We start from the raw sequence: 227,588 nt of genomic DNA, 5'->3' as shown, positions 1-227,588 counted from the left end.
ATCAGGTCAACGTCGGGGATTTCCGTCTCCGTCTGCCAGATCGTCACCGGTTGGTGACCCGAGATCTTGGTGAGAGCGGCGATCATGTCGCGATCGCGGTTGAGGCCCGGAAGTTGAACGACGGCTGATTTCATAGGGTCCCCGCATTTCGCGAAAGATATTGGACTGGAACGCTCTCGGCGAGCCATACTCCATTGTCCGCGACAAAGAAAGAATGGCCTTCTGAAAACATGGCGGCTGCGTCGACACGCAGAATGATATAGTCGCCCTTGCGGCGCACGGCGACAATTTTCGCCGTATCGATGTCGGCCGACAGATGGACGTGGTGCCGCTCCATCTTCTTCAGGCCTTCGCGCGCGATCGACGGCCAGTTCGTGAGTGACGTGCCGTGAAAGAGAACTGCCGGCGGTTCCACCGGGGTCAATGCCAGATCAACCTCGACACTGTGGCCCTGGTTGGCGCGGATCCTGTTATCGACAAGCGTGAAGCGTTTCTTCGGACTGTTGTCGATGATCTCGACGATATCGGCGCGGGAGACGCCGTATTTCGACGTCAGCACCTTTTCGAGATCATCGAACGATACCCAACCCTCGGCATCAAGCGTCAAGCCTGCGGCATCTGGCGCATGGCGCAAAACATAGCTCATGAATTTCGAGACTTCCGTCTCCAGCTTTGCCTTCAGCATGACGCTCAATCCATAAGACCCGCCGGATGACGGGCAGGTCTGCAATGGTCAGTCGATCGCGATCGCGTAATTCTCGATAACCGTGTTGGCGAGTAGTTTTTCGCACATCGCCTTGAGGTCTGCCTCGGCCATGGCCTTGTCGGCGCCTTCGAGCTCCAGGTCGAAGACCTTGCCTTGCCTTACATGGCCGACGCCCGAAAAGCCGAGGGCGCCGAGCGCGCCTTCAATGGCCTTGCCCTGCGGATCGAGAACGCCGTTTTTCAGCGTGACGGTGACACGAGCCTTGATCACTTTGTCTTTCCTGCCTTACTTGACGAGAACCGGGCCGGTGCCGCGCACAGGCTCGTTTTCATTGATGATGCCGAGACGACGTGCGACTTCGGAATAGGCTTCGAGCAAGCCGCCGAGATCGCGGCGGAAGCGGTCCTTGTCCATCTTCTCGCGGGTTTCGATATCCCAGAGCCGGCAGCTGTCGGGCGAGATTTCGTCCGCGAGGATGATCCGCATCATGTCGCCTTCGAAGAGCCGGCCGCACTCGATCTTGAAGTCGACGAGCTGGATGCCGACACCCAGGAAGAGGCCGGTCATGAAATCGTTGACGCGGATGGCAAGGGCCATGATGTCGTCGAGCTCGGCCGGATTGGCCCAGCCGAAAGCGGTGATATGCTCTTCGGAGACCATCGGATCGTCGAGCGCATCGGATTTGTAGTAGAATTCGATGATCGAGCGCGGCAGGACAACGCCTTCCTCGATGCCGAGGCGCTTGGCAAGCGAACCGGCGGCGACATTGCGCACGACGATCTCCAGCGGGATCATCTCCACTTCCCTGATCAACTGCTCGCGCATGTTGAGCCGGCGGATGAAATGGGTCGGGATGCCGATCTTGTTCAGATGGCTGAAAATATATTCGGAAATGCGGTTGTTGAGGACGCCCTTGCCGTCGATGACTTCGTGTTTCTTCTTATTGAAGGCGGTGGCATCGTCCTTGAAGAACTGGATCAAGGTGCCCGGCTCCGGACCCTCATACAGAATCTTTGCCTTGCCCTCGTAGATACGGCGGCGACGGTTCATCTTGGTCATTCTCTGTTGTTGGCGCTCTTGGGATAGCGCGAGTGGATCGATCTCGTGGCGTCCCCTTAAAGGAAAAGAGAGTGTTTCACAATCCGCCTGTCGCTCCTTCCCCGGTTTCCGGATTTCGTGGCCCCGGTTTCCGGATTTCATGGCTCGGTTTCCCGATTTTACGGAATAGCGCCAAGAGAATCGAATGAATTCGCTTCACGAGTCTAGCGGCTTTTTCTCTATGGTGGAATGAAGGCGAAATGGCGGGCCGCTTATATAGGTTTTATTTGGCTGTTCTGCTTGGCGTCGCGCGGAGAAGATACGTCTGCAAGCCGCGCGCGGCGGTCAGCCCGTGGCGCCAGCTTCCGGCGCGAATGAAGGAGGGGATCTGCATGGCCGGCATCGGACGGGCCAGCGCATAGCCCTGCAGCGTGTCGCAGCCGAGTTGCTCCAGAATGCGCACATGATCCGCCGTTTCGACGCCCTCGGCAATGACGAGAATATTGAGCGAGCGGCCGATATCGATGATGGAGCCGACCAGTTTACGCTGCTCGGCCGATTGCGGCAGCATGCGGATCAGCTCGCGATCAATCTTCAGTGTGTTCGGGCTCAGGCGCAGAAGGCTGACGATCGAAGCGTGGCCTGTGCCGAAGTCGTCGATATGGATGTCGATGCCGACCTTGCGCAGCTTTTTCAAATTGGCGGCCACCGACTTTTCGCAATCATCGAGCGAGATCGATTCCAGCAGTTCGAAAGCGATGGCGCCGGGCTCGATTTTGAGGGCGCGGAGCTTCTTACCGAGGTCGGGATCGGTCAGCCGCCGCGCGGAAACGTTGACCGATATTTTCGGGATCGACAGCCCATCCTTGATCCAGGCACGGCGGTCTGCCAGCGCGCGCTCCAGGATGAGGGCGTCGATCGTCGAGACGACGTCGAGATCCTCGGCGATATCGAGAAAGCGGTCGGGCGTCAGCAGGCCGTGTACGGGGTGTTGCCACCGGGCGAGCGTCTCGGCGCCCGTGACATCGAGCGTGCGGGCGTCGAACTGCAATTGATAGAACGGCACGAATTCGTTGCGCTCCAGGCCGATCAGGATTTCATCGGCGAGTTGCTTGGCGGAGACGATATCGTTGCGGGCCGATGCGGAGAAGAATTCGAAGCGGTTTCGGCCGAGCCCTTTGGCGCGATAGAGCGCGATGTCAGCGTCGAGCAGCGTCTGCTTGGCGTCGAGCTTGGCGCCGCCATTGACGGCGATGCCGATGCTGGCGCCGAAACGGCAGTCGTGCCCCTCGTATCTGACGGGTTTGCGCAATTCGCGAATGATGCGCTGGGCAAGGCCGCCGATCTTCTTCGACGCGGCATTCATGGCGCAGAGGATGACGAATTCATCGCCGCCGATGCGGGCGACGAAATCGGCAGCGCGGACGGAGTTTCTGAGCACATTCGCCGCGTGCTGGAGCATGGCGTCACCGGCTCGGTGACCAAGCGTGTCGTTGATCTGCTTGAAGCGATCGAGATCGACGTGGAGGATCGCCAGGGCAAGGCCCTTGGCACGGCATTCGGCCGAGCGCTCGTCCAGCATCTTGTCGAGATAGCGCCGGTTCGGAAGATCAGTGAGGTAATCATGCAGCGCCAAGCGCTCGATGTTCTCCTTGGCAGCTTCGAGTTCGCGGTTGCGGGCTTCGGCCAGATCCTTGGCACGCTGCAGCTCATTGCGCAGCGCGACGTCCTCGGTGACGTCCCAGTTGGCGCCGATCAGCTTGCGGTGGCCGTTGCCATCGACGAAAAAGGCCGAGCGAGCGCGGATGATGCGTTCGACGCCGTCACCACGGATGATACGATATTCCTGCTGGAAATCGCTGCCGCTTTCGACGCTGCGGCCGGCCAGACCGAGCACGCGCTCGCGGTCGTCTGGATGCAGGCTTTTCGCCCAGGCATCGCTCGCGATCTGATGCGAGGCGCCCTGCAGGCCGTAAATGGCGATGAGGCGATCGTCCCATTCGACCGTATCATTCTCGATATCGGCCTCGAAAACGCCGATATGGGAAATCTCCAGCGCCAGGTCGAGCCGGCGCGACAGAAGCGACAGCGTTTCCTCGGCTTCCTTGCGGGCGGTGATGTCGATATCCGTGCCGACGATGCGCGTCGGCACGCCGTTCTCGTCCCATTCGACGCAGGCGCCGCGGCAGTCGATCCAGACCCAGTGGCCGTCCCTGTGGCGCTCGCGATATTGGAAGATCTGATAATTCGGGTCGCCGGCGTTCTGGCGCTCGATGGCATGCGCGACGAAATCTCGGTCATCGGGATGGACGAGCTGCAGCCATGCATCGTAATCGCCGGCAACCTCCTCGTCGGGCGCCATGCCGCGAATGGTTTTCCACGTGGGCGAATAATATTTCCGGTCGAGACGGTAGTTGTGATCCCATACACCGAGGCCCGAGCCGACCAGTGCATGGTTCCATCGGCTCTCCCGCTCCGCCAGCTCGGCATCGCCGGCTCCCCCGCCGACGCCTGCCTCTGCCCCTGCGGCATCACCCTGCGGATCCTCGGCCTCTGGATGGGCTTTCTTCACGGGCATTCTCGCTTATTCATCTCGGGTGCAGTCTGCTGTCTTTCCATTAAGAAAGGCTTAGAAAGCAACTTCTGAATTAACGAGAAGGCGGTTTTCCTCAATCTGCGGAGAGACGGCTCAGGAACTGAGCAAAAACCATGGTGCCCTCTGGCCAGGGACCGTGACCGGAATCGGCATTGATATGTCCTGCTTCACCGGCATCGACGAGAAAAGAGCCCCAGCTGCTGGCCATATCGTCTGCATGCTCATAGCTGCCGAACGGATCGTTGCGGCTGGCGACGGTGATCGAGGGGAAGGGCAGCGGATCGCGTGGATAGGGACCGAAGGTCATCAGATGCTTCGGGCGGATGTCGGGATTGGTGACGTCGGGCGGAGCGACAAGGAAAGCGCCTGCCACCCGCTTGCGAAAACGTGGGATGGCATGGATTGCCGAGGGCGCGCCGAGCGAATGGGCGATGAGCACGACCGGGCGGGTCGAGGCGTTCACCTCTTCGGCGATGCGGGCGATCCAGTCCTCGCGGACCGGCTTCGTCCATTCGGCCTGTTCGACGCGCCGCGCCGTGCTGAGCTTCGCCTGCCAGCGGCTCTGCCAATGGCCGGGGCCGGAATTGGTGTAGCCGGGGATGATGAGAATATCTGCGTCTGAGGCTTTCATGGTGCCGCCGATGTGAGAAGGCTTGACCAAGATGTCAAGAGGGGGCGGCAAGGGAGCGACACGGGCGCTGAAATTTGTTATGTTGCTCCAGTGCCGGTTGCGGATTTCGTATCGGCTTACCCGCCGATGCATGTCCGCGGCCGACCAAGTCTCGGCTGAGGAGGAGAAAGCCATGGCGGCATTTCATGTCATGACGGGTGCCAGTGAAAACCTGGCGCGGCCCGTGGTCAATCGCATCGGCATCGCCGACGTCTTCGATGCGCTGAAGCGCGGGCTCGACGATTTCAGTGAGAAACCTTCCCATTACGTGTTCCTGTGCCTGATGTATCCGATTGCCGGCGTCTTCCTGACGCTTTGGACATCCGGCGCCAACCTTCTGCCGATGGTCTTCCCGCTGATGTCCGGTTTCGTGCTGATTGGCCCGATTGCGGCGATCGGTCTTTATGAGATCAGCCGCCGGCGCGAGGAAGGCCTCGATACGTCATGGACGCATGCGCTCGAGGTGCGCCATTCGCCGGCGCTGCCATCGATCATCGCCGTCGGGCTGATGCTCTTTGGCCTTTTCGTCGTTTGGCTGGTGACGGCACAGACGCTATACGCCAATCTTCTCGGCGAAGTGTTTCCGCGCACCATGACGGACTTCACCCGCCAGGTCTTCGGCACGGCCCAGGGCCTGCAGCTGATCGTCTGGGGCAATCTCATCGGATTCGGCTTCGCGCTGGTCGTGCTGGCGATTTCAGTCATCACCTTCCCGCTGCTGCTCGATCGCGATATCGGGGCGGTTGCCGCCGTCGTGACCTCGATCCGTGCGACGGTCATCAATCCGGTGCCGGTGCTGCTCTGGGGCCTGATCGTCGCGGCGCTCCTCGTCATCGGCACGATCCCCGTCTTTGCCGGGCTTGCGCTCGTCATTCCTATCCTCGGCCATGCGACCTGGCATCTCTATCGCAAGCTGGTTGCGCGGGAGGCCGCGTAGCCACGGTTTTGCCCCTCGGAGATTTCGGATTCCGATTCTTCAGGGGAACCTCGAACCTGCCTCGGAGTTTAAATATGGCTCCGAGGGAGGATTTCAGAGGTAACGATGAAGCATCTGTTTGCCCGCTTCGCAACCAAGACATCAGAATGGGCGGGCAAGCCCGTCATCTTCATCCTGGCCCTGAGCGTCGTCATCATCTGGGCGATGCTCGGGCCCTTGTTCGACTATTCGGAAACCTGGCAGCTGATCATCAACACCGGCACGACCATCATCACCTTCCTGATGGTCTTCGTGCTGCAGAACGCACAGACGCGCGACACGCGGGCGATCCAGGCCAAACTCAACGAAATCATCCTGACAAGCCATGCCGAAAATCGCTTCATCGGCATCGAAAATCTCGACGAGGAAGAGCTGAAACATCTCGACCAGCTGGTCGCCAAGGCTGCCAAGGGCAGGGGCGAGACGGAGGCTTGCAGAACTGCGGAGGCGGTGGAAGCCGCTGCGCCGAAAAAGACCGATGCGCGTAAGCGATCGGCGAATGCTAAGGGCTCGAAGATGAAGCAACGACCGCTTGAGAAGAGCTGAACTCCTCAATATGCTTTATAACGCATGCGGGGTCTAAAGCTGTTTTGCAGGGGGAAATGCGCGATTCCTTTCTCAGAGAACCGCAGGTCGAATTGTTTTTTCAGGCCTATCTCATAGGGCCATTGGGCCATTTGCCATTTTCTTCAGTGATCTAGGCCTCGGTCTGCTGTTCGCGAAGTTTTTTCTTTCGCTTCCGATCGTTATTTTATTGTTTATTTTTTATCGCATTAAATATGCCGCAGTAAATTCACGCCAATTTTTGTGGGGAGCCATCATCTTTATCGCAACGTTGGTGTTAATCGTTGCGTCGTTCTTTTTGATGCGCGGCGGGATAAATGATCTCACACGGAAGGACATGACAATATTTATCCTGATTGTGTCCGTTCCTTCTCTCCTTGCGACATGCATCTACTTCCCGGTCATGATCAGGCTGCGGCTAAGACGGAGCGTCGGGTAGACAGCGCAGTAGACAACGGCGCCGGAAGGCGCCGCCATGACGTAGAAAAGAATCCTTATGCGGCTCCAAACACCCGCCGGAAGATCGTATCGACGTGCTTGGTATGATAGCCAAGGTCGAACTTCTCCCGAATATCCTCCTCGGATAGCGCCGCGCGCACCTCCGCATCCGCGAGCAGCTCTTCCAAAAAGTCCTTGCCCTGTTCCCAGACCTTCATGGCGTTGCGCTGGACCAGGCGGTAGGCGTCTTCGCGGGAGGTGCCGGCCTGGGTCAGCGCCAGGAGGACGCGTTGGGAGTGGACGAGGCCGCGGAACTTGTTGAGGTTCTTCTCCATGTTCTCCGGGTAAACCAACAGCTTTTCGATGACGCCTGCCAGACGCGACAAGGCGAAGTCGAGGGTAACGGTGGCGTCGGGGCCGATCATGCGTTCGACTGAGGAGTGGGAGATATCACGCTCGTGCCAGAGGGCGACGTTTTCCATGGCCGGCAGGGCGTAGGAGCGGACCATTCGGGCAAGGCCGGTCAGGTTTTCGGTCAGCACCGGGTTACGCTTGTGGGGCATCGCCGAGGAGCCCTTCTGGCCGGGCGAGAAGTATTCTTCGGCTTCCAGCACTTCGGTGCGCTGCAAGTGGCGGATTTCGGTCGCCAGGCGCTCGATCGACGAGGCGACGACGCCGAGGGTGGCGAAGTACATGGCGTGACGGTCGCGCGGGATGACCTGGGTCGAAACCGGCTCGGCCTTCAGGCCAAGCGCCTCTGCGACATGTTCCTCGACGCGCGGATCGATATTGGCGAAGGTGCCGACGGCGCCCGAGATGGCGCAGGTCGCGACTTCCTCGCGGGCGGCGACGAGGCGCTGGCGGCAGCGCTCGAATTCGGCATAGGCAAGCGCCAGCTTGACGCCGAAGGTGGTGGGCTCGGCATGGATGCCGTGCGAGCGGCCGATGGTGACGGTGTCCTTGTGTTCGAAGGCGCGGGTTTTCAGCGCCGTCAGCAGCCGGTCGAGATCGGCAATCAGAATATCGGTGGCGCGCACCAGCTGGACGTTGAAGCAGGTGTCGAGCACGTCGGACGAAGTCATGCCCTGGTGGACGAAGCGTGCATCCGGGCCGACGATCTCGGCGAGATGGGTCAGGAAGGCGATGACGTCATGCTTGGTGACAGCCTCGATCTCATCGATGCGGGCGACATCGAAGGTCGCGGCGCCGCCTTTTTCCCAGATCGTCTTGGCCGCCGATTTCGGGATGACGCCGAGCTCGGCCAGCGCGTCGCAGGCATGCGCCTCGATCTCGAACCAGATGCGGAACTTGGTTTCGGGAGACCAGATGGCGACCATTTCGGGCCGGGAGTAACGCGGGATCATGGGCGGCTGCCTTCACTTCAAGAGGTTAAGCATCAATGTTTTGTCTTGCGCAATTTCGGGCGCAAAACCGCTGAACACTTTTGCTGAAATTGCTTCAGGGCCCCTGTAGCAAAGACGGGCAGCAATCTCAACGCATGCGTTTGGCAAGATAATAGCTGCTGACCACAAGGCAGACGAGACCGAGCGGCAGGAAAAGACGCAGACCGATCACCAGGAACTGATAGACGGCGCTGATGCTGGTGAAGATGAACTGGAAGACCCAGATGCCGCTTCCGAAGGGTGCGTGCCAGCGCGAATAAAAGATCCGATATTCCATCGCGAAGAGGAAGGCGGTCATCGCGATCGTGGCCGCGATCAGCGTCACGAAAAAGGCGGCGAAACGCGCCTCCGGCGGTTTGCCATAGGCGAGGAAGCGGGCAGTCGGCAAAGCGAAGGGCCAAGCGAGCAGGCCGCCGAGGAAATAGAGCGCGGCGAGTTCGGCAAGGCGGCTCGTCTCCAGGCCGTTACGCAGATAGAGACCGAGCATAGCAGAGACGAGCATCTGCATGCCCCAGAGCGGCGCGCCGGCAACCAGATCGCGGTAGGGCGGCCATGCCGCTCGCATGCGACTCCTCCGGCGCCCCATTCCGGAATGATCCAGGCTCAGGGATGAACCGGGACGGCGATCCAGCGCCCGTTCCTTTGCGCATCGAAGGCCAGGACCAGGGCGATATGAACCTGGTTTGCAGCTTCCGGCTGATAGACGACGGCGCCACCTATTCTATATTCGACCGAACATGCGCGCTCGGCCGGAACCGTTTGCACCTGGCGGGCTGCCTGCCGGTTCGGAGCGCCTTCCTTCTCGATCATCTGCAGGCTGAAGCCAAGGACCCGCTTGGCGATCGCCGCGCAGTCCTTCGGCGCCGCTATCGGCAACTCGCCAAGGGAAAGCGTATAGGGCGATTTCGGCGGGCCGTCTGTCGCAAGCGTGGTGTAGCGCAGCGTCTTTGCGGGCGAGCCGAGTTCGGTCGGCGGATTGAAGGCGGCGATCAGGCCGGGGTTGGTCAGGAGATCGTATTTGTCCATCTGGCTGCGCGCCGCCGTCAGGTTCTGCCGCCGCGCCTTGGAAAGATTGGCGTCCTTGTCGGTCAGCTCGGTGCGGAAGGGCGTGCCCTCGAGATACTGGCCCTTATCGGTATCGATGAAATAGGTGTTGGAATAGGGAACGTTGCTGCCCTCCTCGATGCCGAACTCCTGGAACGCGAAGACCTTGCCGTCGGCGGAAAAGCCGATCGGCTGGATGCTGGCGATGTCGCCGGCAAGTGCAGCGCCCGGCAGGCCGACAAGCGCCGCGGCCAGCAGGCCGCCGATCAAAAGCTGCTTCTTCATGATCGTGCTCCTTCGGCTGCCCGGCGCAGATCGGCGACGGTCCGGCGATAATTCTCGACCGTGCCACCCTTGAAAATGGCCGAGCCGGCGACGAGGACGTTGCCGCCGGCGCGCGCGATTGCCGGCGCCGTTTCCACGGTGACGCCGCCGTCGACCTCGAGTTCGATAGGCCTGTCGCCGATCAGAGACTTTGCCGCTGCGATCTTGGACGTCATCGCGGGGATGAATTTCTGTCCGCCGAAACCGGGATTGACCGACATGATGAGGATGAGGTCGACGTCGTCGAGCACGTTCTCGATGGCGCTGAGCGGCGTCGCCGGATTGAGCGTCACGCCAACCTTCTTGCCGAGATTGCGGATGGTCTGCAGCGAGCGGTGCAGATGTGGCCCGGATTCGGCATGGACGGTGATACGGTCGCAGCCGGCCTTCGCGAAGGCTTCGAGATAGTTGTCGACCGGCGAGATCATCAGATGGCAGTCGAAAGTGGCTGATGTGTAGGCGCGCAGCGACTTGATGACATCAGGACCGAAGGAGATGTTCGGCACGAAATGCCCATCCATCACGTCGAGGTGGATCCAGTCGGCGCCGGCGGCCGTGACGTCGCGCACCTCCTCGCCGAGCCTGGCGAAATCCGCCGCGAGGATCGAAGGGGCAATGCGAATGGGCAGCGTCATCAAGTCTTTACTCCCGTATGGGCGCCACTTTCGCACGGCGCCGGAATTCAAGGGCTGGCGACCGCTCATTGCGTCGGCGCAGCAGGTGGAAAAAAGCCATTGCCCCGCCATTCAAGCAGGCGGTAGGGGTTTTGCGAAAGCTCATGCGCGCCGGTGAAGGCGACGGCGCCGATCGGTGTCTGGAATGTCGTGCCGACAAGTGTCTCCCGCAGCGGCTTGCCGGCGGCCGCGGCGGCTTCGGCCGCCTGGCCGGCAATCAGGGCCGCCGCCAGCGATGGCAGGACATAACCTTCGGGCTCGGTGCCCTTGGCGCGAAGCGTGTCGGCCGCCGGCGCGCCTTCCGGCAAAAGCGCATATTCGGGCAAGGCGACGGCACGCACGCCGGGAGTGAGCGGCAGCGGCTGATCGGCGGCGCGCATGGCATCGCCGCCGAGGATCGACAGCGGAATGTTTTCCGCCTTGGCGTCGCGGGCCATGACGGCGACATCGTTGCGATCGCCGCCGACGAAGACCCTGCTGGCGCCGGCCCGTTTCAGACGGCGCACGAGGGCGATCTGCTGCTCTTGTCCCGGCCGATAGGTATCGGTGAAAACCGGCTTCAGGCCGTTCTGCTCCAGCGCATTGCGCACGGCTTCCGTCAGTTCGCGGCCATGAATGGTGCCGTCCTCAATCAGCGCGATCGGGTCGGCTGCCCAGTCCTTGAGGATCACCTCGATGATCTTTGCCGCCTCGGTGCCATCGGCAGGTGCCAAGCGGAAGAGCGGCCAGCCGTTTTTTAGCGCATCCTCCATCAGGATGCGCGAACGTGCCGAAACGGTGATCGCGGGAATATTGGCGTCCTTCAGCTTCGGCAGTGCTCCTTCCAGCGTCTCACTGCAGAGAAAACCGACCGCGACCTGAACCTTGGCATTGACGAGCGCATCGGCAACTGCAGCACCGCTGTTGTCCTCGCAGGTCTCGTTGACGGCGACGAGCGTATTGCCGGATTGCTGTATCTGGAAACCGGCGCCGGCGGCGATCTGCGCGCCGAGCAGGCCGAGCGGTCCGCCCTGCGGGGCGACGACGCCGATCGTCACGCCGGCCGCATGGCCTTGCGCCGCCGTTCCGAGCAGCGTCAGAAGGGCTGCTATGCCACGCAGGTTGATCATGAAAGGCAGAGATCCTTAGCCATCGTCCATGCCCTTTTATCCGCAAGGCCGCAATCGTCAAAGAAAAACAAGCGGAACCCGACGCTTTTCACCTGTCCCATTGTAGAAAAGGTAACCGATGCTCGCCATATTGGCGCGATAAAGCGCGTCGCGATCTTTCAGATTCGCTCCTCGCGCTTTAGGTCTTTGTTTTTACGCATGTCGTTGTCGCAAAACGCTGCACGCTTTTTGGCGATATGCTCTAGCAAGACGATCCAGGCAGATGAACGTGCATGGGAGAAGCAGGTGTTGAACAGACAGCATATCGATCCCGGCCTTTATCGCGATGCCATGAGCCGTTATGCCGGTCATGTGCAGCTCGTGACGACGGCGATGGAAGGTCTGCGCCGCGGCGTCACCATCACTGCCGCCTGCTCGGTCTCGGACAATCCGGCTTCGGTGCTGATCTGCCTCAACAACACCAATCCGAAGAACGAGATCTTTTTCCGCAGCGGCATCTTCGTGCTCAACACGCTCGGCGCCCACCATCAGGCCGTCGCCGACGCTTTCTCCGGGCGCACCGCGATTGACAATGACGAGCGCTTCGCCAGCGCCCGTTTCGACACGCTCGTCACCGGCGCGCCCGTTCTTGCCGATGCGCTCGCCGCCTTCGATTGCCGGGTGACCGACATCAAGGAAATGCCGACGCACAATGTCATTTTCGGTGAGGTCGCCGCCGTCCGCTTCAGCGAAAAGCATCCGGCGCTTATCTACCTGAACCGGGATTATCACACGCTGTAATCGGCCGCCAATTCGAGGGTATGGAAAATGGACAATGCCGGGATCGAGGAAATGTTTCAGGGGCTTGGCCCCGTCACGATCAAGCGCATGTTCGGCGGCAAGGGCATTTATCATCTCGGGCGCATAGTCGCCGTCGAGGTGCGCGACGAGATGCTGCTGAAAGCCGATGAGACGAGCGCCCCGGAATTTGTCGCCGCCGGCGCCACGCAATGGGCCTATGAAGGCAAGAAGGGCAAGCCGGTGAAGATGCCCTACTGGTCGATCCCCGAAGAAGCTTACGACGATCCCGATCTGATGGCGAAGTGGGTACGGCTTGCCTATGAGGCGGCGCTTCGCGCCGAAAGTTGAGCGGTTTCGTCTGGCGGCAAGGCTGCGATCGCCGCCTTGGTGAAGGCTGAGAGCGGCTCGGGCAAATCAGTCAAGGGAAACCAGCCGAAATCCGAAAGCTTGTCCGGCTCGATCAATTGCGGCTCGCCATCGACATCGCGCGCGAGATAAAGGATGGAGATCCAGTGCTGGCGGTCGGCATCGATGATCTGTTCGGTCATGCCGATGCGCTCGATCCGGCCGATCCTGAGGCCGGTTTCTTCCTGGGCTTCGCGGCGCGCAGCGTCTTCAGCCGGCTCCATGTGATCGACCTTGCCCCCGACGATGTTCCAGTAGCCGGCTTCAGGCGGGCGCATGCGCTTGTAGAGAAGGATCCTGCCTTGGCGCAGAATCACCAAGCCGACGCCAAGGCCCGGGAAGTCGACGCCAGGCTTGCCCACTGGACGTTCAGACCTTGGCGCTGCCGGCGATCAGCATGAAGGCGGGGATGTCGTCGCCGAAACCAACGGGGGTCGGGCCATCATCGTGATCGCGATGACGGCGGCGGTCGCGGCTGTCGTCATTTGCTGGATAAGGCCGATTGTTGCGCGCATTGTTTTGCGGCTTCTGCTCTGCTTTGCGCTCGTTCTTCACGACTTCGGCCTTTGCTGGTGCTGCTGCGATCACTTGGACGTCACTATCCTGTATGTCGTTATCAGATTTATGACCTGCGGCGCTGCGATTGCCGCGCCCGCGGCCGCGATCTCGCTCGCCCCTTTCACCCTTCGCGCCACGCTCGCGGCTGTTGCGCCGCGGGCGATCGCTGTCGGCACTTTCTTCGGCCGGTGGAAGAGAATTCAGATCGCCGTTCAGCCATTCGACCTTTTCGCCGATCAGCTTCTCGATCGCATCGACAAATTTGGTGTCGCGCTTGGTGACGAGCGTGAAGGCGGCGCCCGAGCGGCCGGCGCGGCCTGTGCGACCGATGCGATGGACGTAGTCTTCTGAATGGATCGGCACGTCGAAATTGAAGACGTGGCTGACATCGGGAATGTCGAGGCCGCGGGCGGCGACGTCGGAGGCGACCAGCAGCTGGAGATTGCCGTCACGGAAGTTCTGCAGCATCATCGTGCGGGAGCGTTGATCCATATCGCCATGCAACGCACCGACGTTGAAGCCGTGTCGTTCGAGCGACCGGAAGAGATCGGCGACATCCTTCTTGCGATTGCAGAAGATGATGGCGTTCTTGAGTTCGGTCTGGGCGCGGACGAGTTCACGCAGAACCGCGCGCTTCTCGTAATCCTTGCTGTGCGAGGCGACGAAGCGCTGCGTCACGGTCTTTGCAGCCGAAGCGGGCCTTGCCACTTCGATGCGCTCGGGATTCTGCAGGAAGCGGTCGGCGAGCTTCTGAATTTCCGGCGGCATGGTGGCCGAGAAGAACAGCGTCTGGCGGGTGAAGGGGATGAGCTTGGCGATGCGCTCGATGTCGGGAATGAAGCCCATGTCGAGCATGCGGTCGGCTTCATCGATGACGAGGATCTCGACGCCGCTCATCAAGAGCTTGCCGCGCTCGAAATGGTCGAGCAGGCGGCCGGGCGTGCAGATCAGAACGTCGGCGCCGCGCTCGAGCTTGCGATCCTGGTCCTCGAAGGAAACGCCGCCGATCAGGAGGGCGACGTTGAGGCGGTGGTTCTTGCCATATTTCTCGAAGTTTTCGGCGACCTGGGCGGCGAGTTCGCGCGTCGGCTCGAGGATCAGCGTGCGGGGCATGCGGGCGCGGGCGCGGCCCTTTTCAAGAAGCGACAGCATCGGCAGGACAAAAGATGCCGTTTTGCCGGTGCCCGTCTGCGCGATACCGCAAATGTCGCGACGCTCGAGCGCAAAGGGAATGGCCCCCGCCTGGATAGGTGTGGGGATCGTATAGCCCGCGTCTGTGACAGCGGATAGCACTTTTTGGCTCAAGCCAAGGTCAGCGAATGTCGTCAAAGGGAAAACAGTTTCCGTTCCGGTTCGGCCGAGCTCTGAACGAGTCGGCGGGATTGCATGCCGCAATGCAGCGCGACATAGCCCCGAATGGCCGGCAAGTCAAGAAATAGAGAGGCCGCACCCCATGCAGAGTGAAGCTTTGGTTACTGTGCGGGTATTACTTGATATAGGTGGCGAGTTTAAGGCCCGCACTCATGAAATATACTGGGTCGACCGCATGGCCGTTCTGGCGCACTTCATAGTGCAAATGCGTACCGGTCGAGCGGCCCGTGCTGCCGGCAAGGCCGATGACGTCGTTTCGGTCCACCGTATCGCCGATCTTGACCAGGACCTGGGACATGTGCCCGTAGCGCGTCGAGATGCCGTTGCCGTGATCGATCTCGACCATATTGCCGTAACCGCCGGTCCAGCCAGCTGATATCACCTTGCCGGGCGCCGTCGGGCGGATCTTTTCGCCCGGCGAAAAGCGGAAATCGATGCCGGAATGCAGCGCCAGGCGGCCGAGGAAGGGGTCGCGGCGGTTGCCGAAGGGGCTGGTCATTTCCTTGCCGACGGCGGGGTTGCGGAAGGGCAGGGATTCGGCGGTGCTGCGTATAGCTTCGAGCCGTGTCAGCGCGCCGTCGAGAGCGATCAGCGAATTGTTGAAATCGTCATTGTTCTCCGGCTCGACATAGGGGCCGCCGACGGCGCTGTCATCCTCGTCCTGCTTGGCAGCGGTCTCGGGCGTGGGAATCTTGAACCGGGTCAGCACGCCCTCGATGGCGTTGGCCGCGTTGCCGGCGTCGCTCGTCAGCTGCTCTACGCGCTTGCGCTGGTCCTGTTCGACATCCTTCAGCGACAGCGTCACCTTGGAGAAGATGCGGTCGGCGCGATCGCCGACCGTCTCTGTGGCCGGCACGTAGGCAAGAGTGGTGTTGTCGGGAGTGGCATCGGCTGGTGCGCCGCTTGCCAGCTGTTTCTCGATTGCCTCGATGCCGCTGCCGCCGAGCGAAGCGCGCTTGTCCTTGATGGCAGGGGCGTAGGATTGCACGGGCGAAGACGGCGCGCTGTCCTTATCCGTGAGCCCAGAGCTTTCGGCGCGATCGAGCAGGTTGTCGAGCTTGCCGTGGCGTGAGGTGAGCGCCATCTGCTGCTCCATCAGCTTGTCGACCTTGTCTTCCACCACCTGCTGGTCGAGAAGCTGACGGGAGGTGATGCGATCGACCTGGGCACGAAGGGCGGCGATGCGATCTTCGTAGTCGTGCTGCATGCGGGCTTGGCGCGCCATGGTGGCGCCGATCAGGTCGTCGCGCAGCACGAGATAGGAGGTGGCCAGGAGGTAGCCGATGGAAAAGACGCCGAGGAAGCAGAAGGCGAGGGCGGCCATCCACGGCCGAACCGTCATGTGGCGGACCTTGTCACCGCTTGCCAGGATCAGAATATGTTCCTGCGCCCGCTTGCCGAATACCCGGTGCTGATGTCCGCCGTTCACGCAGGCTCTCCCGATTGATGCTCTACGCCTCTTTCGGAAATTAGACACGTTTATGGTTAATGAATGCTTTCGTCGCCGCCGTTTACGTTAGAAAATCAATCAGCTCAGGCATGGCTGATCGATGCCAGGGAGCGGTAGAAGGATGGCGTCAACCCGGCTTCGGCGCGGGCAAGATCGTTGAAAGGCGGCTTCAGCGGCCCGCGGAAATTGGTGCGCACCAGCTCCTGAAAGGCCTTTGCCGGATCGCGTTTCTCCCGCGCGCAGAGGAAGCGGAACCATTTGGCGCCAACGGCGACATGACCTTTCTCGTCGTTGTAAATGACATCGAGCACCGCCGCGCTTTCGAGATCGCCGGTCTCACGCATCTTCGCCTGCAGCGACGGCGTGACGTCGAGACCACGGGCTTCGAGAATCAGTGGCACGACCGCCAGCCTTGCCGTCAGGTCGTTGCGCGTCGAATGGGCGGCCTGCCACAACCCGTCGTGGGCGGGAAGATCGCCGTAATCGGCGCCGAGATCGTTCAGGCGGGCGCGCACCATGCGGAAATGCTTCGCCTCCTCGAAGGCGACCTGCATCCAGCCGTCGAAGAAGGAATTCGGCACCGGCTCTGTTGCAAATCGCGCCACGATATCGAGCGCGAGATCGACGGCGTTGAGCTCGATATGGGCAATGGCATGGAAGAGGGCGATCCGGCCTTTTAGCGTGTGCAACGAGCGCTTTTCCACCTGGGTCGGCGGCGTCAGCACCGGTTTATCGGGACGGCCGGGCCTCTCCGGCAGGGCAGCGTCGAGCGGTGAGCGCAGCGACACCCGGCGGGCGAACCAGCGGGTGGCGCTTTCCTGCGCAAGGGCGGTCTTGCGGTCGAGGTCGGCCGAGCGGATGGCGTCTATAGCGCCGCCGCGCAGCGAGTTTATCGCGAGATCACCGGTCACGCGGCCAGATTCCTGACGGCCTCGAGGACGGCCTCGGCATGGCCCTGTACTTTCACCTTCTGCCAGATTGTCGCGATCGTGCCATCCTGACGGATAAGGAAAGTCGTGCGTTCGACGCCCATGAAGTTGCGGCCGTACATGCTCTTTTCCTTCCAGACACCATAGGCCTGCAATGTCGTCTTGTCTTCATCCGAGGCGAGCGCGACCGAAAGACGGTGCTTTTTGATAAACTTGTCGTGGCAGGCTGCCGAATCGGGCGACATGCCGATAACGGCAGCACCTGCTGCTTCAAACTCCGGCGCCAGCGCAGTAAAAGCCAGCGATTCGGCCGTGCAGCCTGTCGTGTCGTCCTTGGGATAGAAGAACAGGACGAGCGGCCTGCCGTGAAAATCGGATAGCGAGACACGGCCACCGCCATCGCGGGGGAGGTTGAAGTCGGGGGCCAGGGCACCGATGCCGGGAACCGCCATTGGGGAAACCTTTCTTTTGCCGGGTTTGTGGATGACACTCTCTGTCCCCGAATTATATAGTGGACGGAAACCCGTCCAGCATGGCCGGGTTCAATTCTTTAATTTAAGGGAGAGCCCGAGGGCGCATGTCAGCCATCCGCGGCGAAAAGGTCACGTTTCGCAAGAAGGATATCGTTGCGCTGGACCGCTTGCCGTCCGCTCAGGCCGAGGATCCGATCATCGTTCATTGCCCGCCGCCGCGTTCGCCGATGCGCCGGACGGCGAAGCTGACGTCGGTTTTCCTCGGACTGATTCTCCTTATTCTTGCCGCCATCGTGTTCACCATCGAAAGCGGCATGTTCGATAAGCCGCTGTCTCAGCAGGCGCAGGCGGCGCTTGATGGCGTGGCGGGACCGCGTTACCGCGCCGAAGTCGGCTCCACCGTTATCCGTTTCACCTCCGACTTCCGACTGGCGCTGGAAGCGCGCAACGTCAATATGATCGACCAGAGGAGCGGTGAGCACCTGTCGACGACGGGTTCGGTGCGCCTGGGCCTCGATCCGCTGCAGCTTTTCCGCGGCCGGATTGCCGTTGCGGATATCGAAGCGGAGGATATCGCACTCGACACTTCGCTTCTGCCCTCCGGCAACCCGGTCAAGCTTGACGATCTGCGCATCGACGCCATGCCGGCGGCGATGGAGACGATCTTCGAGCAACTCGACATGTTCGACAGCATCGTGGCGCGCGGTTCGACGAATTCCGTGCGCATCTCCGGCATCGACATCAAGCTTGCCGATACGGCGAACGGCCCGCTGTCGCTCGTCGTCGACAATCTGGTGTTCGCTCATGGCGGGCCATCCTCGCTGCAATTGAGAGGGGAGGTTGCGCTTAATGGCGAGGTGGCGGAACTCGACGTGCTGGCCGAGAAGGAAGACGGCCAGGTGTCGAAGGTGGTGGCGACGCTCAAGCATGCGAACCTCACGCCGTTTACGCTGAAACGCAACGACCAGGGCGTGATACGGCAGGGGCTTACCACTTTTGCCGACCTGACGGTGTCGGCCACGAGGGCGCGCGATGGCGCCGAGCCGTCCCTCGCGGCGACGATCGACGTCGATCCCGGTCTGATCTATGCCGACGGCGATCCGCAGGAGCTGTCGGGCGGGCAAATCAATCTGGCCTATGACTTCATCAAGCAGACAGTCGAGATCACTAAATCGAATCTCCGGTTCGGCGCAACCACGCTGCCCCTCAATGGCGCGCTGATCGATCTCGACAAACTCGATCCCAAAGCCGGCAAGGGCTTCGGCATCGATCTGCTCGTCAGCGGCGGCACCGCCGCCCCGAGCGGGTCCGGCGAACAGCCTGTTGCCTTCGACATCCAGGCGACCGGACGCTATATGGTCGCCGGCCGGGAATTCCTCTTTCCCAACATGACTGTCTCCAGCCCGCTCGGCGCGCTTTACGGGGCGTTGCACGTCAGGCTCGGCGATAAATCGCCGGAAATCAGCTTTGCCGGCCAATCCAGAGAGCTGCAGACGACGGCGATCAAGCAGCTCTGGCCGTTCTGGATGGCGCCGAAGGTGCGCACATGGGTGCACGGCAATCTCTTCGGCGGCACTGTCACCGACGCGGCCATCTCCGTCTTCATCCCCTTCGGTCGGCTTGACGAGGCAGCCGGGGGCAGGGGATTAAAGCTCGATGCCAATCAGATCCGCATCGGCTTCGATATTGCCGGCGCGCGGATGAACGTCGCGGGCGATATTCCGCCGGTCCGCGATACGGCGGCGCATTTCGACCTGACCGGGCCCGTTGCAACGATTTTGATCAAGAGCGGCATGTCCTATTTCCCCTCCGGCCGGTCCGTCGCACTCGGGCAGGGAACGTTCGTCATACCGTCCGCCTACGACAAACCGCTGATGGCCGATATCGATCTGGCGGTATCAGGCGCGGCGGACGCCATAGGCGAGCTCCTGACCTACAAACCAATCCGGGTGCTGCAGCGCGCCGGCTTTACGCCCGACGATTTCAAGGGGCACATCGACGCGAATGTGAAGGCGCATTTCGGACTGCTGTCGTCGCAAAACCCGCCGCCGGCCGAGTGGAAGGCCGCCATGAAGCTCGCTGACGTCGATCTTGCCAAGCCGTTTTCCGGCCGCACGATCAGCAATGTCAGCGGCATGCTGAATGGCGATCCGAAGCAGATCACGCTTGACGCCAAGGGGGAGATCGACGGCATTCCCGCAGACATCGATCTGACCGAGCCGGTCGAGGCGTCGTCTGGTGTGCAGCGGCAGCGCGTGATTACGGCCACGCTCTCCGATGATGAGCGCAGCAAGGTGATGCCCGGGCTTTCCGATATCGTCAGGGGCAACCTGAAGATGGTGCTGACGCGGATCGACGACGACCGACAAGACGTTCAGCTCGATCTCACCAAATCGATGCTCGACCTGCCCTGGATCGGCTGGTCGAAAGGCAGCGGCATTGCCGCCTCCGCCGAATTCGAGATGTCCGGCCCGCCCGAGAATACCGAGATCAAGAATTTCCGGCTGAAGGGTGATGGCTTCGGCGCCAGCGGATCGCTTGTTGTCGGCAAGACCGGTCTTATCTCGGCGGATTTCGACAGCGTCAGGCTCTCCTCGCTCGATGATTTCGCCCTGTCGGTCAAGCGCAGCAAGGGCAATTTCGACGTCTCCGTTTCCGGCGACAGCGCCGATGCGCGGCCGGTCATCGCGCGATTGAAAGCGGGCTCGGAGGGCGGCGAGGACGGCGATGGCGACAATACCGGCGTGTCGGTGCGCGCCAAGCTGAAAAATGTCGTCGGCTTCAACGACGAGAAGGTCGGAAATTTCCAGGCGCAGGTGTCACTGCGCGGCGACAAGCTGCAGGCACTGAATTTTTCCGGCATCACGGACAGCGGCGAGGCCGTCGTCAGCCAGATGAAGGACGGCGGTGTCGTCAATATCACCAGCGGCGATGCCGGTGCGGTATCGCGTTTTGCCGATCTCTATCAGCACATGCAGGGAGGCCTGCTCAATCTGGCGATCCGGCTTTCGCCGCAGGGCGGGTGGGACGGCTCGCTCGATGTGCGCCGCTTCTCGATCGTCAACGAGCAGCGCCTGCGTTCGATCGTCTCGACACCTGTCGGCAACGAGCAGCGCAGCCTCAATGAGGCGGTCAAACGCGACATCGATACCTCGTCGCAACGCTTCCAGCGCGGCTTTGCCCGCATCGTCTCGCGCAACGGCATGGTCGGTATCGAGAACGGCGTGCTTCGCGGCGACCAGATCGGCGCGACCTTCCAGGGCGTGGTGCGCGACCGCAAGGGCAATATGGATATGACCGGCACCTTCATGCCGGCCTATGGCCTCAATCGCCTCTTTGCCGAACTGCCTCTGATCGGCGTCATCCTCGGCAATGGAAGCGACCGCGGCCTGATCGGCATCACCTTTAAGCTCACCGGCAAGTTCGATCAGCCGAACCTGCAGATCAATCCGCTGTCGATCATCGCCCCGGGCGTCTTCCGGCAGATTTTCGAATTCCAGTGAGGGAAAGCGAGACTAAATATCTTTCCGCCTGAGGAGATAGTCGAGACCGCCGACGCGATACCAGCGGTAGCCATAGGCATCGAGCACGACCGTATGGCGCCCGTTTTCGTCGGCTTCGCTACTTGCCCCATCGGCAATATCGATCAGCAGTCGCCCGAGTTCACCAACATCAGGATCGAAGGTCACTTCCGTCGGGTGCGGATGCAGGTTGTGCAGGATCAGCACCGAATTGCCGCGCCAGTCATAACGCAGCGCCAGTACGCCGTCGTCACCTGTGTCGACCGCTGAGAAATCGCCCCAACCGATCTCGGGAGCCTCCTTGCGCATCCGGATCATCCGCTCGGTCCAGTTCAAGAGCGAATTCGGGTCGCGCCGCTGGGCGGCGACATTGATATGCTCGAAGCCGTAGGGGCCGTCCTTGATAACAGGCGAAACGGGCTTCGCGCTTTTGGTGAAACCGCCTTCCGGTTCCGTCGACCATTGCATCGGGGTGCGCGCGCAATTGCGCTCCGGCAGGCACAGATCATCGCCCATGCCGATTTCATCGCCGTAGCGGATGACCGGCGTTCCGGGCAGCGAGAACAGCAGGCTGTAGGCCAACTCGATCCTGCGGCGGTCGCCGCCGAGCATAGGCGCCAGGCGACGGCGAATGCCCCTGTCGTAAAGTTGCATTTCCTTCTCGGGTCCAAATGCCGCGAATACCGCATCGCGCTGCTTATCCGTCAGGCGACCGAGATCCAGTTCATCGTGGTTGCGAAGAAATAGACCCCATTGCGCGGTTGCCGGGCGCGGCTTCGTGGCATCCATAGCCTTCTTCAGAGGCCGCGTGTCGGCCGTGGCGAGAGCATAAAACAGCGTCTGGTTGACCTGGAAATTGAACATCATCTGCATGCGGTCGCCATCGTCGCCGAAATATTCGAAATTGTCCTTCGGCAGGATATTGGCCTCCGCCAGCACGATGGAATCTCCCAGTCGCCATTGCAGGAATTCGCGAAATTTCCTCAGCATGTCGAACTGCTCGACCGGCTTGGTGACCTCTGCGCCCTTGGTGGCGATGATGAAGGGGGCGGCGTCCATGCGGAAGCCCGAGACGCCGAGCTGGATCCAGAAGCCCATGATCTTGAGGATCTCCGCCTGCACCTCGGGATTGGACGTGTTGAGATCGGGCTGGTGATCGTAGAAGCGGTGAAAATAATAGCCCTTGGCTTTTTCGTCATAGGTCCAGGTGGTTTTCTGGACGCCCGGGAAAACCATGCCCTGATCCGCGTTGGCGGGCTTTTTGTCTGACCAGACGTACCACTCGCGATAGCGTGAATGCGGGTCGCTCCTAGCGTCTTCGAACCAGGGATGATCCTTGGAGGTGTGATTGATCACCAGATCGATCAACACCCGGATGCCCCGCTGTTTGGCACCATGGGTGAACTCGACGAAATCGCCGAGCGAGCCATAGCGTGGGTCGACATTGTAGTAATCGGAGACGTCGTAGCCGTCGTCCCGACCGGGCGACGTCTGGAACGGCATGAGCCAGATCGCCGTCACGCCGAGGCCGGAGAGATAGTCGAGACGGCGCATCAGGCCCTGGAAATCGCCCACACCGTCGCCGTTCGCATCCATGAAGCTCTCGACGGACAGGCAGTAGATGACGGCGTTCTTATACCAGAGGTCGTTGATCATGCCGGCGCTCCAAATGCATCTGGTCGCAAATCCCGTCGGGCGGAAAAGGTTCCGGGAAGGCGATATCGTGGCGCGGCCAGTTGGATAATTGCGACTTATAGGCTGGTCATTGATGCTTTGCTTATTTTAGATAATTCTGATGTAATGTGGGTGCCAGCTGCAACAGCGATTGGTGCAATGTCGGAGGATGCCATGCAGTGCGCCCGGACAGTCTCTTTCCTATCGGCCACCATGATGGCCGTGACAGTTGGCGAGGCTTCGAATTCTGCAAAAAAGGGCGGACGGCTGAAGCCGGTGAAGAGCATCCCCGTCGAGCACGTCCTCCTGGTTCCGCTCGACGCAAAGATGACGGCGCCGATCTTCTCGATCGGCTGGTGGTCGCGCGTGCGACCCGCTTCGGAGGTTAATCCCCCCGGACCTCTCCTGCGAGAGATGAAACAAGACGAAGCGGAATATCGGTGGCGGGCCGACTGATCCCGCGCCAAAGGAAAAGCCGGCGCGGGGCGCCGGCTCCAAAATCCGTCCAATTGGAAGCGACCTATGCCGCGCGGCGGATCAGGATGTGCTTCTTCTTGCCGAGCGAGAGCTTGATGACGCCGTCGGCGGTAATTTCGCCGCTGCCGATCAGGCGGCGTTCGTCGCTGATGGCCTCGTCATTGACGCGCACTGCGCCACCCTGGACGTGGCGACGGGCTTCGCCGTTGGAGCCGGCAAGGCCGGCGCGCACCATCAGCGAGAGCAGACCGATGCCGCCGTCGAGTTCTGTGGCCGGGATCTCGACCGAAGGCAGGTTTTCGGCGATGCGGCCTTCCTCGAAGGTGGTGCGGGCCGTTTCTGCGGATGCTTCGGCCGCCACGCGACCGTGGACGATCGCGGTCGCTTCCGTGGCGAGAATCTTCTTCGCCTCGTTGATTTCGGCGCCGCCCAGCGCTTCGAGCCTTGCGATTTCGGAAAGAGGCAGGCGGGTGAAAATCTTCAGGAACCGGCCGACATCGGCATCCTCGGTGTTGCGCCAGTATTGCCAGAAATCATAGGGGCTGAAGACGTCCTCGTTCAGCCAAACGGCACCGGAGGCGGTCTTGCCCATCTTTGCGCCGGAACTCGTCGTCAAAAGCGGGGTCGTCAGCGCGTAAAGCTGCGGCGTCCCCATCCGGTGACCGAGATCGACGCCGTTGATGATGTTGCCCCACTGGTCCGAACCGCCCATCTGCAGGCGGCAGCCGTAGCGGCGGCTGAGCTCGACGAAGTCGTAGCCCTGCATGATCATGTAGTTGAATTCCAGGAAGGAGAGCGATTGCTCGCGATCGAGGCGCAGCTTGACGCTGTCGAAGGAGAGCATGCGGTTGACCGAGAAATGCCGGCCGACGTCGCGCAGGAATTCGACATAATTGAGCTTCATCAGCCAGTCGGCATTGTTGACCATGAAGGCATCGGTCGGGCCGTCGCCGAAGCGCAGGATCCGCGAGAAGATCTTTTTGATGCCCTCGATGTTGGTGGCGATCGCCTCCGGCGTCAGAAGCTTGCGCTGCTCGTCACGGAAGGAGGGATCGCCGACCATCGAAGTACCGCCGCCCATCAGCGCGATCGGCCGATGGCCCGTCTCCTGCAGCCAGTAGAGCATGGTGGCCGAGATCAGATTGCCGATATGCAGGCTGGTCGCGGTTGCGTCGTAGCCGACATAGGCCGTCACGACCTCCTTCGCGAACAGGTCGTCGAGGCCGCTTTCATCGGAAACCTGATGAATGAAGCCACGCTCTTTCAGCGTACGGAGGAAATCGGACTTGAACTCGGACATGGCTTTCGTCTCTTCGTGCCTGCGCTTCGCCCGCCGGGCTTCACGCAACTTCGTTGTTGTTGATCTGTCGCGGCGCGTTTAGCACTGTTTTTACAAAAGTGCATCCGGGAATCGCATGGGAGGCAAGCCTCATGGATGTGGTCAGAACCGCGATCGGGCTGATGAGCGGCACGTCGATGGACGGTATCGATGTCGCGCTGATCAGGACCGACGGCCGCGGCTTCATCGAGCGCGGGCCGTTTCTGGGCATGCCGTATGATGCAGAGTTTCGCGGACGGCTCAAACGGGCCCTGGAACTGGCGCGGCCGCTCCGCGACAGGAACGAACGGCCGGGAGAACTTCGCGAGATCGAGCAAGAGCTGACCCTACGGCATGCAACGGCCGTTACGGCATTTCTCGAGCGTTTCGGGCTCGCTGCCAATGGCGTCGATGTTCTCGGATTCCATGGCCAGACGGTGCTTCACCGGCCGGACGAGGGACTGACGATCCAGATCGGCGACGGTCGGGAATTGGCGCGACGGACGGGCTTATCGGTGGTCTACGACATGCGTGCCAACGATATGGTGCATGGCGGGCAGGGTGCGCCGCTGGTGCCGGCCTATCATGCAGCACTGGCGGGAAAATTCCAGCAGGCGGGAGAGGCGGTGTGCTTCGTCAATATCGGCGGCATCTCCAACCTCACCTATATCGGCGCTGACGGCCGGATCGCCGCCTTCGACAGCGGTCCTGGCAATACGCTGATCGATCAATGGGTAGAGATGCAGACCGGCAGAACCTATGATCCCGGCGGCGAGATCGGCGGGCGCGGGAAGGTCGTCCCCGCCCTGGCGCAGCGGTATCTGGACAGCCCGTTCTTCCGCGGCAATGTCCGCCGTTCGCTCGATCGCGGCGATTTCGCGCCGCTTCGGCCTGATGAGGCGAGCCTCGAAGACGGCGCCCGGACGCTTGCTCATGTCGCCGCCGCATCGATCGTCAAATCCGCCGGATTCCTGCCCGAACGTCCCTCGGCCTATATCGTCTGCGGCGGCGGTCGGCTGAACGGCACCTTGATGGCCGAGTTCTCGGCGATGGCCGAGGGATCGAGAGTGTTGAGCGCCGAGGCCGCGGGCTTCGACGGCGATGCGATGGAGGCCGAAGCCTGGGCCTATCTCGCCGTACGCTCGCTGGACGGGCTGCCGCTGACCTTTCCCGGAACGACGGGTGTTGCGGCTCCCGTCAGCGGCGGCGTGCTGGCAACACCATGACAAGCAAAGGCTGATATTGGAGACGCCGAGGCTGCGTTTTGTCATGTGGGACGAAGGCGACGCCGCCCTGCTGCGGCAACTGCACTCGAGCATGGCGACGACGCGATATCTTCCCGACAATACTCCCTGGAGTCTTGATAAGGCCGAGCAACGGTTGCGCGGCTGGTTCGCGGAGCAGGCGCGCGACGGTACAACCAAATACAAGCTTCTCGCCGCGGATGGCAGCTTTATCGGTCGCGCCGGCATTTCGCGATTCGGGAGTGACCAATTCGAACTCGGCTATTTCCTGCGCGAGGAGGTGTGGGGCAAGGGCCTGGCGACGGAGGCGGCGAGCGCGCTGGCCGGCTGGTTCTTCTCGGGGGAGTTCGCGTCGAGCTTCATCGCTTTCACGCATCCCGAAAACGTTGCTTCGCAGCGGGTCCTCAGGAAGATCGGCATGCGCGAACGCGCGCCGATCCTGATCGATGGAGTCCTCGACACGGCTTACGAGCTGACTGCCGGCATGCAGTCGGGAAAGCCCAGCGCGTCGTGACGATGGCGGTGGGCAGACGTCGGGGCTATGCGGTCAGCGGATCCGCTTGGCCGCCGGTTCGGGCACTAGCTCGCCATTGAGGCGGCGATCGAGATAGTCCTCACATTCGCCCATCAGCGTCTCCACCTGACCATTGAAGAAGTGGTTGGCGTTGGCGACGGTGCGATGGGTGATGAGGATTCCTTTCTGGGTCTTCAACTTTTCGACCAAGCCGTTGACATCCTTTTCCGGCGCCACCTTGTCGGCCTCGCCGTTGATGATCAGGCCGGATGAGGGGCAGGGCGCGAGGAAGGAGAAGTCGTAGGTATTCGGCTGCGGGGCGATCGACATGAAGCCTTCGATTTCGGGCCGGCGCATCAGAAGCTGCATGCCGATCCAGGCGCCGAAGGAATAGCCGGCGACCCAGCAGGTCTTGGAATCTGGGTGCAGGCTCTGCACCCAGTCGAGCGCGGAGGCGGCATCCGACAATTCGCCAGCGCCGTGATCGAATTCGCCCTGGCTGCGGCCGATGCCCCGGAAATTGAAGCGCAGCGTCGTGAACCCGCGCTTCTGGAACATGTAGAAGAGCTGGTAGACGATCTGATTGTTCATCGTGCCGCCGAACTGCGGATGCGGATGCAGGATGAGCGCGATGGGCGCGCTTTTTTCCTTGGAGGGCTGGTAGCGGCCTTCAAGACGGCCGGCTGGGCCGTTGAAAATTACTTCGGGCATTGGTACTCCGGGTTTTATTTCGCGTTCGGGCTGCGTCGGGCGACAACATGACTTGACTAACGTTGTCAGCTTTTCTAAAACGCAGTTTAGAACAATTCGAAACTTGCATGGCGATCCACGCTTCGTGGAACGTGTCATACGGCAAGCCCGGCGGAAATTTCAAGAAAAATGAACCGTGGGTGCTGAAGCAAGCTCGTCAAGCGCAGGACTGAAGATCATGGCGCCGCCACGCCTTTATCTCGACTGGAATGCCACAGCGCCGCTGCACCCCGCAGCGCGTGAGGCGATCATGGGCGCCATTGACGTGTTTGGCAATCCGAACAGCGTGCATGGTGAGGGACGGGCCGCCCGCGCAGCTATCGAATGTGCGCGACGCAAGGTCGCCGCCCTTGCCGGCACAGAAGCCGGCAATGTGATCTTCACCAGCGGCGCAACGGAAGCAGCCAATCTGGTGCTGACGCCGGAATTTCGCATGGGCCGCACGCCGCTTCGGCTTGGCCATCTCTATTTCTCAGCAGTCGAGCACCCGGCGGTTCGCGAAGGCGGGCGCTTCTCGAGGGAAAACATGACGGAGATCCCGGTGACGGAGGCCGGAATCGTCGATCTCGACGCGCTCGGGCTTCTGCTTGGGGCCCATGACAAGGCCGCAGGCCTGCCGATGGTCGCCGTCATGCTTGTTAACAACGAGACGGGTATCATCCAGCCGGTCGAGGCGGCGGCGAAGATCGTGCATGCCCATGGTGGGCTCTTCGTGGTCGACGCCGTGCAGGCGGCTGGTCGCATCGCCCTCGACATCAACCGGATTGGCGCCGATTTCATGATCGTCTCCTCGCACAAGATCGGTGGGCCGAAGGGCGCGGGCGCGCTGATCGCACGTGGCGAGGCGCTGATGCCGCGGCCGCTGATCCAGGGCGGCGGGCAGGAGCGCGGTCACCGGTCAGGGACACAGAATTCGCTGGCGCTGATCGGCTTCGGCGCCGCAGCCGAGGTGGCCGCGGGCGAGCTCGAGATGCGCAATGTGGCGATCGGTGTAATGCGTGAGCGGCTGGAAGCCGGCATGCGCCGACACGCCGCCGACGTGATCATCCACGGCGAGGCTGGCGAACGTGTTGCCAATACGATCTTCTTCACTCTACCGGGCTTGAAAGCAGAGACCGGCCAGATCGCCTTCGATCTCGAAGGGGTGGCTCTGTCGGCAGGCTCGGCCTGCTCGTCGGGACGGCTCGGCGAAAGCCATGTGCTGACGGCGATGGGACGCGACGCCAAGCTCGGCGGCTTGCGCATCTCGCTTGGCTTTTCGACGACGGAAGAGGATATCGACAGGGCAATTGCTGCTTTTGCGAAGATCGCCTGCCGGCGCAGGTCGGCGGGCGAGGCGGCCTGACCGCATCATAAACTTGCGGAAATGCAAATTTCCGCTTGCCAATCGGGCTGAAAAGTCCCTTTTGGCCTCTTACATCAGGGCAAGGATTTGCCCGACCATCAGGGCAAGGAAGTCGCCCGACATGAAGGGCGAGACAATTGCCCAAATGCTACAAGCTGCCGGACCTTGGATCCGGCGAGATTGGAGAACGAAATGGCTGCCGTGCAGGAAACGATCGACCAGGTGCGCCTGATCGATGTGGACCAGTACAAATACGGTTTCGAGACTGTCATCGAAATGGACAAGGCCCCGAAAGGCTTGTCCGAGGATATCATCCGCTTCATTTCGGCCAAGAAGCAAGAGCCGGATTGGATGCTGGAATGGCGTCTCGAAGCTTATCGGCGCTGGCTGACGCTGGAAGAGCCGACCTGGGCGCGCGTCAATTATCCGAAGATCGACTTCAACGACATTCATTATTACGCCGCGCCGAAGAGCGCGCCGGGTCCGAAGTCGCTCGACGAAGTCGATCCGGAGCTGCTCAAGGTCTATGACAAGCTCGGCATTCCGCTGCGTGAGCAAGAGATTCTCGCCGGCGTCGAGAAGCCCAAGATCGCCGTCGATGCCGTTTTCGACAGTGTCTCGGTCGTCACCACCTTCAAAGCGGAGCTGAAGAAGGCCGGCGTGATCTTCATGTCGATCTCGGAAGCGATCCGCGAACATCCCGATCTTGTCCGCAAATATCTCGGCTCGGTCGTACCGACTTCGGACAATTATTATGCGACGCTGAATTCGGCTGTGTTCACCGATGGCTCCTTCGTCTTCGTGCCGAAGGGCGTTCGCTGCCCGATGGAGCTCTCCACCTATTTCCGCATCAACGAGAAGGGTACCGGCCAGTTCGAACGCACGCTGATCATCGCGGAAGAGGGCGCCTACGTCTCCTATCTCGAAGGCTGCACCGCCCCGCAGCGCGACGAAAACCAGCTGCACGCCGCGGTGGTCGAGCTCGTGGCGCTCGACGATGCCGAGATCAAATATTCCACCGTCCAGAACTGGTATCCCGGTGACAAGGAAGGCAAGGGCGGCATCTACAATTTCGTCACCAAGCGCGGCGATTGCCGCGGCGCCCGCTCGAAAATTTCCTGGACGCAGGTCGAAACCGGCTCGGCGATCACCTGGAAGTACCCGTCGTGCATCCTGCGCGGCGACGACTCCAGAGGCGAGTTCTACTCGATCGCCGTATCCAACGGCCATCAGCAGATCGACAGCGGCACAAAGATGATCCATCTCGGCAAGAACACGTCGAGCCGCATCGTCTCCAAGGGCATTGCCGCCGGTGTTTCCAACAACACCTATCGCGGCCAGGTCTCGGCTCACCGCAAGGCGTCGAACGCGCGCAACTTCACGCAGTGCGATTCGCTGTTGATCGGCGACAAGTGCGGCGCCCATACCGTGCCCTACATCGAGGCGAAGAATTCGACGGCGCAGTTCGAGCACGAAGCGACGACCTCGAAGATCTCCGAGGACCAGCTGTTCTACTGCCTGCAGCGCGGCATCCCGACAGAAGCGGCGATCGCGCTGATCGTCAACGGCTTCGTCAAGGAAGTGCTGCAGGAACTGCCGATGGAGTTCGCCGTCGAGGCGCAGAAGCTGATCAGCATTTCGCTGGAAGGGAGTGTCGGCTAACACAGCCTCCGTCATCCTCGGGCTTGTCCCGAGGATCTGCTGCGGTCAAAGGACAAGGATGACTGGTTTCGTCTATATGATGTCCGACAAACCGCGGGGCGTGATCTACACCGGCGTTACGAGTGATCTGCACGGTCGCATATGGGAACATCGCAACGAAATCCATAAGGGTTTCACGCAGAAATACAGAGCAAAGAATCTCGTCTGGTTTGAAAACCATCCGAACATCGTGTTGGCGATCCAGCGGGAAAAATCTCTGAAGCGCTATATGCGCGAATGGAAAATCAAGCTCATAGAGGAGCTCAATCCGACCTGGATCGACCTCTACGAGCGGATTGATGAAATCGAGAATGTCTATCGACCGCATCCGAATACGCGGGAGTGGAACGATTACAATTGAAGGCTTAGATCCTCGGGACAAGCCCGAGGATGACGGATCGAGACCGGTGCGAACGGTCAATTGGGCGGGTCCTTGAAATCCGCCGGATAACAGGAAAGACAAAGATGCTTGAAATCAGAAACCTTCATGCCCGCATTGCCGAAGATGGCACCGAGATCATCCGTGGTCTGAACCTGACGGTCAAGGCTGGGGAAGTGGCCGCCATCATGGGGCCGAACGGCTCCGGTAAGTCGACGCTTTCTTATGTGCTGTCGGGACGCGAAGACTATGAAGTCACCGAGGGTGACATTCTCTACAATGGCGAGAGCATTCTCGAACTCGATCCTGCCGAGCGCGCCGCAAAGGGCATTTTCCTTGCCTTCCAGTATCCGGTCGAAATTCCGGGTGTCGCCACCATGCAGTTCCTCAAGGTGGCGATGAACGAGCAGCGCAAGGCGCGCGGCGAGGACGAGCTGACGACGCCGGATTTCATGCGCCGGGTCAAGGATGCCGCGGCCAAGCTGCAGATCAATACCGAGATGCTGAAGCGGCCGCTTAATGTCGGCTTCTCCGGCGGTGAGAAGAAGCGCGCTGAGATCCTGCAGATGGCGCTGCTCGAGCCCAAGCTCTGCGTGCTCGACGAAACTGATTCCGGCCTCGACATCGACGCGCTGAAGATCGTCGCCGACGGCGTCAACGCGCTGCGTTCGCCGGATCGCGCCGTCGTCGTCATCACCCATTACCAGCGCCTGCTCGACTATATCGTGCCGGATACCGTGCACGTGCTCTACAAGGGCCAGGTGATCAAGTCGGGCGACAAGACGCTGGCGCATGAGCTCGAAGCCAACGGCTATGCCGATATCATCGGCGCGGCGGCCTGAGTTCGGGTGGAAAGGACGACCTCCATGAACATGCAGACGACGAGTCGCCTGACCGCGGCCGAAACGGCGCTGATCGAGGCCTTCAACCAGCAGATCGGCGATCTGCCGGGGAACGGCGCGGTGACGGCGTTGCGCGACCGGCTTCTCGATGACCTGAAGAAGGCCGGCCTGCCGACGCGCCGCATCGAAGCCTGGCACTACACTGACTTCAAAAACCTGCTGCGCGGCTTGCCGATCCAGGCAGGCGATGCCGGCTCCGACCCGCTCGAGCCGCTCGTCGCGGGTTCCAGCGTGCTGGCGGTGATCCAGGGCCATGCCAATCAGAAGGCTGCCGCAGAGGGTCTTGGCGTGTCGGCCTATAGCGAAAGTCTGCGCGACGGCTCGGCCGCGGGCGGGCTCGACGCGCTCGGCAGCGATGACGCGGTCGGCCGCATCAATGGCAGCTTCGTGCGTGACGGCTATGTGGTCGACGTGCCTGATGATACCGAGCTTGAAGATCCGCTCGAGATCCAGTTCATCCATGCCGGCGGGCAGACGCATACGCGCCTTCCCGTCTCCTTCGGCGCCGGCGTCAAGGCAACCGTTATCGAGCGTCACCGCGCGGTGACGGGTGACGCTGCCTTCGTGTCCCATATCAGTGACATCACTGTCGGCAAAGGCACGGAGCTGACCTGGATCATCCTGCAGCAGCAGGGCGCCGACGATACGCATCTCGGCCAGATCCGCGTCGATCTCGGCACTGACGCCAAGCTTCGCCTGTTCGTCATCAACGCCGGCGGCAAGCTGGTGCGCCAGGAATTGCATATCAAGGTGACCGGCGAGGGCGCCGATCTGACGCTGCGCGGCATCAACCTGCTCGGGGCCGAGAGCCATACCGACGTGACGATGGTGCTCGGCCACGACGTGCCGCATACCGGCTCGACCGAGGTGATCCGCAATGTTGTCTTCGACCGTGCCAAGGGTGTGTTCCAGGGCATGATCCGGGTGGCGCCCGATGCCCAGAAGACCGACGCCAAGATGGCCTGCAACACGCTGCTGATGTCCGACGATGCCGAGTTCTCGGTCAAGCCCGAACTCGAGATCTTCGCCGACGACGTGCAGTGCGGCCATGGTGCGACAGTGACGGATATCGACGCCAACCATCTCTATTACATGATGGCGCGCGGCATTCCGGAGAACAAGGCGCGGGCGATGCTCGTCAATGCCTTCGTCTCAGAGATCGTCGAGGAACTGGAAGACGAAGCCCTGGTCGAGGCGCTGGAAGGCGTGATCTCGGCCTGGCTCGAGAAGCACGCCTGATCGGATACACCAATGGATAAGATCGCACCGGCCACGCCATACGACGTCGAAGCCATCCGCCGGGATTTTCCGATCCTGGCGGAGAAGGTGCACGGCAAGCCGCTGGTCTACCTCGACAACGGTGCCTCGGCCCAGAAGCCGCAGGTGGTGATCGACGCCATCTCGCATGCCTACGCCCATGAATATGCCAATGTGCATCGCGGCCTGCATTATCTCTCCAATATCGCGACGGATGCCTACGAGGCGGCGCGCGAGAAGGTACGCCGCTTTCTCAATGCCCCTTCGGTGAACGATATCGTCTTCACCAAGAATTCGACTGAGGCGATCAACACCGTCGCCTATGGCTGGGGCATGCCTCAGATCGGCGAAGGTGACGAGATCGTCCTGACGATCATGGAGCACCACTCCAACATCGTGCCCTGGCACTTCATCCGCGAGCGGCAGGGCGCGAAACTGGTCTGGGTGCCGGTTGACGACGAGGGCGCCTTCAATATCGAGGATTTCGAGAAAAGCCTGACAGAGCGCACCAAGCTCGTCGCCATCACCCATATGTCGAACGCGCTCGGCACGATCGTTCCCGTCAAGGAGGTCTGCCGCATCGCCCATGAGCGGGGCATTCCGGTCTTGATCGACGGCAGCCAGGGCGCCGTACATCTGCCGGTCGACGTGCTGGATATCGATTGCGACTGGTACGTCATGACCGGCCACAAGCTCTACGGCCCGTCTGGCATCGGCGTGCTTTACGGCAAGAAGGAACGGCTTGCCCAGATGCGCCCGTTCCAGGGCGGCGGCGAGATGATTTTCGAGGTTGCCGAGGATGCGGTCACCTACAACGATCCGCCGCATCGCTTCGAAGCCGGCACGCCGCCGATCGTCCAGGCGATCGGGCTCGGCTATGCGCTCGACTATATGGAGAAGGTCGGCCGCGAGGCGATCGCCCGGCATGAGGCCGATCTTGCCGCTTACGCGGTCGAGCGGCTGAAATCGGTCAATTCGCTGCGCGTCTTCGGCACGGCGCCTGACAAGGGCAGTATCTTTTCCTTCGAGCTTGCCGGCATCCACGCCCACGACGTCTCGATGGTGATCGACCGGCAGGGCATTGCAGTGCGTGCCGGCACGCATTGCGCCATGCCGCTCTTGAAACGCTTCGGCGTCACCTCCACATGCCGTGCATCCTTCGGCATGTACAATACGCGCGCCGAGGTCGATGCCCTGGCCGATGCGCTTGAATATGCGCGCAAGTTCTTTGCTTGAGGAGTGTCCGTGATGAGCCTGGACGAAAGCGAACAGAAGATCGACGTGCGCGAAGGCATCGTGCATTCCAGCATTCCGGCCGATGAGTTGGCACGGTTGAGCGACGACGTCATCGGCGCGCTGAAGACCGTCTACGACCCGGAAATTCCCGCCGACATCTTCGAACTTGGTCTGATCTACAAGATCGACATCGAGGACGACAGGATGGTGAAGATCATGATGACGCTGACCGCCCCGGGCTGCCCGGTGGCCGGCGAGATGCCCGGCTGGGTCGAGAACGCCGTCGGCGCCGTCGAAGGCGTGTCCGGCGTCGAGGTCGAAATGACCTTCGATCCGCCGTGGACGCCGGATCGCATGTCGGAAGAGGCGCAGGTCGCAGTTGGCTGGTATTGAGGCGGCTGGTATTGATCCGTTTGCGTGCGGCGACTACATTTGAGTCACGAAGCACCGGATCTTGACCCCGGTTGCGGAAGGAGATGAAGCCGATGGGCTTTGCAGTGATGAGCATGACGGAAGGGGCTGCGGCCCGCGTCAAGGCGATCGTCGAAAATTCCGGCCCGGAGACCAAGGGCGTTCGCGTCGGCATCAAGAAGGGCGGCTGCGCCGGGATGGAATACACCATCGATCTGGTGACCGAGCCCAATGCCAAGGACGATCTGATCGAGCGCGACGGCGCCAAGGTCTGGGTCGAACCATCGGCCGTGCTCTATCTGCTCGGCACCGAGATGGGCTTCGAGCAGACGACGCTACGCTCAGGCTTCACCTTCACCAATCCGAACCAGACATCGGCCTGCGGCTGCGGCGAATCCGTCGAGTTGAAACCCGCCGATCTCGCGGCCCTTGCTGCGCGGCGCGAGGCTGAGCCGGCGCATTCCTGACACCGCCCACACACGCCGAAATTAGCCGCTAACCGTTCCTGATGAAGCCGGTTTGGGTCCGTTGAGATCGGGGTTTTCTGTATTATGGATGAGCAAAACGAGGCGCTGCACCACAGGCTGCGTCTTGTTCGGCGGTGCCTGTCGCGAAAAATGATGGTGATTGGGATCGTGTCTCGATTTGCATGATAGAGACGACGCGGCAGCCGAAAGGATTTTTCTCGGCTAACCGAATGCCCAGGTTGGTGGAAAATATCGGGTCGGGATTCCACCGCTCATAGCGCCCAGTGCCGAGGAGTACATCTCGCTCGGCGAGAAATGCCGTCCTCAGGTGGATTTCCTCGTCCGCCGAGATCGGCGTTGCTCCCTGAGCGAGTTCGAGCTCGCAGGAACGTCTCGATTTGCCGTGATCGGGCGGATACTCGGTTTTCACGACAACGAAACGAGCTCCCGGAACCTCCCAGCGCTGTTCAGCCATTTTGTACCCATGCAAAACTGGAAAGGGTACCCCAGGAGCGGTCACCGGGGCGGCCGTCCTGACGTCACGCCCAAGGTCGCGTAATCCTGTTGCATCAAAGTCTTTACCCGTCTCCACGGCGATTCGACAGCGTGTGAACAGGTCACGCCAAACACCGGAAAGGTCTTCGCTAGCGCCAGCACTGGTTATTACGGCCAAATTCAGAAGAATTGATAGGGTAGTGCGGCGCAAGTGGAATTCTTCCTGAGATGATGTGTCAGCGGCGCTATCGGCAGATCGAGGTCCGATGCAAAGCAGATTTACAACAGCGCGACGATTTTTGAGAGTCGCACTCAGTCGCGCTTAATGCTCATCAGCATTTCCCACATGTCGGCGCCGGTCTCGAAGACCGTGGCGTTCGCCTTGTAGCTCTGTTCGGCTTCGAGAAGGTTGGTCAGTTCGGTGGCCGGGTCGACGTCCGACGCCGTCGGGTTGCCGGTCGCCTGGACGCCGCCTGATGCGACAGTGGTGAGGCTGGTGTTCAGCCTTGCGTAGTCAGGCGTGCTGCTATTTGCGACGTTGTTGGCGATCGCGCCGACCCGCGTTGTCTGTGCCCGCACGCCCGAAAGAGCAATGTTGGTAATGCCGGATATGCTCATCAGCCGTTTCCCAGAACTGGATGATCCCCTTTTACCTCCGAGCATTTAGGGAATGCTGAAGGCGTTGCGTTAGCAAAGGCCTACGGGGTGGGCTTTCCGCCGTTCCGCCTGTTTCGGATTGGCGCGAAAGGCCTTTGCTATCGCGACGCCACCCAATCGTGCCAGTCGCTTTCGCTGCCGTTGAAGACGTTGAGGTCGATCTTGCCGTCGACGCCGTCGGAGAGGCCGGAGCCGGAATATTGCCAGAACAGCCACTTGCGGCCGGGATAGACCTTGGAGGGGTGGGCGGCGACCGAGCGCAGCCAGAAGGGATAGTCGAGCATCTGGCCCTTTAAATTGTCGCGGTAGAAATCCGGTGCCGTGTAGATGATCGGGCGCTGACCGTAATGACGCTCGAGCTTGTCCATGAAGACTTGCATCTTTTCCCGGACGCGGGCGGGGGAAATGCGCCGCTTGCAGCTCGATTCGCCGTTCCACTCGACATCGATTACCGGCGGAAGCGCGTTGGCTTCCTTCGGAACGTTGCGGATGAACCAGTCGGCCTGTTCGCCGGCCGTCCGGCACCAGTAGAAGAAGTGATAGGCGCCGTGTTTCAGGCCGGCTTCCTTGGCGCGGCGCCAGTTCTTCCTGAACATCGGATCGAGGTGATCGCCGCCATCCGTCGCCTTGATGTAGACGAAGTTCGCCCCCTGCTGCCTGAGAGTTTCCCAATCGATCTCGCCCTGCCAGCGCGAGACGTCGACGCCATGCACGGCAAGTTTACGCGGTGACGTCCTGCCGAAGTTGATGGGCTTGGCGTCGCGGAAGCGGTGGCTATAAATCCGCGAGCGTGTCGGTGATTTCGGGCCTGGATCCGGGTCAATCCCCGGATTGGCGGGCATCAACATCGCAACCGGCCTTTCCGTCGGCATCGGCATGCCGACCGGTCTTTCCGCCGGCACCAGCGCCTGAGGTTCCGGAACCGGTCCCGTCCAGCTCAATGCTTCCTGCGGCGGGCTTGCCTGCGGGGCGGCGTCGCCAACGGCGGCGGCCGGTATCGGACCGCTCGGCTTCGCGATGGCGTTTGTGGTTTCCTTGGACGGTACAGGGGTGAGCACGTCTTCGGCGCCAGAGCTCGTGGAGCATCCCGACAGGATCACGGCGGCGAGGAGAATTGCTGATACAGCCGATGAACGCATAAGAACCTGCACGCAAAAAAAGATCAACGGCGATGTTTTCGGTATGGAAAACTGCCTATTTTGAATTGCTAACAGAGACTTGCTAAGAAAGGTTAAATTTGAATCCAATGGCGTCAAAGGTGCATTGGTTCATTGCGCCGGTTTCAACCTGCGCAAGGCGGCGTGTTAGCCCTCCCGAACGGTGCGGGAGGGCCGTGCAATTGCTGTTATTCCGCAGCCTCTGCGTAGCTTTCCACCGGCGGGCAGGTGCAGATCAGGTTGCGGTCACCGTAGACATTGTCGACGCGGTTGACCGGAGACCAGTATTTGTCGACGCGGAAGGCGCCGGGCGGGAAGCAGGCCTGCTCACGGCTGTAGGGGCGATCCCATTCGCCGACGAGATCTTCGACCGTGTGCGGGGCGTTCTTCAGCGGGTTGTTAGTCTTGTCCATGCGGCCGTCTTCGATGGCGCGGGCTTCCTCGCGGATCGCCAGCATCGCCTCGCAGAAGCGGTCGAGCTCGGCCTTGGTCTCGCTTTCCGTCGGCTCGATCATCAGCGTGCCGGCGACCGGCCAGCTCATGGTCGGCGCATGGAAGCCGCAGTCGATCAGGCGCTTGGCGACGTCGTCGACGGTGACGCCTGAACTGTCGACCAGCGGCCGGGTGTCGATGATGCATTCGTGCGCCACACGCCCGGTCTTCGACTTGTAGAGCACGTTATAAGCGCCCTTCAGCCGGGTGGCGATGTAGTTGGCGTTGAGGATCGCCACCTTGGTCGCCTGCGTCAGGCCTTCGCCGCCCATCATCAGGCAGTAGCTCCAGGAGATCGGCAGGATCGAGGCCGAGCCGAAGGGCGCGGCCGACACCGCGCCCGGACGGCCGTCGGTCTCGGGATGGCCGGGCAGGTGGGGCGCCAGATGCGCCTTGACGCCGATCGGGCCCATGCCGGGGCCGCCGCCGCCATGCGGGATGCAGAAGGTCTTGTGCAGGTTGAGGTGGGAAACGTCGGAGCCGATGTCACCAGGGCGGGACAGGCCGACCATGGCGTTCATATTGGCGCCATCGAGATAGACCTGGCCGCCGTGCTTGTGCACCAGTTCGCAGATCTCCTTGACCGTCTCCTCGAAGACGCCGTGCGTCGAGGGGTAGGTGATCATGCAGCAGGAGAGATTTGCCGCATGCTCCTCAGCTTTCGCGCGGAAATCCTCCATGTCGATGTCGCCATTCTCGCGCACCTTAACGACGACTACCTTCATGCCGACCATCTGGGCAGAGGCAGGGTTGGTGCCGTGCGCCGAGGTCGGAATCAGGCAGACGTCGCGATGGCCCTCGCCATTGGCGATGTGGTAGTTGCGGATCGTCAAAAGTCCGGCATATTCCCCTTGCGCGCCGGAATTCGGCTGCATCGAGAAGGCGTCGTAGCCGGTGACGGCGCAGAGCTTTTCCGTGAGGTCGTCGAGCATCTCGCGATAACCGAGCGCCTGGTCTGCCGGCACGAAGGGATGAATGTCGGAAAACTCCGGCCAGGTGATCGGCAGCATTTCCGCCGTCGCATTCAGCTTCATCGTGCAGGAGCCGAGCGGGATCATGGCGCGGTCGAGGGCGAGATCCCGGTCGGAGAGCCGGCGGATATAGCGTGTCATCTCGCTCTCTGCCCGGTTCATATGGAAGATCGGATGAGAGAGATATTCGCTGGTCCGAAGCAGGGCCTTCGGCAGGCGGTAGGACGGCTCGAAATCGGCGATAGTGAAATTGCCGCCGAAGGCGCGCCAGACGGCTTCGAGGGTCGCGGGGCGCGTGCGCTCGTCGAGGCTCATGCCGATCTTCGTCTCGCCGACCTTGCGCAGATTGACGCCTTCGGCGACGGCGGCGCGCAGGATGAGGCCCTGCATGTGGCCGACATCGACAGTGATCGTGTCGAAGAAGCTTTCTGGTTCAACCTTATAGCCGAGCTTTTCCAGGCCCTTGGCCATCAGCACGGCCTTCTGGTGGACCTGCTGGGCGATCGCCTTGATGCCATCAGGCCCGTGAAAGACCGCATACATGGAGGCCATGACGGCGAGCAGCACCTGGGCGGTGCAGATGTTCGACGTCGCCTTCTCACGGCGGATATGCTGTTCGCGGGTCTGCAGCGACAGGCGGTAGGCGCGATTGCCGCGGGCATCGACGGACACGCCGACGAGGCGGCCGGGCATGGCGCGCTTGATCGCGTCCCTGACCGCCATAAAGGCTGCATGCGGGCCACCATAGCCGACCGGGACGCCGAAGCGCTGCGAGGAGCCGACGGCGATGTCGGCGCCCATTTCGCCGGGCGATTTCAACAGCGTCAGCGCCAGGATATCGGCCGCGACGACTGATATGGCGCCCGCCTGGTGCAGGCGTGCGATCAGGCCCGTGAAGTCATGCACGTGACCGTGCGTGCCGGGATACTGGAAGATCGCTCCGAAGACGTCGACGGGATCGAGATCGGTGAACGGGTTGCCGACGATGACGCTCCAGCCGAGCGGTTCGGCGCGGGTACGGATGAGGGCAATCGTCTGCGGATGACAATCGGCATCGACGAAGAAAGCCTTCGCCTTCGACTTGGCGACACGCTCGGCCATCGCCATGCCTTCGGCAGCGGCGGTCGCCTCGTCGAGCAGCGAGGCGTTGGCGATATCGAGGCCGGTCAAGTCGCAGACCATCGTCTGGTAATTCAGGAGCGCTTCCAAACGGCCCTGGCTGATCTCCGGCTGATAGGGCGTGTAAGCCGTGTACCAGGCGGGATTCTCCAGGATATTGCGCTGGATGACCGGCGGCGTGATCGTGCCGTAGTAGCCTTGCCCGATCAGCGAGACCAGCACCTTGTTCTTGTTGGCGGTCTCGCGCAGCTTGTCGAGGGCCTCGCGCTCGGTCATCGGCGCGCCCCAGACGAGCGGCGCCTTCTGGCGGATGGCGGGCGGCAGCGTCGCGTCGATCAGCCCCTCGAGGCTATTATAACCGATCACCTTCAGCATCTCGGCCATCTCGGCCGGCGAGGGGCCGATATGACGGCGATTGGCGAAATCGTAGGGCTGATAATCGGTGAACTGGAATTCGGTTGGCGTCGTCATTACGCGGTGAGCTCCTTATAGGCCGCCTCGTCGAGCAGGCCATCGGCGTCCGCGGGATTGGCAAGCTTCAGCTTGAAGAACCAGCCGGCGCCTTGAGGATCGGAATTGACCAGTGACGGATCGGCAACGATGGCCGGATTGACCTCGGTGATCTCGCCGTCAAGCGGACAATAGACGTCCGAAGCGGCCTTGACCGATTCGACGGTCGCGGCATTACCGTTCTTCGAGAAGGTCGCGCCGACTTCCGGCAGTTCGACGAAAACCAGGTCGCCGAGCTGATCAACGGCATAATTGGTGATGCCAACCGTCGCGACGTCGCCTTCGATCTTCAGCCATTCGTGTTCTTCGGTAAATTTCAGCATTGGTCGTCCTCTCTGGAATGCCTTATCGTTTGTAGGTCGGTGTGATGAAGGGCAGGGCGCTGATGGTGACGGGCAGATACTTGCCCCGCACTTCGGCGTAGATGAGCGTGCCGGGCGCCGCATGAGAGACCGGCACGTAGCCCATGGCGACGGGACCATCGACGCTGGGGCCGAAGCCGCCCGAGGTGACTTCGCCGATTTCAGTCTGGCCCTCGGCATCGGCATAGAGCCTAGCATGGCCGCGCACCGGCGCCTTGCCTTCCGGCTTCAGGCCGACACGGCGGCGGGCGGCGCCGTTTTCGAGTTCGGAGAGAATGCGGCCGGAGCCGGGAAAACCGCCGGCGCGGGCGCCGCCGGCGCGGCGCGCCTTCGGCATTGCCCATTCGAGTGCGGCCTCGACCGGCGAGGTGGTGGTGTCGATGTCGTTGCCATAAAGGCAGAGGCCCGCTTCCAAACGCAGCGAGTCACGGGCACCGAGGCCGATCGCCTGGACGTCGGGATGTTCGAGCAACCGCATGGCGACATCCTCGGCCTTGTCCGCCGGGACGGAGATTTCGAAGCCGTCCTCGCCGCTATAGCCGGAGCGCGAGACCAGACAGGAAACGTCGTGCAGGCGGCAGTGGCGCACATCCATGAATTTCATCGCCGCGACATCGGCCCAGAGTTCGGCGAGAACCTCGACCGCGCGCGGCCCCTGCAGCGCGATCAAGGCGCGGTTCAGGAGGGTGATGTCGCACTGGTCGCTGATATGGGCGCGCAAATGGGCGAGGTCAGCATCCTTGCAGGAGGCGTTGACGACGACAAAGAGATGGTCGTCGAGATGGGTGATCATCAGATCGTCAAGAATGCCCCCGGTGTCGTCGGTGAAGAAGCCGTAGCGCTGACGGCCTTCGGCAAGGCCGAGGATGTCGACCGGAACCAGGCTTTCGAGCGCCAGCGCCGCATCCTCATAGTGGCCCGACTTCGCCTTCACGATGACCTGGCCCATATGGGAGACGTCGAAGAGGCCGGCCTCGGTGCGGGTGTGAAGATGTTCCTTCATGACGCCGGCGGGATATTGCACCGGCATGTCATAACCGGCAAACGGCACCATTCGGGCGCCGAGCTGGAGATGCAGGGCATGCAGCGGGGTTTTCTTGAGGGCAGCAGTATCGTCCAAACGACGCCTCCGGGGTTTGCGCCTCGTTGCGAAGGCGCGGGCTCAAATCTGAAGGCGCGGCTGCGCGCTTCTCTTCTGAGCCCCCTCTGTCCTTGACGCCTGAGATTGTTATCCCTTCGGCGAGCGTTTCGAGAACGCTTCTCTCCAGAGTTCCGTCTGCCCCTTGCTGGTCCTTTGGCCTGAGAGTTTCCGGGGCGGTTGCTCCTTCGGCACCGGTGGCGAAAGCACCGGATTCTCCCAACAGGGTTGGCCGCAATTATCCGGCGAGCGCAGCGCTTGGCAAGGCCAAATGTCGTGACCTGACAAATTTTTGTCGCCATAGTCAGGGAAGGGCACGATCTGCGGCAAATCTGCTTTTGCAATCCGCGCGGAAACGGGCTATCGCGACATGGTGGTGAAGGGGATCTCATGCGGCGGACAGGACTGAAAGCGACGTTCTTGCTGCGCATGCTTTGCGCCTTGGGCCTGCTTTTGCTCGGATTCGTCCATCAAGCACCGCAGGCTATCGCTTCCGATGGTTATGATGCCGCGGCCCACATGCTGCCGGATGGCACCTTTGCCTCGCTCTGCGTCACCGTGAAGGAGGCCGAAGGCACGACTGTCGGTTTCAAGCCGAATTGCGAAGCCTGCCGACTGTCTGCGTCGGTGATTCTGCCGATACCGGAAGCGTGTTCGTGGCTCGAGCGCAAGCTCGCCTCGCTCGCCAATGCCCCGATCGAGGCCGCAGCAGTCGCTGGCGTCAGCGCCGTCAGCCGGGCAAATTCGCGTGCGCCTCCTTCCCTCATCTGATCTGCCTCCGCAACCTAAGACGCAGAATGCCGGTTCGCCCAAAGAAGATCGCGGCCGGCGAGGAGATATCCGATGAAAACAATCAAGACTTTCGCGCTTGCCGCGGTTCTTTCCGCAACCGCCTTCGCCGGCGCCGAGGCGCATGTCAGCTTCCTCGACCGCGAGGTGCCGCTGGACACCACGTTTCTCGCCACGCTGCAGGTGCCGCATGGCTGCGATGGCAAGGCGACCACCGAAGTGCGGGTGAAACTGCCGGAAGGTTTCGTCTTCGCCAAGCCGCAGCCAAAGGCCGGCTGGGAGCTCGAAGTGATCAAGGGCGACTACCAGAAGACCTACGACAATCATGGCGACAAGGTGAAGACGGGCGCCGTCGAGATCCGGTGGAAGAACGGCAATCTTTCTGATGATTTCTACGATACCTTCGTCATCCAGGGGAAGGTTTCGGACGTCGAAGCCGGCAGCTCGCTTGCCTTTCCGGTGACGCAGCTCTGCGGCGATGCGGTCACGGCCTGGGATCAGGTGGCAACGGCTGGCGGCGATGCGCATGAGCTGAAAAGCCCGGCACCGCTGCTGAAAGTCGTTGCCGGCGAAGATCATGGCCACGACCATGACGACATGGCTGGGATGAGCATGCCCGGCATGGACGCGACCGGCAAAGCCGGCATGGACACGACCGGCAAAGCCGGCATGGACATGTCCGCCATGGGGGCTGCGTCGCCGGGCGGGGATACGGTCAGGGCCGGCGACCTTGAAATCTCCGGCGCCTTCGCCAAGGCGATGCTGCCCGGCCAGCCGGTCGGCGGCGGCTTTTTCACGGTGAAGAACAACGGCAAGACGGATGATCGCCTGGTATCGGTGTCTTCCCCGGTGGCCGGTGAGGTTCAGATTCACGAGATGGCTACGAAGGACAATGTCATGCGGATGCGCCAGCTGAAGGATGGCGTCGCCATTGCCGCGGGCGGGACCCTAAAGCTCGAGCCTGGCAACCTGCATCTGATGTTCCAGAAGGTGAAGACGCCGTTCAAGCAGGGCGACACGGTGCCGGTGACGCTGACCTTCGAGAAAACAGGCAAGGTGGATCTGGCGCTGCAAGTGCTTTCGGCTCAGGGCAAGTAAGCTCTGACTCGCTAAACCGAAAAGCCCGCAATGCGGATCGCAATGCGGGCTTTTCAGCGGAAAGGCGATTACCTAGACGTCTTCGTAGGACTGCAGCGCCTGCTTGAGGCCGGCCTGCGGCTGACGGTTGCCCTTCTCCATCAGGTCGAGCGCCACTTCGGTCGACTGGATGATGCTGGCGGGATCGTCGATTCCCTCGCTGCCTTCGGCCTTCAACTGTCGGTCGGCGAGACGGCGCGCATCGCGGGCGGCGGTGCTCGTGGCGACGCGCTGCGGTATTCTCAGCGTTTCCAGGGCGATGGCGGCGGTGCTTGCCGAAATGGACAGGAGCTGGGTCATGCCGGCACAGTATCGAACAGGATCTTTGCGCGGGCATAAGAAAGTCGCTGGCATTTTACTGAATTTAAAGAATTTAGTCCGTCACGATCGGATGCGCTCTCGAACTCGGATATCCCGCCCATGATCCAGGCTCTCCTCGTCGCCGTCGGCGGCGCCATCGGTTCCGTCCTCAGATATTTTGTCGGCCAATGGGCGCTGAGGCTCATGGGGCCCGCCTTTCCCTGGGGGACTCTCGCCGTCAATGTCGTCGGCTGCTTCGTCATCGGTGTCTTTGCCGAACTGGTCACGCGGAAGTTCAACGCATCGGTGGAACTGCGCCTGCTGCTGATCACCGGTTTTCTCGGCGGCTTCACCACCTTCTCGGCTTTCTCACTCGACGCCATCTCGCTCTTCGAACGAGGCGAGGCGGTCGCCGGCGGCATCTACATAGCAGCCAGCGTCGGCCTTTCGATGGCGGCAGTGTTCGCGGGCCTCGCCATCATGCGCGCTTTGGTCTGATTCCGGTTTCCGTTTTGCATGAAAATGCTCTAAGGCTGCGGCAAGAACGCCGGCTTGGCCCGCGCTGCAATTTCCGAAAGACTATTCATGGCTGGCATAGAACATATAAAGGTTGAACTCGACGAGGCGGGCATGCGGCTCGATCGCTGGTTCAAGGTGCATTTTCCCGGGCTCGGCTTCGGTCCGCTGCAGAAGCTGCTGCGCTCCGGCCAGGTGCGTGTCGACGGCGGCCGTGTCAAATCGGATGCGCGCGTGCAGCCCGGCCAGATGGTGCGCGTGCCGCCGCTCGATGTCGATGCAAAGCTGAAATCCGGGCCGATCGCCGGCAAGGATCTCAAGCATTCCAGCGATTTCGAACTCCTGTCGCGCATGGTGCTGCATGAGGACGAAAAGGTGATCGTTCTCAACAAGCCGCCTGGGCTTGCGGTGCAGGGCGGCTCGGGCGTGGCCAGGCATATCGACCAGATGCTCGAAGCCTGGATCAGCCCCAAGGGCGAGAAGCCGCGGCTCGTCCACCGCCTCGACCGCGACACGTCGGGCGTTCTCGTCATCGCCCGCACCCGCGGCGCAGCCCAGAAACTGACGGCTGCCTTCCGCGAGCGCGACACCAAGAAGACCTACTGGTCACTGGTCAAGGGCGTGCCGCGCAAGCACGAGGACAAGATCTCGACCTGGCTCGTCAAGGAACCGACCGCCGATGGTGACCGGATGCGGATTGCCAAGCACGGCGAGGACGGGGCTGACCATGCCGTCTCCTATTACCGCGTCGTCGAGACGGCAGCCCAGCGTCTCGCATGGCTGGAAATGGAGCCCTATACGGGGCGCACGCATCAGCTTCGTGTTCATGCCTTGCACATCGGCCATCCGATCATCGGCGATCCCAAATATTTCGACGATGATCCGAACTGGGATTTTCCGGGTGGCATCCAGAAGCGCCTGCATCTGCACGCCCGCCATATCGATATCCCGCATCCCTCGGGCGGACGGCTGCGCGTCACCGCGCCTTTGCCGCCGCATATGGTGCAGAGCTGGAACCTGCTCGGCTTTGATGAAAACTCAGCTCCCATCCGGGACGATGAAGCATGAAACTTGCGCTTTTTGATTGCGACGGCACGCTGGTCGACAGTGCGGGGCTAATCCACGAAACCATGCGCCGCACCTTCGCGAAGTTCGGGAAGGCGGAGCCTCGATTTGACGACACCAAGGCCATTATCGGCCTGTCGCTGGATATCGCGATCGCCCGGATGCAGGGCAGGCCGCATGTCGAGCAGGACGACATCGACATGACGGCGCATTACAAATCGCTGTTTACCGTCGTTCGCCAGGATCTCGACTACCGAGAGCCGCTGTTTCCCGGCATTCGCGAGATGATCGACGCCATCAGCCGCCGCGAGGACCTGCTGATCGGGGCGGTGACCGGCAAGTCCCGGCGCGGGCTGAACCTCGTGATGGAGAAGCACGGCTTCGACCAGCATTTTGTCGTTGCGCGCACCGCCGACGACTGCCCCTCCAAGCCGCATCCGGCCATGGTGACGGAATGCTGCGACGAAACCGGGATGAATGCCGCCGATACCATTGTCATTGGCGACGCGGTTTACGATATGCAGATGGCAAAGGCTGCCGGCGCAAAAGCGATCGGTGTTGCCTGGGGCTATGCCAGCGTGGATGAGCTGATCGCCAACGGCGCCGATGCGATCGCCTACCATCCGAACGAGATATTGCGCCATTTTTCCTGAGGTGAGCCCATGCGCGATCTGCTGAACGATCTTTCGGAAGGCCTGAGCCATCCCGATCCCATCCGCCGCGCGCAGATCCAGATGAAGAAGCCGCTGCCGAAGCGCTTCTATGCCGAGGTCGCCGTCGCCGACCACGAGGGCGGTTTTGCGATCACCCTCGACGGTAAGATGGTCCGCACGCCGGCACGGCAGGTTCTTGCCGTTCCCACAGAGGCGCTTGCACAGCTTGTCGCCGCCGAATGGCAGGCCCAAGGCCAGGAGATCGATCCCGTGACCATGCCGGTGACGCGGCTCGTCAACACCGCGCTCGACGGCGTGGCCACCAATGCGCAGGCGATCTTCGAAGACATCCTGCGCTTTTCCTCGAGCGACCTCCTTTGCTACCGCGCAGACGGCCCCGAACTGCTGGTCGAGCGCCAGAGGGAGCGCTGGGATCCGGTTATCGACTGGGCGGCAAATGATCTGGGCGCCCGCTTCATCCTCATTGAAGGGGTGATGCACCACGAACAGCCGCGCGAGGCGACCGCAGCCTTTGGCGTCACGCTGGCGCGGCATCAGGGCCCGATGGCGCTCGCCGCGCTCCACACCATCACGACGCTGACCGGCTCGGCGATCCTGGCACTCGCCTTCGCCGAGGGCCGGCTAACGGTCGAAGAGGTGTGGTCGCTTGCGCATCTCGACGAGGACTGGACGATCGAGCATTGGGGACGCGACGAGGAAGCGGAGGAGCGACGGGCCAAGCGCTATGCCGAGTTCAAGGCAGCAGCGGACGTTTTTTTCGCCCTAAGCACCTGAAACATATTGCCTTCCCAGACATTATGACGAAATCTGCGACTCCAACAGGGTGGTGCGGGATTTTGCGATGAATTGGCTGAGGTCGTGTTTTTGCCGGACCGTGCTCGTCTGTATCGCGCTCACGGCCTGCGTCAGCCTCTCGGCCAACAAGCCGGCGGCGCCGCTCTATGATGTGCGCAGCGCCGTCGTTCTCTCCGGCCCGAACATCCCGGCCGAGCTGCTTGCCGGGATCAACGACCGCGTCAATGCGGCCATCAATGCCACGGTGCGTGATACCGTGCTGCCGCGGGTGGTGCTGACGATCCGGGTGGTTTCCATCCAGAAAGGCCTCGGTTTCCAAAAGGACCGCAACGTCGCCAAGATCAGCGTCGACGCGGCTTCGGTCGAGGACGGCTCGGTGATCGCCGTCAGCGCCTTCGACGTGACCAGTATCGCAGCCGATCCGAAACTTGCCGACGACATCGTGGCCGAGGATGTAGCAGCCAGGATACGCTCGGTTTTCTCGCTCAGCGGACGCAACCGCTAGCGCATATCGACCGCGAGAGCGGCGAGGGGAGATCGCATGAAGGAAATTCTCGAAGAACTGGAGCGCCGCCGCGGCATAGCCCGCCTTGGCGGCGGCAAGGCGCGTATCGAGGCTCAGCATAAGCGCGGCAAGCTGACCGCCCGCGAGCGCATCGACCTCTTCCTCGACGAAGGCTCCTTCGAAGAGTTCGACATGTTCGTCGAGCACCGCTCGACCGATTTCGGCATGGATAAGAGCCGAATCGCCGGCGACGGAGTCGTTACCGGCTGGGGCACGGTCAACGGCCGCACGGTTTTCGTCTTCGCCAAGGATTTCACCGTCTTCGGCGGCTCGCTTTCGGAAGCACATGCCGAGAAGATCATGAAGGTGCAGGACATGGCGCTGAAGAACCGCGCTCCGATTGTCGGCATCTACGATGCCGGCGGCGCTCGAATCCAGGAAGGTGTGGCGGCCCTCGGTGGTTATGCGGAAGTCTTCCAGCGCAATGTGCTTGCCTCGGGCGTCATTCCGCAGATCTCGGTGATCATGGGTCCCTGTGCCGGCGGCGACGTCTATTCGCCCGCCATGACCGATTTCATCTTCATGGTGCGCGACACCTCCTATATGTTCGTCACCGGCCCCGATGTGGTGAAAACCGTCACCAACGAGACAGTGACGGCCGAAGAGCTCGGCGGCGCCGTTGTGCATACGGTGCGCTCGTCGATTGCCGACGGCGCCTACGACAATGACGTCGAAACGTTGCTGCAGGTGCGCCGGCTGATCGATTTCCTGCCGCTTTCCAACAGCGCGCCGCTGCCGGAGATCGAATGTTACCAGTCGGTGACCGAGATCGACATGTCGCTCGACACGCTGGTGCCGGCGAGCGCCAACAAACCTTATGATATCAAGGAACTGATCCGGAAGGTGGCGGACGAGGGGGATTTCTTCGAGATCCAGGAGAGCTTCGCCAAAAACATCGTCTGCGGCTTCGGCCGCGTCGAAGGCTCGACTGTCGGTTTCGTCGCCAACCAGCCGATGGTGCTGGCCGGCGTGCTCGACAGCGACGCCTCGCGCAAGGCGGCGCGCTTCGTGCGCTTCTGCGACTGCTTCAACATACCAATCGTCACCTTCGTCGACGTCCCCGGCTTCCTGCCGGGCACGGCGCAGGAATATGGCGGTCTCATCAAGCATGGCGCCAAGCTGCTCTTCGCTTATGCCGAAGCGACGGTGCCGAAGCTCACCGTCATAACCCGCAAGGCCTTCGGCGGCGCCTATGACGTGATGGCGTCAAAGCATCTGCGTGGCGACCTCAACTATGCCTGGCCGACGGCGCAGATCGCCGTGATGGGCGCCAAGGGCGCGGTCGAGATCATCTTCCGCAAGGATATCGCCGATCCGGAGAAGATCGCTGCCCATACGAAAATGTACGAGGACAGGTTCCTGTCGCCCTTCGTCGCTGCTGAGCGCGGTTATATCGACGAGGTGATCATGCCGCATTCGACGCGGCGGCGGCTGGCGCGTGGTCTGAAGATGCTGCGCAACAAGGATCTCGCCAATCCCTGGAAAAAACACGACAATATCCCGCTCTGATGTCTGGCCGCTTGTTGCCTGCTGTCGAAAAAGTGAACGGCCGTCAGTGATCCGTGTGTTCAATCCTTTTGGAGGACGGGCTAACGCTCGGCTGCAATTGTTTTAATGGAGAGGTTAATGTCAACTTTCGAGCGTCTTTCCGCCTATCGCCCCTATGGGCTGGCCGCTCTCAGAATCATCACCGCGCTGTTGTTCATCGAACATGGCACGATGAAGCTTTTCGCCTTCCCGGCTGCGCAGATGCCAGGTCCGCTGCCGCCGTTGATGCTTTTTGCGGCGCTTCTTGAGCTTGTCGGCGGACTCCTTATCCTGGTCGGCCTGTTGACGCGACCAGTGGCCTTTCTGCTGGCCGGCCAAATGGCGGTCGCTTATTTCATGGCGCATGCGCCAAACAGCTTCTTCCCGGCGATCAACCAGGGCGACGCCGCCATCCTGTTCTGCTTCGTCTTCCTCTACCTGTTCTTCTCCGGTCCTGGCGCTTTTGCCGTCGATAATCGCAAGCCGATTTGAAATCGATATTGATCGCGGGGCGCTTCGGCGCCTCGCAGCATTTTCGGGATCAGGCCGTGAGCTTGAGGCCGGCGATGCCCGCGACGATTAGTGTGATGCAGGCAAGACGGGAGACGTTTGCCGCATCACCGAGCAGCCAAATGCCGAGGAGCACGGTGCCGACCGTGCCGATGCCGGTCCAGACCGCATAGGCGGTGCCGATCGGCAGGTGTTTCACGGCCAGGCCGAGCAGGACGACGCTCACGACCATGGAAATGAGGGGCAGCGCCGTCGGCAGCGGCCGCGTGAAACCCTCAGTGTATTTAAGGCCGATTGCCCAGCCACATTCGAAAAGACCAGCGAGAAAAAGCAGAAACCAGGCCATACGCCTCTCCTTGTTCAAGAGCGAGGCCGTCCCCGCGACAGTTGCATCCTCCGGACGCCGCAGTCGTCTGCGATAGTGCCTATATCAGTGAGGGAACGGCTGTCTTCAAGGTAGGAATCGGCACTACTGCCATGCCACCCGTTTCCTGCCGCCTCCGGAAGAAGTTATGGCCGGCCGCCGGTCTCACCGGCAAGGCTCTTGGCGCGGCGGCAGAGGCGATCGAAGGTTTCGAGAAAACGCGAGCGGTCCTTCGGGCTGAAGGAGGCATTGTAGCCCTTGCTTTCGCCGGTTTCGCGCAAATGCGCACCGAGATCGCGCATGGCGCTCGCCATGCCGATATTGGTCTCGTCGAAGACACGTCCGGTTGGACCGCTGACGAAAGCGCCGGTCGCGACGCAGCGCACGGCGAGCGGCACGTCAGCAGTGACGACGACGTCGCCCGCGCCGGCACGCTCGGCGATCCAGTTGTCGGCGGCATCGAAGGCGTTGGAAACGATGACGTTGCGGACCATCGGATCACGGGACGGGCGCAGGCCGGAATTGGCGACGAAGGTGACTTCGAGGCCGTGGCGTTCGGCAACCTTTAGGACTTCCGGCTTCACCGGACAGGCATCAGCGTCGACATAGATCATGGCGGTGTCCTCATGCCGGCTGAATGGCCGGCTGTCTGATCATATCGATATGCGGAATGCCATCTTCCAGATATTCCTGCGACGTCCCGACAAAGCCGAAGGATTCGTAGAAGCGGCGCAGATGAGCCTGCGCCGACAAGGCGATCGGATTTGCCGGATAAAGCCGTTCACAGGCGGTGATTGATTCGCGCATCAATGCATCGCCCAGACGTTTGCCGCGATGGGCAGGCGAGACGACGACACGGCCGATCTTTGACGGGTCCTGCGGCTCATGTGGTTTCAGGATCCGCGCCGCCGCCAGGAGGTCACCGCCCTCCAGCAGTCGCAGATGCAGGGCATCGATGTCCTTGCCGTCGAGCTCCGGATAGGGACAGTTCTGCTCGACGACGAAGACATCGACCCGCATTCGAAGGAGGTCGTAGAGCTCCCGCGCTGGGAGCTCATCGAAATGCCTGAGATCGGCTCGGTAGTTGGCTGCCGCCATCAGTACACCACCACGCCGCGGATGCTTTCGCCCTTGTGCATCAGCTCGAAGCCCGTGTTGATGTCTTCGAGCGGCATGGTGTGGGTGATCATCGGATCGATCTGGATCTTGCCCTGCATGTACCAGTCGACGATCTTCGGCACGTCGGTGCGGCCGCGCGCGCCGCCGAAGGCGGTGCCCATCCAGTTGCGGCCGGTCACCAGCTGGAACGGCCGCGTCGAGATTTCCTGGCCGGCGCCGGCAACCCCGATGATGACCGATTTGCCCCAGCCGCGATGGGAGGCTTCCAGCGCCTGGCGCATCACCTTGGTATTGCCGGTGCAGTCGAAGGTGTAGTCGGCGCCGCCGATCAGGTCGCCGCCCCGCTTGGTCATGTTGACCAGATAGGGAACGATGTCGTCGCCGACCTCCTTCGGATTGACGAAATGCGTCATGCCGAACTTCTCGCCCCAGGCCTTGCGATCCGGGTTGATATCGACGCCGATGATCATGTCGGCGCCGGCAAGCCGCAGACCCTGCAGCACGTTGAGGCCGATGCCGCCGAGGCCGAAGACGATCGCCGTCGATCCGACCTCCACCTTGGCGGTGTTGATGACGGCGCCGATGCCTGTGGTGACGCCGCAGCCGATGTAGCAGACCTTGTCGAAGGGGGCGTCGGGATTGATCTTGGCGAGCGCGATCTCCGGCAGCACCGTGTAATTGGCAAAGGTCGAGCAGCCCATATAGTGATGGATCTTGTCCTTGCCGATCGAAAAGCGCGAGGTGCCGTCCGGCATCACGCCCTGGCCCTGGGTGGCGCGGATGGCGGTGCAGAGATTGGTCTTGCGGGACGTGCAGGAATAACACTCGCGGCATTCCGGCGTGTAAAGCGGAATGACATGGTCGCCCTTCTTGACCGAGGTCACACCCGGGCCGACGTCGACGACGATGCCGGCGCCCTCATGGCCGAGGATGGCCGGGAACAGGCCTTCCGGATCGGCGCCCGAGAGGGTGAAATCATCGGTGTGGCAGATGCCGGTCGCCTTGACCTCCACCAGCACTTCGCCGGCCTTCGGGCCGTCGAGCTGCACGGTCATCACTTCGAGCGGTTTTCCGGCCTGCGTGGCCACGGCGGCGCGTACGTCCATCTTTCGATCTCCCTGATTTTCTCTGTTCTTGATTGCCTATATCCGGGCAAGCTTGGCATGGCCGGCGAGGCCGGCTCAAGCGAATTCCATGATCACCGCATCGACGGCCAGACTTTCGCCGGCCGCGGCATTGATCTTCGAGACGACGAGATCGCGCTCGGCGCGCAAGACGTTTTCCATCTTCATCGCCTCGACGATGGCAAGCGTCTCACCGGCCTTGACCTCCTGGCCCTCGGCGACCGCGATGGACACGACGAGGCCGGGCATCGGGCAGAGCAGGAGCCTAGAAGTATCCGGCGGCAGCTTCACCGGCATCAGCCTGTCGAGTTCCGCATGGCGCGGCGAAAAGACCTTGGCGATCACCGACAGTCCCTGCCAGTCGATGCGCAGGCCGTTGAGGACGGGACGAATCTGCGCGGCAATATCCTGGTCGCCGACCCTGCCGCTCCAGACCGGATCACCCGGTCTCCAATCGGTGACAATGCTCCGGCTTTCGCCCTCGATCTCCATCTCCATATCGAAAGGAATGGTGACGAGGCTATCGAGCAATCTGACAGCGACGTAGCTGCCTCCTGTTTTTACCACCCAATGCTCCCGCAGCGTGGCCGATGCGGCGCGCAGGCGATCGGCGAAACGTTCGCGGCGGTTCGCTTCGATGAGCGAGGCAGACAGCGCGATTGCGGCAAGCGTGGCTTCCTCCTGCCGGTCCGGCGTCATCGGCGCGAAACCGTCAGGATATTCCTCGGCAATGAAACCGGTGGAAAGCCGGCCCTCGCGCCAGCGCGGGTGTTTCATCAGCGCCGACAGGAAGGGAACATTGTGCTCGATGCCATCGACGACGAAGCCATCCAGCGCCCGGCCCATGGCCTCGATCGCCTCGCTGCGCGTCGGCGCCCAGGTGCAGAGCTTGGCGATCATCGGGTCGTAATACATCGAGATCTCGGCGCCCTCGAAGACGCCAGTATCGTTGCGCACGACAATGTTGCCGCTCCTGCCTTCCGCCGGCGGGCGGTAGCGCGTCAGGCGGCCGATCGAAGGCAGGAAGTTGCGGTATGGATCTTCGGCATAGAGCCGGCTTTCGATCGCCCACCCATCGAGCCTGACAGCCTCCTGGCCGAAGCCAAGCGGCTCTCCCGCGGCGATGCGGATCATCTGCTCGACGAGATCGATGCCGGTGACGAGTTCGGTCACGGGATGCTCGACCTGAAGGCGGGTGTTCATTTCGAGGAAATAGAAGTTGCGGTCGCGGTCGACGATGAATTCGACCGTGCCGGCGCTCTGGTAGTCGACGGCCTTCGCCAGCGCCACCGATTGTTCGCCCATGGCCTTGCGGGTCTTTTCGTCGAGGAAAGGTGAGGGTGCCTCTTCCGCGACCTTCTGGTTCCGCCGCTGGATCGAGCATTCTCGCTCGCCGAGATAGACGACGTTGCCATGCGCATCGGCCAGCACCTGGATCTCGATATGGCGCGGCTCAACGACGAATTTCTCGATGAAGACGCGGTCGTCGCCGAAGGAGCTCTTCGCCTCGGAGCGGGCGCGCTCGAAGCCGTCACGCACCTCGGCCTCGTTCCAGGCAATGCGCATGCCCTTGCCGCCGCCGCCGGCAGACGCCTTGATCATGACCGGATAGCCAATCCCGCCAGCGATCGTTTCCGCATGCGCGGCGTCCTCGATGACGCCGAGATGGCCGGGCACGGTGAAGACGCCAGCCGCATTGGCGAACTTCTTCGATTCGATCTTGTCGCCCATCGCCATGATGGCCTTCGGCTTCGGGCCGATGAAGACGATGCCCTGCTTTTCCAGCTCGGCGCAGAAAGAGGCGCGCTCGGAGAGAAATCCGTAACCGGGATGCACGGCCTCGGCGCCGGTCGCCTTGCAGGCGGCGATTATCTTATCGGCGACCAGATAGCTTTCCGACGCTGCGGCGGGGCCGATATGGACGGCCTCGTCGGCCATTTCGACATGCAGCGCATCCCGATCCGCATCCGAATAGACCGCAACGGTCGAAATGCCCATGCGGCGCGCCGTCTTGATCACGCGGCAGGCGATCTCGCCGCGGTTCGCGATCAGGATTTTCTTGAACATCGAGACTCCACCCAGAAATGCGTTCCGGAGTTTTACGCATAAAACAAAGGAACGCACAATCGGGCTTGGAGCCGGCACGCAGGAGACGTGGGATGACGTCGCGAAATGTCAGGCGACGGCGGCTTCCGCGACGGATTCCTCGTCGACGATGCGCAGCCAGCGGCTGCGCCGCGGTTCCGGTCGATCGCGCAGCGTGACGGCGGCCATGATCCCAGCCCAGTGAGGATGGTTGGCGCCTGGCAGCGTTGCCTGCTCGATCTGCTGGAGGACGCCATATTCGGCCGGCGACACAGCGATGACGCCGCCTGCGGCGATGCTTCTGAAGATGCGCATCGCAAAATCGACGTCCTGGCGTGTGATGTTCTTGCGGTCGATGGCGCGCGATAGCTTGTAGCCGCCGATGCCGTCGGTGATCGCCAGGCGAAGCTGGTCGAGGGCAAGCGCTCTCAATTCGCCCGGGACATCGGTCGAAATCTCCATGACGTGGAGAATGAGCTCGAGCTCCAGCGCCGAGTTGACGACGCCGTCAGTCGTGAACATGCGCATGATCCAGGCAACGTTGATTTCATCAAGCGAGCCCTGCGGATAGGTGTAATGGACAACGAAGCCGGCGATCTGCTCCACGAAGAAGGCGTTCCACTCGGCACATTTTTCGGGACAGGAATTGTTGAGCGCCAACATTGCAACGACATCCTGGGATGTCCGGATCCCCTCGGGGAATGCATGTTTACGCAGCAGCACGATATCTTCGGCCGTCAGCCGATGCTTGCCGGCCACGACACAGGCCGGAAAAGCGAGACGGAATTCGCTCATGTTTTAACTCCAGGCTTCGTCATGAAGCCGGAAACAGTTTTTAGCGGTCGCGAATTGACGATCCCTCAAGAAGGGGAGTTAACCCGATGTTGCGGATATCAGGACGATTTTAGCGATCGCGCCTGCAGCCGTTCGCGCCAGATGATGAAGAGGCCTGATGCAACGATGATGCAAATGCCGATCCATTTGGAAAAGCTCGGAAAGTCGTTGAACAGCGCATAGCCGAGCACGGTGGCCGAGATGATCTCGAAATATTGGAACGGCGCAAGCAGCGACAGCGGTGCAAGCCGGAAAGCTCGCACCACCAGCATATGCGCATATCCTGAGATCGAACCGAGGGCGAGAAGCAGCGCAAGACCGAGGCCGGAGGAGGGCAGCGAAATGGTGAAATCGGCATTGCCCGCACCGCTGCCGACGAGAAGGGCGGCTGCCATGAAGATCGTTCCGCCGATGCCGGCCATGGTCTGCATGGTGAGCGGCGAGTCGGCCTCGCCGATGGCGCGATTGAGGAAAAGATAGAGCGAGAAGAGAAAGGCGCAGGCCACCGGCAGCAGCGCCTTCAAGCCGAAAATCTCGTAACTCGGCTGAATGACGATCATCGCGCCGCCGAAACCGACGACGATCGCCATCCAGCGCCGCCAGCCGACCTTCTCTCCGAGAAACAGGGCCGACAGGCCGGTGAGCATGAAGGGCTCGACGAAATAGATGGCAAAGACGTCGGCCAGCGGCATGTATTTGACGGCGACGAAGAAAAGCAGGCTCGCAGCCCCGTGCAACATGCCACGCAGCAGATTCATCCACGGTCGTCTTGCCGAAAACGCCTTGAGCCCAAAAAGGGCGAAGAGAATCGGCAGCGTGCAGGCGATCTGGAAGAAAAAGCGATAGAAGGTGATCTGACCGGGCGACATCGATTCGAAGGTCGCCATATATTTGGCGATGGCATCCATGGTCGGCAGGATGAACATGGCGCCGGACATGATGGCCATGCCCTGCAGGGAGTTTTGATGGGGCTCTGACATGGCTGCCGATTCTCGAGGGGAACGGCGCCCATCAATCATGTGAAACCGGGCAAATCAAGCCGCTAAACCCGGGAAGCGGTCAGGCGTCATTCGTCGTTTCACCAAAAACCGTCTCGAAAGCGGCGCGCAGCCGGATGTCGACGTCCGCCATCATGACGGGAAGGCCGAGGTCGACGAGGCTGGTGACGCCATAGGTCGATATCCCGCACGGCACGATGCCGCTGAAATGATCGAGATCGGGATCGACGTTGAGCGACAAGCCGTGAAAGGTCACCCATTTGCGCAGCCGGATGCCGAGGGCGGCGATCTTGTCTTCAGCCATCGTGCCGTCTGGCAGCAACGGCTTTTCCGGGCGGCGGACCCAGACGCCGACACGATCCTCGCGCCGCTCGCCGCGCACGTTCATCATGTCGAGCGTGCGGATGACGACCTCCTCGAGGGCGGCGACGAAGGCGCGCACGTCCTGGCGCCTGCGCTTCAGGTCGAGCATGACATAGGCGACGCGCTGACCAGGTCCGTGATAGGTATATTCACCGCCGCGTCCCGTCGCAAAAACCGGAAAGCGATCCGGCTGGACGAGGTCGCTCGCATTGGCGCTGGTGCCGGCGGTATAGAGCGGCGGATGCTCGACCAGCCAGACAAGCTCGTCGCCTCCTTCCCCGATCGCCGCCACCTCGCGCTCCATCATCTCCACCGCCGCCTCATAGGCGACGAGCCCATCGGCGATGCGCCAGCGCACCGGGCGGGTGCCGAGTTTCGGGAGCATGGAGAATTCGAGATCGGTGCGAAGCATGGCCATTCCTTGCCGCCTGTCCCGAAATGCCTGACGAAATAGGGGCGGCAGGCAACCTATATGGACCCGTTTTCCGGCCAATTCAAATGCTGTGAAAGGTTTTCAAAAAAACTGTCATATCGCCCTTGTGCACCCCAAATGCTTTTGCTACATGCTGCCCCGCCGACGCAAATCGGCACCTACCACGATGCGGTCGTGGCGGAATTGGTAGACGCGCAGCGTTGAGGTCGCTGTGGGGCAACCCGTGGAAGTTCGAGTCTTCTCGACCGCACCAGATTATTTAAAAAACCCTCGTGAGCGCTTGGTTCCACGAGGTTTTTTTATGTCTCCATTTTCCCAGATTACGCAAGCGTCCCGCTGTGCCGGAAGTCAGGCGTTCGCGGCCACTACCGCATACCTGAAGAGAAAAAAGGGCCGACTGCGGCCCTTTCGTTCCGATCGCGTGTTAACCCGATCAATGCGTTGCGCGGCAGGCCTCAGTGCGCGAGGCGCCGCTGTCGGCACCTTTCGTATGGGAGCCGCGGGGTCCAACCATGCTGTGGCACGGGGGCAGGGGCTTGATGCTCGCGGTCGCCGTCTTGTCGACAGCGGGCCCCGCCATGGCGGTCGGGGCGAAGCCGTCGCTGTCATTGGTGTAGTCGCTAGAATAGGCTGGAGCCTTGTGGTTGTTGCTATAGTGCACGGCAGCAGGCGGCGCCATCTTCGAGGGCGCAAAGCCATCGCTGTCGTTGGTATAATCATCGGAATAAGTCGGCTGGGCGAAGGCCGCGCCGGCAAGGCTGACGGCAAACAGGGATGCGGCGAGGGCAAATTTGATGCGCATGGTTCTTCTCCTCAATTTGTTGTTGCATTCAACAACATAAACCATCCCCGGCGGATAAGATTTCGCGCGTCAATTGAGGCAACATTGTGAACGAAGCTGGCCGCTTCATTGCCTTTTGTTCAAATGAAATCACGGTGTTGTCAACGAACGTGACGTTCCCGTTACGGCAGCCGCCCAACTAAACAGCCGGCGGACTGCCTGCTTCTGCTGCAATTGGAAATTGTTAACTTTTGGTAATGTGAGGCCGTGCCTGGACGGGAGGCGACGCCGCCCCCCTAATCATCGGGCGCCATGATCAGTCTTCGTTCGGGATATGGGCGTCAACCCCAGTCAGCTGCAGCTTGTTGCGCACGTGGTGGACGCCCTCGACCGAAAGCGCGCCGAGCTCGACCTTGCGGGCAATGCCGATCGTCTCGACCGAGCCTTCGAGGGTGACGACGTGACCATCCGCATGAACCTCGATACTGTTGATATCGACCTCGGGAATGTTTTCGAGAGCGTCGTTCACCCGCGCCTCGAGCTCGTCGCTTTCATCGCGATCGATCAGACCAGCGCGCAACGAATCCTTCAGACGATTCTCGTTGCCGTTTTGGTCTGTGCCATCGACTCGGAAACCGGTATTGGAATCGCTGTCAAAATTTGCCGCGGTCTCGCCATAGGGGCGGTTTGCCGGGTCGCTGGCAGCAGCGCCATCGGCATAAGGCCAGCCGTCGTCGAGGTTGCGTTCTTCGAGGTCGCGATAGTCTTCTTCACGGGAAAGCTCGGGGGCCTCGCGTGAAATCGGGGTCTTGTCACCGATCCTTGCCATTTTAGTCGCTCCTAGTTTCTCTCGGAACAACGCCGACAGGGGCGAATGGTTCGGCGTGGCGGGCGATTTGTCAGCCTTGGTTTTTCTCCCATTTCTTGACGAGGCGTTCGCGTTTCAGCCGCGAAAGCCGCTGCAGCCAGAAGATACCGTCGAGCTGGTCGACCTCGTGCTGAACGCAGATGGCGAGGAAACCTTCGGCGGCCTTCTCATGCACGATGCCGCCAGCATCCTGATAGCGAAAGCGGATCGCCCGTGGGCGTGTGACCTCTTCGGTCGCACCGGGCATGGAAACGCTGCCTTCGGCATGGCTGATCGTCTCCTGCGACCTCCAGGTAATCTGCGGATTGACGTAGAGGCGCACACCGTCGGCCCTGTCGAGCTCCAGCACCGTCACACGGAGTAAGACGCCGATGTGGGCGGCGGTGATGCCGACGCCGGGGGCTGCGCGCATCGTCGCCAGCAGGTCTTCGGCAAGCGCGGCCAGCGACGCATCGAAGGCCGTCACCGGTTGGCAGACGGTTTTCAAGCCCGGATGCGGATAACGCAGGATCGGACGGACGGGCATGAAGCGGGCTCCCCTCTCTTTGAACGGCGGAAACTATCGCCGGCCGCAGACATTGTCATCACGAAGCACGGTTGGCGCTTTACGACAAGGATGCTTTGAGCTAGCAGGGGCCAAGAATTCCGGCCGCGGGAGGTTCGCGCGGGATTCGCTTATCCGCTTGTTGACAATGTATTTTCGGCCGACATTTTGCGAATGCGGCGCGTCGTCGTTGAAATTCGAACCAGGTGCGAGGGCGGGCAGATGACCGACACGGAAGACCGCATTCGCCGACGCGATGACGAGGAAGCGGATATTTACGACGAGGACGGCAATGTCCGCGGCGATTTCCTGGCGCTTGTCGGTGCGGCGATCGCCGATCGCGATACGCTGTTCCTGCGCGGCAATGTCGCCCGCCTGCATGAATCCGAAATAGGCGACCTGCTCGAATCGATCCAGCCGGATCAGCGCCTCGCGCTGGTGCGCCTGCTCGGCGAAGATTTCGACATGACGGCGCTGACCGAGGTCGACGAGGCAATTCGCCGCGAAATCGTCGATCAGATGCCGAACGAGCAGATCGCCGCCGCCATCGGCGAACTCGATTCGGACGATGCCGTCTACATTCTCGAAGACCTCGACAAGGAGGACCGGGAAGAAATCCTCGCCCAGCTGCCGTTTACCGAACGGGTGCGGCTGCGCCGGGCGCTCGATTATCCCGAAAGCTCAGCCGGGCGCCGCATGCAGACAGAATTCGTCGCCGTGCCGCCGTTCTGGACGGTGGGCCAGACGATCGACTACATGCGCGACGAGGAGGATCTGCCCTATTCCTTCTCGCAGATTTTCGTCATCGATCCGACCTTCAAGCTGCTCGGTGCGGTCGATCTCGATCAGATCCTGCGCACCAAGCGGCAGACGAAGATCGAACAGATCATGCGGGAGACCAATCATCCGGTTCCCGCCGAGATGGACCAGGAGGAAGCCGCCCAGCTCTTCGAACAATACGACCTTCTCTCGGCTGCCGTCGTCGACGAGAACGGCCGGCTGGTCGGCGTGCTGACCATCGACGACGTTGTCGACGTCATCCACGAAGAGGCAGACGAGGACATCAAGCGCCTCGGCGGCGTCGGCGACGAAGAACTGTCGGACAACTTGATCTCGACGGCGCGCTCGCGTTTCCTCTGGCTTTTGATCAATCTCGGCACGGCGATGCTGTCGGCGAGCGTCATCGGCCTGTTCGACGCCTCGATCGAGAAAATGATCGCGCTTGCGGTGCTGATGCCGATTGTCGCTTCGATGGGCGGCAATGCCGGTACGCAGACGATGACGGTGACCGTGCGTGCGCTCGCCACCCGCGATCTCGACATCTACAATGCCGGCCGCATCATCCGCAGGGAGGCCGGCGTCGGCATTCTCAACGGCGCCGTCTTTGCGACGATCATGGGCGCGATCGCCGGCATCTGGTTTCACGACTATCAGCTCGGCGGGGTGATCGCGGCGGCGATGATTATCAATCTGATGGCGGCCGCCCTTGCCGGCATCCTGCTGCCGCTGCTGCTCGACAAGGTGGGCGCCGACCCGGCGATAGCCTCGTCGGTGTTCGTCACGACGGTGACCGACTGTACTGGCTTTTTCGCCTTTCTCGGCATCGCCACCTGGTGGTTCGGCATCTGACGGTTCGCCCAAATTGACTATTACGTAAAAGTCAATATTATTGCCGGTTCGACGACGGGGAACACATGCCGGTGAACAAATATTATAGCATAACGGAGCTCACGCGCGAATTCGGTGTCTCGACGCGCACGCTCCGCTTCTACGAAGATGAGGGGCTGATTCACCCCGAGCGGCGGGGGCGCACCCGTCTGTTTCGGCCTGCGGACCGGCGGCTGATCGGAGAAATCCTGCGCGGACGGCGGATCGGCTTCACCATCGCGGAAATTCGCGAGATCATCCAGGTCTATAAGGAGCCGCCTGGCGAGCTCGGCCAGCTGAAGCTGCTGATGAAGCGCGTCGACGAGAAGCGTGAGGACCTGCGCCAGAAGCGCAAGGACATAGACGACACGCTGACGGAACTCGACAATATCGAAGAGGCCTGCCTGGGGCGTCTTGCCGAAATCGGCGTCACCACCTGAGAATTGCCGCAGGGCGGTTGCCGGTGGTTTATTGCGCCTCGGCGCTGCATTCGCCGGCAATCGTCTGGACCCGCTCATCATTCTGCAGATCGATCTTGCCCGCCTGCAGCGGTGTCAGCAGCGACTGCGCCTGCAATCTGTCGAGCGTGCACTGACAAAAGCTGCGGCAAAGCGCTTCGCCTTGCTGCTTGACGCAAGCGGAGTTGCATTCCCCAAGGTAAGTTTCGACCGGATCCGACTGCGGCGGTGGGACGACAAGGGAAAGTCCGTAAGCGATGGCAATCAGCACCGGCTGATGAATGACGTAGAAGGCAAGGCTATGGCGGCCAAGCCTGGCCGGCCACCAGAAGCCTGTTCCGATGGCCGCAAGCCGATGCGGCAGCCTGGTTCTGACGGTGATCAAAGCGATGCTCAACCCTACGAAAAACGGCGTAGCCCAGGGAAACAGCGGCACGTAATCGTTGGAGCGTTGCGGTGTTTCGGCAAGGCCGATCCAGGCGAAATATCTGGGATCGAAGAAAGACGAGCGGAGCAGGCCCGGTGTGCCGAAATTATCGAGAATCCAGGCGGCGAGGAGCGCGATTGTGACGAGGAGCGTGAAGGCGAGCGGCAATCGGACAAATACGACGCCGATGAGCGTGAGCAGCGCAATACAATGCAGGATGCCGAAATAGATCCACGTGTCCGGCATTGCGACGCGGGTAGCGATCGAAATGACCGCGGCCGCTGCGGCAATCGTGCCGAAACGTTTCCAGAAGGACGACCAGCGGATCGTCGGGGTGCTGGAGAGCGCCAGGCTGATGCCGACGATGAAGAGAAAGGTCGTGGCGATCGCCCGGGCATAGATCTTCAGCCAGCCGGTCTCGGCCGTGCCCGGCGCGAGATATCCCATGAACTCCATGTCCCAGGTGAAATGGTAGCTCGCCATGGCGATCAGCGCGATGCCGCGGGCCGTGTCCAATAGTCCGATGCGCGGTGGCCTCGCTGCCGCATCGGCCTGCAGTGCCGGCATTGTCATCGAAGTCCCTCGGGCAAATCACTTCCGCCGCTCGACGGAATGTCGCGGCGAACGGGAGAAAGGTGGAGATTGGACGGCGGGCCGGCATCCATGATCGCCAGCCGCGCCTGCGAGAAGAATTGCCGCCGCGCCAACACGAAGATGACAATCGCCGTCGTCATCATGAAGACATAAGGGTTGATGAACCAGCCGAGATAGCCGATCGACAGGAAGATCGCCCTGAGGCCCTCGTTAAAATTGCTGCCGGCAATGACGTTCATGCGGATGACGCGTTCGGCAGCCCGCTCGGCGGCGATGATATCACTCTCGGCGTCGCGCAGCATCGGGATAGAGCCGAAGAGAATGGTGCAGTAGTTGAACAGCCGATAGGACCAGCCGAACTTGAAGAAGGCATAACCGAAAAGCGCTGCCAGTCCGCCGACCTTCATCTCGAAGGCGGCATGGCCGCCATGGAAGACGAAGGGCAAGTCGGCAAAGACTGCATCGACCTTCTCGGTGGCGCCCAGCAACGCGAAGCAGCTACCGATTGCGAAGATCGAGGTCGAGGCGAAAAAGGCCGTGCCGTTCTGCAGGCCGGCCATAATCTGCGTGTCGATCATCTTCAGATCGCGGCGCAGCGAATTGTAGATCCATTCGCGGCGCCGTTCGGTCATCGCATGCGTCAGACTGGTGCGGCCGAAGAAGGTGCGGCCCTTCAGCAGCCAGGAATAGCCCATCCAGACGCAGGCAAAGAAGGCCAGAGCAATGTAGTCCGCCGTCGTCATCAGTGATTCAGTCTCCCATGAAGTGCGGCCACCTTACATATGCATCGAAATGCTGCAATGACCGGAAGGCCGGGCCGCCGCCGGATTTTGGCGCCCGGCGCGTCCGAAAGGACGCCGCAACGCTTTGCATCGATACATCGTCCCTTCCGAAAAGCGATTCCGATATCCCGGCCGATGCGCTGGAACAGGATGATTTCGAGCCGGCTCGGCTCAAGATTTGAATCCTGTTCCAAATTAAATAGTTAGAGCATATGTCGTCCGAAAACTGCTACTGCTTTTCGGCGTCGTGCTCCGGGTGTATGGTCCCCGGAATGTCGCATCGGCTGCAGGCGATGTCGGTGGCCCGCACGGGTCCGAAACTGACCTTGCTTAAGCTTGCAACCTCATATTCAAAAGGCGCATCCATGTTTCTTTCGGTATTCGACGTGTTCAAGATCGGTGTCGGGCCGTCGAGCTCGCACACGATGGGTCCGATGTCGGCTGCCAACCGGTTTCTCGATCTGATCCTGTCGAATGAATGGCCACGCCCGTCATCGGGCGCGCAGGTCGCCGCGATCAAGGTCAGCCTGCATGGTTCGCTCGCCCATACCGGCATTGGCCACGGAACGGGCAGAGCCGTCATTCTCGGGCTGATGGGCGAAGCACCCGACAGCGTCGATCCCGACAAGATGGACGGGATCATCGATACCGTCGAGCGCACCGGCCGCATCACGCCGGCGGGCCATCCGGCCTACCAATTCCAGCCGAAGACCGACCTGGTCTTCGACAAGAAGCAGCCGCTTCCCGGCCATGCCAACGGCATGATCTTTTCCGCCTATGACCGTGACGGCCGGCTGCTCCTGAAACGCATCTATTACTCGGTCGGCGGCGGCTTCGTCGTCACCGACACCGAGTTGGAGCAGATGCGGGCGAAGAAGAACGCCGCGGGGGGCACGCGCGTGCCCTATCCGTTCGCGACTGCCAGGCAGATGCTCGACATGGCGGAGCGCTCGGGGCTTTCGATCGCGCAGATGAAGCGGGCGAACGAGGAGAGCCAGCGCTCGCGCGAAGAGCTCGATCAGGGTCTTGACCGCATCTGGGAGGCAATGCGGTCCTGCATCGAGCGCGGCCTCAAGGTCGAGGGTGTCATGCCCGGCGGCCTCAACGTCAAACGCCGCGCCCGCCGCATCCACGACAAGCTGCAGGAGGAGTGGCGCAGCAACCGCGTCAATCCGCTGCTCGCCAACGACTGGCTCAGCGTCTATGCGATGGCCGTCAACGAGGAGAATGCCGCCGGCGGGCGCGTCGTCACCGCGCCGACCAATGGCGCGGCCGGCGTCATTCCGGCAACGATCCGCTACTACGAGCATTTCCACGAGGACTGGGACCAGAACGGCATCCGCGATTACCTGCTGACGGCAGCGGCCATCGGCGGCATCATCAAGCACAACGCCTCGATCTCAGGCGCCGAGGTTGGCTGTCAGGGCGAGGTCGGCTCGGCCGCGGCGATGGCGGCTGCGGGCCTTGCGGCTGTGATGGGCGGCACGCCGGAGCAGATCGAGAACGCCGCCGAGATCGCGCTCGAACATCACCTCGGCATGACCTGCGATCCTGTCGCAGGCCTCGTGCAGGTTCCCTGTATCGAGCGCAACGCGCTTGGCGCCGTCAAGGCCGTCACGGCAGCATCGCTTGCCGTCAAGGGCGACGGCCAGCATTTCGTGCCGCTCGACGCCTGCATTGAGACGATGCGCCAGACCGGCCATGACATGAGCGAGAAATACAAGGAAACCTCGACCGGCGGCCTGGCCGTCAATGTCGTCGAATGCTGAGCGTGCGAACTCCTTGGCTTCACACTTGACGCCCGCCGCCAAAAGGATTTCAACGGCGGCATGGCATTGCATCTCATCAAACTATGTGTCGGCGCCGACTCGATCGAGGATCTGCGCGAATGGGTGGCGGAGCGCTCGCTGCGCGCCATTGCCTCCGGACTCGAACCGCATTCTGTTCACACGACGCGCATGGTGCCCAAACGCATGGAGGAGCTTCTCGACGGCGGCTCGCTCTATTGGGTGATCAAGGGACAGGTGCAGGCGAGACAGAGGCTGCTCGACATCGAGACGTTCACCGACGACGAAGGGATTTCACGCTGCCGTCTGATGCTCGGCCCGGAGGTAATCGAAACCGCGGTGCAGCCGAAGCGGCCCTTCCAGGGCTGGCGCTACTATACGCAGGATGACGTGCCGCCCGATCTGACGAGCTTGGGCGCCGGGATCGCCGAAATGCCCGCGGAGCTGCGCCGCGAACTGACAGAGCTTGGTCTTCTCTAATTCCATCGTCCGAAATACCGGTTCCGGACGACGGCATGCGAATTTCAGCGCAGACGCAGTTGCACCGGCGCGCTGCCGTCCGGCGACGTCACATGCAGATGAATGCGCGCTTCCGGCTGCGAATAGCGCCAGGCGCGAGCGCCATGGCAAAGCAGCAGATTGATGAGATCCCGGGTCTTGGCAGACTTCGCTCTCGGTCGTTGCAGGCCGATTTCGGCTAGTCTCAGAGCCGCTTCGTGCAGGGGATGCAGGGATGAACGCCCTTTGGCCCCGCTGCGGCGGTCGCCTGGCATTCCCGGAACATTCTCATTGATCGCCATAGTTTTCCCCGTACGCATTACTGATCGAGTTCAAACCGATGGCCGGAAACGCAAACACCAATTCCGGCCGTTACGGATGCCGCCGGCCATGTCGCAGGCAGCACCAAATAACTCATTGTGCTGCGGCCCAGCACTTGATGCCGGCTTTCTTCAAGGCCTTGCAGGCATTGACCGCATCGCGCTGATCGTCAAAGCCACCAAAGCGGGCGCGGTAGACCTGGTCGTTGCCAGCGCCGTAGGCGACGGCGAAGGGCTTTGCCGAGGCCAGAGCCTTGCCGCCCTTGCTCTTGGCGGTCTCCAGGAGGTCCATGGCCATCTGCCGGCTCGGCGAGACGCCCACCTGGACGACCCAGCCCGCAGGCGCAGCACCTGCCGGGGTGGCACTGGTCGAAGCGGTCGTGACGTGGTCGACGGCGGCGTTATCCTGCGCAGCCGGTGCGGCGACCGGAGCCTGCTGCTTGAAGCTCGTGGTCTTGACCTTGGTCGGCGCCGGCATGGCCTGGGCAACCAGTGGATTGTCGGATTTCGTCGCGGAGGTTTCGGCATAGGCGACTTCGGTCTCGGCCACCTGATACCGGGCGTCCGGCAGCGGCCCCTTACGCGGCAGGCCGAGGTCGGCGGCAGCGGCGGAAATCGGCGGCTGCGACGCGGTGATCGTCTTTGCGACCTGCTGGCGTGCAACCTGCTGCTGCGGAACGACCTGCTGAAGGGCGACCTGTGCGGCCTTCTGCGGCTGGACGGGGGCCGGCGTTTCGATCATCGCCGGGGCAGGGGCTGTCTGAGCCACCAGCTGCGAAGATCCGCCGCGGCTCGATGCTTTCGGCAGGTAGGTGGCGATCAGATTGCGCATCTGTGCGTCTCGAGCCGGCCCCGAAGCGCCGCCGAGCACGACGCTGACGATCGACTTGCCGTCAACCTGCACCGAGCTCACCAGATTGAAGCCGGCGGCGCGCGTGTATCCGGTCTTGATGCCGTCGACGCCGCGCACCGAACCGACCAGCCGGTTGTGGCTGCGGATCGTGCGGGTGCCGAACTTGAAGGCGCGGGTGGAAAAGTAGCCGTAATATTGCGGGAAATGCTGGCGAAGGGCGATCCCGAGGCGGGCCTGGTCGCGCGCCGTCGTCATCTGCGCCGTATTCGGCAGGCCGTTGGCGTTGCGATAGGTGGTGCGCGTCATGCCGAGCGCATGCGCCTTGGCGGTCATCATCTGGGCGAAGCGGTCTTCGCTGCCGCCCAGCATCTCTCCAAGCGCGGTCGCGGCGTCATTGGCCGACAGGGTGACGAGACCGAGGATGCCCTGCTCGACGGTGATGGTGCCGCCGGCACGCACGCCGAGCTTGGTCGGCGCCTGGGCGGCCGCGTGAGCGGAGAAGGGAACCGGCGTGTCGAGGCGGATGCGACCCTGCTCCAATGCCTCGAAGGTCATGTAGAGGGTCATCATCTTGGTCAGCGACGCGGGATATTGCAGCCGATCGGCATTCTCGCTGTAGAGAACGTTGCCGGTCTTGGCGTCGACGACGATGCCCGCATATTTCGAATTGGCCGCTTCCGCTTCGGCATTGACCGAATCGACCAGCACGACCGTGACGGTCATCGATAGGATCGCCAGGAGCTTTGCAAAAAAGCTGACGGACCGGAATGATGATACGGAGGAGACTGACCTTGACACTATTCCACTCTTTGCTTGCATTTCAGATATTGGGCAGGAACCGCACACCCCCCGCCGCACAGCTCGTCTTTTGAAATTACCGATTCAGCGTTACCAATCCGTTTATGATGAATCGTTTCACTCGCCGTCTGGAGGCATTTTAGGCACCTGTCGCAGAACGGTTCACAAGACGCGCCTCCACAAAGGTGCGGATCGCGGCATCAATATGTTCCCAATCGTCGAGATGGCTGCTCGAGAAGCGGTAAAGGACGCTAAGATCCTTGCCGACCTTGATATCTCGCTGGCAGTCTCCGCTCGTCGCCTTGTCCGGGGTTGAAGGCAAGATGCAGCGCACGACATAGTCCGCTCCGCCCTTGATGGCTGCCGTCAGCAGCACTTCTTCGCCATAACCGGCGTCGGCGCGAAGACGGTGGAGCGTCAATCCGTCGCGAAAAGCCACGGCTTGTCCTTCGATCAGGTGCGAATAGATCGGCTCCAGCCGACCGGACATGTCGCGCGACATGGTGCTCTGGGCGATTTGCAGGAAGATCAGGCCGGAGGATTGGGCGACATCGTCGAACCGAAGATGATTGTCCTCGCCGTAACCCCGCATGTCAGGCCAGGCGAGGTAGAGATCGACGCGCTCGGCCGCACCTTCATGCCGCTGGCTCGGGAAGCGGATGGTATTTTCGGGGAGTTTCACCATGTCGCGGCCGATGGTCAGGGTGATTTCAGCTGGGCTGTCGCTGTTGCCGGCAAGGGAGATGTGCCGGCCGAACCAGCGGCCGCCGATGCTGATGGCGACGGTCAGGACCGCTAGGACGGCGATCACCGCGGTCGTGCGCAGAAGAAACCTCGTTGAAAGAAGCGGCTGCTCGTCGGGGGCGCTTTGCGCGGTTTGGCTCATGGCGGTTCTTCGCGTTTCGGTCCGCCGCAGGAAGAACATGAGCCGCCGGTGCCGATGATGAATCTCATCGCCATGATCGAACCGGCAGGGTTAATACTTCGCTAAGATTTCGGGTCGCAGTTGTGCCGGGATGGACCAAAAACGAGCGAGCCGTTCCCGGGACAGCGGGAACGGCTCTTGGGCACCGGTCGGGGACGGGATGCGGGGACTGACCGGGCCGAAACCTGTGCCGGCTTAGCCGGCGGGCTGGCTTACTTGACGCTGCCGACCGCGACAGCGCGGCCGTCTTGAAGCTTCGACCAGCGGGCCGGATCGCTTGCGGATTGGCGCTTCAGATAGGTGTATTCGGTGTCCGACCACAACAGCACCTTGTTGCGCATGTTGTCGAGAATGAAGTCGCCGTGATCGGTGCGGACGGTCAACACGGCATGGCCTTCGCCGTTCGGCTGCAAAACGACCGTGATCAGTGTGTCGGATGGCGAGAAGCCGTCCTCGATCAGCATCTTGCGCTTCAGCAGGGCATAATCCTCGCAGTCGCCGACGCTGGTCGGATAGGCCCAGCGCTCTTCGACGCCGTAGATCTGTTCATCCGTCTCCGGCTGGATCGACGAATTGACCGTGTAGTTGACCTTGAGAATTTCCTTCCAGCGATCTTCCGTGAGGACAGCCGGTCCTGCATCGCCGCCGGCATACGCGCATTCCGTCGGATTGGCCTTGCAAAATTCATAGTGTCCGATCGGCGGGCTGGCATTGCCCGCCAGTGCCATGCTGGCGGGCGTTGCCTGTCCCGAGCCCGTCATCGCCATCATGATCACACTGGCCAGAAGGCCGCCTTTCAGGATGTTCGCAGTTGTCATTGCCGTCTCCCCTAAGTTGAGGCGACAATGACATGGACGTTTTTATCTCACGCAAAATTACGTAATAGAATTAAATGCTTAGTTGAATCAAATGCCGATAAAACTTGGCTTGAATTCAAATAAAATTTGGCGCGTATTTATGTCGACCTCGATTAAAATTGTAGTGGACGCGACAAGGACTTCGCCCACGGAAAGCCTGCGCTGCCGTCGCGTCGTTAAGAGTTTTCGCTGAGCCGGATAAGTGCCGCCGGCGCGCGGCGGGATGCTCGCGGTGGCGATGCCGGTAGAATCGGCCTGTCGGAACGAGCCGAAAGCAGAATATCGCTCGGATTCCGGGACTCGGCATCAAAATTATTTTTGAGGAAAATCGCGAAATCGATCGGTGGCGGCGACGATTGCCGCACTCATATCGGGGTTTGCAGTGGAATGGGAAGCGTGCGGAAGGATTACGAGCTCGCTTTGCGGCCAGGCGCGGGCCAGTTCCCAGGCGGTGACGAGCGGCGCCTCGATGTCGAACCGTCCCTGCAACAGGATGCCGGGAATGTCGGCAAGCCGCGCGGCGTTCTTCAAGAGCATGCCATCCTCCAGCCAGGCGCCGTTGACGAAGTAGTGAGTGATAATACGGGCGCGCGTCAGCACATAAGCCGGATCGGCCCAGCGGCGCGGCAGTCCTTCCGGATCGGCGAGCAGGATCGAGGCTGCCTCCCAGTCATGCCAGTCTCGCGCCGCCTTGAGACGCGTTTCAGGATCCGGATCGTTGAGGAGACGATTATAGGCGCTGGCCATGTCCTCATCCAGCCCTGGCGTGCCGGACGGGATCCCCTGACGGAAACGGTGCCATTCTTCCGGAAAAAGCGGCGCCATGCCGCGGCAAAGCCAGTCGATTTCCGACCGCCGCGTGGTGGTCACGCCCGATATGACGATCGCTGTGACATGCTTCGGGTGAGTTTCGGCATAGGCGAGCGCCAGCGTCGAGCCCCAGGAATTACCGAAAAGCAGCCAGCTCTCGATGCCGAGAAAGAGCCGCAGCTTTTCGATATCGGCCACGAGATGCCAGGTCGTATTGAGGGAGAGATCGGCTTCTGGATCTGCGGCACTCGGCAGGCTCCGGCCGCAATTGCGCTGGTCGAAGAGGATGATCCGATAGGCGTCCGGATCGAACTGCCGGCGCGCCGCGGTCGAACAGCCTGAGCCCGGCCCGCCGTGCAGGACGAGCGCCGGCCGCCCCATCGGGTTGCCGCAGGCTTCCCAATAGATCAGGTTTCCGTCGCCCGCATCGAGCAGGCCGTGATCATAGGGTTCGATTTCCGGGTAGAGGGCTGGCATCGGTGCACCTGCGGTCGAGGCGGACCTTATCCATCATCTTCATGACGATGGGAAGATGGATGACGGCCGCAAACTCCTCGACGCAAGATCCTGCCCAATTTCGCGCGGTCTGCTACCGCCCGACCTGTGTCGCAGCTTGGTCCACTCATAACTCTGCATGATTCAATGGTTGGAACGACTTGCGACAGGACTTCGCACCGGCCTTCCAAAGCCGGATTTTGCCGCCGCTTGCAGATGGCTTGCCGTGAGGCTCGCGCTTTCAACACGACCCGACCCGGTGCGCCCCGGACTTGGCAAGCGCTTTCGGAGCAGTCGGCCTCAAATTGATCCGCCGCAAAGCATCGTGATTTTTCAAGCTGTCAAAGAAATTCGCGCAGCGTCTCGCGGGACTGGATCGACAGGAATTCGATCGCCACACCTTCGACGAAGTGACGCACGACACGGCCGCGCATGTTGCCAAGGCGCACCGCCGTTCCAATCGAGGGACGCATTTCGACATCGATGGCGGCGCCCGACAGTGACAGGTCCATGATGCGGCAGGTATAGCGCGTGCCATCCTCGAGCGTGAGTTCGGTCTTCGTATCACGCGGCGTCAAGCGGTCGTGGCGACGATCTTCCGGCAGGCCGAGCTCGTGCTTGTTGGCAAGCCAGGTGAGCTGGGCGGCGAGCTTCTCGCGTTTGCGCTCGGTGGCATTGATTGACATGGTGAAGCCGCGGCTGTCGAGCGTCTGGACGTAACCTTCGACGCGCCCGAGATGGTCGATATAGGCGACGACGCGTTCGTTGGCGCGCGGCCGGCCGGAGCAGGTGACGTACATATCGCCGGGCGACATGTCGATCACCATGCATTCGAACTCCTCGTAATTTGCGAGCATCAGCCGGCCCTGCATATTGATCGGCACACGCTGGAAAACGCCTTGTTCAGGGCGCGGCGCAGGTCGTTGCGTCTGAGCTGGCTGGAACGAGTGCATCAAAGGGCTTCTTCATGAAAACTGGAGAGATTAATCCTTACCTCCAATCCATTAACAGAAGGTTGTTTCGCCTTATTGTGGCATAGCCGAAAACGAGTGCGCGCCTTGTCCTGAAACGAGACTCAACGCGCCTCGGCACTCAGGAGCTGTGACACCATGCGGCGCATGGCCTGGCCAAATCCGATGCCTTTTGCTGCGACGACGTCGTTGATCGAGCGCAGTTCGGCCGGCGCGGCCTTGCTGGATTTTTCGGGCAACAGACGGCTCCGGTCGAGCGCCAGGAATTCCAGCGGCACGATCTCCAGCCAGCTCGCAGCCGCCTTCGGTGCGATTGCGCCGAGCAGCCGGTCGCAGGCGCCGTCCGCCGAGCGCAGCGGCATCATGATGATCTCGAAGGAGACCTGATGACCGACGGTGCTGTAGCCGGTGGCGTTGAACAGGGCCGGCAGGGTATGGTCCATGACGCCCATTGCCGTGCGTTCGACATCCGCATGCTGGCCATGCGCCCAAAGCGAGGAAAAACGTTCGCCGCGCAGGTCGCGCCCGAAGAAATCGCAGATGCGGGTGCCGGCGAGCCGGAAAACGATGTCTCCGCCGTGGCGCGTCTCAAGGATAAAGAGACTCTGCAGAAGATGGGGAACGGCAGAGGGTTCGACCTGTGATTTCAGCGGCGCATCGGCTGCGCCGCGGATACGGTTCCAATAGTCAAAAATTTCGATGGTCGTTTGCACACGCATTTCACACCAACCTGTCCCATTCCGGAGCATTTTCGGGCACTCATTGCCCGGACAACTTCTACCTTGCGGATTTCATGCCAAATCCCGGCCGTTAAGGTTAAGAAAGGGTTTCGGTTGAGGAGCGGCCTCTATCGTGACAATGTCCAGCCATCGCTCCGACTTTCGGAGTTCAGCACATCTGCCGGTCCAGGGTCTTTCCAGGATTCGGGTTACGCCGTCCGGCACTACGGGCGGCTTTTTTTTTGGCAGGCGCTCCTGTATGGCTGAAGCCTCAACGAGGCGATAAAGATGAACGAGCAGACGGGCGAGCCGCACAAGGCGCCCGAACCTTCCGAGGTCCAGCCGCCGGCACGGCCCCCGCGCGTGCCGATCTTCAACCTTCCGCCGGCGCTGCTCTTCAGCCTTTGCCTGCTCATCTTCATCTATGCGGTGCAGGCGCTCGTTCTCCCGGACGATGCGGTGAGCTGGTTGCTTATCACCTTTGGCTTTAGTCCCCACCGCTACGTGGCTCCGTTGTCGCAGCAGGGGCTGGAGCTGTTCTGGACGCCCGTGACCTATTCGCTGCTGCACGGCAGCACTCAGCATATCGTCTTCAACGCTTTCTGGCTGATGGCCTTCGGCGCACCGGTCGTGCGCCGCATCGGGAGGTTGCGGTTCCTCTTCTTCTGGATCTTGTCCGCCGCCGCTTCCGCCGCCCTGCACACGATCCTCAACTGGGGAGACGTGTCGCTGCTGATCGGGGCGTCGGGCGTCATTTCCGGACTGATGGGGGCCGCCTGCCGATTCGCCTTTCCGGCCGACCGGCGACCGATGGCGGTGGCGCATCTCAATGCCCGGCTTTCCATCATCGACGCGCTAAAGAACCGGACCGTCATCATCTTCGTGCTTCTCTGGGTGGTCGGCAACGCCCTAATCGCCGTCGGCATACCGCTCGTCGGCGACAGCGACCAGGAGATCGCCTGGGATGCGCATATCGGCGGCTTCGTCTTCGGCTTCTTTTTGTTTTCGCTGTTCGACCGGGCGCCACGCCCGCCTGCGGAACCGAGGGGAACGGAGAAGGATCTGTTGCAATCCTGAGCCGGGCAGTGCACGATCGAACGATCCGCGATTGGGGGGAGAAGCCGCCGCGGATGCCTGTGACACGTGTCACAGTTTCGACATAGGAGGTTCGAATGACCAGTTCAGTCAAAGCAATCCTCGACCTGAAGGGCAGGGACGTCATTACCGCCGGGCCGAACACCACCGTCGCCGAGGCGGCCGCCATTCTGAGCAAAAAGAAGATCGGCGCCATCGTTGTCGTCGGAATGGAAAACCGGATTTCCGGCATGTTCACCGAGCGCGATCTCGTGCATGCCATCGCCAAGCGCGGCAAGGAGAGCCTCGACCAGCCGCTCTCGCAGGTGATGACTTCAAAAGTCTACCGCTGCCACGAGGAGACGACTGTCAACGAGCTGATGGAACTGATGACCAGCCGCCGCTTTCGCCACGTTCCGGTGGAAAGCAACGGCAAGCTTGCCGGCATCATCTCGATCGGTGACGTGGTGAAGTCGCGGATCGCCGAAGTAGAGCGCGAGGCCGAGGATATCAAGGCCTATATTGCCGGCTGAGGGTTCGGCTGTTTGTTTAAACGTGCTCTCGTGCCCGTCGCGGCGTCGCTTCACGGGGGACTGGCGTAGACTTCCTGCATGCGCTTGATCTCGGGAAGCCTGGCTCTCGCTTCCTCGTAGCCGCGTTCGATCGCCTCACCGGCGCGGTGAAATTCCGAGAGGCCAATATAGCTCAGGCGCGGCTGCAGCGAAATGTCGGGCGGATCGCCGGCAAGGCGGGCGCGGGCAATCCTGTCCTGGATGATGTTGAAAGCCTGCACCATGACACCGGTCATGCCGAGGCGGGCATAGGGCGCCTCTTCCTGTTTCTGCAATTCCTGCTGCGAGAGGCTGGCATTGTGCCGGACCACGGCCGAGCGGCCATAGAGATCGTAATTGAGATTGACGGCGACGACCAGCGGCTGCTCATAGGCGCGGCAGACGGAGACGGGAACGGGGTTGACCAGCGCACCGTCGACCAGAGTGCGGTGATTGCTGCGAACCGGCTCGAAGATGCCGGGCAGCGCATAAGAGGCACGCAGCGCCGTGATCAGCGAACCATTGGCGATCCAGACCTCGTGGCCGGTATTGACCTCGGCCGCGACCGCGACGAACGGCCGGTCCAGATCCTCGACGTTCAGGCCTTCGAGATGCTCCTGCATGCGTTTGGTCAGCCGCATGCCGCCGAACAGCCCGCTGCCGCCGATCGTCAGATCGAGCAGACTGGCGATGCGGCGCATGGTCAGCGAGCGGGCGAAGCTTTCGAGTTCATCGAGTTTGCCCGCGAGATAACAGCCGCCGACCAGCGCGCCGATCGATGTCCCGGCGATCATGCCGATTTCAATCCCGGCCTCGTCGAGGGCTCGCAAGACGCCGATATGGGCCCAGCCGCGGGCCGCGCCGCCGCCAAGCGCGAGTGCGATCTTGATTCTGTTGACAGGCGCGGGCGCAGGGATTGTCTCGAGTATCGTCGACATGCCAGAACCGGAACCTTCGCCTTCAGCGCTTTGACGGTGCAGACTCCAGTTCAGCATTGCGCTCTCCCCTCCAGCAGAACACGTATGTCACATAGTGTGACCGATCTGTTGCCAAATGGTATATAGAACCGGTTTCTGGCACAATAAGGGGCAAATGCCGGGAGGGTCAGTCTATTTTCCGTAGACGTCCTGCGGATCGAAGTGACGCTCGTCATCGACGATGTCGAGCATCGGCTTTCCCTCGCGTAGCGTCACCGTCCGATAGAAGCAGGAACGGCGGCCGGTGTGACAGGTGGCGTCATGGCCGGCGACCTCGACCTTCAGCCATATGGCGTCCTGATCGCAATCAGTGCGAATTTCCTTCACTGTCTGAAGATTGCCCGAGGTCTCGCCCTTCTTCCAGATCTTGCCGCGCGACCGGCTGAAATAGTGGGCCGTGCCCGTCTGGATGGTCAGCGCCAGGGCCTGGGCATTCATATGCGCCACCATGAGCAGTTCGCCATCGCCGGCGTCGGCGACGACCGCAGTGATCAGGCCGCGGTCATCGAAACGCGGCGTGAAATCGCCGGCGTCTTCCAACGCCGACTTGTCCTCGGATGGTTGATTGAAGATCAGTTGACCCATTGCGGCCCTCCTGAGGGAGCCGGTGTCAGCGGCTCCGCACCATGCTCATGAAACGGGCCTGATCGGCCGGCTCGGTCTTGAACGTTCCGGTAAACGTCGTGGTCAAGGTAGTCGAACCCTGTTTCTGAACGCCACGCATCGCCATGCACATATGTTCGGCCTCGATCATGACGGCGACACCCCGCGGATTAAGCGTATCGTCGATGGCCCGGGCGATCTGCGCAGTCATCGTTTCCTGCGTCTGCAGGCGCCGACCATAGATCTCGACGACACGGGCAATCTTCGAAAGGCCGAGCACACGGCCGTCCGGCATGTAGGCGACATGCGCCTTGCCGATGATCGGCACCATATGGTGTTCGCAATGCGAGTAGAACGGAATGTCCTTGACGAGGACCATATCGTCGTAACCGGCGACTTCTTCGAAGGTTCGGCCGAGCACATCTTCCGGCGCCATGTCGTAACCGGCAAAAAGCTCGCGGTAAGCTTTGGCGACACGGGCCGGCGTCTCGATAAGGCCTTCGCGCGTCGGATCGTCACCGGCCCAGCGCAACAGAACGCGAACGGCTTCCTCCGCTTCCTGCTGGGAGGGGCGGTCCGAGTCACGGTTCGGCTGCGGAAAGTTCTTTACGATGGCGTCCATGATCAATGGTCTCCTGGCCCGCGTCGCGGACCCATCTGTCGGAATCGCCACTGGTCAGTCCCATGCGGGAATTCATGCACCTTTGGCAGGCTCCGGGGCTTTCAGGGCTAGCTCAAACGCCCATCCGGCACGGTTTCCCAATCAAACTTACACAAGGCCATTGCATTTTCATGGCCTTGGAACGACATACATATAGGAAGACGGCCATTATATGTAAGTATCCTCAGATGACACGGTGTGTTTTTTGTTTCAACGACAATGATAGCCCGATTTAGGCCGATCCGCAGCGATTTTGGAGCGGAAATCCAGCATGGATGACATCTACAACAGCAAGATTCTCGAATTCGCAGGCAATATTCCGTTGACCGGGACGCTCGATGATGCCGATGCGACCGCCCAGGCGCACTCCAGGCTCTGCGGCTCCAAGGTGCGAATCTGGCTGAAGATGGACGGCGATGTGGTAACCGGCTTTTCCCATGACGTAAAAGCCTGCGCACTCGGCCAAGCCTCGTCCTCGATCATGGCCCGCCATGTCGTCGGCGCCACATCTGGTGAATTGCGGCAGGCGCGGCTGGACATGCTCGCCATGTTGAAGGCGGACGGGGCAGGGCCGAAGGGGCGGTTCGAGGATATGCGTTACCTCCTGCCCGTGCGGGACTATAAGGCCCGCCATGCTTCGACGATGTTGACCTTCGACGCGGTCGTCGATGCGATCGGGCAGATCGAGGCGAAACGGGCGGAAGTTGTCGAGGCGTAATCGAGATGTGCGAGTTCTGCGTCCGGCAGGCTGACGATGAGGACGATGGCGGCGCGGCCGCATCGGGACGACCGAACGCAAGGACTGCGCGCTACTCCCGCAATTATGCCGGCCCGTTTCGCAAGACCCCGGACCGCCTTCTCGGCATGGGGCTCATCCGTCTCTATCAGCTGACGCTTTCCGGCTTTGTCGGCAATTCCTGCCGCCATATCCCGACCTGCTCGGAATATGGTTACGAGGCGATCGCCCGCCATGGTCTCTGGGCCGGGGGCTGGATGACGTTGTTTCGCGTCGCCCGTTGCGGTCCGGGTGGCACCAGCGGCCTCGACCCGGTTCCGGAAATACTGAGCGACGGCTTCCGCTGGTGGACACCGCGGCGGTATCTCTCGCTTGGACGCAAGAGAGGCTGAGCACTATGACGATGCCCAGTGAGTACAGGAGTGCATCGGCAGATTTCGACGCCTACCTGGACGACATTCGCGCCGATACGCTGATCGACAGCCGAAACGCGATCTATACGGTGACCCAGGGCGTCTTCCAGACGTTTCGCCGGCGGCTTGATATCGAGGAGGCGATCCGCTTTGCCAATCTTCTGCCTCCGGTATTGCGGGCGATTTTCGTCGCCGACTGGGATCCCGATGAGGTCAAACGTCCCTTCGAGGACCGCAGGGCGATGACTCGAGAAGTTCAGTCACTGCGCGGCGACCACAATTTCTCGCCCGACACCGCTATTCGCGACGTGGCGGCGGCCGTGCGGAAACAAGTCGACGAAACGGCATTCGACAGGGTACTGCAGACCTTGCCCGACGGAGCGGAGGAGTTCTGGCGGCCATGAGCACGTTCGTCGCCCTCCTGCACAGCATCGTGCTCTCGCCCGGTCGCCGGGTGATCATGGAAGATCTGCGCGCGCTTGCCATAGAACTCGGCTATCGCGAGCCGCGCACTCTGGTTTCGACAGGCAATCTCGTTTTCGAAGCCGACGACATGCGGCCGCATGAACTCGAGGTCGCGCTGGAAGAGGGTTTCGAACAGAAGTTCGGCAAACATGTCGATATCATCGTGCGCAGCGACTGCACCTGGATGGCGCTCTGCGGCACCAATCCCTTCCGGGACGGCAGCGGCGATCAGGTGATCGTCCGCGTCATGCGCCTGCCGATCGATCCTGAGAAGGTGGAGGCGCTGAAACCGCTGATGGCGGAAGGGCAGCGCCTCGCCGTTGTCGGCGGCGACCTCTGGATCGATTTCGCCAGCAAACCGAGCCAGTCAAAACTGCTTTCGGCGCTCACGACCAAGCGGCTCGGCGTCGGAACGATGCGCAACTGGAACACCGTTTGCGGTCTTGCGCAAATGATCATGTGAGCCGGCTGCTTCTTTACTCCCGCGGGAAATCTGAGTATCAGGCGGCAGCACATCCCGAGGGATGACGCTTCCATTTCAACCACCCGCATTCGTTGGCGGGACTGGACAAGGAGAATTTCGATGTCCCAATCTGTTTCCCTGACATTTCCCGATGGTTCCGTACGCAGCTTCCCGGCTGGCGCAACCGGCAGGGATGTCGCCGAATCCATTTCCAAGTCGCTCGCCAAGAGCGCCGTCGCCATTGCGATCGACGGCGGCGTGCGCGACCTTTCCGATGCTGTCACCGACGGCAAGATCGAGATCATTACCCGCAAGGACCCGCGCGCGCTGGAGCTCATCCGCCATGACGCTGCGCATGTGATGGCCGAAGCGGTGCAGGAGCTTTGGCCCGGCACTCAGGTGACGATCGGTCCCGTCATCGAGAACGGCTTCTATTACGATTTCGCCAAGAACGAGCCTTTCACGCCCGACGATCTGCCGAAGATCGAAAAGAAAATGAAGGAAATCATCGCCCGCAACGCGCCGTTCACAAAGCAGATCTGGTCGCGCGAAAAGGCCAAGGAAGTCTTTGCCGCCAAGGGCGAACAGTACAAGGTCGAACTCGTCGATGCTATCCCGGAAGGCCAGGATCTGAAGATCTATCATCAGGGCGAATGGTTCGACCTTTGCCGCGGCCCGCATATGGCCTCCACCGGCCAGGTCGGCACTGCCTTCAAGCTGATGAAGGTCGCCGGCGCCTATTGGCGCGGCGACAGCAACAACGCCATGCTGTCACGCATCTACGGCACGGCATGGGCAGACCAGGCCGATCTCGACAACTATTTGCATATGCTGGCGGAAGCGGAAAAGCGCGACCACCGCAAGCTCGGCCGCGAAATGGACCTGTTCCATTTTCAGGAGGAAGGTCCGGGCGTTGTCTTCTGGCACGGCAAGGGCTGGCGCATCTTCCAGACGCTCGTCGCCTATATGCGCCGCCGGCTTGCCATCGATTATGAAGAAGTCAACGCACCGCAGGTGCTCGACACCTCGCTCTGGGAAACCTCCGGTCACTGGGGCTGGTATCAGGAAAACATGTTCGGCGTAAAATCGGCGCATGCGATGACGCATCCCGACGACAAGGAAGCGGACAACCGCGTCTTCGCGCTGAAGCCGATGAACTGCCCCGGGCATGTGCAGATCTTCAAGCATGGCCTGAAGTCCTATCGCGAGCTGCCGATCCGTCTGGCGGAATTCGGGCTGGTGCATCGTTACGAGCCTTCGGGCGCTCTGCATGGCTTGATGCGCGTGCGCGGCTTCACCCAGGACGACGCGCACATCTTCTGCACGGACGAGCAGATGGCGGCCGAATGCCTGAAGATCAACGACCTGATCCTCTCGGTCTATGAAGACTTCGGCTTCAAGGAAATCGTCGTCAAGCTTTCCACCCGTCCGGAAAAGCGCGTCGGTTCCGACGCTCTCTGGGATCGAGCCGAAGCCGTCATGACCGATGTGCTGAAGACGATCGAGGCGCAGTCCGAAGGCCGCATCAAGACCGGCATTCTGCCGGGTGAGGGCGCCTTCTACGGTCCGAAGTTCGAATATACGCTGAAGGATGCGATTGGCCGGGAATGGCAATGCGGCACGACGCAGGTCGACTTCAACCTGCCGGAACGCTTTGGCGCCTTCTACATCGACAGCAATTCCGAGAAGACGCAGCCGGTGATGATCCACCGTGCCATCTGCGGCTCGATGGAACGCTTCCTGGGCATCCTGATCGAGAACTTCGCCGGCCATATGCCGCTTTGGGTATCGCCGCTGCAGGTGGTGGTCGCGACGATCACCTCGGAGGCCGATGCCTACGGGCTTGAAGTAGCCGAGGCGCTACGCGAGGCCGGTCTCAACGTCGAAACCGACTTCCGCAACGAGAAGATCAACTACAAGATCCGCGAGCACTCGGTCACCAAGGTTCCGGTCATCATCGTCTGCGGCAGGAAGGAGGCCGAGGATCGCACGGTCAACATCCGTCGCCTTGGCAGTCAGGACCAGGTTTCGATGGGACTCGACACGGCCGTCGAGAGCTTGGCGCTCGAGGCGACGCCGCCCGACGTCCGTCGCAAGGCCGACGCAAAGAAAGCCAAGGCGGCCTGAAAATAGCAGGAATACGACAGCGCCGACTTCGGCGCTGTCGGAGTGTCTTTCGCGAAGGGCAGCCCCTCATGTGCCTCCCGCCTGCACTTGGCAATCTTCCTGCCAATGAATGAAATCCGCGCCTAGCGCATCGGCCGATGCGTTGATCCAAAATGTCGTTTGCGCGTCTGATCAGACGCACAGCGCTGCCGAGCGCCGGCCGATCGGCTTGATCGCTGGCACGCCGGAGAACGTGCCCGGCAGAATCAATTCAGGCTGGCGCCGTCGCCACCGCCCTGCGGCACGAGCTGGTCGTAGGAGGGCAGAGGCTCCTCCGGAGCCGGCTGGACACCCGGAGGCGGCGGCGTGCCGGCCGGCGCCTGCTGCACCGTGCGGGCCGCCGGGCTCTCGGGCTGCTGCGGCTCCTGGTCCTTCATCAGAACCTCGACATCGGTGTTCCGGCCGGCAACCACTGTAAAATCGCGCTGATAGATCTTGTCTTTGTTGCGGGCGACGGCAGAATATTCGCCTTCGGCGAGGACCATGGTCGGGAAGGCGCTGACGCTTTCACCGACACTGTCGCCGGCTGCCGTCAGGATCGACCAGGCCGTGTCGGCGATCGCCTCGCCGCCGGCTTCGGAGACCAGCTTGAAGGTCATCTGGGCGGCGCGGTGCTGGATTGTTGCCTCTGTGAGCTTGCCGGCCTCGACCTGTATATCCGCGCGGATGATGGCGTTGACGCTGCCATATTCGGAAACGATGTGATAGGTGCCGGCATTGAGGCGCACGACAGTGTTCGGCGAGACATCGGCCACGACGAGACCGCGCTCACCGTCATCGCGAACTTCCGAGGAATAGATCGAGAAACTCAACTGGTCGGGGCGGATGCGGGCATCGGTGCCGGAGACGGCATTGAGCAGCAGGCCGCCGGCATCGAGGACCATCACCTGCTTGTCGACCTCGCCGTCAGCGGGCACGGTCAGCTTCTTTGTGACGCCGGCGCGGCCGAAGGAGACATTGACGAAATAATCGCCCGGAGCGAGTTGAAAGGCAGCGGGTCCGCCCTTGGCGCTGGCGATCAGCGGCAGCTTGCCGTCGGTGCCGGCGATCGGGCTGAAGACATACCAGGAAAGCCCATCCTCGACAGGCGTACCGTCGGCCGTCAGCTTGGCTTCCATTTCGATGTCGCGCAGCTTAGCTCCTTCGGGCGCGGCGCCGGGCGCAATGAAGGCGTTGAGCTTCGGCATCTTCGATGTCGAATCGAGCTGTTTGAAGCCCTTGAAAGCATCCTGCGCACCGGCGCCGAGAGGCATTAATACCATCAGCGCGATGGCTAGGCCGGTGCGTACAAGAGGCGAAGTGCCAAACATCTGTTTCGTGAACCGATTGACTTCTGAAATCGCAAAGGCCACTTCAAGACCAACGCGATGGCAAATTCAAGACCCACGCTTTGCAGCAGCATAAAAATGAAAGTTTCTCCCGTATGAAATCCGATATCAAGCTGATCGACTACCTCGCGGTGCGCCGCTCCATCCCCGCTTTCCAGATGTGCGAACCCGGCCCCGAAAAGGCCGAGATCGAGGAGATCCTGCGGCTTGCTTCGCGTGTTCCCGATCACGGCAAGATCGCTCCCTGGCGCTTCATCGTCTATCGCGGAGATGAGCGTGCGCGCCTCGGCGAGGAGCTTCTCAAACTGGCGATCGAGGCAAAGCCGGAGCTTTCCGAAGAGATGATCCAGGTCGAGCGCACCCGCTTCACCCGCGCACCGGTTGTTGTCGCCGTGGTCAGCAAGGCGGGGCCGCATATCAAGATCCCGGAATGGGAGCAGCTGATGTCGGCGGGCGCGCTTTGCCTCAATGTCATTCTCGCCGCCAATGCCAATGGCTATGTCGCCAACTGGCTGACGGAGTGGTTCGCCTATGACGAGCGCGCCTATCCGCTGCTCGGCGTCGAACCCGGCGAGAAGGTTGCGGGCTTCATCCATATCGGCTCGACGACATTTCCAGCGATCGAACGGCCGCGGCCGGAGCTTGCCGATACGGTGACCTGGGTCGGCGGAGAAGACTGATGTTCTACACGACCGACAGCAACCGGCACGGGCTCGCGCATGATCCCTTCAAGGCGATCGTGTCGCCGCGGCCGATCGGCTGGATCGGCAGCAAGGGCAGGGACGGTTCGATCAATCTTGCTCCTTATTCCTTCTTCAACGCCGTCGCCGACCGGCCGAAACTGGTGATGTTTTCTTCCGCCGGGCGCAAGGACAGCCAGCGCAATGCGGCGGAAACCGGCGCCTTCACCTGCAATTTCGTCAGCCGCGATCTCGCCGAAAAGATGAATCTCTCCTCGGCGGCGCTGCCCTACGGCAACAGCGAATTCGATTTCGCCGGGCTGACGCCGAAACAGTCCGAACTGATCGACGCGCCCTATGTCGGCGAGGCTTATGCCGTGCTCGAATGCAGGGTCACCGAAATCGTCGAGCCGAAAACGCTATCGGGCGCGCCGTCTGAAAACGTCCTCGTCTTCGGCGAGGTGGTCGGCATCCATATCGACGAGGCGATCGTAAGGGACGGCCGCCTGGACATGTCGATCGCCCGGCCTGTCGCCCGCATGGGCTACATGGATTACAGCGAAGGCAGCGATGTTTTCGAGATGTTCCGGCCGCAGACACCAAAGGCGGAAGCCTGAGCAAAGGCTTAAGAAATATGGTGAACCAATCTTAAACCTTTTGTCGCTACGGTCACAGCATTGAATGAAACGCGAGAGAATCGCGTTCAAGTGCTGGGGCGTCGCGTGATCGTAGAAGCTTTCCTTCGTTGGATCGAAACGGCCAAGACCGGTGATCGGGCCCGGGCCGCGAACGCGCTCGGCCGAGCCTATCTGCAATCCGAGATGAGCGGCGATGAGCGGGCGGCAGCCGAGATGGCGATGACCTTTCTTCTCGACGACCCGTCGCCGCGTGTGCGGCTGGCGCTGGCCGAGGCGGTCGCCTGGTCGCCCGACGCGCCGCGCAGCCTGATCCTTTCGCTTGCCGCGGACCAGCCAGAGGTTGCCTGCCACGCCGTCACTTGTTCGCCGCTTCTCAGCGACGCCGATCTTGTCGACCTCGCCGCACGCGGCAACGGCGCCACCCGCATGCTCATCGCGGCCAGAGGCCATGTCACCCGTCCGGTCTCGGCTGCACTCGCGGAGGTCGGCGATGAAGACGAAGTGCTCTGCCTGCTCGAAAACGACGGCGCGGCCATCTCCAGCCAATCGTTGAAACGCATCGCCGAGCGGCTTGGCGATTGCTGTGATATTCGCAACCTGCTGTTCGACCGCAGCGATCTTCCTGCCGATGCCCGCCAGCTGCTCACCCAGCATGTCAGCAATGCGCTGGTCGGTCTGCCACTGGCGCAGGCGGCGATCGGCCTGCAGCGGCTCCAGCGCATCAGCCGAGAGGCGACCGAGGCAGCCATCGTTTCGATCGCCGGTGATATCGCGCCGCGGGAGATAACGGACCTTGTCGAGCATCTGCGCCTCAACGGCCGGCTGACGCCCTCCCTGCTGATGCATGCGCTCTGCGCCGGCAAGCTGGACTTCTTCGCAGCTGCAATCGTTGATCTGACAGCGTGCAGCGAGCGCAGGGTGCGCTCGATCCTGGCAACCGGGCGCATGCATGCCGTGCGCGCCCTCTATGAATCCGCCGGCCTGCCAAGGGATATCAGCGTGATCTTCGTCGAGGCGACGCTTCTGTGGCGCGAGGCCGTTCGAAAGGCGCCGGGCAGCATGCTGGGCACTGTCGGCGGCCGTCTTCTGGAAAAATTCCGCCATCACCATGGCGCACACGGCGCGGCCGGGGAACTGCTCGACATGGTGGAAAAGCTTCATGTCGCCGAGCAGCGCCAATCGGCCCGTGTCTATGCGGCGCTTGCGGCGGCCTAGTCCTTCAGCCGGGTCACCACCCAGGAATAGCTTGCGGATACGAAATGCACGGGTTTGGAAAGCGTCTCCTTGACGTCCCGACCGGATGGCAGATGTGCGCGGACCTGGCCAGCGATGTTTTCAGCAAAGCCGGCGAGGCCTGTTGGTTCTTCGGGTGCCACAGGAGCGGTGTTGGCTGCGGTGGCAGGCAAGGGCGCCGGTTTCGGCGGTTCGGCGGCGGCAAGCGCTTTCGGCGCCTCGCACACGGCGATCACCGAGGGATAGCTGACATTGGCATAGGCCTTGAGCCGGCGTTCGGCTTCGGCATCGCAAGCGGCAACGGTTTCCCAACGCTTGTCGACCGTCGCGACATAGTTGCATTGGCTGACGGAATCGTCGCAACCGAGAATGGTCATTGCGATGAGCACCGCTTGCATATTCTGCCTCCTTGGCTATTGAACCTGAAAGCGCCTTAGACGGTGCAATTCCAACCGAAAGAAGGCGGAGGCATTAACTCTTCGTCATGTCAGCAGAAATTTGCATCTCCCGCAAACATTGGAAACCATCATGTCCGTCACCATCGCCCAGGAGCCGCCGCGCCAGGACGGCGTCATTCGCCTGCTCGATCTTTCCGACGCCTATGCAGCGTCACTTTATCCCGCGGAGAGCAACCACATGGTCGATCTCTCCTCGCTGGAGAAACCTTCGGTAAGCTTCTTCGTCGCCCGCAATGAGGGGGCGATCGTCGGATGCTGCGCGCTGGTCGAGGCCGGCAACGGCACGGCGGAGATCAAGCGCATGTTCGTTGACCCGCAGGCGAGGGGCTTGAGGATCGCGAGCCGGTTGATGAATGCGCTGGAGGCGAACGCGAGGGAAAAGCGGCTGACGGCGATCCGACTCGAGACCGGCATCTACCAGCCGGAGGCGATCGCCCTCTACCGCAAATACGGATATCGGGAGATCGAGGCTTTCGGCACCTATCTGCCGGATCCGCTCAGCCTGTTCATGGAAAAGCGGCTGGGATAGCAGTTTGCGAAGGCAGGTCAGCCTTCCGCAACGCGGGGGATCGGCTTGGATGGCGGGGCCTGTTCGTCGATGACGATCTGCGGGAGCTTCTCGCCGCTCTCGGCATTGCGGGCCTCATGAATCCATTCGCGCCAGATTGCGACGATCAGCGCCATCAGCACCGGGCCGATGAAGAGGCCGAGAAAGCCCATTGTCTTGACCCCGCCGATAAGGCCGAAAAAGGTCGGCAGGAAGGGCAGCTTGATCGGGCCGCCGACGAGCTTCGGCCGCAGGGTCTTGTCGACGATGAAGAGTTCGACAGTACCCCAGACGAAGAGGGCGATGCCCGCGGCATGCGAGCCGCTTGCCAGGAGATAGACGGAAACCAGCGTGAAGGAGAGCGGCGCGCCGCCCGGTATCAGCGCCATCACGCCCGTTAGTACGCCAAGCGTTACCGGCGACGGCACACCGGCAATCCAATATGCCACGCCGAGCACAATGCCTTCGCCGATCGCAATCAGCGTCATGCCCATGACGGTGGAACTGATCGTTGCCGGAACGACGCGGGAAATGCGCTCCCAGCGGTTCGGCAGGATGCGTTCGCCCAGCATGTCGATCTGCTTGGAGAAGGAGAAGCCGTCGCGGTAGACGAAGAACAGCGCGATCAGCATGAAGAGCAGCGTCAGCAGAAGGTGGAAGGCTCCACCGCCGGCTGCCAGCAGGGCGCGATAGATGTTGCCGATATTGGCGCCGCTAACCGCTTGAATGAGTTCCCCCAAGGCGCCGGGACTGCCGATATATTTTGTCCAGACGTCATCCAGATAGGCTCCTGCCCAGGGCAGCGCGACGATCCAGTCTGGCGTCGCGGCGCCAGTGCGGTTGGCGTGTATCGCCCACGTGACCCAGTTTCGCACCTCGCCCGTCGTATAGGTGACCGCGAGCCCGATCGGAATGACCAGGAAGGTAACGATCATAACGATGGCGATGGTCGCGGCGATCGTCGTATTGCCCCCGACGCGGGAAAGCAGCTTGCGATAGAGCGGCCAGCTGGCAAAGCCGATGACCAGGGCCGCAAGCACCGGCACGAGGAAACCGTAGAAGAAGTAGACTCCGGCGGCGACGACCAGCACCAGCAGCCATCGCGCCGCCGAAATGGAGGGAATCAGCGGTGTGCGCGTCGGCGCCGATGGCCCCAGCCATCGCGGCTCATGATTGCTTTTCTGACGGTCGAACACACCCACCCGCGCCTCTTTTTATTCTTGTACTCTGGTTATGGGCCATGAACCCGGCGGTTTCAAGGTCCGCGCCGTGAAAGCTGATATAAAGCATCATTATTCGGCCGTCAGACACGTCGTCTTACTGCCGCGGGCGGCTGAGAACCTTGAAGGCGTAGAATTGCGTCTTCTGAGTGGTCGAGAAATTATTGTCGGAGCCGAGGATGAGGACGCCGGCACCGTCCTCGGCCTTGCCGAGCGACATCGCCTCGATATTGTCGGGAACGAGGCCAATTGCTCTGAGGTCGAGTATCTGGCTCTTGCAGGCAGGGACGACTGGCAGGTCGATCTTGGCGAGTGAGCGGATGGCGCCATTCCCTGGGGCGGTCGCGCGCCGTCCGCTTCAGTTTCGTGAAATCGCAGATGCTAAAATGCGACGCGCCGGGCGTATCTGTCAGATCGTTCGGCGCGCCTGAGAGGTGTTTAAATATCAAGGTTTTCGGCGAAGGCTGCACGCTCCTGGATGAAGCGGAAGCGGGCTTCGGGCTTGGTGCCCATCAGATCGTCGACGGCGCTGCGGGTGCCTTCGAAATCCACCTCGTCGATCAGCACCCGGAGCAGGGTGCGCTTGGCCGGATCCATGGTGGTTTCCTTGAGCTGGGCGGGCATCATTTCGCCGAGACCTTTGAAGCGGCTGATCTCCACCTTGGCCTTGCCCTTGAATTCCGTCTGCATCAGTTCGGCGCGATGATTGTCGTCGCGGGCGTAGGCGGATTTCGCCCCTTGGGTGATCTTATAGAGCGGCGGCACGGCGAGGAAGAGGTGACCGCCGCGCACCAGTTCCGGCATCTCCTGATAGAAGAAGGTGATGAGCAGCGAAGCGATGTGGGCGCCGTCGACGTCGGCATCGGTCATGACGATGATGCGCTCATAGCGCAGATCTTCCTGACGGTATTTCGAGCGCGTGCCGCAGCCGAGCGCCTGGATAAGGTCGGCAAGCTGCTGGTTGGCGCCGAATTTTTCGCGGCCGGCGCTGGCGACGTTGAGGATCTTGCCGCGGAGCGGAAGGATCGCCTGGTTGGCGCGGTTGCGCGCCTGCTTGGCTGAGCCACCCGCCGAATCGCCCTCGACGATGAAGAGTTCGGCGCCTTCGGCGGTGTTCTGCGAGCAGTCGGCAAGCTTGCCGGGCAGGCGCAGCTTGCGCACCGCCGTCTTGCGGTTGACTTCCTTTTCCTTGCGGCGGCGCAGCCGCTCCTCGGCGCGCTCGATCACCCAGTCGAGCAGTTTGGCCGCTTCGTTCGGGTTGTCGGCAAGATAGTGGTCGAAAGGGTCGCGCAGCGCATTCTCGACGATGCGCTGGGCCTCGACCGTCGCAAGCTTGTCCTTGGTCTGGCCGACGAATTCCGGCTCGCGGATGAAAACCGACAGCATGCCGACCGCCGAGATCATCACGTCGTCGGTGGTGATCTGGGCAGCGCGCTTGTTCTGGGTCAGCTCGGCATAGGCCTTCAGGCCCTTGGTCAGCGCGATGCGCAGGCCGGCCTCATGTGTGCCGCCTTCAGGCGTCGGGATGGTGTTGCAATAGGAATGCACCTGCGGGTCGCCGCCATACCAGGTGATCGCCCATTCCATCGAACCGTGGCCGCTGGCCTTCTCCGTCTTGCCGGCGAAGATTTCGCGGGTGACGGTGAATTCCTTGCCCATCGTCGCCTGGAGATAGTCCTTGAGGCCGCCGGGGAAATGGAAGGTGGCCTTGTCGGGCACCTCCGACCCTTCCGGCAGTACGCCAGGCTCGCAGCTCCAGCGGATCTCGACGCCGCCGAAGAGGTAGGCCTTCGAGCGCGCCATGCGAAAGACGCGGGCGGCCTCGAACTTCATGTGGTCCCCAAATATCTGGGGGTCGGGATGGAAGCGCACGCGGGTGCCGCGGCGATTGTGGACGTCGCCCAGTTCTTCGAGCCCACCCTGCGGCAGGCCGCGGGAAAAGCGCTGGCGGTAAAGCTTGCGGTTTCGCGCCACCTCGACCTCGAGGAAGTCGGAGAGCGCGTTGACCACCGAAACGCCGACGCCGTGCAGGCCGCCCGATGTCTCGTAGGCCTTGCCGTCGAATTTACCGCCGGCATGCAGCTTGGTCATGATGACTTCGAGTGTCGACTTGCCCGGCACCTGCGGATGGTTCTCGACCGGAATGCCGCGGCCGTTGTCGGTGACGGTGAGATAGCCCTGCAGATCGAGATGCACCTCGATGAAATTGGCGTGTCCGGCAACCGCCTCGTCCATCGCGTTGTCGATGACCTCGGCGAAGAGGTGATGCAGCGCCTTTTCGTCGGTGCCGCCGATATACATGCCCGGACGCATGCGCACCGGCTCGAGCCCTTCCAGGACCCGGATCGACGAGGCGCCATAGTCATCCGCGTTCGAGGCGACAGGTGCCGGGCGCGTCGGCGTCGAGGGCACGGCCGTCATGGGGGCGGCCGCCGACGGACGTTCGCTCGGCGCGGCTGGCTTCTGCGCCTCCTCGCGTTTTTCGGAGAGGGGCAGTCCGGAAAAAAGGTCGTTGCTGTCGTCCATGGGGCCGTTCAGATCTTCATCCTGTCTTGGGTCTGGCTTGGGGCTTGCATCCGCCGCCGGCCCAAAATCACCGCATTTCATGTCACGTTTGCGAATCAGGCAGATTCTGCCAGAAAGCACCGAAATACGCGACACCGCCGGTTTGGCGGCTTTAACACATGATTTGCGTTGCCGGGCGCGGAATGGCAAGCGGCGGCAGGCTTCAGGAAACCATCCGCATGCGAATGTCCACAAGTGATTGCACCGTTATCACCGTAATTGCGGCCTTTTTCTTGTCCGCAACCATCCTTTCGGCCGGCGGACCGGCACGGGCGGCCGACGCCCTGCCGCCTTTCAAGGACGACCTGTTTTCGAAGCAGTCTGTGCTGCAGACTAGCGACGGCGGCGCCTTTGAGGTCGTCGATTATGACGAGATGCGCGATATCAACGGCCGCGACCAGATCCCGGAGAAGCGGGCGCAGCAGAAATATGTAGCGCTCGGCATCCGCAAGGCCCAGGCGGATGAAACCCTTTCACTCGACGGCATCAGGCTCGATGTCACCAGGGTGGGACCGGCGGCGAATGCCGCCTTCACTGTGATTTTCATTCATGGCCGCGACGGCGACCGCCGGCTCGGGGCCAATGATTACAGCTTCGGCGGCAATTTCAACCGGCTGAAAAACCTCGTCGCCGGCAATGGCGGGGTTTATTATTCGCCGACGGTCAGGAGCTTCGACAGCAACGGCGTTGCCGCGATCGAAGGCCTCATCCGCTATGCCAGCGCGCAATCGCCCGGCCGGCCGGTGATCCTGTCCTGCGCCTCCATGGGCAGTCAGGTCTGCTGGGGCATCGCGCGTGACGAGGTCAGCGTCAAGCGGTTGAAGGGCATGTTGATTCTGAGCGGCGTCACCGATACGGATTTCGCCAGAAGCGCCTTCTGCAAGGCGAAGCTGCCGCTCTGGTTCGCGCATGGCAGCCGCGATCCGGTCTATGCGGCGACAGACCAGCAGGCGCTGTTCGAGAGCCTGCGCAAGGCAAAATATCCGACGCGCTTCACGCTATTTCAGACAGGTAATCACGGAACGCCGATCCGAATGATCGACTGGCGCAGGGTCCTGAACTGGATTCTTGCCGCATAACGGCCGTCTTACGGCAGAAATATGCCCGAGATCGCAGAGATTCCCGTTACGTCAGGGGCTTGATGCTTTTCTTTGCCGCAAGCTTTTGATAATGCGGCCGGGGATATGAAGTTTGTGGAAGGCCGGCATGACACCTGACGTGCGCCCGCTGGTGGCGGGAAATTGGAAAATGAACGGCACGCGTGCCTCCCTGGATCAGATCAAGGCGATCGCCGAGGGTGTTCGCCCGCCGCTCGCCGACAAGGTCGAGGCGCTGATCTGCCCGCCGACGACGCTGCTCTACGTGGCGACCGCGCTCTGCACCGACAGCCCGCTGGCGATCGGCGCGCAGGACTGCCACCAGAAGCCGTCGGGCGCGCATACCGGCGACATTTCCGCCGAGATGATCGCCGATAGCTTCGGCACGTACGTGATTGTCGGCCATTCCGAGCGTCGCACCGACCATGCCGAGACGGATCATCTGGTCCGCGCTAAAGCGGAGGCGGCTTTCGCTGCCGAGCTCACCGCGATCATCTGCATCGGCGAGACGGCTGACGAACGCCGCGCCGGGCAGGAGCTCGACGTCATCAAGCGCCAGCTTTCCGCCTCGGTTCCCGATGCCGCAACAGCCGAAAACACAGTCATCGCCTACGAGCCGATCTGGGCGATCGGCACCGGGGTCACGCCGACATCAGGGGATGTCGAGAAGGCGCATGCCTTCATGCGTGCGGAGCTCGTCTCCCGCTTCGGCGACGAAGGCCGCAAGATGCGGCTTCTCTATGGCGGCTCCGTCAAGCCCGCCAATGCCGGGGAACTGTTGGGCATCGCCAATGTCGACGGCGCGCTGATCGGCGGAGCGAGCTTGAAAGCCGCCGACTTCCTCGCCATTTACCGGGCCTATGAGGCGCTGCTCGCCTGACGCATTGTTCATAGCTCGGTTTATTCCGGCAGAAGGGCTTGGAATAGGCGAGAGCCTCATGTAAAGAGCCGCCAGAATTCATATTTATGTCCGTCTCCACACGGGCAGGACTGGACCCATGCAGACAGTATTGATTGTCATCCATCTCATGATTGTGCTCGCCCTCGTCGGCGTCGTGCTCATCCAGCGCTCGGAAGGCGGCGGCCTCGGCATCGGCGGCGGTTCGGGCTTCATGTCGGCCCGCGGCACGGCCAATGCGCTGACCCGTACAACCGCGATCCTTGCGACCTTGTTCTTCCTGACCTCGCTTGGCCTCGGCATATTGACGCGTTACGAGGGTCGTCCGAGCGACATCCTCAACCGCATCCCCGCGACGAGCGGCCAGGGCAACGGCATTCTCGATTCGCTCGGCGGCGGTGCACAGGCTCCGGCGAGCCAGCCGGCCGGCAATGGCGTTCCGAGCAGTGGTGCGGCTGCGCCCGCACCACAGGCTCCGGCAGCCACCGCGCCTTCAACGACTGCTCCGGCAGCAACTGCCCCGGCAACGCCCGCAGCTCCGGCCGCGCCGGCGCCGGCTCAGCCTTCCGGCGTCCCGACGGGACAGTAAACCGATCTTTGACATAAACCGCCGGCAGGCCCTCGGGTCTGCCGGTTTTCTTTTGTTCAGATTCCGCGCCACCCTCCGAAAATTCCGGAAAAGAATTTTTGGGGCTGGCGGAATCGTTTTTGAAAAGGTATCCGGTGAATCCCATGGCGCGATACGTATTCATCACTGGCGGCGTGGTTTCCTCCCTCGGAAAAGGAATTGCGGCCGCGGCTCTCGGAGCGTTGCTGCAGGCCCGTGGATATAGGGTCCGGCTTCGCAAGCTCGATCCCTATCTGAACGTGGACCCGGGCACGATGAGCCCGACCCAGCACGGCGAGGTCTTCGTCACCGACGACGGCGCGGAAACCGATCTCGATCTCGGCCACTACGAACGCTTCACGGGGCGTTCGGCGACCAGGACCGACAACATCACCACCGGCCGCATCTACAAGAACATCATCGATAAGGAGCGCCGCGGCGACTATCTCGGCGCGACGGTGCAGGTCATTCCGCACGTCACCAACGAGATCAAGGATTTCGTCACCGAGGGCAATCAGGACTACGATTTCGTCATCTGCGAGATCGGCGGCACGGTCGGCGATATCGAAGCAATGCCTTTCATGGAGGCGATCCGCCAGCTCGGCAATGATCTGCCCCGCGGCACCGCCGTCTATGTCCATCTGACGCTGATGCCTTACATCCCGGCGGCCGGCGAGCTCAAGACCAAGCCGACCCAGCATTCGGTGAAGGAACTACAGGCGCTTGGCATTCACCCCGATATCCTGCTTGTGCGCGCCGACCGCGAAATCCCAGAGGCCGAGCGCCGCAAGCTCTCGCTGTTCTGCAACGTGCGTCCGTCCGCCGTCATCCAGGCGCTCGATGTCGCCAATATCTATGACGTGCCGATGGCTTACCACAAGGAAGGCCTCGACGACGAAGTGCTCGCCGCCTTCGGGATCGAGCCGGCGCCGAAGCCGCGCCTTGATCAGTGGGAAGAGGTCTGCAATCGCATCCGTACGCCGGAAGGCGAAGTGACGATCGCGATCGTCGGCAAATACACCGGCCTCAAGGATGCCTATAAATCGCTGATCGAAGCGCTGCATCATGGCGGTATTGCCAATCGCGTCAAGGTGAAGCTCGAGTGGATCGAGTCCGAGGTCTTCGAGAAGGAAGATCCGGCACCTTATCTGGAAAAGGTGCATGGCATCCTGGTGCCGGGCGGCTTCGGCGAGCGCGGCTCCGAGGGCAAGATCCACGCGGCGCGCTTCGCCCGCGAGCGCAAGGTGCCTTATTTCGGCATCTGCTTCGGCATGCAAATGGCCGTCATCGAGGCGGCGCGCAATCTCGCTGATGTGCCGGACGCGTCGTCGACCGAGTTCGGCCCGGCGAAGGAGCCGGTGGTCGGCCTGATGACCGAATGGGTCAAGGGCAACGAGCTGCAGAAGCGGACGGCAGCCGGCGATCTCGGTGGCACCATGCGTCTCGGCGCATACAAGGCGGCGCTGAAGAAGGGCACGAAGATCTCGGATATTTACGGCTCGACGGATATCTCCGAGCGTCATCGCCACCGCTACGAGGTCAATATCGACTACAAGGATCGGCTCGAGAGCTGCGGCCTCGTTTTCTCCGGCATGTCGCCGGATGGCGTGCTGCCGGAGACGATCGAATATCCCGATCATCCGTGGTTCATCGGCGTGCAATATCACCCGGAACTGAAGAGCCGGCCCCTCGACCCGCATCCGCTGTTTGCAAGCTTCATCGAAGCGGCGACCGAACAGAGCCGTCTCGTCTGACGCATGCGGCGCCAGATCGCGCGGTTATGCGCGATCTGGCTAATCGGCCATTCCATTTTCAGGCAGCGGCTGGCAACGGTCCGATGTAGACCGAACGGGGGCGGATCAGCCGGCCGTCGAGCGCCTGTTCGCGGGCATGCGCCAGCCATCCGACCGTGCGGCCGATCGCAAAGACGCCGGTGAAGGCCTGGCGCGGAAAGCCGAGCGCTTCTAGCAGCAGCGCAGTATAGAATTCGACATTGACGTCGAGCGGCCGGTTCGGCTTGCGCGCTTTCAGGATCGCCAATGCGGCGGCTTCAACCGCCTCGGCGAGTTCGCCGCGGGCGCTGTCGACCTGGCCTGACGCGATCAAAGGCTTCAGCGCGCCTTTAAGCGCATCGACGCGCGGGTCGCGGACGCGGTAGATGCGGTGGCCGAAGCCCATCAGCCTTTCGCCGCGATCGAGTGCATCGGCAAGCCATGTGCCGGCATTATCAGGCGTTCCCACCGCATCCAGCATATCGAGGACGGGACCGGGCGCGCCGCCATGCAGCGGCCCCTTCAGCGCGCTCAACGCCGCCAGAACCGAAGAGGTGAGGCCGGCCTGCGTCGAGGCGATGACGCGCGAGCGAAGGTCGAGGCGTTGAGGCCATGGTCTGATATCGTCACGAGATAGGTGTCGAGCGCCGCCGTCTGCTCTTGGGTCGGCAATCGTCCGGTCAGCATGCGCAGGATATCGGCCGCGTGCGGTAGTGAGGCATCGGGCGCGATCGGCTTTTGACCGCGCTGTAGCCTGAGAATCGCCGGCAGGAAGACTGCCGGCGCTGCCAGCAGGGCGAGGGCGATGCCGAAATCCTCACCGTCCGGCAGCCTGGCGATCAGCGCCCGCATCGCATCGACCGGCGGCAGGGCGAGCAAGGCGGCGTCGGCGGCCTGGACATGGAAAAAGGTCCTTGTTCGGGCTTCCGCCAGCCAATTGCGCAACTGCGCTTCATCGAAGCTCCGTTCCATCAATCCGTCGAGCAGCAGGGCTGCCACGCGCTCGTAGGTTCCGCCCGCGACCAAATGATCCAGCGATACGCCGCGGATGATCAGTCGCCCCGCTTCGCCATCAACATCCGAAAGCTGGGTTTCGGCGGCAATGACGTCTTCCAAGCCGTTTTGCATGATGTTTTCTCCTTTACCGTGCGGATGATCCGACCTAGTTTCATTGACGTCAATCTTGACGTAATTGATCAATGTGAGGCTGTGATGTCGTGGCTGACCGCCGAGGAGGCGCTGCAGGCGCTGAAGACCAAATCGCAGACACTCTACGCCAATGTCAGCCGAGGGCGGATCCGCGCCAAGCGCGATCCCGCCGATCCGCGCCGCAGCCTCTATCACGCTGCCGACGTGCGGCGGCTTGCCGATCGCCATGCCGGCCGCCGCAAGGCCGAAACGGTCGCGGCCGAGACAATCCGCTGGGGCGATCCCGTTCTCTCCTCGGCAATCTCCACCGTTTCGAGCGGACACCTTTTCTATCGCGGCCAGGACGTGGCCAATCTTGCAGAGACGGCGACGCTGGAGCAGACGGCGGCATTGCTTTGGAATGGAGCGGAGACGCCTGCCTTCTCGACCGCGACCGCGGATGGCCTTCCATCGCTTCAGGCCGCGTTCCTGGCGCTTGCCGGGCGGGTGGCATCGGACCTGCCGTCGCTTGGCCGCTCGCCGACAGTACTGCGGCGCGAGGCGCATGGGATTCTTGCAACGATCGCGGATGCGCTGGCGCCCGGCGCTTCGGAGATGCCGCTGCATCTCAGGCTCGCGGCAAGCTGGCAGCGGCCGGAGGCCGGCGATTGCCTGCGTCGCGCGCTGGTGCTGCTTGCCGATCATGAACTCAACGCCTCGGCCTTTGCGGCACGGGTCACCGCGTCATCGGGTGCGGCGCTGTCGGCCGCCGTGCTTTCCGGTCTGGCGACGCTGACGGGACCGCTGCATGGCGCCGCCTGGCAGAGCGTCGATGCGTTGATCGAGGCGGCTTGCACCCTCGGTCCGGCACAGGCGATCCGCCGCACCCTTGCACAGGGCAATCGCTTATCCGCCTTCGGTCACCCGCTCTATCCGGACGGCGATATCCGGGCGCTGGCGCTGCTTTCGCAATTTTCACTGCCGCCTGAGTTCGCCGAGGTCAGGGAGAGGGGCGAGGAGGTCGTCGGGGAAAAGGTCAATATCGATTTCGCACTTGCCGCGATGGCGGCGGCCTTCGATCTGCCGAGAGAGGCGCCGATCGTCATTTTTTCGCTTGCACGCTGCACCGGATGGCTTGCGCATGCGATGGAGCAGATCGAAAGCGGCGAATTGATCCGGCCACGGGCACGGTATACCGGACCGGTGCCCTATATGAAGAGCAGCACTTGAGGATGCGCGGCCTGCTTTTTTCGCCTATGGAAATGTCCGAATTCGGCTATCATGCCTCGCATGGAAGAAGACGGTTGGCGGGTGCTTTCGCAGAAGCAGTTCCGCACGGTCACGGGGGCTTTCCATGAATATGACGTTTCTCAAGCTGTTTGCCGCCGCGCTCGTTGCCGGCCTCATTCCGCATGACGCGGCGCTCGCGCAATCTGCGGGCTGCGCGATCTCGCGCGATGCCGGCGCCCGCCAGACGCTCAGTTGCCCTGGTGGCGTCAAGGTGACGGCGGAGGCCGGCGCGTCTTTCCAACTCTCCGACCGCAACCGTGACGGCAGTCCCGATTCGGCCTCGGTGCGGCGCAAGGCCATTCTCGTCGATGTCGACGGCAGTCAGCATGCCGGTGGTTTCCAGGTGGTGACACCGCAGGCGATCGCTGCCGTGCGCGGCACACAATGGGCTGTCGACGTCGCAGGCGGCAAGACCTCGGTCTTCGTCGTCAGAGGCAGCGTGGCCGTCCGCCGGCCTGCCGGCGAGCCGGTGGTGCTGTCATCGGGCGAGGGCGTCGATGTTAGCAGCGGAACCGAACCGCTGGTCGTGCGCCGCTGGCCCGCACCGCGTGTGGCCGCCCTTCTCGCCCGGCTCGGCCAACAGATGCCATGAGTCATCGCCTGCTGACGGTGATCGCGCTGCTGCTCGCCGGTCTTTGGGGCGCGGCGCTAGGCTATCTCAATCTCAATGGCGGGATAGGCCTCCTCGATCGGATGGAGGCCTCGCTCGCCGACATTCGCAGCATCGTCGTCGGGGCGAAAGCACCGCCTTCCGTCGTCTCGATCGTCGCGATCGACGACCGTACGGCGGCGACCCACGGCTATCCCCTAGACCGGGCGACACTGGCGCGCCTGGTCAATGCAATCAACGCTTTGAAGCCAAAGGCCCTGGCGCTCGACATCCTGCTCGTCGATCCGGGACCGGAGGAGGGCGATGCTGCGCTGACCGCTGCCCTTGGAGAGGGACCGAGCGTTATTGCGGCGGCGGCCACCTTTGCGCAGAGCCGGCAGCGGGTCACCGACTTGGCGGACGATCCGCTTGCCGCCATCCCTGAAGCAGATCAGCTTCTCTTGCCGCTTCCCCGCTTTGCCAGCGCGGCCGCGGTCGGTGTCGTCAACGTCGCCACCGACCAGACCGGCACGCCGCGTTTCATTCCGCTGATCTCGCGCGCCGCAGACCGGCTGGATCCGGCTTTTCCGCTGCGTGCCGCCTCGGTGGCGCTCGGTGTCGACCCCAGCATCGAACGCGATGCGATCATGCTCGGGACATTGCGCATTCCCACGGATATCGGCCAGCGCCTGCCGGTGACCTTCTATGGCGGGCGCGGCAGTATCACCACGTCAAGCGCCGCCGACGCGCTTGGCGGCAAGCTGGGAGCGGACGCGGTCACCGGCCGCATCGTCGTCATCGGCTCGACCGTCACCGGCGGCGGCGACGTCTTCCCGACGCCCTTCGATCCCGTCATGCCGGGCGTCGAGGTGATGTCGACCGCGATCACCCATCTCGTCACCGGCGACGGCATGGTGCGCGACCACAGGATCAGACTGATCGATGCCGCCATCGCCGTCGGGCTGGCGATCACGCTGGTTTCGCTGACCGCCTGGCGGCGCAGTGCTGTGGGCTATGCCATCATCGTGCTGGCGCTCGTCGTCTGGGCAATGCTCAATCTGGCGGCGTTTGCGCATGGCTATTGGCTGAGTGCCGCGTTGCCGATCGCCGCAGCATTGCCACCGGGCCTGATCTTCGGTGCAGCCGAGCTCTGGCTCGACCGCGGCCGCGCCCGCCATTTCGCCGAACAGAGCGCGCTGCTGCAGCGCATCGAGGCGCCCGGCCTCGGCGAATGGCTGGCGCGCCATCCGAATTTCCTGGCCGCCCCGGTGCGCCAGAACGCCGCCGTCGTTTTCATCGATCTCTCGGGCTTCACCGGCCTCAGCGAAGCCCTCGGCCCGGTCAAGGTGAGCGAAATGCTGAGCGGTTTCTTCGAAATCATCGATGAGGAGGCGCGCGCCCATGGCGGCGCCATCACCAGCTTCATGGGCGACGGGGCGATGATCCTGTTCGGCCTGCCGGAAGCCGCCGACGACGATGCCGCCCGGGCTATCGCCTGCGCGGTCAGGCTCTGCGAGCGCACCCGCGCCTGGCTTCGAACGCAGGGGGGCTTTGCCGGGAAGAAAATCGATTTCAAGGTTGGCGCCCATTGCGGGCCGATCGTCGCCTCGCGGCTCGGCACCGGCGACAGGCAGCAGATCACGGCGGCGGGCGATACGGTTAACGTCGGGAGCCGCCTGATGGAGGTCGCCGCCCGCCATGGCGTCGAGCTGGCGCTCAGCGCCGAAATCGTCGGCGCCGCAGGTCCGGACAGCGTGCTCCTCAAATCAGGCCGGATAGAAGGGCCGCTGGAAACGGAACTGCGCGGCCGGGCAAGCCATATCGACGCCTGGCTGTGGCGCAGCCGCACGCTTTGACAATCGCAGCGGGAGCGGCTAGGAACGACGCAAATATCCCGCCGGCTGGCTCCGGCCATGGCGCATTTCGCGCCTGACAGCTCCGAAAGATCGAACTCATGACAGAATTTAACGGCGTCGTTCCGGCGATCGCCAAGGCGTTGCAGAAGCGCGGTTACGCCGAACTCACCCCGGTGCAGCAGGCGATGCTCGATCCGGCGCTGGCCGCTTCCGACGCGCTGGTCTCGGCCCAGACCGGGTCCGGCAAGACTGTCGCCTTCGGATTGGCGTTGGCGCCGACGTTGCTCGACGGCCACGAGCGCTTCGGCAACGCCGGAGCGCCGCTCGCCCTCGTCATCGCCCCGACGCGCGAGCTTGCCCTGCAGGTAAAGCGTGAACTCGAATGGCTTTACGAGATGACCGGCGCGGTGATCGCCAGCTGCGTCGGCGGCATGGACATCCGCAGCGAGCGCCGAGCGCTGGAACGCGGCGCCCATATCGTCGTCGGCACGCCTGGCCGGCTCTGCGACCATATCCGCCGCCGGGCGCTCGACATGTCGGATCTGAAGGCCGCCGTGCTCGACGAGGCCGACGAAATGCTCGATCTCGGCTTCCGCGAGGACCTGGAATTCATTCTCGATTCAGCGCCGGACGAGCGCCGGACGCTGATGTTTTCTGCAACCGTCCCGGCAGCGATCGCCAAGCTTGCCAAGAGCTATCAGCGCGATGCGGTGCGCATCAGCACTGCGGCCGAGGAAAAGCAGCATGTCGACATCGAATATCGCGCGCTGATGGTGGCCCCGAGCGACCGCGAGAACGCGATCATCAACGTACTGCGTTATTACGAAGCGACCAACGCCATCGTCTTCTGTTCGACGCGTGCCGCCGTCAATCATCTGACCGCGCGCTTCAACAACCGCAATTTTTCGGTCGTGGCGCTTTCCGGCGAGCTGACGCAGAACGAACGCAGTCATGCGCTGCAGGCGATGCGCGACGGGCGCGCCCGCGTCTGCATCGCAACCGACGTCGCCGCCCGCGGCATCGATCTGCCGGGCCTCGATCTCGTCATCCATGCCGACCTGCCGACCAATCCGGAAACGCTGCTGCATCGGAGCGGCCGCACCGGCCGGGCCGGGCGCAAAGGCATCAGCGCCATGATCGTGCCGCTGAATGCACGACGCAAGGCCGAGCGCCTGCTCGAGAATGCCGGTATTTCGGCCGCCTGGGCGCGGCCGCCCTCGGCCGAGGAAGTGAACGAGCGCGATGACGAGCGGCTGCTCGCCGATCCGATTTTTCACGACGCTCCGCAGGAGGAAGAGCAGGGGCTGGTGCAGCAGCTTCTCTCCAGCCACGGCGCCGAAAAGCTCGCAGCCGCTTTCCTGCGTCTTTATCGCACTAATCATTCGGCGCCGGAGGACCTGATCGAGGTCACCGTGCAGGACGGGGGCAGCCGCAAGCGCCGCGACAATGCCGAATCTTATGAGCCGGCGCAGAAGGGACCGCGCGAGGATTTCGGCCCCAGCGTCTGGTTCTCCGTCTCGGTCGGGCGCAAGCAGAATGCCGAGCCGCGCTGGCTGATCCCGATGCTCTGCCGCAATGGCAACGTCACGAAGCGCGAGATCGGCGCGATCAAGATGCAGCCCGAGGAAACCTATGTCGAGATCGCCGTAGCAAGCGCCGACGGCTTCCAGGAGGCTCTCGGGCCGAACAAGACGCTCGAACGCGGCATCCGCGTCACCAGGCTTTCCGGCACGCCGGATTTCAGCCGCGCGGCGGCGCCGAAGCCCTATGCCGGCAAGTCGTCGCGTGACGAACGGCCGGGCGAAGCCTTCCGCGACGAGCGGCCGAAAAAGAAGTTCGGCAAGGGTTCGGGCGGCGGATATGCTGCAACTGACAATGCCGGCCAGGAGCGACGCGACAGCAAGCCGTGGAGCAAGAAACCCGGCAAGCCTGGCTTCGATGGCCCGCAGTCCGACAAGCCCAGATATGACAAGCCGAAGTTCGAGGGCGGCAAATTTGAGGGCAAAGGCGGCGCCGGACCGAAGAACAAGTTCTCCAAGAAGAAGCCCGGCTGATTGCGCAGGTAGCGGCGCCGAATTGGTGGATTTCATAATCGGAGGGATCAGACGGCGATGAAAAGCCCTGGCACGTCGCGTCTCGATCCGGCCGCCTTCATCCAGGCCAATCTGCCGATCTCGACGGTTCCCTCCATTCCTGAGATTCTGCTTCACACAGCGGGACCCGCGAGCGGGCTCTGGCGGCTCGCCGGCCGTGGCGAAACTGCTCCGCCACCTTACTGGGCCTATCCCTGGGCCGGTGGCGCCGTGCTTGCCCGCCATCTGCTCGATCGCCCGGAACTGGTCGCCGGCCGCCGCGTCCTTGATCTCGGGGCCGGCTCCGGGCTCGTCGCCATCGCGGCAGCCAAGGCCGGGGCTGCCGCCGTGACGGCGATTGATGTCGATGCTAATGCCATCGCCGCAATCGGCCTTAACGCGACGCTCAACAGCGTGGACATCATTGCCGTCGCCGCCGATATCATCGCGGCACCACCGCCGAAGGAGACTGATCTCCTCCTTGTCGGCGACCTGTTCTATGACCCCACACTTGCCGTGCGGGTGACGGCTTTCCTGCGGCGTTGCCAGACCGCCGGCATCGAGGTGCTAATCGGCGATCCGCATCGCGCCTACCTGCCGCAGGGCGCACTTCAGCAAATTGCGACGCATGCGGTTTCGGATTTTGGGGCTGGGTTCAGCGACGGGGCGGTGCAGGCGGGCGTTTTTTCCCTTTCCTGAAGCAGCTGAAAGTCTGAACTACACCAGAAGATCCGGCCGCAGCAGCATGACCGAGCACGGTGCTCCAGCCGACAGCTCCGGCGCATGCGGCGGGCGGATGATGAGGCAGTCGGCTTGCGCGAACACTTTCATCATTGAGGAATCCTGCTTGCCGAACGGTTCGGCCAACCAGCTTCCGGAAGCAGACTTCGTAAGCTTCGCCCTGATATAGTCCTGCCGGTGATCATTGGCGCGCAGCGTGACGGCTGCCTCCACCATTGCCTCGCGTCGCACCGGGGGCAGGGAGGCGAGCTTGCGGATCAGCGGCTCCAGGAACAGCAGCGAACAGACCAAGCTCGAGACCGGATTGCCGGGCAGGCCGAGCACATGCGTCTCGCCGAAGCTGCCGACCATCAGCGGCTTGCCGGGACGCATGGCGATGCGCCAGAAATCGAGCTGCATGCCGGCCTCGATCAGCGTCGCCTGGACCAGGTCATGGTCGCCGACCGAAGCGCCGCCGAGGGTGACGATGACATCGGCCTCGGCAGCGCGCGCCATCTCGATCGCCGCGGTGATCCTCGCCTGGTCGTCCGGGACGATGCCGAGATCGAGCACATCGGCGCCGGCCTTGCGGGCGAGGGCTGCGACACCGAAGGTATTGGACCCGATGATTTGCGAAGGGCCGGGCGTACTTCCGGGCGGCAGCAGTTCGTCGCCGGTTGCGAGGATAGCGATCAGCGGGCGTTTGAGAACCTCGACATCGGGCCGGTTCATGCCGGCTGCGACCGTCAGCCGCGAGAAATCGAGCACGGTGCCGGCCGACAGCACAGCTTCACCCTCGACGAAATCCTGGCCGCGGGGACGCACATGCTGGCCCTGGCGGACGGGGAAATTCGTTCGGATGCCGCCTTCGATCTTCTCAGCATCCTCCTGCAGCAGGACGCTGTCGGCGCCTGGCGGAACGGGCGCGCCGGTGAAGATGCGGACGGCTTCTCCGTGGCCGACGTTTCCCGCAAAGCCGTGGCCAGCCGCCGAGGTGCCGATGACCTTCAGCACGGCACCCGGCTCCGGCGCGTCGTCTCGGCGCAGCGCATAGCCATCCATCGCCGATGCATTGAAGGGTGGCTGTGTCAGCCCCGCCGTGAGATCGACGGCAAGGACGCGGCCCTCTGCTTCGGCGAGCGGCAGGCTCTCGAATGCTGTGACCGGCTTTGCCCGAGAGAGTAGGCGGTTCTGTGCCTCGGCGACCGGCAGAAGGTTCATCTTGCCTCCGGATGACGGAAGTCGCCTGACTTGCCGCCGGATTTTTCGAGCAGCCTGACGCCGCCGATCTCCATCGCCTTATCGGCGGCCTTGGCCATGTCATAGATCGTCAGGCAGGCGACCGAGACGGCGGTCAGCGCCTCCATCTCGACACCGGTCTTGCCGGTCAGCTTGGCGGTTGCCGTGACGCGCAGGCCGGGCAGGGCGGCATCTTCCTCAATCTCGACGGTGACCTTCGTCAACATCAGCGGATGGCAGAGCGGGATCAGATCGGCGGTGCGTTTTGCCGCCATGATGCCGGCCAAGCGCGCCGTGCCGATGACATCGCCCTTCTTGGCACTGCCCTGACGGATGAGCGCGAGCGTTTCAGGCGCCATTCTCACATGGCCTTCGGCGGTGGCGACGCGAACGGTTTCGGGCTTGTCGGAGACGTCGACCATATGCGCCTCGCCTGACGCATCGATATGGGTGAGGCCGGGCTTACCGCCGCTCATCTCATTCGGCCGCGATTGCCGCTTCGCCGACGAGCAGCGCGCGGGTAGCGGCCGTCACGTCGTCCTTGCGCATCAGGCTTTCGCCGACCAGGAAGGTATTGATGCCGGCGGCCTGCAGGCGCTTGCAATCGGCATGGGTGAAGATGCCGCTCTCGCCGACGAGGAGCCGGTCGTCAGGAACCATGGAGGCAAGCGTCTCGCTGACCGTCAGGCCGACTTCGAAAGTCCTGAGGTTGCGGTTGTTGATGCCGATAAGCGGCGAGGACAGCTTCAGCGCACGTTCCATTTCCGACGCGTCGTGAACCTCGACCAGTACATCCATGCCGAGCGAAAAAGATTCGTCCTGCAGACGCTCAGCCTCGTCGTCGGTCAGCGACGCCATGATCAGCAGAATGCAATCGGCGCCCCAGGCTCGGGCCTCATGCACCTGATAGGTCTCGAACATGAAGTCCTTGCGCAAAGCGGGCAGGGCGCAGGCAGCGCGCGCCGCCGTCAAAAATTCCGGTGCACCCTGAAAGCTTGGCGTATCGGTGAGCACGGAAAGGCAGGCTGCGCCGCCGGCTTCGTAGGCCTTGGCCAGCGCCGGCGGATCGAAATCCGGACGAATGAGGCCCTTGGACGGGCTTGCCTTCTTGATCTCGGCGATCAGGCCGAAATGGCCAGCCTCACGCTTGGCCGTGAGGGCCTGATAAAAACCGCGCGGCGCGGACTGCCCCGCCTGCATCGCCTTCAGGTCGGCCAGCGACACTGCCGCCTTGGCGGCGGCGATTTCCTCGCGCTTGTAGAGTTCGATCTTCTTCAGGATATCGCTCATCCGGCAATCCTAATCGATATCGTTGGAAACGGCGATGAGTTTGTCGAGAGCGAGCGCGGTGGCGCCGCTATCGAGCGAATGCGCGGCAAGCTTCATGCCGTCGCGGATCGTTTCGACCTTGCCCGAGATGACGAGCGAGGCGGCCGCATTGGCCAGCGAAACATCGCGGTAGGCGTTTTTCGCGCCGCCGAGAACCTCGCGAAGCGCTGCAGCATTGGCGACACCATCGCCGCCCTTGATATCGGCGAGCACGCAGGGGCTGACTCCAAAGTCGGCGGGCGACAGCTCGAAGCTGCGGATCTTGCCGTCTTCGAGCGCGGCAACCTTGGTGATGCCTGTTGTGGTGATTTCGTCGAGACCGTCGCCGTGGACGACCCAGACGCATTCGGAGCCGAGATCGCGCATGACTTCGGCCAGCGGCACCAGCCATTGCGGCGAGAAGACGCCAAGCAGTTGGCGGCGCACACCGGCCGGATTGGAGAGCGGCCCGAGAAGGTTGAAGATGGTGCGCGTGCCGAGTTCGACGCGGGACGGGCCGACATGGCGCATGGCGGAATGATGAAGCTGGGCGAACATGAAGCCCACGCTGGCCTCGGCGATGCAGCGGGAGATGATCTCGGGACCGACATCGATATTGACGCCAAGGGCCGACAGATTGTCCGCCGCGCCTGATTTCGAGCTCAGCGCCCGATTGCCGTGCTTGGCGACGGGCACACCGGCGCCGGCAACGATCAGCGCCGCCAGCGTCGAAATATTATAGGTGCCGCTGGCGTCGCCGCCGGTGCCGACGATGTCGATCGCATCGGCCGGCGCCTCGACGGTCAGCATTTTCGACCGCATGGTGGTGACGGCGCCGACGATCTCGTCGACGCTTTCGCCGCGCACGCGCAGCGCCATCAGAAAGCCGCCGATCTGCGAGGGCGTTGCCTGGCCCGACATCAGGATGTCGAAGGCGGCACGGGCCTCGTCACGCGTCAGCGGCTCGCGGCTCGCTACCTTGGCCAGGAACGGCTTCAGATCGGTCATAAAACCTCCTAGCGGACCGTCGCCTGTTCGGCGAGCGTCTGGTTGATCGAAGCCCCATACTGCGTCTGTAGCAGGTTGACCATCTGGTCGAGAATATCATCGCCGGCGGCATTGGCCATGGCGGTGAGCTGGGCGTCGCGGTTGTTCAGCACGTCGCTGGTCGGTTGGCTGTTGACCTCGGTGACCTTCATCAGGATCTGTGTCGAGGGATCGGCGCCGACCGCGCTTGCAACCGTATCCACCGGGCCGGAGAAGGCGGCCTTGACGGCGGCGCGTCCGAGAACCGGATCATCGGTGGAGCGGGTGATGCCGCTCTTGCTTTCGACGGCGATGCCGAGCGGCGCCGCAATGTCGGCAAGGGCGGCGCCCTTTTGCGCCTGGGCCTTCAATTCCTCGGCCTTCTTGGCGAGTTCGGCCTTCTGCTGCTCTGCTGTCCAGTCCTCGACGGCTTTCTCGCGCACCTCCGCGATCGGGCGGTCCCGGTCCGGCGTGATTTCGCGGACGTTGAACCAGACATAGCCGTCATTGCCGATCGGAAGCGGCGAGGCATCGACGCCGACCTCGGTCTTGAAGGCTTCGCCGAGCAGCTGCTGCTTGGCGGGAAGATCCTTGACCTCTTTACCGTCCTTGTCGACGCCGGTCGCATCGACGGCGTCGACGGTCACCGCCTTGAGCTTCAGCTGACCGGCGATATCCTCGAGCGTGGAGCCGCCGGCGCGCATGTCCTCGATACGGTCATGAACGTTGATCACTTCCTGAGAAGCGTTGGAAAGCGCCAGCTGCTTGCGGATGTCTTCCTTCACCTCGTCGAAATTTTTGACCGTTTCCGGCTTGATGTTGGTGATGCGCAGAATGACCGGGCCGAACGAGCCGTCGACGACAGGCGTCGTGCCGCCATCCTTCGACACGGCAAAGGCGGCATCGGCGACGGCCTGGTCGGGAACCTTGTCCTTGGTGAACTCGCCGAGGAGCACGTCGCTTGCCGTCTTGCCCTGGTCGGTGAGAAGCTGGTCGAAGCTGGTGCCGCCCTTAAGCGCCGTTTCGGCGGCGGTGGCGAGATCCTTGCTGGCGAAGGTCAGCTGTTCGATCGTCCGGCTTTCCGGCGTGCGATAACTATCCTTGCCCTTCTCGAAAGCTTCGCGGATCTGGTCGTCGGTAACGGTCGCGGCGTCGGCGATATCGGCCGGTTGCAGCTTGAGATAGATGAGCTTGCGGTATTCCGGTGCGCGGTAGCGCTGCTTGACACCTTCGAACCAGCTCGCCAGCACGTCGTCGGCGGGCGCCTTGATCGGCTCGATATTGGCGTTGGTCAGCAAGAGGTAGTCGATGCTGCGGCTTTCGTCGCCATAGAGCTTCAGTGCGTCGATCAGCGTCTTCGGCGCGGTAAAGCCGTTGGAAACGGCATCGACGATCTGGCTGCGGACGGCGACCTTGCTGCGCTCCTTGATGTAATCGTCCTGGCGGATGCCGGCATTGCGCAGGCGCGAAACGAACAACTCGCGATCGAACTGGCCATTGACAGCCTTGAAAGCCGGATCGTCGCCAATCAGCTGGGCGAGACGATCCTCGGACAGGCCGAGGTTCATATCTTCGGCGAGCTGGTCGAGCGAGGCGCCGGCAACGAGCTGTGACAGCACCTGCTGCTCGACACCGAAGGCGCGGGCCTGCTCGGGCGTGAGGCGCATGCCGAACTGCTGGCCGATGCTTGTCACCTGGCGCTGATAGGCAAGCTGGAATTCGGTGACGCCCACCTTCTGATCGCCGACGGTCACGACCGTGGTGCTGCTGCCGCCTGATATCAGCTCACGCGATATGCCCCAGATGCCGAAGGAGGCCACCAGGAGAAGCAGGAGCAGCTTGGCAACCCAGGTCTGAGCAGCTCTTCTCAGAAGATGGAACATGGAAACGCAAACCTCGCAGTATTTATTGACCCGCGCACGGGCAGACATGCGAGTTCCTTAAAACAAAGCCGTGAGGAAATGAAGGGTTGTCACGCGAAAAGCTGCGCATGACCGCGAGGGCGACGCAACGCGTTGACGGCTAACAAAAGATCGGCTCCCGGCGGAACCTTTCGGGCCGCCATTTCGTTGAAGCGGCATCCCATGAAACAGGAGCAGACAATGGCAGATTTGAAAACCGCTTCCGCCGAATCCACCGCTGCGCGCGTCAAGGCGGATCTCGCAGCAGACGATCTGTCGGCGCAGGTCACGGCACTCCGTGAAGATCTGTCCAGACTGACGGACAGTGTGCGATCGCTGGGACAGGGCGCGAAGTCGGTGGTTACGGACGAAGCTTCGCTGATGACGGAACGGCTGCGCGACAAGGTTCGCGAAGAACCGATCATGGCGCTCGCGATAACGGCAGGCGTAGCCTATCTTTTCGGCCTGCTAAGCCGCCGCTGAACATGGAATTCGGGACAGAAAAAGCCGGACGCAAGTCGCGCCCGGCTTTTGGTGATGTCTGCCAGTTATGCCTGGACAATCAGCGGCGAATGGCGCGGCCGATGAAAATCAGAATGCAGGCACCGATGAAGCCGGTGATCAGGTAACCAAGCCATCCGGCCAGCGGCTGAATGTGCAGGAGACCCAGGATCCAGTTGGCGACGATCGCGCCGACGATGCCGAGCAATATGTTCATAAGCACGCCCATATTGCTGCTCATGACCTTTTCTGCCAGCCATCCAGCGATGCCGCCGATGATGATGGCCGCAATCCAGCCCACGCCTGCGTCTTCCATAGTGATCCCTCCTGGTGAAACGACTCGCAAGAATGCACGAAACGAAAGAAAGTTCCACTCCAGGGGGAACTAACCCGGAAAGGCTCTAAGCGCTCAGGGATGCAGCACGGTGACCGGCGTTTCCAACAGGTAAGCGACGAATTGGAACAGCAGGCCGCTTAGCGCAAGAATTGCGAAGCTGAAAGGCATGATCAGGCTTTTGCTTAACATTCTTTCCTCTCCCGTTTTTGAGTAAAGCATAAGGCAAAGTGCAAGTTGCGCAAGATTATTACTAACAATTGGTAAAGTGTTATATTTAAGTAAAATGATAAATTATGGGAACGCTCGCGAAAATGCGGAGATATGAGGAGGAAATACACGGATGACTGGCAGCAGCCTTGCTTCCCGTCCAGAAATTCTACATTTCGGAGAGTTCTAACCGCAGTAATCCGTGCCTCGGCGGAACAGGGAGCCGCCGGATGCACCAATTCGGCGCAGGCGCTGGATTATGTTCGGCCGCCGGCGGATTGATTTTGGCTCGGGCTGCGTCATTTCTCCGGGGGTTCGTTCAATCAGGGAAAACCTCGATGTCAAAAGCTGCAATCGCTATCGCCTGCTGCCTTGGCCTGCTTACGCTTTCCGGCTGCGGCAATACCGCATACGGGCTGAAGAAGGATGGACAAGAGGCGAGCCACGCAATGGATAATGCCACTCATCGGGTGCTTTCATCCGGCGCCAAGAAGTAACGGCGGCTGCCGGCGACACGCAGCAAATCTTGCATGAAAAAAGCCCGCCTGGGGTGAGGCGGGCTTAGCATAACATAACAGAGAGAATGGACGGACGAAAACCGTCCCGACTGATACAGCATTTCCTTAATGGCGCCGCCGTACGTCATTCGACGTAACCGCGACCGAAAGGTTCCGGCAGCGGCGTCAGAACCGGGTCAGAAGTTGCCCCAATTCTGAGCGCGGGCACGGGCGCGAATAATCCGGTATTCGCGACCGCCATAGAGCGAACCGATGGTCAGCAGAAGCGTCAGTACGTCCCAGATGATATGCATGTTATCCTCTTAGGTTGGACGGCTCTGCCGTCGATCGGTGAAGGTACAATAGCAATCTTTCGAACCTGCTTATATGACAAGAAATCGGGATGAGCCGGGAAAGGGGCAGGGCGCTTGCGGCGTCTGATAAGACGTGCGGCGCTGTAGGAGCAGCAACGTGAACAAATCAGCCGGCGCCAGCCCATGACGATTTTCTCCGTCCGACACATTACGTCCTATCGTTACCGCCGAGATGTCGATTTCGGCGAGCATCGCCTGATGTTCCGACCGCGCGACAGTTTCGACCAGCGGCTGATCGAGGCGTCGCTGACGACCTATCCGGAGCAAAGCCATGTGCGCTGGATCCACGATGTTTTCGGCAATTGCGTGGCGCTGGTCGATTTTTTGCGGCCGTCGGCGGAGCTTCGTTTCGAAACCTGGATCACGCTCGATCACACACCTCAACTCGCTCCCGATATCCGCATTGACGAGGCGGCGCTGACCTATCCCTTCTCTTACGACAAGGACGAAATCGCCGATCTCGCGCCAGCGATGCAGCGCCACTATCCCGATCCAGGCGATGAGGTCGGCCGCTGGGCGCGGCGGTTCGTGCGTGTGGGCCACTCGACGGAGACCGGGCACCTGCTGATGACAATGTGTTATGCCATTCGCGAAAGCTTCGTTTATGGGCGGCGCCAGGAACACGGGACGCAGTTGCCGATCGAAACCTTGCAGCTTCGCTCCGGCACCTGCCGGGATTTCGCACTTCTGATGATGGAGGCGGCCCGCACGCTTGGTCTGGCCGCCCGGTTCGTCAGCGGTTATGTCTATGTCCCCGACCGGGACGGCTCCACCGTGCTCGGCGGCGGCTCAACACATGCCTGGTGCCAGGTCTATCTTCCAGGGGCGGGCTGGGCTGAGTTCGATCCGACCAACGGCATCGTCGGCAATCGCGATCTCATCCGTGTGGCCGTTGCCCGCGACCCGCGCCAGGCAATTCCCCTGAGCGGCAGCTATGACGGCGATGGCTCGGATTTCGACAGCATGACGGTGCAGGTCAACGTGACCACGCGGCAGCCATGGATCAGAGAGGGGTAGCGGTCGATTGCCAGGCGGGGATGCTGGATCGGCGCCGAACGACAGCCGCGGTCGGCGGAACCGGGCAGCGCGATCGACGTTCCATACTCACCTCCACCCATGCTGGGAAAAGGGCGAGGAAACCGCAATGAAGATACGCGCCGGATTTCATCTGGGCTATGAATGCATCCAGCCGACACCGATGCTGCTGGTCCTCAACATTCACCCCTCGCGTCGCGCCGATCTTCTAAGCGAGCAGGTCCTGACATTCGATCGGCCGATCGAAGCCTGGGCATATACCGACAGTTTCGGCAACGCCTGCAGCCGGATCGTCGCTCCGCCGGGGCTGACGACGATTTCAACCAGCTTCGAGATCTACGATACGGGACAAGCCGACGTCGTACCCACCGAGGCCGTGCAGCACGCGATCAAGGACTTGCCTGACGAGGTGCTCGTCTTCCTGCTCGGCAGCCGCTACTGCGACACCGACAGGCTCTCGGATTTTGCCTGGGAAACCTTTTCATCGACGCCGCTCGGCTGGGCGCGCGTGCAGGCGATCTGCGATTTTGTGCATAACCACATCACCTTCGACTATCAGAAGGCCGACGTTCTCCGGACCGCTCATGGCGGATTTACCGACAAGAGCGGCGTCTGCCGCGATTTCGCCCATCTCGCTATGGCGCTTTGCCGATGCATGAATATTCCCGCCAGATATTGTACCGGCTATCTTGGCGACATCGGCGTCCCAGCCGATCCCAATCCGATGGATTTCAGCGCCTGGTTCGAGGTCTTTCTCGGCGGCCACTGGCACACGGTCGATGCCCGCCACAACACCCCGCGTATCGGCAGAATTCTGATGGCGACAGGCCGAGATGCCACCGACGTCGCGATGTCAACGGCTTTCGGCCCGGCGACGCTTTCCCGCTTCGAAGTGATCACCGAGGAAGTGCCGTAAGTTGCAGCAAGGGACCACGGGCCGCAGCAGGTAGATCCTACGCCTTCTTCAGGAACTCCGTTTTCAGCACGAGGCCTTTGACCTGCTTGGTGTTGCACTCGATTTCGCCGGGATTGTCGGTGAGGCGAATGCCCTTGACCAGCGTTCCACGCTTCAGCGTCTCCGAGGTGCCCTTGACCTTGAGGTCTTTGATCAGCGTCACCGAATCGCCGTCGTGAAGCTGGCTTCCGTTGCTGTCCTTGACGATGATGTCGTCGGCCATGATGTCCTCGCTTGATGATGCGAGAGGGGAAATCACGACAACAGGGGAGAGTCAATCACCATCCTCCCGTCCGATTCTCGTTCTCCTGCCCCCGATCCGCGGCTGAACAAACCTCACGAACACAGCTGCGCGGCCAGCGATGCGCGGGATCGGGAACATCGGATGTCGCCGTCGCAGGCCCCGAGGCTATTCACTCAGGGAAGCAGATCGCCTTTGCCGTCGCAGCGATGGCGATCGCCGCGGCACTCGCCATCGCGGCCGTGACTTGCCGCCGCGGCCGCTGAAGCAGGGCGCCATCGAGACTGAGACCAAGGTCCGATCTGCCTCGGACTTCATGCCGATACCAAACCCTCGGTCGCTGCAATAGGTTTTCGCGGTGAACGAACTTGCGGAGTTTAGCGGTGACCAAAATCTTCGTTGTGGGGATGATCCTGACGCCGGTTATTTTCTGGGGTTCCATCGGTGCGCTGATATACTCGATGTTGTCGTAAACGGATGTTGCACTTTCGTTCGCGGCCCAGAAGCGGACTTGAGGGGCGCGTTGAACCTGGGTGGTGCCCATCCTCAAAGACATTCCCAGGCCAAGGCTAGATCTGTGGCTTCTTGTGCAGGATCAGGCGGCTCGGACGCCCCTGGCACAGATCGTGAAAGACCAGCTGGTCAGTATCCTGACCGAACTTGCTGATCAGTTCGGGAGCTGAACCCCTCTTCATCGGCTCGGAACAAGCCCGTCAAGCAGGAAGCCCAGACCCTTCCTGAAAACGCCGTCCCAGTCATTGTCCAACAGCAGACGAGCACGCTCGATCGTTGGGTATTCTGCGCTGAGATGAGCAAGGCGCTGCTGTCCGGCGAGCATGTCTTCGTCCGAAAGGTCGAAGTTCGCACGAGTGAGGGTCGCCCCCATCACATAGTTCCAGAGGGACCATATCGCGCCGTTCAAATCCGCCTCGTCGACACCGGCTCTGGATAAGATCCTGCCCAGCAACTCCAGACGGCCGAGGATGTTCGGGCCGAGCGCCCGGCGCGGCAGCAGCGATGCCGACCAGGGATGGCGCAGCATGCTGGCGCGCCAGTCCTCGAGCATGTGAAAGATTGCGCCGCGCCAATCCTCAGCCTCAATGCTTTGCGGCGTCCCGCGATATTCGAGCACCGAGTCGAGCGCCAGATCAAAGACTTGCTCCTTGTTGTCGACGTGCCAATAGAGGCTCATCGCGCCCGCGCCGAGGCGATCGGCCAGGCGACGCATCTTCAATCCGCCGACACCTTCGGCGTCCAGCAGTTCGACTGCGGTCGCCACGATCCGTTCGATCGACAGGGCCGGTTCACTGCCCGTCTCCTCCATGGAGGGAAGTGACCCAGCTGGCCGTTGAGGTCGTTTACCCTGAGAGCCGCCTTTGGCTGCCATGCGTCCTTCCTGATGATTTGAAGGTCGTTTTAAGCCGACAAAGCCACGACGGCGCAGACCCTTGTCCCCGTTCCCAAACTTGCAATCGATCCGATGCTCTTCGAGGTCGAACCCGTCGTCGTTTGAATAGTCGCAGCGATCGATCCGGCTACGGCAAGGCTGCCGGCTTTCTTTCGACCTGAGGATTATCGCTGCAGAAAATTGCGGGGCCGCCGTTTTATGCCGCCGCCTGCACTCGATCTCTTGGGGTACGCCTTAAGGCCTGCAGCATCGGGCGGCTGAACGCCGGGACATGAGAAGTGGAAAATGGCGGAAGAGGTGGGATTCGAACCCACGGTACGGTTTCCCGCACGCCGGTTTTCAAGACCGGTTCCTTAAACCACTCGGACACTCTTCCAAGTATTTGGGAGGCCGGAAGAAATTCCGTTTCGGTCTTTCCGGTGGATCGGTGGTTTCTGCCGATTTGCTGCCCATTCACTCACAGGCCGGCGTTTTAGCAGCTTTGATGGCAGCGTCAACCTGTTCTGCAGAGAAGCGGCTTTGAGAGCCGCTTCTCCCTGGCGCCGTCAGACCAGGACGGTGAAGTTGTCAAATGCGAGCTGCGGAAAGCCCGTCGGCTCGACGTCGGGCTGAATATCGAAGCGGACAAAATCGACCGCTCCCAAGGCTGCCAACGAAATGTGCTGGCCGTCGGCAATGGTGTCACCATAGATTGTCAGCGACATCTCGCTCACCTTGTTGCCACCGATATAACCCTCGAAGGTTACGAGGGCATCGACACCTTCATAGGCGGGGTCGAAATTGGTTGCGACATCGACGCCCTCTATGGTGAAGAGCTTGCCGTCAACACGTTCGAAAAACGGATTGTAGGGATTGGTGACGACGTATTCGTTGCCGCCGGATTCGGCGACGGTCCAAAGATTGCCATCGAGTTTGTCGCCAAACTTGAATCCTGCATAGCCCGAGGCGATGTCAGGCAGGCCGGGATATTCCGTGGGAGCATCCTCGAAATCGAAGGAATACTGTCCTTGCGGAGGAGTGTGGACTCCGATGCTGAGACTGCCGACATCGGTGCCGCCTTTTCCATCGGCGATTTTGAATGAAAAATTCTCGCCGAAGACTCCGCCGGGCTCAAGCGCGCTCGGATCATTGACCGTGTAACTATAGCTGCCGTTGCTCCAAATCGTCAGCGTTCCGTGCTCACCTTCGATGGTAAGATATCCCGGCTCGCCCGCCTTGTTGGGAATTCTCATTCCGTTGACGAACTGAACCTGTAGCCGATCGCCGTCGGAATCCGAGGCGTTATCGAGAAGGTTCCCTTCGATGGCTTCCGCTGGTGCGTAGTCGTGGACCGAGACGTCAGGCACTATTGGTTTGTGATTTGCCATGGCTCGTCTCCTAAAGATGAGCGTGGAAAGGACGCCGGGCTGGGACCCGAACGCTGCAAATAAACTTTCTACTCCACTTTGAGTCAAGCAACAAACTACACGCACTAAGGGAGTGACGGCCGATGCCATCGCCGTAAAGGACATGCAACGAAGAGAGCACGAGCTGATATACTACCCTCGGACGAATGCTTCAGTGTCTCGACCGCGTACTTCTGGGCCTCTGAAAGGCGGCCGACGTTTACCATGTGCTCCGCATCGGCACGCTGATTTCGGGTCTCATCGGGACAGCAGGAGGGCAGGGCAATGGGCTTTGCGTTAGCAATTTGTAAACCATAATCATTAGAATTGTCGCTATCGCTGCGAAATCGTTCGTAAATTTGCCACGAACTCAGCAAGATTAAAGTCTCGTTAGGTGGGTGGGAATAAGGCGTTATTGACCCGAGATGGGGCAAGGTTTCTTAACCATAACGATCTTTGAGCGGCGTGGGACATATGAGATTGGGATACGGGGCGGCGTCTTTCGCAACGGCAGGGCGGTGGCTGGCGATATCGGCGATGTGTGCGACGGTTGCAGCGTGCGGCACCACGCAGGCCGTGCCGAAAAAGAGATCTCACGGCAAGGAATATTTCTCTGAATCCGAATATGGCGTGAAAGCCAGCCCGCGGGTCGCCACCGGCAACAACATCCCGAAGGGCGGCGGCCGCTACATGGTCGGCAATCCTTATGTGGTCAAGGGTAAATGGTATTATCCGAAGGAAGACTTCTCCTATAACAAGGTCGGCATCGCTTCCTGGTATGGTTCGGCCTTTCACGGACGCCTGACGGCGAACGGCGAAGTCTACGACCAGATGCATCTTTCCGCCGCGCATCCGACCTTCCCGCTGCCGAGCTATGCTCGCGTCACCAACGTCGAGAACGGCTCGTCGATCATTGTGCGCGTCAACGATCGCGGTCCCTATCACGAAGGCCGCATCATCGACCTTTCCAACAAGACCGCCGACATGCTGGATCTGCAGCATAGCGGCACAGGCAAGGTGCGTGTGCAATATGTCGGCCGCGCCCGCATGGACGGCCATGACATGCCTTATCTGATGGCCTCTTACGTGCCGAAGGGTAGCCGCATCCCCGGCGTCAATCCGGAAGGGCAGATCGCTACCGGCGTGATGGTCGCCTCCAACAGCCGCAAGATCACCCGCGACCAGTTGCAGAGTGCCGAAGACTACGAGACGCAGCCGGCGAATGTGCCGGTGCCGATGTCGGCGACCTCCTATGCGGGTTCGACGCCGAGCGCGCGCTACAACGCGGCGCCCGGCCTTGCGCCGGGCGCCCATGTTCTGGTGGCGCCCTCGGCTCCTTCCTCCAGGGCCGCGCCGGCCTTCGATCAGATGGTGGTGCTGCCGGAGATCGGTCCCATGCCCTATGAGCGGCCCTATGGCGGCTCTCAGGGCTCTCTTGCGCTCGGCTACCAGAGCGAGGCGGTAAAGACGGTGACGGTCGATCTCGCCTTCGACGCGGTGATGGTGCGCAACGACGGGCTGACCCAGGCTTCCATCCTTGCCTCGGCTAAGCGCCAGCAGGCAAAATCGGCAGCGCGTTGAGCATGGCGATTGCATCGAATTTCGCCGCGCTCTAACCTTCTCAAAACGCCGTTGACCGATGGGAATTGCGATGCTGAGGCCTGTGCTTCGTCTGCTTGCATGCCTGATGCCGCTCGCCGCCAGCGCACATGCCGCCGACGGGGGCACAGCCGGTTTCGCCACCAAAGCGGCGCAGGCCTATATGATCGAGGCCTCCACCGGCACGGTGCTTCTCGCCAAGAATGAGGATCAGAGTTTTTCGCCGGCTTCGCTCGCCAAGCTGATGACGATGGATCTGGTCTTCGACGCAGTGACCAAGGGCCAGATCACGCTCGATACCGAATATCCCGTTTCCGAATATGCCTGGCGCACCGGCGGCGCGCCGTCGAGGACGGCAACGATGTTTGCGGCCCTCAAATCACGCGTGCGCGTCGAGGACCTGATCAAGGGCGTCGCGATCCAGGGCGCTAATGACAGCTGCATCATCATCGCCGAGGGGATGGCCGGAAGCGAGCAGCAATTCGCGCAATCGATGACCCGCCGCGCCCGCGAACTCGGCATGGAGAAAGCGGTGTTCGGCAATTCCACCGGCCTTCCTGACGGCAAGAGCAAAGTGACGGCACGCGAGATGGTGACGCTTGCCGCCGCCCTTCAGCAATCCTATCCCAATCTCTATCCTTATTTCGCGCAGCAGGATTTCGAATGGAACAAGATCTTCCAGCGCAACCGCAATCCGCTGCTCGGACTTGATCTCGGCGCCGACGGGCTTGCGACTGGCTTTGCCGAGGGAGAAGGTTATTCGATCGTCGCGTCGGTTCAGCGCGATGGCCGGCGGCTGTTTCTGGCGCTTGCCGGCATCGCTTCCGACAAGGAGCGGACGGAGGAGGCCAAGCGCGTGCTCGAATGGGGGCTGACTGCCTTCGAGAGCCGTCAGATTTTCACCGAACATGAAGTGATCGGCGCAGCCAGCGTCTATGGCGGCTCGGCGCGCACCGTCGATCTCGTCGCCAAGGCGCCGGTCAGCGTCTATATTCCGATCAGCAACCCTGACCGGCTTTCGGCGCGCATCGTCTATCACTGGCCGCTGACGGCGCCGGTGAAGCCGGATTATCAGGCCGGCACTCTCAGGATTTTCGCCGGCAGCCGGCTGCTCAGGGAAGTGCCGCTCTATACCGCGCAGGCGGTCGGGGAGGGCTCGCTCAGCAGCCGGGCGGTCGACGCTATGCTGGAACTCGGCGAGTCGCTGTTCTTCTCCTGGCTCTGGGACAGGTCCGCCCCCGGCTGAACGCCGGGATGAGGCTCTTGCGCACAGATCTTCTTTTCCTGCGTGCCGTTGCCGCACAGTCATGCCCCAGACTTGAATGCCTGACCTTCTGATACAATTTGCCGGGGAAGGTGATTATGTCGCCGCCGCGAAAGGTTTTCCTTCCCGATGTCTTGGGATAGATAGAAGAGGCGGGGCGCGCGGGCGTGCGGCGTCCGGAATGCGGGAAGTTGTCATTGTCATCCGGTACGGGACTGTTCGTTACGTTTGAAGGCGGGGAAGGCGCGGGGAAATCCACGCAGATCCGCCGCCTCGCCGAAGCGTTGAAAGGCGAAGGGCATGAAGTGCTGGTGACGCGGGAACCGGGCGGATCGCCTGGCGCGGAAGCCGTGCGCCACGTGCTGTTGTCGGGCGCTGCCGAGGCTTTTGGCACGCGGATGGAGGCGATCCTCTTTGCGGCGGCGCGCAATGATCACGTCGAAGAGGTGATCCGGCCCGCCCTTGCCGCCGGCAAGATCGTGCTCTGCGACCGATTCATGGATTCCTCCCGCGTCTATCAGGGGATTACCGGCAATCTCGACCCCGATTTCATCGAGACGCTGCAGCGCATCGCCATCAACGGTGTCGTGCCGGACTGCACCTTGATACTCGACATTCCGGCAAAGGTCGGCCTGGAGCGGGCGCAGAAGCGCAGCGCCGCCGAAGCGCCCGACCGCTTCGAGAAGGAACGGCTCGAAACCCACGAGAAACGGCGCGAAGCCTTTCTCGATATCGCCGCGCGCGAACCGGAGCGTTGCCGTGTGGTCAACGCCATGCAGACGGAAGAGGCGATCGCGGCTGAGATCCTGGCGATCGTCAAGCAGTTGAAGTCGCCTACTGACCGCGCCCGGACGCCGGAAGCCGCCCATTATGAGTGAGGAGAGACCGGGACTGCTCGACGGCGCCATTTGGCCCGCCGAGAACACCAGATTATTTGGGCATGAGGAGGCTGAAGCCTTCCTTGCGCAATCCTACCGATCCGGCAAGGGCCATCACGCAATCCTGATCGAAGGGCCGGAGGGTATCGGCAAGGCGACGCTCGCCTTCCGCTTTGCCAGCCATGTGCTCTCGCACCCCGATCCGAACACGGCGCCGGAGGCGATCGGCGATCCGGATCCTGACTCTGCGGTCAGCCGGCAGATCGTCTCCGGCGCCTCGCACAATCTCTTGCACCTTGCCCGGCCGGTGGACGAAAAAACCGGCAAGGTGAAATCGGCGATCACAGTCGATGAGGTGCGTCGCGCCGGCAAGTTCTTCTCGCAGACGTCAGGCACCGGCAACTGGCGCATCGTCATCATCGACCCTGCCGACGACATGAACCGCAATGCAGCCAACGCCATTCTGAAGATCCTCGAGGAACCGCCGAAGCGGGCGCTGTTTTTGGTGCTCTCGCACGCGCCGGGCCGGCTGCTGCCGACGATTCGCTCGCGCTGCCTGCCGCTGAAACTGTCGCCGCTTTCAGATGAGGCGCTGGTGGCAGCCCTTGGCCACCTCGGGATATCGGGCGAGGGCGGGGCGGTCCTTGCGGCTGCCAAGGGCAGCGTCGGTGAAGCGCTGAAGCTGCTGAACTATGGTGGCGGAGAGATCATCGCGGCCTATGACGAGGTGCTTACCACCGAAGGGCCGGCGGCCCGCAAGGCGATGCACCGGCTGGCCGATGCGCTGTCGGGCAAGGAAAGCGACACGATCTTCGATTTCTTCGTCAGCCATGTCGGCGACGACATCATGAACCGTGCGCGTGCGGCAGCGGGCGATGGGGAAATCGCCACCGCCGAGCGGCTGGCGCGGCTCTATTCCGAAATAACCGAGCGGCTTGCCGTTTCCAGTGCCTATAATCTCGATCGCAAACAGACGGTCATCAGCATTCTCGCCGACATTAAGCAGCCGGGTCGGTAGCGGCGACCAGTCAGCCGGCCAGCAGCTTCCATGCAACGACGGCGAGTGTGACGGCCAGGACGATGCGGATCGTACGTTCATGCAGCTTGGGCGCCAGAAGGCTTCCGATGACGATGCCGGGGATCGAGCCGACAAGCAGGGCAAAGAGCATCGCCCAGTCGATCTCGCCGATCAGCCAGTAGCCGCTACCGCCGATCAGGGTTAGCGGCACTGCGTGGACGATATCGGAACCGACGATCTCACGCACATTCAGCCTGGGATAGAGGGCCAGCAGGATCGTCACGCCGAGCGCTCCGGCGCCGACCGAGGTCAGCGTGACAAGGACGCCGAGGCAGAATCCGAGAATGACGGTGAGGATCAGAATGGTTGTGGGCCGCGGTGGCGTGCGATGGCCGATGGCGCGGCGCGCCAATTCCAGTATGGAACCACGGAAGACCAGCATGATCGCGGTCATGATAAGCAGCCAGCCGAGCGCCACTGTGATGGTATTGGTCACGCCGATGCTTTTCCGATCGACGCCGGCCAGCACCCATAGCATCAGCAGGGCGGCCGGTACGCTACCGGCGGCGAGGCTGCTGACGATCTTCCAGTTGACCCGTCCATGGATGCCGTGAACGGCGGTGCCCGCGGTCTTGGTAATCGCCGCATAGAGGAGATCGGTGCCGACGGCAGTTGCGGGATGGACGCCGAAGAGCAGCACCAGCAAAGGCGTCATCAGCGAACCGCCACCAACGCCGGTGATGCCGACAAGCGCGCCGACGAATAGGCCGGAAAGAGAATAGAGGGGCTCGAATGTCAAGCAAGCGCCTCCAACGGCGCGCGGCCACGACTATTCCGGTAGATGAAAACTGGCAATTCGTTCTGTCCCGCCCTCTTTCTGACGACCGGTAAATTGCGTGCGAAGCTGAGTCAAGCTCGCGACCCCGTGTCCTGGAAATCATGGGCGGCAGCGAAACTTGATGTTTCGCTTGGCGGTGACATGCGCTAAGAGCGGCTGACCATTTTTATAGAGTAAGCCGGACATTGGCCGCCATGACAGACAAGACACCTTTCTACATCACCACCGCGATTTCCTATCCCAACGGCAAGCCGCATATCGGCCATGCCTATGAGCTGATCGCGACGGATGCGATGGCGCGCTACCAACGCCTGGACGGCAGAGATGTCTTCTTCCTGACGGGCACCGACGAGCACGGCCAGAAGATGCAGCAGACGGCGCGCGCCGAGGGGATCGCGCCGCAAGCGCTCGCCGACCGCAACTCCGGCGAATTCCAGGCGATGGCGAAGCTGCTCAACGCCTCGAACGATGATTTCATCCGCACCACGCAGGAGCGTCATCACGAGACGTCGCGCAATATCTGGAACCTGATGGCCGACAATGGCGACATCTACAAGGACAGCTATGCCGGCTGGTACTCGGTGCGCGACGAGGCCTATTACCAGGAAAACGAGACGGAGCTGCGCGCCGACGGCGTGCGTTACGGCCCGCAGGGCACGCCGGTCGAGTGGGTTGAAGAGGCAAGCTATTTCTTCAAGCTCTCCGAATATCAGGACAAGCTGCTGGCGCATTACGAGGCCAATCCCGATTTTATCGGTCCGGCCGAGCGCCGCAACGAGGTGATCTCCTTCGTCAAGTCCGGCCTCAAGGATCTCTCTGTCTCGCGCACCACCTTCGACTGGGGCATCAAAGTGCCCAACGATCCATCGCACGTCATGTATGTGTGGGTTGACGCACTGACCAACTACATCACCGCCACAGGCTATATCGAGGACAGGAACGGCCCGAGGGCGAAATACTGGCCGGCGGATGTGCACATCATCGGCAAGGACATCATCCGCTTCCACGCCGTCTATTGGCCGGCCTTCCTGATGTCAGCGAAGCTGCCGCTGCCTCAGCGGGTCTTTGCCCACGGCTTCCTGCTCAACAAGGGCGAGAAAATGTCGAAGTCGCTCGGCAATGTCGTCGATCCCGTCAATCTGGTGAATCATTTCGGTCTCGATCAGGTGCGCTACTTCTTCCTGCGCGAAGTTTCCTTCGGCCAGGACGGCAGCTATAGCGAAGAGGCGATCGGCACACGCATCAACTCCGACCTCGCCAACGGCATCGGCAATCTCGCAAGCCGCTCGCTGTCGATGATCGTCAAGAACTGTGACGGCAAAATCCCGGAATGCGGGCCGCTGACCGACGAAGACAAAGCGATGCTGGCGCAGGCCGACGCGCTGCACGCATCGACGCGCGAGGACATGGGCAAGCAGCAGATCCACCGGGCACTTGCCTCGATCATAGCGGTCGTTTCCGAAACCGACCGCTATTTCGCCGGCCAGGCGCCCTGGGCGCTGAAGAAGACCGATCCGGCGCGCATGGGCACGGTGCTTTACGTCACCGCCGAAGTCGTGCGCCAGATCGCCATCCTGCTGCAGCCCTTCATGCCGGAATCATCGGGCAAGCTGCTCGATCTCGTGGCTGCGCCTGCGGACAAGCGGGATTTTGCCGCCCTCGGCGAGGCCGGGCGGCTTGTTGCCGGAACGCCGCTCGAGGCGCCGACGCCTGTCTTCCCGCGTTACGTCGCTCCGGAGGCTTGAGGCCGTGCTGATCGATACCCATTGCCATCTCGATTTCGCCGACTTCGAGGCGGAGCGCGACGAGATCGTCACGCGCGCCCATCAGGCCGGCGTCAAACAGATGGTGACGATCTCAACCCGCGTGCGCAAGCTCGACGGGCTGCTCGCCATCACGGAGAAATATCCGTCGGTGTTCTGCTCCGTCGGCACGCATCCGAACAATGCCGGCGACGAGCTGGACATCCAGACGGAAGACTTGGTGCGCCTCGCCAACACCCATGAAAAGGTAGTGGCGATCGGCGAGGCCGGCCTCGACTATTTCTATGACACCCAGAAGCCCGAGGACCAGCAGACCGGCTTTCGCCGGCATATTGCCGCTGCACGGGAAACGCAGCTTCCACTCGTCATCCACAGCCGCAGTGCCGACGAAGATATGGCTTCCATCCTGACCGAGGAAACAGGGAAGGGGGCCTTCCCCTTCATCCTGCACTGCTTCTCGGCGGGCCCGGAACTGGCAAGGAGCGGCGTCGAACTCGGCGGCTATATTTCCTTCTCCGGTATCCTGACCTTCCCGAAATCGGAAGAGCTGCGCGAGATTGCCAAGACGATCCCGCATGAACGGCTGCTGGTGGAAACGGACGCGCCCTATCTCGCGCCGAAGCGCTGGCGCGGCAAGCGCAATGAGCCGTCCTATGTCGTCAACACCGCCGAAGTGCTCGCCGAGACGATCGGCCTTTCCTATGCGGACGTCGCACGGATCACGACGGAGAACGCTTTGCGCCTGTTCTCGAAAATGCCAAGGATTTAGCAGGTGCTCTATCGGCGGCGCTTCACCATTCTCGGCTGTTCGTCGTCACCGGGCGTGCCGCGTATCACCGGCGACTGGGGCGCCTGCAATCCCGACAACCCGAAGAACCGGCGTACGCGCGCCTCGTTCATGGTGCAGCAATTCGCTCCTGATGGCGGTGTGACGACTGTCGTCATCGACACCGGACCGGATTTTCGCGAGCAGATGATCAGGGCAGGGGCGGACCATGTCGATGCAGTGCTCTACAGCCATCCGCACGCTGATCATATTCATGGCATCGACGATCTGCGCGGCTATTTTCACAATACGCGCCGGCGCGTGCCGATCTACGCCGACCAATTTACGATGGACAGGCTGCGTGAAGCCTTCGGCTATTGCCTGGAGACGCCGCCGGGCAGCAATTATCCGCCGATCGTGCTGCCTGTCGTCATTGAAAATCTTGATGAACCCCTCGAAATCCGCGGCCCCGGCGGCAAGATCGATTTTTTCCCGCATATTCAACAGCATGGCGATATCAATTCGCTTGGCTTCCGCATCGGCGGTGTCGCTTACTGCAGCGATATCAGCGATTTCCCGCCCCAGACCGTCGAGAAACTGCAAAATCTCGACGTGCTGATCATCGACGCCCTGCAGTACACCTATCATCCAAGCCATCTGTCGCTGGAACAGTCGCTCGACTGGATCGGCCGGCTGAGGCCGAAACGGGCGATTCTCACCCATATGCATACGCCGCTGGATTATGACGCAGTGATGGCGCAGACGCCGGACCACGTGGTGCCGGCGTTTGATCAGATGAGCTTCGAGACAGAGTTTCTCGCATAAGCGCCGCGCTGCGGCATGCTTTCATATCCAAAAAGACGCGCGGTGCAGCAGGATCGGGGACTGAGCCGCGACCCTGGGATAGGTCACTGCATATAGGGAAGAACCTCGACGGCGCCGCGATAGATCATGTCGAGCGAGACGTAGAGGATGATCAGCAGACCGATATAAGCGATCCAGCGATGGCGGCCGAGCAGCCGGGCGATCAGGTTCGCGGCAATACCCATCAGCGCAATTGACAGGCCGAGGCCGATGACCAAGACGCTCGGATGTTCACGCGCAGCACCGGCAACGGCGAGCACGTTGTCGAGCGACATCGAAACGTCGGCAATGACGATCTGGGTTGCCGCCTGGAAAAAGGTCTTCTTCGGCGCGCCTTCGCCGCTTTCCGCTACGCGATCCTCGTTATGGCCGTCGCGAAGCTCGCGCCACATCTTCCAGCAGACCCAAAGCAGCAGCAAGCCGCCGGCCAGCAGCAGACCGACGATCGCCAACAGATAGACGGCGACACTGGCGAAGAGAATACGCAAAACCGTTGCGGCAAGAATGCCGACGATGATCGCCTTGCGCCGTTGCGTGGCCTCGAGGCCGGCAGCGGCAAGACCGATCACCACGGCGTTGTCGCCGGCGAGAACAAGGTCGATAGCAATGACCTGCAGCAAAGCCGTCAGACCGGCTGCCGTGAAGATGTCCATATGAAATGTCCCCAATGCGTCAAGAGCCGTGCTAGCGTCTCGATGGTTTGACGTCAACCGCCGAAGGCTGCAACAGACGATGCGATTCACTGCCTGGTGTATCTGAAAAAGGACAGGCGGCAGCGTTATGGAACTGCCACGAAATGCCGCCGATCCGTTCCACTGCCGTGGAACATTCATCTCGGCTGCCGGTTCTTCACGTCAGGAAACCAGTCGTCGGGTCGACGTCTGGAACGAGACATCGAGAGGAGCGTTCCGTGAGCAACATTCACAAGGATATCAACCCGGGTTTTTCAAGCCCGGTGGGCGGCGGCAGCCTTACCGCATTCTTCGACAGCCGGTCGGAAGCCGAATCTGCGATCTCCCGTCTCGAGGACGCGGGCGTGCCGGTCGCGAGAATAAGATTGATGCCCGGATATGAGGCGGATGAGAAGAATGCCGGCGTCATCAGCGACGACCGCAGCGGTTTCTTCGACGCACTAGCCGACTTCTTCTTTCCGGATGAGGACCGCGCGATGTACGCGGAAGGGCTGCGGCGAGGCGGCTTCCTCGTTCAGGTCAATGATATTGACGACGCGCTCTATGAGACCGTTCACGATATTCTGGACGACGAGGGCAGCATCGACATCGATGAGCGGGCGGATCTCTGGTTATCGGAAAGCGGCCGTCAAGGCGGGTCGAATACCGGTTTTGCCGGTTCGGCCCATGGCGGCAAGGCCGCTGAAGATCTGGCTGTGTCCGAGAGCGCATTCGAAGCGCCGTCTTCCGACGATGCGCGACCGGTCGCGATTCGCGACACTACCCACGGGAGCGCCAAGGTGCGCGCCTATACCTTCACCAGCGCCGGCTCGCCATCGACAGATGCCGATCGGCAAACGCAGACACAGACGCAAGGCGGATCGAGCCAAAGTCAGGGATTCCGACGTGATCACTGATCTGTCTGGCTCGAGAGGCGGCCTCGTTCACCCTTGCAGAATAATTGAGGAGACGTCCATGCAATCATCCATCAATCGCGACGGATTCCTTCCGCCGGATCCCGATGAGCTGGTCGCGGAAGGTGAGCCGCCTTTTGCCGATGCCGCTACCGCGACCGCCCGCGAGAAGGCCGATCACGATCTCGACACCCTACAGCACGAAGTAAGGCTGTTGCGCGCCCGGATCGGCATCCTGCGCGAGGATGCGGAATCGGCGCTGAAAGCCCAGGCAAACTTGATCGACGCAAACGCCCATGTGCAACTCGGCAACTATCCCTGGGCAAAGCTCGCCTTGGCCACGGGCGCGGCTTTCATCGCCGCCAGAATCATTCGCAGTCTTCCGTTCGGCATTTTGCTGGCGGGATTTACCGGCCACCTCTCCGAGACGAGACGGTGGTGAAGGGCTGACCATCTGAGACGCCAGGTCCTCCGGCAACTCGGGGGAGAGCCGGATGTGCGGCCCGCGGTCTGACCGCGGGCCGCACATCGCAGCTATTGCCCCAAATTCATTTCTGACATTACCAACCCTCGCCGGCACCGTGCCGCAGAGAGTCTGGAGGCCGGGGGGCCTATGATCTGTCACCGAGACAAAGATCGGGAATGACCGCAGCTGGGGCACGATCAGCCTGCCTCGGCCAGACAGGTTCGTCGATTGACGTAGATGGCATGACGCTTCACAAAGTCCCAAGTGCCTCTACAGCAGAAGCGGCACCGTCCCGAGGACCACGATCACATGCGCAGCAACGACGAACGCAATCCCTTGCGGAAAATATTCACTGTCCTGATGGTCGTGTTTTCCACGCTGCCAATCGGCGTCAATCCTGCTTCTTCGGCCGAGTCATCCGGATCCTCGGCGCCGATCCGGGTCATCATCGAATTGCCGAACGACGAGGCCGGTCGCGCTCTGGTCGATCGGATCGTTCCCGGCAATCAGGAGCCCACGCAGCCGACAGCAGTCTCACAAGAACCGGCGCCGCCGTCGATCGCGACCTCACTGCAAGAGTTGCGCCAGCGCTTGCTCTCGCTCGTCGACGCAGTTCCAACCCTTCCGGGACAGATCCAGGCGGCGATCCGGCTCTTCCAGACAGACAATCAAATCGACCCTGTCGGTCTGATCCTGGCGGTCACACTCTTCGTATCAGGCGGATTTCTCGCGCAGCGTATCGCCTGGTGGTCGGGGCGAGGGCTTCTTCATTTTATACTGACCGCACCTGCCGACACGGTCCGGCAGCGGATCAAACTGCACGCCGGGCGACTGTCGATGGGGCTTCTCGCATTGATCGGTTACCTCATCGGAAGCCTCGGCGCCTTTATCCTGTTTCCATGGCCCGCTGTTTTTCGCGATGTTGCGCTCATTCTGCTGTCAGCTGCGCTCATGGTGCGGCTAGGCGTGCTGGTGGGACGCATCGTGATCGCGCCGGGCGCCCGCCTGCCACATATGCGGCTTGTGACCCTTGTGACGTCGCTTGCGTGGTTCTGGTACTACTGGCTCCTTGCAACGGTCGCACTGTTGGCAGCCGGCTGGGCCACGATCGAAGTGATACGAACGATCGGGGCTCCGGCCATATTGGTCGATCTTTTTACCGCGGCATGGCTCGCCGTCATCTCGGTCACGCTGATTGCGATGATTTGGCTGCGGCAGTTCCGTTCCGACGGCCCGCCAGTGAACCGGCTGATCAGCGTCGGCTTCAGCGCAAGCATCATACTCTCGTGGCTGTTATGGGTGTCGGGACTGCGTGCTGCATTCTGGACGGTGATCGTCATTGCGCTTCTGCCGCTGACGGTCTCGGTGACGCGCGATATCATTCGGCGCATCATCATAAATTCGCAGGATGAGCGTGCGGTGGAGGATCCGTCCATCTTGGGGTGGTCGGTCGTTATCATGCAGACGTTGCGCAACGGCCTGATCGTGCTTGCCGCGCTGCTCATTGCCCGCTCGTGGGATGTCAATCTAGGTGATCTTGCCGCAGCCGAAACTGTGACCACACGTCTGATCCGGGCGGGAATCCGGATCGTGATCGTATTGCTGGTGACCGATGTCATCTGGAAGCTCGTCAGCACTTTGATCGACACGCAGATGGCAATGGCGTCGCGAAGCGTGAATTCAGGCCATCAGGAGGGGCCAGAGGCGCGCCGCCGTCAGCGGTTGAATACGCTTCTTCCCATTCTTCGCAACGTGCTGTTCCTCGCGATCGGCGCCGTCGGCTTCCTGATGATTCTGGATGCTGTCGGCATTCAGATCGGGCCGCTGCTTGCGGGCGCTGGTGTCGTCGGCATAGCCGTCGGCTTCGGTGCGCAAACGCTGGTCAAGGACATTATCTCCGGGGTCTTTTATCTGTTCGACGATGCCTTCCGCATCGGAGAATATATCCAGGCGGCAAAATACAAAGGTACGGTCGAAGGATTTTCGTTGCGATCGATCCGCTTGCGACACCACCGCGGTCCTGTCACTATCGTTCCATTCGGCGAACTTGGCGCGGTACAAAATCTGAGCCGCGACTGGGTCATCGACATCATCACGCTTACGCTGAACTATGACAGCGACCTTGAGGAGGTCCGCAAGACCATCAAGCGCATTGGCGTCGAGCTTCTGGACGATGCCGAGCTGGGGCCAAACATCATCGAGCCCTTGAAAATGCAGGGCATCGAGCAGATGGCGGATTATGGCGTGCAGATCAGGCTGAAATTCATGGCAAAACCGGGCGAACAGTTTGGCGTCCGCCGAAAGGCGCTTGCCATGCTGAAGAAGACCTTCGCAGAAAAGGGCATTCAGTTTGCAACACCGACGGTGCATGTCTCCGGCGGAATGGCCGATGCAGTGTCATCAGCCGCCGCATCGGAGCTCCAGAGACCAATAAAACCCGTCTTGCCGATTGAGGAATGACACCCCCTAATTGGGCTTCCATGCCCGACCGACGGCGCTATATTGCTGATTGAAGATGTCGAGAAGGTCTGTCCCTGGCGATCCCAATTGGTACCGAAGCAACTTGGACGCGGAGGATGCTGACCGTCACGTCTGCATTCAGCTAGGTCTCCTCAAGGCGACCTGCGCTCAAGCATCCGCATACGAGCATTTGGCTCGCGGCGGGCATTGCGTCGTGATTGCCGCTTGGAATGCCCGCGGACGATTTGCGAGTAGAACCTGTCGAGCAATCGACCTAAAGATACAGCCAGATGATTGATTTCAGGTCGCTCACCGAAGCAGATTTTCCGATGTTGTGTGAGTGGCTAAATAAGCCTCATATGCGTGCTCACTACCAGAAGACGCCGATAACGATCGAGGAAGTTCGGAGGAAGTATTCTGAGCGCCTGAGCCCAAGCCATCCTACCTATTGCCATATAGCTTGTTATGATGGTGAGCCTTTCGGAAAATTGCAGTGTTACCTGCTTCGCGACTATCCCGATTTCGCGTCTGAGATGGGCGAGCACGACGGCGTAGCGGTCGACTTATTTATCGGTGATGAGCACTTCATAGGGAGGGGCTTGGGGAAAGCTATGCTTCGCTCATATGTGCTGAACGTGATTCCTTCTCTTTTTCCCCAAGACTGCAAATGTTTCATTTGTCACGCTAAAGAGAACACAATAGCTATTCGGGGTTCGCTGTCCGCAGGGTTTCTGCCGTACCGAGACGTCATCGAGGGCGGAGTGGAAAGTCTGCTACTTTCATTCGACCGACCGAACTAAACATGTCGGCCTTTTATCCGATAATCTCGTTCGGCGAAAAATCCTGCTGACCATAGCGGACAATGTCCTTTGCGACACACCATTCATGTTGCGTGCAAAGCCTAGGACTAGCACCGACAACTCTGAGCATTGCGCAGGGTCATTTGTTTTAGACGGTATGTGGCCAAAAGCAAAGCGTTGGAAACCCGCCCTTGTGTTCCATAACCCATCTTATGTGATCTTTGTGTGTAGCCGGGTGGGTTCAAGGATGAAGTGCGACTTGCGATAGATACCAGTGGGTTATCACTCGCAAGGAATGACTGATGAAACGCACCTACTCGCAGATCGACATGGATGAACGTCGCAGGATCGCTGGCTGGCGAGCAGCGGGCCTCAGCGCCACCGTCATTGCCGAGAAGCTCGGCCGGCATCGCTCGACGATTTTCCGCGAGCTCAAGCGGAATGCTTTTGAAGACCCGCAGATGCCGGATCTGAGCGGCTACTATTGCGTCACCGCCAACGAGATGGCCCGTGAGCGCAGAGCCAAGCTGCGCAAGCTCGCCCGGTTCTCCCATGTGCGCCAATCGGTGATCGAACGGATCATCCATGGCTGGTCGCCACAGCAGATCGCCGGCCGCATGCGGCTGGAGCGCCATCCGATCTGCGGCAGTTATGAGACGATCTACAAGTTCGCCTATTCCGCAGACGGTCAGGCCATCAAACTGTGGCGGCACCTGCCGGAGCGGCGTGCGAGACGCAGATCGCGGCATGCCCGCCGGCGTCACGCCGCTTCAGCCCGGAACTCAACATCCTTCACCGTCCCGATACTGTCGCCGAGCGCAAGCAGTTCGGCCACTGGGAGTGCGATCTCATTCAGTTTCGCAAGAAGTTCGGCAAGGCCAACGTGACCTCATTGGTCGAGCGGGTCAGCCGTTTTGCTGTCTTCCTGCGCAACAATGACCGGCAGTCGAAGCCGATCATGGACGGGTTGATCGAGGTGCTCCAACCCCTGCCCCACGCTGCTCGACGCTCAATCACCTTCGACCGCGGCACTGAGTTCAGCGAATGGCCCTATCTGCAGGCTGGCATCGGAACGCAGACTTGGTTCTGTGACCCGCAGTCGCCCTGGCAGAAAGGCACGGTCGAGAACACCAATGGCCGGGTTCGCAAATGGCTGTCGAGAGAGGTAGATCCGCTGTCGATCACCGATGGCGAGCTGAAGGACATCTGCGATCGGCTCAACTCTACACCGCGGAAGTGCTTGGGCTACCGAACCCCGGCGGAGGTCTTTCGCAAGAAACTACTCGCGCAAATGCGACGTGTCGGCTAGCGTCGCATGCGCAAGTCGTAGTTCGGCATGAACTCACATGGCTATTTAGTAATGCGACAGATGGGCCAGTCAGAGATGCGACAGTCTCGCCTCCTCGCTCACCCGCCCGGCTCTACAAAGATGGACGCAGCCGTGCGTGCCGACTGACGATATTCCCCACTGGATTGTCTTTCCTGCAACCAGATCGACGGTTTAGCGTTGCCTTAAAGAAACTGTGCAAGGATGCAAGCCTGTCATTCACACTGGCGACCTGATGAAGTTTCGAAGACATACAAAGGCAATTCGCAGCCTCGCGGGCTCCCTGATAAGCCATGCGAGCGCCTTCGCTCCGGCACTATTTGCCGCCATTATCGCAGCCATCGTCGTCTGGGTGGCAACGAACTGGCGGCTTGAGCGGTCGCTGGCCGACGAACGCTCGGTTGTTGCCGGCGAGCTTGCGACGATATCATCTCGACTGCAGACAAACCTCAACAGCAATGTGAAGCTGTTGCAAGGTTTGGCGGCGGGTATCGCCGTCGATCCAGCGATGGGCCAGAACAGATTTTCCAAACTTGCCGCCCAGATTCTGCAGCCTGATTCACAATTGCGAAGCTTCGCTGCAGCGCCCGACATGGTAGTCCAGTGGGTTTATCCGGAAACAGGAAACGAAAAGGCCATCGGACTCGACTACCGAAAAAATGAGAAGCAACGGGCCGCCGCGATGCTGGCGCGCAACACGCATAATATCGTCCTGACAGGCCCGGTGGAGCTTGTCCAAGGCGGAACGGCTTTCGTTGTCAGGTGCCCGGTTTATATCGACGACGGAAACAGCCAGATCTTTTGGGGTCTGCTTTCCGGGATCATCGATATTCCGAGGCTATATCGGGATAGCGGTCTTGGTTCGACCGACCTGGAGATCGCCATCAGCACGACGCCGGAGCCGAACTCTCCCAAACAGGTCTTTTTTGGCGGCCTGGAAACCTTTGAGAAGAAACCGGTCGTCGCATCCGTCGATATGACTTACGGCCGGTGGTCCCTCGCCGCACTTCCCAGGCATGGATGGGGCCAGAATAACGGCATCGGCACTTTTGAGCTCTATGCGAGTCTGTTGGCCTTGTGTGTTGTCGCGCCGATCGTCTGGGTCGGCTTTCTGACCAAATCGCGCCAGAAGACCATCGAAAAACTTCGCCTTCACAAGAGCAAGCTCGTCCGGGCCCGGCAGAGGCTGGAGCACCTGTCGCTGCATGATGCCCTCACCGGGCTACCCAATCGGCGGTTTGTCGACCAAATGATCTCGCAGCCGCCGCGGCCCGATCCGCAAGACCGTCTGATCCTCATCCATATCGACCTTGACCGGTTCAAGGAGATCAACGACACAAAGGGACACGCCGGCGGTGACATGGTCCTGCAAACAACGGCCTCGCGGCTTGCCGATTTGACCGGCCCGAACGATGTAGCGGCCCGCATCGGTGGAGACGAGTTCGTCTTCGCCAGCTGGAGCACCGATCCCGAGCCTAAAGCAGCCGAGTTGGCCAGACAGATTGTCGACGCACTGCAGCAGACCATTTTTATCGATGGAGCTGGTTATGTGGTCGGCGCAAGCGTCGGTGTCGCCTGGGAGACTGAAAGCGCCCGCGACCGCGACCTCGGCCAGCTGCTTCTGAATGCCGATCTGGCGCTGTACGAGGCGAAGAAAGCCGGCCGCGGCCGCGCGGCCGTTTTTACCGAGGAGCTTCGCAGCGCGGCAATCCATGCAAAAGAACTGGCGGATGAATTCAATCAAGCGCTCGAACGCGATGAACTCGTTGCATTCTTCCAGCCGCAGTTCAATGCAAACACGCTTGATATCGCCGGCGTCGAGGCGCTTGCCCGCTGGGATCATCCGCGAAAAGGTCTGCTCGGCCCAAACGCATTTCTGGATGCTGCGGAAAAACTGGGGCGCAGCGGCGATATGGACAGGCTGATCCTGCAAAAGGCGCTGTTCGAGCTGACGCGCTGGGACGGCTTGGGAATGCATATTCCACGGGTCTCCGTCAATATTTCAGCGCGCCGGCTGGCGCAGGCAAATCTGCTCGCCGAGCTGTCCGCGCTCCCCGCAGCGAAGGACCGCCTATGTTTCGAGCTGCTCGAGACAATCTCCTTCGACGAGCTTCAGCCTGCTCTCAACGAGGTCATTCCGGCAATCAAAGCGCTCGGCATTGAAATCGAGATCGACGATTTCGGCACGGAACATGCCAGTATCGTCAGCTTGCTTCGATTTGAGCCGCGCAGGCTTAAGATCGATCGAGAAATCATCAAGCCGATCATCGCCTCCCCCTCGCAACGCCGTCTGGTCTCCTCCATCATCGAAATCGGCCGGTCGCAGAACATCGACATCGTTGCCGAGGGCGTGGAAACAATGGAGCACGCGAAGATCCTGAAAGATCTCGGTTGCCATTTGCTCCAGGGTTATGCCCTGGCCCGACCCATGAGCTCGGATCAGTTGATCGAATTTTGCCGGATGAAGGGCACGGGAACGGCAAAGGCAAGCCGATAGCCTGCTCAAGCCGCCTCGGTGACGAGCTTCGTATTGAGGTAACTCTCCATTGCTTCAGAGCCGCCTTCCGAACCGTAGCCGGAGTCTTTTATGCCTCCGAAAGGCAATTCCGGCAGCGCCAGCCCATGATGATTGACGGACAACATGCCGCTCTCGATGTCGCGGGCAAGCGCTACGCTGGTCTTTGCGGAGGTCGTATAGGCATAGGCCGCCAGGCCGTATGGCAGGCGGTTGGCTTCCGCAATGGCAGAATTGTAGTCGGAAAATGCACTCACTATCGCCAAGGGGCCGAATGGTTCTTCGCTGAGCACGCGGGCATGCTGTGGTACCTCGGTGAGAACCGTCGGCTGGAAGAAGTTGCCGAGATTGCCGATCCGTTTGCCGCCGGTCGCAATCTTCGCACCGTGCATCACCGCGTCGGCCGTCAGCGCCTCCATGGCCCCTACCCGCCTCGCGTTGGCAAGCGGTCCCATGGTTACGCCGTCGATTAATCCATCGCCGACCTTAATCGCCTCGGCCGCCTTTACCAGGCCATCGAGGAATTTATCGAAGACGGGTTCCTGGATGAGAAACCGGGTCGGCGCCACGCAGACCTGCCCGGCATTTCGAAACTTCGCAGCGGCCAACAGTCTGACCGCAAGATCGATATCGGCGTCATCGAACACGATCGCCGGCGCATGGCCTCCGAGTTCCATGGTCACCCGCTTCATGTGGGCGCCGGCCAGCGAGGCCAGTTGCTTTCCGACGACGGTCGATCCGGTGAAGGAAATTTTCCGGATAACGGGGTGCGGGATCAGGTGATTGGAAATATCGGCCGGCATCCCGAAAACGAGATTGAGGACGCCCGCCGGCAGACCCGCCTCGGCAAAGGCGCGAACCAGTTCAGCACAGCTTGCCGGCGTTTCCTCCGGCCCCTTCAATATGATCGAGCAGCCGGCCGCAACGGCGGCCGAAACTTTCCGGACGGCCTGGTTCAGCGGAAAGTTCCAGGGGCTGAAGGCCGCCACCGGGCCAACAGGCTCCTTGATCACCATCTGCCTGACATTGGCCGCTCGTGGTGGGATGAGCCGGCCGTAGGCACGGCGGCCTTCCTCGGCAAACCAGTCTATGATGTCGGCAGCCCCGGTTGCCTCTGCCTTGGACTCGGCGAGCGGTTTGCCTTGTTCCAATGTCATTATTCGAGCGATCGCCGCATTGCGCTGCCGCAGGATCTCCGCCGCCGCATGCATCAGCTTTGCTCGCTCGAACGCACTTATGCGCCGCCACTGCTCAAACCCGGCAGCGGCAGCCGAAAGCGCTTCGTCGAGATCAGCAACGCCGGCATTGGAAACACGGCCGATGACATCGCCCGAGGCCGGATTGACGATGCTTAGATCCTCGTTCGAACCTTCCCTCCATCGGCCATTGATATAAAGTTGGGTATTCGGATATGCCGACATTCAGCTCTCCACCGCGCCTAGTAACCGAGCGCGCAACCATCTTTTCGATGATCGGAGGCGCCCAGCAGCGTGTTGTTTTGATCGTCTATCCAGATCGCCTGGGCGCCGCCGATCGCCCAATTCGGTGCGACGACCTTGAAGCCGCGAGCTTCGAGATCACGCCCGATCGAGCTTCGCAGAAGCGCTTCGGTTTCGATTGACGTGGTGCCGGGCAGCGGAAAGAGCCGAGGCAGATCAATCGCACTTTGTATGTCCAGATTGAAATCGAACAGCTTGGAGAGGAAGTGGGCATGGCCCATCGCCTGATAGTGCCCACCCATCACGCCGAACGACAAAACGCTTTTGCCGTTGCGGGTGACCAGACCCGGGATGATCGTGTGCATGGGCCTCTTGCGCGGCCCGATCGCGTTCGGATGCCCCTGCTTCAAACTGAAGCTTTGTCCGCGATTGTGGAACAAGACGCCGGAATTCGGTGCCATCACTCCGCTTCCGTAGGAATGGAAGATCGAGTTGATGAAGCTGGCGACATTTCGGTCCTTGTCGACAACCGAAATGTAGACGGTGTCGGCATGCTCGACGCCGTCGACAACGGCCCCGGCATCGGCGATGGTGTTCAGGTCGATCCTGGCGGCAAGGCTGTCGGCGAGTTCATCGGACAACAGGAAGTCGACCGGAACGTCTGAGGCGGCCATGTCGGCCACCCATCGATCACGAGCCGCATAAGCGAGCCGCGTGGCCTCGACTTCGATGTGCAGATTGTCCACACCAAGCGGGTCGCCTTTGCGTTCGAAACGCTCCAGGATCTTCAGGATCATCAGAGCGACGATGCCCTGCCCGTTCGGCGGACACTCATGCACCGTCCATCCGCGGTATGTCGCGCTGACCGGCTTCACATATTCGCCGGCAGCTAACGCAAAATCCTCAACTGTATGGAGGCCGCCAAGGGAATTCAGCCGGGTCACCATGTCGGCTGCCACCGGACCGCGATAGAAGCCCTCACGGCCCCACGTTGCGATCGTTTCCAGCGTCTGCGCCAGTTCCGGCTGATGTTGAACCGATCCGACCAACGGAGCCTGATCATCGATCAGGAAAAGGCGACGGGTCGATGGATCGCGCAGCAGCAAGTCACGTTGGTTCGAAATGTCGGCGGCAACCCGTGGCGTGATCGCATAACCATCGCGCGCCAGTGCAATTGCCGGCGCAAGAATTTCCGACAGCGGCATCCTGCCGTGATCGGCAACGAGGCGGGTCCAGGCGTCCACCGCCCCAGGAACGGTCACCGCATGCGGCGATGATCGCTCGATCGAAGTGATGCCGTTTTCCTGAAACCAGGCAAAATGCGCCGCCGCCGGCGTGCGTCCCGAGCCGTTATAGGCAACGACATCATCATTTCCATTCGACGCCAGCAGCGCAAAGCAATCGCCGCCTATCCCGGTGGATCCGGCCTCCACGACACATTGGACGGCACAGGCGCCGACGGCGGCGTCGATGGCCTTGCCGCCGGCTTTCAGGATCTCGATCGCTGTCAAAGTCGCCATCGGGTGCGATGTGGCGGCCATGCCATTGCGGCCGACGGCCATCGATCTTCCCGGCAATTCGAAATTTCGCATATCGTCGCTTCCTTCGCTCAATAGAGGCCGGTTGCCCTCGCCCATGTATAGGTATCATCCAATGCGCGCGTGGAGCGATCGAACAATTCGTGGATCTCAGCCTCGGTGATGATAAGCGGCGGGCAAAACGAGAAGTTGTCGCCAAGGGCGCGCGTGATGACGCCATGGACCTGGGCCTGCTTGCCTGCGTGAATGGCAATGCCGTCCGTCGGCTTGAACGGCTCTTTCGTTTCCTTGTTGCGAACCAGTTCAAGGGTGCCGATGAGCCCACGACCGCGGGCGTTGCCGACGAGCGGATGGTCGCCAAGCTCGTTCAACCGCCGCTGGAACACCGGGGCGATGTTGCGGACGTGGCCAACGATGTCACGTTCCTCGTAGATTTTCAGGGTTTCCAGGGCGACGGCCGTCGCGACCGGATGGCCGCTATAGGTGAAACCATGTCCGAATGTTCCGATTTTCTCGCTCTCGGCAACGACAGCGGAATGGATCTTTTCATTGATCATCAGGGCGGAGATCGGCTGGTAGGCCGCGGAAAGCTGCTTTGCCATGACGATCATATCCGGCTGAAGCCCGAAGCTTTCCGAACCGAACATTGTACCGAGCCTGCCAAAGCCGCAGATGACTTCGTCGGCGATCAGCAGCACGTCGTATTTCTTGAGGATCGCCTGGATCTTCTCGTAATAGGTCGGCGGCGGAACGATGCAGCCGCCGGATGCCATCAAGGGCTCGGCGAAGAATGCGCCGATGGTTTCCGGCCCCTCGGCAAGGATCATCTGTTCAAGCGAGTTGGCACAGCGCGTCGCGAATTCTTCCTCCGTTTCGCCCGGGCGGCCATAGCGATAAAATTCCGGGCAATCGGTATGCAGCACCCGATCAATCGGCAGATCGAAATCGCGGTGATTGTTCGGCAACCCGGTGAGGCTGGCCGAAGCAATGGTCACGCCGTGGTAAGCCCGCATGCGCGAGATGATCTTCTTCTTTTCCGGCATGCCGATGGCATTGTGATAGTACCAGACAAGCTTCATGGCCGTGTCGTTGGCCTCGGAACCGGAATTGGCGAAGAACACTTTCGACATCGCGACCGGTGAAAGCTGAATGAGCCGTTCGGCAAGCTCGACCGCCGTCTCATGCGTTTTGCCGCCGAAGCTGTGATAGAACGGCAATTCCTTCATCTGGCGGGTCGCCGCGTCTACCAGACGTTGTTCGCTGAAGCCCAGCGACGCGCAGAACAGTCCGCCAAGACCTTCGATGTATTTGTTGCCTTCGCTGTCGACGATATGGATCCCCTCGCCCCTGGTGATCACCAGCGGGCCGTCCTTCAGATGCTGAGAAGCGTTGGTATAGGGATGAAGAACAAACGCAGCGTCGCGGGATTCGACGGAGTTGAGAAGGATGGTCACAGAGGTTCTCCAAATGTGGGTCTATTTCATTGGCGACGCGCGGTAAAGCTGCGCCGGTCAGCCGGCGCGACCTACTCGGTGCGCCGGCTGCCAATTGCTGCCGTGGGAGCTTTGCCGCTTAATCAATCAAGGGATGTCTTGATCCATTTCTGAGCAAGTTTGTTGATCGTGCCGTCGGCTTCCGCCGCTTCGATGGCCGCGTCGAACATCGACTTCAACACCGTATCGTCCTTGCGAAGACCTGCCGCGATCCCCTGTCCAAAGACCCCGCCTTTGAAGGTCGGGCCGGCGATCTTGTAGTCCTTGAAGTCGTCCTTGCCGAGCGTTGCAGTCAACGAAGTTTTCTGCGCGACGACGGCGTCGATGCGACCGGCCTGGAGGTCGAGATCATGCTGCTCGACGGTCTTGTATTCTCTTGGATCGACAACGCCCTTGAAATAGGTATCGAGAAAGACTGCGTTCGCCGTCGACACCTGGGCGCCCACGGCCTTGCCTTTGAGAGCGTCCCGAAGCGGCTGCAATTCCTGCTCCACCTTCGCCTTGTCCGCAGCGAGGTCGACTGTCGTCCCGGTCCCCGGCAGATCTGCAAGAGGACCGGTTTTCTCGACCATGAAAGCGGCGGCGGTCGGAGCGTAGGGTTTGCTGAAGGAGATGACGGCGAGGCGCTTTTCGGTCACGATCATAGAGGCCATGATGGCGTCGAATTTCTTGGCCGTGAGCGATGGAATGAGCCCATCCCAGTCCTGCGCCACGATGGTGCATTTCACCTTCATGCGCGCGCACAGGTCATTGGCGAGATCGATCTCGAACCCTGCCAGCTTGCCGTCAGGACCGGTAAAATTCCAGGGCTCGTAGGCGCCCTCGGTCGCGATGGTGATTTCGGTTGGTTTCGTCTGCGCAGCGGCAGTGCCGGCCGACATGACGCCGAGCAAAGCGGAAGTCAGCAAAAGTTTTGATACTTGCATGTTTTTATTCCCCTTTTTGGTGCGCCCTGCTCTTTTCCCAAGCAAGGCGGTTGCAGACTCCGCGACGTCCGTTTGTTAGGGCGCGCGAACCTTGATTGCCTCGGCCGCAAGGCAGAGGAGTTCGAACAAAACCTGAGCCGCAATTTGCGCCGTATTCGACGTCGGGTCGTATTGCGGAGCGATCTCGACAACGTCGCCGCCGACAATGTTCAAGCCGATAAGGCCGCGCAGAATGCCAAGCGCCTGCGCCGAGGTCAGGCCGCCGACCTCCGGCGTTCCGGTGCCTGGCGCGAATGCGGGATCGAGAGAATCGACGTCGAAGCTGACATAGGTCGGCCCCGCCCCGACGATCTCTCTTGCCTTGGCGATGACGGCGCTGATGCCGAGATCACCGACGTCTTCCGCATGAATGACGGTCATGCCGGACGCATAGGAGAATTCCCATAGATATTCGGAATTGCCGCGAATTCCGATCTGGATCGTCCGCCTGGGATCAAGCACACCGTCCAGAACCGCCTGGCGAAAGGGTCCGCCGTGGTGGAATTTGCATCCTTCGAACGAACCGCCCGTGTCGCAATGGGCGTCGATATGGATCATCCCCACAGGGCGATCCCTGCCGACGGCCCTGAGTATGGGAAGGCCGACCGAGTGGTCGCCGCCGACGGCCAGGGGCACGACTCCCGCCCCTATCAAGCCGCCGACAAATTTCTCGATATCGTCATGGGATGCCGCAAGATCGAAGCGGCTTTTGAACGGGACATCGCCGACATCGGCAACACGGGCATGGGCAGTCGGGGCGGTCCGCAGGACATGATCGTAAGGGCCAACGCGGTCGACGTTGCGTACGGCTCTTGGCCCGAACCGCGCGCCCGACCGGTTCGTCACCCCGAGATCCATCGGAATGCCGAAAAGCGCAATATCTATATCGGCAAAACTGGGCGCGGCGTCCGGACGATACGGGGCCTTCAGCAATGTCGGGACGCCGCAGTAAGGCGCCTGGCGACGATCGCCTTCGCCGAAGACCAGGTCGGCCACCTTGCGAAACTCCGGATCGAACATCTCACCGCCTGAAGCGTTCGAAAAGCGCTCCCGCAGTTCGTCCAGACTGAGAATCTCCGGCATTGGACCTCCAGATGTTGCGACCAGATCGCGGGCGACTTTTGAACGCCGGCGAAAAGACGATTGCTTGTTGTAGCCAACATTGTATACATAATCGTATTCCGCTTGATCGAGCAAGAGGGAAAAAGTTATGGTGTCGTTCACCGAGGGGCGAATGGACCAGAGACGGAAGGGGAATCGATTGGCATCGACCAAGACAGAACAGCGAGGATCGTTGCGTGAGAGCACCTATTTGCAATTGAAGGATCTGATCCTCACCGGCCAGCTTCGCCCCTCCGAGCGCCTGTCGGAAGTGACGCTCGCCAAGCGCTTCGGCGTGAGCCGAACACCGCTGCGCGAAGCGCTGATGAAGCTGGAAGAAGAAGGGCTTATCGTCGGTCAGCGGAACTTCGGCTACACGGTGACCGACCTCGACGTCACCAAGTTCTGCAATCTGCTGGTCGTTCGCGAAGCGCTCGACGTTTGCGCCGCGCAACTCGCCTGCGAGGTAGCGAGCGAGGAAGACCTCGATCGGCTCCGTGAGGTCATTGCCCAGATGGTAGAACTGAAGGATACGACGAACAAGACGCCCTCTGACGCGGCCCGCAACCTCGACCTTGGACTATACATCCATCGCGTCATCGTGGAATCGACCCGAAACGAGGCCCTCGTGAGGGTGACGGATCAAGTTTATCAGCAGCTTCGCCTGGCCCTGTGGCTCGAAGTTCTCTGGGTGGATCTGGAGCACACCGATCTCGACGAACACCGGGCGATCGCAGACGCCATTTGTGCACGCGACCGGGATGCGGCGGCCGCGGCAGCGCGAGCGCATGTGCAAAGCTCGCTCAAAAACATGTCGAAGCTCCAGCGCATCTGGGCGCATCGGCGCGCACCCGACTGACGCGCAACCCGATCTTTTACTCAAGAGGTCCCCGTATGGCACCTATCGACAGTTACCTGGCTCTCGTCGGCTTCGGGCAGACGGGTTGGGGTTGGCTACTTCTGACTGCGGCGGCGATGACCATCGGTGTGTCCGTCTGCGGTTTCCTGACCGGAACGTTGATCGGGACGGTCGTTACCTTCATGCAGTTATCCCGCCACCTGACCATCCGATGGCTTGCAGATTGCTACACGACCGTTCTGCGCGGCGTGCCTGACCTTCTGGTCATCTACCTCTTCTATTTCGGCGGCAGCGCATTCCTTGGATCCTTGGGCGGCATGTTCGGCTATCAAGGTTTCATTGGAATGCCGGCATTTCTCACCGGAACCCTGGCGCTTGGCGCGGTTTCGGCGGCGTATCAGGCTGAGGTATTTCGCGGCGCCTACAGGTCGGTTGCACGTGGCGAAATCGAAGCCGCCATCGCCGTTGGCATGCGGCCATGGCCCAAATTCAGACGCATCGTCGCCCCCCTCGTCCTGCGCTACGCTATTCCGGGCCTCGGAAACACCTGGCAGCTCGTCTTGAAGGAATCGGCATTGATCTCCGTTACGGGTCTCGTCGAACTGCTGCGCCAATCGCAGATCGGAGCCGGATCGACGCGCCGGCCGTTCGAGTTCTACCTGACGGCGGTCGTTCTTTATCTCGTCATCACCTGGCTTTCATCAATCCTGTTCAGACGCATGGAAGCGCGAACGATCCAGGGCACAAGGAGAGCGTTGTGATGGATCTGGGCTTTATGTGGGATACGTTTCTCACGCTTCTGACCGGTTTGCCGCTGACGCTTGAGCTTGCCGTCACGTCCGTCGTGGCAGGCAGCGCGCTGGCGCTGGCGATCTCGCTCCTGGCCGTGACCGGCGGTGAAATAGGCCGAACCGTAACCCGTGGCTATGTCTTCGTCTTCAGAGGGTCGCCGCTCCTCGTCCAAATGTTCCTGATCTATTATGGCCTCGGCCAATTCAGACACGGCCTACAGGACCTCGGCGTCTGGGGGTTCTTTCGCGAACCCTACTGGTGTGCGGTGCTCGCCCTCACTCTGAATACTGCCGCCTATTGCAGCGAAATTTTTCGCGGAGGACTGCTGGCCGTCTCCGCCCAGGAGATCGAGGCGGCTCGCGCTTGCGGCATGTCGGGCATTCTCTTGTTCAGGCGGATCATCCTGCCGATCGCCATCAGGCATGCGCTGCCCGCTTACGGCAATGAGATCATCCTGATGATCAAAGCAACAGCGCTCGCGTCTGTCATCACGATCATGGAAGTCACCGGTCTGGCTGGAAAACTGATCGCCGACAGCTTCCGCGCTTTCGAGATCTTCATCGTCGCCGGCGCGATCTACCTCGCGATCATTTTCATCGTCACACGGATGCTCATGGCGGTCGATTTCTGGCTTTCGCCTCATGTGCGTATGCGGCTGCAATCTTAAACGGGAGTGTGCATGTCGGACAGGGGAACAGTTTTGGTGAGCGACAACAAGGACAAAAGCGTTGCCGTTTCGGTCAAGGATCTCCGCAAATGCTTCGGCCCGCTGGAAGTGCTGAAGGGAATTTCGCTTGAAGCGCATGAGGGGGACGTGATTTCAATCCTCGGCTCATCCGGCTCCGGCAAATCGACGATGCTGAGATGCCTCAATATGCTCGAAATCCCCGACAGCGGGGAAATTCGCATCGGCGGCGAGATGTACGCTCTGAAGAAATCGGGGCGTAGAACGGTGCCGGCTGACCGCAGGCAAGTCGACCGGATGCGCGAACACATCGGCATGGTGTTTCAGAATTTCAATCTTTGGTCGCACATGACCATTCTTGAAAATGTGATCGAAGCACCGGTGCACGTGCAGAAGCGCAACCGCGCGGAATGTATCGCGGAGGCCGAAGCTCTGCTCGAACGGGTCGGCATCGCCGAAAAACGAAATTTCTATCCGGCGCATTTGTCTGGCGGGCAGCAGCAACGGGCTGCGATTGCCCGCGCTCTCGCGCAGCGGCCGAGGGTCATGCTGTTTGACGAACCGACCTCGGCGCTGGATCCCGAACTCGTCGGCGAAGTGCTGAAAGTGATGCGCTCGCTCGCTGAGGAAGGTCGAACCATGCTTGTTGTCACCCATGAAATGGCCTTCGCCCGAGACGTGTCGAGCAAGGTGGTTTTTCTTCACCGGGGCGTCGTCGAAGAAGCAGGGGAGCCCAGCGAGCTTTTCAGGCATCCGAAATCGGATCGGTTCCGCCAGTTTCTGGCAGGGACGAGGTGACATCGTTTGACCCCCGACGCAGGTCTCAAGAAGGCCGGATCGTCGTTCTGCGCCCTTTTTTGACGCTTGCGGGCACAGGGCAACAGGTTCATGCTGCTCTTCTGTTTGAGGCCCGTGGTTACGGCTGATATAGCCGTCGCATACCGGGTTCGTGAGACGCCTGCGATGGACTGCGCCGGCTGCGGTTTCGATATTCAGAGCGGTTTTGCTTTCTGTCCGCGATGCGGTGCAAAGCAGCCACTCTCCTGCGCGGCCTGCGGCTATCCATGCCAGCCGGATTTTGCCTTCTGCCCGAGATGCGGCGCATCGATCTCAGGCAAGGCCCAGCCCGCCGCGAAACCAGCCATCGAGACGGCACCGGCTGAAGCCGATAGTGATGCCGACCGAAGGCCGGTGACGGTGCTCTTTGCCGATCTCTGCGGGTTCACGTCGCTGAGCGAGCAGATCGACCCGGAAGTCATGCGGGCCCTGCAGAACGAATTGTTCGAGGAGATGACCCTGGCGGTGGAGGCCTATGGCGGCTTCGTGGACAAATTTGTCGGCGATGCTCTTCTGGCGCTGTTCGGTGCGCCCGTCGCCCATGAAGACGATCCGGTGCGGGCGCTCAACGCTGCACTCGATATGATCGACCGGGCCGCTGCGGTCGGCACACGCTGGCAGTCGCGCGCCGGCGTGCCGTTGCGTCTGCATATTGGCATCAACAGCGGCCCTGTCGTCACCGGCGGCTTCGGCGCCGCCAGCACAAAATCCTATTCTGTGACCGGCGACACGGTGAATACTGCGCAACGGCTGCAATCCATGGCCGGTGAAAACGATATTCTCGTCGGCCCCCTGACCTATCGCCTCACTCGCCACGCCTTTGCCTTCGAAAGTCTCGGCGCGCAAGCTTTGCGCGGCAAGAGTGGAAACGTGCTCGTGCATCGGCTGACCGGACTGCTGGAAGCGCCGCATACGGCGCGCGGGCTCGAAAGTTTCGGCCTTCGGGCGCCTATGGTCGGACGAGACGCGGATATGTCGCGCCTTCTGACTTGCCTCGATCTTGCCTGTGGCGGCGCCGCGCAACTTGTCCGCCTGATCGGCGAAGCGGGCATCGGCAAATCGCGGCTGGCCAGCGAGTTCGTCGGGGTCGCCGCCGATGCAGACCGTTTCCCCGGCCTTGCCATCCGCAAAGCCACCTGCTCTCCCCTCGGCGAACAATCTTACGGCACGCTCGCCGCGGTCGTGCGCAGCGCCTACGGAATCGGCGAGCGCGACGATCGCGACAAGACACGGGAACTACTGACAACAGGGTTCCGTGCCCTCGATCTGAGGTCTGATGACATCGACGCGCTTTTGCCGCTCTTTCTGCATGTTCTCGGCCTCGGCGATCCCGATGGCGCGCTCCGGCACATCGAGCCGGAACAATTGCGGCGGCAGATCTTCTATGCGGTTCGCACCGTTTTCGAACGGCGCTTGGCGCAAGGCCCTCTCCTTCTTGTCATCGAGGATCTCCACTGGGCGGATGCCGCCTCGCTCGAGGTGCTGCGCTTCATGATGGACCGGCTGGAGCGCAGCCGGCTGATGCTGCTTGCGATCTATCGGCCGACTTTGCAGACGGACCCTCTGAACTCCAATCGCGTCAGCGTCACCGTCCAGCGTCTCGCTCCCCTCCTCGCTGCCGATGGGCAGAAGCTGCTTGCCGCCTTTTTTGGCGAGGGTCACGGCAAGTTGCCGGCGCCGATGCGCAAGCGTATCCTCGATCGCGCCGGCGGCAATCCGCTGTTCATCGAAGAAATCCTGCGCGGGCTGATCGACATGGGCACGCTGCACAATGACGGCCAGCGCTGGCATGTCGCGGCCGAAGACGCGGATGTCGATATACCGGTCAATCTGCAGGCCCTGTTGCTTGCCCGTGTCGACCGGCTGCCGCAGGAGATCAGGCGTCTGGCGCAGGAGGCGGCGGTCGTCGGCCCGAAGTTCGATACCGCCCTGCTCCGCACCGTCGCGACCGACCCGGCCGGCGTCGATGCGGCCCTGGATTATCTCTGCGATGCCAATATTATCGAGGAACTGCGCGGACCGGATGCGGCGATATCTCCGGGCTATCGCTTCAGCCAGACGCTGATGCACGACGTCGCCTACCACAATCTGCTGCTGCAACGGCGCATGGAGCTTCACCGACGGGTCGGCCGGGCGCTGGAACGCCAATATGGCGTGGCGCCAGATCGGGCAGAGCATCTGGCGCAGCTCGGCCATCATTTCAGCCTGACCACCGAAAAGGCCAAGGGCGCCAGCTATCTCATGGCGGCGGGCGATATGGCCCGCAAGATTTACGCCAATGACGATGCCATGCGTCTCTATCGTCAGGCTCTTGCTGCCTTTGCCGACGAGCCGGAGATGACGCCGGAGCAATCGGCACTGTTGGAGCGCCTTGGCGATCTCTGCGGTCCTGCCGGCCAGCGTGAGGCCGCCCTTAACCACTATCAGCGAGCACTTGCGACCCACCGCGCGAAAGATGATCGGATCGCCGCTGCGAGGATCTTGCGCAAGATCAGCCGTCTGCATCTCGAGGCGGGACGTCGCGATCAAGCAGAGAGCCGTTGCGCCGAAGCCGAAGCGATGATCGCGCCGATCGATGCGCCGATCGAACATGCGCATCTCCTGCAGGAACGCGGCCACCTCGCCTTCCGCACCGGCGACCAGGCTGCTGCTGTCGAATGGGCGACACAGGCGCTGCAATGCCTGCAAACGCTGCCGATCGATGGAACGACGGAGGCAGGACGGGAGGCAGCGCGGGCGATGGCAGAGGCGCTGAACACCAAGGGTGCAGCGCTGGCGCGGCTCGGACGCCGCCGTGATGCCGTGCAGGAAGTGGAGCGCAGCCTCTCGGTCGCCGAAAAGGCCGATCTGCAAAGCGCCGCCTGCCGCGCCTATTCCAACCTCGGTGTTCTTTACACGATCGTCGATCCGGCCAATGCCATCAGGATCTGCCGCCGCGGATTGGAGGTCGCCACCCGTATCGGTGATCTCGGCTTCCAGGCGCGTCTTCTCGCCAATCTCGCGGTCTCCTGCTGCACCTTCACTGATCGCTGCGGAGCCGAGGGCGTGCCGGCAGCGGAAAAGGCGGTGGAAATCGACCGGGCGCTCGATCAGCGCGACCATCTTTCCGTGCCGCTGATCGTGCTCGGGCAGATACATCAGTGCCATGGGCAGCCGAAGCTAGCTCGTAAGTATTACGAGGAAGCCCTTGAGGTTGCGAAGGAAATTGACGAGCCGCAACTGCTCTTTCCGTGCTATGATGGCTTGGCAACACTGAGCCTTGAACATGACGACATGGATGAAGCGGAACGGTATTTCGCGCTGGCGCAGGATGTGTGCATCCGCCATAAGCTCGACCCAGGCACATTCGTCGTCTTGCCGTTTCTCGACTGAAGGCTTCGCATCTCATGGTCGCTCCGCATAAGTCCAAACAAGTCAGAGATATAAAGGGAGGAACTAACAATGCAGGAGAACCACGCCGACAAACCATTACAGCCTGGAGATCGCGCGCCCAACGTGGTGCTGGATGCGATCACCCGCAATGGCAAGATCGCCATCGATGATTTTCGCGGTCAGAAGCCGGTGCTCGTCGGCTTGTTTCGCGGCTTGCACTGCCCCTTCTGCCGCCGGCAGATCGCCGCCATGGCCGAGCTCACCGATGCGTTGCAGGAGAAAGGCATCGACAGTCTGACAGTCGTCAATACGCCGATCGAGCGAGCGCGCCTCTATTTCCGCTACCACCCGCTTCCCAATTTACTGGCCGCCTCCGACCCCGAAAGGGTGTCGCACAGAGCCTTCGGCCTGCCGAATATCGAGTTCACCGAATCCGAGAACGAATGGCCGCACAAGGTCAGCATGAGCACGATGTCCTCAATGCAGATCGACATGCCGGGCGAGCTGCCGGAGCCCATGAATGTGATGGCGGCGATGGAATATCTCGACAAGGCCGACGGTTACGAATTCACAGAGGACGATACGCGGATGATCGCCACCGGCCATGGCCAGCTTGTCGGGGAATTCCTGCTCGACCGCGATGGCGTCGTGCGCTGGTGTTTCACGGAAGTCGAGGAAGGTGGCCGCAACTTGTTCGGTGGTCCAGCGCCTCGGGATGTGATGTCTGCAGCGGCGAACATGGCTGTTTGACGCGACTTCCTGGCCTTTGCGTGGGCGGGCCGGCCGCTTCAAGCCGGCAGGCCGGCCTTGCGGTAGCCGTCCACGAAATGGTCAAGCGTCCGAGCGTCGCGAAACGGTTCGGTCGCAGCCCAGTGGCGGGTGGAAAAGCGGGGGTTGGCGACAAGGAAGAGTTCGGTCTCCGCCCGCGCCTCATCGAGCCGGCCGAGCTGGGCCAGGCTTGCCGCCAGGAAACGACGGGAGCTCGTGCGATAGGTTTCGTCGCGACGCAGCGTCTCGATAGCGGCCTCATATTGCTCGGCTGCATATTGCGCTTGGCCGAGCGCCAGATAATACCAGCTCGCCGGAAAGGGATTCAGCCGGAACGCCTTGCGAGCATGCTCGAGGCCCTCGTCAATCCGCCCTGCCAGGACCGTAATGTCGGATAATGCGGCAAAGGTGTCCGCCTCGTTCGGATCGAGTTCAATGGCCTTGGCGAATTGCGCATCCGCCTCGGCGAAATCGCGTGCATAGGCAAGCAGATAAGCAAGGACCCAACGGCAGCCGGCATCATTGGGATCGATCGCAACAGCCTTGCGCGCCAGCTGCAAAGCAACGTCGCGGTTCGATTCCGTTGGCCCGCCGCTATGGACCCATCCCATCCAGTGGTTCATGGCAAGCCAGCGATAGGCCTCGGCATAGTCCGGGTCGAGGTCGACTGCGCGCGCCAGCATCAAATGTGCTTCCTCAGCCGCCTGCGGGGAATCGTCCATCAGCTTGCGCGCCCGCACGCAGAGATCATAGGCCTCGAGGCTTTTCGGCCGATTGCGCGGCGGCGGTGCTCGCAGGCGGCCGAGCAGCGCCTCGACGATCTTGGCCGTCACCTCGTCCTGAACGGCGAAGATGTTGTCCAGGCTGCGGTCGAATCGTTCCGCCCAGAGATGATCGCCGCTCGCCGCATCGATCATCTTGGCGTTGATGCGCACGCGCCCGGCGGCACGCCTTGCACTGCCCTCGAGCAGGTAGCGCACACCGAGCTCCTCGGCGATCCTCTGCACCTCGATCCCCTTGCCCTTGTAGGCGAAGACCGAGTTGCGGGCGATGACGAACAGGCCGGGCATCCTGGAGAGGTCGGTGATAAGGTCTTCCGTCAGCCCGTCCGCGAAGGATTCCTGTTCGGGATCGTTGCCGATATTCAGGAAGGGCAGCACAGCGATCGACGGTTTATCAGGCAGCGGCAAGATTTTTCGCCTCACGCCGCCCAGCCGATGCACGGCGCCCGTGAAGCGGTAGCCGATGCGCGGAACCGTTGCGATCCATTCACCGCCGCCGGAGGACGGGCCGAGCAGCTTGCGTAGCTGTGCGATCTGGACGGTAAGGTTGCCTTCCTCGACCGTCAGGCCTGGCCAGGCGGCGTCCATCAGCTTGGTCTTGGCAAGGATTTCGCCTGGTCGCCCGACCAGCGCCGCAAGCAGCTTCAGCCCGCGGTGGCTGACAGCAACGGGGTTGTCGTTCCGAAGCAGCGTTCCAGCATCCGGATCAAGCACGAACGGACCAAAGGCAAAGCGCGATCCCTGCATAAGCGAATCTATAGTCCGTTTGGAAGTTTTTGAGAACGTTTTGGCAAGGCTTAATTACGCCGCTTCCGCTGTCCCGCAGAATTCGTCAGACCTGACCGACACGAGGATATCTGCATGGCCGAAGCAAGCACGACATCACAGCCCGAGGAGCGGATCCCGTGGACCGCAATGGCGGGTATCATCGCGACGGTGACCGTGTTCGCGGTGGCGCAGGGGCTGACCTATCCGCTGCTGAGTTTGATTCTCGAGCGGCAGGGAATACCATCGGGCTTGATCGGCCTCTCGGCCGCGATGACGCCGCTGGGTTTCATCATCTCAGCGCCCTTCATTCCGGCGCTTTCGCGAGGCGTAGGCGGGGCGCGGCTGGCCATTCTCTGTTCGATCCTGGCTGCCCTTACCCTGGTCGCGATTGCCTGGACCCAGCAGGTCTGGGCCTGGATGCCGCTGCGTCTTCTGCTCGGCTTCTTCGCCAATCCGCTCTACGTGATCAGCGAAACCTGGCTGATCACGATCACGCCGGCACCGCGCCGCGGCCGAATCCTCGGCCTCTATTCATCGATCGTTTCGGCAGGCTTCGCAGTCGGCCCGCTGTCGCTCGGCTTCGCCGGCACGGACGGATGGCCGCCATTCATCATCGGCGTCTCGGCCTTCCTTGCCTGTGGCCTGATCGTGCTTGCCGTTGCCCCTCGCCTTCTTGAGATGCCCGATGAAGGCGAGGCAACGTCAGTCGGTGGCTTCTTCGCCCTGGCGCCGCTGTTGCTGCTTGCGGTTTTCACCGCCGCCGCCTTCGAGCAGATCCAGCTATCGCTGTTCGCCGTCTATGGAGCGGCGCTTGGCAGCGCCGAGAGACGCACGGCTTCGCTCATCACCTGTTTCGTCGCCGGCAATGCCGTGCTGCAGATCCCGCTCGGGCGGGCGGCCGAACGGTTTGGCGCGACGCGCACCATGATATTCTGTATCCTGGTTTGCCTCACCGGCTGCCTGTTGCTGGCGGTTGCTTTCTCCACCTGGCTCATCTGGCCGCTCGTTTTCGCCTGGGGCGGCGTCTCTTTCGGGCTCTATACCATGTCGCTGATCCAACTCGGCGAGCGTTTTACTGGACAAACCCTGATTGCCGGCAACGCCGCCTTCGCCTTCGCCTGGGGCATCGGCGGAATGGCGGGGTCACCCGTGGCTGGACTGGCGATGCAATTGAGTGGGCACCAAGGGCTACCACTATCACTCGGCCTGCTCAGCTGCGCCTTGGGGGTGTTCCTGTTGGCTGAGAAACGATGAGGCTGATTTTCGGTTTCTTGCTCCCTGTCCCTGGACTCACCTATTGTCGAAATACATAACACGTTATATAATACAGGACCAGATAAGAGGGTCGGAATGGTCGAGGATGTGGTCCGAACACTGGGTTTTCTGTGTCTGGGCAGCCGGTTGCGACGCATCGGGGAAAGATTGCAGGCAGATACGCAGCAGGTTATCGACGAGGCCGGAGTGGGCATTCAGGCCGGCCAATATCCTTTCCTGGCGGCAATCGACCGAGCCGGCTCGCTGACGGTCGGCGAGCTTTCGCAGGCGGTGGGTATCAGCCAGCCCGGCGTGACGCGGACCATAGGCCAGCTTCTCGAATTGGGCTTCGTCAATATGCAGCCGGCGACAGACGATCAGCGACGCAGGCTGGTGTCGCTGAGCGACGAGGGCCGGAAACTCGTCGACCATTCGAAGATGACGATCTGGCCGCGCGTGGCGGCTGCCGTTGCGGATCTCTGCGGCGACCTCGATGGGCCGATCCTCGAGCAACTTGCGGCAATCGAGGACGGGCTTGCGGCGGCGCCGCTCATACGCCGCGGCGCAAATAGGACGTCGCGCCTACCCTCAGACGCCAATGAGGAGGAATGTCAATGAACCATGTGCTCGACCGGCCGATCTGGAGCGCTCTGCAGACTGCGCATGCCGATTTCGCCGAAGGCGGACAGCACGCACGGCGATATCCGCCGTCCATCGTCCCCTTCGCGGCCTCCGCCGACGATACGCCGGAAAGCCTCGGCGCCCTGGAGAAACTGCCATCAGGCGAGGAAAGGATGTTTCTGGTCGAGGCCGGACAGATCGCCATTCCCCCAAGTCTTGTTGTGTTAATGGAGGCACGGGTCACCCAAATGGTTGCCGAGCGGCCTCACGAGAAAATTTCGGATTCCCGCATCCAGCCGCTGACAGAGGCTGACGCCGCCGATATGCTCGACTTGGCGACCTTGACCAAACCGGGTCCATTCACGTTGCGCGCGCAGAGCCTTGGCTGCTTCTGGGGCATCAGGCAAGAAGGTCGTCTCGTGGCAATGGCCGGTCAGCGCATGCGGCAGATCGGCTTTATCGAGCTCAGCGGGCTTTGCACCCATCCCGACTTCCAGGGGCGCGGCCTCGGCAGCCTGCTCTTCCGCTTCGTGGCCGGCGAAATTGCGTCCGGCGGCGACACCGCCTATCTGCATGCCTATGCGGCGAACACATCGGCCATTTCTCTCTATGCGGCCCACGGCTTCGTCGTTCGGTCGGAGATGAACATGTGCGTGGTCAAGCGTCCCACTTGAAGGGGCTCAATTGAAAGAGCGTTTCCTACGGCTCAAACACGTGTTCACTGGTCATAGCGCGCCGCCGCTGCAAGCACTTCAAGTTGCCAGTATTTTCCCGGGCTGAAACAGCTCGCGGCGAATTAGACCGCCCACGAATGGGGGCGGCCGGCGGCCGGGTCGATCAAGATCAGTGCCGCGGCGCGTTGGCGGGAATGGACGACACGGTTGCCGAAACGGGGTCGCTTGCCGGAAAGCTATCTTCGAGGCCTTCGTTCAGCTCCTCTTCCAGCGTTTCGCGATCATGGGTCGAACGTGCGCTCGGCTGGCCGACCAAACCCTTGCTGCCTTCATCGAAGTTGCCGTTGCTCAAGGCGTCGTAACGGTTGATGCTGCCGTCGGCGTTGCGGCCGGGAAAGGCCGTCAGCTGAACCATCATCACCTTGGCGTGGTCCAGCGCCGTCGAGCTGTCGAGCTTGCCATGGGAATTATCGATCTTGACGGAAACCGATTCTCCTCCTTCGCCCAGGAATTCGACCGTGATGAAGTCGCCGGACTGTGTCACGCGTGTATCGATCAGCTGCATGGAAACCTCCTGTGTTCATGCCGGATCAACGGCGAGCAAGATCAGGAGTTCCCGCGACAATACCATTTCGATCGGGGTGCATGTTGCGCCGGGGGCAGCGGCGCATTCTCGGTCCGGCGATTATGGTTAATTTATTAATAATTCGGCTTCTGTAATCGGAACCACGCGGCCTTTCCGCGTGTTGATGCTGCGCCGTGGAGGAACCCCGATGATCCTGAAAATCTTTGCTCCCGAGATCGACGCCGATTGCCCTGATACCGGCACCTATGCCGACGGAATCTTCGCCGAAAACCGTATCGATCTTTCCTCGCGCCGCAGCGGCCGCCGCCGCTCGTCACATGAGCGCGATTACGGCGTCGACAGGAAACTGGAAAACCTGCCGCTCGGCTTCGCCTGACCGCTCCCGCCTCTCCCATCAAAGCCTGCGGAAGACCAGCACGCCCGACGCAGCCAATACGGCGTGCAGCGCTTCTCCCGTGGTTCTGATCTTGTCTCCGCGATTGCCGATGTCCAGCCGCTATATTGGCCGGCGTCAGTATTGAAGATCTCCTGCCAAGACCATCCCCCACCCTTTCGCTGTGCAGCCATTAGCCGTCATCGGAGAGAGCATCGTTCAATGATCCCAGGACTAGAAACTCGTCGTCCCAGCGATGAAAGGCAATGACCCGATTTTCGTCGTGAACCAGGGGACGGGATATTGCGCGAACGCGCTTTTCCAGGCTCCTCTTGCCGGCATCACATTGCCGGGCCACATTCTCCGTTGACGCCACTCGCAGCAACGGACAAGGCCTTGCCCTGGATCGCCTATATCGCCCATTTCATTGCAGCCGCCTTTCTGACCAACGGCATCCCGCATTTCGTCAACGGCGTCGGCGGCCGGCGCTTCCGCACTCCATTTGCAATGCCCAGTTCGCCGACGGCGAATGTCGTGTGGGGCTGGGCGAATATCCTCATTGCATTCCTGCTGTTTGCCAATATCGGGCCACTCTATATCGGCACGCCGGGCGATACGATCTTCGTGGCGGCCGGCATGCTCGTCACCGGAATCCTACTCGCCCGGATTTTCGGCGGCGATGCGAATTAGCGCAAATCTGTGGGGAAGCTAAGCTTAACAGTCGTTCCTTGCCCGGGAGAGGAATCGATGGATGCCTCTCCGCCACTCTGACGGACGAAGCCGTAAACCATGGCGAGGCCAAGCCCTGCTCCACCATGTGCGCCTCGTGTGGTGAAATAGGGCTCGAAAGCTTTGTCTATGACCTCTGGGCTCATGCCTATGCCGCTGTCGGTTACCGAGATCAGCAATGCATCTTGGTCTGCCGTCGCGCCGATTACGATGACGCCTCCCATCGGCATCGCTGCCGAAGCGTTGAGACAGAGGTTCAGAACGGACTGCTCCAAGAGGGCCGCGTCCAGCGATACGACCGGCAGGCGGGCATCCAGTTCCAATTTGATACGGCACTTTGTACCGACGGCGATCTCCAGGATATCGGCCATTCCGCGAAGGAGGCTGGCGACATCCACCGGGCTTGGATAGAACGGCTGCTGGCTGCCAATCGACAGCATGCTGCCGGCCAGCGACCGTCCTCTCTCGGCAGCCTTGCGAATCCGCGCAATGTTGCGTTTCTGCCGATCGTTGAAGCCGGTTTCACGTTCGAGAAGGCCGAGGCTGCCGGTGATGATGCCGATCATGTTGCCCACTTCGTGGCTCACCTGATGCGTCATGCGCATGATGCCGTCCAGTCGCTGAACCTTTGCCGCTTCCGCCTCCTGTCGATCCATCAGCGTGACGTCGCGTGCCAGAAGAACAATGCCGCCCTCCGGCTGTCGTGACATGGAGATCTCGATCACCCGCTGGTCGCCGGTGCGATGGCGGGCGACTGCACGTTCCAATAGGGTGCCGCGCTCCGGATCGGAGGGCAGCAAGGCGGGATCGATCTCCGGCACCGGCTCGACAAACCGGCGCAGCGGCAATTTGCGCGCGGAACCCGAATGGCCGAACAGTTCGATGATCCGCCTGTTCATGGTGATCGGTCGGCCCATCCTGTCGAAAAGCGCAATCCCCTCGTTCATATTGCGAAAGGTTGAACGGATGGTGCGAGCGGCGGCTTCTGCCGTGCGTCTCAAGCGAGACACACGATCGACGCTGTCCTTGAAGGCGCGGAAGGCGTCCAACAGACGCACAAGCTCGGTTTCATTTCCGCGATAGGCTGGCGGACCCACGTCATTTTCGCCCTTGGCGAGCGCATTCATGCCGTTTGACAGCGCCACGATGCCCCGTGAGACGCGCATGACCGACCGGATGGAGAAAATCGCCATGACGAGGACGAGCAGGAAAGCCAAGGCCACGGTTACCAGAAGCCGGCTCAAAGCATCGGAGGTCGAAAGCAGATCGTCGTTCAATTGGCGTGCAACTGCATCACTTTGCGTCTCCGTTGCATGGGAAAGATCACGGGAGACCGCATGGAGCTTTGCGACCGCCGCCCGGATGGCGAACATGTTCAAGAGGTATCGTGTCTGAGCTTCGAACACGCGCTCATACGGCTGAAGCTCGGCAGGCGAAATCCTCAAACCGGGCTCGGTTCTCCCCTGCGCGGCCGTCGTGTCCGCCACGTATCGTCTGCGAAGTTCACCGAGCTGGAAAAGACTGTCGGACGTGGAAGCCGCTTGCACGATTCCATTCACTTGACGGCGAAGATCCTGATCGACAATGCCTTTGCCGGTCGCCACCTCCCCTAGCGCCGCGGCAGCTTCAGCCTTGTGATTCTGGGCGGCGTCGGCGTCCCTGGCCAGCACAAGCGTCTGTGTCCTGATAAGATCGAGAAGCTCAACCATCCTTGTGCTCGCAAAGCCGCGCGTAGCCTGGCCTCCTGCCTGAGGCTCGGCCGTCTTCAGCAGGCTGTCGACCTGCAGCACGACAGCGCGGCTCTCGCTCGCCACCCGGTATGGCGAAGTCGAGTTCATCAGGAAGGGCGCGCTCGACACCAGGTCGGAGACTTGCCGGGAAACAAGCGAGGCCTTGGCCAGGCTCGCGACGGCCTGCAGGCCATAGGCTGCCATTTCATCACGGGCGCGCTGCAGCCCATAGATCGCGATTGCCGAAAGGCTGAATACCAGGAAGCAGATAAACGCAATCGCGAACGGCAAGCGAAAGGCAATCGACGACAGAAAGGAGCGGCTGATCACGTGGACGGCTCGCCGTCGCCGGTGTGCAGGACATAGCCCTTGCCGCGTCGTGTCTTGATATGGCGCGGGATGTCGGGATTACGTTCGATTTTCCGCCGGAGCCGCAGAACGAGGACGTCGACGTTGCGGTCGATGTAGCGATCGCTTTCCGAGCCAAGCCGATCGAGGATCTGCGCCCGGCTCACTGGCTGGTTGGGGGTCTGCGCAAGGATTTCAAGCAGGGCGAATTCGGCCGTCGTCAGCGTTTTGCTGCGGTCGGCGAGGCAGACGGCTTGCCGGCCCATCAGGTCGATGGCCCAATCGCCAAGCAGCAGAGAGGGGCGTTCGTGCTCCCGCTCACTCTCCTTTTCCTGTTTCAGCGACGGCACGGTTCGCCGCAGGACAGCTTTGATGCGGGCCGTCAGTTCGATTGGTTCGAACGGCTTGACGACATAATCGTCCGCAGCGGTTTCCAGGCCGAGAACACGATCGGCGGCACTGCCGGCTGCCGTCACCATGACGATACCGATATTGGCCTCCGATCGCAGTTTTTGGGCGAAAGCTCGGCCTGATGTCCGCGGCAGGTTGTGGTCGACCAGCACCAGATGCATCTGCTCTCGTGCCAGGATATCGGTCGCCTCCTCGGCGGATCCCGCGCAGGTCGGAATCCACCCTTCGGCTTCGATGAGATCGGAGATGAGCTCCGCCATATCCGGATCGTCCTCGACGATCAGAATTCGAACCTTCTGATTCAGCACCGCTTGATCCTCCCGGCGCCATCATAGGCATGCCGCCGCCAATGTTCAAAGACACTCTGATGATGAGGTTTGTCACATTTGTAATGAATGTAACGGCGCTCCGCCCGGCGATGAAAAATCGGTAACCATTCTTCGATTGCGGTGACGCGAAGATCTGACATGCTGGCTGTGGAGATTGGAACGGGAGGTTCCAAGGGAGGCCTGCGTGAGAATATTGACCGCTTTAGCTGCGGGCATGGCTTTTTGGCTGTGCGGCGCAAGCCACGGCATGAGCGAGCCGCGATTGAACGTCCTGTGCGGCGTCGACGAAGCCTGGTGCATGACCATGGAAAAAGCGTTCGAAGCCCGCGCGGGTATCGATATCTCCATGGTTCGCAAGAGCACCGGCGACATACTCGATCAGATCCGTGCCGAAAAATCACATTCGACTGTGGATGTCTGGTGGGGTGGAACCGGTGATGCCCATCTGCAGGCTGCCTCAGAGAATCTGCTCGATCGATACCAGCCCGACCATGAACACGATATGCTGCCTTGGGCGCAGAACTTTTTTGCCATGTCCGGCTCACGGTCGGCCGCCATATATGCTGGGGCTTTGGGTTTTGCCTATAATTCCGATCTGCTCGCAGCGCTGAAGCTTCCGGCCCCGACCTGCTGGCAGGACCTGACGAAAGAGGTCTATCGCGGCCATATCCAGTCCGGCAATCCGAATTCCTCCGGAACGGCTTTCACAATGCTGGCCACACTCGTGCAGCTCCTCGGCGAAGAGGAGGCGTTCCGGTACATGGCCGCCCTTAACCGCAATATTGTCGAGTACACCAGGTCCGGCTCGGCGCCGGTAAAGGCTGCCGCCCGAGGTGAAGTCCTGATCGGCATCTCGTTCATGCATGACGCGGTTACCCTGAAGGAAGGGGGCGCGCCGCTGGTCATCGTCGCTCCCTGCGAAGGAACGGGTTACGAAATCGGTGCGATCAGCATCGTCAAGGGTAGCCGCAATGCCAGGGCCGCCCAGGCATTCGTCGATTTCGCGCTCAGTCCCGAAGGCCAGGCGACAGGCGCTGCGGCCGGCCAGAACCAGGTTCCGTCGAACGCCAAAGCGGCTTTGCCGCCAGCTGCGCCCGACATCACCATGATCAAGATGGTGGATTATGACTTTGCAACATTCGGCTTGTCGGACGAGCGAAGTCGGCTGTTGACCCGCTTCGACACCGAGATCTCCCCGACCCAATAGGCCGGGATCCGACTTCCATCCGACAATCGATAACACGGTGCGATCGACGCGCCGCGAGGGGCAGCGCTTGTGCCGCTGACCCAACACCCTCTCAGACGCAAGCAACAGGAGGATACCCATGCGACTGACAGTTCTTTCCACGCTTCTCTTTGCCGGAACGGCGCTGGCTGCCGGTTCGGTCCAGGCCGCCGGCGAGCTCAACCTCATCTGCTCGGCCGATGTCGTCATCTGCGAGCAGATGCGGGGCGACTTCGAAAAGGCTCACGACATCAAGGTCAATATGGTGCGCCTGTCGTCGGGCGAGACCTATGCAAAGATACGCGCCGAGGCTCGCAACCCGAAGACCGACATCTGGTGGGCCGGCACGGGGGATCCGCATGTCCAGGCTGCATCGGAAAACCTGACGCTGGAATATAAGTCGCCGATGCTCGATCAGCTGCAGGATTGGGCAAGGAAGCAGGCGGAGAGCACCGGCTTCAAGACGGTCGGCGTCTATGCCGGTGCGCTCGGCTGGGGTTACAACACCGAGATCTTCAAGACTAAGGGTTACAAGGAGCCCCGCTGCTGGGCCGATCTCCTGGCGCCGGAATTGAAGGGCGAAATCCAGATCGCCAATCCGAACTCCTCGGGCACGGCCTATACGGCTCTCGCTTCGCTGGTGCAGATCATGGGTGAAGACCAGGCCATCGACTATCTGAAAAAACTGAACGCCAACGTCTCGCAATACACCAAGTCCGGTTCGGCTCCGGTCAAGGCGGCGGCGCGGGGCGAAACAGCGCTCGGCATCGTCTTCATGCATGACGCCGTCGCCCAGACCGCCGAAGGCTTTCCGGTCAAATCGGTCGCGCCATGCGAGGGCACCGGCTATGAAATCGGCTCCATGTCGATCATCAAAGGCGCCCGCAATCTCGACAACGCCAAGATCTGGTACGACTGGGCGCTGCGGCCCGAAGTACAATCGCGCATGAAGGATGCCAAGTCCTTCCAGCTGCCATCGAACAAATCGGCGGAGGTGCCGAAGGAAGCGCCGAAGTTCGAGGACATCAAGCTGATCGACTACGACTTCAAGACCTATGGCGATCCGGCAAAGCGCAAGGCCCTACTGGAGCGCTGGGACCGGGAAGTCGGCGCCGTTGCCAACTGAAGATCGATGAGCGGCGCGGCATCCCGGAGGGATCCGGGTGCCGCTCCATTCTCCCATTTCATCAACGTGAAATAAGCGAGGTATGCCATGAGACGTGGCAATCGCCGATTGGACATCGTACTTGGCCTGGGGGCAGCCGCCCTGATCCTGGTCCCGTGGTATCGCATCGAGGGCGGCTTCTTCGGATTCAAGTGGCCGTCTGCCTTCCCGTTCTCCGCCGATACGGCGCCAGGGCTGCTGCAAATCCTGCAGCATGGAAGAACTTGGCTTGCCGGCGTGGTCCTGCTGTTTTTGCTCGGCTGTTTGGCGCGCCTGGTGCGCGATCCGATGCGGCGCGGAACCTTGCTCGCCTCGCTCGGCGCCGTCGGCCTCGTCTTCCTGTCTCTGCAGGGGTTGGCGATCGGCTTTTCCGGCTGGACCTGGGCAATCAGTGAAAACCTGTTCGGCATATTGTCCGAGGGTCAACCATCGATGGGTGCCGGCGCGGTCCTCCTGGCGCTCGTCTACGTTCTCCTCTTTGCATTCGGACTGGCCGAACGCGGGGTGATGAAGGGAGATGCCTTCATCGTCGGCTCGATTTGCATTCTCGCGTTTCTGGTCACCGTCTTCGTTTTCTACCCGATCGGCAGCATGTTCATCGCTTCGGTGCAGGACTTCGATGGCTCCTTCAATCCGGATGGCCTTATACGCAACATTCAGGACCCCGGCATTTGGAGCCTCGGCTGCATAGCGGGCGAAGAACGTTGCGGCGTTGCCTGGCGCACGCTCCTTCTCGCCGTCATGACCGCTTCGGGCTCGACCCTGCTCGGCCTCGGCTTTGCGCTGGTGGCGACGCGCACGCGCTTTCCGTTCAAAAAGGGATTGCGCCTGCTGACGGTGCTGCCGATCATCACACCGCCCTTCGTCATCGGCCTGGCGCTGACGCTGCTGTTCGGCCGCGCCGGCGTTATCACCGAGGCCTTGTCCAGTCTGTTGGGTATCGAGCCAGGCCGCTGGCTCTATGGGCTCACCGGTATCTGGATCGCCCAGGTGCTCTCCTTTACGCCGATCGCCTTCCTCGTCCTAATCGGCGTCGTCGAAGGCGTCAGCCCGTCGATGGAGGAGGCATCGCAGACCCTGCGTGCCGGTCGCTGGCGCACATTCTGGCGCGTCTCCCTGCCGCTGATGAAACCGGGTCTCGCCAACGCCTTCCTGATCGGGTTCATCGAGAGCATGGCCGATTTCGGCAATCCGCTCGTGCTCGGCGGCACACATGGCGTGCTTTCGACGGAAATCTTCTTTGCGGTCGTCGGATCGCAGAACGATCCGTCGCGCGCCGCCGTTCTTGCCATCGTGCTCCTCTGTTTCACGCTCTCGGCATTCCTCGCTCAGCGCTTCTGGCTATCGGGCAAGAGCTTTGCCACTGTCACCGGCAAGGGCGACAGCGGCGCTCACATCGCGTTGCCGCGCGGCCTTTCCATTGCCGTGCATGCGGTGGTCGTTCCGTGGATGGTCTTCACCGTCGTCGTCTATGGAATGATTCTGATCGGCGGCTTCGTGAAAACCTGGGGCCTCGACAACTCGCTGACGCTCGACCATTACGCGCGCGCCTTCTCGGTGGGTTTCGACAATGGCGCAATCGCGTGGACCGGCGTGGCATGGAACTCCTTCTGGACGACGATGGAGATCGCGCTCGTCTCCGCGCCCCTGACCGCAGCGGTGGGCTTGCTCACGGCCTACATCATCGTACGGCAGAAATTCGTCGGGCGGAACGTCTTCGAATTCGCGCTGATGATGAGCTTCGCCATCCCCGGAACGGTCATCGGCGTCAGCTATATCATGGCGTTCAACCTGCCTCCGATCGAGATGACCGGCTCGGCGCTGATCCTCATCCTCTGCTTCGTCTTCCGCAATATGCCGGTCGGCGTACGCGGCGGGATCGCCGCGATGAGCCAGCTCGACAAGAGCCTGGACGAGGCGTCGCTGACTTTGCGTGCGGACAGTTTCCGCACGATCCGCAAGGTGATCCTGCCGCTGCTGCGGCCGGCCATCACCGCTGCCCTGGTCTATTCCTTCGTTCGCGCCATAACCTCGATCAGCGCCGTCATCTTCCTCGTCAGCGCGGAATACAACATGGCCACGTCCTATATCGTCGGCCTCGTCGAGAATGGCGAGTACGGCGTGGCGATCGCCTATTCGTCCATGCTGATCGTGGTGATGAGCAGTGTCATCGCCGGCTTCCAGCTCGTCGTTGGCGAGCGCCGACTACGCCGCGAAAATCGCGTCGCCGGCACCAGCTCAGCTCCCTCTGTTCCTCTCGGTCAGGAGAAAACCGCATGATCACCGTCAAACCCGGTTGCGTCACCTTCCAGAATGTTCGCAAGTCTTTCGGTGCATTCACGGCCATTCCGGACCTTTCCCTCTCCATCGAGCCAGGCACGCTGGTGACCTTGCTCGGCCCTTCCGGCTGCGGCAAGACCACCACGCTGCGCATGCTGGCCGGGCTCGAGCATCCGACATCCGGACGCATTCTGATCGGCGGCGCCGACGTTACCATGCTGCCCGCCAATGAGCGCGATGTCTCGATGGTGTTTCAGTCCTATGCCCTGTTTCCGCATATGACGTCGCTGGATAATGTCGCTTACGGTCTGCAGTCGTCGGGCCTCGGCAAGAAGGAAGCGCGGGAAAAGGCCGAGGAAGGATTGAAGCTCGTCGGTCTTGCGGGCATGGGCCATCGCCTGCCGGCCGAGCTTTCCGGCGGCCAGCAGCAACGCGTCGCGGTTGCCCGCGCGCTCGTGCTCGAGCCGCAGGTGCTGCTGCTTGACGAACCGCTCTCCAACCTCGATGCCCGCCTGCGCCGCCGGGTGCGCACGGAGATCCGCGAACTGCAGCAACGGCTCGGCTTCACCGCCGTCTATGTCACCCATGACCAGGACGAGGCTCTGGCGGTGTCAGACCGCATCATCGTCATGAAAGATGGCGAGATCGCCCAGTCCGGGACGCCGCGGGAGCTCTATGAAGCGCCCGCGTCGTCCTTCATCGCCGATTTCATGGGCGAAGCCAATGTCATCCCTTGCGAGGTGATCGGCGTCGAAGGTACGGAGGCGCTTATCCGCGTGGCCGGTGTGGACCATCGTTTACCAGGCCGAAACGCAAAGGCCGGCATGGCAAAACTCGCCGTCAGACCGGGATCGATCACCATAGCGGCAGCCGGCCAGCAGGGGCTGGCGGGACGCGTGCTCCATAGTGCCTATCTCGGCGGACATGTCGAATATGAGGTCGAAACCGATGTCGGAACGCTCTTCATCATCGACCATGCAGTCGAAAGAAACCTGCCGCCTTCGAGCGATGTCACACTCGGGTTCGAGAACCGTGGCATCGCGCTGATCAATGCCTAAACACTTGGAATGCGAATAAAGGATAGCAATATGACTATGCATGACACCGACGTGGAGCGACGCTTCGCCCTGGCCAAATCCCTTGCCGCCGAAGCTGGTGCTTTCGCGCTCGACTATTTCAACACGCGCGAGACTCTCGTGATCGAGACTAAGCGCGATCTTCAGGATGTCGTGTCGATCGCGGATCGCAACGTCGAGACCTTTCTGCGTGAGCGGGTTGCGGCAGCAAATTCCGAGGATGGTTTCCTCGGCGAGGAGTTCGGCCATCAAGTGGGAAGTTCCGGCTACACCTGGGTTGTCGATCCAATCGACGGCACCGCGCCTTTCGTCAATGGCATGCCGACGTGGTGCGTTTCGGTCGCTGTCCTGCACCAAGGCGTCCCGGTGGTCGGCGTGATCCAGGTGCCTTGTGCGAACGAGCTTTATGCCGCAGCCCTTGGCCTTGGGGCGAGCTTGAATGGTGAGACGCTTTTGCTCGATCCCTCCCGCACGATACAGAATGCCATGACAGGTATCGGCTGCAATACGCACGTCGCTCCGGACGTTGTCGGCGCCATCGTAACAGCCTTGCTCGCAAGAGGCGGCACGTTCATTCGGAACGGCTCCGGGGCGCTGATGCTTGCCTATGTGGCGGCAGGGCGTCTTGTCGGCTACTATGAACCCCACATGCGGGCTTGGGATTGCATGGCAGGCTACTGCCTGGTCAAAGAAGCTGGGGGCGAGTACCTGCCCTTCCCGACCGAGGGGGAAGATTTGTTTAAGGGCCATCCTGTCCTTGCGAGCAACGGTACCGCGTATCCGGAGCTGTTGGAGATTCACAATTCCCTCCGGCGGCAATAAGACGGAAGAGACGCAGCGTGGCGGCGAGCGCCACGCCTGCCGAGGGGCGAATGGTTGCCCATACAACTGATTGTCATAATCTGGTCGCGAGCATGCTCAGGCGAGTAGGAATAAAGCAAACCGAACAGCCTCAATCGCCATGAAGACTCCGAGAAAGCGCAGCAAACCTCGACCAGACAAGTCCCAGCCATTGCTGCGGCAGCTCGCCGCCGTTCCTGCGAAGCTGTTTACCGGTGCATTCCGCCAACAGTACGGCGCGATTTGCTTCCGCTACACCGATGACAGACCGAGAATCGAAATTCTGGTGATTACATCGCGCGAGAGCGCCCGTTGGGTCATTCCGAAAGGATGGCCTATGAAGGGGAAGAAGCCGTTTGAAGCGGCGGCAATCGAAGCTTGGGAGGAAGCAGGTGTGCGCGGAGCGGTAAGGAAAAAGCCGGTCGGCCGCTACACCTATCTGAAAGAACTCGACGATGGGGACATAGCCCCCTGCATCGTCGACTTGTTTCAAGTTGAAGTCATCGAAATCAGCGATGACTTCAAGGAGCATGGACAGCGCATTCTCGAATGGGTCAGCCCCGATGAAGCGGCAAGACGCGTTCGCGAGATCGAACTCAAGTCGCTGCTCGTCGAATTTGAAGTCCGCGGTCGCAAAAAGCGCGATCCTCGCTGACGGCAGTCAGCTTTCAACACACGGTAACTTGCATGATGATAGCTACTGCTGTAGTGACTATCATCATGCAACGGACTAGCTTCAGTCAATTCAAATGCCCGGCGGCGCGCGCGCTCGACAGCGTCGGTGACTGGTGGAGCATTCTAATCCTGCGCGATGCCTTCCAGGGGCTGTCGCGCTTCGATGAATTCCAGAAAAGCCTCAGCGTGGCGCCGAACATCCTGACACGGCGGCTCAAACACCTGACGGATCAGGGGCTGTTCGAACGACGGCTATACCAGCAGCGCCCTGCCCGCTACGAATATCTGCTGACCGAGAAGGGCCGTGATTTCTTTCCGGTGCTGATGGCGCTGTTTTCCTGGGGAAGCCGCCATATTCCGGAAGAGGATCTCGCCTTTCTTCTCAGCGATGCCGCCTCCGGCAGAGCGCGCGAGACCATGCTGGTCGATGCGCGGACCGGCGAACAAGTGACACCCGAAAACACCGGCCTGCTTGCAGGCCCTGCAGCCGATGACGAGGTGCGCGCGCGGATCGCCCGCATGCGCGCCTGGTATCTCGGCATCGACGCATAGAAAGGAAAAGATCATGGACCGCATAGTTGTTACCGGCATGGGGCTTGTCTCGCCGCTCGGGACCGGGGTCGAACCCGCCTGGAAACGCCTTGTCGGCGGCGCCTCAGGTCTGAGGGTACTGCCCGACGATGTCGTCGGCGAACTCTCGGCCAAGGTCGGCGGCATCGTTCCCGGGATCACCGAGGATGTCGAGGCCGGCTTCGACCCCCACCGCTACATCACACCCAAAGACCAGAAGAAGATGGACCGCTTCATCCATTTCGCCATGGCGGCGACGGAGGAAGCGGTGAAGCAGGCCGGCTGGATGCCGACCGACGAAGGTGAGCGCGAGCGCACCGCAACGATCATCGCCTCCGGCGTCGGCGGCTTTCCTGCCATTGCCGAAGCGGTGCGGATCGGTGAGGCGCGCGGTGTGCGGCGACTGTCGCCCTTCACCGTGCCCTCCTTCCTCGTCAACCTCGCCGCCGGCCAGATCAGCATCCGCTACGGTTTCAAGGGGCCGCTCGGCGCGCCGGTGACGGCCTGCGCTGCCAGCGTCCAGGCGATCGGCGATGCGGCACGGCTGATCCGCTCCGGTGAGGCCGATGTGGCGATCTGCGGCGGCGCCGAGGCCTGCATCGACAAGGTGAGCCTTGGCGGCTTTGCGGCTGCGCGTGCCCTTTCAACCGGCTTCAACGAGACGCCGGAACTGGCCTCGCGCCCCTTCGACACGGCGCGCGACGGTTTCGTCATGGGCGAAGGCGCCGGCATCTTAGTGATCGAGACGCTGGAGCATGCGCTCGCCCGCGGGGCGACGCCACTCGCCGAACTGGTCGGCTACGGCACGGCGGCGGATGCCTACCACATGACCGCAGGCCCCGAGGACGGCGACGGCGCGCGCCGGGCCATGGAGGCCGCACTCAGGCAGGCGAAGATCCCTGCTTCCGAGGTCAGGCACCTGAATGCGCATGCAACCTCTACTCCGGTCGGCGATAAGGGCGAGATCGCCGCGATCGGCACCGTTTTCGGCCGCGATGGCGCCATTGCCGTCAGCGCGACGAAATCGGCGACCGGCCATCTGCTCGGGGCCGCCGGCGGGCTGGAGGCGATCTTCACCGTCATGGCGCTGCGCGACCAGATCGCGCCACCGACCCGCAACCTCGATGAAGCCGATCCTGACGCCGACGGCATCGATATCGTCGGCAAGACGGCGCGGACGCTGGCGATGGACTATGCCATCACCAACGGTTTCGGTTTTGGCGGGGTGAATGCCAGCGCCCTCTTCCGGCGCTGGTCGTAAAGTCCGCTTTCCTTGCGCTGGAAATGGCCTACACTTCCACTCCATCGGGATCATTTCCCGACAGAGCTGGAGATCAACCCATGCGCGCCTTCTTCGCAGTTGTCATTCTGTGTGCCGCGTCCCTCCTCTCCACCGTCTCGGCCCGCGCCGAAGATCCGATCGACACGACGCGGACGATGATCGAGGAACAGATCAAAGCCTTTCTCAAGGACGATGCCGAGACCGCCTATTCCTTCGCCGCTCCCGGCATCAAGGCGATCTACCCCGACAAGAACCTGTTTTTTGCCATGGTCAAGAAGAGTTACGAGCCGGTCTATCACCCCGGCAACTACGCCTTCGGCCGCAGCCGCTCGATCGACAACGGCGCGCTGATATACCACGAAGTGCTGATATCAGGCCGCGACGGCAGGGACTGGACGGCAATCTACCAGATGACCCGGCAGCCGGACGGCAGCTACAGGATCAACGGTGTGCAGATCATGCCGGATGCCGATAGCAAAGGCATCTGACGCGCCGTTCTTGGCTGGATGAAACACTACCCAGCACTTGGATTCGCCGCACTAACTATTTTGAAATCGTGCTGGAGTAAAAAACCCGCCAACGGAGGATTGGCAGGTTGAATACTGGCAAGCGGTTTTTCACGGCTCTTGAAGCGTTGCGGGGAATTGCGGCCATCATGGTCATGTTCCTACACACTGGCGGCACGCTTGGTCCGATACCTGTCCATATCAGCTACCTTGCCGTTGATCTCTTCTTTCTTTTGAGCGGCGTCGTTCTTGCAAGCTCATACGAAAGGCAACTGGCAACGGGACAGATTTCGCCTGCCGGATTTTTGCTGCAGCGTATCATTCGGCTTTATCCGGTCTATCTGCTTTCTCTTCCTGTGGGCCTTGTCAGCTATTCAATTCAATTCGGCTTCGATTACCTCACCCTGGCCGGCCTTCTGCTGAGGGCGATTCTGTTCATTCCAAACGCAGGCACGGGCGGCGCCTTTCCGTTAAACGGGCCGAGTTGGTCGCTCTTCTTCGAGCTGTGGGCTGGAGCGCTGTTTTCCATTCTTCTGGTGCGACTATCATCCAGAATCTTGCTCGCCATCGCTCTCGGGACAGCGGGTATCACCTTGTACGGAGCCCTTGGAGGCAATTTCGACATTGGCCATCAGGCAGGCTACTTCGGATTTGGCTTCTCGAGAGTTTCGTTCTCCTTCTCGCTCGGGATCTGCCTTCACAGGTTGTACGAGGTTCGCACGCCGAATGCGGCCAATAAAGGCAACACCATCGGCGTTCTCCTCTGTGGTTGCCTGATTGTGATCACGAATATACCCGCCAGCACATTCTACGGTTTTCCCTATTTTGATCTTTTCATATGCTTGGTGATTTTCCCGGCCATTGTCTGGGTCGCAATGCGCACCAGGCAGACCGGCCTTGTCGAGCTGGCATTTCGTTGGCTGGGGAGAGTTTCCTATCCGATTTATATCCTGCACGCGCCCATCTTCGAGTTGCTGCATTTACTGCGGCAAAAGGGCTTTGACCTTCCGGCCTCCCCGGCAGCCGGCATGGTCGTCGTGATCGCGATTTTCATCATGGCCGGCATCGTCGCCGTTCACTTCGACGAGCCGGTGCGCAGAAAGCTCAAGACCATGGTTGCGCCAAGACCAGCATCTGAGCTTCCCGCGGGAGCGAGCTAGCCTCACACCGGGTCGAGATCGCCCCTTGCCCATTCTTCCATCGTCTCCGCCATGAAATCGGCGAAGCGGCCTTCGGCGATCGCCTTGCGGATACCCTGCATCAGTTCCTGGTAATAGGCGAGATTGTGCCAGGAGAGCAGCATGCCGCCGAGCGCCTCGTTGGCGCGGACGAGATGGTGCAGATAGGCGCGTGAATAATCGCGCGAGGCCGGGCAGTTCGACTGTTCGTCGAGCGGACGCATATCCTCGGCATGACGGGCGTTGCGAATATTGACCTTGCCGCGGCGGGTAAAGGCCAGGCCATGTCGGCCGGAGCGGGTCGGCATGACACAATCGAACATGTCGATGCCGCGAGCGACCGATTTCAGGATGTCGTCAGGCGTGCCGACGCCCATGAGGTAACGCGGTTTTTCCGAAGGTAACACCGGCAGCGTCGTTTCCAGCATCCGCAGCATGACGTCCTGCGGCTCGCCGACGGCAAGGCCCCCGACGGCGTAGCCCTTGAGGTCGAGCTGGCTCAGCGCCTCGGCCGACCGGATGCGCAGCGCCGGAATATCGCCGCCCTGGACGATGCCGAACATCGCCTTGCCCGGCTGCTCGCCGAAGGCGACCCGGCAGCGCTCGGCCCAGCGCAGCGACATTTCCATGGCGCGCTCGATCTCCTTCGGCTCGGCCGGCAGCGCCACGCATTCGTCGAGCTGCATTTGGATATCGGAGCCGAGCAGTCCCTGGATTTCGATGGAGCGCTCCGGCGACATGTGATGCAGGCTACCGTCGACATGCGATTTGAAGGTGACACCCTGTTCGTCGAGCTTGCGCAGGCCGGAGAGCGACATGACCTGGAAGCCGCCGGAATCGGTCAGGATCGGATGTTCCCAGCGGATGAGCTTGTGCAGGCCGCCAAGCCGGGCGACGCGTTCGGCGGTCGGACGCAGCATCAGGTGATAGGTATTGCCGAGGATGATATCGGCGCCGGTCTCGCGCACCTGGTCGAGATACATAGCCTTGACCGTGCCGACCGTGCCGACCGGCATGAAGGCGGGCGTGCGGATTTCGCCGCGCGGCATGGAGATTTCGCCGAGGCGCGCGCCGGCATCCGTCTTCTTCAGGGTGAATTGGAAGTTCTCGGTCATTTGTCTTTCCGGAAGAGAAGGCTCGCGTCGCCGTAGGAGTAGAAGCGGTAGCCCGTCGAAATGGCGTGTTTATAGGCCGCGTGCATGGTTTCGAAGCCGGAGAAGGCCGAGACCAGCATGAACAGCGTCGAGCGCGGCAGGTGGAAATTGGTCATCAGCATGTCCACGGCCTTGAAGCGGTAGCCGGGCGTGATGAAGATGCCGGTAGCGCCAGCCCAGGGCTTGATCTCTCCGCTTTCCCCGGCCGCGCTTTCGATGAGCCGCAGCGAGGTCGTGCCGACGCAGACGATACGCCCGCCCCTTGCCTTTACGGCATTCAGCCCGGCGGCGATTTCACCGCTGACATAACCGCTTTCGAGATGCATCTTGTGATCGTCGGTATCGTCAGCCTTGACGGGCAGGAAGGTGCCGGCGCCGACATGCAGCGTGACGAAATGGCGCTCGATGCCGGCCTTGTCGAGCGCTTCGAACAGCGCTGGCGTGAAATGCAGGCCGGCGGTCGGGGCGGCGACGGCGCCCTCTTCGCGGGCATAGATCGTCTGGTAGTCGGCGCGATCGCGCTCGTCCTCCGGCCGTTTGGCGGCGATATAGGGCGGCAGCGGAATATGGCCGACGGCGGCGATCGCCTCGTCGAGCACCGGGCCGGATAGATCGAAGGCGAGCGTCACTTCGCCCGCTTCCCCCTTTTCCTCCACCGTCGCATCGAGCGAGCCGATCATGCAGCTTTCGCCGGAATGGCCAAAGGCGATGCGGTCGCCCTCCTTGATGCGTTTGCCGGGCTTGGCAAAGGCCTTCCAGCGGCTGGGGCCGATACGCATGTGCAGCGTTGCCGACACCTGCTGGCCGCCAGCGCCGTCTCTATGACGGATGCCTTCGAGCTGGGCGGGAATGACCTTGGTATCGTTGAACACCAGCGCGTCGCCGGCCCGGAGAAACGACGGCAGATCGCAGACGTGATGATCCGAGAGCGCGCTTTCCGCATCGGGGTCAACAACGAGCAGGCGCGCGCTGTCGCGCGGCTCGGCGGGCCGCAGCGCAATGCGTTCATCCGGCAGGTCGAAATCGAAAAGGTCTACGCGCATCGAGGTACTTTCAGGCAAAGCGAAACCCGCCCCGCGCTTTCGCGCAAGGGCGGGTTTCAGCAGAAATCACAATCAGACGTCGGCGGCAACCCGCATCGAGACGATCGAATCCGGATCGGAAACCGGTTCGCCGCGCTTGATCTTGTCGACATTGTCCATGCCTTCGATCACCTGGCCCCAGACGGAATACTGCTTGTTCAGCCACGGCGCGTCGGTGAAGCAGATGAAGAACTGGGAATTGGCCGAGTTCGGGTTCTGCGAACGGGCCATCGAGCAGGTGCCGCGAACATGCGAGGTGGCGGAGAATTCAGCCTTCAGGTCCGGCTTGGAGGAGCCGCCCATGCCGGCGCGGCCGGGATTGAAGGTTTCAGAACCCTTCTTGCCATATTCGACATCACCCGTCTGGGCCATGAAATCCTGAATGACGCGATGGAAGACGACGCCGTCATAGGCCTTCTCGCGGGCCAGTTCCTTGATGCGGGCGACGTGCTCCGGGGCGACCTGCGGCAGCAGCTGAATGACAACCTTGCCCTTGGTGGTTTCCAGAATGATGGTGTTTTCGGGATCCGTGATCTCGGCCATTGCCTTCTCCTCTTGTTTGTCTCGTAACTTACTTCTTGCCCAGGGTGACCTTGATCATCCGGTCGGGATTTTTGACTTCGCCGTTCTGGCCTTCGCCGCGCTTGATCTTGTCGACATTCTCCATGCCGGAAACGACCTTACCGACGACTGTATACTGGCCATTCAGGAAGGAACCGTCGGCGAACATGATGAAGAACTGCGAATTGGCGGAATTCGGATCCTGCGAGCGGGCCATGCCGACCGTGCCGCGCACGAACGGAGTCTTGGAGAACTCAGCCGGAATATCGGGCAGATCGGAGGAGCCGGTGCCGGCGAGGCTGGCATCAAAGCCCTTTTCTATGTTGCCGTATTTGACGTCGCCGGTCTGGGCCATGAAGCCGTCGATGACGCGGTGAAAGGCGACGTTGTCGTATTCGCCCTTCTTGGCGAGCGCCTCGATCTGGGCGACATGCTTCGGCGCCACATCCGGCATCAGCTGGATCACCACCGGGCCGTTCTTCAGCTGAATGGTGAGATAATGATCGGCCGACTGGGCCAACGCATCCCCCGCGAAGGAGGCGAGATACAGCACGCCGGCAAATGCGAGATAAAAGAGTTTCATGTGAGCTCCGTTGCGGCGTTATCCGCCTAGGCTTTGCGCTTGGATGTGAGGGCTTGCAGGACGGCGGCCGGGACGAAAGCGCTGACATCTCCGCCCATGGCGGCGATCTGGCGGACCAATGTGGCGGTAATGGGCCGCGACGCCGTGCCGGCCGGCAAAAAGATGGTCTGGATATCGGGCGCCATCGTTCGGTTCATGCCGGCCATCTGCATTTCGTAGTCGAGATCCGTGCCATCGCGAAGGCCGCGGATCAGAAGCGTGGCGCCATGAGCACGGGCGGCATCGACGACCAGATTGTCGAAGGCGACGACAGTGATGTTGGCGCTCTTGCCGGGCAAGGCTTCGGCCAGCGAAAGGCGGATCAGCTCGGCTCTCTCTTCGAACGAAAAGAGCGGCGCCTTGCCGGGATGGATGCCGATCGCGACGATGACTTTTTCGGCGACGTTCAGCGCCTGGACCAGAACATCCACATGTCCGTTGGTGATCGGGTCGAAGGACCCAGGATAAAAAGCTGTCGTCATCTGGCCCGGCCATTCGTTTGACGCCTTTTGTCATGGATACCGACTTGTCGCAAGTGATTTACCCGCCGCGCCGCACGGCTGAACAACCGATGAACATGCCATTCAAGGCCGTTTCAGACGGGATCTGCTTAACTCGGATCATCAATGCAGCCGCTGCCATTCCGGCAGCCGGCGCTCCCCGAAAGACCGAGTCCATGCTGATCGTGCTTGTTGCGCTTGCCGTCACTCTCTCCCTCGCCGCCGAGATGGCTTATGGCTATTTCGCCAATCGCTACGAGGTGAACTGGGTGCGGCCGGAGCTTGCCGAACATGCGGCGATCGTGCGCGCCCAAGGTAGACTGCGCGGAAATGAAGGCCGGCTGCGCGACAAAACGGATTTCGAATCTGAACGCCAGATGAACGAGACATTCAAGGAGGCTTCAGATCGCCATTGGTAAACACCCGCTCAACATCCGGCGGAACCATTTTTATACGGATGCGTTCACTCAACCGACACAGAAATGCGTCAAGCGCGGCAGGAAGGACCAAATATGCCCGGCAAGATTACGATGATTAACGTGCTCTGGATGGTCATGGTCACGGGCATGCTCACCGCAACTGTCGCTCTTTATGATCAGAAGGTCGATACCTCCAAGGTTTACGGTCCCTATGCTTCGGCTCGCACGGCCGTACCGGGCCAATACTGAGGAGCGAGTACGCAACTCCCCAGGAAAGGAATGCCTATGTTCACGATCTTGACAGTGCTCACCGCCCTCATCAGCGTCATGTTCATCGTGTCTGTGGCCACGACGATATCAGCGCTGCGGCGCGAAGGCGAAGAGGTGAAGGCGCTGAATGAAAAGCATAGCGCGTTCTGACATTCCTCTCTTCGAGCGGCACCATTCGCCGCCTGGACCTTTCAAAGCCGGATGCAGCAGCGTCCGGCTTTTTTCTTGGGTAGGGAGTGAGCCAACTGAATGCTTCAGCCTGGAAGCAAGGCTCTAACAGAAAAGGGCGGCTGGAAGCCGCCCCGCTCATTCGATCATTCTTCGGCAGCACCGCCCGGATCGCCATCGGCGACAGGCGTCTCATCGGCGAAAGGCGTCTCATCGGCGCCAGCGGCGGCTTCGGCCGCATCGACCGCCCCTTCCGTGTCATCCTCCTCCGGCTCGCTGATGCGTTCGACCGAGACGACCTTCTCGTCCTTGGCCGTCGAGAAGATGGTGACGCCCTTGGTGGCGCGGCTGGCGATGCGGATGCCGCCGACCGGCACGCGGATGAGTTGCCCGCCATCGGAGACGAGCATGATCTGATCGCCGTCATCAACCGGGAAGGCCGCAACCAGTTCGCCGATCTCGCCCGTCTTCGACGTGTCGGTGGCACGGATGCCCTTGCCGCCGCGGCCGGAGATACGGAAATCGTAAGAGGAGGAGCGCTTGCCGAAGCCCTTCTCGGAGACGGTGAGCACGAATTGCTCGCGCGCCTTCAGCTCTTCGTAGCGCTCATCGGAAAGCTGCCCTTCTTCCGTGACTTCTTCGCCAACGAGAGCGATGTCCTCCTCATCAACGCCTATCGCCCGGCGTTCGGCGGCAGAGCGCTTGAGGTAGGCGGCCCGTTCCCATGGCTCGGCATCGACATGGCCGACGATCGTCATCGAGATGATGCGGTCACCCTCGCCGAGATTGATGCCGCGAACGCCGATCGAGTTGCGGCCGGCAAAAACGCGGACGTCGTCGACGGAGAACCGGATGCACTGGCCGAGCGCCGTCGTCAGGAGAACGTCGTCCCGATCGGTGCAAGTCTCGACGGAGAGGATTTCATCGCCCTCCTCCTCGAGCTTCATGGCGATCTTGCCGTTGCGGTTGACCTGGACGAAGTCCGACAGCTTGTTGCGGCGAACCGTACCGCGCGTCGTCGAGAACATGACGTCGAGATTATCCCAGCTCGCCTCGTCCTCAGGCAACGGCAGGATCGTGGTGATGCGCTCGCCGGGTTCGAGCGGCAGCATGTTGATCAGCGCCTTGCCGCGCGAGGTCGGCGTGCCGATCGGCAGACGCCAGACCTTCTCCTTATAGACGATGCCGCGCGATGAGAAGAACAAGACCGGCGTATGGGTATTGACCACGAATAGCCGGCTAACGAAATCCTCGTCGCGGGTCGTCATGCCGGAGCGGCCCTTGCCGCCGCGGCGCTGGGCGCGGTAGGTGGTCAGCGGCACGCGTTTGATGTAGCCGAGATGCGAGACGGTGACGACCATATCCTCGCGGGCAATGAGATCTTCGTCGTCCATTTCAAGGCCGCCATCGACGATCTCGGTGCGGCGCGGCGTGCCGAACTCGTCGCGGACGGCCGAAAGCTCATCCTTGACGATGGTCTGGATGCGGACTCGCGAGGAGAGAATATCGAGATAATCCCGGATTTCCTCGCCTATCTTATTGAGTTCATCGCCGATTTCGTCACGGCCGAGGGCCGTGAGGCGGGCAAGTCGGAGTTCGAGGATGGCCCGGGCCTGCTCTTCGGAAAGATTGTAGGTCAGGTCGTCATTGATGCGGTGGCGCGGGTCGTCGATCAGGCGGATCAGGCTTTCGACGTCTTCCGCCGGCCAGCGGCGCGTCATCAGCTCTTCGCGGGCCGACTGCGGATCGGGCGCCTGACGGATGACGCGGATGACTTCGTCGATATTGGCCACCGCAATGGCAAGGCCGACCAACACATGCGCGCGCTCGCGCGCCTTGCGCAGCAGAAACTTCGTTCTCCGGCTGACGACTTCCTCGCGGAAGGAGACGAAGGCGCGCAGCATGTCGAGCAGCGTCAGCTGCTCCGGCTTGCCGCCGTTCAGCGCCACCATGTTGCAGCCGAAGGAGGTCTGCAGTGGCGTGTAGCGGTAAAGCTGGTTCAGTATGACTTCGGCGTTGGCATCGCGCTTCAGCTCGATGACGACGCGATAGCCCTGACGGTCGGATTCGTCGCGCAGGTCGGAGATGCCCTCGATGCGCTTTTCGCGCACCAGCTCGGCCATCTTCTCGATCATCGTCGCCTTGTTCACCTGGTAGGGAATCTCGGTGATGATGATCTGCTCGCGGTCGCCGCGCATCGGCTCGATGGTGGCGACGCCGCGCATGATGACGGAGCCGCGGCCGGTCTCGTAAGCCGAGCGGATGCCGGCACGACCGAGGATCTTTGCGCCTGTGGGAAAATCCGGGCCGGGAATGATCTGCATCAGTTCCGGCAGCTCGATCGCCGGATCGTTGATCAGCGCGATGCAGCCGTCGATCACTTCCGACAGGTTATGCGGCGGAATATTGGTCGCCATGCCGACGGCGATGCCGCCGGCGCCGTTGACGAGCAGGTTCGGGAACTTGGCGGGAACCACCACCGGCTCGGAGAGCGTGCCGTCATAATTGTCGCGGAAGTCGACGGTTTCCTTGTCGAGATCGTCGAGCAGCGAATGGGCGGCCTTTTCCAGCCGGCATTCGGTGTAGCGTTCGGCCGCCGGCGGATCGCCGTCGACGGAGCCGAAATTGCCCTGACCGTCGATCAGCGGCAGGCGCAGCGACCAGGGCTGCGCCATGCGGGCAAGCGCGTCATAAATCGCGGCATTGCCGTGCGGATGGTATTTACCCATCACGTCGCCGGTAACGCGGGCGCACTTGACGTATTTCTTGTTCCAGTCGATGCCGAGCTCGGACATGCCGTAGAGGATGCGCCGGTGGACGGGCTTCAGACCGTCGCGCACGTCGGGCAACGCGCGGCTGACGATGACGCTCATGGCGTAATCGAGATACGACCGCTGCATTTCCTCCATGATGGAGATGGGCTCGATGCCTGGCGGGAGCTTCCCGCCGCCGGGGGGTGTTTGCTCAGTCAAAACAGATCACGATCTCTTCTAGAATCACTTGAAGATTTATAGCGGAAAGCCTGTTCCCACGCCAATTTCTGAGCGCGTTTTGAACAGGCTTTTGCGGCCGAAAAAGGGTAAAGCACGGGAGTTGTGCGGCCTGGCAGGGCAAATCCGCCGCGGACCGCCGCGGTTCATTTGCCAAATCGAAAACCCCGCTTCACAATCGCAGAAAATCACGCACCCATATGGGCTTTCGGAGAGACGATGGCAAGCGCCGACCAATTGATCAACGCCTTCACGACGCTTCTCGTCACCATCGATCCGCCGGGGCTCGCCCCCATCTTCCTGGGGCTGACGACCGGCATGAGCCGGAGCCAGCGAACCCAAGTGGCCCTGCGCGGCTCGACCATCGCCTTCATCATCCTCGCCGTCTTCGCCCTGTTCGGGGCCGGCGTGCTCGGCGTGCTCGGCATTTCGATCGGCGCCTTCCGCATTGCCGGCGGCCTGCTGCTCTTCTGGATCGCCTTCGAGATGGTCTTCGAGCGGCGCCAGGAGCGCAAGGAGAAGGCGTCCGAGGCTGCCGTCACCAGGGATCATATCGAGAATATCGCCGTCTTTCCTCTCGCCCTGCCGCTGATCGCCGGCCCGGGTGCGATCTCGGCGACGATCCTGCTTGCCGGCACGCTGCCGACCTCCGTCGGAAAAGCCCAGCTGATCGCCGTCATCGCCGCCAATCTGCTGCTGACCTTCCTCATGCTGCTGATTGCCGAAAGGCTCGACCGCTTCCTCGGCGTCACCGGCCGGGCGATCCTGACACGGCTCCTTGGCGTCATCCTCGCCGCCCTTGCCGTGCAGTTCGTCGTTGACGGCGCGAAGGCGGCGCTCAATCTGATCAGCGCGACGCCGCACTGAACAGCGTGAGAAAACAAGAAGAGCATGACGCCGCCAAAGGCATCATGCTCTCGGATCTTCTTCAAGCCGGATAGGCGGCCGATCAGAACGGGATATCGTCGTCGAGATCCCGCGAGAAGTTGCCGCCGCCGCCGCGGTTCGACGATGAGGACGAAGACGGCGCGCCGTAGTCGTCGCCGTAATCGTTGCCGCCACCACTACTGCCGCGGCCGCCGCCGAAGCCGGAGCTTGCGCCGCCGCCGTCGCCGCGTCCGTCGAGCATGGTCAGGGTCGAATTAAAGCCCTGCAGCACCACTTCCGTGGAGTAACGGTCCTGCCCTTGCTGGTCCTGCCACTTGCGGGTCTGCAGCTGGCCTTCGACATAGAGCTTGGCGCCCTTTTTCACATATTGCTCGACGACCTTGCACAAGCCTTCATTGAAGACGACGACATTGTGCCATTCGGTCTTTTCGCGGCGTTCGCCTGAATTGCGGTCGCGCCAGGTCTCCGAGGTCGCGATGCGGAGGTTGGCGATCGGCCGGCCATCCTGAGTGCGGCGGATTTCGGGGTCTGCACCCACGTTTCCAACCAGAATTACCTTGTTCACGCTACCAGCCATGCTTCTCACCCTGCCTGCCGCCCTGCCCGGCGGCGTTTCAATCGATCGGCGCACCTTAAACCATCACGGACCGCCGATGCGCATGGGCGGCATTTAATCCACATGTTTATCCATCCGAAAGCCGCATGCATCCATCAGGAATTTTGTTCTTTATTTGTTCTAGTTTATCCGTATGATCCTGTCAACAGAATCGAAAACCTTGAGTCATCCAGGATATTCAGCCTCGACTCGCCCGTCGGCATCACTAAATAAGGGCTGTTATCCAGAAAACCAAAGCAGAGACGATGAGCGAACTGAAGACGATCTCCATCCGCGGCGCGCGCGAGCACAATTTGAAGAGCATCGATCTCGATCTGCCGCGCAACAAGCTGATCGTCATGACCGGGCTTTCAGGCTCGGGCAAGTCCTCGCTCGCCTTCGACACCATCTATGCCGAGGGCCAGCGGCGCTATGTCGAAAGCCTGTCGGCCTATGCCCGGCAGTTCCTCGAAATGATGCAGAAGCCCGATGTCGACCAGATCGACGGGTTGTCGCCGGCCATTTCGATCGAGCAGAAGACCACCTCGCGCAACCCGCGCTCGACGGTCGGCACCGTCACCGAAATCTACGACTATATGCGCCTGCTCTTTGCCCGCGTCGGCGTTCCCTATTCGCCGGCGACCGGCCTGCCGATCGAGAGCCAGACCGTCAGCCAGATGGTGGACCGCATTCTCGCTTTCGGCGAAGGCACCCGTCTTTATATTCTGGCGCCGCTCGTGCGCGGCCGCAAGGGCGAATACAAGAAGGAACTGGCGGAGCTGATGAAGAAGGGCTTCCAGCGCGTAAAGGTCGACGGTCAGTTCTACGAGATCGCCGAGGCCCCTGTTCTCGACAAGAAATACAAGCACGACATCGACGTCGTGGTCGACCGCATCGTTGTGCGCCCGGATGTGTCGGCGCGTCTCGCCGACAGCCTGGAAACCTGCCTCAAGCTCGCAGATGGGCTGGCGATCGCCGAATTCGCCGATAAGCCGCTGCCGCCGGAGGAGACCTCGGCCGGCGGTTCGGCCAACAAGTCGCTGAACGAGACGCATGAGCGCGTGCTGTTTTCGGAGAAATTCGCCTGCCCGGTTTCGGGCTTCACCATTCCGGAAATCGAACCCAGGCTCTTCTCCTTCAACAATCCCTTCGGCGCCTGCCCGACCTGCGACGGGCTCGGCGCCCAGCAGAAGATCGACCCCGACCTGATCGTGCCCGAACCGGAGCGGACGCTACGAGACGGGGCGATCGCGCCTTGGGCCAAGTCGACCTCGCCCTATTACAACCAGACGCTGGAAGCGCTCGGCAAACATTACGGCTTCAAACTCGGCACCCGCTGGAACGACCTGTCCGACGAGGCCAAGGACGTCATCCTCAACGGCACCGACGACAAGATCGAGTTCCACTACGCCGACGGCGCCCGCTCCTATACGACGCACAAGAATTTCGAGGGCATCATCACTAATCTCGAGCGCCGCTGGAAGGAAACCGATTCCGCCTGGGCTCGCGAGGATATCGAGCGCTTCATGTCGGCCGCGCCCTGCCCGGCCTGCAACGGCTATCGCCTGAAGCCGGAAGCGCTGGCGGTGAAGATCAACAAGCTACATATCGGCGAAGTGACCCAAATGTCGATCCGCATCGCGCGCGACTGGTTCGAGGCGCTGCCGGCGATATTCAATGCCAAGCAGAATGAGATCGCCGTGCGCATCCTCAAGGAAATCCGCGACCGGCTGCGCTTCCTCAACGATGTCGGCCTGGAATATCTAAGCCTGTCGCGCAATTCCGGCACGCTGTCGGGCGGCGAGAGCCAGCGCATCCGGCTTGCCTCGCAGATCGGCTCGGGGCTGACGGGCGTGCTCTACGTGCTCGACGAGCCGTCGATCGGACTGCATCAGCGCGATAATGCCAGGCTGCTCGACACGCTGAAGCACCTGCGCGATATCGGCAATACGGTCATCGTCGTCGAGCATGACGAAGACGCGATCCTGACGGCCGACGACGTCGTCGACATCGGCCCGGCGGCCGGCATCCATGGCGGCCAGGTCATCGCCCATGGCACGCCGCAGGATATCATGGACAATCCGAAGTCGCTGACCGGCAAATATCTCTCGGGCGAACTCGGCGTGCCGGTTCCCGACCAGCGCCGCAAGCCGAAGAAGGGTCGCGAGATCAAGGTCGTCGGCGCGCGCGGCAACAATCTGAAGAATGTCACGGCCTCGATCCCGCTCGGCGTCTTTACGGCGGTGACGGGGGTCTCAGGCGGCGGCAAGTCCACCTTCCTGATCGAGACGCTGTACAAATCGGCGGCACGCCGTGTCATGGGCGCGCGCGAAATTCCAGCCGACCACGACCGCATCGACGGTTTCGAGCATATCGACAAGGTGATCGACATCGACCAGTCGCCGATCGGCCGCACGCCGCGCTCGAACCCGGCGACCTATACCGGCGCCTTCACGCCGATCCGCGACTGGTTCGCCGGCCTGCCGGAAGCCAAGGCGCGCGGCTATCAGCCGGGCCGCTTCTCCTTCAACGTCAAGGGCGGACGCTGCGAGGCCTGCCAGGGCGACGGCGTCATCAAGATCGAGATGCACTTCCTGCCCGACGTCTACGTCACCTGCGACGTCTGCCATGGCAAGCGCTATAACAGGGAGACGCTCGACGTCACCTTCAAGCAGAAGTCGATCGCCGACGTGCTCGACATGACGGTGGAGGAAGGCGTCGACTTCTTTGCGGCAGTACCCGCCGTGCGCGACAAGCTGCAATCGCTGAAGGATGTTGGCCTCGGTTACATCAAGGTCGGCCAGCAGGCCAACACGCTTTCGGGCGGCGAGGCGCAGCGCGTCAAGCTTGCCAAGGAACTGTCGAAACGCTCGACCGGACGCACTCTTTATATTCTCGACGAGCCGACGACCGGCCTGCATTTCCACGACGTCGCCAAGCTGCTCGAAATGCTGCACGAACTGGTCAACCAAGGCAATTCGGTTGTGGTGATCGAGCACAATCTCGAAGTCATCAAGACGGCCGACTGGGTGCTCGACTTCGGCCCCGAGGGCGGCGATGGCGGCGGCGAGATCGTCGCAACCGGCACGCCTGAGGCTATCGTCAAGGAGAAGCGGTCCTATACCGGACAGTTTCTGAAGGAATTGCTGGAACGGCGACCAGCCAAAAGGGCGGCTGCGGCGGAATGACAATGAGGCTGGCGTCGCCCGATGATCTCCAAACGGTCACGATGCTGACGGCAGCCGCCTATCGCCCCTATACCGAACTCTTGGGCTCGCCACCGATCCCGGTGACGGAAGACTACACGCCACGGATCGAACGCGGCGAGGTGTGGCTGCGTGACATCGACGGCCAAATCGCCGGCCTCATGGTCGTCGAACGGCATTCGGATCACCTCATGCTCTTCAGCATCGCGGTCTCGCCGGCCTTTCAGCGTGCAGGACACGGTCTGGCGATGCTCGAATGGCTTGAGGGCAAGGCACGCGAATGGGCGCGGCCGGAGATCCGGCTCTATACGAATGCCCGGATGGAACGGAATATAGCGCTTTATCGCGCCTTCGGATTTCAGGAAACGGGTCGCCGGCCAAATCCGTATCGGCCAGGATGGACGCTCGTCGACATGGCGAAAGAGATTGTTGCGGCCTGAGCGGCTGCCAAAGGGGAGAACGACATGACGAAATCCGGCACTATCCGCACCGGCATCGGTGGCTGGACCTTCGAACCCTGGCGCGGGCATTTCTTTCCCGATGATCTCAAACAGAAGGACGAACTGCATTATGCCAGCCGCCAGCTGAAGGTCATCGAGGTCAATGGCACCTATTACAGCACCCAGAAGCCGGCGGTCTTTGCCAAATGGGCAGCCGATGTGCCGGAGGGTTTCATCTTTTCGCTGAAGGCGACCCGGTTCGTCACCAACCGCCGAGTGCTTGCCGAAGCCGGGGAATCGATGGAGCGTTTCCTGTCATCCGGCATCAGCGAGCTTGGCGATCATCTCGGGCCGCTGCTCTGGCAGTTCGCGCCGACGAAGAAGTTCGATCCGGAAGATTTCGAGGCCTTCCTGAAGCTGTTGCCGGCAAAACAGGACGGGCTGGCGCTTCGCCACGTGGTCGAGGTCCGGCATGTTTCCTTCAAGGTGCCGGAATTCGTCGCGCTCCTTGCCAAATACGGCGTGGCGCCGGTTTGCGCCGAACACTTCGAATATCCGATGATTGCCGACATCACGGCCGATTTCGTCTATGCCCGGCTGCAGAAAGGATCGGACGACATTGCGACCTGCTATCCCGACAAGGAGTTGAAGGCCTGGGCCGAGCGGCTCGAGACCTGGGCGGAAGGCAAGGTACCCGACGATCTGCCGCTGATCGATAAAGAGCGCAAGGTCAAGGTCGAGCCGCGCGACGTCTTCGCCTTCATGATCCATGAGGGCAAGGTGAATGCGCCGCATGGGGCGATCGCCCTGCAGAACTTGCTGACGAAATAAGTGAGTTACAACGGCAGTACCGCCACTGCGAGATCTTCGGCCGTCAGCCCTTTGCCGGCGCGGCGGGCGGCCTCTCCATGCAGCCAGACGCCGGCGGCTGCCGCCTCGAAGGCGGGCAGACCCTGGGCGAGTAATCCGCCGATGATTCCGGCGAGCACATCGCCTGAACCGGCGGTCGCAAGCCAGGCCGGCGCATTGGTGTTGATCAGCGCGCGGCCGTCCGGCGATGCGATGACGGTGTCGGCGCCCTTATAGACGATCGCGGCATTGGCTCGGCGGGCGGCCGCCAGCGCCTTGTCGACCTTGCCCAGCGCATCGTCGCCGCCGATATCGGGAAACAGCCGCGAAAACTCGCCCTCATGTGGGGTCAGCACCAGGCGCGGCTCGCCTCGGAAAAGATCGAAAAGCTGTTGCGGATCGTCCTTGAACGAGGAAATGCCGTCGGCGTCGAGCACCAGCCGGCGATCGGCAAGGGCAGTGACATAGGCGCGCGCCCTGGCGTCGATACCGAAACCCGGGCCGAGGACAAAGGTCTGCAGCCGGGTGTCCGACAGCCAGTCTTCAAGTTCGGCGGCATCGTCGATCGCATGCAGCATGACGGCTGTGAGATGAGCGGCATTGGCGGCCATCGCTGCGTCGGGGGCGGCGATCGTTACCAGGCCGGCGCCGGCCTTCAGGCCGGAGGCCGCCGACATTCGCGCAGCCCCCGTCTTGTCGGCCTCGCCTGAGAAAACGACCAGATGACCGCGCCTGTATTTGTGGGTTTCCAGCTGCTCGGCCGGCAGCACGGCCTTCCAGGCGTCAGGTGTGTTCTCGGCGATGGCGCCGCCCGCCTCGGCCCGGATAATCCGGGCGGGAATGCCGATGTCGAAGACCTCCAACTCACCGCAAAGTTCTCTGCCCGGCATCAGAAGATGGCCGGGCTTGCGCGTCATGAAGGTGATGGTGTTGCGAGCCCGGAAGGCAGCACCCAGTACCTTGCCGGTGCGGCCATCGACGCCGGAGGGCAGATCGATGGCGAGAACCGCGATACCGGCCTCGGCGACACGCTTGGTCAAGGCAGCCACGCCGGCCGGCACCGCGCGCCCGAGCCCTGCTCCGAACAGACCATCGATGACGACGTCGCCGGCTCCCGGCCGATAGAGGCCGAGCTCTTGCCCCTGCAATGCGCAGCCGGCCCGAGCGCGGGCGGCATCGCCTTTCAGCTTTGCAGGATCGCCGAGATGAAAAAGCGCCACGGTCGCTCCGCTCTCCAACAGATGCCTTGCGGCGACATAGGCGTCGCCGCCGTTGTTGCCGGGGCCGCAGAGCACGACGAAACGCAGCGCCCCGGGATGAAGCCTGAGCGTGGCAGCCGCAGCGGCCGCCCCTGCCCTTTCCATCAGGCCGAAGGAATCGATTCCGGTGGCAGCCGCGGCCGCATCGATGGCGCTCATTTCGGCAGGCGTCACCAGAAGGTCGGAGAGATGTTTGCTCATCAGCCTATTCAATTCAAAAAACGCACAAAAAACAACCGTCTGGAGAGATACGCAAGAGACCCAAATTTGTGCATTTGCTTATCTTTTAATCAACTCACAACCTGCTTTTGCAATCGCAGGGAAACCTGACTTTTTCAGTTTTCGGCCAATTTTTCTTCGATGGCGATGTTTTTCCACCTCTCGCTTCACCAAATCGACATTAAATTGCCCGCAGACGCGCCGGTTTCGACAAAATTGACGTCTTTTTTCAATAAGACGGATTTCAAACTGGCACGATATCTGCATCATATCCGCGAGCGGGAACATCCCTGCCACAACAGGAGAAGCGGAGAGACATTTTCTCATGAAAAAGATCGAAGCGATCATTAAGCCCTTCAAGCTGGACGAAGTGAAGGAAGCCCTTCAGGAAGTCGGCCTGCAGGGTATTACAGTCACGGAAGCCAAGGGCTTCGGTCGTCAGAAGGGCCACACGGAACTCTACCGCGGTGCCGAATACGTCGTCGACTTCTTGCCGAAGGTGAAAGTCGAGGTGGTGCTGGCCGACGAAAACGCGGAGGCCGTCATCGACGCGATCCGCAAGGCGGCGCAAACCGGCCGCATCGGCGACGGAAAGATCTTCGTTTCCAATGTCGAAGAGGTTATCCGCATCCGCACCGGCGAGACCGGCATCGATGCCATCTGACCACTTTGCCTACTGCGCAAAGTCCGATACCGTCACCGCGCCCACCTATTGTCATTGCAAATTGGAGGAAGGTATTTAATGGCGACCGCAAGCGAAATTCTGAAGCAGATCCAGGAAAACGACGTCAAGTTCGTCGATCTGCGTTTCACCGATCCGAAGGGCAAGTTGCAGCATGTGACGATGGACGTTGCCGTCGTCGACGAAGACATGTTCGCCGACGGCGTGATGTTCGACGGCTCCTCGATCGGCGGCTGGAAGGCCATCAACGAGTCCGACATGGTGCTGATGCCCGATACCGAAACGGTGCATATGGATCCATTCTTCGCCCAGTCGACCATGGTCATCGTCTGCGACATCCTCGATCCGGTCTCCGGCGAGGCCTATAACCGCGATCCGCGCGGCACCGCCAAGAAGGCCGAAGCCTATCTCAAGGCCTCCGGCATCGGCGACACGATCTTCGTCGGCCCGGAAGCCGAATTCTTCGTCTTCGACGACGTCAAGTACAAGGCCGATCCCTACAATACCGGCTTCAAGCTGGATTCGACCGAACTGCCGTCGAACGACGACACCGATTATGAAACCGGCAACCTCGGCCATCGCCCCCGCGTCAAGGGCGGCTATTTCCCGGTTCCCCCGGTCGACAGCGCCCAGGATATGCGTTCGGAAATGCTGACGGTGCTCTCGGAAATGGGCGTCGTCGTCGAAAAGCATCACCATGAAGTCGCCGCCGCCCAGCACGAACTCGGCATCAAGTTCGACACGCTGGTGCGCAACGCCGACAAGATGCAGATCTACAAATATGTCGTGCACCAGGTGGCCAACGCCTACGGCAAGACCGCGACCTTCATGCCGAAACCAATCTTCGGCGACAACGGTTCGGGCATGCACGTGCACCAGTCGATCTGGAAGGGCGGCAAGCCGACTTTTGCCGGCGACGAATATGCCGGCCTCTCCGAGACCTGCCTCTACTATATCGGCGGCATCATCAAGCACGCCAAGGCAATCAATGCCTTCACCAATCCGTCGACTAACTCCTACAAGCGTCTCGTGCCGGGTTATGAAGCGCCGGTGCTGCTCGCCTATTCGGCCCGCAATCGCTCGGCTTCCTGCCGCATTCCGTTCGGCTCCAACCCGAAGGCCAAGCGCGTCGAAGTCCGCTTCCCGGATCCGACCGCCAACCCCTATCTCGCCTTCGCCGCCATGCTGATGGCCGGCCTCGACGGCATCAAGAACAAGATCCATCCCGGCAAGGCCATGGACAAGGATCTCTACGATCTGCCGCCGAAGGAACTGAAGAAGATCCCGACCGTCTGCGGCAGCCTGCGCGAAGCGCTCGAAAGCCTCGACAAGGACCGCAAGTTCCTGACAGCAGGCGGCGTCTTCGACGACGATCAGATCGATGCCTTCATCGAGCTGAAAATGGCAGAGGTGATGCGTTTCGAAATGACGCCGCATCCCGTCGAATACGACATGTATTATTCGGCCTGATTGGCCTCATAACGGAAAGTCCCGGTTCGCCGGGACTTTCACCTCCCCCGGTCATGAACGGCAGAAGGAGGAAATGACGTTCATGTGACGCGTCTGTGCAAAATTCTTGATTTGCACGGCACCAATCACCAAATTCGGTGATGAAAGGAAGTCGTACCATGAAAGAAAGAATAGCAAAGTTCAGTATCGGCGAAGTGGTCCGGCACAAGGTATTCCCGTTTCGCGGCGTCATCTTCGACGTGGATCCGGAGTTCGCGAATACGGAGGAGTGGTGGAATTCCATTCCCGCCGAGGTGCGCCCCAGCAAGGACCAGCCATTCTACCATCTGCTCGCCGAGAATGACGAAAGCGAATATGTCGCCTATGTCTCCGAGCAGAACCTGGTGAATGACGAAAGCGGGACTCCGCTTCGCAATCCTCAGATCTATCAGATTTTCGATCAGGCCCCGTCAGGGCAGTTCAAACCCAAGATGAGCTTCGCCCACTAGGCAGACGTGCCGATCAATGAACAAGGCCTCGCCCCTCCCAAGCGAGGCCTTTTCTTTTGGCACAAAATTCGGCTTGCCCGGTTCAACTGCTTACAATGCCTGCCACTTTCTCTTTTGCCTTTCGGTGGGAAGCCCCTTTCCCCGTAAACGGCCCAGCGGGGAGAGGGCTAGGGGCATGACAACCCAGAGAAAGGCCTATCAACAAAAAACCCGGCCTGAAGCCGGGTTTTTCTATTCAATATGGCGGCAGGATCACTGCGCCTTGGCTGCCTTCTGGGCGTCTTCCAGCTTCTTGCGAGTTTCCTCGGCCTTCTTCTGCATGCTTTCTTGCAGGCTGCGCTGGGTGTCCGCGAGCTTGGATTCAGAAACCGGTTCGCCGTCGTAAGCGCCGGTGAAGCCTTCGAGCGAGATCTTGATCGGGTTCGGAGCGCGGCGAAAGTTGATCGAGGTGAAGACCACGTCGCTGCCCTTCTTGAGGCTTGCGATCATCGCGTCGGTCAACGGAACTTCAGCCGTGCACTTGTCCGGCAGGCAGACGACATAATCGAGCTTCTGGCCCTTGCCGCCGTCGATCTGCATGCTGATGCCAGGCGGGATAAGACGCGCGCTCTGGACCGAAACCTGCAGGAGCTTGCGGTTGATCTTGCCGGTAACCGAGATCAGGCCGACGGCCGTGACGAGCTGGCCGCCATTGGCGAGGATGAGGTTCTGGACGACGCAAACGTCGTTATCTTCCTGCTTGCTGCAGGTCTTGTACCAGCCGAGCTTGGGCGAGCCGACGCCTTGGGCTGGGCCCTGCGCCGCCGCATCCTGGGCGAAGGAGGAGACCGGAGCCGAAGCGGCGCCGAACATCACTGCCAGAACGGACAGTGCTGCCCGCATTTTCTTTTCAGACTTGAACATCATAACGAATTCCGTCTCCTGATATCCGTTCGGAGCAGCGACGTGCCGCCCCAACCATCGGGTCGTTCGGCACTCCACCTCATGGAAAAATAAGGCAAATGCATGACCCCGAAACTTCGGGTCCACCTGTTACATCGCAGCGTTCAAGATATCCAGCTTTTCTTTGGCAATTTAAGAGGCAATTTCATCGACGAGTCAAAGAAATCGCCCCTGCTTGTTGGAATCGGTCGACCCCATGCTAATCTCGCGATGAATCATGCACTTTTTTTTCGCGGATCAAGGATTGCCGAATGCTCCGGATCATCGTCCCCCTCGTCCTCTCCTTGCTATGTGGCACCGTCGCCGCCGAGCCGCTGCACGGCATCGCGATGCATGGCGAGCCGGCCTTGCCGCCTGACTATAAGCACTTCCCCTACGTCAATCCCGACGTGAAGAAGGGCGGCAAGATCACCTATGGCGTCGTCGGCACCTTCGACAATCTCAACCCGTTCATCCTGAAGAGCATGCGCACGACAGCGCGCGGCATGTGGGATCCGGAATATGGGAACCTCGTCTACGAATCGCTGATGCAGCGCTCCCGCGACGAGCCCTTTACGCTTTACGGCCTACTTGCCGAAACGGTCGAATGGGATGAGGACAGGAGCTTCATCCAGTTCAACCTCAATCCGAAGGCGAAATGGTCCGACGGACAGCCGGTGACGCCGGAAGACGTTATGTTCACCTTCGAGCTGATGCGAGACAAGGGACGCGTGCCTTATTCCGAACGCTTAAAAGTCGTCAGCAAGATGGAGAAGGTTGGTGAACACAGCGTGCGCTTCACTTTCAATGAAAAGGCTGACCGCGAGACGCCCCTGATTTTCGGCCTTTTCCCTGTATTGCCGAAACATGCGGTCGATCCGGAAACCTTCGACCGCACGTCGCTGACGCCGCCGGTCGGTTCCGGTCCCTATAAGGTGAAGACGGTGAAACCCGGCGAGAGCATCACCTATGAGCGGGATCCGAATTACTGGGGCAAGGACATTCCGGCGAAGGTCGGGACTGACAATTACGACCAGATCACTGTCCAGTATTTCCTGCAGGACACAACGCTGTTCGAAGCCTTCAAGAAGGGCGATGTCGACCTCTATCCCGACGGCAATCCCGGCCATTGGGCCAATGCCTACAATTTCCCCGCCGCCACCTCCGGGACCGTGATCAAGGATGTGTTCACGCCGAAACTCCCAAGCGGCATGCTTGGCTTCGTGTTCAACACGCGCCGGCCGATCTTTACCGACGCGAAGGTGCGCGAAGGCCTGTCGCTGGTGTTCGATTTCGAATGGGCGAACAAGAACCTTTATTCCGGCGCCTACAAGCGCACCCAGAGCTTCTGGCAGAATTCCGATCTATCAAGCTTCGGCATTCCCGCCGATGCGAAGGAAATTGCGTTGCTCGGGCCGATCAAGGACAAAATCGCACCCGACATTCTCGACGGCAGTTATGAGCTGCCGGTCACCGACGGCTCCGGCCGTGACCGCAACGTGCTGAAGCAGGCGGTTGGGTTGTTGAATCAGGGCGGCTATACGATCCGGGGTGGCAAGATGCTTGACGCCTCCGGCCGCCAACTCACCTTCGAGATCATGACGCAGAATGCCGACCAGGAGAAGCTTGCCGTCGCCTATCAGCGTTCGCTGCAGACGATCGGCATAGCGGCTTCAATTCGCACTGTCGATGATTCGCAGTACCAGAGCCGAACCAACAGCTTTGATTATGATATAATCATCAAGTCCTATACTTCGTCGCTGTCGCCTGGAACCGAGCAACTCGGCCGCTGGTCTTCGGCTGCGCGCACTCAGGAGGGCAAGGACAGCTTTGCCGGCGCCAATGATCCCGATCTCGACACGCTGATTGATCACGTATTGCGGGCACGCTCGAACGAGGATTTCACTGCCGCGGTGCGCTCATACGACCGGTTGCTACTATCGAGCCATTACGTGCTGCCGCTGTATCATATGGACCAGCAATGGGTTGCCCGCAGCAAGCGCATTGGCCATCCCGACACGGTACCGCTTTACGGCTACCAGCTGCCGGTCTGGTGGGATACAAGCGCCCAATAAAAGGGGCCGAAACACTTCGGCCCTATGTCTCTTCCAGAGACACACAGAAGGAACATCATCATGGAGCGCATCACCATCGACGTCGTCTCGGATGTCGTCTGCCCCTGGTGCTATCTCGGCAAGGCGCGGCTGGAACTCGCCATTGCCGAAGTGCAGGACGAGATCGGCGTCGACATCAACTGGCGGCCGTACCGGCTCAATCCAGACTATCCCAAGGAAGGGGTCGACCAGAAGAAGGCGCTGGCTGAAAAGCTCGGCGGCGAAGAGCGTGTGGCGCAGGCTCACAAGATGCTCACCGATTACGGTCGCGAGATCGGCATCGCCTTCAATTTCGAGGCGATCAAGATCGGCCCGAATACGCTCGACGCCCATCGATTGATCCACTGGGCGATGATCGAAGGCAGGGAGAAGCAGGACAAGGTCGTCGCGGCGCTGTTCAAGGCGAATTTCGAGGAAGGCCGCAACGTCGGCGACCATGCGGTGTTGCTCGATATTGCCGAGAAAGGCGGCCTCGACCGTTCGGTCATCGCCTCGCTGCTCGCTTCCGATGCCGATAGCAATTTGATCGTCGCGGAGATCGCGGCCGCGCAGGAGATGGGCGTCAACGGCGTGCCGTTTTTCATCTTCGACCAGCAGTATGCTGTCAGCGGCGCCCAGACACCCGATGTCCTGGCGAACGCGCTACGCGATATCGCCAAGGCGAAGGCCGAGGCGCGATCAGGGCTCAACTGAGGCTGTCGATGCGAATCGAGATCGAGCAGCCGCGACAGAGTTGGGTCGAGGATTTCGCAGTGCTCAAGCGCGCCATTATGCGCGCAGCCCCTGCTGGAGCCTATTTGCATCATATCGGCTCGACGGCCATTCCCGGTCTTCCTGCCAAGGACATCATCGATCTTCAGCTGACAGTGGACGATCTGGCCGACATCGATGTCGACGCCTTCGAACAGGCCGGTTTCGAGCGCAGACCAATCGTTATCGACCACTGCCCTCCGGCAGTTGAACTCGCGGAAGGCGAATTGCGCAAGGCCTTCTATCGAAGCAGAGGACGCGCCGCCAATCTGCATATTCGACAAAGAGGCCGGTCAATCAGCGCTACGCCCTGCTCTGCCGCGATTTTCTTCGCGCTCATCCGACGGCGGCCAACGCCTATGCCTTGATCAAGCAGCGGCTCGCTCAACGTTTTCCCGACGACGTCGATTTCTACTGCGACATCAAGGACCCGGTGTTCGACATCATCATGGACGGCGCCAATGAATGGGCAAAGCTGATCGGCTGGTCGGAGCCACCGGTCGACTGAAGCTGCGGCTTTGACTCAACCCAGAACCGGAACGCAGCGCACTTGGCTCTTCACCGAATTGGCGATGAAACATTCGTCGTGGGCGCGATGATGCAGGGCCTCGAGCTCGCTGAGCGAAGGCTGCTTTTCGCCGCTGAAGACGACATGCGGCTTTAGCGTCACCAGGCTCATGGCAAGACGGCCTTCGCCATTCTTCTCGATGACACCCTCGGCGGTATCGGTGTAGCTGTCGACGCAAAAGCCCTGCCTAGCGGCGATCGACAGGAACCAGAGCATATGGCAGCTGGAGAGTGAGGCGACGAAGGCCTCTTCGGGATCGACGGCGTCTTCGGCGGAATAGGGCAGCGGAACGACATGCGCGGACGAGGACGCCCTCACCTCGATGCCGCCATCGAAGGTCCAGCGATGGACGCGGCTGTAGCGATTGTCGGTAAAGGTCTCGCCGTTTCGCCGCCAGGCGATCGTTGCGCCGTATGTCGCCATCTCGCTTTTCCTTTGTCTATTTCGCCATCTCGGCCAGTTGCGTCATGATCACGGCAGCGCCCTGCAGGCGTTTTTCCGGTGTCGGCAGGTCGCGGGTCAGGAACAGGCTGTGATCGGGGCGGATCTTCGCCATCGTGCCCTGCTTGCCGATATAGCCGACGAGGTTTGCCGGGTTGGGGAATTCCTTGTTGCGGAACTGCACGACCACGCCCTTCGGGCCGGCATCGAGCTTTTCGACATTGGCGGTGCGGCAAAGCGACTTGATGTAGACGATCTTCAGCAGATGCTGGACTTCGATCGGCATCGGCCCGAAGCGGTCGATCATCTCGGCGCCGAAGCCGTCGATCTCCTTGAGGTCAGTGATTTCGCCGAGACGGCGATAGAGCGCCATCCGCAGATGCAGGTCAGGCACATAGTTCTCGGGGATCATCACCGTGGTGCCGACGGAGATTTGCGGCGACCAGCCGGTATCGTGGATTTCGTCGACACCCTTAACCTCGGCGACCGCCTCTTCCAGCATCTGCTGATAAAGCTCGAAGCCGACTTCCTTGATGTGGCCGGACTGCTCCTCGCCGAGCAGGTTGCCTGCGCCGCGGATATCGAGGTCATGGCTTGCCAGCTGGAAGCCGGCGCCGAGCGTATCCAGCGACTGCAGCACCTTCAGCCGCCGTTCGGCCGTCGCCGTCAGCACCTTGTTCACAGGCAGGGTGAATAGCGCGAAGGCGCGCACTTTCGAGCGGCCCACGCGGCCGCGCAGCTGGTAGAGCTGGGCAAGGCCGAACATGTCGGCGCGGTGGACGATCAGCGTATTGGCCGTGGGCACGTCGAGGCCGGACTCAACGATGGTGGTCGACAGCAGCACGTCATAGCGGCCTTCATAGAAGGCGTTCATGATGTCTTCCAATTCGCCGGCCGGCATCTGGCCGTGGGCGACGGCGACCTTCAGCTCCGGCACGTCGGACTGCAGGAAGGCATGCACATCCGCTAGATCGGCAAGCCGAGGGCAGACGTAGAAGCTCTGGCCGCCGCGATAGTGCTCGCGCATCAGTGTCTCGCGGATGACAAGACTGTCGAAGGGCGAGATGAAGGTGCGCACCGCCATGCGGTCGACCGGCGGCGTGGTGATCAGTGACAACTCGCGCACCCCGGTCATGGCGAGCTGCAGCGTGCGCGGGATCGGTGTTGCCGACAACGTCAGCACGTGGACGTCGCTCTTCAGCTCCTTCAGCCGCTCCTTGTGCTTGACACCGAAATGCTGCTCCTCGTCGATGATGAGCAGGCCGAGATTGGCGAACTTGATGCCGGCGCCGAGCAGCGCATGGGTGCCGACAACGATGTCGGTCTTGCCGTCCGCCACTTCCTTCTTGGTCAGCGCCAGATCCTTGGCGCCGACAAGGCGGGAGGCCTGCTGGACACGCACCGGCAGGCCACGGAATCGCTCGGAAAAAGTCTTGAAATGCTGGCGGGCAAGCAATGTCGTCGGCACGACGACGGCAACCTGGACGCCGTTCATCGCAGCGACGAAGGCGGCGCGCAGCGCCACTTCCGTCTTGCCGAAGCCGACGTCACCGCAGACTAGGCGATCCATCGGCCGGCCGGCGCCGAGATCGGAGCGCACCGCCTCGATGGCATTGTCCTGGTCCTCGGTCTCGTCATAGGGGAAGCGGGCGGCAAACTCGTCGTAAAGCCCGTCCGGGGTCGTCAGAACAGGCGCATGGCGAGTCAGGCGCTCGGCGGCGATTCGGATCAGCGCGTCCGCCATATCGAGCAGCCGCTTCTTGAGTTTGGCCTTGCGCATCTGCCAGGCGCCGCCGCCGAGCTTGTCGAGTTGGGCATCGGTGCCCTCGCCGCCATAGCGGGAGAGAAGGTCGATATTCTCGACCGGCAGGAAAAGCTTGGCCTCGTCGGCATACTGCAGCTCGAGGCAGGCATGGGGGGCGCCCGCCGCCTCAATGGTCTTCAGCCCGATGAAGCGGCCGATGCCATGTTCGGCATGAACGACGATCGAGCCCTCGTCGAGGCCTGCGACCTCCGAGATGAAATCGGCGGCGCGCTTGCGGCGCTTGGAACGGCGGACCATGCGGTCGCCAAGAATATCCTGCTCGCCGATGACGACGAGCTCGCCCGCCTCGAAGCCCGATTCGAGATTGAGCACCGCGGCAGCGGCCTCGCCTTTCTCCAGCGAGCGTATATCCTTCAGTGCCTCGACAGGCTTGACCTTTTCCAGGCCGTGTTCGTTCAACACCTGCAGCAGGCGTTCCAGCGAGCCCTCGGTCCAGGCGGTGACGAGCACTTTTGCGCCGGCGGCGCGGCGGTCGGCGATATGCTTGACGACGATGTCGAAGATATTGACGCGCTCGGCATCGCCGCCGCCTTCGGCATTGGAGCGTGCCCAGCGCTGACCTTGGCGAGCGTCGACATTGATTACCCGCCTCGCCTCGCCTTCATGCTCGTTGAACGGGCTGATGCGGATCGCGCCGAGCGCGTCGAGGGTTTTGGTGAAATGCTTGCTGTCGAGATAGAGCTGGCCCGGCGTCACCGGCTTGTAGGGCGTGCCCTGCGCCATCTGGCCCTTGGCCGGCTGGCCGGAATTCAGGCGGGCGTCGTAATAATCGAGGACGAGCTTGGAGCGCTCTTCGGCTGCTTCACGCACCGTATGGTCCGTGACGACACGGAAGCCGCTGAGATAATCGAAAACGGTATCGAGCTTCTCGTAAAAGAGCGGCAGCCAATGCTCCATGCCCGGGTAGCGGCGGCCTTCGGAGACGGCGAGATAAAGCGCATCATCACGCGTCGTCGCGCCGAAAGCCGAGAGATAGTTCTTGCGGAAGCGGCTGATCGTATCGGGCGTCAGCGTCACTTCGCTCATCGGATTGAGATCAAGCGAGCGCACCTGGCCGGTCGTGCGCTGGCTCGCCGGGTCGAAGCTGCGGATCGATTCCAGCGTATCGCCGAAGAAATCAAGGCGGACCGGCTCTTCCGAACCCGGCACGAAGACATCGAGAATGCCGCCGCGCACGGCATATTCGCCGACCTCGCGCACGGTCGCGACGCGGTCGAAGCCGTTGCGCTCCAGGCGGCCTGCGAGATCATCCATGCGCAGCTGGTTGCCGGGACGGGCCGAAAAACTCAGACTTTCGATGACATCATGCGGCGCCACCTTCTGCAGCATGGCGTTGGCGGTGACGAGCACGATCGCGGCGTGCGGCTTCTTGCGATGGGCGATGAGGCCGCCGAGCGCGGCAAGCCGGCGGGCCGAAGTATCGGCGCTCGGCGAAACGCGGTCATAGGGCAGACAGTCCCAGGCCGGCAGGGTGAGAACCGGAATGTCGGGGGCGACGAAGCCGAGCATCTGTTCCAGATCGGCCATGCGGTGGCCGTCCGACATGACATAGGCGACGGGTTCTCCCGCTCGGGCAAGCTCGGCCAGCAGCAGCGGTTCGAGACCGGTAGGCACATTGCCGATCGTCAGCGGCTCGGCAACGGCCGCAAGCTTCTTCGCATCGAAACCAGGGATCATTCCGGCGTCCTGAGGGGCTTGTCGAAATCGGGTTTGTAGGCGGCAAGGCGGGCAAACATCGGTGTTTGGAAACGCTCAGGCACCGGCCAGGTTCCCATGATCCAGCGGACGAGATCATTATCCTCTTCGGCCATGATCGTCTCGAACTCGTCCAGCTCGGCGTCCGAAAGCGTCGCGATCTCGGCTTCGGCGAACTGGCCGAAGACCAGATCCATCTCGCGGATACCGCGGTGCCAGCAGCGGAAAAGGATCCGGCGGCGGCGCGGGTCGAGACCGGCACTCGTGAGCGTGACACCTGTCATGGCATTACCTTCCTGTTGATGCGCCTCTATAGACCCTCGAAAGCGGCTTGTCAGCCTTGCCAAGGCCGCATTGTTCATCGCATTTTGGCCGCATGCGCCCCGCCATTCTCGATCCACTGTTTTCCCCCATTTCGGGCCTTCCGGGCGTCGGCCCGAAGATCGCCGAACTACTCGTCAAGCTGTTCGGGCGCGAGACGGTGGAAGATTGCCGGGTCATCGATCTTCTGTTCCATGCGCCCTTCTCGCTGATCGACCGGCGCAACCAGCCTGGGATAGGCTTGGCGCCGCAGGGTGCAATCGTAACGATCACCGCGCGCGTCGACCGCCACCTGGTGCCGCCGCGCGGCAAAAGCAATGTGCCCTACCGCGTCTTCCTGCATGACGAGACCGGCGAGCTGACACTGGTCTTCTTCCGCGGACAGGCTGCGTGGCTGGAAAAGCAGCTCCCTGTCGACGCCGAGGTGACGGTCAGCGGCAAGGTCGATTGGTTCAATGGCCGCGCCTCGATGGTGCATCCCGACTATATCGTCAAAGCGGAGGAGGTGGAGAGCCTGCCGCTCGTCGAACCGATCTATCCGCTGACGGCCGGCCTTTCGCCGAAAACGCTGCGAAAGATCATCGACGCCGCCCTGCCGCGATTTCCGGAAATGCCGGAATGGATCGATTTGACCCTGACGCAGAAGCAGGGGCTGCCGTCGATCCGTGACAGCTTTCATATGCTGCACGAACCGCGCGATCCCTCGGATGTCGATCCGCAGGCCCCTGCCCGAAGGCGGCTTGCCTATGATGAATTTCTGGCCGGCCAACTGTCGCTCAGCCTGGTGCGCCAGAGGCTCCACAAAGTGGCGGGCCAGCCGGTGCATGCGACCGGTGCGGTCAGCAGCAAGATCGTGAAGGCGTTGCCCTTCTCGCTCACGTCAAGCCAGAACGATGCGATCGCCGAGATTCTGAAGGACATGGCCGGCGCCGAGCGCATGCTGCGGCTGCTGCAGGGCGATGTCGGCTCCGGCAAGACGCTGGTGGCGCTGATGGCGATGGCGGCGGTGATCGAGAGCGGCGGCCAGGCGGTACTGATGGCGCCGACCGAAATCCTGGCGCGCCAGCACCACGCGACGATCTCAAAATTCGCCGCCTCCGCCGGCCTCGGCATCGAAGTCCTGACCGGTCGGACCAAGGGACGCGAAAGGGAGGAGATCCTGGAGCGCATCGCCTCCGGTGCGGCGCAGATCATTATCGGCACGCATGCGCTTTTCCAGGACAGCGTCACGTACGACAAGCTGATGCTGGCCGTCGTTGACGAACAGCATCGCTTCGGCGTGCATCAGCGCCTCCGGCTGACGGCAAAGGGCATCTCGCCGCATATGCTCGTCATGACGGCGACGCCGATCCCGCGCACGCTGGTGCTCGCCGCCTTCGGCGACATGGACGTTTCCAAGCTCACGGAAAAACCGGTCGGCCGCAAGCCGATCCAGACAATCACGGTGCCGATGGAGCGCACCGGCGAAATTGTCGGCCGGCTGCAAAGCGCGCTTGCTGAGGGCAAGAAGGCCTACTGGATCTGCCCGCTGGTCGAAGAATCCGAAGAGCTCGACCTGATGTCGGCCGAGGAGCGGCATGCCACACTCGTAGCTGCGCTCGGCTCCGATATCGGCCTCATCCATGGCCGCATGAGCGGACCGGAGAAGGACGCGGCAATGGTAGCGTTCAAAAATGGCGAGACCCGGCTGCTCGTCGCCACCACTGTCGTCGAGGTCGGCGTCGATGTGCCGGATGCGACGATCATGGTGATCGAACATGCCGAACGCTTCGGTCTGGCGCAATTGCACCAGCTGCGCGGCCGGGTCGGACGCGGCGACGAGGCCTCGACCTGCATCCTGCTCTACAAGGGGCCGCTCGGCGAGACAGGCCATGCCAGGCTGTCGATCATGCGGGAAACGGAGGATGGCTTCCGCATTGCCGAGGAGGATCTGAAGCTGCGCGGCGAAGGCGAATTGCTCGGCACCCGCCAGTCCGGCACGCCGGGCTTTCGCATTGCCAGCCTCGAGGCGCATGCCGATCTGCTGGAGATCGCCCGCAAGGATGCGGCTTATCTCATCGAGCGCGATCCGGAACTGACCAGCGAAAGAGGACAGGCGATCCGCACCCTGCTCTACCTCTTTCGCCGCGACGAAGCGATCCGGTTCCTGAGGGCGGGTTAGTCCGCTTTTGAAACGGCCACCGGCTTCGGTCGCGGCAGATGCTTCTGCTTCGGCTCGGACGGCGTGTGCCCGGGGGCCACGAGGCCGCCTGATATCAGGTACTTGGCGGCGTCTTCCGGGCTCATGTCGAGCATGACGATCTTTTCGCGTGGTACGAAAATGAGGAAACCGGCCGTCGGCACCGGCGTCGGTGGCAGGAAGACGGCCACCATGTCCTGACCCATGGCATTGAACTTCGAGGCGATCTCGCCTTTGGCGTCGGTGGCGACGAAAACCAGCGCCCAGAGGCCCGGACCTGGATATTCGATCAGTCCGACCTTCTTGAAGGAATTCGATTGTTCCTTCAGCACGGTTTCGAAGATCTGCTTCACGCTTCTATAAATCGTGCGCACCAGCGGCATGCGCTGGACGATCGATTCGCCGAAACGCACGATGCTCTGGCCGATGAGGTTCTTGCCGAGGAAACCGACGACGGTGATCAGCACGACAGCAATCAGCAGGCCGAAACCGGGAATGGCGAAATTAAGATAGCTTTCAGGGTTCCAACGCGCCGGGATATAGGGCCTGACCCAGCTGTCCGACCAGTGGATGAAGGTCCAGGTCAGCCAAATGGTTATCGCAATCGGCGCGCAGATGATCAGGCCTGCGAGAAAATTGTTCCTCAGCCGGGTCGCTACCGGCATCCTGGGGGCGTTGTCGGCCATCGTTTCCTGATGAACTCCATCTCAGTCCTGGACGGGCCGGAACGCCGACCCTTCCCCCTTGTCCATTTGGTAAAATTGCCAGAATTCCAGGCGCTGCACAATATGTTTCGGCGCCGAGATCCGACCTTGCCGGCTTACTCCACAGTCACGGATTTCGCCAGATTGCGGGGCTGATCGACATCGGTGCCCATGAAGACGGCGGTGTGATAGGCGAGCAGCTGGATCGGCAGCGAAAAGATCATCGGCGCGATGATTTCGTCGACGACAGGCAGGACAATGGTCGCCATGGTCGGCAGTTTGGAGGCCGCCGCACCCGCCTCGTCGGTGATGAAAATGATGCGGCCGCCGCGGGCTGCGACCTCCTGCATATTGGAAACGGTCTTTTCGAAGAAGCGGTCGTAGGGAGCAATGACGATAACAGGCATGTTCTCGTCGATCAGCGCGATCGGACCGTGCTTCAGCTCACCGGCGGCATAGCCTTCAGCATGGATATAGGAGATTTCCTTGAGCTTCAGCGCGCCTTCCATGGCAAGCGGGAAGCTGGTGCCGCGCCCGAGATAGAGCACGTCCTTGCACTTGGAGAGCTCACGCGACAGGCTTTCCATCTGTGGCTGGATGAGGTTCAGCACCCGGCTCATGATACGCGGCATTTCGGCGAGATGGCGCACCAGCGCCCTCTCCTCCTCAGCGCTGACTGTGCCGCGCGCCTTGCCGGCGCCGATCGCCAGCGATGCCAGCACGGCGAGCTGGCAGGTGAAGGCCTTGGTCGAAGCGACGCCGATTTCGGGGCCGGCCATGATCGGGAAGACGGCATCGGATTCGCGGGCGATCGTCGATTCGCGGACATTGACGACAGCGCCGATCTTCAGGCCGTTGTCGCGGCAATAGCGCAGCGATGCCAGGGTATCGGCGGTTTCGCCGGACTGCGAGATGAAGAGTGCCGCCTGCGAAGGCGAAAGCGGCATTTCACGGTAACGGAATTCCGAGGCGACGTCGATCTCGACCGGCAGGCGGGCATATCGCTCGAACCAGTATTTACCGACAAGGCCGGCGAGATAGGCCGTGCCGCAAGCCGAGATCGCCAGGCCGGTCGCCGCTTTGAAGTCAATCGCCGCGGCATTGGCGCCGATCGTGTTCTCGGCGAAATCGACATAATGGCTGAGCGCGTGGGAGATCACCTCCGGCTGCTCGTAGATTTCCTTTTCCATGAAATGGCGGTGATTGCCCTTGTCGACGACATAGGCAGTCGCCTGCGAGATCTGGCGGGCGCGTTTGACCGGCTTTCCGGCAAAATCGAGCACGGCGACACCGTCGCGAGAGATGACGGCGCAATCGCCATCGGCCAGATAGCTGATCTCGTTGGTGAAGGGCGAGAGCGCGATTGCATCCGAGCCGAGGAACATCTCGCCGCGGCCATAGCCGACGGCAAGCGGCGGGCCGGACCGGGCGGCCATGATCGTGCCGGGATCGGCCTTGAGCATGACAGCCAGCGCATAGGCGCCCGTCACTCGGTTCAACATCTTGAGCATGGCGGCACGAGGCTCCAGGCCTTCGCGCAGATATTTCGCCATCAGCTGGGCGACGACTTCGGTATCGGTCTGGGTGTCGAAGACGGCGCCCGCTTCGGTCAATTCATCGCGAAGCTCGGAGAAATTTTCGATGATGCCGTTATGAACGACGGCCACACCTTCAACGAAATGCGGATGGGCATTGGTCTCGTTGGGCACGCCGTGGGTTGCCCAGCGCGTATGGGCAATACCGACGGTGCCGGGCAGCGGTTCGGCGTCGAGGCGCTTTTCCAGATTGAAGAGCTTGCCCTCGGCGCGGCGGCGATCCATCATGCCCTCGTGGATGGTGGCGACACCGGCAGAATCATAACCGCGATATTCCAGGCGCTTCAGCGCATCGACCAAGCGCCCGGCAACAGGCTGAGTTCCGACGATCCCCACAATTCCGCACATGCAATATCCCCATGAGCCTCTGACAACGAGGCCAGTCCTAACGATTTTCGCTTATTTCTCAATCGCCTCGGCGGTCACTTTCAATTTCCGCCGGTTACGGAAAGCGCCCTCAAGCCTCGGCCTTTTTCGCCGCCTTGATGGCCAGAGCGCGCTGGCGCAACAACGTCGCGCGGCCGGGCTTGATTTCCTGACGGGCGCGTCCCAGCGCCAGCGCATCGGCCGGCACGTCGACTGTGATGACGCTGCCGGAGGCGATATACGCGCCGTCGCCGATCGTCACCGGCGCGACCAGCGAGGAGTTGGAGCCGATGAAGGCGTTTTCGCCGATCACCGTTTCGCTCTTGTTGACCCCGTCATAGTTGCAGGTGATCGTGCCGGCGCCGATATTGCTGCCGGCACCGACGACCGCATCGCCGATATAGGTGAGATGGTTGACCTTTGCGCCCACGCCGATCCGGCCGTTCTTGACCTCGCAGAAATTCCCGACCTTCGAACCCATGGCGAGATCGGCACCCGGCCGCAACCGCGCAAAGGGGCCGACGGTCGCGCCTTCGCTGACGTGGGCGCCTTCGATATGCGAGAAGGCATGGATGACGGCGCCGCTGTCGATCACCGCGCCGGGGCCGAAGACGACGTTCGGCTCGATGAGCGCATCCTGGCCGATGACGGTGTCGTAGGAGAGGAATACCGTTTCCGGCGCGATCATGGTGACCCCCGCCAGCATCATCTCACGGCGGCGACGCTCCTGCCAGAAGCGTTCGATGACAGCGAGTTCGGCACGGTTGTTGCAGCCGGTCATCTCGATTTCAGGCGCGTCGACGGCAGTGACGCGGCCGCCGAGCGAACGGGCGATCTCGACGAGATCGGTGAGATAGAATTCGCCCTTGGCATTGGCATTGCCGATGCGCGAGAGCAGATCGAGCGCCTTGCGGCCGTTGATCGCCATCAGTCCGCTGTTGCACCAGGTGACTGCGCGCTCCGCATCGGACGCATCCTTTTCCTCGCGGATGGCAATGAGTTCGCCGTCCTTGACGAGCAGGCGGCCATAGCCGGTCGGCCGGTCGGTATGGAAACCGATGACGACGACATCGCTGCCTTCGGCGAGTCCCTGACGGGCGGCCTTGAGCGGTCCGTTGGTCTGCAGCGGCACGTCGCCATAGGTGACGAGGATATCGTCATAGCCCTTGGCGATCGCCTCGCGCGCCGCCAGCACCGCATGGCCGGTGCCGAGGCGCTGCTGCTGCAGATAGGCTTCGATGCCGACGCCGTCGATGCTTGCAGCCTTTGCCACCTCCCCGGCATCGCGGCCGACGACGAGGGCGACGGAGGAGATGCCGGCAGAGGCGACCGCCTCGACCACATGGGCGATCATCGGACGGCCGGCGACCGGATGCAGCACTTTCGATTTTGAGGATTTCATCCGCGTGCTGTCACCGGCGGCAAGGATGACGGCAAGACAAGTACGTTCCATGATCTGCTCCGCGAATCCGCGCGATGAGGCGGCTTTTCTGCCTCATACTGCATAATTCCTGAAATCGGAAATCGATTTCAGGATTAGATCGCGGGCGAAATCGGCCCCAGGACGACAGGAGAGCCGTGGGCCGCGAAGGCCTCGTGCACGTGATCGCGGCCATCCACGATGACGACCTCCATTGCACGGCGCGCCGCGGCGCTGTCGCCGGAAACGATGGCATCGACGATGCGCATATGGGTGTCGGCGATATTGGCGAAGCCGTTTTCGGAAGGTGGCGTGCTGATGCGGAACATGCCGACCAGAGCCGCTTCGATGAGGCTGCCAAGGGTGCGCATGAAGGGATTGTGCGAGGCTTCGGCGATAGCCAGGTGAAAGCGCAGATCGGCGAGCGCCAGGCTATCGGCCGTATGCCCGCTCGCCGCCATTTCCAGCGCCAGTTCGCGCAGCGTCTCAATTTCCTCGGCGCTGGCGCGCTCGGCGACCAGACCAGCGGCGAAGGGTTCAACGGCAAGGCGGATATCGTAAAGCTGCAGCAGGAATTCTTCCGTCACGCCATTGTCAAAGTGCCAGGCGATTATTTCGCTGTCGAACATGTTCCAGAGGTTCTTTTCGGTCACACGCGTGCCGACCCGCGCCTTGGCGACGACCATGCCCTTGGCGGCGAGCGTCTTCATCGTTTCACGCAGAACGGTGCGCGATACTTTGAAGCGTTGCGCCAGTTCCGTATCGCCCGGCAGGATCGAGCCGACCGGATAGGTGCCCGCGACGATTGCCTTGCCGAGCTCGTCAACCACCTGTGCATGGCTCGTACGGGTTCGGCGCCCTGTCTTGCGTGTCTCGATGAATTTGCTGCGCAAGCGAGCCGCCCCCCTCAGGCATACCTCTTGTTCAGGCTGGAAAGGAACAGGATCGCTTTCTGCATCAGGATGAATGCAAACAGCAGCAGGCCGATCAGAATCTTCGTCCACCAGCTCGACAGTGTGCCGTCGAAGGTGATGTAGGTCTGAATGAGCCCCTGGATCAGAATCCCGATCAAGGTTCCCGCCACGAAGCCCGCTCCTCCGGTCAGCAGCGTCCCCCCAATGACCACTGCAGCGATGGCGTCAAGTTCGACGCCGACTGCAGCAAGAGAATATCCTGCAGATGTGTACAGCGAAAAAACGATTCCGGATAGACCGGCGAGAAAACCCGACAGTGCATAGATCTGGATCGTCGTGCGGCCGACCGGCACGCCCATCAGCCGCGCCGTCTGCGGCCCCCCGCCGAGAGCATAAACATTGGTGCCGAAGCGGGTGCGGTGAGCGATGAAGATACCGGCGGCAAAAACCAGAAGCATGACGGCGCCGATCAGCGTCAGCCGTCCGCCTCCGGGCAGCCGCCAGTAGAGGCTCGTCAGCGTCGAATAATAGTCGTGGTTGATCGGAATGCTGTCGATCGAGAGCACGAAGGCAATACCGCGCGCCAGAAACATGCCGGCAAGTGTGACGATGAAGGCCGGCATTTCGAGATAGTGGATGATCGCGCCCATGATGGCGCCGAAGGCGGTGGTGATGACGAGAACGAGCGCGAAAGCAAGAAGCGGATGGATCGAGGTGTTCTGCAGGATCACCGCGAGGAAGACGCCGGTGAAGGCGATGATCGAACCAATCGACAGGTCGATGCCGCCGGAGATGATGACGAAGGTCATGCCGACGGCTGCAATGCCGAGAAAGGCATTATCCGTCAGAAGATTGCCGATGACGCGCGTCGATAGCATGTTCGGATATTGCAGCGTGCAGCCGGCATAGGCGAGCACGAAGATCACGATGGTCGCAAGCAGCGGCAGATATTTGGAGTTCATTTCGGCTACTCCCTTCCGCCCTGCCGGCGGCTGGCGAAGATGGCGAGCGATTGCACCGCCGGCGACTGGATGACGAGGATCACGATAATGATGACCGCCTTGATGATCAGGTTGAACTCAGGCGGAAATCCGGAGGACAGGATGCCGGTGTTGACCGCCTGGATGATCATCGCGCCGATCAGCGAACCGACAATGCTGAACCGCCCGCCGAGCAGCGAATTACCGCCGACGACGACGGCGAGGATGGCATCAAGCTCCAGCCAGAGACCGGCATTATTGGCATCGGCGCCCTTGATGTCGGCCGCGACGATGATGCCCGCGATCGAGGCGCAGAGCCCGCTCAGCATATAGACGGCCATCAGCAGCACCGGCGTTTGGATGCCGGAGAGCGTGCTGGCACGGCGGTTTATGCCGACAGCCTCGAGCAGCATGCCGAGCGCCGTGCGGCGAACGAGCAGGATGACGAGCAGGCCGACGAGCAGCCAGATGACGACCGGCATCGGCAGGAGCGCCATGGAGCCGCTGCCGAAGAAGATCAAACCGTCATCGTTGAAGGTCAGGATGGCGCCTTCGGTGATGAGCTGGGCGATGCCGCGCCCGGCCACCATCAGCACCAGCGTTGCAATGATCGGCTGGATGTTAAGGATTGCCACCAGGAAGCCGTTCCAAACGCCGCAGGCAAGCCCGATCATCAACGTCAGGAGAATCGTATAAGCGACTGAATTTCCCGAAACAATCGAGGATGCGGCAACGGCACCACAAATGGCGATGACCGCGCCGACGGAAAGATCGATGCCCTTGGTGGCAATCACCAGCGTCATGCCGATCGCCAATAAAGCCACCGGCGCGCCGCGATTGAGCACGTCGATCAGGCTGCCGTACAGGCGTCCATTTTGAACAACAACATTAAAAAACTGCGGCGACGTTATGAAATTCAACAGGAGAATGACAACGAGCGCGATCAATTGCGGAGCCAGGCGATAGGCCAGCGCATTGCGAGAGGACTTCATGCATCCTCCTTCTTGTGCTCGGCGGCGGCGATCGCATCGACGATACCGGCTGCGGTGATGCGCTCGCCCGTGAGTTCGGCGATATGCTGCCTGTCGCGAAGCACGATGACGCGTGAACTATAGGCGACAAGCTCTTCAAGTTCCGAGGAAATTACGATTAGTGACATGCCTTCGGCGCAGAGCTGTTCGATGAGCCGGATGATCTCGGCATGGGCGCCGACATCGATGCCGCGGGTTGGCTCATCGAGGATGAGAAACTTGGGATTGGTTGCCAGCCAGCGGGCGAGGATCGCCTTCTGCTGGTTGCCGCCGGAGAGCAGCCGGATCGGCTTTTCACGGTCGGTGGTGCGGATGTCGAGCGCCTTTATATAGCGGTCGGCGAGCGCATTCTGCTCGGCGCGCGACAGCGGTCGGGTCCAGCCGCGGCGAGCCTGCAGCGCCAGCGCGATATTTTCCCTGATCGACAGGTCGCCGACGATGCCATCTGTCTTGCGGTCCTCAGGGCAGAAGCCGAAACCTTTTCCGATTGCAGCGCGCGGGCTGGAAAGGGTGACGGGCTGGCCATCGATCGTCGCACTGCCGCTATCGGCATGTTCGACGCCGAAGAGCAATTCGGCGGTTTCGGTGCGCCCGGATCCGAGCAGCCCGGCAACGCCAACCACCTCGCCGGCCCGCACATCGAGATCGAAGGGCTTGACCTTGCCGCGTTTGCCGTAGCCGGAAAAACGATACCGGACCTCGCCGGCTGGAATGCTGCGTTCCCCGACCGTCTCTTCGGCCTGGGCGAGTTCGCGGCCGAGCATCATGGCGATCAGGCCCTGGCGCGGCAGCTCGGCTGCGTTGCGGGTGCCGACGAGCTTCCCGTTGCGCAGCACGGTGATGCGGTCGCTGATCGCATACACCTGCTCGAGGAAATGGGTGATGAAGACGATGCCGAGCCCGCGCTTCTTCAGGCCCTCGATGATCCGGAAGAGCAGCGCGACTTCCTGGTTGTCGAGGCTGGCCGTCGGCTCGTCCAATATCAGCACCTTGCCGGAGAGATCGACAGCACGGGCGATGGCGACGACCTGCTGGACGGCGACGGAGAAGCGTCCGAGTTCGGCGGTGACGTCAATATCGATGCCGTAGCCGGCGAGCAGTTCGCGGGCCTTGCGGTTCATCGCGCGCACGTCGGTCATGCCGAAACGCCTTGGCTGGCGTCCGAGAAAGAGGTTTTCGGCGACACTCAGATTGGTGAGGAGGTTGACCTCCTGATAGACGGTGCCGATACCCAGCTTCTGGGCGGCGAGCGTATTGGCTGGATTAATTTCTTGGCCATCGAGCACCAGACTGCCACCGTCACGATGATAGGCGCCGGTGATGCATTTGATCAGCGTCGATTTTCCGGCGCCGTTTTCGCCGAGAAGCGCATGAACCTCACCGCGGCGCAGCGTGAAATCAACCTTGTCCAAGGCGACGGCGCCGGGAAAAAACTTGGATATGGCCGAGGCTGCGAGAATATTCTCGTTATTGTGAACCATGAGGGCTGCTGTGTCCTGATATTGCGCCTTGCGCCCGCGCCGAGACCGGGCATGACGCCCGGTCCGGCACCGGCAGTTCCGCACCGGCCGATTATGGGCCAGTGCGGTTCCAGGTTCAAATCAGTAGCCCTGGCCCTTCTTCTCTTCGTAGACCTTCATCGGGTCGTCGGAAGGCGTGTAGAGCTTGGACTCGGTCTGGATCCACTTCGGCGGAGCCTTCTTGTCCTTCAGGTAGGCATCGAGTGCGTCGAAGGCCGGACCAGCCATGTTCGGCGTCAGCTCGACAGTGGCATTGGACTCGCCTTCGGACATTGCCTTGAAGATATCAGGCACGGCGTCGATGGAGACGACGAGGATATCCTTGCCGGGCTTCAGGCCGGCTTCCTTGATCGCTTGGATGGCGCCGACGGCCATGTCGTCGTTATGAGCATAGAGAGCGCAGATATCCTTGCCGCCATTCTCGGCCTTCAGGAAGCTTTCCATGACTTCCTTGCCCTTGGTGCGGGTGAAGTCACCGGTCTGGCTGCGAACGATCTTGAGGTTATCGTGGCCAGCAAGAGCCTCTTCGAAGCCCTTCTTGCGGGCGATCGCCGGCGACGAACCGGTCGTGCCCTGCAGCTCGACGACGTTGCACTTCTTATCGCCGACGGTCTTCACCAGGAAGTCGCCTGCGACTTTGCCTTCATGAACGAGGTCCGACGTAACAGCCGTCAGGTAGAGATCGTCGGGAGCCTTGATGGTGCGGTCGAGAAGAATGACCGGGATCTTGGCTTCCTTGGCTTCCTTCAGAACGTCGTCCCAGCCGGTTTCGACGACCGGAGCGATAAGAATGGCATCGACGCCCTGAGCGATGAAGGAGCGCAAAGCCTTGATCTGATTTTCCTGCTTCTGCTGCGCATCGGCAAACTTCAGATCGATGCCGCGCTTCTTGGCCTGCTCCTTGGTCACGGTCGTTTCAGCCGCACGCCAGCCCGATTCCGAACCGATCTGCGAGAAGCCGACGGTCAAGCCGCCGGCCGAAGCCGAACCGAACATGCAGGCAGCCAAAATCGTGGCACTCAAAAGTGCAGTCTTCAATTTCATGATATCCTCCCAATGCCGCTCCTTCGCGGCGCAGGGTCAAAAAATCATATAGTATTACTTTTGTAAATCGCTTTTTTTAGCGTGTGAGAAGAAAAAAGGGCGCCCCCAAGGAGCGCCCCTCGTATCGGCAAAAGCGATAACCCGATTATTGCGCCGGCAGCTTGTCGTCGACGCCTTCGACGTAGAAGTTCATGCCGAGCAGCGTACCGTCATCGGCCTTCTCGCCGGCTTTCAGCCAGGGCGTTCCGTCCTGCTTGTTGATCGGGCCGGTAAAGGGATGCAGCTCGCCCGACTTGATCTTGGCTTCGGTTTCCTCGGCCATCTTCTTCACGTCGTCAGGCATGTTGGTGTAGGGCGCCATCTTCAGGATGCCATCCTTCAGGCCATCCCAGCTCTGCTCGGACTTCCAGGTGCCGTCGAGCAGCGCGTGTACGCGCTTGGAGTAGTAGGTGCCCCAGGTATCGACGATTGCCGTCAGCTGCGCCTTCGGGCCGGCTGCGATCATGTCGGACGCCTGGCCGAAGGCATGGATGCCGCGCTCTTCTGCAACCTGCATCGGCGCCGTCGTATCGGTGTGCTGCGTCAAGACGTCGACGCCCTGATCGACCATCGCCTTGGCGGCATCGGCTTCCTTGCCGGGGTCGAACCAGGTGTTGACCCAGATGACCTTGAGCTTGAAGCTCGGATCGACCGACCTGGCGCCCTGCTCGAAGGAATTGATGCCCATCACCACTTCCGGAATCGGGAAGGAGGCTATGTAGGCGGCGCCGTGATTCTTCGAGGTCTTGGCGGCGATCTGGCCGAGGATGTAGCGGCCCTCGTAGAAGCGCGAATTGTAGGTGGCGAGGTTGGGGCCGGTCTTGTAGCCGGTGCCGTGCTCGAATTTGACCTTCGGGAACTTGGCGGCAACCTTCACGGTCGCATCCATGAAGCCGAAGGAGGTGGTGAAGATGAGCTTGCAGCCGGAACGGGCGAGGCGCTCGATGGCGCGCTCGGCATCCGGGCCTTCCGGCACGTTTTCGAGATAAGGCGTTTCGATCTTGTCGCCGAATTCAGCCTGCACCTGCTGACGGCCGAGATCGTGGGCCTGCGAATAGCCGCCGTCGGTGTGCGAACCGACATAGACGAAGCAGACCTTCGTCTTGTCGGCGGCCTGAGCGGCTGAGGCGACGCCGATAATGGCGGCTGCTGAAGCGGCAAGTGTGAGTGCGAACTTCTTCATGGTGACCCCTGTTGGTTTGAAGTTATTCCGGAAACCCGTCTGTTGTTGTTCTTTATCGCTCCGGCACGAAAGCTTTTCCAAGCGATGCCGGCGTGTTGATCATCGTCGTGCGCCGATTATGAGAAATGATGATGAGAACCACAATAGTCGCGGCATAGGGCAGCATCGACAGAAACTGAGAGGGAATGCCGAGGCCGAAGGCCTGCGCGTGCAGCTGCAGGATGGTGACCGCACCGAAGAGATACCCGCCGGCAAAAACCCGCCATGGCCGCCAGGAAGCGAAAACGACAAGCGCCAGGGTGATCCAGCCGCGGCCGGCCGACATGTTCTCCGCCCATTGCGGCGTATAGACGAGCGAGAGCTGCGCTCCGGCAAGACCGGCGCAGGCGCCGCCGAACATCACCGCCAAGTAGCGCGTGCGGATGACACCGATGCCGAGCGCATGCGCCGACGTATGACTGTCGCCGATTGCTCTCAGCTTCAGCCCGGCCCGGCTGCGGAACAAGAACCAGCTGACGCCGATCACAAGCGCAATCGACAGGTAGAAGATCAGATCCTGCCTGAACAGAACATGGCCGATGACGGGAATATCCGACAGGATCGGAACGACGATCTCTTCGAGGCGAATTCCGGGAACGCTGACATAGGGCTCCCCGAGCATGCCGGATGCGCCGAGGCCGAGAAGCGTAAGCGCCAGTCCCGTCGCCACCTGGTTGGCCACCAGCGTCAGCGTCAGGAAGGCGAACAGCAGCGAGAACAGCGCACCCGCCGCTATGCCGCAGATGATCCCGACATAGGGCGAGCCCGACGTCTGCGCTCCGGCAAAAGCGGCAACCGCGCCCATGATCATCATGCCTTCGACGCCGAGATTGAGAACGCCGGAGCGCTCCGTCACCAGTTCGCCGAGCGCGGCGATGACAAGCGGCGTCGAGGCGGTGATCACCGTCAGCAGAATGGCTTCGAAAATGCTCATGCCGCGCCGCTCCTCAACCGCGACCAGACGATGCGGATTTTGTAGTAGATCAGTGTATCGCAGGAGAGCACGAAAAAGAGCAGCAGGCCCTGGAAGACGCGGGTGACCTTGTCCGAGACGCCGAGCGACAGCTGTGCGGCCTCGCCGCCGAGATAGGTCAGCGCCAGCACCAGGCCGGACGCGATGATGCCGAGCGGATTGAGCCGGCCGAGGAAGGCGACGATGATGGCGGTGAAGCCGTAGCCTGGCGAGATCGCCGGCTGCAAATGGCCGATCGAGCCGGAGACCTCGGAGATTCCGGCAAGACCAGCAAGAGCCCCTGAGAAGAGAAAGCTGAACCAGATCATCTTCTTCGACGAAAAGCCGGCAAAGCGCCCTGCCCGCTCCGACTGGCCGAGCACGATGATTTCGAAGCCTTTCAGCGTATACCGCAGCATGAACCAGACGCCGATTGCCGCGATGATGGCGAAAATGAAGGCCCAGTGGGCCCGGCCGGATTCCTCCCAGATCGCCGGCAGCACGGCTTCGGGTGCGAAATCGCGCGAGACCGGAAAGTTGAAGCCCTGCGGATCGCGCCAGGCGCCGCGCACCAGCCAATCGAGGAAGAGCTGGGCGATATAGACCAGCATCAGCGATGTCAGGATTTCGTTGGTGTTGAAATGCGCCTTCAACAGCGCCGGAATGGCGGCAAAGAGCGCGCCGCCGAGCGCTCCCAGGATCAGCATCAACGGCAGGACGAGGGGCGAATGCCAGTCGTAGAAGACGATCGGCAGATAGGAGCCGGTGATGGCGCCGATGGTGAACTGGCCCTCGGCACCGATATTCCAGTTGTTCGAGCGATAGCAGACGGCAAGGCCGACGGCGATCAGGATGAGCGGCGCGGCCTTGATCGCCAGTTCGTGCAGCGACCAGACTTCGAGCAGCGGCTCGACGAAGAAAGCGTCCAGCGACCCGACCGGGTCCTTGCCGAGCATGGCGAACATGATGGCGCCGAAGGCGAGCGTCAGCACAAGCGCCAGCAGCGGCGAGACGAAGGCAAAGAGCTTCGAAACCTCGGCGCGTTTCTCGAGTTCAATGCGCATGGGCAGCCTCCGCGTCGGGCTTGGCGTCATGCAGGCCGCCCATCAGCAGGCCGATCTTTTCGCGCGTCAGCTCGCCGGCCGGATAGGGGTGGGAAAGGCGTCCCTCGGAGATGACGGCGATATCGGTCGCGACCTCGAAGATCTCGTCGAGATCCTGGCTGATGACGACGACGGCGGAGCCGGCTTTTGCAAGATCGACGAGCGCCTGGCGGATGCGGCTTGCGGCTCCCGCATCGACGCCCCAGGTCGGCTGGTTGACAACGAGGACGGCCGGCTGGCGGTCGAGTTCGCGGCCGACGATGAATTTCTGCAGATTGCCGCCGGACAGTGAGGCCGCGGCTGGGTCGTCCCCGCTCTTGCGGACATCCATAGCCTCGGAGATGCGCCGTGCGGCAGATTTCACCGCGCCATGGCGAATCATGCCGAGCACGCCAAGAAAGGCCTTGCGATCCGACTGACTGCGGGCGAGCACCAGATTGTCCGAGAGCTTCATGGCAGAAACGGCGGCATGGCCATGGCGCTCTTCCGGCACGAACCCGGCGCCGAGCAGGCGGCGGGCCGTTATCCCCTCGGTACCCACGGGCTTCTTCCGGATAACGATCGCTTCGGCCGAAGCGACCGGATATTCGCCGGAGAGTGCGTCGAACAATTCGCTTTGCCCATTGCCGGCGACCCCAGCAATCGCCAGGATCTCGCCGGCCCGAACGGTCATCGAGACATCGCGTAGCGGCATGGCGAAGGGCGTGCGCGCGGCAACCGAGAGGTTCGTCACGGCAAGCTGCACCTCGCCCTTGTCCGAGCGCTCGGGATGGGTGACGGTCGCCACCTCGCTGCCGACCATCATGCGGGCAAGCGAGGCGGGCGTCTCCTGCTTCGGATCGCAGGCGCCGGTCACGCGGCCATGGCGCAGCACAGTGGCGCGATCGCAGATACGCTGCACCTCTTCCAGGCGGTGACTGATATAGAGAACAGAGCGGCCCTCGGCGCGCAGCTTGAACAAGGTTTCAAACAACCTGTCGGCTTCCTGCGGCGTCAGCACCGAGGTCGGCTCGTCGAGAATGATGAGCTTCGGGTTCTGCAGCAGCGCACGGACGATCTCGATGCGCTGGCGTTCGCCGACGGAGAGATCGGCGACATGGGCATGCGGGTCAAGCGGCAGGCCGTAGGCGACGGAGAGCGCCCTCGCCTCTTCGGCGATCCTGTCGATTGGAATGGTGTCATCGAGCGACAGCGCGATGTTCTCGGCGACCGTCAGCGCTTCGAACAGGGAAAAATGCTGGAAGACCATGCCGATGCCGAGCCTGCGGGCCTCACCGGGCGAAGCGACGGTGACCGGCGTGCCGTCCCAGAGGATTTGACCATGGGTCGGCTCCAGAACGCCGAACAGCATCTTGACCAGCGTGGATTTGCCTGCGCCATTTTCGCCGAGAAGCGCGTGAATTTCGCCCGGCGCGATATCGAGATCGATTTCATTGCAGGCGGGAAAGCCACCGAAAAATTTCGTCAGCTTCTGTACGGATAGTAACGCACCGGAATCCGGCACATTCAATGGCGACACGTTCCCCTCATTTCTTCTGCCGACCGGTCCGTTCGGATCTCATGGAATCAGCAGCGTCGTTCCTGTTGTTTTTCTTGATTCCAGATCCGCGTGGGCCCGCCCAACCTCACGCAGCGGATAGGTCTGATTGACATTGATACGCACTTTGTTGCTTTGCACAACATCAAATAGCGCTTTCGCACTGTCGATCAGTTCCTGGCGCGCGGCGATATAGGTGAAGAGCGTCGGCCGCGTCGCAAAGAGCGAGCCCTTCTGCGCCAGCTGGGAAAGGCTGAAGTTCTCGATCGGCCCGGAGGACTGGCCGAAGGAGGCAAAAAGCCCGCGCGGCTTCAGGCAGTCGAGCGACTGTGGAAAAGTATCGCGGCCGATCGAATCATAGACGACATCGACGCCCTTGCCGCCGGTTATGTCGCGGACCCGGCCGACGAAGTCTTCGCTCTTGTAATTGATCACATGGTCGTAGCCGTGTTCTAGCGCCAGCGCGACCTTGTCTTCCGATCCCGCCGTGCCGATGACGGTGGCGCCGAGCGCCTTTGCCCATTGGCCGGCGATCAGTCCGACGCCGCCGGCGGCGGCATGAAACAGCAGCACCGTCTCAGGGCCGACCTTGAAGGTGCGGTTCAGGAGATATTCGGCGGTCATGCCCTTCAGCATCATCGCCGCCGCGGTTTCGAGCTCTATGCCGCCGGGCACATGAACCAGATGACGCGCCTCGATATTACGCTCGACACTATAGGCGCCATCGGCGCTCGCATAGGCGACACGATCGCCGACCTTGAAATCGGTAACGTCAGGGCCGACCGCTGTCACAGTGCCGGCCCCCTCCTTACCAGTGACGAAAGGAAGATGCGGCACCTTGTAGGAGCCATTGCGAAAATAGACATCGATGAAATTGAGGCCGACCGCCGCCTGGCGGATCTGCACCTCACCGGCCGGCGGCGGCGGAAGATCAATCTCAACATAGTCGAAAACCTCCGGTCCGCCTGTCCGCGAGAATGAAACCGCCTGCGTCTTCGTCATCTTGCCGTCCTCAAGCTTTGCGTCCAAGAGCTGGGAAGAATTGCAGCACCGCGCCGATGACGTAAAGATAGATCCCGCTCACAATGAAGAGAACGAGCGCCCATTCAGGCGTCTGGAAATTTTTCAGCAGCGAATAGATGCCGAGCGCCGACCAGAGGAAAAAGACGCCGAGATTGAGCGGGCGCAGCCTTTGGACGCGGACCGGATGCAGGAAATTGATCGGCAGGAAGGTCAGCACCACCGAAACGATGACGACGGCAAGCGCGGTCGTCGCGCTGGCATCGATGACGAACAGGGTGAAGACGATCATGTTCCAGACGACGGGAAAGCCGGAGAAGAAATATTCCTCCGTCTTCATGCCCATATCGGCATAATAGATAGCGCTGGAGACGACGATCATGCCGGCGGCGACGAAGGACCAGGGCTCGCCGATCATGCCGCTCTGATAGAGCGCAAAGGCCGGCAGCAGCACATAGGTGACGTAATCGATGATGTTGTCGAGCGTATCTCCCGACCAGTTCGGCAGTACTTCCTTGACACGCACCTTGCGGGCGATCGGGCCATCGATGCCGTCGACGAGAAGGGCAAGACCCAGCCACCAGAACATATCGATGAAGCGGTGCTCGGCGGCGGCGACGACGCCGAGAAAGGCCAGGAAGGAACCGGAGGCCGTCAATATGTGGACGGAAAAGGCGCGCATCTCCGCGTAAGGAACGCGCTTATAGTTGAAAATCTTCATATTCCCCGACCGCCCTATCGCGCTCGCCCCGGCAAGCGTTCTTTTTCGCCACCATCGCCGGACCCTCTTTGCTCAATCGGGTTCGACGTCGTAGGTCTTTGTTGTCGCACCGTTTTTGCATGATATCCGCAGGCGTTTGCGGCGCGCCGCCCTAATATGCATCCTTTGCCGGGCTTCGCCAGCGGGAAATGAGACATTCCCCGCCAGCCATTGAATCCTGACAGGGACATGCATATTTCCCTTCATGAGCGCTGCGTGGAATGGAATGCCTTTAATTCCTGCCGGATATGTAATATCTGCCTCGCATCTGATGGTTCATCCGACGAAACGGGATCCTCTACCGCAATGAACGCGCCTGCAAAGACCGAAGACTTCGCCTCGTCCATTCCCGCCGGCGTCTACGCCGAGACGGTGCTTGCCGTGACGCATTATACCGACCGGCTCTTCCGCTTCACGATGACCCGGCCGCAAGGCTTCCGTTTCCGTTCCGGCGAGTTCGCGATGATCGGCCTGATGGTCGAGGGCAAGCCGGTCTTCCGCGCCTATTCGATCGCCAGCCCCGCCTGGGCCGAAGAGCTCGAATTCTTCTCGATCAAGGTACCGGACGGTCCGCTGACCTCGCATCTGCAAGCGATCAAGCCGGGCGACCAGGTGCTGATGCGCAAAAAGCCTACGGGCACGCTGGTGCTCGATGCGCTGACGCCCGGTCGGCGCCTCTACATGTTCTCGACGGGAACGGGCGTTGCGCCCTTCGCCAGCCTCATCCGCGATCCCGAGACCTATGAAAAATTCGAGGAAGTCATCCTTACCCACACGACGCGCGATGTCGCCGAGCTGAAATACGGCTTCGACCTGGTGCACGAGATCCAGAACGACGAGCTGCTGAAGGAAGTCGTCGGCGACAAGCTGCGCCATTATGCGACCGTCACCCGCGAGGACTTTGCCTATCGCGGGCGCATTACCGATCTGATCTCGTCCGGCAAGCTGTTTACGGATCTCGGCGTGCCGCCGCTCGATCCGGCAATCGACCGCGGCATGATCTGCGGTTCCTCGGCGATGCTGAAGGACACCAAGGAACTGCTGGAAAAGGCCGGCCTCAATGAAGGCGCCAACAGCAAGCCCGCTGAGTTCGTCATCGAACGCGCTTTCGTCGGCTGATAGTTCCGACAGGCATATCTGATAACGGCTCCGGAAACGGGGCCGTTTCTATTTGGCGACGAGATAGTCGATCAGCACCGCCATGGCGGCGCGGGCCGCATCCGGCCTTCCCTCCTGGATGGCGTGGATGACTGCAACATGCAGCGCGATGGCGCGATCCAAGCGCTCCGGGCTTGCGGTGGAGTACCAGAGGCGACGCGAATGCGTCTGCACCGGGCCGAGCGCTGCCATGATAAAGCCGTTCGGGCAGGCATCCTCGAGGATTTCGTCAAACGCCTTGTCGGCGGCAAAGAAACCGGCGAGATCGCCGGTCACCGCGCATTCCTCCATGGCGCGAGCGCAGTCGCCGAGGCGGAGGCGCTGTTCGTCGGTCGCATGTTCGGCGGCCAATGCGGCCGCGATCGGCTCCAACTCGCGGCGCACCTGCATGACATTGCCATGGTCTTCAGCCGCGATCTCGGCCACCTGCAGCCCGACGCGCGGCTTCACCAGGATCAGCCCCTGCCAGGCCAGCTTCTGGATCGCCTCACGTACCGGTGTACGCCCATGGCCCGCCATGTCGATCAGCTGCTTTTCGGTGACCAGCGCCCCCGGCTTCAGCGCCAGCGTGACGATGAGGTGCTCCAGCGCAAGATAGGCACGATGGCTTTGTGACGTCTGCATGCTGGAGATCCACCGCCTGAAGCTGATATATCACATAGTGGCATGACCAAAAACCGAAGACAACATTGAAATATCAGAACAGAGACAAATAGATAACAGCGGCGCGAGTTTCGAGGACTCAGGCTTCGAGGCCACGAATTCATTTCACCACACGCCCTCCGGCATGCTCGGCCTTGAGCCGAGCATCCACACGTATCAACCGGCGGCAGTTACGTGGATCCTCGGCCAAAGGCCGAGGAGGATGGAGACTGGGATTGGCGTTTCTCTCGAACTCACCGGGAGAGACATCACGCTACGGCGCGCTACTCATGCCGCAGCGCCTCGATCGGATTGAGCTGGGCTGCCCGTCTCGCCGGAAAATAGCCGAAGATCATGCCGATTGCGGCGGAGAAGAGGAAGGCGACGGCGACCATCATCGGGCTGAAGACGAAGGGGACTTTCAGAAAAGTCACCGCCACCAGGCCGAGGCTGAGGCCGAGCACGATGCCGGTGATGCCGCCGAAGAGCGAGAGCGCCACCGCCTCGACCAGAAACTGGGTCAGCACCTGGCCTTCAAGCGCGCCGATCGCCAGGCGAATGCCGATTTCGCGGGTGCGTTCGGTGACGGAGACCAGCATGATGTTCATGATGCCGATGCCGCCGACGAGCAGGCTGATGGCGGCGACCGCGCCGAGCAGGCCGGTGAGCAGCGTCGTCGTGCCGGTCATCGCTTCGGCGATCTGAGTCATGTCGTTGACGTTGAAATCGTCCTGCCGGCCGGGAAGGATCTTGCGGCGCTCGCGCAAAAGGTTTTCGACGTCGGCTTGCACCTTGGCCGTCGAGACGCCGTCGCGCGCCGAGATAATGATCTGCGGCACGTTGCTGTTGCCGCTGATGCGCCGCTGGAACACCTTGACCGGCATGATGACGACATCGTCCTGATCGGTGCCCATGCCGGACTGACCGCGCTTGGCGAGCACGCCGATCACAGGACACGAGACCTTGCCGACGCGGATCTGCTGGCCGAGCGGATCGGCGGCGCCGAACAGCTGCGAGCGAACCGTCTCGCCGATGATGCAGCGGGACTGGCCGCGTTCCTCGGCGGGCGTGAAGATGCGGCCAAGCGCCAGGTTCCAGTCCTGCGCCACGAAATAGTCGTTGGTGGTGCCGGATACGCTGGTCGAATGGTTCTGGCCGCCGAAAATCACCGTCGCGGTCGACTGGTTGAGCGGCGCTACCGCCCGCAAGCCGCCGATCTGGTCGCGGATGGCGGCGACGTCCTTGACGCTGAAGCGCTTGGCCTCGGAGCTGGCGCGGCCCGGGCCGAACTGGCCGGGGCGGACGAAAAGCATGTTGGTGCCGAGCCGCGACAGCTCGGTCGAGACCTGCGCGGTCGTGCCGTTGCCGATCGTCACCAAAGCGATCACGGCGGCAACGCCGATGACGACGCCGAGCACGGTCAGGAAGGAGCGCAGCATGTTGCGGCTGATGGCGCGCAGCGCGAGTTTCAGCGTCTCAAAGAACATGATCCGCCCTCCTCCGGTGCTCCACCTCGGTCTCGAGCTTGCCGTCGACAAAGCGCAGCAGCCGCTCAGCATAGGCGGCGATATCTGGCTCATGCGTGACCATAACGATGGTGATGCCCTGCTCGCGGTTCAGCCGCGTCAGCAGATCCATGATCTCGACGCTGGTCTTGGTGTCGAGATTGCCGGTGGGCTCATCGGCGAGCAGCAGCGCCGGTTCGGTGACGATGGCGCGGGCGATGGCGACGCGCTGCTGCTGGCCGCCCGAGAGTTCCTGCGTCTTGTGGTGCTCGCGCCCGGTGAGACCGACCAGCGCCAGAGCTTGGCGCGCCCGTTCGCGCCGCTCACGCACGGCCATGCCGCGATAGATCAGCGGTAGCTCGACATTCTCGACAGCCGAGGTTCGCGACAGGAGATTGAAGCCCTGGAAGACGAAGCCGAGCATGTGGCGGCGAAGGAGCGTCAGGTGGCTGCGGTCGAAGCCGCTGGTCGGGATACCCTGGAAGATGTAATCGCCTGATGTCGGCACGTCGAGGCAGCCGAGGATGTTCATCGCCGTCGACTTGCCGGAGCCGGACGGACCCATGATCGCGACGAATTCATGGGCCGCGATCGCCAGATCGACATGGTCGAGCGCACGGATCGCCGCCTCGCCCTCGCCGTAGATTTTCGAGACCTGCCTGAATTCGATCAGCGGCGGGCTTGTCATCCGTCTCTCCGCCCTAGTTCACGCGCACCGCAGCGTCGGTCACCAGCGCATCGTTTTCCCTGATTTCACCGGAAGCCACCTGAGTGTACTGGCCATCCGACGAGCCGACCTGGATGACTACAGGCGTGGGGCGGCCGTCGCGCAGCACCCATACACGGCGCTCCGCGCCCGTCAGCGCCTGCGCTGCATTGCCGCCGCGCCGGCGTGGCGGGCCAAAGATTCCCATAATGCCGCGGCCACGGCGTTCGACCTGCGGCGGGGCATAACGGAGCGCCGCATTGGGCACCATCAGCGTATCCTTGACGGCCTCGACGGTAATATCGGCGGTTGCCGTCATGCCGGGGCGCAGCAGCAAATCGGCGTTGTTCACCGAGAGGACCGCCTTATAGGTCACGACATTGTTGACCACTTCGGAGGCAAAGCGGATCTGCTCGATCTCAGCGGGGAAGGACTGGTCGGGATAGGCGTCGACTGTAAATTTCGCCTTCTGGCCGACAGCGATCTTGCCGACGTCGGCCTCGTCGACATCGACCTGCAGCTCCATCTTCTTGAGGTCGCCCGCGATTGTGAAAAGGATTGGCGCCGAAAGCGAGGCGGCGACGGTGGCGCCCGGATTGACCGAGCGGGTAAGAATGACACCATCGATCGGCGAGACGATCTTCGCCTTGGCGAGATTGACCTCGGCGAGCTGCAGGTCGGCCTCAGAGGCGAGCACCTCGGCTTCGTTGATCTGTTTGGCGGCGACGGCGGAATCATATTTGTAGGTGGCGTCGTCGAGGCTCTGCTGAGTGGAGACATTGCTCCTGACCAGGCTTTTCAGCCGCTCGAGCGAGGTGCTTGCCGATTCGAGATCGGCATTGGCCTTGGCGACGTTTGCCTTGGCCGAATTGACCTTGGCGCGCGAACTCTTGACATCGGCCTCGAGCTTGTTGGTGTCGAGCAGCGCCAGCACGTCGCCCGCCTTGACCGTGCTGTTATAATCGACGTTGACGTCGCGGACGGTGCCGGAAAGTTCGCTCGATATATCCACCTGCTCCGTCGGCTGCACCGAGCCGGTGGCGGTGACGAGCACGGTCAGGTCGCCGCGTTTGGCCGGCTGCGTCGTGTAGCTCACTTCACTTTGCCCGCGGCCGGCATAGAAATAAGCGGCGGCCGCGGCGGCAACGATGAGGATCAGCAGGATGAGCAGGCGTCCGCGCCAGCGGCTGCGCTTGTTCTGCCGTCCCGATGCGGCAAGAACCGCCGCGAGATCGGGCGTCGTGCCGGCTCTTGCGCCGGTCTCGTTGCCGCTCACGATTTTGTTCATGTCATCCTCGATCAGTCACTGGCCGCTTCGGCCCTGCAATGAAATAACCACACCGCAGATGAACCGGGAATTAGCGTTGCCGCCGAACTGGCACGGAATTGCGGACAGGTGAAATGAAATATTGGTAAGAAAAGTCAAGTTTTAGCGCGCAACCGGTCGTCAGTTCACATCTTCGGCATATTGCTTCGCGCCTGGCAACTCCCGCAGCCAAGCTTCGCGACGCTTGATCCAGAGCTCATACGTGGGTTCGAGATCGGTCGGAGGACTGTCGAGCGAGCCGAGCCGGATTTCGACAGTCTCCTCCTGCAGGCAGAAGAGCCTGCCGCCGCAGGCGGGGCAGAAGCTGCGGCCGGCGAAAGTGGCAATCTGACCGGTGTGGGAAAAAGCCGGGCGCGGCCAGACGGCGAAGAAGACAAAGGCGGAACCGCTCGATTTGCGGCAGTCGGCGCAATGGCAGAGACCGACGCGGAGCGGCTCGCCTTCGACGCTGTAGGCAACCGCCCCGCAGAGGCAGCTTCCACTTCGCCTCCGCATCAGGAATCGAGACTGGTGGGCAGCCCTGGCGGGCGCCGCTTTGCCGCCATCAGCAGATCGAGTTCGGTGGCGGAGGGGCCGAACTTCTCGTAGAGGCGCTTGGCCTCCTTGTCGTCCAGCCGGTATTTCCTGGCGAATTCGCTGAAGCTGTAGGGGCGGCCACGCAGAACTCTTCGCGCCGGGGTCGCCGTTTTCGGTGCGTCGGTCATGGTTTTCTCCTTTCATCGGCTGCCCGTTAAGTTAGCGCGGTCCAGCCATTTGGAAAGAGTCGAGGGCCCGCTTCGAAACCATGAAGGGGGATGGATGCGGCTGATTTTCCTGGAACCTTTTTATCTATGCCCGGTTTCCGAAGCGAGGTTGCGGGCCGCGCCAAGCGGACGCGGCAGTGCTGGAGAACATCGGGATTTTTCCGCTTTCTCCCGGTGGCCAACGAAACGGCAGGCGAGCTCCCTACCCGCCCGGTCCGCTTCCTCATCTCTCGTTTCGGCATGAGATCACGAAATATTAAAATGCGGAACGCACGTGCCGGAGCGAGGTTGTTCACCCGAGGTCGACGTGGCCTCAGTTGATAAACCAAGGAGAAACCAAATGGCAAACCAAGGTGGAACGCACGAACAGCACGTCAAGGCTGGGCAGCAGAGTCACAAGAACGGCTCCAATACCCGCAGCGCCTCTTCAGGCGGCCGCGACGCGCAGTCCAGCGGAACCCGCGGCGGCAGCCATGAGCAGCATGTAAAGGCTGGTCAACAAAGTCACAAGAACAGCCACTAAGGCTGTCGTGATGTGAAAATTCTGGCCCGCGCCTCCATTCCGGCGCGGGCTTTTTCGGCTCTCAAGACAAGCGTCGGCCATCTTCGCCGAAGAGGTGCAGCACGGCGGGATCGAGATGGAGCGGCAGGCTGTCACCCGATTTCATCTGCTGCTGGCCGGCGAAGACCGCGATCAGTTTCTTGCCTGATGCCTCGGTGTGGACGACGGTTTCGGACCCTAGTTCCTCGACAAGGATGACCCTTGTGTCCAGCCGGCCTGCGGCAGCTCCATCGGCCAGGGTGATGTGCTGCGGCCGGATGCCGATGCTGACCCTTTCGCCCGCCGGGCGCGTCTCCCGGGCAGTGACCGAAAGGCGATGGCCGCCGACGGTTTCGACCTCGGCAAAACCGTTCTCGTGGCCGATGATCGAGCCTTCCAGGAAATTCATGTGCGGCGCGCCGATGAAGCCGGCGACGAAGCGGTTGGCCGGCTTGTTATAGAGTTCCAGCGGCGTTCCGATCTGTTCGATCCGGCCGCTTCTCAGCACGACGATGCGGTTGGCAAGCGTCATTGCCTCGACCTGATCGTGGGTGACGTAGATCATCGTCGCCTTCAGCCGGGCATGAAGGGCCGCGAGCTCGGCGCGCATCGTGACACGCAGTTCGGCATCGAGGTTCGACAGCGGCTCGTCGAGCAGGAAGGCATCCGGGCGGCGGACGATGGCGCGGCCGATCGCGACGCGCTGGCGCTGGCCGCCGGAGAGCTGACCCGGGCGGCGCTGCAGGAAGGGCTCGATCTCCAGCATGCGGGCAGCGTCAGCGATGCGGGCTTCGATCTCGGCCTTGGGCACCTTGGTATTTTCGAGGCCGAAGGCCAGGTTTTCCCTGACGCTCATATGCGGATAGAGCGCATAGGACTGGAAGACCATGGCGAGGCCGCGGTCGGCGGCGCCGATCTCGGTGACATCCGTGCCGTCGATGGCGATGCTGCCGCCCGTCGGCTTGTCGAGGCCGGCGATCAGCCGCAAGAGCGTCGATTTCCCGCAGCCGGACGGGCCGACGAAGGCGATGAATTCGCCGTCGTTGACCGCAAGCGAGACATCGCGGATGACCTCGACGGCACCGAAATTCTTGACGATGTTCCTGAGCTCGAGCCCGCTCATGCACTCTCCTCTGTGATATTATTTCAGTCCGGAGCCGGCGATCCCAGTGGTGATGAAGCGCTGCAGGAAGACGAAGATCAGCACGACAGGGATCATCGAGACAACGGTCATGGCAAGAATATAATGCCACTGCACATTGAGCTCGCCGGCATAGACGTTGAGCCCGACCTGCAGCGTGTAGAGTTCCTTGCGCGACAGCACGATCAGCGGCCAGAGGAAGTCGTTCCAGCGCCAGACGACCGAGAAGATCGCCAGCACCGCCAGCGCCGGGGCCGACAGCGGCAGGATGATGCGCCAGTAGATCTGCCATTCGCTGGCCTTGTCCATGCGCGCGGCGTCGATCAGCTCGTCGGGGATGGTGAGCATATATTGCCGCAGCAGGAAGACGCCCGTTGGGGTGGCGACCGTCGGCAGGATAACGCCCCAGAGGCTGTCGAAGAGGTTCAAACTGCCGATGACCGAATAGAGCGGCACGACGATCACCGAGAGCGGCACCATCAACGTTGCCAGGATCATCAGCATGACGGCAGTGCGGCCGGGGAACTGGTATTTCGACAACGCGAAGGCGGCCATCGAATTGACGAGCAGCGTGATTGCCGTCGCCACGATCGTCACGAAGACAGAATTGCGCAGGAACAGGAAGAAGTCGAAGCGCTGGAAAGGCTCGGTGTAGTTGCCGGCGGCAAATTCCACCTTACGCACCGGCGTGCGATCCTTGATGTTGACCTTGACGATCTCTCCTGGCTGTTTCGGATCGACCATCTGGCCCATGATGCCGATGCGGCGGACTTCGGCGAGCACGCGTTTACTGCCATCCGGCATGGTCACGTTATAGAGCGGCAGCGGTTTGTCGTAACCCGGCACCACGGCCTGCTCGGTGACATAGGGCAGCAATGAGGGCGGGAACTCGGCGAGCGCCGCCGGCGTCTTGAAGGAGGAGAAGACGAGCCAGACGGCCGGGCCGAACATCAGGAAAACGCCGGAGATCAGCCAGATCCAGGTGACGACGTCGGTCCAGTGCCAGCCGCGGCCGCGGCGGCGGAACAGGAAGGTGGTGACGGCGCTCATTGGCGTTTCGCCTTCTTCTCGTTGCGGCCGCTGGCGGCGAGCTGGACCAGCGTCAAGATCACGAGGACGATGCCCATCAGGATCGAGGCGGCCGAGGCAAGCCCCGGATTGCGCAGCGAACTCGCAAAGCCGGTCTCGTAAATAAACTGGGTGATGTACATGGTGCTGGTGCCGGGCCCCCCGCCTGTGAGCACAAAGACCTCATCGAAGATCTGCACGGCGCGGATCAGCGCCAGCACCAGGACGACGATGAGGTTCGGCATCAACAGTGGCAGGGTGATGCGCCGGAAGATGCGGGTCGGGCTCGCCTTGTCCATGGCCGCCGCCTCATAGAGATCCCTCGGGATTGCCTGCAGGCCGGCGAGCAGGATCAGCGCGTAAAAGCCCATATGCGCCCAGACAGAGACGAAGACGGCGAAGAAAAAGGCCCAGAACCGATCGCTGAGCCAGGAGAAGGGCTCGAATCCGAAGGGGCTCAGCGCATAGTTCAACAGCCCCTGGCGCTGCAGGATCCACTTCCAGATCAGCCCGACGACGACGGGCGACAGCAGCACCGGAAAGAAGAACACTGCGCGCCAGAAGCCGCGATTGGAAAGCTCGCGATTGAGGATCAAAGCCGTCGCCAGCGCCGCGATGAGCATCGCGCTCACCTGGAAGACGACGAAGACGGCGGTGTTGCGCACGGCCGCCCAAAAGGTGTCGGCCGCGCAGGTCGCGGGATCGAGATAGGAGCCGCAGTCGAAGAGGATTCGGTACTGCTCGGCGCCGACATAGGTCCTGTTCTGCAGGAAGACGCCGCTGCCGCTCGTCGTCGAATAGACGAAGTTGATGACCAGCGGCAGGAGCACGAAGACGCTGAAGATCAGCATGTTAGGCGCCAGGAAGATGCCCGCCATGCCGTTCAGGCCGGTCAATTTTTGCCAGGCGCGCATCGGCACGTCGACGAGCCCCATGACAAGATGGACAGGCGCCAGAAGCGCCTGCCGCACACCGGCCTTTGCCGGCGCTTTGGAAGAAACCGTTGCGTCCGCCATCCATTCTTCCGTCAGTTGGCGCCGACCTTGGCCTTGATGTCCTCGTCGATGCGGGCATAGGCGTCGTCGAGCTTCATCTCGCCGGCGATAACCTGGCTGATGCGGGCAACGATGGCGCTGTAATAGGCGTCCGACCACTTCCAGCCGGGCAGCCTCATGGCGGGCGCGGCCGTCTGCGCCGCCGACTCGACGAAGGCCTTCAGCGCCGCCTTCACATGCGGATTGTCGGTCTTGAAGTCCACCTGGCCGGCAGCGACGCCTTTATGCGCCGGAATGAACAGGCTGCGTTCGGCAAACTCCTTCTGGACATCGGCGCCGGCCAGATAATCCATGACCTTGGCGACGTCTTTCGGGTTCTTGGTGTATTTGACCGCGACGAGGCCAGCGCCACCCTGCATACCGGTACAGGCGACCGTGCCGCAGGGGCTCCCCGCCATCACCCAATCGAAACTGTCACCGATTTTTTGGGCGAAGCCCGAAATCTGCCAGCTTCCCGAGTAATAATAGGCAAGGCCGCCATTGATGAAGTCCTCGGCGGCGGCGCGATAGGTGGTGCCGGCGGCGCTGACCCAGACATCCTTGTTAACGATCCCCTCCTCGTTCCACTTGACGAAGCGGCTGAGGAATTCCTTGGATCCCTGATCGATCGGCGCCGGCTTGCCGTCGGCAGCGATGTAGTTGGCGCCGTAGGAAATGTTCGGGCCGGAGACGCGGTGGCCGGAGCGGTCGATCGCCATGGCGAACACCTTCTGACTGTCGGCGACCTTCTTGGCGGCGGCCGCCCAGTCATCCCAGGTCGCTTTCGGGCCGGGAATTTCGACGCCGGCCTGTTCGAACAGCGTCTTGTTGACGAAGCCGCCGGTCAGCGTCAGCTGGGTCATGAAGCCGGTGATGGCGTTCGAGCCGTCTGGGCGCATCCAATCAGCCTGGGCGCCGAAATTGTCGTCCCAATATTTCGCATCAGCCAACAGGGGGCGAAGATCGAGCCAGTGCTGCGCCTGCGCCTTCAAGTTGGTGACGCGGGCGATATCCGGCCCCTTGCCGGCTTCGAGCTGTACCGGCAGCTGCTCCTTGACGACGTCATAGGAGACCTCGTCGAGGATGACGTTGACATCGGGATTGGCCTTGGAGAAGCGGGCCAGCAGATCCTTGATGACAGCGCCTTCGCCGCCATCGGAATACCACATGATGCGCACGTCGCCGGCATGGGCGGCAACGGAACTCAAGAGAACCGCAGCAAAAGCCGCGCCGATCGATTTCATTCTGGTCATAGTCTCCTCCTCTTGACCGCTGAATTCCTGCGCCCGGCCGGGTCCTCCACCTGCCGGGCGCGTCGTCTACGAGGCCGCCCGCCGAAGCTGCCTGCCCGGTATCGTCAGATGTACCGCGTCTCCCCGCACCGACCAGTCCGAGGGTCGAAGAATGCGGCCTTCGGCGCGCACCGTGCCGTCCTCCTCGAAGATGACCTCGCCATAATCAGGATCGACGATGACCAAGGCGCCCTCGCCGTCGCGCCGGACCGAGAGCGCGGCGAAACGAGCCCGCATGCCGTCGAGACCGCTTTCGCGACCGAGATCGGAGAGACGGACGATCCAGCGGCCGCTGCGGCCGGCCAGGCGCAGTTCCATGTCCGTGGTTGGGCCGTGCTTCACCGGCTCCAGCGGCCCGTTGCCGATCAGCATTGCAAGGCCGCCACCAGAGCGGGCGAGCGCCACATTGCCGTCGAGCGCCGTCTCGTCGAAAGCTTCGAGCGGAAACCAGGCATGGGTGAAATCCGGCTGACCTTCGTGAACGGCGAAATCGAGGATCGCCAGATCGCGATACTGATGCACGCGCGGCAGCGTCCCGCAGCCGCCCCAGAAGCTCGGCCGGCCGTAACCGAACTGGATGGTTTCGCCGGGATGGTTGATCCAGATCTGCGCTTCCGGCCGGTCGCCCAGGCGCAGGTGCAGCACCGTCTCCTGATAGCCCCAGGCGCCGGGGCGATAATGGGCAATGGTGCCGAGCGCGGTGTCGCGCGTCTTGTAATGATAGAGGGCCGCGAACCGGTTTTCGCCCTGGGAGAAGGTCCATTCCTGCGCATCATCAGACTGGTGCGAGGCGATTTCGGCCAGCGCCTCTGGAAAACGCAGGCCGTGATCGCGGATGCAGACGGCAAGCTGCGGCAGCGCGTGGACGCGCCGGCCGTACCAGCCGCGGCCCCAGAGCAGTCGGGCGATGCCTGACAGTTCGACCGAGCGGCCGGGGCGAAGCGTATGTTCGTAGGAGCGGCCTTGGCTGCCGGTCAGCATTCCATGATGGGCCGAGCGGGCGACGATCTCCGTCAGGCGGACGATGCTGGCATTGGCGCGGGCGCGGATCGTCTCGTCAGGCGCGCAGGCGGCGAGCACCGTCAGGCCCTTGAGGTCGATCGGGAAATAGGGAACGGAATTCCATTCGGCCATCTCCCAGCGCTCGAAATGATCGAGCCAGGCGCGAACCCGCTCTTCGCCGACCTTCATCTGCTCGGCGCCGGTGCGGCCGGAACGGATGAAGACGGCATCGGGGAAAAGCTGACCGCCGAGATAGGCGGCGGTGTGGAAGAGCAACGCGTGGTTTTCGGAAAAATACCACTGAACGTCGTTGCCGGGCTCGTCCATCCAATAGCGGTAATCAAGGACCGCTTGCTCGATCCTGCCGCGCAGTTCCGGTGACAGAAGATCGCTCCAGCGCGTATAGGCAAAGAGCAGTGGCACCAGCACGAAATCGGCGCAGTCGTGGCAATCCTCGATGACCGGCAGCATGGCCGAAATCATCGCCTCGGTTTCCTCGCCGCCCTGCCCCAGCGCCAGACGGGCAAAAGCGCAGACCGTATCGGGCTCGGAATGGGCGGCGACTTCAGCAAGCGCTTCGGCGACGCGATCTTCCAGCGCAGCCGGCGCCGGCCCTTGCCGCGCGGGATGACAGATCTCGACGCCGAGGGTGCGGGCGACCGACAGTGCACCGGTTTGGAAGGTGATGCGGAAATGGCGGAAATCGGCTGGCATATCAGCCGAGCTTCCGAGCGCCAGCCTGGTCGCGCCTTTCTCCAGCGCGAAATCATAACCGAAGCGCTCGACCGACATGAAGTCGCCTTCAATCTCGACGTGGCAGCTCAGCGCCAGCGGCAGCGGCGCGGGAAACAGGATCGTCACGTCCTCGCCGAGATAGGCTGTGCGGTCGAAGCGCATGCCTTCGAGGATCGCCTCCAGCCCGTCCGCCTTATCGGCGGCGATCGGAGCGGGAAGTGATGTTTCCACTTCCGGCCCGTCGAGATAATCCAGCTGGAAATAGAAGCGGGCGTCGCGCTCGGCAAGATCGTCGAAATAGATGCGGATCTCGTTGAGACCGGCGACAAGTTCGATCTCGAAGATCTGCTGGGCTTCCAGATTGCGCTCGTAGGGCGCCATGAAGCCCTGCTCGCGACCGTTGACGAAGAGGATGGCGCCGCCGCAGGTCGACAGACGGAGCCTGGCGGACCCGGCCGTGCCGGCATCGAGGAAGGTGCGCGCCCAGCAGCCGATGCGGGTCGGGCGAAACCAGAATCCGGAAAGATCGACCCGCGGCGAGGCAAAGGGCAACCACCAGCGGATGGCCTCGAATTCGCCAAACGGTTGCGGTCTTTGGCCGGCGGAGGATTTCTTGAATTCGGTGCGGCAGGGATATTCATGCGGGATGAAGTTCTTCATCTTGGTGACGAAGAAAAACGGATCCATGCTGCCTTCCATTGGCCGGTCGGCAACGTCGTAGCGCGCCTGCGAGAGAGGGCCGAGCTGCCAATAGACGATCGGGCTATTCTTGGCGGTTTCGCGGCGGAGATGGGCTAACTGCTCAGCGGCCATCTGAAACCTGCTCCGGCTGCCTTGGGTTTTTCGAGAAAACGCCGACGCATGGATGGCGGTCAAGCCGCATCTTCAAAGCCTCCCTGCTCTGCCGCTTGTCGCGGACTCCTCGGGGGCAATTGTGCATAGGCATTCCATTTGCGCAACGTGAAAGATTTTTGCATAAAGGAGCGGGAGCGAGGAAGTGTCATGGCCGCGGAGCAGAAAAAAGGCAGGCGCACGCGCCTCGACGATATCGCCGCCCGCTGCGGCGTATCGATCAGCACGGTGTCGCGGGCGCTCGCCGGCGAAAAGGGCGTCAGGCCCGAGATCCGCAAGCTGGTGCTGGAAACGGCAAGTGCGGCCAGCTATGCCTTGCCGGCAAGTGTCGCCGGCAAGAAGGTCATGCTCGTCGCCTCCGGCGCGGCGATGATCGACTATGTCCGCAACCAGTTCACGCTTCATGTGCTCGAGGGCTTGAATGCCCGCGCGGCCGCCCTCGGCATCGAGGTCGCGATGCGCCCCGTTACCGACAAAGAGGATGAAGCCCGCGTCATGGCCGAGATGCGGGACAATCCTGGCTTCGGCGGCATGCTGATCCTGACCGTCGACGAGGAGGACATGCTGGCCGCGGCCGCCGGCCTCGGAAAGCCCGTCGTGCTCGTCAACAGCGACGATCCCTATATGCGGCTTTCGAGTGTCACGCCCTGCAACCGCTCGGCCGCTTTCATCGCCGCCGAGCGGCTGATCGAGGCCGGGCACGAACGCATCCTGTTTATGCTGCGGCCGGGGCGGCGGACGATCGAGCGGCGTCTGGAGGGTTGGCGCGATGCCCTGCAGCATCATGGCCTGCAGGCCGATGCCGATCTGGTACTTGAGGTCGACGACTGGCTGCCGGAACTCGGCGCCGAGGCGATCACCCGCCTCGTCCGCGACAAGGGCCTTTCCTTCACCGCCGTCCTGACGGCGGGCGACAGTCTTGCCAACGGCGCCGTGCGCGGATTGCAGGCGATGGGTTACGCAGTGCCGAAGGATATTTCCGTCATGGGCATAGACGATCTGCCGCAATCAGCCTTTCTCAATCCGCCGCTTTCGACCGTGCATATTCCGATGCGCGAACTCGGCGCCACCGCGCTCGATCTGTTGCGCGACATGATGCTCGGCCTTGCGACACCGCGGCGGCGCGTCGAGCTTTCCTGCCATCTCGTCGAAAGAGGCAGCGTCGCAGCCGTCAGCCATCCGCAGGAGGTTGCGCCGCACTCATGAAACTCCTGGCCATTTCAGGAAGCGCCCGCCGGGCTTCCACCAACACGGCGATGCTTTATGCTCTGCAGTCGGTTGCCGGCTCGACGTTTGAGATTTCGGTTTATGATCGCGTGGGAGAGCTTCCGGTCTTTTCGCCCGACCTGGAGCAGGACCCTCCGCTCGAAGTGGCGGCTTTGGCAAAGGCGATTGCCGAGGCAGATGGGCTGATCCTGGCGAGCCCCGAATATATCCGGTCGATTCCGGGCGGGCTGAAGAATGCCATCGACTGGCTCGTCTCCCGCAACGAGGTGATCGGCAAACCGATCGTGCTTGCACATGCGTCGCATCGCGGCGACGACATGCTCCACCAGCTTCGCATCATTCTCGCTACGCTGAGCGATCGTTTCAACGAGGATCTTTTCCTGCGGCTTCCTCTGATGAAGCTTTCCCCTGATGAGGTTGCCGCGCATCTTTCCGCCCCTCGGCATCAGGAGGAAATGCGCCGTTTCCTCGACGCTTTCGCAAATTACTGCGCGCCAGCCGTCAGGCTTCCATGAAGCTCGCCTCGAACAGCTCGCGCGCATAGGCATCATGCGTGGTGCCGGCCTGCAGATCCGCCCTGGTGAGTTCGTCGACGAAGCCGCCATTCTTCATGATCAGCACCCGGTCGCACATATGGGCGATGACCGCGAGATCGTGGCTGACGAGCAGATAGGTCAGCCCCTTCTCCTCGCGCTGATCGGCGAGCAGGTTGAGGATTTCGGCCTGGACTGAGACGTCGAGCGCCGATGTCGGCTCGTCGAGAAGCAGGATGGGCGGTGACAGGATCAGCGCCCGGGCAATCGCTACACGCTGCCGCTGGCCACCGGAAAGCTCGTGCGGAAACCGATTGGCGAAGCTTGCCGGCAGGCCCACCTGGATCAATGCCTTTTCGACCTTCGCCCAGATCTCGGAATGGCGCATGGCGCGCAGCGGCTCGGCGAGCGCGGTGCCGATGCGATGGCGGGGATGCAGGGATCCATAAGGATCCTGAAAGACCATCTGGGCAAGCGTCAGTTCCTCGCGGGAGCGTTTCTTGCCGATCGGTTTTCCGCCGAGCTCGATCTGGCCGGTCCAGCCGGCCCCCATGCCGGCAAGGCAGCGCAGCACCGTCGATTTGCCGCAGCCGGATTCGCCGACGATGCCGAGCGTCTCGCCCGGCTTGACCTGAAAACTGATGCTCCTGACGACATGGTTGCTTGATTTGCCCGATCCGAAGACGACATCGAGGTCACGCACATTGATCATTGCACCGCCTCCAGATCGAGTCTCGCCCGGTCGAGAACCGCGAGCCGGCGCACCGGGCTCTTCGGGTCGGGCAGCGCCGCTATCAGGCCGCGGGTATAGGGATGGCGGGCCTCTTCGAGACGGGTCAGGGTTTCGACGATCCGGCCGGCATACATGACGATGATGCGTTCGCAGAAGGCCGCGACCATGCGGATGTCGTGGCTGATCAGAAGCAGGCCCGAATTGTTCTCGCGCACAAGCTCATCGAGCAGCAGCAGCACGTCCTTCCTCACGCTGACATCGAGCGCCGAGGTCGGTTCGTCGGCGATGACGAGCTTCGGCCGCGCCAAGAGCATCATGGCAATCATTACGCGCTGCCCCATGCCGCCGGATATCTGGTGGGGATAGAGCGCCATCACCCGGTCCGGATCGCTGATGCGCACGCGCTCCAGCATGGCGCGAACCGCATCCTGCGCCTGGTTGCCACGCAGGCCGAGATGAAGGCGGGCGGCCTCGGCGATCTGCTTGCCAATCGACAGCACCGGATTCAGGGAATAGCGAGGGTCCTGCATGATCAGCGCAATGTCCTTGCCGCGCAGTGCCCCCATCTGGCGCTCGCTCTTTGCCAAAAGCGGACTGCCGGCGAGATCCATGCGCTCGGCAGAAACGATCGCCGCCGGCGGCAAAAGGCGCATGATCGCCCGTCCAGTCGTCGATTTGCCGGAACCGGATTCCCCGACGATCCCGACACGTTCGCGGCCGACATCGAAACTGACATTGGAGACGGCGGGCACGGCGCCTCGGCCGAACCGGACATTCAGCGCCTCGACGGAAAGAACGGGCTGGAGATCACGATCTTGCATGGCGGGGATCCAGAATGTCGCGCAGAGCATCTCCGGCGATGTTGAAGGCAAGGCTCGTCAGCAGGATGGCGATCCCCGGCATGACCGCGACCCACCAATAATCGAGCATGAACTTGCGGCCGTTGGAGATCATCGCGCCCCATTCCGGCGCAGGCGGCTGGGCGCCAAGCCCGAGAAATCCGAGCGAAGCCGCCGTCAGAATGATGCCGGCCATGTTGAGGGTCAGGCGGACGATCACCGAGGGAATGCACATGGGGGCGATATAAAGGAGAAGAATGCGGATCGGCGAGGCGCCATAGAGACGGGCGGCCACAACATAGTCGGCGTTTCTGACGACCAGAGCCTCGGCGCGCGCCAGCCGGGCGATCGGTGGCCAAGCGGTGAGTGAGATCGCGATGATCGCGGTGATCAAGCCGGCGCCGAGCGCCGCAGCAAAAGCAAGCGCCAGGATCAGCGACGGGAAAGAAAGAACGATATCGGTGGCGCGCATCAGCAGCGCATCGATGCGTCCGCCGAAGAAGCCCGCGACTACCCCGATCAAAAGACCGATCGGCCCGACGATCAACGAAATCGATAGCACGGTCTGGATGGTGATGCGTGTGCCGAAGATGAGGCGGCTCAGAATATCGCGACCGAACTCGTCCGTGCCGGCCGGATGCGCCAGACTCGGGGGCTGCAGGGCGTCCCCGAGCGATTGGATGACCGGATCGTAAGGCGCCAGCAGCGGCGCGAAGATCGCGATCAGGCAAAGCAGACCGAGGATGAGAAAACCGGCAAGGCCAAGCGGCTCGGCAGCCAGTTTGCGGCCGGCCCGCGCAAACGACGCCGCCATGCGGCTTGGCACGCTCGGAGGGCGAATCCGGATGTCGCTGTGAATAACATCGCTCATTGGGCCGCCTCCCGCATGCGCGGATCGAATGTCGCGTAGGCGACGTCGGCGAGGAAGTTCAACAGCATGAAAATGAATCCCACAATGATGGTGCCGGCCACGATGGCGTTCATGTCGCCGATCATCAGCGCATTCGTCATGTATTGGCCGATGCCCGGCCAGGAAAAGACGATCTCGGTCACGACGGCGCCTTCGAGCAATCCG

218 protein-coding genes, 2 tRNA genes, 6 pseudogenes and 1 riboswitch (2 of these 227 running past the window's edge) are annotated in these 227,588 nt (G+C 61.6%); of the genes and pseudogenes, 107 read left to right on the top strand and 119 right to left on the bottom strand.

What is annotated here, in order from left to right; translation table 11 throughout:
• The 6 genes from purQ to RHE_RS11635 form a co-directional block, all read right to left on the bottom strand.
• A protein-coding gene (gene purQ / locus RHE_RS11660) for a phosphoribosylformylglycinamidine synthase subunit PurQ (RefSeq protein ID WP_011425541.1) crosses the window boundary here: on the bottom strand, window positions 1-134 show its 5' portion. Its footprint begins 538 nt before the window's first position; only the first 134 of its 672 coding nucleotides appear in the window; the start codon lies at window positions 132-134; its stop codon lies off the left edge, out of view.
• Window positions 131-685 (bottom strand): RNA 2'-phosphotransferase, encoded by a 555-nt coding sequence (locus RHE_RS11655; protein WP_042118537.1) that lies wholly within the window; start codon window positions 683-685, stop codon window positions 131-133. The genes purQ and RHE_RS11655 overlap by 4 nt, the downstream gene beginning before the upstream one ends.
• 48 nt (window positions 686-733) lie before the next feature.
• Window positions 734-976 carry a phosphoribosylformylglycinamidine synthase subunit PurS gene (gene purS / locus RHE_RS11650; protein WP_011425539.1) on the bottom strand — a complete coding sequence of 81 codons (243 nt, stop codon included), beginning with the start codon at window positions 974-976 and terminating at the stop codon, window positions 734-736.
• Window positions 977-991: 15 nt separating this feature from the next.
• Window positions 992-1,756 (bottom strand): phosphoribosylaminoimidazolesuccinocarboxamide synthase, encoded by a 765-nt coding sequence (purC, locus tag RHE_RS11645; RefSeq protein ID WP_011425538.1) that lies wholly within the window; start codon window positions 1,754-1,756, stop codon window positions 992-994.
• 271 nt (window positions 1,757-2,027) lie between these two features.
• Window positions 2,028-4,322 (bottom strand): putative bifunctional diguanylate cyclase/phosphodiesterase, encoded by a 2,295-nt coding sequence (locus tag RHE_RS11640; RefSeq protein WP_011425537.1) that lies wholly within the window; start codon window positions 4,320-4,322, stop codon window positions 2,028-2,030.
• 91 nt (window positions 4,323-4,413) lie between these two features.
• Window positions 4,414-4,971 (bottom strand): RBBP9/YdeN family alpha/beta hydrolase, encoded by a 558-nt coding sequence (locus tag RHE_RS11635; protein ID WP_011425536.1) that lies wholly within the window; start codon window positions 4,969-4,971, stop codon window positions 4,414-4,416.
• A 172-nt stretch (window positions 4,972-5,143) separates the two neighbouring features.
• Here RHE_RS11635 and RHE_RS11630 point away from each other — a divergent pair, with 172 nt between their 5' ends.
• Window positions 5,144-5,947 (top strand): DUF2189 domain-containing protein, encoded by an 804-nt coding sequence (locus RHE_RS11630; protein WP_011425535.1) that lies wholly within the window; start codon window positions 5,144-5,146, stop codon window positions 5,945-5,947.
• Window positions 5,948-6,052: 105 nt separating this feature from the next.
• On the top strand, window positions 6,053-6,532 hold the full coding sequence (locus tag RHE_RS11625) for a low affinity iron permease family protein (RefSeq protein ID WP_011425534.1): 480 nt from the start codon (window positions 6,053-6,055) through the stop codon (window positions 6,530-6,532).
• Window positions 6,533-7,044: 512 nt separating this feature from the next.
• On the opposite strand, the gene purB is transcribed toward RHE_RS11625, so the two are convergent.
• From purB to RHE_RS11595, 5 genes are all read right to left on the bottom strand, one after another.
• Window positions 7,045-8,352, bottom strand: a complete 1,308-nt coding sequence (purB, locus tag RHE_RS11615; RefSeq protein ID WP_011425533.1) for an adenylosuccinate lyase — start codon at window positions 8,350-8,352, stop codon at window positions 7,045-7,047.
• A 127-nt stretch (window positions 8,353-8,479) separates the two neighbouring features.
• The gene (locus RHE_RS11610; RefSeq protein ID WP_042118534.1) at window positions 8,480-8,977 is read right to left on the bottom strand and encodes a hypothetical protein; all 498 of its coding nucleotides are present in this window, start codon (window positions 8,975-8,977) and stop codon (window positions 8,480-8,482) included.
• 17 nt (window positions 8,978-8,994) lie between these two features.
• Window positions 8,995-9,720 carry a DUF2259 domain-containing protein gene (locus RHE_RS11605; RefSeq protein WP_011425531.1) on the bottom strand — a complete coding sequence of 242 codons (726 nt, stop codon included), beginning with the start codon at window positions 9,718-9,720 and terminating at the stop codon, window positions 8,995-8,997.
• Entirely contained in the window at window positions 9,717-10,394 is a 678-nt protein-coding gene (gene rpe, locus RHE_RS11600; RefSeq protein WP_011425530.1) for a ribulose-phosphate 3-epimerase, read from the bottom strand. The genes RHE_RS11605 and rpe overlap by 4 nt, the downstream gene beginning before the upstream one ends.
• A gap of 65 nt (window positions 10,395-10,459) precedes the next feature.
• Window positions 10,460-11,542 (bottom strand): ABC transporter substrate-binding protein, encoded by a 1,083-nt coding sequence (locus RHE_RS11595; protein ID WP_011425529.1) that lies wholly within the window; start codon window positions 11,540-11,542, stop codon window positions 10,460-10,462.
• Window positions 11,543-11,827: 285 nt separating this feature from the next.
• On the opposite strand from RHE_RS11595, the gene RHE_RS11590 reads away from it, so the two are divergent.
• Both RHE_RS11590 and RHE_RS11585 read left to right on the top strand, forming a co-directional pair.
• Complete coding sequence (locus tag RHE_RS11590) at window positions 11,828-12,322, top strand: flavin reductase (protein WP_041678657.1); 495 nt, start codon at window positions 11,828-11,830, stop codon at window positions 12,320-12,322.
• A gap of 27 nt (window positions 12,323-12,349) precedes the next feature.
• Window positions 12,350-12,670, top strand: a complete 321-nt coding sequence (locus RHE_RS11585) for a TfoX/Sxy family protein (protein WP_020921389.1) — start codon at window positions 12,350-12,352, stop codon at window positions 12,668-12,670.
• On the opposite strand, the gene RHE_RS11580 is transcribed toward RHE_RS11585, so the two are convergent.
• The 5 genes from RHE_RS11580 to RHE_RS11560 all read right to left on the bottom strand — a co-directional run bounded on the left by RHE_RS11580 (window position 12,640) and on the right by RHE_RS11560 (window position 17,487).
• Window positions 12,640-13,089 carry an NUDIX domain-containing protein gene (locus RHE_RS11580; protein WP_020921388.1) on the bottom strand — a complete coding sequence of 150 codons (450 nt, stop codon included), beginning with the start codon at window positions 13,087-13,089 and terminating at the stop codon, window positions 12,640-12,642. The two genes, RHE_RS11585 and RHE_RS11580, sit on opposite strands and share 31 nt — an antisense overlap.
• A 7-nt stretch (window positions 13,090-13,096) precedes the next feature.
• Window positions 13,097-14,614, bottom strand: a complete 1,518-nt coding sequence (locus tag RHE_RS11575; RefSeq protein WP_042118531.1) for a DEAD/DEAH box helicase — start codon at window positions 14,612-14,614, stop codon at window positions 13,097-13,099.
• 157 nt (window positions 14,615-14,771) lie between these two features.
• Complete coding sequence (locus RHE_RS11570; RefSeq protein WP_042118528.1) at window positions 14,772-16,085, bottom strand: peptidoglycan DD-metalloendopeptidase family protein; 1,314 nt, start codon at window positions 16,083-16,085, stop codon at window positions 14,772-14,774.
• Between the two features lie 104 nt (window positions 16,086-16,189).
• Window positions 16,190-17,017 carry a ferritin-like domain-containing protein gene (locus tag RHE_RS11565; RefSeq protein WP_011425523.1) on the bottom strand — a complete coding sequence of 276 codons (828 nt, stop codon included), beginning with the start codon at window positions 17,015-17,017 and terminating at the stop codon, window positions 16,190-16,192.
• Window positions 17,014-17,487 (bottom strand): peroxiredoxin, encoded by a 474-nt coding sequence (locus tag RHE_RS11560; protein ID WP_011425522.1) that lies wholly within the window; start codon window positions 17,485-17,487, stop codon window positions 17,014-17,016. The genes RHE_RS11565 and RHE_RS11560 overlap by 4 nt, the downstream gene beginning before the upstream one ends.
• 125 nt (window positions 17,488-17,612) lie before the next feature.
• Between RHE_RS11560 and RHE_RS11555 the strand changes: the two genes are divergently transcribed.
• The gene (locus tag RHE_RS11555) at window positions 17,613-21,011 is read left to right on the top strand and encodes a YhdP family protein (protein ID WP_011425521.1); all 3,399 of its coding nucleotides are present in this window, start codon (window positions 17,613-17,615) and stop codon (window positions 21,009-21,011) included.
• 12 nt (window positions 21,012-21,023) lie between these two features.
• Here RHE_RS11555 and RHE_RS11550 read toward each other — a convergent pair whose 3' ends face one another.
• The gene (locus RHE_RS11550) at window positions 21,024-22,685 is read right to left on the bottom strand and encodes an alpha-amylase family protein (RefSeq protein ID WP_011425520.1); all 1,662 of its coding nucleotides are present in this window, start codon (window positions 22,683-22,685) and stop codon (window positions 21,024-21,026) included.
• A 177-nt stretch (window positions 22,686-22,862) separates the two neighbouring features.
• Between RHE_RS11550 and RHE_RS11545 the strand changes: the two genes are divergently transcribed.
• Window positions 22,863-23,159 carry a hypothetical protein gene (locus RHE_RS11545; protein WP_406867018.1) on the top strand — a complete coding sequence of 99 codons (297 nt, stop codon included), beginning with the start codon at window positions 22,863-22,865 and terminating at the stop codon, window positions 23,157-23,159.
• A 64-nt stretch (window positions 23,160-23,223) separates the two neighbouring features.
• Here the strand turns inward: RHE_RS11545 and tyrS are convergent, their stop codons facing one another.
• Window positions 23,224-24,480 carry a tyrosine--tRNA ligase gene (gene tyrS / locus RHE_RS11540; protein ID WP_011425518.1) on the bottom strand — a complete coding sequence of 419 codons (1,257 nt, stop codon included), beginning with the start codon at window positions 24,478-24,480 and terminating at the stop codon, window positions 23,224-23,226.
• A gap of 131 nt (window positions 24,481-24,611) precedes the next feature.
• On the opposite strand from tyrS, the gene RHE_RS11535 reads away from it, so the two are divergent.
• Window positions 24,612-25,724, top strand: coding sequence for an anhydro-N-acetylmuramic acid kinase (locus RHE_RS11535; protein ID WP_011425517.1), 1,113 nt, complete (start codon window positions 24,612-24,614; stop codon window positions 25,722-25,724).
• 10 nt (window positions 25,725-25,734) lie between these two features.
• Complete coding sequence (locus tag RHE_RS11530) at window positions 25,735-26,256, top strand: GNAT family N-acetyltransferase (RefSeq protein WP_042119251.1); 522 nt, start codon at window positions 25,735-25,737, stop codon at window positions 26,254-26,256.
• A gap of 33 nt (window positions 26,257-26,289) precedes the next feature.
• Here the strand turns inward: RHE_RS11530 and RHE_RS11525 are convergent, their stop codons facing one another.
• On the bottom strand, window positions 26,290-26,967 hold the full coding sequence (locus tag RHE_RS11525) for an alpha/beta hydrolase (RefSeq protein ID WP_011425515.1): 678 nt from the start codon (window positions 26,965-26,967) through the stop codon (window positions 26,290-26,292).
• A 217-nt stretch (window positions 26,968-27,184) separates the two neighbouring features.
• Between RHE_RS11525 and RHE_RS11520 the strand changes: the two genes are divergently transcribed.
• From RHE_RS11520 to sufA, 8 genes are all read left to right on the top strand, one after another.
• Complete coding sequence (locus RHE_RS11520) at window positions 27,185-28,351, top strand: cysteine desulfurase family protein (protein WP_020921378.1); 1,167 nt, start codon at window positions 27,185-27,187, stop codon at window positions 28,349-28,351.
• A gap of 192 nt (window positions 28,352-28,543) precedes the next feature.
• Window positions 28,544-30,013: a Fe-S cluster assembly protein SufB gene (gene sufB / locus RHE_RS11515; RefSeq protein WP_011425513.1), complete on the top strand. Its 1,470-nt coding sequence runs from the start codon at window positions 28,544-28,546 to the stop codon at window positions 30,011-30,013.
• 58 nt (window positions 30,014-30,071) lie between these two features.
• On the top strand, window positions 30,072-30,413 hold the full coding sequence (locus tag RHE_RS11510) for a GIY-YIG nuclease family protein (RefSeq protein WP_011425512.1): 342 nt from the start codon (window positions 30,072-30,074) through the stop codon (window positions 30,411-30,413).
• Window positions 30,414-30,517: 104 nt separating this feature from the next.
• A complete protein-coding gene (sufC, locus tag RHE_RS11505) occupies window positions 30,518-31,273 on the top strand; it encodes a Fe-S cluster assembly ATPase SufC (protein WP_011425511.1) in 756 nt (251 codons plus the stop codon).
• 24 nt (window positions 31,274-31,297) lie between these two features.
• The gene (sufD, locus tag RHE_RS11500; RefSeq protein WP_011425510.1) at window positions 31,298-32,572 is read left to right on the top strand and encodes a Fe-S cluster assembly protein SufD; all 1,275 of its coding nucleotides are present in this window, start codon (window positions 31,298-31,300) and stop codon (window positions 32,570-32,572) included.
• A 12-nt stretch (window positions 32,573-32,584) separates the two neighbouring features.
• On the top strand, window positions 32,585-33,826 hold the full coding sequence (locus tag RHE_RS11495) for a cysteine desulfurase (protein WP_011425509.1): 1,242 nt from the start codon (window positions 32,585-32,587) through the stop codon (window positions 33,824-33,826).
• Between the two features lie 12 nt (window positions 33,827-33,838).
• Window positions 33,839-34,219 carry an SUF system Fe-S cluster assembly protein gene (locus RHE_RS11490; protein ID WP_004675587.1) on the top strand — a complete coding sequence of 127 codons (381 nt, stop codon included), beginning with the start codon at window positions 33,839-33,841 and terminating at the stop codon, window positions 34,217-34,219.
• Window positions 34,220-34,311: 92 nt separating this feature from the next.
• Entirely contained in the window at window positions 34,312-34,704 is a 393-nt protein-coding gene (gene sufA / locus RHE_RS11485; protein WP_011425508.1) for a Fe-S cluster assembly scaffold SufA, read from the top strand.
• Between the two features lie 82 nt (window positions 34,705-34,786).
• Here sufA and RHE_RS34325 read toward each other — a convergent pair whose 3' ends face one another.
• The 6 genes from RHE_RS34325 to gcvT form a co-directional block, all read right to left on the bottom strand.
• A complete protein-coding gene (locus RHE_RS34325; protein WP_244425735.1) occupies window positions 34,787-35,179 on the bottom strand; it encodes a hypothetical protein in 393 nt (130 codons plus the stop codon).
• A 332-nt stretch (window positions 35,180-35,511) separates the two neighbouring features.
• A complete protein-coding gene (locus RHE_RS11480) occupies window positions 35,512-35,817 on the bottom strand; it encodes a flagellar basal body rod C-terminal domain-containing protein (protein WP_011425506.1) in 306 nt (101 codons plus the stop codon).
• A 137-nt stretch (window positions 35,818-35,954) separates the two neighbouring features.
• The gene (locus RHE_RS11475; RefSeq protein ID WP_011425505.1) at window positions 35,955-36,995 is read right to left on the bottom strand and encodes a glycoside hydrolase family 25 protein; all 1,041 of its coding nucleotides are present in this window, start codon (window positions 36,993-36,995) and stop codon (window positions 35,955-35,957) included.
• Window positions 36,996-37,201: 206 nt separating this feature from the next.
• Window positions 37,202-40,066 (bottom strand): aminomethyl-transferring glycine dehydrogenase, encoded by a 2,865-nt coding sequence (gene gcvP, locus RHE_RS11470; RefSeq protein WP_011425504.1) that lies wholly within the window; start codon window positions 40,064-40,066, stop codon window positions 37,202-37,204.
• Entirely contained in the window at window positions 40,066-40,428 is a 363-nt protein-coding gene (gene gcvH / locus RHE_RS11465; RefSeq protein ID WP_011425503.1) for a glycine cleavage system protein GcvH, read from the bottom strand. The genes gcvP and gcvH overlap by 1 nt, the downstream gene beginning before the upstream one ends.
• Before the next feature lie 22 nt (window positions 40,429-40,450).
• Window positions 40,451-41,587: a glycine cleavage system aminomethyltransferase GcvT gene (gene gcvT / locus RHE_RS11460; protein ID WP_011425502.1), complete on the bottom strand. Its 1,137-nt coding sequence runs from the start codon at window positions 41,585-41,587 to the stop codon at window positions 40,451-40,453.
• Window positions 41,588-41,744: 157 nt separating this feature from the next.
• A riboswitch (glycine riboswitch) is annotated at window positions 41,745-41,837 on the bottom strand.
• 158 nt (window positions 41,838-41,995) lie between these two features.
• Here gcvT and RHE_RS11455 point away from each other — a divergent pair.
• Window positions 41,996-42,376: a hypothetical protein gene (locus tag RHE_RS11455; RefSeq protein ID WP_011425501.1), complete on the top strand. Its 381-nt coding sequence runs from the start codon at window positions 41,996-41,998 to the stop codon at window positions 42,374-42,376.
• A gap of 72 nt (window positions 42,377-42,448) precedes the next feature.
• Window positions 42,449-43,492 carry a copper chaperone PCu(A)C gene (locus RHE_RS11450; RefSeq protein ID WP_011425500.1) on the top strand — a complete coding sequence of 348 codons (1,044 nt, stop codon included), beginning with the start codon at window positions 42,449-42,451 and terminating at the stop codon, window positions 43,490-43,492.
• Between the two features lie 72 nt (window positions 43,493-43,564).
• On the opposite strand, the gene RHE_RS11445 is transcribed toward RHE_RS11450, so the two are convergent.
• Entirely contained in the window at window positions 43,565-43,831 is a 267-nt protein-coding gene (locus RHE_RS11445) for a hypothetical protein (protein ID WP_042118520.1), read from the bottom strand.
• Window positions 43,832-43,951: 120 nt separating this feature from the next.
• On the opposite strand from RHE_RS11445, the gene crcB reads away from it, so the two are divergent.
• From crcB to RHE_RS11410, 7 genes are all read left to right on the top strand, one after another.
• Window positions 43,952-44,329 carry a fluoride efflux transporter CrcB gene (gene crcB, locus RHE_RS11440; protein ID WP_011425498.1) on the top strand — a complete coding sequence of 126 codons (378 nt, stop codon included), beginning with the start codon at window positions 43,952-43,954 and terminating at the stop codon, window positions 44,327-44,329.
• Window positions 44,330-44,416: 87 nt separating this feature from the next.
• Entirely contained in the window at window positions 44,417-45,415 is a 999-nt protein-coding gene (locus tag RHE_RS11435; RefSeq protein ID WP_042118517.1) for an RluA family pseudouridine synthase, read from the top strand.
• Window positions 45,412-46,065, top strand: coding sequence for an HAD-IA family hydrolase (locus RHE_RS11430; protein WP_011425496.1), 654 nt, complete (start codon window positions 45,412-45,414; stop codon window positions 46,063-46,065). Before RHE_RS11435 ends, RHE_RS11430 begins: the two co-directional genes overlap by 4 nt.
• A gap of 9 nt (window positions 46,066-46,074) precedes the next feature.
• Entirely contained in the window at window positions 46,075-46,860 is a 786-nt protein-coding gene (locus tag RHE_RS11425) for an ATP12 family chaperone protein (protein ID WP_011425495.1), read from the top strand.
• A gap of 67 nt (window positions 46,861-46,927) precedes the next feature.
• Window positions 46,928-47,386 (top strand): calponin homology domain-containing protein, encoded by a 459-nt coding sequence (locus tag RHE_RS11420; RefSeq protein ID WP_011425494.1) that lies wholly within the window; start codon window positions 46,928-46,930, stop codon window positions 47,384-47,386.
• Window positions 47,387-47,422: 36 nt separating this feature from the next.
• Window positions 47,423-48,955, top strand: coding sequence for an acyl-CoA carboxylase subunit beta (locus RHE_RS11415; RefSeq protein WP_011425493.1), 1,533 nt, complete (start codon window positions 47,423-47,425; stop codon window positions 48,953-48,955).
• A 117-nt stretch (window positions 48,956-49,072) separates the two neighbouring features.
• Complete coding sequence (locus tag RHE_RS11410; protein ID WP_011425492.1) at window positions 49,073-49,465, top strand: DoxX family protein; 393 nt, start codon at window positions 49,073-49,075, stop codon at window positions 49,463-49,465.
• 49 nt (window positions 49,466-49,514) lie between these two features.
• Here the strand turns inward: RHE_RS11410 and sugE are convergent, their stop codons facing one another.
• From sugE to lipB, 8 genes are all read right to left on the bottom strand, one after another.
• Window positions 49,515-49,829, bottom strand: coding sequence for a quaternary ammonium compound efflux SMR transporter SugE (gene sugE / locus RHE_RS11405; protein ID WP_011425491.1), 315 nt, complete (start codon window positions 49,827-49,829; stop codon window positions 49,515-49,517).
• Window positions 49,830-49,993: 164 nt separating this feature from the next.
• Complete coding sequence (locus RHE_RS11400) at window positions 49,994-50,461, bottom strand: YaiI/YqxD family protein (protein ID WP_011425490.1); 468 nt, start codon at window positions 50,459-50,461, stop codon at window positions 49,994-49,996.
• 10 nt (window positions 50,462-50,471) lie between these two features.
• Window positions 50,472-50,945 carry a GNAT family N-acetyltransferase gene (locus RHE_RS11395; RefSeq protein ID WP_042118515.1) on the bottom strand — a complete coding sequence of 158 codons (474 nt, stop codon included), beginning with the start codon at window positions 50,943-50,945 and terminating at the stop codon, window positions 50,472-50,474.
• On the bottom strand, window positions 50,945-52,072 hold the full coding sequence (locus RHE_RS11390; RefSeq protein ID WP_011425488.1) for an S-(hydroxymethyl)glutathione dehydrogenase/class III alcohol dehydrogenase: 1,128 nt from the start codon (window positions 52,070-52,072) through the stop codon (window positions 50,945-50,947). Before RHE_RS11390 ends, RHE_RS11395 begins: the two co-directional genes overlap by 1 nt.
• Before the next feature lie 75 nt (window positions 52,073-52,147).
• Window positions 52,148-54,157 carry an acetyl-CoA carboxylase biotin carboxylase subunit gene (locus RHE_RS11385; protein ID WP_011425487.1) on the bottom strand — a complete coding sequence of 670 codons (2,010 nt, stop codon included), beginning with the start codon at window positions 54,155-54,157 and terminating at the stop codon, window positions 52,148-52,150.
• A 108-nt stretch (window positions 54,158-54,265) separates the two neighbouring features.
• A complete protein-coding gene (locus RHE_RS11380; RefSeq protein ID WP_011425486.1) occupies window positions 54,266-54,970 on the bottom strand; it encodes a hypothetical protein in 705 nt (234 codons plus the stop codon).
• Window positions 54,971-55,068: 98 nt separating this feature from the next.
• Window positions 55,069-55,989, bottom strand: a complete 921-nt coding sequence (locus RHE_RS11375; RefSeq protein ID WP_011425485.1) for a DMT family transporter — start codon at window positions 55,987-55,989, stop codon at window positions 55,069-55,071.
• Between the two features lie 79 nt (window positions 55,990-56,068).
• Window positions 56,069-56,788, bottom strand: a complete 720-nt coding sequence (gene lipB, locus RHE_RS11370; protein WP_011425484.1) for a lipoyl(octanoyl) transferase LipB — start codon at window positions 56,786-56,788, stop codon at window positions 56,069-56,071.
• Window positions 56,789-56,971: 183 nt separating this feature from the next.
• Here lipB and RHE_RS11365 point away from each other — a divergent pair.
• Window positions 56,972-57,056, top strand: a tRNA-Leu gene (locus RHE_RS11365).
• Between the two features lie 180 nt (window positions 57,057-57,236).
• On the opposite strand, the gene RHE_RS11360 is transcribed toward RHE_RS11365, so the two are convergent.
• From RHE_RS11360 to RHE_RS11350, 3 genes are all read right to left on the bottom strand, one after another.
• Entirely contained in the window at window positions 57,237-57,605 is a 369-nt protein-coding gene (locus RHE_RS11360) for a hypothetical protein (RefSeq protein WP_011425483.1), read from the bottom strand.
• Window positions 57,606-57,900: 295 nt separating this feature from the next.
• Window positions 57,901-58,413 (bottom strand): BON domain-containing protein, encoded by a 513-nt coding sequence (locus RHE_RS11355; protein WP_011425482.1) that lies wholly within the window; start codon window positions 58,411-58,413, stop codon window positions 57,901-57,903.
• Window positions 58,414-58,483: 70 nt separating this feature from the next.
• The gene (locus RHE_RS11350) at window positions 58,484-58,978 is read right to left on the bottom strand and encodes a peptide deformylase (RefSeq protein WP_011425481.1); all 495 of its coding nucleotides are present in this window, start codon (window positions 58,976-58,978) and stop codon (window positions 58,484-58,486) included.
• A gap of 240 nt (window positions 58,979-59,218) precedes the next feature.
• Between RHE_RS11350 and mgtE the strand changes: the two genes are divergently transcribed.
• Together mgtE and RHE_RS11340 are read left to right on the top strand one after the other, a co-directional pair.
• Entirely contained in the window at window positions 59,219-60,625 is a 1,407-nt protein-coding gene (gene mgtE / locus RHE_RS11345) for a magnesium transporter (protein WP_011425480.1), read from the top strand.
• 65 nt (window positions 60,626-60,690) lie between these two features.
• Window positions 60,691-61,083 (top strand): MerR family transcriptional regulator, encoded by a 393-nt coding sequence (locus RHE_RS11340; RefSeq protein WP_011425479.1) that lies wholly within the window; start codon window positions 60,691-60,693, stop codon window positions 61,081-61,083.
• Between the two features lie 28 nt (window positions 61,084-61,111).
• Here the strand turns inward: RHE_RS11340 and RHE_RS11335 are convergent, their stop codons facing one another.
• The gene (locus RHE_RS11335; protein ID WP_011425478.1) at window positions 61,112-62,101 is read right to left on the bottom strand and encodes a heparan-alpha-glucosaminide N-acetyltransferase; all 990 of its coding nucleotides are present in this window, start codon (window positions 62,099-62,101) and stop codon (window positions 61,112-61,114) included.
• Entirely contained in the window at window positions 62,098-62,865 is a 768-nt protein-coding gene (locus RHE_RS11330) for a DUF599 domain-containing protein (protein ID WP_011425477.1), read from the bottom strand. Before RHE_RS11330 ends, RHE_RS11335 begins: the two co-directional genes overlap by 4 nt.
• A gap of 404 nt (window positions 62,866-63,269) precedes the next feature.
• Here RHE_RS11330 and RHE_RS11320 point away from each other — a divergent pair, with 404 nt between their 5' ends.
• Both RHE_RS11320 and RHE_RS11315 read left to right on the top strand, forming a co-directional pair.
• Window positions 63,270-64,673 (top strand): L-serine ammonia-lyase, encoded by a 1,404-nt coding sequence (locus RHE_RS11320; protein ID WP_011425476.1) that lies wholly within the window; start codon window positions 63,270-63,272, stop codon window positions 64,671-64,673.
• A 60-nt stretch (window positions 64,674-64,733) separates the two neighbouring features.
• Complete coding sequence (locus RHE_RS11315; protein WP_011425475.1) at window positions 64,734-65,171, top strand: DUF1489 family protein; 438 nt, start codon at window positions 64,734-64,736, stop codon at window positions 65,169-65,171.
• Window positions 65,172-65,215: 44 nt separating this feature from the next.
• Here RHE_RS11315 and RHE_RS11310 read toward each other — a convergent pair whose 3' ends face one another.
• The 7 genes from RHE_RS11310 to RHE_RS11280 all read right to left on the bottom strand — a co-directional run bounded on the left by RHE_RS11310 (window position 65,216) and on the right by RHE_RS11280 (window position 71,967).
• A complete protein-coding gene (locus tag RHE_RS11310) occupies window positions 65,216-65,491 on the bottom strand; it encodes a hypothetical protein (RefSeq protein ID WP_011425474.1) in 276 nt (91 codons plus the stop codon).
• Between the two features lie 112 nt (window positions 65,492-65,603).
• The gene (locus RHE_RS11305) at window positions 65,604-67,181 is read right to left on the bottom strand and encodes a D-alanyl-D-alanine carboxypeptidase (protein WP_011425473.1); all 1,578 of its coding nucleotides are present in this window, start codon (window positions 67,179-67,181) and stop codon (window positions 65,604-65,606) included.
• 118 nt (window positions 67,182-67,299) lie between these two features.
• Window positions 67,300-68,085: a hypothetical protein gene (locus RHE_RS11300; RefSeq protein ID WP_041678653.1), complete on the bottom strand. Its 786-nt coding sequence runs from the start codon at window positions 68,083-68,085 to the stop codon at window positions 67,300-67,302.
• Between the two features lie 212 nt (window positions 68,086-68,297).
• Entirely contained in the window at window positions 68,298-68,903 is a 606-nt protein-coding gene (locus tag RHE_RS11295) for a transglutaminase-like cysteine peptidase (protein WP_011425471.1), read from the bottom strand.
• A 351-nt stretch (window positions 68,904-69,254) separates the two neighbouring features.
• Window positions 69,255-70,229, bottom strand: a complete 975-nt coding sequence (gene pip, locus RHE_RS11290; RefSeq protein WP_011425470.1) for a prolyl aminopeptidase — start codon at window positions 70,227-70,229, stop codon at window positions 69,255-69,257.
• A gap of 359 nt (window positions 70,230-70,588) precedes the next feature.
• On the bottom strand, window positions 70,589-71,200 hold the full coding sequence (locus RHE_RS11285; RefSeq protein ID WP_020921348.1) for a PilZ domain-containing protein: 612 nt from the start codon (window positions 71,198-71,200) through the stop codon (window positions 70,589-70,591).
• Between the two features lie 122 nt (window positions 71,201-71,322).
• The gene (locus tag RHE_RS11280; protein WP_011425468.1) at window positions 71,323-71,967 is read right to left on the bottom strand and encodes a PAS domain-containing protein; all 645 of its coding nucleotides are present in this window, start codon (window positions 71,965-71,967) and stop codon (window positions 71,323-71,325) included.
• A gap of 258 nt (window positions 71,968-72,225) precedes the next feature.
• On the opposite strand from RHE_RS11280, the gene RHE_RS11275 reads away from it, so the two are divergent.
• Both RHE_RS11275 and RHE_RS11270 read left to right on the top strand, forming a co-directional pair.
• Window positions 72,226-73,014 (top strand): rhomboid family intramembrane serine protease, encoded by a 789-nt coding sequence (locus tag RHE_RS11275; RefSeq protein ID WP_011425467.1) that lies wholly within the window; start codon window positions 72,226-72,228, stop codon window positions 73,012-73,014.
• Between the two features lie 95 nt (window positions 73,015-73,109).
• Window positions 73,110-73,544 (top strand): CBS domain-containing protein, encoded by a 435-nt coding sequence (locus RHE_RS11270; RefSeq protein WP_011425466.1) that lies wholly within the window; start codon window positions 73,110-73,112, stop codon window positions 73,542-73,544.
• A gap of 50 nt (window positions 73,545-73,594) precedes the next feature.
• Here the strand turns inward: RHE_RS11270 and RHE_RS11265 are convergent, their stop codons facing one another.
• From RHE_RS11265 to folE, 3 genes are all read right to left on the bottom strand, one after another.
• Window positions 73,595-74,557: a patatin-like phospholipase family protein gene (locus RHE_RS11265; RefSeq protein WP_011425465.1), complete on the bottom strand. Its 963-nt coding sequence runs from the start codon at window positions 74,555-74,557 to the stop codon at window positions 73,595-73,597.
• Between the two features lie 114 nt (window positions 74,558-74,671).
• Window positions 74,672-75,124 (bottom strand): phosphoribosyl-AMP cyclohydrolase, encoded by a 453-nt coding sequence (gene hisI, locus RHE_RS11260; RefSeq protein WP_011425464.1) that lies wholly within the window; start codon window positions 75,122-75,124, stop codon window positions 74,672-74,674.
• Between the two features lie 25 nt (window positions 75,125-75,149).
• A complete protein-coding gene (gene folE / locus RHE_RS11255; protein ID WP_011425463.1) occupies window positions 75,150-75,764 on the bottom strand; it encodes a GTP cyclohydrolase I FolE in 615 nt (204 codons plus the stop codon).
• Between the two features lie 310 nt (window positions 75,765-76,074).
• Between folE and RHE_RS11250 the strand changes: the two genes are divergently transcribed.
• From RHE_RS11250 to thrS, 5 genes are all read left to right on the top strand, one after another.
• Window positions 76,075-76,521: an iron-sulfur cluster assembly scaffold protein gene (locus RHE_RS11250; RefSeq protein ID WP_011425462.1), complete on the top strand. Its 447-nt coding sequence runs from the start codon at window positions 76,075-76,077 to the stop codon at window positions 76,519-76,521.
• 5 nt (window positions 76,522-76,526) lie between these two features.
• Window positions 76,527-76,931 carry a membrane protein insertion efficiency factor YidD gene (yidD, locus tag RHE_RS11245; protein WP_011425461.1) on the top strand — a complete coding sequence of 135 codons (405 nt, stop codon included), beginning with the start codon at window positions 76,527-76,529 and terminating at the stop codon, window positions 76,929-76,931.
• Entirely contained in the window at window positions 76,928-77,356 is a 429-nt protein-coding gene (locus tag RHE_RS11240) for a DUF2267 domain-containing protein (protein WP_166486926.1), read from the top strand. The genes yidD and RHE_RS11240 overlap by 4 nt, the downstream gene beginning before the upstream one ends.
• Entirely contained in the window at window positions 77,353-77,880 is a 528-nt protein-coding gene (locus RHE_RS11235) for a DUF1697 domain-containing protein (RefSeq protein ID WP_011425459.1), read from the top strand. Before RHE_RS11240 ends, RHE_RS11235 begins: the two co-directional genes overlap by 4 nt.
• Before the next feature lie 120 nt (window positions 77,881-78,000).
• On the top strand, window positions 78,001-80,007 hold the full coding sequence (gene thrS, locus RHE_RS11230; protein ID WP_011425458.1) for a threonine--tRNA ligase: 2,007 nt from the start codon (window positions 78,001-78,003) through the stop codon (window positions 80,005-80,007).
• Between the two features lie 245 nt (window positions 80,008-80,252).
• On the opposite strand, the gene RHE_RS11225 is transcribed toward thrS, so the two are convergent.
• Complete coding sequence (locus RHE_RS11225) at window positions 80,253-81,356, bottom strand: hypothetical protein (protein ID WP_011425457.1); 1,104 nt, start codon at window positions 81,354-81,356, stop codon at window positions 80,253-80,255.
• A 113-nt stretch (window positions 81,357-81,469) separates the two neighbouring features.
• On the opposite strand from RHE_RS11225, the gene RHE_RS11220 reads away from it, so the two are divergent.
• The 3 genes from RHE_RS11220 (at window position 81,470) to RHE_RS11210 (ending at window position 83,907) form a co-directional block, all read left to right on the top strand.
• Window positions 81,470-82,054 (top strand): nitroreductase family protein, encoded by a 585-nt coding sequence (locus RHE_RS11220; protein WP_011425456.1) that lies wholly within the window; start codon window positions 81,470-81,472, stop codon window positions 82,052-82,054.
• Complete coding sequence (locus tag RHE_RS11215; protein WP_011425455.1) at window positions 82,054-82,671, top strand: flavin reductase family protein; 618 nt, start codon at window positions 82,054-82,056, stop codon at window positions 82,669-82,671. The genes RHE_RS11220 and RHE_RS11215 overlap by 1 nt, the downstream gene beginning before the upstream one ends.
• Before the next feature lie 90 nt (window positions 82,672-82,761).
• Window positions 82,762-83,907: a DUF2336 domain-containing protein gene (locus RHE_RS11210; protein WP_042118503.1), complete on the top strand. Its 1,146-nt coding sequence runs from the start codon at window positions 82,762-82,764 to the stop codon at window positions 83,905-83,907.
• Here RHE_RS11210 and RHE_RS11205 read toward each other — a convergent pair.
• Complete coding sequence (locus RHE_RS11205; protein ID WP_011425453.1) at window positions 83,904-84,323, bottom strand: hypothetical protein; 420 nt, start codon at window positions 84,321-84,323, stop codon at window positions 83,904-83,906. The genes RHE_RS11210 and RHE_RS11205 overlap by 4 nt on opposite strands.
• A gap of 130 nt (window positions 84,324-84,453) precedes the next feature.
• Here RHE_RS11205 and RHE_RS11200 point away from each other — a divergent pair, with 130 nt between their 5' ends.
• The gene (locus tag RHE_RS11200; RefSeq protein ID WP_011425452.1) at window positions 84,454-84,912 is read left to right on the top strand and encodes a GNAT family N-acetyltransferase; all 459 of its coding nucleotides are present in this window, start codon (window positions 84,454-84,456) and stop codon (window positions 84,910-84,912) included.
• Window positions 84,913-84,929: 17 nt separating this feature from the next.
• Here RHE_RS11200 and RHE_RS11195 read toward each other — a convergent pair whose 3' ends face one another.
• The 3 genes and pseudogenes from RHE_RS11195 to parE all read right to left on the bottom strand — a co-directional run bounded on the left by RHE_RS11195 (window position 84,930) and on the right by parE (window position 88,676).
• Entirely contained in the window at window positions 84,930-86,132 is a 1,203-nt protein-coding gene (locus tag RHE_RS11195; RefSeq protein WP_041678651.1) for an AI-2E family transporter, read from the bottom strand.
• A gap of 115 nt (window positions 86,133-86,247) precedes the next feature.
• Window positions 86,248-86,475: pseudogene (locus RHE_RS31620) on the bottom strand (esterase-like activity of phytase family protein); the annotation flags it as partial.
• 113 nt (window positions 86,476-86,588) lie between these two features.
• On the bottom strand, window positions 86,589-88,676 hold the full coding sequence (gene parE, locus RHE_RS11190; protein WP_042118501.1) for a DNA topoisomerase IV subunit B: 2,088 nt from the start codon (window positions 88,674-88,676) through the stop codon (window positions 86,589-86,591).
• Window positions 88,677-88,894: 218 nt separating this feature from the next.
• Here parE and RHE_RS11185 point away from each other — a divergent pair, with 218 nt between their 5' ends.
• The 4 genes from RHE_RS11185 (at window position 88,895) to RHE_RS11170 (ending at window position 93,071) form a co-directional block, all read left to right on the top strand.
• Window positions 88,895-89,794, top strand: coding sequence for a dienelactone hydrolase family protein (locus tag RHE_RS11185; RefSeq protein ID WP_011425449.1), 900 nt, complete (start codon window positions 88,895-88,897; stop codon window positions 89,792-89,794).
• 127 nt (window positions 89,795-89,921) lie between these two features.
• Window positions 89,922-90,692 carry a triose-phosphate isomerase gene (gene tpiA / locus RHE_RS11180; protein WP_020921334.1) on the top strand — a complete coding sequence of 257 codons (771 nt, stop codon included), beginning with the start codon at window positions 89,922-89,924 and terminating at the stop codon, window positions 90,690-90,692.
• Between the two features lie 118 nt (window positions 90,693-90,810).
• On the top strand, window positions 90,811-91,299 hold the full coding sequence (gene secG / locus RHE_RS11175) for a preprotein translocase subunit SecG (protein ID WP_011425447.1): 489 nt from the start codon (window positions 90,811-90,813) through the stop codon (window positions 91,297-91,299).
• Window positions 91,300-91,442: 143 nt separating this feature from the next.
• Window positions 91,443-93,071, top strand: a complete 1,629-nt coding sequence (locus RHE_RS11170) for a CTP synthase (RefSeq protein ID WP_011425446.1) — start codon at window positions 91,443-91,445, stop codon at window positions 93,069-93,071.
• Between the two features lie 58 nt (window positions 93,072-93,129).
• Here RHE_RS11170 and RHE_RS11165 read toward each other — a convergent pair.
• Window positions 93,130-94,217 (bottom strand): annotated as a pseudogene (locus tag RHE_RS11165) (citrate synthase/methylcitrate synthase).
• An 84-nt stretch (window positions 94,218-94,301) separates the two neighbouring features.
• On the opposite strand from RHE_RS11165, the gene RHE_RS11160 reads away from it, so the two are divergent.
• The 5 genes from RHE_RS11160 to RHE_RS11140 all read left to right on the top strand — a co-directional run bounded on the left by RHE_RS11160 (window position 94,302) and on the right by RHE_RS11140 (window position 100,723).
• Window positions 94,302-95,447 (top strand): citrate synthase, encoded by a 1,146-nt coding sequence (locus RHE_RS11160; protein WP_042118499.1) that lies wholly within the window; start codon window positions 94,302-94,304, stop codon window positions 95,445-95,447.
• A gap of 124 nt (window positions 95,448-95,571) precedes the next feature.
• Window positions 95,572-96,099 (top strand): FecR domain-containing protein, encoded by a 528-nt coding sequence (locus RHE_RS11155; protein WP_011425444.1) that lies wholly within the window; start codon window positions 95,572-95,574, stop codon window positions 96,097-96,099.
• Window positions 96,096-97,952 (top strand): CHASE2 domain-containing protein, encoded by a 1,857-nt coding sequence (locus tag RHE_RS11150; RefSeq protein ID WP_011425443.1) that lies wholly within the window; start codon window positions 96,096-96,098, stop codon window positions 97,950-97,952. The genes RHE_RS11155 and RHE_RS11150 overlap by 4 nt, the downstream gene beginning before the upstream one ends.
• Before the next feature lie 98 nt (window positions 97,953-98,050).
• A complete protein-coding gene (locus RHE_RS11145) occupies window positions 98,051-100,006 on the top strand; it encodes a DEAD/DEAH box helicase (protein WP_011425442.1) in 1,956 nt (651 codons plus the stop codon).
• Between the two features lie 57 nt (window positions 100,007-100,063).
• Entirely contained in the window at window positions 100,064-100,723 is a 660-nt protein-coding gene (locus RHE_RS11140) for a class I SAM-dependent methyltransferase (protein WP_011425441.1), read from the top strand.
• 18 nt (window positions 100,724-100,741) lie between these two features.
• Here the strand turns inward: RHE_RS11140 and RHE_RS11135 are convergent, their stop codons facing one another.
• From RHE_RS11135 to RHE_RS11115, 5 genes are read right to left on the bottom strand one after another with little or no spacing between them, the layout of a single operon-like run.
• On the bottom strand, window positions 100,742-101,965 hold the full coding sequence (locus RHE_RS11135; RefSeq protein WP_011425440.1) for a molybdopterin molybdotransferase MoeA: 1,224 nt from the start codon (window positions 101,963-101,965) through the stop codon (window positions 100,742-100,744).
• Window positions 101,962-102,459 (bottom strand): cyclic pyranopterin monophosphate synthase MoaC, encoded by a 498-nt coding sequence (gene moaC, locus RHE_RS11130; protein WP_042118494.1) that lies wholly within the window; start codon window positions 102,457-102,459, stop codon window positions 101,962-101,964. The genes RHE_RS11135 and moaC overlap by 4 nt, the downstream gene beginning before the upstream one ends.
• Before the next feature lies 1 nt (window position 102,460).
• Window positions 102,461-103,273, bottom strand: coding sequence for an indole-3-glycerol phosphate synthase TrpC (trpC, locus tag RHE_RS11125; RefSeq protein WP_011425438.1), 813 nt, complete (start codon window positions 103,271-103,273; stop codon window positions 102,461-102,463).
• 9 nt (window positions 103,274-103,282) lie between these two features.
• Window positions 103,283-104,299 carry an anthranilate phosphoribosyltransferase gene (gene trpD, locus RHE_RS11120; protein ID WP_011425437.1) on the bottom strand — a complete coding sequence of 339 codons (1,017 nt, stop codon included), beginning with the start codon at window positions 104,297-104,299 and terminating at the stop codon, window positions 103,283-103,285.
• Window positions 104,300-104,307: 8 nt separating this feature from the next.
• Window positions 104,308-106,200 carry a peptidylprolyl isomerase gene (locus RHE_RS11115; protein ID WP_042118491.1) on the bottom strand — a complete coding sequence of 631 codons (1,893 nt, stop codon included), beginning with the start codon at window positions 106,198-106,200 and terminating at the stop codon, window positions 104,308-104,310.
• A 219-nt stretch (window positions 106,201-106,419) separates the two neighbouring features.
• Between RHE_RS11115 and RHE_RS11110 the strand changes: the two genes are divergently transcribed.
• A complete protein-coding gene (locus tag RHE_RS11110) occupies window positions 106,420-106,701 on the top strand; it encodes a DUF883 family protein (protein WP_011425435.1) in 282 nt (93 codons plus the stop codon).
• A 79-nt stretch (window positions 106,702-106,780) separates the two neighbouring features.
• Here the strand turns inward: RHE_RS11110 and RHE_RS11105 are convergent, their stop codons facing one another.
• Entirely contained in the window at window positions 106,781-107,035 is a 255-nt protein-coding gene (locus tag RHE_RS11105; RefSeq protein ID WP_011425434.1) for a GlsB/YeaQ/YmgE family stress response membrane protein, read from the bottom strand.
• Between the two features lie 566 nt (window positions 107,036-107,601).
• Between RHE_RS11105 and RHE_RS11100 the strand changes: the two genes are divergently transcribed.
• The 3 genes from RHE_RS11100 to RHE_RS11090 all read left to right on the top strand — a co-directional run bounded on the left by RHE_RS11100 (window position 107,602) and on the right by RHE_RS11090 (window position 110,085).
• Window positions 107,602-107,760, top strand: a complete 159-nt coding sequence (locus RHE_RS11100) for a hypothetical protein (RefSeq protein ID WP_041678650.1) — start codon at window positions 107,602-107,604, stop codon at window positions 107,758-107,760.
• A gap of 497 nt (window positions 107,761-108,257) precedes the next feature.
• Entirely contained in the window at window positions 108,258-109,151 is an 894-nt protein-coding gene (locus RHE_RS11095) for a transglutaminase family protein (RefSeq protein WP_011425432.1), read from the top strand.
• A 127-nt stretch (window positions 109,152-109,278) separates the two neighbouring features.
• A complete protein-coding gene (locus RHE_RS11090) occupies window positions 109,279-110,085 on the top strand; it encodes a transglutaminase-like domain-containing protein (protein ID WP_011425431.1) in 807 nt (268 codons plus the stop codon).
• 37 nt (window positions 110,086-110,122) lie between these two features.
• Here the strand turns inward: RHE_RS11090 and RHE_RS11085 are convergent, their stop codons facing one another.
• From RHE_RS11085 to RHE_RS11075, 3 genes are all read right to left on the bottom strand, one after another.
• Window positions 110,123-110,347, bottom strand: a complete 225-nt coding sequence (locus tag RHE_RS11085) for an alkylphosphonate utilization protein (protein ID WP_010035073.1) — start codon at window positions 110,345-110,347, stop codon at window positions 110,123-110,125.
• A gap of 190 nt (window positions 110,348-110,537) precedes the next feature.
• Window positions 110,538-110,909, bottom strand: a complete 372-nt coding sequence (locus RHE_RS11080) for a hypothetical protein (protein WP_011425430.1) — start codon at window positions 110,907-110,909, stop codon at window positions 110,538-110,540.
• Between the two features lie 147 nt (window positions 110,910-111,056).
• Entirely contained in the window at window positions 111,057-111,752 is a 696-nt protein-coding gene (locus RHE_RS11075) for a TetR/AcrR family transcriptional regulator (RefSeq protein ID WP_011425429.1), read from the bottom strand.
• Between the two features lie 42 nt (window positions 111,753-111,794).
• On the opposite strand from RHE_RS11075, the pseudogene RHE_RS35085 reads away from it, so the two are divergent.
• Window positions 111,795-111,878, top strand: a pseudogene (locus RHE_RS35085) (RidA family protein); the annotation flags it as partial.
• 181 nt (window positions 111,879-112,059) lie between these two features.
• Here the strand turns inward: RHE_RS35085 and RHE_RS11070 are convergent.
• Both RHE_RS11070 and RHE_RS11065 read right to left on the bottom strand, forming a co-directional pair.
• Window positions 112,060-112,149: transfer RNA gene (locus tag RHE_RS11070), tRNA-Ser, on the bottom strand.
• Between the two features lie 169 nt (window positions 112,150-112,318).
• Window positions 112,319-113,227, bottom strand: coding sequence for an Ig-like domain-containing protein (locus tag RHE_RS11065; RefSeq protein ID WP_244425734.1), 909 nt, complete (start codon window positions 113,225-113,227; stop codon window positions 112,319-112,321).
• A 405-nt stretch (window positions 113,228-113,632) separates the two neighbouring features.
• On the opposite strand from RHE_RS11065, the gene RHE_RS11060 reads away from it, so the two are divergent.
• The 4 genes from RHE_RS11060 to RHE_RS11045 all read left to right on the top strand — a co-directional run bounded on the left by RHE_RS11060 (window position 113,633) and on the right by RHE_RS11045 (window position 117,917).
• Window positions 113,633-114,739, top strand: a complete 1,107-nt coding sequence (locus tag RHE_RS11060; RefSeq protein ID WP_011425427.1) for a septal ring lytic transglycosylase RlpA family protein — start codon at window positions 113,633-113,635, stop codon at window positions 114,737-114,739.
• 70 nt (window positions 114,740-114,809) lie between these two features.
• Window positions 114,810-116,003, top strand: coding sequence for a D-alanyl-D-alanine carboxypeptidase family protein (locus tag RHE_RS11055; protein ID WP_041678870.1), 1,194 nt, complete (start codon window positions 114,810-114,812; stop codon window positions 116,001-116,003).
• A gap of 215 nt (window positions 116,004-116,218) precedes the next feature.
• On the top strand, window positions 116,219-116,899 hold the full coding sequence (tmk, locus tag RHE_RS11050; RefSeq protein WP_041678649.1) for a dTMP kinase: 681 nt from the start codon (window positions 116,219-116,221) through the stop codon (window positions 116,897-116,899).
• The gene (locus tag RHE_RS11045; RefSeq protein ID WP_011425424.1) at window positions 116,892-117,917 is read left to right on the top strand and encodes a DNA polymerase III subunit delta'; all 1,026 of its coding nucleotides are present in this window, start codon (window positions 116,892-116,894) and stop codon (window positions 117,915-117,917) included. The genes tmk and RHE_RS11045 overlap by 8 nt, the downstream gene beginning before the upstream one ends.
• 10 nt (window positions 117,918-117,927) lie before the next feature.
• Here RHE_RS11045 and RHE_RS11040 read toward each other — a convergent pair whose 3' ends face one another.
• Window positions 117,928-118,716, bottom strand: coding sequence for a sulfite exporter TauE/SafE family protein (locus RHE_RS11040; protein ID WP_011425423.1), 789 nt, complete (start codon window positions 118,714-118,716; stop codon window positions 117,928-117,930).
• Between the two features lie 233 nt (window positions 118,717-118,949).
• Here RHE_RS11040 and metG point away from each other — a divergent pair, with 233 nt between their 5' ends.
• The 3 genes from metG to RHE_RS11025 are packed head-to-tail and all read left to right on the top strand — an operon-like array spanning window position 118,950 to window position 122,109.
• The gene (gene metG / locus RHE_RS11035; RefSeq protein WP_011425422.1) at window positions 118,950-120,500 is read left to right on the top strand and encodes a methionine--tRNA ligase; all 1,551 of its coding nucleotides are present in this window, start codon (window positions 118,950-118,952) and stop codon (window positions 120,498-120,500) included.
• 4 nt (window positions 120,501-120,504) lie between these two features.
• Window positions 120,505-121,287: a TatD family hydrolase gene (locus tag RHE_RS11030; RefSeq protein WP_041678648.1), complete on the top strand. Its 783-nt coding sequence runs from the start codon at window positions 120,505-120,507 to the stop codon at window positions 121,285-121,287.
• Between the two features lie 3 nt (window positions 121,288-121,290).
• Window positions 121,291-122,109 carry an MBL fold metallo-hydrolase gene (locus tag RHE_RS11025; protein ID WP_011425420.1) on the top strand — a complete coding sequence of 273 codons (819 nt, stop codon included), beginning with the start codon at window positions 121,291-121,293 and terminating at the stop codon, window positions 122,107-122,109.
• Window positions 122,110-122,192: 83 nt separating this feature from the next.
• On the opposite strand, the gene RHE_RS11020 is transcribed toward RHE_RS11025, so the two are convergent.
• On the bottom strand, window positions 122,193-122,801 hold the full coding sequence (locus tag RHE_RS11020) for a TerC family protein (protein WP_020921320.1): 609 nt from the start codon (window positions 122,799-122,801) through the stop codon (window positions 122,193-122,195).
• Window positions 122,802-123,058: 257 nt separating this feature from the next.
• Between RHE_RS11020 and RHE_RS11015 the strand changes: the two genes are divergently transcribed.
• From RHE_RS11015 to RHE_RS10990, 6 genes and pseudogenes are all read left to right on the top strand, one after another.
• Window positions 123,059-123,736: a hypothetical protein gene (locus RHE_RS11015; protein WP_042118486.1), complete on the top strand. Its 678-nt coding sequence runs from the start codon at window positions 123,059-123,061 to the stop codon at window positions 123,734-123,736.
• 58 nt (window positions 123,737-123,794) lie between these two features.
• Window positions 123,795-124,175, top strand: coding sequence for a hypothetical protein (locus RHE_RS11010; protein WP_011425417.1), 381 nt, complete (start codon window positions 123,795-123,797; stop codon window positions 124,173-124,175).
• A gap of 333 nt (window positions 124,176-124,508) precedes the next feature.
• Window positions 124,509-126,659 carry a mechanosensitive ion channel family protein gene (locus RHE_RS11005; RefSeq protein ID WP_011425416.1) on the top strand — a complete coding sequence of 717 codons (2,151 nt, stop codon included), beginning with the start codon at window positions 124,509-124,511 and terminating at the stop codon, window positions 126,657-126,659.
• 290 nt (window positions 126,660-126,949) lie between these two features.
• A complete protein-coding gene (locus RHE_RS11000; protein WP_011425415.1) occupies window positions 126,950-127,459 on the top strand; it encodes a GNAT family N-acetyltransferase in 510 nt (169 codons plus the stop codon).
• Window positions 127,460-127,761: 302 nt separating this feature from the next.
• A pseudogene (locus RHE_RS10995) lies at window positions 127,762-128,768 on the top strand (IS30 family transposase).
• 253 nt (window positions 128,769-129,021) lie between these two features.
• The gene (locus RHE_RS10990) at window positions 129,022-131,283 is read left to right on the top strand and encodes a bifunctional diguanylate cyclase/phosphodiesterase (protein WP_011425414.1); all 2,262 of its coding nucleotides are present in this window, start codon (window positions 129,022-129,024) and stop codon (window positions 131,281-131,283) included.
• 5 nt (window positions 131,284-131,288) lie between these two features.
• Here the strand turns inward: RHE_RS10990 and RHE_RS10985 are convergent, their stop codons facing one another.
• The 5 genes from RHE_RS10985 to speB form a co-directional block, all read right to left on the bottom strand.
• Window positions 131,289-132,722, bottom strand: a complete 1,434-nt coding sequence (locus tag RHE_RS10985; protein ID WP_011425413.1) for an NAD-dependent succinate-semialdehyde dehydrogenase — start codon at window positions 132,720-132,722, stop codon at window positions 131,289-131,291.
• 17 nt (window positions 132,723-132,739) lie between these two features.
• Window positions 132,740-134,332: a gamma-glutamyltransferase gene (ggt, locus tag RHE_RS10980; RefSeq protein ID WP_011425412.1), complete on the bottom strand. Its 1,593-nt coding sequence runs from the start codon at window positions 134,330-134,332 to the stop codon at window positions 132,740-132,742.
• Between the two features lie 17 nt (window positions 134,333-134,349).
• Window positions 134,350-135,732 carry an aspartate aminotransferase family protein gene (locus RHE_RS10975; RefSeq protein ID WP_011425411.1) on the bottom strand — a complete coding sequence of 461 codons (1,383 nt, stop codon included), beginning with the start codon at window positions 135,730-135,732 and terminating at the stop codon, window positions 134,350-134,352.
• Between the two features lie 122 nt (window positions 135,733-135,854).
• On the bottom strand, window positions 135,855-136,697 hold the full coding sequence (locus tag RHE_RS10970; protein ID WP_011425410.1) for a lysine/arginine/ornithine ABC transporter substrate-binding protein: 843 nt from the start codon (window positions 136,695-136,697) through the stop codon (window positions 135,855-135,857).
• 75 nt (window positions 136,698-136,772) lie between these two features.
• Window positions 136,773-137,819 (bottom strand): agmatinase, encoded by a 1,047-nt coding sequence (gene speB / locus RHE_RS10965; protein WP_042118482.1) that lies wholly within the window; start codon window positions 137,817-137,819, stop codon window positions 136,773-136,775.
• Window positions 137,820-137,946: 127 nt separating this feature from the next.
• Between speB and RHE_RS10960 the strand changes: the two genes are divergently transcribed.
• From RHE_RS10960 to RHE_RS10935, 6 genes are all read left to right on the top strand, one after another.
• Window positions 137,947-138,696: a GntR family transcriptional regulator gene (locus RHE_RS10960; RefSeq protein WP_073990381.1), complete on the top strand. Its 750-nt coding sequence runs from the start codon at window positions 137,947-137,949 to the stop codon at window positions 138,694-138,696.
• A gap of 35 nt (window positions 138,697-138,731) precedes the next feature.
• Window positions 138,732-139,457 (top strand): ABC transporter permease, encoded by a 726-nt coding sequence (locus RHE_RS10955; RefSeq protein ID WP_011425407.1) that lies wholly within the window; start codon window positions 138,732-138,734, stop codon window positions 139,455-139,457.
• Entirely contained in the window at window positions 139,457-140,155 is a 699-nt protein-coding gene (locus tag RHE_RS10950; RefSeq protein WP_011425406.1) for an ABC transporter permease, read from the top strand. The genes RHE_RS10955 and RHE_RS10950 overlap by 1 nt, the downstream gene beginning before the upstream one ends.
• A 12-nt stretch (window positions 140,156-140,167) precedes the next feature.
• Window positions 140,168-140,971 carry an ABC transporter ATP-binding protein gene (locus RHE_RS10945; RefSeq protein WP_011425405.1) on the top strand — a complete coding sequence of 268 codons (804 nt, stop codon included), beginning with the start codon at window positions 140,168-140,170 and terminating at the stop codon, window positions 140,969-140,971.
• A gap of 165 nt (window positions 140,972-141,136) precedes the next feature.
• On the top strand, window positions 141,137-144,382 hold the full coding sequence (locus RHE_RS10940) for an adenylate/guanylate cyclase domain-containing protein (RefSeq protein WP_011425404.1): 3,246 nt from the start codon (window positions 141,137-141,139) through the stop codon (window positions 144,380-144,382).
• A 69-nt stretch (window positions 144,383-144,451) separates the two neighbouring features.
• Window positions 144,452-145,132 carry a peroxiredoxin-like family protein gene (locus RHE_RS10935; RefSeq protein WP_011425403.1) on the top strand — a complete coding sequence of 227 codons (681 nt, stop codon included), beginning with the start codon at window positions 144,452-144,454 and terminating at the stop codon, window positions 145,130-145,132.
• 38 nt (window positions 145,133-145,170) lie between these two features.
• Here RHE_RS10935 and RHE_RS10930 read toward each other — a convergent pair whose 3' ends face one another.
• Entirely contained in the window at window positions 145,171-146,679 is a 1,509-nt protein-coding gene (locus RHE_RS10930) for a winged helix-turn-helix domain-containing tetratricopeptide repeat protein (RefSeq protein WP_011425402.1), read from the bottom strand.
• 114 nt (window positions 146,680-146,793) lie between these two features.
• Between RHE_RS10930 and RHE_RS10925 the strand changes: the two genes are divergently transcribed.
• From RHE_RS10925 to RHE_RS10915, 3 genes are all read left to right on the top strand, one after another.
• Entirely contained in the window at window positions 146,794-147,954 is a 1,161-nt protein-coding gene (locus RHE_RS10925) for an MFS transporter (RefSeq protein WP_020921308.1), read from the top strand.
• A gap of 96 nt (window positions 147,955-148,050) precedes the next feature.
• The gene (locus RHE_RS10920; RefSeq protein ID WP_011425400.1) at window positions 148,051-148,572 is read left to right on the top strand and encodes a MarR family winged helix-turn-helix transcriptional regulator; all 522 of its coding nucleotides are present in this window, start codon (window positions 148,051-148,053) and stop codon (window positions 148,570-148,572) included.
• Window positions 148,569-149,249, top strand: coding sequence for a GNAT family N-acetyltransferase (locus tag RHE_RS10915; protein WP_011425399.1), 681 nt, complete (start codon window positions 148,569-148,571; stop codon window positions 149,247-149,249). Before RHE_RS10920 ends, RHE_RS10915 begins: the two co-directional genes overlap by 4 nt.
• Before the next feature lie 169 nt (window positions 149,250-149,418).
• Here RHE_RS10915 and RHE_RS10910 read toward each other — a convergent pair whose 3' ends face one another.
• A complete protein-coding gene (locus RHE_RS10910) occupies window positions 149,419-149,814 on the bottom strand; it encodes a hypothetical protein (RefSeq protein WP_011425398.1) in 396 nt (131 codons plus the stop codon).
• Window positions 149,815-150,022: 208 nt separating this feature from the next.
• Between RHE_RS10910 and RHE_RS10905 the strand changes: the two genes are divergently transcribed.
• Window positions 150,023-150,211, top strand: coding sequence for a hypothetical protein (locus tag RHE_RS10905; protein ID WP_020921306.1), 189 nt, complete (start codon window positions 150,023-150,025; stop codon window positions 150,209-150,211).
• Window positions 150,212-150,604: 393 nt separating this feature from the next.
• A complete protein-coding gene (locus RHE_RS10900) occupies window positions 150,605-150,898 on the top strand; it encodes a hypothetical protein (protein ID WP_042118478.1) in 294 nt (97 codons plus the stop codon).
• On the opposite strand, the gene RHE_RS10895 is transcribed toward RHE_RS10900, so the two are convergent.
• Together RHE_RS10895 and RHE_RS10890 are read right to left on the bottom strand one after the other, a co-directional pair.
• Window positions 150,895-152,997: an ATP-binding protein gene (locus RHE_RS10895; RefSeq protein ID WP_042118474.1), complete on the bottom strand. Its 2,103-nt coding sequence runs from the start codon at window positions 152,995-152,997 to the stop codon at window positions 150,895-150,897. The genes RHE_RS10900 and RHE_RS10895 overlap by 4 nt on opposite strands.
• Entirely contained in the window at window positions 152,994-153,734 is a 741-nt protein-coding gene (locus RHE_RS10890) for a response regulator transcription factor (protein WP_042118472.1), read from the bottom strand. The genes RHE_RS10895 and RHE_RS10890 overlap by 4 nt, the downstream gene beginning before the upstream one ends.
• A 235-nt stretch (window positions 153,735-153,969) precedes the next feature.
• Here RHE_RS10890 and RHE_RS10885 point away from each other — a divergent pair, with 235 nt between their 5' ends.
• The 10 genes from RHE_RS10885 (at window position 153,970) to RHE_RS10840 (ending at window position 164,534) form a co-directional block, all read left to right on the top strand.
• Complete coding sequence (locus RHE_RS10885; RefSeq protein WP_011425393.1) at window positions 153,970-154,962, top strand: ABC transporter substrate-binding protein; 993 nt, start codon at window positions 153,970-153,972, stop codon at window positions 154,960-154,962.
• 118 nt (window positions 154,963-155,080) lie between these two features.
• Window positions 155,081-156,106 (top strand): ABC transporter substrate-binding protein, encoded by a 1,026-nt coding sequence (locus RHE_RS10880; RefSeq protein ID WP_011425392.1) that lies wholly within the window; start codon window positions 155,081-155,083, stop codon window positions 156,104-156,106.
• Window positions 156,107-156,193: 87 nt separating this feature from the next.
• Complete coding sequence (locus tag RHE_RS10875) at window positions 156,194-158,425, top strand: ABC transporter permease (protein WP_011425391.1); 2,232 nt, start codon at window positions 156,194-156,196, stop codon at window positions 158,423-158,425.
• On the top strand, window positions 158,422-159,483 hold the full coding sequence (locus tag RHE_RS10870; protein WP_011425390.1) for an ABC transporter ATP-binding protein: 1,062 nt from the start codon (window positions 158,422-158,424) through the stop codon (window positions 159,481-159,483). The genes RHE_RS10875 and RHE_RS10870 overlap by 4 nt, the downstream gene beginning before the upstream one ends.
• Window positions 159,484-159,513: 30 nt before the next feature.
• Window positions 159,514-160,323, top strand: a complete 810-nt coding sequence (locus RHE_RS10865; RefSeq protein WP_011425389.1) for an inositol monophosphatase family protein — start codon at window positions 159,514-159,516, stop codon at window positions 160,321-160,323.
• Between the two features lie 139 nt (window positions 160,324-160,462).
• Complete coding sequence (locus RHE_RS10860; protein ID WP_011425388.1) at window positions 160,463-160,996, top strand: NUDIX hydrolase; 534 nt, start codon at window positions 160,463-160,465, stop codon at window positions 160,994-160,996.
• A gap of 65 nt (window positions 160,997-161,061) precedes the next feature.
• Window positions 161,062-161,568 (top strand): winged helix-turn-helix transcriptional regulator, encoded by a 507-nt coding sequence (locus RHE_RS10855; RefSeq protein ID WP_042118470.1) that lies wholly within the window; start codon window positions 161,062-161,064, stop codon window positions 161,566-161,568.
• Between the two features lie 13 nt (window positions 161,569-161,581).
• Window positions 161,582-162,847 (top strand): beta-ketoacyl-ACP synthase II, encoded by a 1,266-nt coding sequence (fabF, locus tag RHE_RS10850; RefSeq protein WP_011425386.1) that lies wholly within the window; start codon window positions 161,582-161,584, stop codon window positions 162,845-162,847.
• A gap of 80 nt (window positions 162,848-162,927) precedes the next feature.
• Window positions 162,928-163,356, top strand: coding sequence for a DUF4864 domain-containing protein (locus RHE_RS10845; protein ID WP_011425385.1), 429 nt, complete (start codon window positions 162,928-162,930; stop codon window positions 163,354-163,356).
• Between the two features lie 107 nt (window positions 163,357-163,463).
• A complete protein-coding gene (locus RHE_RS10840) occupies window positions 163,464-164,534 on the top strand; it encodes an acyltransferase family protein (protein ID WP_041678645.1) in 1,071 nt (356 codons plus the stop codon).
• A 2-nt stretch (window positions 164,535-164,536) separates the two neighbouring features.
• Here the strand turns inward: RHE_RS10840 and tgt are convergent, their stop codons facing one another.
• The 5 genes from tgt to coaD all read right to left on the bottom strand — a co-directional run bounded on the left by tgt (window position 164,537) and on the right by coaD (window position 168,453).
• Window positions 164,537-165,667: a tRNA guanosine(34) transglycosylase Tgt gene (gene tgt, locus RHE_RS10835; protein WP_011425383.1), complete on the bottom strand. Its 1,131-nt coding sequence runs from the start codon at window positions 165,665-165,667 to the stop codon at window positions 164,537-164,539.
• Complete coding sequence (queA, locus tag RHE_RS10830) at window positions 165,664-166,749, bottom strand: tRNA preQ1(34) S-adenosylmethionine ribosyltransferase-isomerase QueA (RefSeq protein WP_011425382.1); 1,086 nt, start codon at window positions 166,747-166,749, stop codon at window positions 165,664-165,666. Before queA ends, tgt begins: the two co-directional genes overlap by 4 nt.
• A gap of 72 nt (window positions 166,750-166,821) precedes the next feature.
• Window positions 166,822-167,331, bottom strand: coding sequence for a peptidylprolyl isomerase (locus RHE_RS10825; RefSeq protein WP_011425381.1), 510 nt, complete (start codon window positions 167,329-167,331; stop codon window positions 166,822-166,824).
• A gap of 28 nt (window positions 167,332-167,359) precedes the next feature.
• Window positions 167,360-167,932 carry a peptidylprolyl isomerase gene (locus tag RHE_RS10820; RefSeq protein WP_011425380.1) on the bottom strand — a complete coding sequence of 191 codons (573 nt, stop codon included), beginning with the start codon at window positions 167,930-167,932 and terminating at the stop codon, window positions 167,360-167,362.
• A 26-nt stretch (window positions 167,933-167,958) separates the two neighbouring features.
• Window positions 167,959-168,453, bottom strand: a complete 495-nt coding sequence (gene coaD / locus RHE_RS10815) for a pantetheine-phosphate adenylyltransferase (protein WP_011425379.1) — start codon at window positions 168,451-168,453, stop codon at window positions 167,959-167,961.
• Between the two features lie 89 nt (window positions 168,454-168,542).
• On the opposite strand from coaD, the pseudogene RHE_RS10810 reads away from it, so the two are divergent.
• The 3 genes and pseudogenes from RHE_RS10810 to RHE_RS34875 all read left to right on the top strand — a co-directional run.
• Window positions 168,543-168,797 (top strand): annotated as a pseudogene (locus RHE_RS10810) (hypothetical protein); the annotation flags it as partial.
• A gap of 186 nt (window positions 168,798-168,983) precedes the next feature.
• Window positions 168,984-169,139: a hypothetical protein gene (locus tag RHE_RS33575; RefSeq protein WP_166486907.1), complete on the top strand. Its 156-nt coding sequence runs from the start codon at window positions 168,984-168,986 to the stop codon at window positions 169,137-169,139.
• Between the two features lie 36 nt (window positions 169,140-169,175).
• Window positions 169,176-169,310: a hypothetical protein gene (locus RHE_RS34875; RefSeq protein WP_276328764.1), complete on the top strand. Its 135-nt coding sequence runs from the start codon at window positions 169,176-169,178 to the stop codon at window positions 169,308-169,310.
• 164 nt (window positions 169,311-169,474) lie between these two features.
• Here the strand turns inward: RHE_RS34875 and gyrA are convergent, their stop codons facing one another.
• Window positions 169,475-172,300 carry a DNA gyrase subunit A gene (gyrA, locus tag RHE_RS10805; protein ID WP_011425376.1) on the bottom strand — a complete coding sequence of 942 codons (2,826 nt, stop codon included), beginning with the start codon at window positions 172,298-172,300 and terminating at the stop codon, window positions 169,475-169,477.
• Between the two features lie 237 nt (window positions 172,301-172,537).
• Here gyrA and RHE_RS10800 point away from each other — a divergent pair, with 237 nt between their 5' ends.
• Entirely contained in the window at window positions 172,538-173,185 is a 648-nt protein-coding gene (locus RHE_RS10800; protein WP_011425375.1) for a MarC family protein, read from the top strand.
• Between the two features lie 82 nt (window positions 173,186-173,267).
• On the opposite strand, the gene RHE_RS10795 is transcribed toward RHE_RS10800, so the two are convergent.
• The gene (locus tag RHE_RS10795) at window positions 173,268-173,783 is read right to left on the bottom strand and encodes a single-stranded DNA-binding protein (protein WP_011425374.1); all 516 of its coding nucleotides are present in this window, start codon (window positions 173,781-173,783) and stop codon (window positions 173,268-173,270) included.
• Between the two features lie 284 nt (window positions 173,784-174,067).
• On the opposite strand from RHE_RS10795, the gene uvrA reads away from it, so the two are divergent.
• Genes uvrA through RHE_RS10780 form a run of 3 tightly spaced genes read left to right on the top strand, consistent with a single transcriptional unit; the run spans window position 174,068 to window position 178,278 of the window.
• Window positions 174,068-176,989 carry an excinuclease ABC subunit UvrA gene (uvrA, locus tag RHE_RS10790; RefSeq protein ID WP_011425373.1) on the top strand — a complete coding sequence of 974 codons (2,922 nt, stop codon included), beginning with the start codon at window positions 174,068-174,070 and terminating at the stop codon, window positions 176,987-176,989.
• Window positions 176,986-177,447: a GNAT family N-acetyltransferase gene (locus RHE_RS10785; protein ID WP_020921286.1), complete on the top strand. Its 462-nt coding sequence runs from the start codon at window positions 176,986-176,988 to the stop codon at window positions 177,445-177,447. The genes uvrA and RHE_RS10785 overlap by 4 nt, the downstream gene beginning before the upstream one ends.
• A 24-nt stretch (window positions 177,448-177,471) precedes the next feature.
• Window positions 177,472-178,278: a DUF72 domain-containing protein gene (locus RHE_RS10780; RefSeq protein ID WP_011425371.1), complete on the top strand. Its 807-nt coding sequence runs from the start codon at window positions 177,472-177,474 to the stop codon at window positions 178,276-178,278.
• A gap of 5 nt (window positions 178,279-178,283) precedes the next feature.
• Here the strand turns inward: RHE_RS10780 and RHE_RS10775 are convergent, their stop codons facing one another.
• Both RHE_RS10775 and RHE_RS33570 read right to left on the bottom strand, forming a co-directional pair.
• Window positions 178,284-179,756 (bottom strand): bifunctional ADP-dependent NAD(P)H-hydrate dehydratase/NAD(P)H-hydrate epimerase, encoded by a 1,473-nt coding sequence (locus RHE_RS10775; protein WP_042118467.1) that lies wholly within the window; start codon window positions 179,754-179,756, stop codon window positions 178,284-178,286.
• A 78-nt stretch (window positions 179,757-179,834) separates the two neighbouring features.
• Window positions 179,835-180,122, bottom strand: a complete 288-nt coding sequence (locus tag RHE_RS33570; protein WP_166486906.1) for a hypothetical protein — start codon at window positions 180,120-180,122, stop codon at window positions 179,835-179,837.
• Between RHE_RS33570 and RHE_RS10770 the strand changes: the two genes are divergently transcribed.
• From RHE_RS10770 to hspQ, 3 genes are all read left to right on the top strand, one after another.
• On the top strand, window positions 180,100-180,438 hold the full coding sequence (locus RHE_RS10770) for a P-II family nitrogen regulator (protein WP_003539626.1): 339 nt from the start codon (window positions 180,100-180,102) through the stop codon (window positions 180,436-180,438). The genes RHE_RS33570 and RHE_RS10770 overlap by 23 nt on opposite strands.
• Before the next feature lie 78 nt (window positions 180,439-180,516).
• Window positions 180,517-181,926: a type I glutamate--ammonia ligase gene (glnA, locus tag RHE_RS10765; RefSeq protein ID WP_011425369.1), complete on the top strand. Its 1,410-nt coding sequence runs from the start codon at window positions 180,517-180,519 to the stop codon at window positions 181,924-181,926.
• Between the two features lie 158 nt (window positions 181,927-182,084).
• Entirely contained in the window at window positions 182,085-182,414 is a 330-nt protein-coding gene (hspQ, locus tag RHE_RS10760; RefSeq protein ID WP_008526562.1) for a heat shock protein HspQ, read from the top strand.
• Between the two features lie 252 nt (window positions 182,415-182,666).
• On the opposite strand, the gene RHE_RS10755 is transcribed toward hspQ, so the two are convergent.
• Complete coding sequence (locus RHE_RS10755) at window positions 182,667-183,320, bottom strand: invasion associated locus B family protein (RefSeq protein WP_011425368.1); 654 nt, start codon at window positions 183,318-183,320, stop codon at window positions 182,667-182,669.
• A 287-nt stretch (window positions 183,321-183,607) separates the two neighbouring features.
• Between RHE_RS10755 and RHE_RS10750 the strand changes: the two genes are divergently transcribed.
• The 3 genes and pseudogenes from RHE_RS10750 to RHE_RS10740 all read left to right on the top strand — a co-directional run bounded on the left by RHE_RS10750 (window position 183,608) and on the right by RHE_RS10740 (window position 186,707).
• Window positions 183,608-185,410: an extracellular solute-binding protein gene (locus tag RHE_RS10750; RefSeq protein ID WP_011425367.1), complete on the top strand. Its 1,803-nt coding sequence runs from the start codon at window positions 183,608-183,610 to the stop codon at window positions 185,408-185,410.
• Between the two features lie 60 nt (window positions 185,411-185,470).
• Window positions 185,471-186,142, top strand: coding sequence for a DsbA family oxidoreductase (locus tag RHE_RS10745; RefSeq protein ID WP_011425366.1), 672 nt, complete (start codon window positions 185,471-185,473; stop codon window positions 186,140-186,142).
• A gap of 8 nt (window positions 186,143-186,150) precedes the next feature.
• Window positions 186,151-186,707, top strand: a pseudogene (locus RHE_RS10740) (GrpB family protein).
• A 15-nt stretch (window positions 186,708-186,722) separates the two neighbouring features.
• Here the strand turns inward: RHE_RS10740 and RHE_RS10735 are convergent.
• The 3 genes from RHE_RS10735 to RHE_RS10725 are packed head-to-tail and all read right to left on the bottom strand — an operon-like array spanning window position 186,723 to window position 191,012.
• The gene (locus tag RHE_RS10735) at window positions 186,723-187,190 is read right to left on the bottom strand and encodes an OsmC family protein (protein WP_011425364.1); all 468 of its coding nucleotides are present in this window, start codon (window positions 187,188-187,190) and stop codon (window positions 186,723-186,725) included.
• A gap of 16 nt (window positions 187,191-187,206) precedes the next feature.
• Window positions 187,207-190,710: a transcription-repair coupling factor gene (gene mfd, locus RHE_RS10730; protein ID WP_011425363.1), complete on the bottom strand. Its 3,504-nt coding sequence runs from the start codon at window positions 190,708-190,710 to the stop codon at window positions 187,207-187,209.
• Complete coding sequence (locus tag RHE_RS10725; RefSeq protein ID WP_042118458.1) at window positions 190,707-191,012, bottom strand: FAD assembly factor SdhE; 306 nt, start codon at window positions 191,010-191,012, stop codon at window positions 190,707-190,709. The genes mfd and RHE_RS10725 overlap by 4 nt, the downstream gene beginning before the upstream one ends.
• A gap of 92 nt (window positions 191,013-191,104) precedes the next feature.
• Between RHE_RS10725 and recG the strand changes: the two genes are divergently transcribed.
• Window positions 191,105-193,210, top strand: a complete 2,106-nt coding sequence (gene recG / locus RHE_RS10720; RefSeq protein WP_011425361.1) for an ATP-dependent DNA helicase RecG — start codon at window positions 191,105-191,107, stop codon at window positions 193,208-193,210.
• Here recG and RHE_RS10715 read toward each other — a convergent pair.
• The 14 genes from RHE_RS10715 to pcsA all read right to left on the bottom strand — a co-directional run bounded on the left by RHE_RS10715 (window position 193,207) and on the right by pcsA (window position 209,396).
• Window positions 193,207-193,914: a DUF502 domain-containing protein gene (locus RHE_RS10715; protein WP_011425360.1), complete on the bottom strand. Its 708-nt coding sequence runs from the start codon at window positions 193,912-193,914 to the stop codon at window positions 193,207-193,209. The genes recG and RHE_RS10715 overlap by 4 nt on opposite strands.
• Window positions 193,915-194,048: 134 nt before the next feature.
• Entirely contained in the window at window positions 194,049-195,875 is a 1,827-nt protein-coding gene (gene glmS, locus RHE_RS10710) for a glutamine--fructose-6-phosphate transaminase (isomerizing) (RefSeq protein ID WP_011425359.1), read from the bottom strand.
• Window positions 195,876-195,984: 109 nt separating this feature from the next.
• Entirely contained in the window at window positions 195,985-197,346 is a 1,362-nt protein-coding gene (gene glmU / locus RHE_RS10705) for a bifunctional UDP-N-acetylglucosamine diphosphorylase/glucosamine-1-phosphate N-acetyltransferase GlmU (protein WP_011425358.1), read from the bottom strand.
• Between the two features lie 83 nt (window positions 197,347-197,429).
• Window positions 197,430-198,206 (bottom strand): FadR/GntR family transcriptional regulator, encoded by a 777-nt coding sequence (locus RHE_RS10700; RefSeq protein WP_042118450.1) that lies wholly within the window; start codon window positions 198,204-198,206, stop codon window positions 197,430-197,432.
• A 14-nt stretch (window positions 198,207-198,220) separates the two neighbouring features.
• A complete protein-coding gene (gene yjfF / locus RHE_RS10695; RefSeq protein WP_011425356.1) occupies window positions 198,221-199,189 on the bottom strand; it encodes a galactofuranose ABC transporter, permease protein YjfF in 969 nt (322 codons plus the stop codon).
• Between the two features lie 5 nt (window positions 199,190-199,194).
• Window positions 199,195-200,199, bottom strand: coding sequence for an ABC transporter permease (locus RHE_RS10690; protein WP_011425355.1), 1,005 nt, complete (start codon window positions 200,197-200,199; stop codon window positions 199,195-199,197).
• Window positions 200,196-201,719 carry a galactofuranose ABC transporter, ATP-binding protein YtfR gene (gene ytfR / locus RHE_RS10685; RefSeq protein ID WP_011425354.1) on the bottom strand — a complete coding sequence of 508 codons (1,524 nt, stop codon included), beginning with the start codon at window positions 201,717-201,719 and terminating at the stop codon, window positions 200,196-200,198. The genes RHE_RS10690 and ytfR overlap by 4 nt, the downstream gene beginning before the upstream one ends.
• Window positions 201,720-201,839: 120 nt before the next feature.
• On the bottom strand, window positions 201,840-202,802 hold the full coding sequence (ytfQ, locus tag RHE_RS10680; protein ID WP_011425353.1) for a galactofuranose ABC transporter, galactofuranose-binding protein YtfQ: 963 nt from the start codon (window positions 202,800-202,802) through the stop codon (window positions 201,840-201,842).
• A gap of 145 nt (window positions 202,803-202,947) precedes the next feature.
• Window positions 202,948-204,024, bottom strand: a complete 1,077-nt coding sequence (locus RHE_RS10675) for a BMP family ABC transporter substrate-binding protein (protein WP_011425352.1) — start codon at window positions 204,022-204,024, stop codon at window positions 202,948-202,950.
• Window positions 204,025-204,076: 52 nt separating this feature from the next.
• Window positions 204,077-204,997, bottom strand: a complete 921-nt coding sequence (locus RHE_RS10670) for an ABC transporter permease (RefSeq protein WP_011425351.1) — start codon at window positions 204,995-204,997, stop codon at window positions 204,077-204,079.
• Window positions 204,994-206,079, bottom strand: coding sequence for an ABC transporter permease (locus RHE_RS10665; protein ID WP_011425350.1), 1,086 nt, complete (start codon window positions 206,077-206,079; stop codon window positions 204,994-204,996). Before RHE_RS10665 ends, RHE_RS10670 begins: the two co-directional genes overlap by 4 nt.
• Window positions 206,069-207,637: an ABC transporter ATP-binding protein gene (locus tag RHE_RS10660; protein ID WP_011425349.1), complete on the bottom strand. Its 1,569-nt coding sequence runs from the start codon at window positions 207,635-207,637 to the stop codon at window positions 206,069-206,071. The genes RHE_RS10665 and RHE_RS10660 overlap by 11 nt, the downstream gene beginning before the upstream one ends.
• Before the next feature lie 39 nt (window positions 207,638-207,676).
• Window positions 207,677-208,657 (bottom strand): quinone oxidoreductase family protein, encoded by a 981-nt coding sequence (locus RHE_RS10655; RefSeq protein WP_011425348.1) that lies wholly within the window; start codon window positions 208,655-208,657, stop codon window positions 207,677-207,679.
• A gap of 10 nt (window positions 208,658-208,667) precedes the next feature.
• Window positions 208,668-209,396 (bottom strand): phosphatidylcholine synthase, encoded by a 729-nt coding sequence (gene pcsA / locus RHE_RS10650; protein WP_011425347.1) that lies wholly within the window; start codon window positions 209,394-209,396, stop codon window positions 208,668-208,670.
• Window positions 209,397-209,741: 345 nt separating this feature from the next.
• Between pcsA and RHE_RS10645 the strand changes: the two genes are divergently transcribed.
• A complete protein-coding gene (locus tag RHE_RS10645; protein ID WP_011425346.1) occupies window positions 209,742-210,554 on the top strand; it encodes a ferredoxin--NADP reductase in 813 nt (270 codons plus the stop codon).
• A 48-nt stretch (window positions 210,555-210,602) separates the two neighbouring features.
• Here the strand turns inward: RHE_RS10645 and RHE_RS10640 are convergent, their stop codons facing one another.
• The 6 genes from RHE_RS10640 to RHE_RS10615 form a co-directional block, all read right to left on the bottom strand.
• Window positions 210,603-211,217: a GntR family transcriptional regulator gene (locus tag RHE_RS10640; protein ID WP_011425345.1), complete on the bottom strand. Its 615-nt coding sequence runs from the start codon at window positions 211,215-211,217 to the stop codon at window positions 210,603-210,605.
• Window positions 211,218-211,519: 302 nt separating this feature from the next.
• A complete protein-coding gene (locus RHE_RS10635; RefSeq protein WP_011425344.1) occupies window positions 211,520-212,722 on the bottom strand; it encodes an ABC transporter permease in 1,203 nt (400 codons plus the stop codon).
• Complete coding sequence (locus RHE_RS10630) at window positions 212,712-213,428, bottom strand: ABC transporter ATP-binding protein (protein ID WP_011425343.1); 717 nt, start codon at window positions 213,426-213,428, stop codon at window positions 212,712-212,714. Before RHE_RS10630 ends, RHE_RS10635 begins: the two co-directional genes overlap by 11 nt.
• Window positions 213,429-213,441: 13 nt before the next feature.
• Entirely contained in the window at window positions 213,442-214,734 is a 1,293-nt protein-coding gene (locus RHE_RS10625; RefSeq protein ID WP_011425342.1) for an efflux RND transporter periplasmic adaptor subunit, read from the bottom strand.
• A 159-nt stretch (window positions 214,735-214,893) separates the two neighbouring features.
• Entirely contained in the window at window positions 214,894-215,268 is a 375-nt protein-coding gene (locus tag RHE_RS10620) for a GFA family protein (protein ID WP_020921264.1), read from the bottom strand.
• Window positions 215,268-215,477, bottom strand: a complete 210-nt coding sequence (locus RHE_RS10615) for a hypothetical protein (protein WP_009993527.1) — start codon at window positions 215,475-215,477, stop codon at window positions 215,268-215,270. The genes RHE_RS10620 and RHE_RS10615 overlap by 1 nt, the downstream gene beginning before the upstream one ends.
• 379 nt (window positions 215,478-215,856) lie before the next feature.
• On the opposite strand from RHE_RS10615, the gene RHE_RS10610 reads away from it, so the two are divergent.
• Window positions 215,857-216,039, top strand: coding sequence for a hypothetical protein (locus RHE_RS10610; RefSeq protein WP_041678642.1), 183 nt, complete (start codon window positions 215,857-215,859; stop codon window positions 216,037-216,039).
• A 61-nt stretch (window positions 216,040-216,100) separates the two neighbouring features.
• On the opposite strand, the gene RHE_RS10605 is transcribed toward RHE_RS10610, so the two are convergent.
• The 5 genes from RHE_RS10605 to RHE_RS10585 form a co-directional block, all read right to left on the bottom strand.
• Window positions 216,101-217,180, bottom strand: coding sequence for an ABC transporter ATP-binding protein (locus RHE_RS10605; RefSeq protein ID WP_011425339.1), 1,080 nt, complete (start codon window positions 217,178-217,180; stop codon window positions 216,101-216,103).
• A gap of 18 nt (window positions 217,181-217,198) precedes the next feature.
• The gene (locus RHE_RS10600; protein ID WP_011425338.1) at window positions 217,199-218,248 is read right to left on the bottom strand and encodes a carbohydrate ABC transporter permease; all 1,050 of its coding nucleotides are present in this window, start codon (window positions 218,246-218,248) and stop codon (window positions 217,199-217,201) included.
• On the bottom strand, window positions 218,245-219,282 hold the full coding sequence (locus RHE_RS10595) for a carbohydrate ABC transporter permease (RefSeq protein ID WP_042118443.1): 1,038 nt from the start codon (window positions 219,280-219,282) through the stop codon (window positions 218,245-218,247). The genes RHE_RS10600 and RHE_RS10595 overlap by 4 nt, the downstream gene beginning before the upstream one ends.
• Before the next feature lie 11 nt (window positions 219,283-219,293).
• Entirely contained in the window at window positions 219,294-220,553 is a 1,260-nt protein-coding gene (locus RHE_RS10590; protein ID WP_011425336.1) for an ABC transporter substrate-binding protein, read from the bottom strand.
• A 66-nt stretch (window positions 220,554-220,619) separates the two neighbouring features.
• A complete protein-coding gene (locus RHE_RS10585) occupies window positions 220,620-223,142 on the bottom strand; it encodes a hypothetical protein (RefSeq protein ID WP_011425335.1) in 2,523 nt (840 codons plus the stop codon).
• 189 nt (window positions 223,143-223,331) lie between these two features.
• On the opposite strand from RHE_RS10585, the gene RHE_RS10580 reads away from it, so the two are divergent.
• Complete coding sequence (locus RHE_RS10580) at window positions 223,332-224,387, top strand: LacI family DNA-binding transcriptional regulator (protein WP_011425334.1); 1,056 nt, start codon at window positions 223,332-223,334, stop codon at window positions 224,385-224,387.
• A complete protein-coding gene (locus RHE_RS10575) occupies window positions 224,384-224,923 on the top strand; it encodes an NADPH-dependent FMN reductase (protein ID WP_011425333.1) in 540 nt (179 codons plus the stop codon). Before RHE_RS10580 ends, RHE_RS10575 begins: the two co-directional genes overlap by 4 nt.
• Here the strand turns inward: RHE_RS10575 and RHE_RS10570 are convergent.
• The 4 genes in view from RHE_RS10570 to RHE_RS10555 are tightly spaced (each overlapping or abutting the next) and all read right to left on the bottom strand, a layout consistent with a single transcriptional unit that may run on beyond the window.
• The gene (locus tag RHE_RS10570) at window positions 224,910-225,653 is read right to left on the bottom strand and encodes an ABC transporter ATP-binding protein (RefSeq protein ID WP_011425332.1); all 744 of its coding nucleotides are present in this window, start codon (window positions 225,651-225,653) and stop codon (window positions 224,910-224,912) included. The genes RHE_RS10575 and RHE_RS10570 overlap by 14 nt on opposite strands.
• Entirely contained in the window at window positions 225,650-226,495 is an 846-nt protein-coding gene (locus RHE_RS10565; RefSeq protein ID WP_011425331.1) for an ABC transporter ATP-binding protein, read from the bottom strand. Before RHE_RS10565 ends, RHE_RS10570 begins: the two co-directional genes overlap by 4 nt.
• Window positions 226,482-227,384 carry an ABC transporter permease gene (locus RHE_RS10560; RefSeq protein ID WP_011425330.1) on the bottom strand — a complete coding sequence of 301 codons (903 nt, stop codon included), beginning with the start codon at window positions 227,382-227,384 and terminating at the stop codon, window positions 226,482-226,484. Before RHE_RS10560 ends, RHE_RS10565 begins: the two co-directional genes overlap by 14 nt.
• On the bottom strand, window positions 227,381-227,588 hold the final stretch of the coding sequence (locus tag RHE_RS10555) for an ABC transporter permease (RefSeq protein ID WP_011425329.1). The gene runs 821 nt beyond the window's last position; 208 of the gene's 1,029 nt are visible here — the last part of the coding sequence; the start codon falls outside the window, past its right edge; the stop codon is at window positions 227,381-227,383. The genes RHE_RS10560 and RHE_RS10555 overlap by 4 nt, the downstream gene beginning before the upstream one ends.

The sequence above is a fragment of the Rhizobium etli CFN 42 genome (genome assembly GCF_000092045.1).
Lineage (GTDB): Bacteria > Pseudomonadota > Alphaproteobacteria > Rhizobiales > Rhizobiaceae > Rhizobium > Rhizobium etli.
This window is presented reverse-complemented; position numbering and strand designations above follow the sequence as displayed.

Coding starts and splice junctions, on each gene's coding strand:
- RHE_RS11655 (WP_042118537.1), bottom strand. CDS start 685: ATGCTGAAGGCAAAGCTGGAGACGGAAGTCTCGAAATTCATGAGCTAT.
- purC (WP_011425538.1), bottom strand. CDS start 1,756: ATGAACCGTCGCCGCCGTATCTACGAGGGCAAGGCAAAGATTCTGTAT.
- RHE_RS11640 (WP_011425537.1), bottom strand. CDS start 4,322: ATGCCCGTGAAGAAAGCCCATCCAGAGGCCGAGGATCCGCAGGGTGAT.
- RHE_RS11635 (WP_011425536.1), bottom strand. CDS start 4,971: ATGAAAGCCTCAGACGCAGATATTCTCATCATCCCCGGCTACACCAAT.
- RHE_RS11630 (WP_011425535.1), top strand. CDS start 5,144: ATGGCGGCATTTCATGTCATGACGGGTGCCAGTGAAAACCTGGCGCGG.
- RHE_RS11625 (WP_011425534.1), top strand. CDS start 6,053: ATGAAGCATCTGTTTGCCCGCTTCGCAACCAAGACATCAGAATGGGCG.
- purB (WP_011425533.1), bottom strand. CDS start 8,352: ATGATCCCGCGTTACTCCCGGCCCGAAATGGTCGCCATCTGGTCTCCC.
- RHE_RS11610 (WP_042118534.1), bottom strand. CDS start 8,977: ATGGGGCGCCGGAGGAGTCGCATGCGAGCGGCATGGCCGCCCTACCGC.
- RHE_RS11605 (WP_011425531.1), bottom strand. CDS start 9,720: ATGAAGAAGCAGCTTTTGATCGGCGGCCTGCTGGCCGCGGCGCTTGTC.
- rpe (WP_011425530.1), bottom strand. CDS start 10,394: ATGACGCTGCCCATTCGCATTGCCCCTTCGATCCTCGCGGCGGATTTC.
- RHE_RS11595 (WP_011425529.1), bottom strand. CDS start 11,542: ATGATCAACCTGCGTGGCATAGCAGCCCTTCTGACGCTGCTCGGAACG.
- RHE_RS11585 (WP_020921389.1), top strand. CDS start 12,350: ATGGACAATGCCGGGATCGAGGAAATGTTTCAGGGGCTTGGCCCCGTC.
- RHE_RS11560 (WP_011425522.1), bottom strand. CDS start 17,487: ATGGCGGTTCCCGGCATCGGTGCCCTGGCCCCCGACTTCAACCTCCCC.
- RHE_RS11555 (WP_011425521.1), top strand. CDS start 17,613: ATGTCAGCCATCCGCGGCGAAAAGGTCACGTTTCGCAAGAAGGATATC.
- RHE_RS11550 (WP_011425520.1), bottom strand. CDS start 22,685: ATGATCAACGACCTCTGGTATAAGAACGCCGTCATCTACTGCCTGTCC.
- RHE_RS11545 (WP_406867018.1), top strand. CDS start 22,863: ATGTCGGAGGATGCCATGCAGTGCGCCCGGACAGTCTCTTTCCTATCG.
- tyrS (WP_011425518.1), bottom strand. CDS start 24,480: ATGTCCGAGTTCAAGTCCGATTTCCTCCGTACGCTGAAAGAGCGTGGC.
- RHE_RS11535 (WP_011425517.1), top strand. CDS start 24,612: ATGGATGTGGTCAGAACCGCGATCGGGCTGATGAGCGGCACGTCGATG.
- RHE_RS11525 (WP_011425515.1), bottom strand. CDS start 26,967: ATGCCCGAAGTAATTTTCAACGGCCCAGCCGGCCGTCTTGAAGGCCGC.
- RHE_RS11520 (WP_020921378.1), top strand. CDS start 27,185: ATGGCGCCGCCACGCCTTTATCTCGACTGGAATGCCACAGCGCCGCTG.
- sufB (WP_011425513.1), top strand. CDS start 28,544: ATGGCTGCCGTGCAGGAAACGATCGACCAGGTGCGCCTGATCGATGTG.
- RHE_RS11510 (WP_011425512.1), top strand. CDS start 30,072: ATGACTGGTTTCGTCTATATGATGTCCGACAAACCGCGGGGCGTGATC.
- sufC (WP_011425511.1), top strand. CDS start 30,518: ATGCTTGAAATCAGAAACCTTCATGCCCGCATTGCCGAAGATGGCACC.
- sufD (WP_011425510.1), top strand. CDS start 31,298: ATGAACATGCAGACGACGAGTCGCCTGACCGCGGCCGAAACGGCGCTG.
- RHE_RS11495 (WP_011425509.1), top strand. CDS start 32,585: ATGGATAAGATCGCACCGGCCACGCCATACGACGTCGAAGCCATCCGC.
- RHE_RS11490 (WP_004675587.1), top strand. CDS start 33,839: ATGAGCCTGGACGAAAGCGAACAGAAGATCGACGTGCGCGAAGGCATC.
- sufA (WP_011425508.1), top strand. CDS start 34,312: ATGGGCTTTGCAGTGATGAGCATGACGGAAGGGGCTGCGGCCCGCGTC.
- RHE_RS34325 (WP_244425735.1), bottom strand. CDS start 35,179: ATGGCTGAACAGCGCTGGGAGGTTCCGGGAGCTCGTTTCGTTGTCGTG.
- RHE_RS11480 (WP_011425506.1), bottom strand. CDS start 35,817: ATGAGCATATCCGGCATTACCAACATTGCTCTTTCGGGCGTGCGGGCA.
- RHE_RS11475 (WP_011425505.1), bottom strand. CDS start 36,995: ATGCGTTCATCGGCTGTATCAGCAATTCTCCTCGCCGCCGTGATCCTG.
- gcvP (WP_011425504.1), bottom strand. CDS start 40,066: ATGACGACGCCAACCGAATTCCAGTTCACCGATTATCAGCCCTACGAT.
- gcvH (WP_011425503.1), bottom strand. CDS start 40,428: ATGCTGAAATTTACCGAAGAACACGAATGGCTGAAGATCGAAGGCGAC.
- RHE_RS11455 (WP_011425501.1), top strand. CDS start 41,996: ATGCGGCGGACAGGACTGAAAGCGACGTTCTTGCTGCGCATGCTTTGC.
- RHE_RS11450 (WP_011425500.1), top strand. CDS start 42,449: ATGAAAACAATCAAGACTTTCGCGCTTGCCGCGGTTCTTTCCGCAACC.
- RHE_RS11445 (WP_042118520.1), bottom strand. CDS start 43,831: ATGACCCAGCTCCTGTCCATTTCGGCAAGCACCGCCGCCATCGCCCTG.
- crcB (WP_011425498.1), top strand. CDS start 43,952: ATGATCCAGGCTCTCCTCGTCGCCGTCGGCGGCGCCATCGGTTCCGTC.
- RHE_RS11435 (WP_042118517.1), top strand. CDS start 44,417: ATGGCTGGCATAGAACATATAAAGGTTGAACTCGACGAGGCGGGCATG.
- RHE_RS11430 (WP_011425496.1), top strand. CDS start 45,412: ATGAAACTTGCGCTTTTTGATTGCGACGGCACGCTGGTCGACAGTGCG.
- RHE_RS11425 (WP_011425495.1), top strand. CDS start 46,075: ATGCGCGATCTGCTGAACGATCTTTCGGAAGGCCTGAGCCATCCCGAT.
- RHE_RS11420 (WP_011425494.1), top strand. CDS start 46,928: ATGAATTGGCTGAGGTCGTGTTTTTGCCGGACCGTGCTCGTCTGTATC.
- RHE_RS11415 (WP_011425493.1), top strand. CDS start 47,423: ATGAAGGAAATTCTCGAAGAACTGGAGCGCCGCCGCGGCATAGCCCGC.
- RHE_RS11410 (WP_011425492.1), top strand. CDS start 49,073: ATGTCAACTTTCGAGCGTCTTTCCGCCTATCGCCCCTATGGGCTGGCC.
- sugE (WP_011425491.1), bottom strand. CDS start 49,829: ATGGCCTGGTTTCTGCTTTTTCTCGCTGGTCTTTTCGAATGTGGCTGG.
- RHE_RS11400 (WP_011425490.1), bottom strand. CDS start 50,461: ATGATCTATGTCGACGCTGATGCCTGTCCGGTGAAGCCGGAAGTCCTA.
- RHE_RS11395 (WP_042118515.1), bottom strand. CDS start 50,945: ATGGCGGCAGCCAACTACCGAGCCGATCTCAGGCATTTCGATGAGCTC.
- RHE_RS11390 (WP_011425488.1), bottom strand. CDS start 52,072: ATGGACGTACGCGCCGCCGTGGCCACGCAGGCCGGAAAACCGCTCGAA.
- RHE_RS11385 (WP_011425487.1), bottom strand. CDS start 54,157: ATGTTCAAGAAAATCCTGATCGCGAACCGCGGCGAGATCGCCTGCCGC.
- RHE_RS11380 (WP_011425486.1), bottom strand. CDS start 54,970: ATGAGCGAATTCCGTCTCGCTTTTCCGGCCTGTGTCGTGGCCGGCAAG.
- RHE_RS11375 (WP_011425485.1), bottom strand. CDS start 55,989: ATGTCAGAGCCCCATCAAAACTCCCTGCAGGGCATGGCCATCATGTCC.
- lipB (WP_011425484.1), bottom strand. CDS start 56,788: ATGGCCATGCTTCGCACCGATCTCGAATTCTCCATGCTCCCGAAACTC.
- RHE_RS11360 (WP_011425483.1), bottom strand. CDS start 57,605: ATGCGCATCAAATTTGCCCTCGCCGCATCCCTGTTTGCCGTCAGCCTT.
- RHE_RS11355 (WP_011425482.1), bottom strand. CDS start 58,413: ATGGCAAGGATCGGTGACAAGACCCCGATTTCACGCGAGGCCCCCGAG.
- RHE_RS11350 (WP_011425481.1), bottom strand. CDS start 58,978: ATGCCCGTCCGTCCGATCCTGCGTTATCCGCATCCGGGCTTGAAAACC.
- mgtE (WP_011425480.1), top strand. CDS start 59,219: ATGACCGACACGGAAGACCGCATTCGCCGACGCGATGACGAGGAAGCG.
- RHE_RS11340 (WP_011425479.1), top strand. CDS start 60,691: ATGCCGGTGAACAAATATTATAGCATAACGGAGCTCACGCGCGAATTC.
- RHE_RS11335 (WP_011425478.1), bottom strand. CDS start 62,101: ATGACAATGCCGGCACTGCAGGCCGATGCGGCAGCGAGGCCACCGCGC.
- RHE_RS11330 (WP_011425477.1), bottom strand. CDS start 62,865: ATGACGACGGCGGACTACATTGCTCTGGCCTTCTTTGCCTGCGTCTGG.
- RHE_RS11320 (WP_011425476.1), top strand. CDS start 63,270: ATGTTTCTTTCGGTATTCGACGTGTTCAAGATCGGTGTCGGGCCGTCG.
- RHE_RS11315 (WP_011425475.1), top strand. CDS start 64,734: ATGGCATTGCATCTCATCAAACTATGTGTCGGCGCCGACTCGATCGAG.
- RHE_RS11310 (WP_011425474.1), bottom strand. CDS start 65,491: ATGGCGATCAATGAGAATGTTCCGGGAATGCCAGGCGACCGCCGCAGC.
- RHE_RS11305 (WP_011425473.1), bottom strand. CDS start 67,181: ATGCAAGCAAAGAGTGGAATAGTGTCAAGGTCAGTCTCCTCCGTATCA.
- RHE_RS11300 (WP_041678653.1), bottom strand. CDS start 68,085: ATGTTCTTCCTGCGGCGGACCGAAACGCGAAGAACCGCCATGAGCCAA.
- RHE_RS11295 (WP_011425471.1), bottom strand. CDS start 68,903: ATGACAACTGCGAACATCCTGAAAGGCGGCCTTCTGGCCAGTGTGATC.
- pip (WP_011425470.1), bottom strand. CDS start 70,229: ATGCCAGCCCTCTACCCGGAAATCGAACCCTATGATCACGGCCTGCTC.
- RHE_RS11285 (WP_020921348.1), bottom strand. CDS start 71,200: ATGCACTCGTTCCAGCCAGCTCAGACGCAACGACCTGCGCCGCGCCCT.
- RHE_RS11280 (WP_011425468.1), bottom strand. CDS start 71,967: ATGCTCCGGAATGGGACAGGTTGGTGTGAAATGCGTGTGCAAACGACC.
- RHE_RS11275 (WP_011425467.1), top strand. CDS start 72,226: ATGAACGAGCAGACGGGCGAGCCGCACAAGGCGCCCGAACCTTCCGAG.
- RHE_RS11270 (WP_011425466.1), top strand. CDS start 73,110: ATGACCAGTTCAGTCAAAGCAATCCTCGACCTGAAGGGCAGGGACGTC.
- RHE_RS11265 (WP_011425465.1), bottom strand. CDS start 74,557: ATGCTGAACTGGAGTCTGCACCGTCAAAGCGCTGAAGGCGAAGGTTCC.
- hisI (WP_011425464.1), bottom strand. CDS start 75,124: ATGGGTCAACTGATCTTCAATCAACCATCCGAGGACAAGTCGGCGTTG.
- folE (WP_011425463.1), bottom strand. CDS start 75,764: ATGGACGCCATCGTAAAGAACTTTCCGCAGCCGAACCGTGACTCGGAC.
- RHE_RS11250 (WP_011425462.1), top strand. CDS start 76,075: ATGGATGACATCTACAACAGCAAGATTCTCGAATTCGCAGGCAATATT.
- yidD (WP_011425461.1), top strand. CDS start 76,527: ATGTGCGAGTTCTGCGTCCGGCAGGCTGACGATGAGGACGATGGCGGC.
- RHE_RS11235 (WP_011425459.1), top strand. CDS start 77,353: ATGAGCACGTTCGTCGCCCTCCTGCACAGCATCGTGCTCTCGCCCGGT.
- thrS (WP_011425458.1), top strand. CDS start 78,001: ATGTCCCAATCTGTTTCCCTGACATTTCCCGATGGTTCCGTACGCAGC.
- RHE_RS11225 (WP_011425457.1), bottom strand. CDS start 81,356: ATGTTTGGCACTTCGCCTCTTGTACGCACCGGCCTAGCCATCGCGCTG.
- RHE_RS11220 (WP_011425456.1), top strand. CDS start 81,470: ATGAAATCCGATATCAAGCTGATCGACTACCTCGCGGTGCGCCGCTCC.
- RHE_RS11215 (WP_011425455.1), top strand. CDS start 82,054: ATGTTCTACACGACCGACAGCAACCGGCACGGGCTCGCGCATGATCCC.
- RHE_RS11205 (WP_011425453.1), bottom strand. CDS start 84,323: ATGCAAGCGGTGCTCATCGCAATGACCATTCTCGGTTGCGACGATTCC.
- RHE_RS11200 (WP_011425452.1), top strand. CDS start 84,454: ATGTCCGTCACCATCGCCCAGGAGCCGCCGCGCCAGGACGGCGTCATT.
- parE (WP_042118501.1), bottom strand. CDS start 88,676: ATGGACGACAGCAACGACCTTTTTTCCGGACTGCCCCTCTCCGAAAAA.
- RHE_RS11185 (WP_011425449.1), top strand. CDS start 88,895: ATGCGAATGTCCACAAGTGATTGCACCGTTATCACCGTAATTGCGGCC.
- tpiA (WP_020921334.1), top strand. CDS start 89,922: ATGACACCTGACGTGCGCCCGCTGGTGGCGGGAAATTGGAAAATGAAC.
- secG (WP_011425447.1), top strand. CDS start 90,811: ATGCAGACAGTATTGATTGTCATCCATCTCATGATTGTGCTCGCCCTC.
- RHE_RS11170 (WP_011425446.1), top strand. CDS start 91,443: ATGGCGCGATACGTATTCATCACTGGCGGCGTGGTTTCCTCCCTCGGA.
- RHE_RS11160 (WP_042118499.1), top strand. CDS start 94,302: ATGTCGTGGCTGACCGCCGAGGAGGCGCTGCAGGCGCTGAAGACCAAA.
- RHE_RS11155 (WP_011425444.1), top strand. CDS start 95,572: ATGAATATGACGTTTCTCAAGCTGTTTGCCGCCGCGCTCGTTGCCGGC.
- RHE_RS11150 (WP_011425443.1), top strand. CDS start 96,096: ATGAGTCATCGCCTGCTGACGGTGATCGCGCTGCTGCTCGCCGGTCTT.
- RHE_RS11145 (WP_011425442.1), top strand. CDS start 98,051: ATGACAGAATTTAACGGCGTCGTTCCGGCGATCGCCAAGGCGTTGCAG.
- RHE_RS11140 (WP_011425441.1), top strand. CDS start 100,064: ATGAAAAGCCCTGGCACGTCGCGTCTCGATCCGGCCGCCTTCATCCAG.
- RHE_RS11135 (WP_011425440.1), bottom strand. CDS start 101,965: ATGAACCTTCTGCCGGTCGCCGAGGCACAGAACCGCCTACTCTCTCGG.
- moaC (WP_042118494.1), bottom strand. CDS start 102,459: ATGAGCGGCGGTAAGCCCGGCCTCACCCATATCGATGCGTCAGGCGAG.
- trpC (WP_011425438.1), bottom strand. CDS start 103,273: ATGAGCGATATCCTGAAGAAGATCGAACTCTACAAGCGCGAGGAAATC.
- trpD (WP_011425437.1), bottom strand. CDS start 104,299: ATGACCGATCTGAAGCCGTTCCTGGCCAAGGTAGCGAGCCGCGAGCCG.
- RHE_RS11115 (WP_042118491.1), bottom strand. CDS start 106,200: ATGTTCCATCTTCTGAGAAGAGCTGCTCAGACCTGGGTTGCCAAGCTG.
- RHE_RS11110 (WP_011425435.1), top strand. CDS start 106,420: ATGGCAGATTTGAAAACCGCTTCCGCCGAATCCACCGCTGCGCGCGTC.
- RHE_RS11105 (WP_011425434.1), bottom strand. CDS start 107,035: ATGGAAGACGCAGGCGTGGGCTGGATTGCGGCCATCATCATCGGCGGC.
- RHE_RS11100 (WP_041678650.1), top strand. CDS start 107,602: ATGTCAAAAGCTGCAATCGCTATCGCCTGCTGCCTTGGCCTGCTTACG.
- RHE_RS11095 (WP_011425432.1), top strand. CDS start 108,258: ATGACGATTTTCTCCGTCCGACACATTACGTCCTATCGTTACCGCCGA.
- RHE_RS11090 (WP_011425431.1), top strand. CDS start 109,279: ATGAAGATACGCGCCGGATTTCATCTGGGCTATGAATGCATCCAGCCG.
- RHE_RS11085 (WP_010035073.1), bottom strand. CDS start 110,347: ATGGCCGACGACATCATCGTCAAGGACAGCAACGGAAGCCAGCTTCAC.
- RHE_RS11080 (WP_011425430.1), bottom strand. CDS start 110,909: ATGGGCACCACCCAGGTTCAACGCGCCCCTCAAGTCCGCTTCTGGGCC.
- RHE_RS11075 (WP_011425429.1), bottom strand. CDS start 111,752: ATGGCAGCCAAAGGCGGCTCTCAGGGTAAACGACCTCAACGGCCAGCT.
- RHE_RS11060 (WP_011425427.1), top strand. CDS start 113,633: ATGAGATTGGGATACGGGGCGGCGTCTTTCGCAACGGCAGGGCGGTGG.
- RHE_RS11055 (WP_041678870.1), top strand. CDS start 114,810: ATGCTGAGGCCTGTGCTTCGTCTGCTTGCATGCCTGATGCCGCTCGCC.
- RHE_RS11045 (WP_011425424.1), top strand. CDS start 116,892: ATGAGTGAGGAGAGACCGGGACTGCTCGACGGCGCCATTTGGCCCGCC.
- metG (WP_011425422.1), top strand. CDS start 118,950: ATGACAGACAAGACACCTTTCTACATCACCACCGCGATTTCCTATCCC.
- RHE_RS11020 (WP_020921320.1), bottom strand. CDS start 122,801: ATGGACATCTTCACGGCAGCCGGTCTGACGGCTTTGCTGCAGGTCATT.
- RHE_RS11010 (WP_011425417.1), top strand. CDS start 123,795: ATGCAATCATCCATCAATCGCGACGGATTCCTTCCGCCGGATCCCGAT.
- RHE_RS11005 (WP_011425416.1), top strand. CDS start 124,509: ATGCGCAGCAACGACGAACGCAATCCCTTGCGGAAAATATTCACTGTC.
- RHE_RS11000 (WP_011425415.1), top strand. CDS start 126,950: ATGATTGATTTCAGGTCGCTCACCGAAGCAGATTTTCCGATGTTGTGT.
- RHE_RS10990 (WP_011425414.1), top strand. CDS start 129,022: ATGAAGTTTCGAAGACATACAAAGGCAATTCGCAGCCTCGCGGGCTCC.
- RHE_RS10985 (WP_011425413.1), bottom strand. CDS start 132,722: ATGTCGGCATATCCGAATACCCAACTTTATATCAATGGCCGATGGAGG.
- ggt (WP_011425412.1), bottom strand. CDS start 134,332: ATGCGAAATTTCGAATTGCCGGGAAGATCGATGGCCGTCGGCCGCAAT.
- RHE_RS10970 (WP_011425410.1), bottom strand. CDS start 136,697: ATGCAAGTATCAAAACTTTTGCTGACTTCCGCTTTGCTCGGCGTCATG.
- speB (WP_042118482.1), bottom strand. CDS start 137,819: ATGCCGGAGATTCTCAGTCTGGACGAACTGCGGGAGCGCTTTTCGAAC.
- RHE_RS10960 (WP_073990381.1), top strand. CDS start 137,947: ATGGTGTCGTTCACCGAGGGGCGAATGGACCAGAGACGGAAGGGGAAT.
- RHE_RS10955 (WP_011425407.1), top strand. CDS start 138,732: ATGGCACCTATCGACAGTTACCTGGCTCTCGTCGGCTTCGGGCAGACG.
- RHE_RS10950 (WP_011425406.1), top strand. CDS start 139,457: ATGGATCTGGGCTTTATGTGGGATACGTTTCTCACGCTTCTGACCGGT.
- RHE_RS10945 (WP_011425405.1), top strand. CDS start 140,168: ATGTCGGACAGGGGAACAGTTTTGGTGAGCGACAACAAGGACAAAAGC.
- RHE_RS10940 (WP_011425404.1), top strand. CDS start 141,137: ATGGACTGCGCCGGCTGCGGTTTCGATATTCAGAGCGGTTTTGCTTTC.
- RHE_RS10935 (WP_011425403.1), top strand. CDS start 144,452: ATGCAGGAGAACCACGCCGACAAACCATTACAGCCTGGAGATCGCGCG.
- RHE_RS10930 (WP_011425402.1), bottom strand. CDS start 146,679: ATGCAGGGATCGCGCTTTGCCTTTGGTCCGTTCGTGCTTGATCCGGAT.
- RHE_RS10925 (WP_020921308.1), top strand. CDS start 146,794: ATGGCCGAAGCAAGCACGACATCACAGCCCGAGGAGCGGATCCCGTGG.
- RHE_RS10920 (WP_011425400.1), top strand. CDS start 148,051: ATGGTCGAGGATGTGGTCCGAACACTGGGTTTTCTGTGTCTGGGCAGC.
- RHE_RS10915 (WP_011425399.1), top strand. CDS start 148,569: ATGAACCATGTGCTCGACCGGCCGATCTGGAGCGCTCTGCAGACTGCG.
- RHE_RS10910 (WP_011425398.1), bottom strand. CDS start 149,814: ATGCAGCTGATCGATACACGCGTGACACAGTCCGGCGACTTCATCACG.
- RHE_RS10905 (WP_020921306.1), top strand. CDS start 150,023: ATGATCCTGAAAATCTTTGCTCCCGAGATCGACGCCGATTGCCCTGAT.
- RHE_RS10885 (WP_011425393.1), top strand. CDS start 153,970: ATGGCTTTTTGGCTGTGCGGCGCAAGCCACGGCATGAGCGAGCCGCGA.
- RHE_RS10880 (WP_011425392.1), top strand. CDS start 155,081: ATGCGACTGACAGTTCTTTCCACGCTTCTCTTTGCCGGAACGGCGCTG.
- RHE_RS10875 (WP_011425391.1), top strand. CDS start 156,194: ATGAGACGTGGCAATCGCCGATTGGACATCGTACTTGGCCTGGGGGCA.
- RHE_RS10870 (WP_011425390.1), top strand. CDS start 158,422: ATGATCACCGTCAAACCCGGTTGCGTCACCTTCCAGAATGTTCGCAAG.
- RHE_RS10865 (WP_011425389.1), top strand. CDS start 159,514: ATGACTATGCATGACACCGACGTGGAGCGACGCTTCGCCCTGGCCAAA.
- RHE_RS10860 (WP_011425388.1), top strand. CDS start 160,463: ATGAAGACTCCGAGAAAGCGCAGCAAACCTCGACCAGACAAGTCCCAG.
- RHE_RS10855 (WP_042118470.1), top strand. CDS start 161,062: ATGCAACGGACTAGCTTCAGTCAATTCAAATGCCCGGCGGCGCGCGCG.
- fabF (WP_011425386.1), top strand. CDS start 161,582: ATGGACCGCATAGTTGTTACCGGCATGGGGCTTGTCTCGCCGCTCGGG.
- RHE_RS10845 (WP_011425385.1), top strand. CDS start 162,928: ATGCGCGCCTTCTTCGCAGTTGTCATTCTGTGTGCCGCGTCCCTCCTC.
- tgt (WP_011425383.1), bottom strand. CDS start 165,667: ATGACCGAGAACTTCCAATTCACCCTGAAGAAGACGGATGCCGGCGCG.
- queA (WP_011425382.1), bottom strand. CDS start 166,749: ATGCGCGTAGACCTTTTCGATTTCGACCTGCCGGATGAACGCATTGCG.
- RHE_RS10825 (WP_011425381.1), bottom strand. CDS start 167,331: ATGGCCGAGATCACGGATCCCGAAAACACCATCATTCTGGAAACCACC.
- RHE_RS10820 (WP_011425380.1), bottom strand. CDS start 167,932: ATGAAACTCTTTTATCTCGCATTTGCCGGCGTGCTGTATCTCGCCTCC.
- coaD (WP_011425379.1), bottom strand. CDS start 168,453: ATGACGACAGCTTTTTATCCTGGGTCCTTCGACCCGATCACCAACGGA.
- RHE_RS33575 (WP_166486907.1), top strand. CDS start 168,984: ATGCCCGGCAAGATTACGATGATTAACGTGCTCTGGATGGTCATGGTC.
- RHE_RS34875 (WP_276328764.1), top strand. CDS start 169,176: ATGTTCACGATCTTGACAGTGCTCACCGCCCTCATCAGCGTCATGTTC.
- RHE_RS10800 (WP_011425375.1), top strand. CDS start 172,538: ATGGCAAGCGCCGACCAATTGATCAACGCCTTCACGACGCTTCTCGTC.
- RHE_RS10795 (WP_011425374.1), bottom strand. CDS start 173,783: ATGGCTGGTAGCGTGAACAAGGTAATTCTGGTTGGAAACGTGGGTGCA.
- uvrA (WP_011425373.1), top strand. CDS start 174,068: ATGAGCGAACTGAAGACGATCTCCATCCGCGGCGCGCGCGAGCACAAT.
- RHE_RS10785 (WP_020921286.1), top strand. CDS start 176,986: ATGACAATGAGGCTGGCGTCGCCCGATGATCTCCAAACGGTCACGATG.
- RHE_RS10780 (WP_011425371.1), top strand. CDS start 177,472: ATGACGAAATCCGGCACTATCCGCACCGGCATCGGTGGCTGGACCTTC.
- RHE_RS10775 (WP_042118467.1), bottom strand. CDS start 179,756: ATGAGCAAACATCTCTCCGACCTTCTGGTGACGCCTGCCGAAATGAGC.
- RHE_RS10770 (WP_003539626.1), top strand. CDS start 180,100: ATGAAAAAGATCGAAGCGATCATTAAGCCCTTCAAGCTGGACGAAGTG.
- RHE_RS33570 (WP_166486906.1), bottom strand. CDS start 180,122: ATGATCGCTTCGATCTTTTTCATGAGAAAATGTCTCTCCGCTTCTCCT.
- glnA (WP_011425369.1), top strand. CDS start 180,517: ATGGCGACCGCAAGCGAAATTCTGAAGCAGATCCAGGAAAACGACGTC.
- hspQ (WP_008526562.1), top strand. CDS start 182,085: ATGAAAGAAAGAATAGCAAAGTTCAGTATCGGCGAAGTGGTCCGGCAC.
- RHE_RS10755 (WP_011425368.1), bottom strand. CDS start 183,320: ATGATGTTCAAGTCTGAAAAGAAAATGCGGGCAGCACTGTCCGTTCTG.
- RHE_RS10750 (WP_011425367.1), top strand. CDS start 183,608: ATGCTCCGGATCATCGTCCCCCTCGTCCTCTCCTTGCTATGTGGCACC.
- RHE_RS10745 (WP_011425366.1), top strand. CDS start 185,471: ATGGAGCGCATCACCATCGACGTCGTCTCGGATGTCGTCTGCCCCTGG.
- RHE_RS10735 (WP_011425364.1), bottom strand. CDS start 187,190: ATGGCGACATACGGCGCAACGATCGCCTGGCGGCGAAACGGCGAGACC.
- mfd (WP_011425363.1), bottom strand. CDS start 190,710: ATGATCCCTGGTTTCGATGCGAAGAAGCTTGCGGCCGTTGCCGAGCCG.
- RHE_RS10725 (WP_042118458.1), bottom strand. CDS start 191,012: ATGACAGGTGTCACGCTCACGAGTGCCGGTCTCGACCCGCGCCGCCGC.
- recG (WP_011425361.1), top strand. CDS start 191,105: ATGCGCCCCGCCATTCTCGATCCACTGTTTTCCCCCATTTCGGGCCTT.
- RHE_RS10715 (WP_011425360.1), bottom strand. CDS start 193,914: ATGGCCGACAACGCCCCCAGGATGCCGGTAGCGACCCGGCTGAGGAAC.
- glmS (WP_011425359.1), bottom strand. CDS start 195,875: ATGTGCGGAATTGTGGGGATCGTCGGAACTCAGCCTGTTGCCGGGCGC.
- glmU (WP_011425358.1), bottom strand. CDS start 197,346: ATGGAACGTACTTGTCTTGCCGTCATCCTTGCCGCCGGTGACAGCACG.
- yjfF (WP_011425356.1), bottom strand. CDS start 199,189: ATGAACTCCAAATATCTGCCGCTGCTTGCGACCATCGTGATCTTCGTG.
- RHE_RS10690 (WP_011425355.1), bottom strand. CDS start 200,199: ATGAAGTCCTCTCGCAATGCGCTGGCCTATCGCCTGGCTCCGCAATTG.
- ytfR (WP_011425354.1), bottom strand. CDS start 201,719: ATGGTTCACAATAACGAGAATATTCTCGCAGCCTCGGCCATATCCAAG.
- ytfQ (WP_011425353.1), bottom strand. CDS start 202,802: ATGAAATTGAAGACTGCACTTTTGAGTGCCACGATTTTGGCTGCCTGC.
- RHE_RS10675 (WP_011425352.1), bottom strand. CDS start 204,024: ATGAAGAAGTTCGCACTCACACTTGCCGCTTCAGCAGCCGCCATTATC.
- RHE_RS10670 (WP_011425351.1), bottom strand. CDS start 204,997: ATGAGCATTTTCGAAGCCATTCTGCTGACGGTGATCACCGCCTCGACG.
- RHE_RS10665 (WP_011425350.1), bottom strand. CDS start 206,079: ATGCGCATTGAACTCGAGAAACGCGCCGAGGTTTCGAAGCTCTTTGCC.
- RHE_RS10655 (WP_011425348.1), bottom strand. CDS start 208,657: ATGACGAAGACGCAGGCGGTTTCATTCTCGCGGACAGGCGGACCGGAG.
- pcsA (WP_011425347.1), bottom strand. CDS start 209,396: ATGAAGATTTTCAACTATAAGCGCGTTCCTTACGCGGAGATGCGCGCC.
- RHE_RS10645 (WP_011425346.1), top strand. CDS start 209,742: ATGAACGCGCCTGCAAAGACCGAAGACTTCGCCTCGTCCATTCCCGCC.
- RHE_RS10640 (WP_011425345.1), bottom strand. CDS start 211,217: ATGCAGACGTCACAAAGCCATCGTGCCTATCTTGCGCTGGAGCACCTC.
- RHE_RS10635 (WP_011425344.1), bottom strand. CDS start 212,722: ATGTTCTTTGAGACGCTGAAACTCGCGCTGCGCGCCATCAGCCGCAAC.
- RHE_RS10630 (WP_011425343.1), bottom strand. CDS start 213,428: ATGACAAGCCCGCCGCTGATCGAATTCAGGCAGGTCTCGAAAATCTAC.
- RHE_RS10625 (WP_011425342.1), bottom strand. CDS start 214,734: ATGAACAAAATCGTGAGCGGCAACGAGACCGGCGCAAGAGCCGGCACG.
- RHE_RS10620 (WP_020921264.1), bottom strand. CDS start 215,268: ATGCGGAGGCGAAGTGGAAGCTGCCTCTGCGGGGCGGTTGCCTACAGC.
- RHE_RS10615 (WP_009993527.1), bottom strand. CDS start 215,477: ATGACCGACGCACCGAAAACGGCGACCCCGGCGCGAAGAGTTCTGCGT.
- RHE_RS10610 (WP_041678642.1), top strand. CDS start 215,857: ATGGCAAACCAAGGTGGAACGCACGAACAGCACGTCAAGGCTGGGCAG.
- RHE_RS10605 (WP_011425339.1), bottom strand. CDS start 217,180: ATGAGCGGGCTCGAGCTCAGGAACATCGTCAAGAATTTCGGTGCCGTC.
- RHE_RS10600 (WP_011425338.1), bottom strand. CDS start 218,248: ATGAGCGCCGTCACCACCTTCCTGTTCCGCCGCCGCGGCCGCGGCTGG.
- RHE_RS10595 (WP_042118443.1), bottom strand. CDS start 219,282: ATGGCGGACGCAACGGTTTCTTCCAAAGCGCCGGCAAAGGCCGGTGTG.
- RHE_RS10590 (WP_011425336.1), bottom strand. CDS start 220,553: ATGACCAGAATGAAATCGATCGGCGCGGCTTTTGCTGCGGTTCTCTTG.
- RHE_RS10585 (WP_011425335.1), bottom strand. CDS start 223,142: ATGGCCGCTGAGCAGTTAGCCCATCTCCGCCGCGAAACCGCCAAGAAT.
- RHE_RS10580 (WP_011425334.1), top strand. CDS start 223,332: ATGGCCGCGGAGCAGAAAAAAGGCAGGCGCACGCGCCTCGACGATATC.
- RHE_RS10575 (WP_011425333.1), top strand. CDS start 224,384: ATGAAACTCCTGGCCATTTCAGGAAGCGCCCGCCGGGCTTCCACCAAC.
- RHE_RS10570 (WP_011425332.1), bottom strand. CDS start 225,653: ATGATCAATGTGCGTGACCTCGATGTCGTCTTCGGATCGGGCAAATCA.
- RHE_RS10565 (WP_011425331.1), bottom strand. CDS start 226,495: ATGCAAGATCGTGATCTCCAGCCCGTTCTTTCCGTCGAGGCGCTGAAT.
- RHE_RS10560 (WP_011425330.1), bottom strand. CDS start 227,384: ATGAGCGATGTTATTCACAGCGACATCCGGATTCGCCCTCCGAGCGTG.